The organism is Sideroxydans sp. CL21 (assembly GCF_902459525.1).
Classification (GTDB): Bacteria; Pseudomonadota; Gammaproteobacteria; order Burkholderiales; family Gallionellaceae; genus Sideroxyarcus.
This window is the reverse complement of the sequence record NZ_LR699166.1, coordinates 864,216-1,094,901: the sequence shown is the minus strand read 5'-3', so window position 1 is coordinate 1,094,901 and position 230,686 is coordinate 864,216. Positions and strand designations below refer to the sequence as shown.

Sequence of the window (230,686 nt, the reverse complement as noted above, 5' to 3'; positions counted from 1 at the left end):
AGGGCAAACACGAAGTAACAGGCCCAAGCCAGCATCAGGGGCAGCAACACCGGCAGCAGATACAGCCGGGCTACCGCAAGGTAACTGACAAGCAGCGCCAGCAGGCTGATTGAGAGCAACGCGACCCCCACCTTGATCGCATTCATGCCGCGCAGGAAGGCGATGTTCAACAAGGCCAGCAACAGGAAAGCCAAATACAGCGCAAAGTCGCCTTGCGTACGGTGCATCATGCGCTGGTTCTTCAGGTCGTCGATGGCGGTAGCCAATATCTCCGTGCCCGGATACAAGCTAGCCATCGGCGTTACGCGCATATCATGCAAACCGGTTGCCGCCGTGCCGATGATGACGATTTTGCCTTTCAATTCGTCAAGGGCGCGCCGCGCATGCTCGCGATTGAAATCCTCGTAAAGATCCGCATAGGAAATATGCTTGAATGTTCCCGGCCCCCCGCGCCACGCCAACACCATATCCGGCTGATTCGGTACTGCATAGCCCAGATCCTGCGCCACTCTCGCCGGCAGTGATGGAATGAGCCAACCGTATGCATCGGTATAAATCTGGTAACGCCGCCCCACTCCGTCGGCATCTTCTTCAAAATTGATCGTACCCGCACGCCAATACGCCGGATCCACCGCCAAGGGCGGCAACACGGCAATGCGCGCCTTGTCATCCGCATGTTCCGTGCGCCGCAAACCGAGCATGACCGCCACTTGCGCGGCAGGAGCACCCTGCTTGTCCAGTTCGGCATCGCGCCTCACCATCGGGAAATACACGTTATTCAGTCCTTGCAGGGATCGATTGAACTCGCGATCACTCTCCGGCCTGAATTCATCACGTTCGCTGAACAGGATGTCGAACACAATGGCTCTGGGCTGTTGTTTGGCGATTCCTTGCAACAATTCGCCATGCACCGAGCGCGGCCATGGCCAGCTTCCGGCCGTATCCTGCATGCGCGCGAGGCTGGCATCGTCGATATCGACGATAACGATATCTTTGTCCGGCGCCAGTCCCTGAGCCTGCAGGCTCACGAACCAGTCGGACAAACGATTTTCCAATGGAGATAATGCGTGCAGCCAGGTCAGTTCAAGAAACGCCAACATCAGAAACAAAGCCCCGATGCGTAACGAAGTCTGACGGCTATTCGATGAAGGCGGGTTGTCCATAGTCGCGCATACTAAACGCTTTGCGCAGGTTGCGACAAGACTGATGCACCCTGCACCGATTTCCCTCTATAATCAAAACTATTCTTACGGCTCGCCCACATTTTCATGCTTTTGATGCGAATATCCATGTTGCTTGCAAGTCTGCTGTTGGCAGGTTGCAGCTCAATCAATCTCAGTGCATACACCCAGGAAAAAGATCCTTTCGAATCCTTCAATCGCGGTGTCGATAAATTCAACGACAAGCTAGACCGGGCCGTGATCAAACCGGTTGCGCAGGGTTATAACAAGGTCGTGCCCAGCCCGGTGAAAACCATGGTCAGCAACTTCTTTTCCAATCTGGATGATGTGGTGGTTACCGCCAACGACATTCTGCAATTGAAATTCAGGCAAGCTGCGAGCGATGCGGCACGGGTGGCCTTCAACACCACTTTCGGCATTTTCGGCTTGATCAACATCACCGATCGTCTGGAAAAACACAACGAAGACTTCGGTCAGACGCTCGGCTATTGGGGTGTGCCTAGCGGCCCGTATCTGGTGTTGCCTATCCTGGGACCAAGCACGATACGCGATGGCACAGGACTCTACACGGATAGCTACTTCAGCGTCATCAGCAACACCAAAAATGTTCCGGCGCGCAACAGCGCCTGGGCTCTCGAGGGTTTGGACATGCGGGTAGGCTTGCTGGAACAGGAAAAAGTGCTGGATGATGCAATCATCGACCGTTACAGCTTCATTCGGGATGCATATCTGCAGCACCGGCAAAGCCTGGTGTATGACGGCAACCCGCCGCGCCAGAAATTCGACGATGACAATTAAAAAACGGCGGGTTTAACCCGCCGTTTTTGTTGCGGCTCAATCGCTCTCAATTATTTCGCTGCACGCAAGGCTTCGATGCGCTCATCCAGGGGCGGGTGCGTCATGAACAGCCTGGAAAATCCACCCTGGCTGGAGATCGCCATCGCGGCCATATTCTGCGGCATCGCGGCTTGCTCATGGTTCACCTTCAGGCGCTCCAGTGCCGCGATCATCTTCTGCCGTCCTGCCAGATTCGCTCCGCCGGCATCCGCACGGAACTCGCGCTGACGCGAGAACCACATGACGATGATACTGGCCAGGATACCCAGCACGATCTGCGCGGCGATCTCGGCAACGAATGCACCGATACCGGGGCCGTTGCGCGGGTCGTTCTTGAGCAGCACGCGGTCCACGAGAATACCGATGATCTTGGCAAAGAACACCACGAAGGTATTGACCACGCCCTGGATCAACGCGAGCGTGACCATATCCCCGTTGGCGACATGGCTGATCTCGTGGCCGAGCACGGCTTCCGCTTCGTCGCGGCTCATGCTGTGCAACAGGCCGGTACTCACTGCCACCAGTGCATCATTCCGGTTCCAGCCGGTGGCAAAAGCATTCACGTCCGGTGCATCGTAGATTGCCACTTCCGGCATACCGATGCCGGCGGCTTGCGCGTGACGGCGCACGGTCTCCACCAGCCAGCGCTCAGTCGGGTCTTGCGGGTTCTCAATGACCTGGGCCCCGACCGACATTTTGGCCAACCACTTGGACATCAGCAGGGAAATGATGGAACCGGAAAAACCGATCACCGCAGACATCACCATCAGCGCGCTGAAATTGATTCCGCCGCTTTGATCCAGAACACGATCCACCCCCAGCAGGCGCAAGGTGAAGTTGATAACCAGCAAGACAGCGAGGTTGGTCAAGATGAACAAGAATATTCGTTTCATTGCGTAAACTCTCCAAAAGTACGAAGTATGGCGGCGCGGAATGTATCACCCGGCCACGGCCACCATAATGCGGGCGGATCGGGGATTTTCAAGCCCTACCACCCCGCTCGGGCGTGTATTTGAATGATGTCGGCAAGAAAAGTTGCATCTGCCTGTCTGTCACAAAGCATGTCCGTGCAAGTACAAAACTTTGATTGACACGCTGCCGAGCTCTTCACTAGGATATTATGAAGAGCGCATATTAAAGAGGCAGAAATGACTGATCGCTATACAAAAACCGCTGTCATCCTGCATTGGCTTATCGCACTGCTGATCTTCGCCGCCTTCCCGCTGGGGCTTTACATGCATGGCCTGCCGCTCTCGCCCACCAAATTGCGCTTATACAGTTACCACAAGTGGATAGGAGTCACCGTATTTCTATTTGCGGTAATTCGCGTATTCTGGCGATCAACCCACCGTCCGCCGCTTTTGCCTGACGCCATGCTGCGCTGGGAAAAGATCGCCGCCGAAAGTGTGCATTACCTGCTTTACACATTGATCTTCATCGTTCCAATCACCGGCTGGCTGATGAGTTCAGCCAAAGGGTTCCAGACCGTGTGGTTTGGTGTTCTGCCTCTGCCCGACCTGGTCGGCAAGAACAAGGCACTCGGCGACTTGCTGCAAGAGCTGCACGAGATGTTCAACTACATCATGCTCGGTCTGGTAATTGCCCACGTCGCCGCTGCAATCAAGCATCACTTCATCGAACGCGATGACATACTTACGCGCATGATTCCATTCCTCGACAAAAAATCCTGAGAATGCAACAGTCGCTTTTTTGTAAATTCACCACCTGCAAGGAAAAACTGCCATGAATAAACCGCTGCTTATCCTTCTCGCCACAATATTCGCCATTCCCGCTTATGCCCTGGACAATTACACGATCGACCCGACACATACCTGGCCGATGTTCGAAGTAAATCATCTTGGATACTCCACCCAGCGCGGACGTTTCAACAAATCCAGCGGCACGATTACTCTCGATGTCGCCGCCAGGCAAGGCAGCGTCGACATCGTCATCGATGCAAACTCTCTCGACATGGGCTTCGCCAAGTGGGACGAACACATGAAAGGGGAGGAGTTTTTTAACGTCTCACAATACCCGACCATACGTTTCACTTCCGACAAGCTGATTTTCGACGGCGACAAAGTCGTCGGTGCCGAGGGAAAGTTCACTCTGCTCGCCACTACGCGGCCCCTGACCCTGCGGGTGGAAAACTTTCATTGCGCACCGTTCCCGCTGACCAGGAAAATGCACTGCGGCGCGGACATCTCCGCCACCATCTCGCGCATTCAGTTCGGCATGGCGAAATTCGTGCCTATGGTTGGTGACGAAATCAAGCTCTATTCTCCGATCGAGGCCAACAAGGACTAAAACAACTTTATTCGGGGTTCGCCTCCCGAAAATTGTTATTCGAATACAAGTGCGAAATCGTGCTTTATCCAAACGTCCGAAGTAATTTCATATCCGTCGGCATTTGTAGTGTCGTCTTTGTAGGCAGGATCGCAACCTTCAACTATAAAGGCAAAATCTTCATCCGGATCCGAGTCAATCACATCCACCACGTAGATAATCAAATCCGGCGTGGCGCGTGAAACGTATGTCTGCCCAATAAGGGGCGGTTCGATTTGCATATTTTGATTGCTTGTTGTCATAAGCGCGATCCTTATGCGAATTAAATTCTGACTTCAGTCGTGTTCAGTTGCAGAACAAGTCTTTTTTGCCTGGGTTGTTGCCACAATTGTACGCCAATGCAAGTAAGCGTTTGTAGACTCATATTTTTCCGGCCTGATGAAATATCCCGACATCTTTAATATTGGTTCTGTCAAAAAACGAGTGGGGTAACAGCGTGCGGGTTGATCCTGAGGAACCTTTGTATAAATGGCGTGCTTCAAATCGGCGTTAAGCCGCTCTTCAGGATTTAGCTCCGGGCTATAGCTGGGTAGGTAAAACAATTCGATCTTGTCTTTATGTTCTTCCGCCCATTTCTTGACTGGTTTGCTGTGATGCACTCGTAGGTTATCGAGAATCAAAAACACTTTCTTCTCCGCCTCTTTGATCAGCGCTTCCAAGAACTCGACCAGCTTGTCCGAGTTGAATGCCTCATCAATGATCATCCAGCGTGCCTTGCCCTGGTTGGTGACGGTGGCGATCATCGATAGCTTCTGGCGTGAGCCGCCTACCGCATAGGTCACCGGTGTTTTACCAGCGGGGGCGTAGCTTCGACCTCGCGCTCGGTATTCACCACCACCGTTTCATCACCCGAGTGAATCTCGGCCTCCTCAAGCTTGGCGCGTTTTTCGATTGCCGGATATTCGTTATCCAACCATTCCTGCACGGCTTCAGGGCGTTGCTCATACGCTTTCTTGATTGGCTTTTGCGGTGTGAATCCCCAACGTTTGAGGTGGTTGCCAACACCCCGCGCCGATAGCTTGATGCCGCATTCGCCCTCAATCAGTTGCATGACCGCAGCACGGTTCCACAGCGCAAATTACATCTTCAGTTGTTCCGGTCGCTTGTCGCAGATGATCTGCCGAACTGATCTCTCTTGTTCGTCACTCAAGAAACGGCCATCGCCACCTTGTCTGCCACGAGAAGCGGGCTTTATTGCTGCTGAACCAGCCTGCTCGTATCGGTCTATTATGCCACGCGCTGTCGGGCAGGAAAGCACTCAACTCAACAATGCGCATCATGCCTATGGTAGTCGACTTTCGTTTCATCTAGCCCCCATTATCGATACTGTAAAAGCGCTTATCCCCTCGCAGGGAAGAAAGACCTTGCGCCACACGCGGGCGACGTTACTGATGCCTGCATTACTGCTCGCGCCCAACTCCACTGTGTGCCCTGACATGACGCTGCAATATCCGGACACGCAATGTGGATTGTAATAATAGGTGTCATTCGAGGGCATGGTCGTTGGTGTCGGTATCGGTATCGTAACGGCGTTCAGCTCAAGCTGATCCAATCTGGCAAGCCGATGCAGTATGCCTATATCGAAAGTCTCAACGGTCGGTTCTGGGATGAGTGCCTGAACGAGCATTGGTTAACCAGTTTGGTGGAAACACGGGTTCTAGTTGCTGCATGGAGGCGCGATTTCAATGAGAAGCCTGCACAGTGTGCTGAACTATAAGACGCCAGCTGAATTTGCTGCGCTTCCGCCCGGTAGCGTAGAAACTGAGAATGGATAGCTGATTTCCGAACTTTGCCAAGAGCCCCGGCACTACAACTGAGAGCAGGTCAGAGTAGGATGTCAACGATCAAACATAGGATATTTTGGGCAAGTAGATTCACGCAGCTAGCCTGATGTTCAGGATTCCTGTCAAGTGTTACGCATCAAATTTGAACCCGCGTCATAATCCTGTTACCTATTAGTTTTATATTCAATCACCCAAGGTCATCGCGGAGCCACAATTTAAGGAAATGCCGAATAAGTCCACGCGAGGAGGGTGTAGTGCGTTAAAGCCCAAGGCACACCACGAGGCGAATGAGATGAAACAACAAACATTGGCAGTAAACGGATTCGAGGCATTTGGGAAGACGACGCGCAAGGCGGAGTTTCTTGGGCGCATGGATAAGCTGGTTCCCTGGTCAGAGTTCTGCGCAGTGATCGATCCTTTCTATCCCAAGGCCGGAAACGGACACCCGCCGGTTGGTCTGGAACGCATGCTGCGGATGTACTTCATTGCCAACTGGTTCAACCTGTCCGATGTCGCCTGTGAAGATGCCTTGTATGACGTACCGGCATTTCGTGACTTCTGTCAGTTTGACTTGGGGTGTGAGCGTATCTCTGACGCTACGACCCTGATGAACTTCCGCCACTTACTCGAACAGTACAATCTGGGTGCTGCAATGTTTAGCAAGGTGGGCGAGTTGCTTCTGGCCAATGGGATGAAACTCTCAGGCGACACCATCGTGGATGCCACCATTATTGCAGCACCAAGCTCGACCAAGAACGCCGACAATGCGCGTGATCCCGAAATGCACCAGACCAAGAAGAACAACCAGTGGCACTTCGGCATGAAGGTACGCATTGGTGTGGATAGCAAATCAGGCCTTGCTCACAGCGTCACGGTCACGCCCGCCAACATCCGCGGCAGTCAGGAACTGCCAAACCTGCTGCATGGCAACGAAACCCGTTTGTATGGTGACAGTGCCTACATTGGTCAGAAAGAAGTACTCAATCAGGTTGCGCCAAAAGCAAAAGACTTCACCAACAAACGCGCCAGCCGCAGCACCCTATTGACTGATGCCGACAAGGAAACCAATCGCAGGAAGTCACAGGTGCGAGCCAAGGTCGAACACCCGTTTCGACCGCTCAAAAACATCTACGGATTTGCCAAGGCGCGCTACCGTGGCCTGATGAAGAACGCCAACCGTGCATTTGCGTTGCTGGCACTGATCAATTTGGACAAGTGGGGATCGCCACTGACAGGACAGGAGTGTCCAGCGTAGCAAAGATCAGGGGAATGTTTCCTGAATGACAAAACAAGATGCTCAATCGCAGATGAAAAGCGTCTTTTTGTTCAACAATTCGGATTCATCAACACTGCACCTGCACTGTGCAGGTGCTAGTTCGGCGTTTCCTTAATGTGATAGTTATGTCTAGTAATTTATATACGGCTTCTTTGCTCAACTTTGCTTCATTCAAAAACATTAGAAAGTGACACCATTGATAAATGGACTTTATAACCAATTCGCAATCTTTCGTTGGTCACTCGGAACCACCCATACCTCAGAAACTCATCAAATTGATTATTTTTTTTGCCAAAAAGCAAAAAGATAGGGCGGACAAATAGAAAATGGATACTATGGAATACCCCAAGTTGGCCTTCATGAACTTTACCTCCGGTCTGCTGGGTGGCGGGGGAGTACAAATTGACATCAAGCCGCCGTCCCGCGTTCTTCTGGTTGACGATGAACCAAGAATGCTCAGCAGCCTCGGCGAACTCCTCAAAACAGGCGGTTATCAGCTGGCTACTGCCGTATCCGGTTTTGAAGCGATAGACCACTTGGGCAAGGGCAAATTTGATCTGGTCATCCTCGATATGTCCCTTCCGGACATAAGCGGTCGTGAGGTCATGGACTTCATCATCTCCAGCGATGTGGACACGGATGTGATCGTGGTCAGCGGAAACAACGATATTGATTCTGCAATCGGAGCATTAAAGCGCGGCGCATTCGACTACTTGCGCAAACCCTATGCCCGCGAAGAACTTCTCAAAGCGGTCGGAAACGTCCTGAAGCAACGCGACCTTAAGGCGGACAACCAGCGCTTTGCCTGGCAGCTTGAAAGTTCCGAAAGAGTCTACCGGTATTTCGTTGAAAACTCTCCGGACATCATCTACACGCTGAACAACGAAGGCATGTTTACATTTGTAAACAACCGGGTCGAGCAATTGCTCGGATTGTCGCGCGAGGAACTGATAGGCAAACACTATTCTTCACTGGTTCACGACGAAGACAATGAACTGGCCCGCTATGTTTTCATAGAACGCAGAGTCGACGAACGCGCTTCCCGCAATGTCGAGCTGCGACTCAGGAGTCACAAGGGATATTGCGAAAGCCGGACATTTGAAAACTCTCTTCTGACCATCTCGTTCAGCTCAATGGGAATGTACGCGCTGAACCAGAACGAAAACAACCCCGAGTTTCTTGGAACCTACGGAGTTGCGCGGGATATCACGGAACGCAAGCGGGCCGAGGAGTTGATCGCCTATCATGCCTATCACGACATTCTGACCGACCTGCCCAACCGGGTGCTGTTCAAGGACCGCCTGGGCCTGTCGATCATTCAATCTCAGCGGAACGAGACCAAACTGGCGGTCATGTTCATAGACCTCGACCGCTTCAAGCTGGTCAACGACTCGATGGGCCATGTCAGGGGTGACGAGCTCTTGCAGCAGGTCGCCGTTCGATTGAAAGAATGCTTGCGCCGGAGTGACACGCTGGCCCGTTTGGGCGGAGACGAATTCATATTGTCCATCCCCGACTTGCGGGACAGGCAGGACGTCGCGGAGATCGCAGAAAAATTTCTCGATTGTCTGCAACAACCGTTCTTCCTCGGCAGCACCGAAGTGCGAATTTCAGCCAGCATCGGTATTGCCATGTACCCGGATGACGGTTCATCCATCGAGGAACTGGTGCGGCATGCCGACCTGGCCATGTACCACGTCAAGGCGCAGGGGAAGAACGGCCATTCTTTCTATGACAGCTCAATGGTTGATGCATCGCACCAGAAACTGGTGGTCGAGCAAGATCTGCACAGAGCGCTGGAGCGCGGTGAACTTGAAATGTACTACCAGCCTCAAGTGGATGTATCAACAGGTCGTATTGTGGCCGCAGAAGCCCTGATGCGCTGGAATCACCCGGAGCGGGGCTTGCTGACACCCAGCGAGTTTTTGCCTTTTGCTGAAGAAAACGGCCTCATGATCCCCATCAGCGACTGGATGCTTGAGTCCATATGCAATGACCTGATCGAGTGGAATACGACATTGAACGAACCGGTCAGGGTAGCGCTGAACCTTTCGCCGCAGTATCTCGAACGGGGAAAGTTTGTTGAAAAGCTGACCAGCGCGCTGAAACGTCACGAAATTTCCCCGCAGCAAATAGAAATCGAAGTCACTGAAAACACCTTCATACGCAACCCCGACCATGCAATCGAGCAATTCAACAGACTGTGTCAGCTCGGCGTGAGCATTGCAATCGACGATTTCGGCACCGGCTATTCTTCCCTCGCGTACTTGCAACGGTTCTCGATCCACACGCTCAAGATCGACCAATCATTTGTGAAGGAAATCCATTGGGAGAGCGCCCATTCGCCCATCATCCTCGCCATCATCTCCATCGCGAAGGGGCTCGGCTTGAATGTGGTCGCCGAAGGTGTTGAAACAGAAATCCAGTCGAGATATCTGGAACGCGCCGGCTGCAATATCATGCAGGGATACTTGTATCACCGCCCGATTCCCAAAACCAAACTAATTCAAAAGCTGGCTGAACTGGAATCAGAGCAACTGGAAAAATCCTTCGAACAGGCCGGCGCGAAATAATCTGAAAGCCACGCACTGCAACTCTTTCCGAAATCCCGGTTAGAGGGCGCGCTGAATTATGAGGAAGGTTCAGGAAGGGAGCAATTAATAATGACGCAGATTGGGAGGAGAGATACGGCGGCATTCGTTAACTAATCCTGAATTTCATTTCCCAAAATAAAGGCTATCGATTCTGCATACATACGTATGGGCATGACTAAGTAGCCTCCTGCAGAATAGTCCGTTCGGATCATTCTCAATTCATATGCATGTCATTTTGCGCCCCAATAATCACAACCGAGCTGCCAATTTCATTATTGTGATTTGTCATGCTTGATTTTTTGTTACAGAGAAGCAACCAGCAATTCAAACCAACACAGGAGATCCCATCATGAAAAAATCCATTGCAGCTCTAAGCCTGCTGGGCATCGCGCTAGCGAGCTCGGCTTTCGCCAGCGAGGGCAAAACACCCGAAGGTATCCGCCATCTGGATCATGTTTTTGTGATCATGATGGAAAACACCAGCTTTAACCAGATTCTCAATAACCCGAACGCCCCATTTATCAATCAACTGGCTCATACAGGCAATTTGGCAACAAACTATTTTGGTATTGGCCATCCCAGTTTGACCAACTATCTGGAAGTAGTTGGCGGCTCCAACTTCGGCGTGCAAAGCGACAATGATTCAGATTGGCACAGCACATCTTGCGCCACCAACCTCACAACGGGTGTTGCGAATACCGACAATCCGCCAAGCCCAAGCATCTGCCCGATTTCGGGTTCCGGCACTGACGCTGCAACGCCTGCCATCGACTCAACAAACGAAACTCAAGTATCGTTCCTTAACAATATCGATGGCATCCAGGCTATTCCGGCTGCGGAACACATAACAGGAAAAACCATTGCCGACCAGCTTGTTGAAGCAGGCCGCACTTGGAAAAGCTATCAGGAAAATGTACCGGCCAGTGCTGACTCGGTGAACTACAGCGATGGCGTTTATTCAAACCTGACTGATTTCTCCAAGATCACGCCGGTAATGAATCCGCCGCTGACTTCTGCCGGCATCGTCAGCCTCTATGCGGCCAAGCACAACCCGTTTGTCTACTTCCAAAGCGTTCAGGAAGGCCGCAATCCCGAATTAAGTTTGGCAAACACGGTAGGTTTCGACGGGGCAAACGGATTGTTCGGCGATCTCGCTTCGGGCAAGGTTCCGGCTTTCTCCTTCATCGCACCGAACCAATGCAACGATCAACATGGTCGCGGCAATTCGGGGCCGTTCTGCAACTACGATCCGGTCTCGGATGGTACTCAGGCCGGCCTGAATCCCGCTCTGATTCAACGTGGCGATATGACGATCAAAAAACTCGTGACGGCAATCAAGAACTCTCCAGCCTGGAGCGAAGGCAACAATGCGATTGTTGTGCTTTGGGATGAGAATGACTATAGCCTAACACCGAATATCAATAAGGTAGCTCTGATCGTGGACACAAACTACGGAGCGAACGGCAAGACAAGTGCAATCCGCTACAACCACTTCTCCTTGCTCAAGACAATCGAGGCCGCGTTCGAGTTGCCATGTCTGAATCATGCCTGCGACGCAAACGTGCAAGTAATGTCCGATCTTTTCGGCTCCCAGCACGACAAGAAATAATCGAAGGACACGTCCGAGCAACTGCCCGGAATGTCCTGCCAGTTGAGGCAACACCAAACGGAAGGGCTGCGAATGCAGCCCTTTCACTATATTGTTATTGAGTATTCCTGAATACTCGCGCGGTAAGTGCGGTGCTTACCAAAGTGGTTCGATCAATCGAAGTTGAGCAACTTGCTCAAGCCACCTCTCATCCCGATCGTTCCGGCCAACCTGTTTTCGCTGACAACTCTGTTTCGCCCTTTCCTTTTTGCCTGGAACAACGCCTCATCGGCTGTGGATATCAGCTTGTGTGCAACTGCCCGGTCATCTCCATCCAATTCATCGGGTGCCAAGGCCACACCTATGGAAATGGTTACAGACAAACTATTCTTTGGGGTGATCTGAAATGGTTGTAAGGCAATTGTAGAGCGTATCCGCTCGGCAATTTCACAAGCATGCTGAAGTCCGGTCTGGGGTAACAGCACTACAAACTCCTCGCCTCCAAAGCGAGCCAGCACATCATTGCCGCGCAACTGGGTTTTAATTTGTTTGGATATGTTACGCAATACTTCATCTCCGGCAGGGTGGCCGAATGAATCGTTTATGCGTTTGAATTTATCTATATCCAGGAACATGCAAGCCAAAGGTGTCTTATGTCGCCGAATGCTGGCAACCTCCTCTTGGCAGCGAGACTCAAAGTATCGCCTGTTAAATATTCCGGTTAGGGCGTCGGTGAAACCGACATTTTTCAGGCGCTCATGATTGAGGGAATTTTCCAGACAAATAGAAAAAATATTTGCCAGCCTTTCTATGAAGTCTGTACTGCTGTCATCGGTAAAGCGTTCAGTTTTGCAACTAGCCAGATTCAAACAGCCAATCAGTTCATTCTTCCGCATCAAAGGCAACAGGATCATCGACCGGCTTTCGGAAGGCAAAGTATCGAATATCGCGCGCGGGTGGTCCATATCGAAAGCCCCGAGATATAGCACTGGATCATCAGTGCGTAGCTTTTCAAGTAGTACCAGACCGCGTACTTCCGATGCGCCCGATTTCTCCCTTTCAAGAAATCGCCTGATTTCGAAATCCGGATCGGAAAGTACGAGTGTAGCGGTATCGGTTTCGCTTGCCGATTTATAGTCATTTAGAATTAGATGAATAAGCTCGGGCAAGGAGTGCGTAGAAATTAGCCGCCTTTCCAGTTGGTCAAAGCGGCGCCATTTCTTTTCATTCAATCGCGCTTCATCCATCAAAGACCGAAGTTGACGTCGCAATATCTGATTTTCGGCTTCACTTGCGTTCATAGCGGCTGCACGTGTGATTTGTTCGACTATTGTATAAATCGGCCAGGGTTCCCGTTCAACAATCGCGAGTTCGAATTTGAAGCGGTGCAATTTAAAGGCGCAACCACAAGAAAACGGAATTCGCTTGCATCTGTGCCTTTTTGATCAGCCAATTTAAATTTCACCGCATTCTCGAATCGCCTATGCCCACAAAATAGAGAAGGCAGATGACAGGAATATTACCAGATGAGACGTTTCTTCCAATTTGAAGGGCGAAACACAACTGCAATAAGTTAATGACATACTTCTTTAGCTATAAGAAAACAAGTAAATCAATGCTTGAAACTATTTTCTAATGAGGAAAGCTATGCCAGTCATGCAAATATACGAACGTCCAGTTGCACTCGATCGAAATGTTCATCAAGAAATACGAATCAATGGCGACAGGAATTTTTTCTTTGCGAGCGCATGCCAGTCCGCGATTCTTGCAGCAATCGAGATGAATCACGCAAGCAAGGAATTCCCGGTCGTATTCATTAAAGAAAACGACAGCTATTTGCCTACGGCCATTTTTGGTCTTCAACAAAATCAAAACCTGTTTGTCGATGAGTCGGGGCAATGGACAGCACGCTATACCCCGGCCTTCATTCGCCGGTATCCTTTCGTACCTGCCATGGGGCAAGAAGACACGATGACAATATGCATCGACGAAGCCGCCGAATGCGTAAATCGGGATCATGGCGAGCATTTGTTTTTTGACGGAAGAAATTCTGCATTACTGGAAAGAACAATTCAATTCCTACAGGAATACAAAGCACAAACTGACACAACCATAGCGCTTGTCAAACAATTGGCCGATGCCGGCCTGCTTACTGAGAAAACGGCAAATTTCCAGCTTAATGATGGGCAAACTTTCAGTCTCTCCGGGTTCTTTATGGTCGATACGGAAAAACTATCCAAGCTTCCTCCTGAAACCACCTATAGCATGTTCCAGTCCGGAGCCCTGCACGTTGCGTACCTGCACCTGTCTTCTTTGGATAACTGGGACCGGCTGATTGGTTTACAAGCCGGGCGTTCTAAAAGAAACACTGAAACGGATTTTGTCAAACCTGCTGTCGCGCATGCCTGATTTCGAGTTTTAGCAAACGAGCTGTCCGCATCATACGTGTGGCCAGTGTTGCCGATTGAACTGAAATTTTGCGGCATTTGCAGCCACACGCACGCAGGCTTTGTCCACATTACAGATCACGTTGCGGGAATCTAACCCGCGTTTTCTCGCAAATGCAAGATAGAAATCGGCAAACATGTCATCTCCAGTTGGAAGTAACGAATCTCCAATACTTAAAACTGGACATAAAGGTGTCGCTGTATTGATTCTTTCGTTGATAATTTCTCTGTGCGTCGCAGAAAGCTTTACTCAGAACTATTTCTCCAATATGGACAAGAATTTTTTCGACCACATAGCCAATCGCTTTGAGCCATCTGGTGCGTTTCGCCTTGCCTATACGCGCCAACTGCTTCTGGAGCACATGAAAAAGTTGCCAATTAACGATGCAATCACATTGCGATTCGTTAATGATCTGCTTAATAGTGTTCCCCAAGTTGAAGATCTCGCGCATTGGGGCGCAGTAGACTACTGGGCCAGCCCCGCCGAATTTATCGCCAGCAATGGCGGCGATTGCGAGGACTTTGTCATTGCCAAATATTTCGCTTTAAAAGAAAGCGGGATCCCTGCCGAAAAAATGCGCTTGGCTTACGTTAAATCCTTTCAGGGAGGGAAAATAGAAAACCACATGGTGCTTGCATATTATCCAGTTCCCAGCGACGAGCCATTGCTGCTGGATAACATTCAGCCTCAAATGCTGCCGGCTAGCAAAAGGCCCGACCTCCTGCCCGTATATGAATTCAATGGCGATCTTTCGGACAAATTCAGTGGTCCGGCCATGCGCAAATGGGGCGAGCTGGTAGAGCATATGAACAAGGAGTTTGCATTGTGAGAACGCGATGAATCTGAAAGTCCAGTTTTTGCTTGGAAGCCTGATCGTTGTGCTATCGGTATTTACCATGCTTTTTATGGGCATGGGAATGCGGCTACAGCATTATTTCCAAGGTCAACTCAGCTCTCACGCTCAAGATACCGCTACATCACTGGCAGTTGCCATCAACTCGGCAATGCGCCAACGAGACTCGATACTACTGGAAACCACGGTCCAGGCAGTCTTCGATAGTGGCTATTACAAACGCGTCGCCGTAATGGATGCCGCCGGCAAACAAATAGTGGAAAAAACTCTCCCGCCGACCACCGGAGACGTACCAAAGTGGCTCCCGAAAGTCATCAAGCTCGACACACCACTCCGCTCTGCATTTGTCACCTCCGGCTGGAAGCAGGCAGGAGTCGTCGAGGTTACCAGTCAGCCGGCTTTTGCCTACCGGGAGCTTTGGCAACTGATGAAAGATGCAACAATATGGCTATCAGCCGCGATCCTTTTCACAATGCTCCTCATGGCAGCGCTGGTGCGATCTATACTTCGTCCTCTCGGTCAAATTGAAAAAGCGGCGCTAGCCGTTTCCAACAGGCACTTCCCCGTCATCGCTCCCATACCGCGCGCGCGCGAACTCGGACGAGTTGTGAAAGCTTTCAACACCCTGTCTTCTTCAGTTCGCTTGATGCTGAGCGAGGCAGAAAATCTTGCCGAGCAATTTCGCAAGCAAACATTGACTGATACGCTGACAGGCATAGGCAACCGTCGCAGTCTGGTTGCAAATATCGAAATGTTGCTTGAATCTCCCCAAAGTGAGTATGCGCTTGCTTTGATTCAGGTTGGGGGATTGACTGAATTGAACAGCTCGACCGGTCATGAGCAAGGTGACCAATTCGTGCTTGCCTTGGTCGACGCCATAGCAGAGTCTCCCCACCTGACATTTCTCGCCAGAGTCCAGGGATCCACCTTTGCCTTGCTGCTGGAATCCACATCGGAAAGCGCACTGGCGGAAATATTGGATGCAATCAGCCTGAGTCTCGAAAATGTTTGCAAAAATTTCGACCTCTCAAGCGAGGTACGTTGCTCCGCAGGAGCGGTTCGATTATTTTATAATCATACAAGCAGCGAAGCACTGGCCAAAGCAGACGAGGCTCTGGCTCGAGCCCAAAAGTCTGGTCAAAGTGAGGTCGACTATGCCCAAGGGTCAGGGATGCCATCAGGTCTGTGGAAGAAATTTCTGCAAGAAGCCATGGCGGACAACCGTTTCGTTTTATATGAGCAACCGGTGATCGGCCAAGTGGGAAAAGAGCTTCAAGAAGTACCTGACCCGCTTCATTTTGAGGTTTTTTCCCGGTTGATCGATTCCGACGGAAAATTGATCAAGGCCGCACGATTCATGCCGATGGCTATAAGGCATGGTCTCGCTACGGATATAGACAGACACTGCCTGCTCAACCTCGTACGAATCATGAAATCGTATAATGCGGCCGGAAAACGATATGCTTTCAATATTTCCCATGAGGTACTGCGTGACCATGCTTTCCCTGAATGGCTCAGTAAGCAGCTTGATGATTCCGCTCTGGCCAAAAGCAGTCTGATTCTTGAGGTTGCCGAATCGTTCCTGCACGCATCACCGCAAGAGGCGCAACGTTTCTCGGAAACTATGCTTCAACAAGGACTGTCATTCGGAATAGATCAATTCGGATTGCACAAGGGCACCGTAACTGAACTGGCGAAATTACGTCCTTCTTACTTCAAATTGGCAACTGACCTTACCCGTCATTGTTCCGAAGTGGAAGAATATGGCGAATATATAGCCTGGCTTGTAAAAACATCAGAGATTTTGGGGGTTCCGGTCATCGCAACTTGCGTTGAAAAAAAGGAATGGTTCGAACGCTTGGTCAAGGCTGGAGTTCTGGGCTTTCAGGGACAACTGATCGGGCCGGTTTCATCACTGGAGAATCCCGCGAATATCGAGCAAGACCCCTCCTAACCCTTTACCATTGACTATACGGCGTTCCATCTATGGCATTACCCGGTGCTGCGCTTCTTACATTGTAAACTTTGCCTTGAACATCTCCTCCTGTCGGCGCAATGACCACCCAAGTCTGGTTGCTTCCGGTCAACGGGTCGGGAGGAATTTCTCTCAGATATTTTTTAACCACCAGATCATCCAATGAATCCGGATATTTCCCGTTATCGCCATAGTATTTGTCTATGGCATCACGAAACCCGCTAAGATCCGAATGCAAAGCAGCCTCTTTGGATTTATCAACGCTACGAAAATAACGCGGCATGGTCAAGCTTAATAACATTGCTATGATCGACATAACAACGAGTAATTCAATGAGCGTGAACCCCTTGCTTTTACGGCGATTGGTCATTACCAGTCCCTGTAAGGAATACCGTTAAGTCCAACCCCATTGGAAAGCGTATAAACGTCAAATACGTCAGTGCCCTCATGCGGGGAGTCCGGACTGCTTTCATAATTTCGTTTACCCCATGTCTGTTCAGCAGGCACATTCGAATCCTGGGCAAATGGATCGCGAGGGATTTGCCTTAAAAAATATATTTTTCCTTTTTTTGGGTCATCGATTTTTTCGACACCATAAACCAGGTCCTTCAACAACTTGGGATAGCCCGATTCCCCAACCGCTTTTGCTATGTGCCCTTCTTCAACTGCCTGTCTGTAGGCATCGATTGCTCCGCGAATTTGTCGCAAGCCGGATTGCAATTCCTGCTCTTTATTCCGCTGCACAACGAGCTCCGCCATAGGCAATGCAATACTCGCCAGAGTTGCAACAATGGACACAGTAATCAACAGCTCGATCAGCGTAAAGCCGGGCTGGCGATTGAGTTTCCATAAATGCAATGTGTAATTGCGCGATATCATGGGGATGCGACAGGTTGTGCCGAAAGATCCGGTTTCAATTCCTGCTTGGTCAGCTCCACCGGAGATGCAGGCTGTACGGAACTGACAGGGGGAACGGGAGTCGGCGCTGGTTCATTCGCTGGTAAATCGACCGGTTTCACGGCAGGTGCCGGCACGATATTAATCTCGACTGGTAGAAGGTAAGGTGTTTTCTTGGGGGCGCTACCAATAGCGTTGTCGGTGCCGGATGCAAATTGGTTGGACAGCTCGTCAGGTCGCGTCACATTGCGAACAACATGCGGCGTGATCAGAAGCACAAGATCTGTTTTTTTCTTATTGCTGTTGTCGTTAGAGAACAGTCTGCCGATCAAAGGTATCTCGCCCAAGCCGGGAATCTTGTTCACTGTGGAAGTGATGTCGTTTTGAATCAACCCGGCCAGGACCTGCGTTTCACCATCTTTAAGCCTTAATACGGTATCCGCATTACGCGTGCCCAGCTCGTAGACCTGAGTGCCTGCAGCCGTCGTGATCGTTTGGTTGACACTGCTCACTTCCAGCTTGACCTTCATATCGACTTCGTCATCCAGCCGGATGCTCGGCTCCACGTCCAGCTTGAGCCCTACATCGATATAGTTAACCGATTCCGCGCTACCCACTCCGGCAGTCGCCACCGTCGTCAGGATTGGCAGTTTTTGGCCGATGTGAATATTGGCTTTTTCCCGATCTTTTACACGGATGCGCGGATTGGCAAGCAAGGTAGTATCGGTATCGGTTTTTTGCAGATTAAGCGCAAATGCCGGGTCAGTGATTTTATAGGTCAAGAAATTGGAGTCGCGATTCTGCCATTGATTGAGCGTATAACTCCCTGCAGTTCCCAGGCTGGCACTGAGTTGCTGGGGGAATTGCAGACCCAGATCGTTCAGGCGGGCAGTATCGATTTCCAGAATTTCGACTTCCAGCTCCACTTCCGAATCCGGCAAATCTTGTGCAGCGATGAGCTTTTCCGTCAGGCGAATGACTTCCGGAGTATCTCGCATGACCAGCAAATTCCTTCTCTCATCAATAAAGACATCCTTGGCTTTGAGAATTGTTTTGACCATTTCCAGGGTCTTTTTTACATCGGCATTGGCCAGATAAAAACTCTTGACCACCTGTTGCTGGTAATCCTTCATTTTTGCGGGTGTATCCGGGTAGATGATAATGGTGTTTTCATTTATCACCTCTTGTTGCAATTGATTTGTAACAAGCACAAGCTTGATTGCATTTTCGATCGTCATATCCTTGACGAGGATGGTCGTTTTCAACTCGGGCTTGATGTCCTTATCGAACACAAAATTCAATCCGGAAACACGGGATATCACGCTGAAAACGGACTTGAGGCCGGCATCCTGAAATTCCAGAGAGAGTGTCTTTTTGAGCGCCTTCTTGATAATAGGCGACGCAGACACTTCACGATCCTCAGCATTCTTCTCATCTATCTGTTTCTGTAAAACTTTAGCGTCGTGATTCAAAGGATTTTCCGCGAGAATCGGTCGCAGCTTAGCTGCGGCCTCCTCTCTGTCACCCTTGTTGAATAAAGCCTGTACCTCTGCCAACTGTTGCTTGCGCACCTTGTCTCCCTGCACCTGATCTATCCCGTCATTGGCACGCTGATTGTTCGGATCGATGCCCTGCACTCGCTTATAATCGTTCACTGCGGCGTCAAATGCTTCATTCACCCTTTCAAATTCTGCTTTTCCCAGCAGCTGACTCACAATCCGCTCGCGCTGGGTGAACAGGTATTGCCTATATTCCACATTTTCGGGATCAGCCGCGGAAGCTTGTCCGATCTGAGCCAATCCTTGCTCAATTTGTCCTTCAGACAGTTTTTCCTTGCCCGCCTCAAAGTCACGTACCGGTTGCTGATTGGCGCATCCGCCCACACCCAACACCATCCAGAGCAACAACAACTCAACAGGCCTCAACTTCAATTTGCTTCTCCAATTTGCACAGTTTGTTTTATTTCCAACGGTAAATAGGTCAAGATCATCACCGGGGGATTGATCGCATCCACTCGATAACTGGCTTCAATTGCATCCCCTTCCCGTACCACAAAAATCCGGCTTTGCTTCTCCAGAAAAACGGCGCGATGATCTCCCTCTTCCAGCATTTTGCCGATGTAATTGAAGGGTAATGGCGGCGCGGAAGGACGCGGCGGAATCTTGGGTGGCGGTGGCGGGGCATACCATGATTTGGCTGTGAACATATCCTTTACGCCTTCGGGAAGGGCCGGTCTTTTCAACTTTTTCACAAGAGAATCCGCCTCCTCGAGTGCCGGATGTTCTGGCCTTTGGTACATTTCCCGGTCTTTGGGAATCTCCGGATGAACGACCCTTATGTCCCCATCATCCTGATTATTGACCGATGCCGTAGCCGCAACTGTCAGCAACAAGGCTGCCCCCAATAACCAGCTGCGGTATTTTTTCGGGATATTCATCAAATAACGCTCAGATAGATGGAGAAGCGGATTTTGGCTTCAAGATCGCCTTTGCCGACGGCTTCTCGCCTGAAACTGACTTCTTCCAACGCTGCCGATGGCACCGAATTCAAAACCTTGACGATGAATTTTCTGATCTGGATATACGAACCTTGCACCGGCAGATTGACCTCGTAAATTCCCATCCTCCCCGATTTGCCAAGACTATATTTGTATTCTCCCTGCGACAGGCTGATCGATTCATCGTGAGCGGCACTGTATATAGCCTTGAACAAATTCGGCGCTTTCTGCCGGACTGGGAAGAATTCGTAGAATGCATGTAGCTGCCCGCCCGCCGAATACGTATCCTCCTCCGGATTCAGGCGAGCCATTTCCAAGCGTTTCCGTTCTTCCGCCACGTCTTGCGTCAACTGCTCCAGCTTCGAATGTTCCAGAAGGATCATGGACAAATAGCCGGCTAGCGAAAAAGCCACCAGGGCCATCCCGGCCATTCCCGTCAACCCGAGATTCTTCACCCACCGGGAAGTAATCCATAAAAAACGATTCATGGGCGTCCTCCCCATGAGGCCTGGAGCATGAACCTGACAGGCTGTTGCGGGTCCTGTTCCTGAATCTGGTGATTCACCAACTCCACATCTCGAAACAGGGAAATATTTTGCAGATAGGCAAGGTAAGCAATCATGCTATCCAGCGATTTTGCTTCAGCGTTGATACGAACAAATCCCTTCTGTGCATCGGGCTCGATGGCCAGGACCGCAATGTCATCTTTCTGATACGACTCGATCGCCTCGAATAATTCTTTCCACGGCAAGTTGAGTTCGAGAATGATGGCCTTCGCTTGACTGGTCTCAAGGGCAATTTGTTCGCTGTCTTTCTCTACCGGCATCTTATCCAGCCGCGGGATTCTTGCACTCCTGAGACTGGCGATCAGTGTTTCCTGCTGGGAGATTTTCTGGCTTTCCTCGTGGTAACTCCAAGCCATGAATATCGTACCGGACAATCCCACCAACAGCACAGCAAGCCCGGCCCGGATGTTGCGCCCATCGTTCAAGAAATCAAGTCTAAGCGCTTCCATGACTACATCCCCGCCGTAACCATCGCATAGCTAGTAGTCATTTCCTCTTGCGAAAGCCCAAGGGGAGGATTCAACACGAGCCTGTTTATCGACCAGTGCCCGCGTTTTATCGATGTCATTCCCGCCACCTCCGGAGCCAAAACAAACACCTTGTTGAGTTTCTCCCCGTTGGCCGCCAGCAATGCCTCGCGCTCCAGCATCAACATCGCTTCCTCGAACCAGTCGGAAACTACATGGCGCAGGCGGATGCTGGACCATTGCCCCGCTTGCTGTAATCCAACGCAGATATTGTCTCGCTCCGCCAGCACGAACCAGGACGCGCCGCTACCCAATTCGCTCCGGCAAGCATTGAATGCACTCATCAAATACGGCTGTACAAATTTCAGGCTCAAAGTCGTAGCCTCAAACAGCACCTTGAGATGATTCAGCAGCGCATGTGGTATCGCGCAGGCTATCGATGGAGATCCGAACGATCCTTCGCTCAGGCGAAACTCCCAGCTCGAACTCGCCTCTCCATAAACTTCGTCGAAACGATGTTGGACCAGGGCCATTTTTTCCGGCCCTGACAATATTGCTTCGTTCCATGGCAACACCAGGTAGCGCACGAAGTAATTGGACAGGATGACCGTCGCGTCCGCTTTTTTCCAATCCTTGCCGTTCAAAACGCTTTCCAGCATGGCAACCACCGGCTGCCACCCAGACTCAGGACCCGTATAAGGCAACACCTGCTTCGAATGAATGCGGCTTCGCTTGCCTCCCTGATGATGCAGGACGATCAAACGATCTTTGCAAAGTACGATACGTACTTTGTCACGCCACAAAGGTAACACGGTTGATCTCCTGTAACGTGGTCTCGCCCTGCTTCACCAGAGCGAGCGCCGATTCCCGCAGGTAGCGTGTACCGTTGCGGCGGGCGGCTTCTTTGATTTTCCGGATCGGTTCTCTGGCGACGATCAGTTCCCTGATTTCATCGTTCAGATGCAGCATCTCTGCGATCGCCTTGCGCCCTTTATAGCCGGTTCCCCGACAAAGTCCGCAGCCGCGGCCAGCCATAAATTTGTACTCGTGCACGGCCTCCGGTTCGATACCCGAGCTTTTCAGCAATTCGGCACCGGGCTCGGTCGGCTCTACACAATGAGGACAGGACAGCCGCACCAGGCGTTGTGCCAACACGCCATTCAATGCCGACACCAGACTATAGGGATCCACACCCATATGCATAAAGCGTCCAATCACATCGAATACGTTGTTGGCATGCACGGTCGTGAACACCAAATGTCCCGTCAACGCCGATTGAACGGCAATCTGGGCGGTTTCCGGATCGCGTATCTCGCCCACCATGATCTTGTCAGGATCGTGCCGCAGGATTGATCGCAGCCCCCGGGCGAAAGTCAGTCCTTTCTTTTCGTTCACCGGGATCTGGAGAATTCCGGGCAACTGGTATTCAACCGGGTCCTCAATGGTGATGATCTTGTCCTCGCCATTGTTGATCTCGCTGATCGCCGCGTATAGCGTTGTCGTCTTGCCGCTGCCGGTAGGCCCGGTCACCAGTACCATACCGTACGGCTCGTTTGAAAGGCGTCTGAACCGCGCCATGCTTTCCTCATCGAAACCCAGCCTTTCGAGGCGAAGGCCTTGCATTTCATCGGAAAGACTGCGTCGATCCAGAATTCTCAGCACCGCATCTTCACCGAAGCTGCTGGGCATGATAGACACGCGAAAATCGACCTCATGCCCCTGGGTATTTACCTTGAAGCGCCCGTCCTGGGGAATACGGCGCTCGGTGATATCCAGTTCGGACATCACCTTGATGCGCGAGATGACTTGCTCCGCCATCTCGACTCCCGAAACTTCTCCGGCAGAGATCAACACCCCGTCGACACGGTATTTTATTTTCAGTCCGGTGGAGTGCGACTCGATATGAATGTCGCTCACACCTCCCTTGAGCGCGTCGTAGAGAGTGGAGTGAACCAGCTTGACCACCGGATTGGTATCTTCGCTAATCCCTTTCAAGGTGAGATTTTCGGTATGTTCCGTTTCGTCGGTTGTTTTGCCACTGTTGGACATGATGCTGTCCATTGCGCGCATGTTTTCTTCATAGCGTGCAAGATATGCCGCGAAATCTGTCGGATGGATGAGGTGCCAGGTATAGGAGCGTCCGGAAACGGCTTCGGCCCATTCTTGCAGTTCGGCTTCAAATGGATCGCAGAACACCGCCGTCAGATTATCGCTGGCATCGCGCAATATCATGCATTCCCGGCGCGAGACCTCGGCGAAGGAAATGCTATCGAATGTCGGCGAACAAGTATTCAAAGTCTGCATATCCATTACCGGGTAATGGAACAGACGCCCCATCGCTTCAACCGCCTCATGCGGCGTCAGGGAAAACTCATCTTCCAGTACTTCGGTGGTATGTCTCCCCAGTCGCTTGGCATCGACATGCGCCTTGCGAAAATGCTCCACAGCGAGATCCAGGTTCCGCTTCTCCGATACGGTATTCATTGGATGCTCCCGGCCAGATCGAATATCGGCATGTACATCAAAACCACGATCACCCCGATCACCACCCCGATCACCGCCATCAGGATCGGTTCGAACAACTTGGTGAACCATTCAACCCATCTGGCCATTTCCTCATCGTAGAAAGTGGCTATGCGCTCCATCATCTCGCCCATATTTCCGCTGCGCTCGCCTACGCGCAGCATGCTTAATGCAACCGGTGTGGTAAGTTCATGTGCTTCCATGGCTTGCGAAATCGTCCAGCCTTCGCGGATACTATTGGATGCCAGTATCAATTTTCCCCTGAGTGCCGGCTGCAGCAGGCCGGACACCATGTCGAGCGCGGTGACTGCCGGTATTCCGCCTTTGAGCAGCATGGCGAGAGTCCGGTAAAATCGGGCCAACTGATAGATGTGCATGCGCTCTCCGAGCGCGGGGATACGCCATAGTCTGGTCAGCAGTGCCTCCCGGACGGATTGGCGGCTCAAACAATAAATCGCGCCCAATAAACAGGTGGCGACCACCGCCAGCATTAACATTCCATGGTTATGCAGCATTGCACCCCACTTGAGCAGCACCTGCGACATCCACGGTAGCGAGGTGCGTGCGCCTTCATAGACTGCAGAGAACCTGGGAACCACATATCCCAAAAGAAACAGCATCACCAATCCACCCGCAGCCATCAACACCACAGGGTAAATGGATGCACTGACAATTTTCTTTTTTACGAAATTGAGTTGTGTCTGATAAGAAACAAACCTGCTTAATGCCTCATTCAGCCCCCCGGTTTTTTCACTGGCGCGAATGGAAGCGATATAAAGCGGCGGAAAAATTTCCTGAAACTCTTGCAAAGCAGCAGAAAAAGTCTGCCCTTCATATAACCGCGAGATAACCGAGTCGAGCACTTTTTTTGAATCTGAATTGCGTTCTTTGTTGGCAAGGGCAACCAATGCTTCTATCAAACTCAACCCGGCTTCCAACAATGAGAGCAGTTCCTGACTAAAGAGCACCAGAGGAAAAGCACTGCGCGGTTTCAATTGAATCAGCGCCTTGCCTGCGGCTTTGACGCTGAGCACGGCATATCCCTGACTTTTTGCAACGTTTGTCGCGTCGCTCTCGTTCAGGGCCGAAATGGAAAGTACGGATACTCCCTCACCGCTTCGCAGAGCCTTTATCTCGAACTGCATATGTACGCTCTACCAGTTGGTAACATCGGACGCTTCGCCTGTGCCGCCAGGTTGTCCGTCTTTGCCATAGGACAGCAGATCGTACTCGCCATGTTCTCCAGGCTGCTTGTACACATAAGGCTTACCCCATGGATCGAGCGGCACGCTTTTTTGAAGGTATGGACCGCCCCATTTGGCCTCGCTTGAGGGTTTGGTGAACAATGCCGACAATCCTTCTTCGGTGGTGGGATAGCGACCGACATCCAGTCGGTACTGATCCAGCGCCTTTCCCAATGCATCGATCTGAGCCATCGCGGTCTTGGTTTCGGATTTGCCGATTTGCGCAAAATACTTTGGCCCGACGTAGCCGGCCAGTAAGCCGATGATCACCATCACCACCAGCAATTCCAGCAAAGTGAATCCCGACATGCTTGTTTGCCTAACCTTGATTTTCCCGGTCACGTAATACTCCCAATTACTCCGTTTGTTCATTAAGCAGTGATCAATATCACTGCAAGGCAGAAATTCGTTGGCTCACCAGTAATTTGGTGAAATGACTGGAAGAGACAATCTTGAAAAGACCAACCAAACTCTTATCAGAACTAGACAACACACTGCCGTACAAGCACAGCCAGTTCATTGTGGTTAGCATGTCGATTGTAGGCAGATAAGATTACAGAATCATGAACCCGGCTTTGCTGCCGCCCCCGCAGGAAAGGGCTAAAGGCTTTGCAATAAGGGGATTTACCTAACCTCCCTTTGATACCTTTTGTACAGCCCGATCACCCTGGGTACATAGGCCGCAGTTTCAGGAAAAGGAGGAATGCGATCTCCGTACTTTACGACATTCGCCTCACCCGAGTTGTAGGCAGCGAGCGCAAGTTGCAGATTGTTGCCAAAACGCTGCAACAGGCTGCTCAGGTGCTGAGCTCCGGCCTGGATATTCTGGCCCGGGTCGAAAGGATCGGATGCCCCGTAGTGCCGCGCCGTTTCCGGCATCAGCTGCATTAAACCCATCGCCCCTTTGCCCGATACTGCTCTTGCGTCGTAGCCTGATTCGGTTGCAATGACTGCATGCAGCAATGCCGGATCAAGATGATAGATCGATGCGACACGGTTAATTTCCGGTGTGAATATTTTTTGTTGCGACAGGTTGATACCGTTGCTTCGGTGCACGGCGAATTTTGTCGGTTCCATAGACTGATCCGTTCGCAGACTAAGCACATAGCGCGCATCCGTTGGGACATTGCTGAAATTCGGCGTACCGTTGGCATCCGTATACATGTAGATATCGCTACGCGCTTCATTGCAAGTCGCACACAAACACACCAGCAAGCCAAGCAAAGACAGAGGCACTGTCCGGACTCGTTCCGGAACAAATGAATTAGGGACGCGGCACATCCTGCACTTTATTGCTGGAAGGTGTAACAGTTGAGCCGACGGCAATATCATTGCCGGGCGAGCTACCCGACACGTTGGCGGGTGCAGCATCGGCTGGGGCAGTATCGTGAACTCCGCCGCCTTGTACGTAATCAGATACGGCACTGACAGGTTCACCACCGCTTGGGGTACTGACAGGCGGACTTCCGGATGCACTGGCGGGCGTATTGTTAGCGGTTACGCCGGCAGGAAGTTTGGCAGGCGTAATTTTGGCGGCGTCAGCTTTGTCCTTGTACTCTTGCAGCAGATTCTGAATTTTGACTTTCTCCAGTTGAGTGAACGGCTCGGCCTGCAGCAGCGAAGTAAAAATCCCCTTGGACTGATATTTGTCCATCAACTCCACGCTGATCCGGTAAAGCTCTGCATTCTTCCTTTCACAAGCCTGGATATCTCCCGACAGGCGCATTTGCTCCTGCTCTTTTTCCTTCTGAACCTGTTGCAGACTTTTATTGGCCTCGGAATTTTGTTGCGTCATTTGCTGAAGGCTTTTTTCGGTTTCCTGATATTTTTCCGTCAGCTCGGCAAACTGTTTGCGTTGCCCTCCCGATTTCTTTTCCAGTGCCGCGCTTTTCGACCCCAATTCGCCTATCTGCTTTTTCAGATCGTCGACCTGTGAAGCAAGTTCCGCTTTTTCTCTTTGCGCCGCCGACAATTGCGCCTGCATGTGGCGTATTTCGCGAGCTTCCTTGCTGACTTCAGCCACTGCTTCAGGTGCCATTAAGCCCGTCACCGCGATGGTTGCTGCCAGACAACAAACCCACTGCGAAACCGTGTTCTTCATTTGGATAGCTCCCCGCATTTAAAAACGCGCGCTTATGTCTACTTGCAAAGTGTCGATCGACAACGGAGCACCGTCGATCTGATCGCTGCTCAACCAGCGCACAGTCAACCAGGCGTTGTTATCCACACCGTAGCTTCCGCCAATGATGAAGCCTTTGGCATTGGTACCCCCCAGGTGGAAGTCCTGATCGTTCAACGCATCCAGCACCGCATCTCTTTCCAGATATTTGTACGTGGCACTGGCCTGCCACTCACCGGGACGTGTAATCCTGGGCACACCCACCGCTAACATTGCCATGTGCCCGTTAATTCTGGGTGTTGGGGCAGGCAACCCCGTGCGAAGCGCAATTTCCTGCTGGTTATATCCCAGATTCCTGACAAAATCGGCAGTGAGCATCACATGGATCGGGTCGAAATCCGCCCAATCCATCTTTGCCGTGAAATCGAGTTCCCTGAATTTCGATGCCAGCCCATAAATGGTCGGATCCCCGACAGCATTGACATACATCAGCGTATTTCCTTTCTGCATATTTTGCACTGCAGTCTGATCGTAGAAATGCGAACCCAATATCGTGTTTTGAGTTCCCTGCACATTACGGAAATCGTACAGCGCCACTCCTAACTGGGCGGCAGAAGAATTCGGCGCCATCCAGGCTGCACCCAATTGCGTGGCGTAAAGCCACTTGGTATTGGCAAGATTCGTATCCGAGCCCTGAACATCCTGATAAGGATAAGCACCGACAGTCAGGAAACTGCCCCATTCATCGCTGATTTGCGGCTTGAGTTTCGCCGTCACGCCTTCAAAGTTGATATTGGTGTCCCAGAGCAAGTCCGTGCTCACCCAGGGATTGGCCAATTTCCCACCGCTAAGCTCCAGCCATGAATACGGAATGTTCTGGACATAAGCACGAGTGAGCACCATGGTGTAGTTGTTGTAATCGTTTCCCATGGTCTGGTTGCCGGTGGATACTCCCGTCTGGTTACCCGTGCCAATCCGGAACACGACTATCGTGTCATCGCTTACACGCGCCTTCATGCCCATGCGTCCCAGGACTCGCATATAGTTATGTGTGTTGGTGCTATCGTAAATCAGGTTCAATCCTGCGGGGTTGAACTGGGCTGGCAGCGCATTGCCTGCCGGATATCTGTCGCTCTGATAGCGCAGGCGGAACTCCCCGTCCCAGGAAATACGGCTCAACCAGCCGGGCATTGCGCCGGGATCACCCCAGCGCTCACCCCTGGCTTGCGCCAGCACTTCGTGTTTGATCGACTCGGTCATTTCATCCTTCAACGAATCCGGTATATAGGGCACACGCACGACACCCGGCGCAACAGGCTCAACGGTCGGGAGAACATTCGTCGCAGCAACACCGCTTTGAGCATCCGGGTTCGCCGCTGCGACGCCACTCTGCGCAGCCACGGCCGGCGTGCTCTTGGCCGCAACAGACTTGGCGGCTGACGCATCCGCATCGCGCATCAGCTTGTCCGCGACCTCCTTGGTCAGCACACCCTTCCTGGTCAGTTGGTCAATCAGATTCAGAATGGATTGGTGCAATACTTCGAGTTGATTTTTCTGCTCTGTTTCTTCTGCGAAAGCCGGGACAGAAATAATGCCCCAGATCAAAAATATTGAAATTATGCTTTTAATGTTCATGCCTGGGTTCCTGTTCATTTCTGGCGTGTTTCTCTAGAAGTTATGTAATTGTTCACTTAGCGCGAACTGATGCGCAGCTTGATCGGTTGGGGAATATCAGAAGGCGGCTCTTCGAACTTTGCACCGGACAAAACTTTCTTCATCAACGCATCCAGCTCATTGCTGCCACTTGATCCGAGCAATTCAATACGGTTGACAACACCGCTCTTGCCTATCCAGAGCGCAACCTCGACCTTGTATTCGCTTTTGCGCAGCTTTTCGTTGCGGTTAAGCTCCTCATGGATACCCTGTTGGACTCCGCCGAGATAGAAACCGAAACGGCCACTACCTCCCATCCACCCGCCTCCGCCGCCAAAGGACGTATCGCCATTCCCGTAGCCCGCCCCGCCAATTCCAGGCGGAGGCTGATCCGATTGCAGAGGCTCCGGTGGAGGCTGTTCCTGCTTCATTTCCTCCTTGGGCTCGGGCGGCTTCTCCTCCGGCGGCTTGGGTTCCGGTGGAGGCGGTTCCGGCGGCTTGATCAGCGATATCTGCTGCACCCTGTGCTTTTTCGGCTCGTCGGCATCGGAGAGGAAATTCCTGATCAGCATCACCACGACCAACGCCACGATGATGATCAACCCCCCGCCGGCCAGAATCGGCAAACGCTTGCGGTAATTTTTACTGTGTTTGGCCGGAGCTGAAATCACGGGCGAACGCACAGCTTATTTCGCCGACTTCTGAGTGACCAATCCCAGATGCGTAATATCAAGGCGCCCCAGCAAATCCATCACGTCGATGACCTTTTCATATTGCACCTTTGCATCGCCCTTGATGATCACCGGCAAGTCCGGAGTCTCCGCACTGTAGGCGCGCAACCTTGTCTCCAATTCGGCAAACGTCACCGGATAGGTATCCAGATAAATCCTGCCGTCTTCGGCAATGGTGATCGCCTTGGTCTTGGGTTTGGCCAATGCGGGCGACTTGCTGGCCTGGGGCAGGTTGACCTTGATGCCCTGCACGGAAGCCGTGGTCATGATGATGAAAATGATCAGCAACACATACGCCAGATCGAGCATGGGCGTGATGTTGATATCGTCGAACGGTTCATTGTCTTCCTGGACTTTCATGTGCGGCTCCTAGCGCGAATACGCTTCAGTGATGCGGCTGATGTATTCATCGACGAAGATATGCATATCCGCTGAAGTATTCTTGATCACGCTGCCGAGATAGTTGTAGCCGAACAAAGCCGGAATCGCGACCGCCAGACCCGCCACCGTTGCTACCAGCGCCGCCGCAATACCGGGTGCGATCGCCGCCACGTTCACGTCGCCTGTCGCCGCGATCGCGGCGAAGGTGATCATCACGCCCACCACCGTACCCAACAGCCCCAGGAAAGGCCCGCCGCTAATGGCGATAGTGAGCAACACCATCAGGCTGCTGAGCTTCTGGTTCTCGCGCACCAGCGTTGCGTCAAGGCTGGCCTTGATCGAACCGATGGCTTGCGACGACAGATATTGATCCTTGGCTTCCGCCTTGCCGAAGCGATTTTTGATCTCCTGCATGCCCGTGTGGTAGATCCGATACAGCGTGGAATCCTGATAATGGTCATGCTTGCCATATAGCGCGATCAGCAGTTGCGAACTTCCGATTTCTTCATCTTCTTCGCTATCGTCCTGATCCAGCTTGGCTGTTTCGGTAACCGACAGATTGTTGTAGTCGCGCAGAAAAGCCTTGTTCCCTTTTTGCACTTTGTTGATGACCACCGCCTTGAGTACCATCACCACCCAGCTGATGACCGCCATCACGAACAGGATGCCGATCACCACCCAGCCGTCCGTCGTTACGGAATGCAAAATGGTGCCGAAGTACGAAGTCCCGCCGCCGCCATTCGCCTCATCCTGACCATAGCCCACCAGCAACGCATCGGAACCCTGACCTGCCGCCTCGACCTTGATCCAGTCCGCAGGGCGCACAACGCCGGACAGTTCCAGTTCATCCATCTCGCCGGTAAAACCCCTGCCTATCGTCACCTCGCCTTGCATGTCGGCAAGCGCGACCGGTGCCTGCGCGATTTCCTGCCCGTCCAGATACACGGTCATCAGAGTCTGCCCGGCAGTCACCGCCACGTGATGCCACATTCCGGGTTTGACATCCATGGTTCTCGGTGTTTCCGTCGCACCAACCGATGCAACGAGCTTGCCGCCGGAGATACTCAAGCCGATTGATTTTGCGCCATCCTGCTGCTGGAACAGAACGGCACCGTTCTGCACAACTGCCGTCTTGATCCAGGCCGAAACTGTGTAGCCTTGCGCTGCGACAAGCCTGAGCGTGGGCGATGCCGGGATGGTGATTGTGCTGCCGCCGTCGAATGTTGCGCCGCGTCCGATCAGCGATCCATCGCCCAGCTTCGCGCCCGACTGTGACGCATGATTGCCATTGCCGCTACGGTCCTGCGGCACCGCTTCCGCCCCGTCGAAGTGATACACCACAATCTGGCTGGCATCGTAAGTCGCCTTCGCATCGTCGGCGGGTGTGGCCTTGGGATTGCCGGAGTACATCCAGATCGTGTCGGCTTTGCCGGGAGTGAGCTTAGGCACCTGCACCCAAACCATCGCCATCTCGTTGACCGGATCGAATTTTTCGATGTGGTACTTGAGCAGCGTCTTGTCGTCGTCTGCCACGAAGCGGATGTCCCCGCCGTTTTCCTTCGCATTGCCAAAATCGAAGTCGCCGGTATGCAAACGTACCAGAACCGGCACCTGGGTTAAAGCCTCCTTGGTTCCAATCTGGGCTGTATTCAGAGTGATCTTCTTGCGGGTATCCCAGTCCCCGTTCCACCATGCATGAGACAGGCCCGGCAATAACGCGAGGGCGGTGACACAAAAAATGGAGAAGGTTTTAATACGTTGGGCAGTTATAGATTTCATGTTTCCATTTTCTCAATTTCAAGTTACGGGACAGTGACGTACCGGGAAATATCCCGGCGCGATCATTGGGTTTATTCAGGTTGGTATCCTTACTGGGTCGAGTTTTGATCTCTCGGATTTGCGTCATCTCCCAATCCGATCACCTCGACGGAGAGGAAAGTAGGTCTGAAGTCATTCGTATTCATGCTGTTGACGCTCGCCAGGCTCTGGGTCGCCTGATCAGCGGCCTTGCTCGCGTCCTGCAGATTGCCCAGACCCACACTGACCGGCGCCGGCGCGGCAATCGGTACACCTGCCGCAACGCCGCCGAAGTTGATGTTGTTGGCACCCAGCACTTGCAACGCACCGAGATAAATATTGCCTGCCGATCCGATGCCTGCATCTCCCGCATTGATCACGCCGGCAGGTGCGTAAAGATCGACTGAGCCCGGCACGACGTTCTTGTTCGCCAGCAACACGCGGATGCCGCTGCCGACCACGGACTGCGTTACGTCCACATTGAAAGTACCCGTCTTCGGATCGACCACCAGCAGCGGCGGCGGCGTGGACGATACGCTCTTCGATCCCTTGCCTGCGTCGATATTGCCGTAAGAAGACCACATCAGAATATTGCCGCCCTGCAGCGTAAACACGCGCGACTGGTTGACCGTGAAATCATTGTTGACGAAAGCATTCACATTGCCGCCATCAACAGTGACGATACCCAATTCAGCCGCCGTTTTTGCAAGGCCGTTCGAGGACGGATTAGCCAGTCCCGCGTTGACACCGCCACCTGGAGTCAGCAGATTGATATCTCCGCCGCGCAGCGTCTTGATCTGGCTGTAGTAAAGATTGATATCGCCCTGATACCCGCCGGAAGGGAACAGCGTGGCGATGGCGGCATATCCAGAGTGGTAGTTGCCCGTATTCACCGCGCTGCGTCCCGTACTCCTCAGTTCGCTGAAGAAAACCTGCCTGACGAAAGCGTCCTGAAGCGGCTGCGACAACGTGTCAAAGTAGGCAAACGCTTGCGCTGCAGTCTGATTCTGCGGCATTCCGTAGCTGTCCACGTACGCGATCAGGTCGGCACCGTATGTCGTTCCTGCGCTGGCAGGGTTGATATATTTATCGATGAACGCCTGCGTATCGGTTGCGCCTTGTCCGACTCCGGCCAGCACGGTGATGCCGGCACCCTGAGCAGGCAGGTAAGGATTGGCGAGATTGCCGTTCGACACAATACCGGGCGAAACCCCCAGATCTACGTTACGTCCGGCCTGCAAAACAAGTTGCCCCGGCCCTGTAACGGTTATGCCCATCGTATTGATCGGACTTGTGCTGGTAGAGTTTGGGTTCGGGGTGAACAAGATGTCGCGCCCTGCCGTCATGCCGGTGGTATCGGTACTCTGAACATTCTGCACGGACATCGAGAGATTCACGATGTCGACCCCAGCCTGGATATTGGCTGCTTTGGGCAGGGTTAACAGCGGCGTGATCGGTGAAACGGTATTGTTTCCTATGATGCTGCCACCCGCCGCGATGATGATCGGAGTTGTATCCCCGTTGTGCACTGGCACCTGACCAAGAACAGGATCGATCACAAAACCATGGCCTGCCATGGGGTCGCTACTACCTGTGTCGATGTAGTTGGAAACTGGCGTATTCGGCTGTAGCGTAATCGGGCTGACATCCGACATGGTCAGTAGACCGTTGAAATTAATGTCGGCACCCGCAATGAGTTGCAGATTGCCTGTAGACGAGGGGAAAAGCCTCATGGGTGAACTGCTGGTGCTGATGCTGCCGTTCAAGGCCGTAACGTTCAGCGTGCCGGGATAAACCGTCAACGCACCTGGATTTGCGTATTTGGGATAGGCTGTGGTGCCGATATTGATAGGATTGATGTAAGGAGTAGTGGCAAGGTTGGTACCTACGTTACCTTGATAGAAAGTTGTAGCGTTGCTGAGCAAAATGTTGCCATTCAGGCTCTCGAGCGAAATGCCGCTGTTATCGCCATACGTGAAAAACATGGTTCCTACACCATTCATGGTCGGGTTGAACGCAGTCTGCAGATTCAAATCTCCGCCTGTTCGTACATCGATATTGCCCTGCCCCAATGCCAGAATGGTATAGAGCGTGGTATTCGCATCTTTGCGCGACGAGTCCAAAGCCCCCCCCGCACTGATGGTTCCCTGCCCGTTGCCCACGTAGAAAATACCGCTGTCAATGTTGCCCCCGGCTTTCACGCTGAGGTTGCCGCCTGAAACCAGCTTCGTTGCACCGGTGGCCGTATCCACATAACCCGTGCTCGGCACCACGGCAGAGAGGCTGGTGATGTTGCCTCCCGCACTGATGTTGAGATTGCCACCGCCCAATGCGCCGATGTTCTGCGCAAAGGAACCGAAATCAACCCACCATGCGGGCTGCACGGCCACTGTGCCGTTAGGCGAACCCTGACGCCATAGCCAATCTGTGATGAGCTGACTGACAGCAGAACCAGATGGCAATCCAGTTATCGGATCTGGCGCCCCGACCGCACTGATGTTGCCCTTGACGGCGATGTTGATATCGCCTCCGCCAGTCGTAAATACAGGCCCTTGTGTCGCGGTGACCGCGCGGCTTGCAGGCAAAATCGTCTGCTGTCCCGCAGTGTAAATCATCGAATTACTGTTACCCAAATACAGGTCGCCTCCAGCCGCAATATCTATGCTGCCGGTGCCAGTGCGGATCATTTCGAAATACGTTGTTGAGGGTTTATAAGGAACAACCACCTGACCTCTTTTATTTTTTAGTTCCTGAGTACCGGCTACAAAGCCTCCTTCTGCAAGCGTCACATTTCCCTTCTTGTCATTTTTCACAGAAAGCACGTTAGCTCCCGTCGCATCCGCGCCTGCAACCAGCCGGTACGACCAGGAGGATGAGCCAACGGGTAATAGCGTGAAGTAATTAGCGGGAGCAGTGGCAGTTGCAGGGGTAATGGCAAATCCGTCGGATAACGACGCTGTGTGATAAGTTATGTCAACAAGATTGGTTGTGGCGTTCAACGCAGATGTAGGTGCAGAACCGAAAATGAGATCGCCGGCCGCTTTCAGAGTCAGGATGCCAGATTCCGTGTTGAAGGCCGCGCCAGTGCCATTGCCATTATTGAAGCGCCATTGTGACAAATCCCAGTCAGCCGTAAGTGCGAGGTTTGTGGTGCTGTCGATCTCTATGCCCGGAGTCAGATGCTGGCTGGCGGTCATGCCAAGCCGAGTCTTGATTGCGGCGGCGTTGTTATTGGCAAAGTTTGTTGCATCGTTATAGTAAACCGAGCTTGTTGCCGCCACTACATCTGCCGCCCCAATCGTAGTCGCGGTATAGGTTTTGAAAGCCTCGACGTTGACGTTTGCACCAGCGCTCACATTAAGACTCGCAGCTGGCTTGGCAGTAGCCAAATCATTATTGTTGATCGCAACATCGTTATTTGTTGTACTACCTCCGACTGCAATCTGCGGTGCGCGCAATAGCACGCTGCCACCTGTATTGCCATCGCCATGCACATCGATGCTTTGATTATTGAGATCGATCACCCCCGCCGTGGTTTCAAGCGTCACCTTTCCACCCGCCTGTCCGGTGCCGCTTGCATGAGCATCCAGCAGCGCGCCGCTTTTTAGCGTCACATTGTTCAGCGCTGCCAACAGGATGTCTCCTCCCGTTATGCCGGATGCATCTACCTTGCCTGACACGTCGATTTTTCCGTTGTCGGCCGCGAGGTGGAAGGAATGTGCCGTTACCGTGCTGCCGGCATCCAGGGCGAGATCGCCGGAACGGACGCGTATGTCGATCAACTGGTTGAAGCCTCCGGACATCAACTGGTTGTCCAGCGTCGTGAGAGTAGTACCAAGAGATTTCGCGTCCAGCACAAAAGAGCCTTGTGCGTGCCCAGGCACCGCAGAACCCTTGAGTTTGCCCGCAATGGATACTATCCCTTGCGTTGCATTGACGTTAAAGGTTCCTGCATCGCCGCCATCTTTTGCATTCGAATTCCTCGCGCCAGATACATCCACAACCGCCCCGCTCGCGATATCGACGTTGCTGTTGTCGGAAGTCAGGGTAACGGATCCCGCCGGCGAATAAGCTGTTTGTCCGGCAATAACCTTGGTTGCGCCAGATGCGACAATTTGCGAAGCGGCACCGAGCGTCACACCATTTGTTGCATGCAGCGTCACCGCGCCCGAAGGCATGACAATGTTTCCATTGTCAGCAATGCTCTTGCCGTTGAGGGAGAACGCCGCTCCGACATCGGCCGTCGTTGGCGCAGAAACGGTGCCCGCCGCGATGGTTACGTCGTAATCCGATGCGGTAATGGACAGGTTCGATTTCGCTGTTCCTGTGATCTCTCCGGTTAGCGCCAATTTTTGGGCGTTGCCGGAACTGACTGTCAGGCTGCCGGTGCCCTGCCCGGTGATCTGCTGTGCCGCATTGAGGTTGACAGTGTCGAAACCCTGAATGCCTTTGCTCCCGTCCGCCAGGATAATCTGGTTCGCATTGATGTTCAGTGTTCCCGAGCCGCCCGGTGTTGACGCAGTCGAACTCCCGTTGTTGTTAATGAGGGTCACGGTCGATGCGTCGATGGTGGTATTGCCTGCATTGCCGATGCTATTGAGATTTCCGGCATTCAACACCAGGTTCGATATCGAGTACTTGCCCTGCACCGATCCGCCCAACGCAGCCGCACCATAGAAATTGATGTCGGTATAACTATGCAGGGCGATGTCCTGGAAATTCTGCATCTGGGCCAGCAGTGTCGGCGTCAGCGCGAGCGAAGTCGCGGCGGGATTCGGATTCGTTCCGACATCGATGCCCTGCGCCGCAACGCTCAGCGCTTGTCCTTTGAGAACGGCTTTGTTGCCAATGGTGGTTGCATTGGAAGAATCCAGCAACACTGCATTCTGGGCACCGACTGTCGCACCGTCTTCGATGGAAAGCGTTGCAGTGAGCGGAACCGGGGCCGTATTGGTTCGTGCAACCGTCACCTGTGCTGCGGAAGAAACGCGCAACAAGGCACCGTCGCCATACGCTGAAGTACCGTTGGCGTTCACATTTGCAATGGTAATGTTGCTCGCTTGACCGGAGAACGTTCCCTTGCCTTCAATGTCGCTTCCTGCCTTGACGGTCACTGCGTTGTTCGCGGCCAGGATGATTTCGGGTCCGGCCAGCACACTACCGGCGTTGTCGACGCGAACAGTATCTGCGCCTACAGCAATTGAAGTTCCGGTCAAGGTCTGTGTCCTCACCCCGCCGATCAGCAGGCTTTCCGCCCCGAGGTTGTTCAGCATGCTCGTCGTCAATTCAACGTAGCCTGCGATCCCTGTGCCTGCGGTATTCACAATATCGAATTGCGGCCCGTTAAGATCAACCCATGCCCCCTTGCCTCCGGCAGCAGGCTGGGAATTGAAAGTGCCATCCAATACGAGCGCACCCGTTGCATCGACGATGAGCTGGCCTGCGTCCACGGGTGATCTGGGCGCAAGGCTCCCGCTGGTTGCAGCCTGAGCTGCAAAGAATGCATTGGCATAGCTGTCGTGATATTCAGACTGTGTACGCACCACGGCACCCGGCGACACTTCAAAACCGGAATAGCGCGCATCCTGGATGTTGGTGCCGACGACGGCAAATTTACCCGCCATGATCTGCGACCCATCCAGCAGGGTTGTAGCTCCCAGACCCGGCTGCATGTCGGAGTAACCGGAAACCGCCGTCACCCGGTAAGCGCCGGGCAGCAACGCATAACTTGCCGGCAGCAGCGTGTAATAACCCGCCGCAAGGCCATTGCCACCTGCAAGATAAACGCTGGCGCCCGCTTTCAGTGTGGTATTGGAACCCCCCTGCAGGTATTGCCCGACCGATTGCGGATCATAAGGTGCGAAGCCGGATATGCCAGGAATGATGGCAAACGTGTTGGCTGGCGCTTTGGCCGGATCGAGCACATTCACCGTACCGCCCGTCCCGGCAAAGAATTCGTTGGCATAAAGATCGCCGCCACCCGAAAGATTGACTGTCGCGCCTGGCGCAACCGTGACTTTTGGTCCATTCAAAGTCACTATCTTTTGCTGGTTTAGCTGGAGAGCAGAGATTGGAACAAGATTGCCGTTTCCGGTCAGGTCATACATCCAGGAATTGCCACCCTGGATCAGCCCGAAAGGAATGATGAGACCGTCTGCCGACACTGAAGTCTGGCTTCCGCCACCCAAAGTCACAGTATTGCCGCCATTCAGATTAAGCGTGCCCAAGGGTGCTTTAAGCACACCGTTTTGCACGATGTCAGCTGCACTCAAAGTCAGTTGACCTCCGGCAGACATCACCGGACTCGCACCATGTTGACCGGGCTGAATCGTGATCGTCCCATTCTGATTACCCGGGTCCACCGAAAGCGTGAATTGCGACATGGTGGTGGGATAGACCTGATCGGCTGTCAGGGTCACATTCCCTAGTGTATGCAAGCTGCCTTGCAGGGCAGTATTGGTAGAGTTGATTACACCGTTCAGACGGATGTCGTCGCTGCTGGCGCCGCCGCTACTGACGACATTTAATTGGCTGATGCCGGAGACCACGAAGTTACCCGTCAGATCGACCATCTGGCCCGAAACATTCAGCGTTCCGCTGCCTTTTGCCGGACTAATGCTTGTGGCAAGAATCGGATCAAGCAATGACTGGAGTTGAGGATTCAGATTGAGATTGCCGAGCGTGACTTGCGCCGATGACACCGTACTGTTGCCATTGGAAACAAGCTGTGGTGCATCCAGCGTGATGCTGCGCCGGGTTTGCAGATTAACCTGGTCGGCAAGCATAATGGCGTTGTCGCTCTTCAACGTCACTTGATCAAAACCCGCCTTTTGCAGGGCATTTGCATCCAATAGTACCCGGCCCGCAAGTGGATCAAGAATAGTAGAAGTAGCTATACCACCAGCTACCAGTTTGGTATTAGATCCAAAAACTTGGGTGGCAAAGCTACCATTACCCCCTGACATGACTTGAATCTGCGCAGGATTTGTCGGATAGAGCGGGCTGATGAGCGGATCGAGTTGGGCGATTCCCGGATTATTTTTCAAGGTCAATGAGAACGATCCTGCAGCCGCCTGGCTTCCCGCCTCGACGGCTGCGTTCATGCTGCCATCGAAAAGTGCGCCTTCACTTGACTGGACAGAGATCGAACCCGCATCCCCAGCCACATGACTTGTGCGGTAAACCAAATTACCCGATTGCAGTTGCGGCAGATCGATATTGGCTGATGCTCCCGATACATCCATCAGGGAACCTTTTTGCGCGACCACATAGCCATTGTTTGCGCCGCTGATGTTGATCTTGCCGCCGGCAAGCATTTGCCCTTGGGTCAGATTCTTCTTGGTGGGTTGAGCCTGCAGAAAATAACCTCTTGCCAAAAGTTGGCTACCCGAACCCAGCCAGATCGACTGCGTCGGGATATATAAATTGGCTGGCAAGTTCAGATTCAGATTGATCGACCCGGCGGGCGCGTCCAGCGTGCCCAGCACGTTCAACTGGTTCACTGAATTCAGGGTGATGCTTGCCGTGGGGTCGACCAGGATTTCAGCCTTGTCGCCTATGGTCAAAGCGCTGAAACCCGCAGAACTTGTTTGCCCAAGAGTAATGTTGACCGGTTTACGCTGCCAGTCAGGCTGGAATCCGGGATTTGACAAGGCATAGACATCCGTGCCCGTAGCCTTGAATGCCGCATCACGGTTGAGTATCAGCGACTGCGCTTTGGGCTGGATAAAGCCGTCCACGTTGAGTCCATAGATACCTCCGCTATTGATCGTGTAAGCAGAAAATCCGCCGCTCTGGAAAAATTCAGCAGGCAACAAGAATGCTCCATTAGCTGCAACACCTCCGATCTGAATATCGTCAATTAAGGCCAGTTTGAAGCTCCCGCCGGTGCCGCTATCCAAGCCGTAACTTTTCAAAGCGATACTGTCCAACCCGCTCAACGCGGTACCATCTGTTGCCTTAACCGAATTCCCGGAAAGGCTGATATTCCCGCCGTTGCCGCCGTGAACCGTGCCGGATTGATCGACCCAGCCGCCTGCCGATGCATCCAATGTCAGACCGGAAGCGACGATCAGGTCATTGCCTGAATTGATGGAAATATTCCCGCCATTCGTCACGATCGCTTTGGAAGGATCAAACGGCCCGAAAAATTTTGAATCGTTCACCCACGTACCGCGCGTTGAAATATTGCCGCCGACCGTGACTGCACCAGCAAGGTTGTATTTCGGATTTACGGTTGACACCGTTCCCAAGCTGACCGACCCACCGGAGACATTGATCGAACCCAGCATATCAGCCTGCCCTCCCTGCAGCGTGACCGAGCCGCCCGAAGCAAGTACGAGTGGCGTGCCGGCATCGATTCTGGCGATGCCGTTTGTATAAACGTTCAGATTGTTCAGGTTGGAGGAGAAAAGGCTGGTATCCAGAACAATAGGCGAGGTCGGTGACAACGCATCAAGAGGTGCATAGTTCGTCGTCTGCTGCGAATTCGCCTGTACTGCCACATCGTGGTTCGTGAGGAAATTGTATTGACCGGTAGTCGCATTCAATGCTCCCGATCCGTTGTAGCCTATGGTCAGAGTTCCGCCCTTGGGCAGCATCTGCCAAGTATTCATGTATAGAGGGGTCAACGTGCCCGAGGCAGTCATATCCACATAGGGCTGCCGCTGGTAGATACCGGAAACCGTATTCGCGATGATTTCGCCTTCGACAGCCGCATTTGGCACCAGCAATGTCACCGACCCGGCCGCCTTGCCTTCGACATATCCCGGATCCCATCTACCACGCAGGTCGCCGCCGGCCATCGTGCTGAAGGTCTCGGTGATACCCCATTTGCTGTGTGTCACGCTATAGGTGCCGGAGATGCCGGCATAGATCATGTTAGGAGAGGCGGTGGCGATATCGTAGACTTTGCCGTTGGATATAAGCGATGTCGTATTGATATTCGCGCCGGTGTGATTGACCTGGCCTCCGGAAATATTGATTACTGCTCCCGGGTTCATCACTGCGTCCCCGGTGGATGCGATGACCACATTCCCGCCCGCCGACGTGCGCTCGGCAACCGTGCGCCCGATCTGGGCCTCTTCTCCGGAATAGTTGGCAAGAGTTGTTCCCTTGCGGATATCCACATATACAGTCTGGCCGTACAGCATACCGTTCTTCTGCAACGGAGCATTCGCCAGTTCAGTTCCGCGCAATTGCACGGCAATAATGTCTCGCGCAACGGAAACCGAAGCCGTGCTGCCCGAAACGTCGATCAGGCTGCCATTGTCGAGGAATACCCTGGCACCATCCGCCGTTGCGACCGGCTTGTAATTGGGATTGAGGAAACTGCTGTAGGCAAGCTTCGGATCGATTTCCTGGTAGATTCCGTTTCCGCTGTAACCGAGAGACCCCACCGTAGGATCGATGTAGCCCGCAGCCACCAGGTTCACCTTGCCGCCGGGTGCGAAGATGCTGCCTTCCACGTTCACGTTCTTGCCCATGACTTCCACGATGGAGGGGTTGAATCCCTGTCCGTCTGTCGTGGTCGAAGTGTCGGTCGTTTCAGGGGTTATCTGGGTGAGGCTGCCTTTGGCCAGTGTCACGACTCCAGTCTGGTTCGCCCTGATATCGTAAATGGGATCTTTAACATCGGTGGTTTGGGATTGATTGTACGGTATAGACGTCGCTAAATTGTAACGGGCAAGTAGCTTGATCGAGCCGTTCTCGGTGACCGAAGTCGTGGCCGAAACCCGCCCCTGCTGGTTTACGGCATAGCCAATCAGGGTGATGTTGCCGCGCTGGGCGACAATGTCGGCAGTGTTGGTAACAGTACCGACTTCAGTATGTTGAAGCCCCTTCCCCGCCAGATTTGGATCGGCCACACCTACGTTTGGAGCCGCAACACCCCCTGCCCTAGACCCCGGATTATTGAAATCTACTTCAACTAATACTCCGCGCAAATTCGGATCCTGACTGGCTTCCAGATAGACCTTGTAACCCGCCGCCAGCACTGCCTGACCATCAGCCGTAACGATGCTGCCGTTGTTCTCCACCACCGGCGCAAACAGCATGATGCGCGAACCATTCAGCACCGCACCGGTATCGACCCTGACAAAGCCGCTATTACCAGAGAATGTCGGCGTGATCACACCGGTACCGGGTGTATTGTTGTTCGCCAGATAGCCGTTCTGATACACGCTATCCGTAATGTTGAGTGACGAGGCGATCAGCGCATTCGTGTTCACCTGCGCGCCATTCGCGAAAACGATACCGTTCTGGTTGATCAGATAGAGTTGGCCGTTGGCGGTGAGAGAACCGGCGATGGTGGTTGGGTTCGCATCCCAGATGCGGTTGAGCGCACTCGACGTGCTGCTCGGCTGCACAAAAGTTACAGTATTGCCTTGGGCGATGTTGAATTGTTGCCAGTTGAGGATGGCGACTTGACTTTGCTGATTGATAGTCAGGTTGTTGGCGTTCGGGAGACCGGTTTTCGGATCGATGTTCGACATCGTGACCGATGTACCCGCTCCGGCAAAATTGCTATACACGTTAGTTGGAGCATTGGCAGCAAGGGTACACCCACCGCAAGGCAAACCCATCGGCACCGGCAACGGCGCAGCTACTGCTTCCGGCAGCGACAATGGCGACAGCACGCCCGTGGCGATCAGCGCGCCAACCAGCAAAGTCAGTCTGCCGATTTGGGGTACACGCGTTTGCTTCGTGCCGACTTTTTGCTTGTCATTTTTCATCGCTGTTCCTTCCACTTTATTTCTGTGCGGGTTCGGTTAAATCAAAACTACTTCCCCCACCCTAGCCCTCCCCCGAAGGGAGAGGGAATTAAAGCCTTCCTCCATAGCAAAGAAGGACTAGGCTTCCCTCTCCCATCGGGGGAGGGAATGAGGGAGGGGGCAAGGCCATCGACCTTCATCGAAACGTCAATAACTAAAACGCCAAGCTCGCCCTGAACCCCACACGCGGTTCCCCCGCCGGGGTGTAAGCCGTACTCTTGCGCGGCCAACCCACATCCAGCCTCATGTTCAAATACGTCCAGGCCTGAAACCGCAACCCGACACCGACGCTGGTCAGGTTGGCTGTTTCTGCCTGCGCAGGCAGCGCACTTCTCACCCGCAGATGCGCCGCATCGATGAACGTCAACATGCGCAGATCGTTCACATCGCCCTCGGCCCACTGCGGGCCGCGCAGTTCCAGCGTGCCGTGCGTGCCGTCGTCACCTGCTTGCTCGGCTTCCCTGTAGCCGCGCACACTATCTGCGCCGCCACCCAGAAATTGCTCGGTGTTGATCAACGGGCCGCTGGCCATCTGGCCATCCAGCTTGGCGTACAGCGACGTTCCCCAGAACAGGGTCTGGGTGCGGTCGAAGCCGCCGCGCAAATAAAAATAATCCGACGTGGCGCCATAGCGGTTGCACTCGAACTCCGATACCGTCTGCCCGTTGCAACTCGTCATCTTGTCGCCCACGCCGCGCAAAGTGAAATTGAGCGTGACATTGGCGGTGGTCATCCCTTCCGTTCCCGGCAGGGTGGCGTTGTAGCCCACCGAGAACGGGATGTAGCTGATCGGCGTGTGTCCGGTGTTCGTACTGGAAACCAACAGATCGTTCTTGAAATTCTTGTAATCCACGCCCAACGTGAAGCTATGAAACAAGTCCGGCTTCGACCACAACGGCAACACCCAGCGCGCACCAGCAATGTTGCCTTGCCCCAGCATCGTCAAATCGCCCAGGGCTGCCACGTTACTGTGCGAAGAGACCGCGTACATCGCCAACTGATTTCCGCTTGCCAACGGGATCAGGTAAGTAGCGGACAGCACACGTATCTGATCCCATTGCTGCGGTGACGTCTGGTACTGCAGCGACAGGCTGTGTTCCTGCTGCCACAGGTTGTCGTAACGCAACATCCCGGTCAGCCGCTGCGAAGAGGTACTGGGGGCGGCGTAATTGCTCATATCGAGGCTGCCATGCAACGGCAACTTATCCTCAACCTTCAAATCCACATCCACCGTGCCCGGCGTCTTGCCCGGACGCAGCACCGGGGTCACCCGCAGATCGGCTGCGCGATTCGCGTCCGCCATTTGCTTCTGCACCCCGGGAAAATACGGCACGCTGTTCTGCGCCAACTCCGGCACCTTGGACAGGATGCGGCCCAGATCGTAATAATGGGAACCCACGACGCGCACTTTTTCTACACTGCCTTCCGCCACGGCCAGGCGCACGATTCCGCTGGTGATGGTCTGTTCGGGAATATCCACCAGCACCGTCAGGTAGCCTGCATCCCGATACGCTTTCTCCAGCGCACTGCGTGCAGCCTCCACGTCGGCGATGGTTTTGTCCTCGCCGAGATACGGATACACAGCCTCTTCAATACGGGTTGCAGACAGCATCCTGTTTCCTTCGATGCGATACTCCATCACGTTGAAACTGTTCTTTCTTGCGGGGGCTGCCTCGGGTACCGGCTCTGCCCGGCTGGTGCACATAAGCAAGAGTCCTGCACACAGCCATAAAATGGGGGTCAATCTCATCAATTCGTTACCAAAATGCGCCCTATCAATTCAACGAATTTGACGCTCATCACTGCAGGCCCATAAATGCCCGCCACAACATTTCGCACGCAATAAACAGGCGCCAGCAATCCAGCCTGTCCCCGATAACTGAAAATCCGTTCGCCCTGAGCTTGATAAAACTACTAGCCATTCGACTAGGTTGCCAAAAAACCTCAACCAAGTCGCTGGTTATGCCGAAGGGACGAACGACGCTCAGACATGCTTGCCGAATGGTCGGTGAACCCACGTCCGGACAACGTTCTTTGCAACTAGCGACTCTAGCGGCCCAACATGAATATAAATATACAAATGGGGAGAATTGACTAGTCCGAACGGACTAGTACCGTGCTAACTTCAGGCGTTGAAAGGTCTGGTGGCAAAATAGGGACTGACATTTCTGCAACAAACCACCGGCCAACCGCTCGAGAAATTCAAGGATCGTCTTACCCAACCCAAAAAGAAAAACCCCGGCATTGCGCCGGGGTACTCAGGAGACAGGCCAAATAAACGAACTGCTTATTGCACTTGGATTGCAGGCTGGCAGCTGTTGGACTTGCTGGTGCGCATGACCGGGTTGGTAAAGGTGCCGTCAGCATTCAGAGTCGGGTCGAAGTTCAGGTTGATCGGATCAGCCAAAGCTGCAACGCCTGGTACGGGTGGAACCTTGGTTGTACCGAGGATGGTCTTGTTGCCTGATTGCGCGGCCATGGCGTTGAAGAATGCCAATTGATTGCCAGCCAGAGGAGCGACCGTGCCTACTGTTCCTGCACGCTTGTTCCAGGAGTTGTTCACAACAACATCATAGCCACCCAAAGAAGCGTTTACAACGGAAGGAACCGCTCCGCCGATGCTGATAGGCTGATACAACTCAGTAGTCTTGGTTGCATAGCCATTGATGAGGGCATTCGTCAAAGGCTGGGGCGGACGATCCAGACCCATCAGACCGATGGCACGGCCACCTGCTGCCAAAGTGATGTGAGTTGCGTCAACGGCATGCACAGCGATCGCACCGCTGGTGATATCGATAGTCGCACCCGCTGCGAGACCATTCTGAGCAGCTGTCATGCAAGAACCCAGCGCGCCGGAAGAAGTGTTCTCGATCACTGTGTAGCCACCAGCAACCGTTGCGAGATAAGATGCAGGACCTTGTGGTAATGAAGTGCAAGGGAAACCGAAGAAGAAGTCGTTGATCGAAGCCTGTGTACCCGACCCGGCAGTGCGTTTGCAAACAATAACGGGACCTGCTGCGTAAGTTGCGTCAACGAAGCTCCAGTCAGTGGACAAACCGCCCATCAAGCCGGTTACCTGTGCTTTGGTGAGGTTGGTGATGCCGGTGTTAGGAGTAACAATGATGGACATTGGCTGAGCCAGTGTGGCTTGGGCTGTCAGCGCAGCGATGATGGCCGGCGTAGCCGGTGCAGTACCTGCCGGTACGTTGATACCCACGAACATGGCTGGCTCTACGTCGGAAACACCTGCATCAGGCACTGCCCCAACTGCGCCAGTACAAGACCACAGCGGTGCGCCCGTGACAGAATCAACGCCCACAGCGGCTGCGCCGCAAGTGGTCAGATCGATTCTGTTTACATTTTGAGCCAAAGCCACGGGAACCACACCCATGATAGAACCGCCCTTGGCAGTTTCATACACAACACCGGTCTGCCCAGCCAGAGCAGCACCCGCTGCAGCCGAGAACGTACCGGCATAAGCGCGATAGTTGTTGCCGGAAGGAACTGTTGCAGAGCCGTCTTCAAATACGCTCACTGTGCCGGCTGTGAAAATACCGTTGGCGATCTGGCCGATCGTATTCTGCAAGGCAGAAGAACCGGAGATGAACAACTGATTTGTTGAGGCAGCAGCTTGAGCGGGTGTCGGGGCTGCGGCGAATGCCTGGCCGGCAAAGGCCAAGGCGCATACTGCTGCGATTGCTTTCAATTTCATTTTATTTCTCCAATTTGGGAATGACATTAAATTAAATATTCAGTGGTGCTATTCACTTGCATCACCCCTGCCTCCACTTCAAGGCAGGGGCTGGCTACGCAACCTTAAGCAAAGGTCATGCTGCTTTCGTTATTACGACGACGTGTTGCGATGAAACCAAGCAATCCCAAACCGCTCAACATCAACAGCCATTCGCCGGGTTCCGGAACTGCAGCTACGGCGTATGACAACGCGCCGTTTGTGCCCAGCGTCCATGTTGCAGCCGCGCCTGTCGAATTCAGGAATTGCAGGTTCGTAGAACCGGCATAAGCGCCACGGCTGTTTTGTGTCGGGGTCACGAAGTAGAAGCTTTGGCTTGCGCCGAGTGCTGCGGTATTGGTGAACGGAACAGCTCCAGCGAAGCCGTTGGCAACGGAATTACCCATATAAGCTGCACCCGCATAACCTGCCGGAGTAGTGATGGAAATTGTACCTGCAGGAGCCGCAGTCAACATTGTGTTGACATCAGCGAGGTATGTGCCATTCATAACTGTAGCTGCAGCTGTAAAATTCGGTGCAGTTGTATTTGCAACGGCTGCTGTGCCACTGTTAGTAGTGCTAAGAATACCAGAGGTGCCATAAGCAATCCCAGGCACAGATACAGCAGCAACGGACCATACATAAGCATCTGTAGTTTTGGCCAGGAAGCTGGTCAAAGTGGCATCGCTAAAGCTGAAGTTACCTTGAGTTGAAGCACCGGAAATAGCGGGAACCTTGGCTGTGCCACCAAAGGTAATGCCATTCAGGAAGCTCTGCATGGTGACACCCAGATTGCCGGTGTAGGAAGTGTTGGCAGTTGTATCCCAAACCGACAGAACCAGATCGTTGGCAAAAGTACCGCCATTGACGATAGTGTCAGTTGCTGTAGCGTTTGCCTGACCAGCAACAGCCAGTGCCAAAGCACCTGCCAGTACGGTCATATTCATTTTCATTTTCATCGTAAATCCCTTTCAATAACTCCCTGATGAGGGAGGTCTGTTAAGAAAGCCCGAAACCGCAAGCGGTTTCACAGCCATTCAAGTTACGGACAACGCATCGCCCGCTACTGCATGTGCAACCCGGCCATCTCCACTTGCGTCGAGATCCGTGGCTTTCCGCCCCCGCCTCGCAACGGGTTTAGCCTTAACAACTGACCCACAACATTCCTGTGCAGCCGACCGCAAATCTACCGAGTGGTCATTACAAAGTTTCGGTCTGAAAATGCATTTGGCATGAGCCGTTCAGACTATTTTGGTGCGTGCCTGAACGGCTTTCAGGCGAGTTGCACATTAGCGTGGCAACATGAAAAGAAATGTTCAAAAAAAATATCTTCTCTAGTCCGAACGGACTAGGTTTTACTAGTCCATCCGGACTATTGAACGTGACACTCGGGTGCTGACAGACAGGTATTGGTGCCGGTGAAACGAGAAATCAGATCTCAATGGAAAAAATCGGTAGGCTTGATATCGGAGAAAAAAATACGGGGTCAACGTAAATTCCGCAGTTGCGATTCAACTGCGGGATTTACGTTGCTACGTTTAGATGCGCGTTGATTCCAGCGCGATTCGGGTTATTGGTATTGAACTGCCAGAGGGGGCATGGATGCGGCTCCATCGCTGCTCACGCAGATGGCGTTGCGTGCCCTGGCCGACGCCATGCAAGTCGCCCCGGCTGCAGCGCCAAACTTGGCGCCAATATTCGCGCAGATTGTCGCATCGGTGCTGAACGTGATCTGGCAATAGTTTTGTTTGCGCGGGTCGGCAGTGGATCCTGCCGGCAGCGGTTGCACCGGTGGTACCTGGTAGGCGGGTGGTAACGGGTTGGCGGGTGGCGGACTAGCGGGCGTGGCGGCTGAAGCCAGGGCGTTGCCGTTGGGGTGATAGACGAATTTCCATTCCGAATAGTGTTTTTTTCCGGCGAACGCTTCACATCCTCTGCCGAAATTGTTTTTTTTGATCGGCTCAATTTCGGACAGGCTATACACGCCGACAATACCGCCATCCGCGCCTTTGATCAGCCCCCATTGCCTGGTGCCGGTGATGGGATCGGCAAATATCTTGCGCAGATAACGTGTGGTGTTGAGATAGCGCTTGTCCAGCACTAAATCTTCGAGCTTCTTCGGGAACTGTACCGCTCCGCTGGGCGTATTTTGATTGTAGGCCGTGATCGCCTGGCTGAACTGGTTGCCGATGAACAGCAGTTGCTGTTCCTTGGCACGCTGCTGCGCTGTCTTCCAGAAAGTGCCGATCGTGGCGAGCGTCACGCCCATGATGGCGACCAGAATCAGCAGGCCGATGTAGGTGAAGCCCGCGCTGCGGCAATATAAAGGCGTGTGCTTCAACGACATGCTAGTCCTCGGCTTATCGGTTGATCCGGCCTAATTGATCCGGCCGATTGAAGTCCGGCATAGTCCGGGGCCGGTGATTTCAACTCAAATAGTCCATTAGCAAAATCTGCGTCACTCCGGCGCAGGCCGGAATCCAGATGATTAAAAAATTCCCACCCTTCGACAGGCTCAGGACAGGCTGACCTTCGGTCAAGTGAAGCAACATCATGGTTTTGTCGGCTTCGCGGCATGTCTTTATGACTGGATTCCGGCCTGACCAGAGGTGAGCCTGTCCTGAGTTTATCGAAGGGCCGGAATGACGGTCTAATGAACTATTTGGGTTCAATCGACTGGACACCGGCACCCTCTCCTCAATCCTCTCCCAGCGGGAGAGGACGCAGCCGCTCCTTCTCCCCCGGGAGAAGGTTGGGATGAGGGTGAAAATTCAACGAGCTATCCCTCACCCTAACCCTCTCCCAGTAGGAGAGGGAACTTGTTCAGCGTTTCCTTGATCAACCTAATATCTAAGGTTGCGGCGCTGACGCATCCAGCATCTTGGCGATTTTATCGGTCGGCTGATTTCCAAACAGCAATTTGCCGTTGCTGAAAACGATGCCTGGCGTGCCGGTGATCCAGTTTTTTGTGGCGATCTCGGCGATATCCTTGATCGGCGTCTGACAGTCTGTGTTGCTGCCTTCGGGTTCCTTTTGCAGCAACAACATGTCGTTCCAGGCCTTGGCTCTGTCTTTGGCGCACCAGATCAATTCCGCTTTGCGCATGGCGCCCGGATGCAGTTCGGCGAGCGGCAACAGAAATGTGTAGATGGTGACGTCGTTCACGCCTTCCAGTTGTTTTTCGAGTCCCTGGCAATACGGACACTCGGGATCGGAAAACAGGGCGAGTTTGCGCGTACCGTTGCCTTTGACCCTGACGATGGCTTTATCGAGCGGCAATTTTGAAAAATCGATCACAGTGATCTTGTCCTTTTCCTGCTGGGTCAGGTTCTGTCGATTTTTGAGATCCACCACATTGCCGAAAAATCCGACTTCGCCCTTTTCATCGGTATAGAAAATGCTGTAGCCGTTGGCGACAACCTGATACAGACCGGCATAGGGCGATTTGGAGATGGAGACGATCTTGATGTCCGGCGCATTTTCCGTAATGGCCTTTCTGATCTCTTGTTCGCCGCCACAGGCGCTGTACATTACGGACAACATGATCAATACGCTTGCGATACGGGCCAATTCAGACATTGCTTTCTCCCTGGATTTCATTTTTCGATATTAAAAGGCCCATTTTCAAACCAATGGTGACGGCATGGCCGCGCGTTTTTACTCTGAGTTTTTTCATGATGTTCTGCACATGATTCTTGACCGTCAACGGACTGAGAAAAAGTTCTTCCGCTATAACCTGATTGGATTTTCCCGCCATCAGAAAGTGCAGCACCTCTGTTTCGCGTTTGCTCAACAGCATGGCATTTGGAAAATATGCCTGGGTTTTGAATCCCTGATGAGACACCACACGGGAGAATGTCGATTCCAGAATGGGTGCCAGTACCTCGAGGATATACATGATGCGAGGACAGAGTTCTTCACCGATACGGGCAAAACAGAAATAGCTCTTCAGCTGACCGTCCGTGCCGCGCTGTCCATAGGCGGCGACATTGCGCAATTCGCTGCTTTCGAGCAACGGCAACCATGCCTCATCGCAACCGCCGATGGAAATGCCGGGCCCCAACAAACAGGGCCCGCCGGTCTTGCGCGTTAGCGACATCATCTGTGTGAACAAGCCGTTCACCGGATCGCACACGGCATTAAAGTGTTCCAGCCGGAAGTAGCGAGTGCTTGAGAATCGATAACATCGCATCTTCGAATCCGCGCCGGAAGCAATTCCGCAGATCAGGATTTCGTGCGACAGCAAATACTGCAATTCTCCCTGAACCCAGGAAAAGAATTGCTGCTCGTTCGATACGCGCAAGGAGCTATCGACCACTGAAGCCAGCCGCGACGGCTCTTCTCCTACCAGCATAATGTCATCTCTAGATCGGTTCATTTGTTCTGTGGTTTCTCCTGGTTAATGCGCTTTGGCAAGCGAGCATCAATTGACTGCCCCTGCCTGCACAAGAAGCGGCACGATATCTTTTCTGTCCATGGCCTTTGCCCAATGCAAGAGCGTGTAGCCATTATTCAAACCTTCGACGACCGTTCCGGCCCGGATCAGTCGTTTCGCAACATCGTCGTGCCCTTCGAAAATGGCGTAATACAAGGCCGTGTTGCCATCCGGATTCCTTGTACTGGCATAAGCTTTTTCGGCAAGCAGGGTTTCGACATAATCCAGACGCCCGAGCTGTGCCGCAACCATCAACGGTGTTTCGCCCGTGTTATTGGCAATATCCGTTCTGGCACCCGCATCAAGGAGAATTTTCAGGTTCTCGTCGCGTTGGGCACGTATGGCTCTCAACAGCGGCGTTTCTCCCTCATAGTCATGCACGTTCAGGCGCGCGCCGGCTTCGATCAACATCCTGACGATCCCGGCATCCCCGCGCATCGCCGCGGCACCAAGCGGCGTAAACCCGATACTTCCCAATACATTGACGTCTGCGTGCAACTCGATGAGTCTGCGCACCATATCGCGTTTGCTGTGATAGGCCGCCATCAGGATCGCCGAATTTTGGCCATGGTCGAGCGCGTTCGGATTCGCACCCATGTCCAGCATCATCTTGAATATTCTAAGATCGCCACGGCCTGCCGCCGATATGAGATTCAAGTCGTCGTATGTCGTTGCAAAAGCGGGCACACTTGAAGCCAGAGAAAACAATATCAATACTGAAGGACATGCCAATTGCCTGATCTTCATATTTCACCCGGAAGATGGACCTAAATAATTATTGAACTGGATCGTTAACAGGTTTTTTTACACAGCGTGCGATTCTATTTTTCTTGAATGTCATACAAATTAATTCTTTGTGACAAATACATAACCGCGACTAGTCCTTTTCGCATCAATGGACTCTACGTGTTGCGTTTCGCCGTGCCGGAAACACCGGATGGATTATCTCGCTTGAAGTGGCGATACGTTGCATTGACACGCCGCTGTAATCAATATTTCAAATACGACGCAGTCCGCTCCCTGTTTGCGCTGCAGTCTGTAATCTTCAAACAACTTGGCTTACTCCACAAAAACGTAACATTCTTCGTGGAAGATTGCGCTCCCGGTTCCAAAGTCGCTTTTATCCATATTTCTTTTTTTCCGGTGGCGGCTGAATCGGCAAATGTCGGCTACACGAGATGTTTCACTTGAGATTGCGTAATTATTTTTGTGTCTCAGTAATGTTCAACTCTGGAAATCATGACGACTCAAACTAAAGCACCCCCTTCTTTCCGGCGAACCGCCTCCATTACCATCGACCGGTCAAGTCTGTTGAACCTGGTCGGGGCGTTCATCGATCCTTTGACTGCCATCGTTACGCTCTATTTCCTTGTACTGATACACAATACAGAGTTGACACCGCCCTATTTTATTCTTTCGCTGTTGATGTTCGCGATCAGTTTCCCCGGCGATGCGCAACTGCATTTGCCAATGCTGCGCAAGATCAGCCATGTCTTGTTCGATTGGGTGGTCAAGGTCGGTTTGTTGGCATTCTTCGGTTACGCCAGCCACTATCTGTCATATTTTGATACCGATATCCTCATTGCCTGGTTCTGGTTGGCACCCGCAAGCCAAATCGCGGTTCAGCTTCTGGTACGTCAGGTCGCGCCATCTATCCTGAAGCTTCAGGGGGAAATCAAATATGCCGTCGTGGTCGGCGTCAATGAACAGAGCATGGAACTGGCACAGCGCCTAAAAGAAGATCCGTATTCGAACATCAGGATACTTGGGTTTTTCGATGACCGCGTTGTCAGCCGTCTGGCTCATCCCTACGAACGTTCCGTCCTGGGCAAAATCCGCGAGCTGCCCCAGTTCGTCAATGAAAACAAAATTCCGCTGATCTACCTGTCAATGCCCATGTCTACCCAGCCGCGCATCATGTCCTTGCTGGATGGATTACGCGACACAACTGCCTCGATCTATTTTGTGCCGGATATTTTTGTGACCGACCTGATCCAGGGGCGGCTGAGCACTGTATCCGGACTGCCAGTCGTCGCAGTCTGCGAGACTCCTTTCACCGGATTCGACGGCATCATCAAACGCTTGAGCGATATCATATTGTCGATCCTCATTCTCATGATGATCGCGCCTATCATGGCAATCATCTCGATTGGCATCAAGCTCACTTCGCCTGGCCCTGTCATTTTCAGGCAGCGTCGCTACGGCCTGGATGGGCATGAAATCGTCGTCTACAAATTCCGCTCGATGACGGTCACCGAGGACGGCCCCAACATTCCTCAGGCGCAGAAAAATGACCGTCGTATCACACCGCTTGGCGCATTCCTGCGCAAAACATCGCTGGACGAGCTGCCGCAATTTATCAATGTGTTGCAAGGAAAGATGAGTGTGGTCGGCCCCCGCCCGCACGCAGTCGCGCATAACGAACAATACCGCAAGCTTATCGATGGCTACATGGTGCGGCACAAAGTGAAACCAGGCATCACGGGGTGGGCTCAGGTCAACGGCTATCGCGGCGAAACTGAAGTTCTCGACAAGATGAAAAAACGCATCGACTTCGATCTGGATTACCTCAGAAACTGGTCTCTGCGACTTGATCTTTACATTGTTCTTAAAACCATCCAGGTCGTGATCAAGGACCGGTATGCATACTAATCGCCGCTCTGCTGGAGCAACGCCGACCTACATTTACTCAATTCAGGAAAGATAAATCATGCAGCTGATTCCAGTAATTTTAAGCGGCGGTTCCGGCACTCGCCTGTGGCCTTTGTCACGTGAAGAGTATCCCAAGCAATTGTTGGCGCTATGCGGTGATACCACCATGCTCCAGTCTACGGCCTTGCGCCTGGATGCTTCATTCAATGGGCCGGATATCCAGATAGAACAGCCGTTGATTATCTGCAACGAAGCTTCGCGCTTTATTACTCAGCAACAATTGCAACAGGTCAACGTGCACCCGCAAGGGATCATACTTGAACCCGTAGGCCGCAATACCGCACCGGCATTGACCCTGGCCGCACTATATGCGCTGGGCAATGACGGTGACCCGCTTCTTCTGGTCATGCCCGCCGACCACGTGATAACTCAATTGGCGGCATTCCGTCACGCGGCGAATCTGGCATTGCCATCGGCGCAAGAGGGAAATGTAGTCACTTTTGGCATCGTTCCCGATACGCCGGAAACCGGTTACGGCTACATACGAGCTTCGGACCAGTTGTCCGACGGTCTTTTCTCGATTGCCGAGTTCGTCGAGAAACCACACCTTGAAACAGCTGAGGGCTATCTGGCCAGCGGTCGGTATTTCTGGAACAGCGGTATCTTCATGGTAAGGGCTTCTACCTGGATCGAACTCATCGGAAAGTTCCGTCCCGACATTCTGCTGGCTTGCCAGCACTCTTTTACGATCGCCACTCGCGATCATGCATTCATTCGCATACCCCACGATGCATTTGCAAAATGCCCTTCCGACTCCATCGACTACGCTGTCATGGAAAAGATCGCCTGCCCCGCAGACGGCAATTCAAGGGCAGTAGTAATCCCGATGGATGCGGGATGGTCGGATGTCGGTGCTTGGGGTGCGCTGCTGGATATCGGCAAAAAGGACGACAATGGGAATGTTCTCAGCGAAAACGTAGTCGCAATCAAAAGCAACGGCAGCCTGGTCATGGCGAAAAGTCGCCTGGTCGCATGCATCGGTCTCGACAACATGATTGTCATCGAAACTCCCGATGCAGTTCTTGTCGCCAGTCGCGACCACATTGATCATATGAAAGATATGGTGTCGACGCTGAAAGCTTCCGGTCGTTCCGAGCCTGTCGTCCACCGCAAGGTGCATCGTCCCTGGGGCAACTACGACAGTATTGATAGCGGCCCACGTTTTCAGGTAAAGCGCATCGTGGTGAACCCCGGGGCGAGCCTCTCCATGCAAATGCATTATCACCGCGCCGAACATTGGATCGTGGTCACCGGAACAGCGCAAGTGACACGAGGGGACGAGGTATTGATTCTGGCGGAAAACCAGTCGACTTATATTCCTTTGGGAACTCCCCATCGTTTGAAAAATCCCGGTATTGTTCCTTTGGAAATCATCGAGGTGCAGTCAGGAGCTTACCTCGGTGAGGATGATATCGTACGTTTTCAGGATTATTACGGGCGCGAAGTAAGCACTGTTATCGAATAATATTGTTCCTTTTAACCCAAATGGTTTATTAGACCGTCATTCCGGCGAAGGCCAGAATCCAGTCACGAAAACATGCCGCGAAGCGGACAAAACCATGATGTTGTCCCACTTTCGTGGGGATATTTTAATCATCTGGATTCCGGCCTTCGCCGGAATGACGCAGTTTTTGCGAATGGACTATTTGGGTTAAAGGCTTCGCGCTTTTGGTAGTGCACAGCCGCAACTTGAATACGCACGCTTGATTTGACGGGGTGAGATATCCTTCATCGCCCCCGAGCATCTCCCCAGCGCTGTTGCGTACGGTCATCGCCGATGTAGTATGTTTCGCCGGAACGGTGTTCGACATAATAACTTGGCGAGACGATAGCTTCCTCGAACGTCATGTTGGCACTGATACGCGTGTATTCCAATAGCACGCTACGAACGACACGGGCATTCTTGCAAATGTGCGATCCGCGTGTGATCCAGGCCGGCCCGACGATCTCGGCACCCGCCTCGATGCACACACCGGAGTCGATATACACCGGCCCTATGATCTTGACGTGATCCCAGTCGATGCGTGTGTTGAGTCCCACCCAGACTCCGGGTTTGATTTCTTTGCCGGGCATCTGCATTTGCACGATCTCGCCGTTCAGTACTCGCTGCAATACCACCCAGTAATCGTGCACATGGCCTATATCGATCCAGTTGAAAAAGCGCTTTTGCGCATAAAAAGGCATGCCCTTTTCCGCGAGCATGGGAAATAGCTGGCTGCCAATATCGAACACCATGCCCGGCGGGATGAGGTTGATTACTTCCGGTTCGAAAATATAGATGCCGGTACTGGCAAAGTTGGAGCGCGCTTCTTCCGGCTTGGGCTTTTCCTGAAAGGCGACGATGCGGCCTTCCTTGTCGGTTTCGACTACGCCGTAGTTGCTGACCTCAAGATTCGGCACTTCCAGCGTAATGACGCTGGCCATCGCCTTTTTGGCTTTGTGTTCCAGCACCGCAGCTTCGATATCGAGGTCGATCAGCGCATCACCGCAGAGCACGATCGTGGTGGTATCGAAGAAGCCGCCAAAATCCTGGATTTTGCGCATACCGCCGGCGGAGCCCATCGCCTTCGGGGTGATCTCTCCGTATTCGTACTTTCCTTCAAAGGAATAGCCGATATCCACGCCCCAGCGACTGCCATTGCCGAAGTAGTTTTCGATCTTGTAATGCTTGTATGCGACGTTGACCATGATTTCATCGACGCCGAATTTCGCCAGATGCTCTATCAGATATTCCATGACCGGTTTGCCGAGAATGGGGATCATGGGTTTGGGAAGATTCTGCGTAAGCGGCCTAACTCGTGTGCCCTGTCCTGCGGCAAGGATCATTCCTTTGATTTTTTTCATATCGCTTTTCAGTAGTATCCGGCAGATCGCAATTCTATACCGAATGATATTTCAGATTTAAGCAGGGACGCACGGAGTGAATTGCCAAATCGGAAGCTGGTCCGAACGGCTCATATTGCACATCGATGTTGTACCAAAATTTGCAACATTCCAATCAGATAATACCGCCCCTTTTCCGGCAGGATCGACTGTTGTCATCTTTAATTATTGCGGAAATATCAATCATGTCCTGCGCAGAGTCGAAGGATCGGGTCGAACGAACTTTACCGGCGTTTCCTTGTCAGTAACGGCGCAGGTTTTCTCATTCCAGCGAGTACCGGAATTTTGCATTTTCAATTACCAGCCAACCATCAACGAATATTTTTACTAATCTTTATGGAGAGCACCTCATGAAACAGCATGCTAAGTTCCAGATAGCACTAGTTATGTTCGCCTGTTTAGGCCTTTTCAGCATCAACGCCACTGCCACGGCGTTGGATCGGCAATCTTCATCGATTTTCAATACTCAAGACTCAACTACTTTCAGTCACAACACCGCCGGTGACTTTACCAATTCCAATGTCCGCTTCATTTTCTCCGCGTCAGGCAAAGACGGCAACTTCACCTTTGCTGCCGACCCAAACGGCCCGAGCTTTGAAAGTTTCCTGAACAGTTCCAGACAGCACCCGGAACAAGATGGCAGTGAACCGCATATACCTAATATCGGTGACAGAGACATCAATCAGCACGAGTGGAATCGCGATGACGGATTTCCGGTAAGCCCAATACCGGAACCTGCCGAGTATATTCTGATGGCCTGCGGCCTGGCCCTGCTCGGCTTTGCTGCAAATCGCCGTAGAAATCGTCAGGGATTGGCAACCGATTAACAGGATTTCAAATACGCATACAAGCTATCATTTCCCGATATATCCGCGAGGATTTCTCGATTGCCAGTTCCAGGCATCGCGGCACATCGTCTCCAGATCGCGGACTGCTTGCCATCCCATCAACTCGAACGCTCGCGCCGAATCTGCATAGCAGGCTGCGATATCGCCTGGACGCCGTTCCGTAATGCGAAATGGAACGGCACGATCGCTGGCTTTCTCGAATGCATGTATGACATCCAGCACGCTATAGCCGCGCCCGGTGCCGAGATTGACGGTCAGCGTTGCCTTTTGTTTATCGAGCGCCTCCAAGGCGGCCAAATGTCCTACTGCCAGATCCAGTACATGAATGTAGTCCCGCACGCCGGTACCGTCGTGCGTGGGGTAATCGTTACCGAATACCATTAACTCCTCACGCCTCCCTATTGCGACCTGACTCACAAATGGCATCAGGTTATTTGGGATGCCGCTCGGGTCTTCGCCGATCAATCCGCTCTCATGCGCGCCCACCGGATTGAAATATCGAAGCAACGCGATGCGCCAGGACGAATCGGATTGCGCAAGATCGCGCAAAATATCCTCAACCATCAGTTTGCTACGACCATACGGGTTCGTTGCAACAAGCGGAAAATCTTCATGTATCGGCACTGCATGCGGATCGCCGTAGACCGTGGCGGATGAACTGAAAACCAGGCGCTTCACGCCAAATTCCGCCATCGTTTCAAACAGGGCAATACTGCCACTGACATTGTTGAAATAATATTGCAGCGGTTTGATTACCGATTCACCCACTGCTTTAAGACCCGCAAAATGAATCACTGCCTCAATCCGGTAGGAAGAAAACAGCTGCCGTAGCGCGTTCCTGTCATTCAAATTCGCAATAACATACGAAACCGTCTTGCCCGCGATTCTTTCAACGCGATGCAATGCCTCAATCCGGCTGTTGCTGAGATTATCGACAACAACCACCTCATGTCCTGCCTTGAGCAATTCAACACAAGTATGAGAACCAATATAGCCGGCACCGCCTGTAATTAAAATCATTTATTGAGTCCGAATCTTAAAATCATCACTATCTCAAGCTTCAAGCTCTGCCAGATACCGCTGTCGAAACATCGACTCCGCGTTGCTTCAAACTCAAAGTTGGGTGACGACTGGTGAAGCGGGGGAAACTCATGTTTCTCCATGAATACTGCAATAGTTGCAAACTTGCCCGGATAATAAACATTGAATTAGTGACAAAATAACGTTTCCACAAACGGCGCGGATCCGAGAAAAGACGATAGGACCATTCCAGACCGTTGCGCTGCATCCATACCGGCGCACGCTGCACCGTTCCGGCGTGGTAATCAAACGCCGCACCGACGCCTATCATTACCGCGCGAATGCGATGGCGGTGCGTTGCCATCCATTTCTCCTGTTTTGGACAACCCAGGCCGACGAACACGACACCGGCTCCGGATTCGTTGATGGCAGAAATGATCGCCTCATCCTCTGCCCCGGCCTCGCCTTCGACACGCAACGGCGAATAGACACCACCGATATGCAGCCCGGGAAACGCTCTCCGCAACTTCACGGACATCAGCTGCAGCGTTTCAAAAGTACTACCGTAGAAATACACCGCTTCGCCGCTACGTGATGCTTGGGCACAGTATTTCCACATCAAATCCGGACCGTTTATGCGCTCTTGCTTTGCAAAGCCCATCTTGCGCAACATCCATGCAATCGGCATTCCATCTGGCGTGGCCATATCCGCATGCCTCAACACATTCTTGAACCCTGCATCCTGAGTGGCCGTAATCACGGAATGAACATTGCAGATACAAACATAGCGCGACTCGCGCGCCTTGGCCCATGTTGTGATGCGATTCAGTGTTTCATCCCAGGACAGCGCATGGATGAAAGAACCTATCACCTTCGCACCCTCACGATATGCCCCGTGCATCCCGGACACTTCCCCAACATCATTCTGCCTGCGGCGAACGGCCACAAAACCGACAATAGCCAAGCCGATCAACATCAGCAACCATTCCGCAGCCTCGGGCACCGGTGAAATGTTAAGTGACCCTGCGTAGCTGCCCCCGGACGTTCCGACGACATCTCCCCTGACTTCCAGAATATAGTTGCCGGCACCCAAGGTGATCGGGCTAATCACAGCCATCGTTCCGGTATAGCCCGTCCCGGTTATTTGAATTGCGGTACTCCATGCTTCAAGCAGTCCACTGGGCACGCCCGTAGTAGTGACTGTCCCGCTGTAGAGTCTTGATTGGAGATTGTTAATGCCGAACAGATTCCCGAGGCTGATCGTGGATGCAATTGAGTCAACTGATGATGGAGAAATGCTGAACAGGTAATCATCATAAAATTGGTTTTGCGGCGCGAAAAATGAGTCTCCGAAAGACAGACTGACCGGCGCAGATTGCGCTCCCAAATCCGTCGTCGTTGCCATGGCATTTCCCGACAGTGCAAACAAGGCTGACAATCCGAGAACGATAAATTGTTTTGAAAACAAAATTCCATGATCCATGATTTCTCCAGTTACTTTGCAATCACTGCAAACAAGGGACACCCGAGTGGATGGCACTTTATAAAAGCAATATGAAACAATTTGTACGGAGAATTACGGATAGGCTAGTCCAAACGGACTATTACGGAATTTGGAAAAGCTGTAATAAAGCGGATACTGGCTTTTCAGACATTTATGGATTGGCGGTACGCCGTCGTATTCGGGGTTTTACCGATGTATTTAATTGACGGGACCTCTAGTAATTCAGATTTCGTCATTGCGGCGAAGGCCGGAATCCGGTGTTTTCAATCGACTGGACACCGGCCTACGCCGGTGTGACGAATTATTGGAGGCTCCGTTGATTCATTTTCGGCTTGCTTCGCTGCTCACGCAGAGATTGCTTCGGCATATATCCCCATCAATTGCACGAAATTGCGCTCTGATGTGTATTTCGCCTCGTATTCTTGACGGGCATGCTTCCCCATTTTAATCATTGCCTCCGGGTTCGCCTCGGCCCACTTAATCTTATTCGCCAAATCCACCGCGGAGCCGGGTTCGAACAGCAGGCCCGTCTTGCCTTCCTCGATCAATTCCGCCATCGCCCCCATGCGGCTGGCGATCACCGGCAGACCGCAGGCAAAAGCTTCCACGAGCGTAAGCGGAAAGTTTTCATACCAGATACTTGGCATGAGCAAATAGGCGGCTTGACGCATATGACTGAATATTTGATCCCTGGACATAAAGCCCAGCCCGTGGACATTTGCATGCGAACCCAAGAGCGATTCCTCCGGCCCGCTTCCGATTACTTTCAGTGGATATCTCGGCACATGGCCCATGGCATGCATGAGAACATCAATACCTTTTTCTGCGGACAATCGCCCCACGAACAAACCGCCTAGCCGTGTCTCTTCAACACCGGCAGGTACATCTACAAAATTCGGCTTCACCACTATCCGTTTCGCCGGCAGCCCACCCTCGATAAACTTATTGCGGCAGAATTCATTGAGTGCAATATATCTCGTCACCTTGTTGCGATAAGTACCAAGCGCCCGGTGCAATACCTGCATGCCACCGATCACTGCCGATTGCGCCCTGGAACCGCGATAACACCCTCGCACCACACCGCGCCAGGGCAATTTTCCCAAACAGTCCTCGCACACCTTGCCGTTGCGCAATAACATCGCCTGCGGACAAAACAGCCGGAAATTGTGCAATGTTTGCACCACCGGCACGCCCGCCTTGCCTGCCGACAGATAAAGGGAAGGAGATATGAGCGGAAAAGTGTTGTGGGCATGGATCACATCAGGGCGAAAATCGGCCACCCGCTTTGCTATGTCCGCTTCGGTACGCGAAGACCAGACGGTTTGTCCGGCCAGTGCGAGCCGCGACATCCCCACAATATCGTCGTTATGGCGGGAATACACTGCAACTTCAACGCCTCGGCTGCTCAGTAACTGCAGTTCCGATGCCACGACGCCATCTTCTCCGCCTTTTTGCTGATAGGCATTGTGCGCAATCAGGATACGCATGGCATTGTCACAGAAGATTTATACCCATTCACCAGACAACCCGCCAAGTAGTGCTGCACTCTCATGTGTGCATTCTCCGACCGGCTGCTGCGAGCGCAGCATTCCTGATTCCAAGTGCTGCATTTTCGTAGCTGTACTCGCCGACCAGTTCGCAGCTGCGTTGCGAGAACCTTGCATACAGATCGTCGTCAGTCAGCAGATTGGCAGACGCATTTACCCAGGAAGCCGGTTCGAGTGGAAGCACATAGCCATTTTGTCCATTCCGCACCAGTTCCCCTGCCGCTCCGGCAAAAGGCGTTACCAGTACAGGCAAACCGGAGGCACAGGCCTCGTTCGCCACTACCCCCCAAGGATCCCATTGCGTCGGGAACATGAAAATCCGGGCAGCGCCGTATAATGTTGGCAGCTCATCCTGACGGGCAAAGCCGGTAAAAATAGCCTCTACCTCTGCCGACATCGTCGCAGCCAGGGCCCGCATTCCGGCTTCCATTTCTCCCGAGCCTACAAAGGCCACAACGATTCTGCGTTCCAGGTAACGAGCCACCTGCCGTGCCACTTCGAGCACAAACAATGGATTCTTCACGTCCACGAAGCGGCCGCAGAAAATGAAATCGTATTTTTTTTCGATGTCCGATGCGGCAAAAAATGCAGCGTTGTTGGCGCACAAATGCGACTTGAAAATCCGATCCTCGCCAATATCATATGACCGGTAAAGATCAAAAGCGCCATCGCTTGCCCCAATGAAAGCTTGCGTACCGGAGAACACCCTGCGCCTGATCCAGCGATGGATACCCGAAAGTTTTTCTTCCGACTTCAATGTCCCGTCAGTCATGGCGACATGCTTGAGACCAAACGTGCGCGCATACAAATAGGCGAACAGATGCGTGGGGTTGAATCCGGTGGTGATCACCACCTCCGGGCGATACGAATCCAACTCACTCCATACGTCAGGATTGAAATGGATGAAGCGACCACGGTAGCTGATGAATCGTTCGCGCAGATACACCTGATCAAAACGTGCCTCGCGCAAGTCCCAGCTACGATCGGGCTCGCGTCCACTGCAAAAAAACACCTTCAGCTCAATCTGCGGATCGGCGGCCAAAACCTCATATACCGGCAACCGGTAGGGTGCGGGGATATTGGTGACGATGGCAACGCGGCAAGCGCCGGATGATTTCATAAGCATTGTGCGATTTAGATCTTGTTTTGCATTTGCGTCTGGAGTTGAACCGGAGTTTTAACTGAATCTGACATCCCATCATTTAACTTGGCAGCGATTGCCTCGCGCATGCACTTGCGCCAAGCTTCCACGAAAGGCGCCTTGTCATAGCGGGCCACCGTCTGGCTGGCGGTAATTCGAGCCGATTGCAGCAGTTTTTCGTCGCTTAACACAGTGACGATCGCCGCACGCACTGCATCGGGATTGCGTTCAACAAACCAGGCATTCTCGCCCTGCACCGCATAGTCTTCGACACCGTGCAAACGGGTCACGATGGCAGGTACACCTGCAGCCATGGCCTGCATGACCACCAGCGCAAAAGTTTCGTACAAGGAAGGCAACACAAACAGATCGGATGCCCACAAATACTGCCTAACATCGCTCTGGTAACCGGCAAATGCAACCCGCTGTGACACGTTCAGTTTTCTGGCAATCTCGTTGAACTCGGCAATTTCCCCTGCATTCCCACCCACTACCAGCAACCTTACCGATAGATCGCTTATCCCAGACAAAGCTTCCAGCAGCACTCCAAGCCCCTTGCGGGAAAAATCACCCAGCGCCGCGAAGCACAGCACGCGCGAATAAACCGGTAAACCCAATCGCGCAAGAAGCGGGTTACGGTCAAACCCTTCCGGACGTGCGAATGATTCAACATCAACCGGATTTGGAATTGCGATCACCCGAGCTTTGAGGAAAGAATAAGTCTGGGTCAACTCCCTAACCAGACCTTGAGAAGGCGTTACCACCTGAGCAGCCTTGAGGAAAGAAAGCCGCTCAGTCGTCGCATTGTATTGGTGAGTGATCCAGCGTACCAGTCTGCGCAAACCTCGTGCTTTTTGAAATTGCCACTGATGTTCCAGATAGGACCGATGACAGAAATGGGCATAACAAATATCGGCGCCGATGAATTGACCCTGTGTCGCCTGGATCAGAACAGGCGGAGTACCGCGCTGCGCGATGTGCTTGCGCAATGCGCGCGGTGCCAGCAGGTTGAAAAATACGTAGCGCAAAATTCCCGGCTTGCCGGGCAAGGGTACCCTCACCCAGCGTACACGCCCGGTGTTGTCGTTATCGAACGCATCCGAGAATACGGTGATATCAAATTCATCCGCCAGACCGAGTACTTCTGCCAGCACACAACTGCCAGCCGGGCTGTTCTTTGTTACTTTCAGATCGAATACGGCTATCCAGGGCTTGGCACCGGTGCTTTGTTGAAATTGTACTTTTAAGGCTTCCAAACCAGTGTCCCCTGTTTTGTTCAACAGCGGAGTTTGGCCTAGTCTTGTGACACCTTTGTGAATTCGTCTGCCACCCAGGCTGTCACATCACAGCTTAGTTGACACTATGGATGCTTGCGCCCGAACAGCGCCACATTCTGGGCAGAGCGGTAAAGGTTGGCACCGCTGCCGCAAGTGTTGACCATATGAACTTGCTTGCAGCGCTTGCGGATGAAATCGTAATCGTCGAATACAGAATAGGCGTAGGACAGGCCATCACCTTCGCTAATAGCGTAGCACTTGCCCCCGGTGCGCAGCCAATAGGCCGCCTTCCATAGATGCATGCTGCGCAGAAAACGCTTGGTAATCTGGTTAGGCAGTGAGCCACAGGCAAAGTGATTGTCATCCGAGACAAACAAGCCGGACTTGGCCACGCGCAGCATCTCTCCCAGCATCTGGCGCGGATACTTGACATGATGCAACACCCCAAACTCGCACACCAGATCAAATGCGCCATTGGCAAACGCCAGATTGAGTGCATCACCGTCTCTCAGTTCCTCTTGGCTCAATCCCTTGTCATGGCCAATCTGGCGCAACTCCGGGGAAGGCTCAACACCGACCACTCTCAGCCCGGGGAACATGGTTTTCAGGAAAATCAAACCTCTTCCGGTTCCCGCACCGACATCGAGTACCGAACGGTATCCATACTGTCCAATCAATGCTGCCATCCAGGCCAGGGCAAAATAGTGTTCGTCGCCCTCCTGCACATGCAGCTCTTCGTATACGTTTGCAGTCCGTGCGTAGTAATCCCGCTGCAATTTGATTTCGCTGCTTATATCCATGTCCCGAAAGTCCTAAATGTATTCGAAAGTAATTAAAAACGATATTCGTCATGCGGATAAACGATTTCACCGGGCAATAAACGGCCTGAGGAAATGGACGCCGGCAACCTCTCTGCCTCATAAGATTGTCTCTCAGTGATATTACAAAGGGTTTACTGAGTCAGAATGAATTCATAGTTCACTGTAGTCCCCGCGAGGAACAAAATATCGGTAGTTACTCAAATTTAGCTCAAGAGGACTATTAACCCGTCGCATATCTGTCATCTTATGGAACTATATTCGGGAGAATATTCTTGCAATGGGCATGACCACCTTTGCCCCCCTCTTCTCAATAATCCTCTGAAAACACTATGAACAAAATCGTCAGTAAAATCTCAGCCTCGTTCAACAGCATAGGAATACCTCGTACCATTTATAAATTGACAGAACACTCATTTAGAGTTTTGTATCGAAGAGTGATTCGAAAACAAACCATTGAAGAGAAAGTTTCCAGATTCCAAAACATTGAGGACAGGTTTACTGAAATCTATCGTAATAACTACTGGGGTAATTTTGAAAGCGTCAGCGGAAACGGCTCCACCCTTGAAGCGTCTCAAAACTTGAGGCGGCAGTTGCCGGGGCTTGTTGAAAAGTTCTCGATTCAAACGATATTCGATGCCCCCTGCGGAGATTTTCATTGGATGAGAGAAGCGCTCAAGAATATACAGGTCAACTACATTGGAGGCGACATCGTCCGCGCCCTGGTCGACGCACACAATTCAAATTACAAAAACGCCAAAACGACATTTATTCATATGGACATCACTAAGGATAGCTTTCCAGCATCCGATTTGATGATATGCAGAGATTGTTTGTTTCACCTGGCCTACAAGGACACAAAGCTGGCTCTTCAAAATTTTATTGATTCAGGAATCCCGTACCTGCTGACCACTACCTATGTCAATAATGGCGCATTTAGTAACCAAGATATAGTAACCGGGTCTTTTCGTTTGATAGATTTGTTTTCAGCTCCGTACAACTTCCCCAAAGATGTTTTATACAGAATTGACGACACAATACCACGCGAGACTTCGCGGGAAATGTGCCTTTGGTCGAGGGATCAGATAATTAGTGCAATGGAAAAGTTTCAATAATCAAAATCCAGCATAATGGGTTTTCTTTGCATATATTTCCCGTTCGCCCCGATAACCAGCAACTTGGCTGAGTTGTTATGCAGCCTGGTCGATGTCTAGCTGTTTTACTCAGTGCCACGCGTAGCGCGGTGTGTTGAGAGACTACAAACGCCCGGTCACAAGGACTTTTCCCGCATTGCGCAGCCTGAGCAAGGCGGTTCTTCCCGGGTATTTCCGGCCACCCACATGCAGCGGAATATGGTTATCAACCAGACGCTTGAAATCATCGTTGTTTAACCCGGCAAAGCCTTTGTAGTCCAGCCAGTGTTGATACAATTTTACGAAGCCCTTCTTTTTTTCCGAGGGCAAATGCCAGATCGGTATCCCGGATTCGATTCCATTTACCGTCGAAAATACCGCTGCTGTCCATATCCGTTTGACCAATGCACTTGCGCCATGAACGTTGTTGCCAGACTGCGCCAGAACAACGCTCATGACATGCTCTTCCGTCAGATTGTCGCCAAATATCTGGATACCTTCAGCTTTCATCCACTCCCAAAATACTGCAATACGCATTGCCAATTTCTCCAACGATTTGGCAGAGAGCGCATAGAACTCCCCTCCATATAATGGAACCGGAGGGGCGATCATCTGCCCGGAGAAATAACTCAGTGCAAGCGTCAGCGATGCGCGTGACTGACCATTGGCAACCATGTTGGTCGGGTAACCGGGCTCATAGGCATAGACTGTTTCTTCATTGCTCTCCAGTTTGTCCAGCAAGCCATCCAGTCTGTCGCGAACGATGCAATCCGAATCCAGCAGGATCAGGTGGGAAAAATCATTTTGCTGATACGCCAGATGTTCAATTACATCCAGTGTAAACAGGCAACCCGGAAAACCGTTCTTGAAAGCAGTGTCGTCGACGTAACCGCTTGCGCAGAACATTGTGCGCACCTCTAGCGATTTCAGCTGACTGTTAAAGGGCTCCGGCAATTCCCGGTTGGAGAACAGTGCCATCTTCGCATCCGGATACAGGCGTCGTATGGAGGCATAGCAGACGACCATACACCGGTAGTACATGTCCAGCTTGGATCGTTCGGAAAACGTCCATGCATTGGGCGAACGCCCCTCGGCGTGGTAGAACGCCGTGGCAAACAGCAACGATTTGTCGGATATATTCATATTGATTCTCAAGTCATTTTGATCTATTGCTGCGGCTTGTACCGGATATACAGGGGCTGCGGATCCAATTCGATACGGTCTGGGTGACCCTGACTTGCCGGTGTGGCATTGCCATCCAGAAGATGCTCCATGGATGCGATCGCCCAGCCGGGCGGCGCAGGCAATGAGTAGGTAGCTGCATTGCCCGACCACGCGATCATGAATCTGGCTCCCTCATGTTTGCCTTCACATGCGACGGTAGATGGAAACACTTTCCTGCAACCCAGCATCTTGGAGCCGAGCAACCAGCTCTGTACTTTTTCATAGGCAGGCAGATTCGGCATCGGCTCGCCCAAGTGGTTCATCATGCCGGTGCGCTCGTTATCCCACGCGTAGTGATAGAAATGTTCCAGCCCGGCCGAGGCCCCCAGAATCAGGAAGCGCGCCAGCTTTTCTGCGGCTTCCTTCTGGCTATGCGAAGCGGTGCTGGAGGGTGGATCGTTCGTCCCCGACACTTCCACACCGGTCTCGGTATTCCATAGCGGAAGGTGTTCCAGTCCCTGTCGCTTCATGATGTCGCGCACTTCAATAATCTGTTTGACGAATTGGTCCGAATTCTCGGAATAAAAATGGTATGCAACCGCCTGCACATATTTTTTCCCACCGGAGGATAGAAATAATTCCAGGCGGTCCGACCCGTTCACAAATCCCGGCGTACTGAGCAAAGCACCGGGATCATTTTCATCCAGAACCTTGCGCGTTATCCTTGCCATCTCCACCATGTTGGCCACACTGCCTGTATAGAAACCCGGTGCATTAAGGTCACGCGGTATATCGGAAAAATTCGGTTCGTTCCAAAGTTCATATGCCTTGATATGTCCACGGTAGCGCTGCACCACCCGGCGCACGTATTCTTCCCAGTGCGCCATTCTCACCGGCTCAGCTGCACAACCCAGTCCATAGGAACATTTCTCCTCGGGCCGCGCAGATGCCCACTGCGGGGTGCCTCCTCCCAGGACAAACAGAACTTCCGCGTGATGGGCAGTTGCATACTGCACGTAAGCATCAACACGATCAAAATCCCATTGCCCGGGTCTTGGTTCTATTCCTGCCCACCAGACGCCGGAGTCCCAGAGTCGAATTGCACCGATACTGGAAGCCGGCCAAATCGTCTGCAAATTCTTCTCACCCTGGGTCAATACCAGCCGATGGAAATGCGTGCCGAAATACGGCAAACCGATAAGCGGCTCACGGCCCGACGTCGCTTCCTGATACGGGTCTGCACGTCCGGTCAGGCTGATACCCGCCGACAAAACCAAAACAAATGCGACTGCCGCTAGCAGTCCTGTTTTACTTGTTCTGTCGTGCGTGGCAGACTTCCACAACATCAAACTCTCCCTGCGGAAGTGAATTTGACCGTGATAGAAGTGAGCACGATCTTGACATAAGGCCAAGCCCAATATAGCGGCCATAATGGTCCTGCGTGGCGCTTGCAAAACACGCCCCAGGCATGCGGAGACAATTCCTTGGGTGACAATGCCTTTTTCCAGCGCACCGAAAACGGTAATGACTGATCCAGATACGAGCCACCTACCGGATGGTCGTTGCCACATTTGCCGACAAAGCCCGGCATTACCCAGAGCGGAATACCCGCCTTGGTTGCCCGCAAGCCATAGTCCATATCGCCCATGGAATGCACGTAGGCCGCTTCCAGATTGCCGAGCCTTAGAGCTGCCTGCGCAGAAACAAGCAAACAGTTGCCGTTGGTACTCTCGCATGATTGAGGCTGCGCGGTCGGCTCCACCAGGCAAAACTGCAAAAGCTTGCCTCCAGTCTGGCGGCGCAGCCCGCCATAACTCACTTGCCCCTCGTCATTGCAAGTCGAACCAACCACAAGACCGCCACGCCCGGTGCTTGCAACCTGCGCGTCATGTGTAGCCAGCAATTTTTCCAGACAGTCCGGAAACAAGGTCGTGTCATCATTAACCCACAAATAGAAATCGTATCCCTGCTCCAACGCCCGGCCAAAAGCTACACGCATACCGCCATTCCAGTACAACCCGCCATTGCCATGCAATACCTCCACTTGAGGAAAACGGCTCTGTAGCATCTCGCCCGTGCCGTCGCTGCTGCCGTCATCAGTGACTATGACATGCAGCCGAATACGATCGGACATGCGCTGCGCCGCACTAAACAGTGCATCGAGACAATCCCCAGTTTTGTCCTTGCGGTTGAAGCAAGTCAGGACAGCAGCAATGCTTATTTCAGGCATATATACTCACTTCAAAAGCTGTAGGTAAGACTCCATACATATAAAAAGTATGCTAATTGGTAACCATTTTAATTTTTCCATACAGCAGTTTCTTGATTCCCCTCTGCGACGGAATCTCTACGAGATAATATGAAAGCCATGCTAGAGTCAAAAGGCCTGCGAGCCATGTGATACCCATAAGCGGGTTATGACTGTCCAGATCAAGCTTGAAAACCTGCCTTGCGACTGAAGAAAACCAGAGAGTGTATGGGGACTGCCAGAGATATATCGAATAAGAGATCATGCCCAACCACTGCATTAGCCTATTTTCCAGGAACCACGCGTGCGCTTTCATTGCGCATCCAACGCAGACTGGTATCAGGATCAATACGACAAACAGATCGCTGAAGGATTGCCCGCCTTTCAGGTTCGGATAAAGAAAGATGGCAATAATGATAATCTCAACAGATATATGTCTTAGAACATTGGCAAATTTCTCGCGGTAGCGATAGATCGTAACGCCGATAAAAAATCCGGATACTGCACGAAGCAAGCCAAAAGGTATCTGCGCTCCACCCCAACCGGCATCTATGCTGCCACTCCGCAAAACCAACCAAACGAGACAACCGGCCGCAAGCACTACGATAGGCGCCAGATAACGCTGCCCCGCCTGGACCCAAAGAAAAAATACTAGGTTTACCCAAATTTCCGCAAACACAGACCATGCGGGTCCATCAAATGGAAACAGCGCCTGTTTGCCTTCGGCGTTGAGGGAGGGCTGCATGAAGAAATTTGAAACTACAGACATTTCATCACTCAATCTGGACCAAGTAGCAGGCTCCAATTTGCCCGATAAGAAAAGGGCATATGAATGGGACAAACCAACCAGCATTGTCAGGAAGAACAAAGGGTAAAGACGTGCAAGACGATTACCCAGAAATTGCCCGCAACTCATTCCTGCAACAATACGGCTCTCGTATGTCATGGCAATAACAACACCGCTTAGTACAAAGAAGAGGTCGACAGCGACGTAAGCAAAATCAAGGAAATGAGATGGAGCGAACCAGCCCTGAAAATGCATAACCGCAACACATATAGCCGCACCTCCGCGTAATCCATCTAAAGATTGGATTCTTACTGAGGAACGAGGCAAAGCAGCTAGTGACATCATCGACCCAATTTCAATGGTTTCGCGGTTGGTGACAACTTCAGGCTTCTTACAGTCACTTTCGATTCATTTTTCTCGCTGGTAATCATCCCAAGCAGCAGGCCAAACAAAATCATCTGTGAATACTCAATTCCGTAAGGGATGTAATAAATCAGATGAGCGATCAGCATGGCAAACAGCAGCGGCGCCATAGCATCATCCTTGCGACGCAGTTTGTCCCACAAACTACGCATGCCTTGACCAACTGTCCATAGAAAGGCAATCAGCCCAACCAATCCGCCACGATAGAGCAACTGCACATATTGGTTATGTGGCATATAGCCAATTTTTTCACCACTCGTTTCCGAAGCGTAGCGTTCATAACCACTTCCGAATGGCTTGCCGACCAGATAGGTCACTGCAGAACCCGACCCCATCCACATTTTCAGCAAGGTCTGCCAGCCCGCCACCCGGCCCACAAAAGTACCGCTGGTGGTGCTGGTCGCACGCTCCGCTTGATCTTCGACCGAATTCACTGCACCCTGGAAGCGGCCGCTGGCCACAATCAGGACAAGTACTACAATTACCCCAAACACCATGGAGAAAAGCTTCGACCCTGCCCCGGCGCGCAACTGCTGCAGCGCCAACGCCAGCGCAATGAACCCGGCAATTGCTGCCATCCAGACTGAACGGTGCTGCATTGCAACTACAGAAGTGCCAAACAGAATGACTAGTGGCCAAGCCATTCGCCTGGATTGATCAGTCACCGCCTGAAAAGCCGCAACAAGCATAGCGCATGTCACGATAAAGGCCGCGCTTGCCGGTACGACTCGAAGCAGTGCTACACCTGTCGTATCGAGCATTTCAAGATCCTGCCGGAATTCATTATCGATCGCCCCCATCGTCCAGCGGTAATAGGCGATCACACAAATCCCCACCCCCATGATCATGAAGAACTTGAGAAAGCTGCGCGCAAAGGCTTCGTCGTATTCGAACGTGGAAAGATACGCCGCTCCCAGCCACAGGTAGAAGAATGGACGGCAATCCACCCCCGCTGCAGTTCCGTACTGGGTCAAGCCCCAGACAAACAGTAGCATCCACACAGCCCCAAGTACCCACCAGGCCCGAGGTATCGCATCAATTTTTTTCAGTATCACCAGACGGTAAAAGAAGGCTGGCAACAGCAGGATGGTGAGCAGATCGGGGGGATATATCCAGAGGCCAAGGTTAAGGGAAAGTGGCTTCAATGAAGAAGTTTCCAATAGCAGGGTTGCAGCCATCAACCCCATGGCAATCGTTGCACTGTTCAAAAGCAGGACAGCCAAAGCACACAATCCCAATGCCACAATGAACACAATGACAAAGGGCAAGACGATGGAAAGATATGTAATTATTTCCATGCGATCAATATGCCGGGTCTTGAATTTTGCTAACGATCCTGGCTGGATTTCCCGCAACTACGACGCCTGTCGGCACATCTGTAGTTACTACCGAACCCGCACCAACCACGCTACCCTCACCAATTTTTACCTCCTTCAGAATTATTGCTCTTGCCCCAATAAACACATCGTCTTCGATCTCAATCGGATGTAAAATTGCGTCAGCAAATCCCTTATATCGCCTGTCCTCCATTGCAATCGGATGAAAATCTGTATCGGCAATCACCACGTCGGCACCAATCAGGCAGCGATTTCCTACACACACAGAACGCGCTGCGCAGACCGTGGTGCCTGACATGCCTGCTTTATCGCCGATAGATATGGATGCGCCCAGTAATAGGGCTCTGAGTATGACCGGATGAGATACCCCCAATGCAGTATGATTGGCATCCAAGTGCAACGCTATGCCGGTGCCAAAAATGATATGGCTATTCGCCGATAGTGTAATTATTGGCAGGCCATAACATACGATCGACCCCGTTTTGGATATGCCTTTCTGTCCAAGAATAGCTTTGGAAGCAATTTCCCAATGCAGCTTTTTCGCATACAGAGGATATCGATGCAGATTGAATAGTCTTTTCATGCGCCTTACTCCCGTATCGCGTATTCAGGAAGGAGCGATCCGATTTTTTCCTCCAGTACTCTTTGGTAAAGCGCTTCATATTGAGTGATCACTACCTCAGGTGCAAATTGCTGCACGCGCTTGGTCGCGGCCTTAGAACATTGTTGATAGAGTGCGTCGTCAGAAATCAGTTGCAGCGCAGCTTTGGCGATTTCTTCGGGGCGATTGATATCAACTGTCAATCCACCATCGGCAATCATCCAGGCCACACCACCGCTATCACAGCCTCCGACCACAGGCAGGCCAAGCGCCATTGCTTCGGCTATCCCCATTGGACAAGACTCGATGCGTGATGGGTGAAGCATGATGCTTGCGGCCTTCAACTCTTCGATCAGTTGCACATGCGGCACCGGACCGCGAAACTCTAAACCCTCAGTCAATCCCTCTGCCTCTGCCCAGCGCTGGGCACGCCCCCCGGGCTGGAAATCAGAACCGAACAAATGATAGGTAACGTCTTTTCTCTGTTTGCGTATAAGTGAAAATGCCAACAGCGCGCTGTCGGCGTTCTTCATCTTTCCCCAACCATTGATGACAGATACGAAGCGATGTTCTTTTGAAGCAGACGGTACCGTCTTGGGTGACGATGCATCCAGGAAGCGGCGGTCCAACGGATTGGGAATAACCTCTATCGGCGCTTTGGCAAGATTCAATAACCTGCTCTGCAGATATCCCGATACTGCGCTCAAAGCTTTTGCTCGCTTGAGTACACTGCGTGCCATGAGGTAGCGACCGAAACGATACCCATTCTTGAACAGCTTCAGGACAGCCACAGGATCGTCATGCGCCGTTACCAGATAAGGCAGACCACTATCTATCGCCGCCATGCCGAAATCGTAAGTCCAGTGGGCATGCACAAAATCCGGTTTCACGGCTGTTAACAGTTTGCAAACAGTTCTTCGTTCATACGCATAAAGATCAAGAATACGCCCGATATGCCCATTCTTGGGCCGCACAGAATGTTGACGCACGGGTACACAATAGAACTCGAAGTTCGTGCCCTTCAGGCCAATAGGTTTGTTATGCTGCGTGGCCCATCCGCCGTATGTAATCGCGCATACCTGATGTCCACGATTCAGGAGGGCGCCTATGAGCGTCCCCATCAGCGGTGCGCCACTGGTACCGTGCGGAAAATCCGGCGGTGGCGGCTCATTCAAGTAAGAAGAAATCCCTGTCGAAGATATGGGTCCCAGGATGGCGATCTTCATGACGTCATGCCTAGCAGTGTATTGATCCAGCGCTTGCCCAGAAGATCAGGATGAAATCGGTTGGTATATGTCTTCTGAGCGCATAGCGACATGTACTGCCATTTTTGTTGGTCATCCAGAATCGATATGATCTTCCTTGCCGCATCGCGCGGATCATCCAGATTCAGGTAGCTACCTTCCTGCCCGTCATCAAACACTTCCGGGATACCTCCGACCGGTGCTGCAAATACTGGCACGGCGGCACGTAATGCTTCCAACAGAACAATGCCCTGACTCTCCATGCGCGAGGCATGCACAAACGCCTTGTGTCCCGGTATTAGACTTGCCGCATCAGGCTGATAGCCAAGAAATTTCACTTGACCGGTCAAACCCAAATTGGCGACTTGTTGTTCAAGAGCTGCGCGGTCTGGGCCATCGCCAACCACAGTAAGGTTGTAGCGTTTACCCATCGCATTGCATTCGGCAAGTAGTCGAAGCAGGAACGCCTGATTCTTGCGTGCTTCCAAAGTACCTATGGCGATCATGTCACCTGAAACATCAATACTGCTAACTGAATTATCTTTTAGTGAAAGAATGAAATTGGAGATGACAGTCTGGGGAACCCCTGTCAGACCAGGCAATCTTGCGCCGACGACCTGTTGCATGAAATAGGAAACGAAAACGACCTGATCCAGCTTTGGCAATACTTTGCGCTCGTTTGCCATCAGGCTGCGCCATAGCTTTCCGTTTTCTTTGGCAATTCCCTTCTCTACATATTCCAGCGCTTCGGAGATATTGAAATGAATCACGCTGACCAGCCTGAACTGGAATCCTTCCTTGCGCAGATCGATTGCCACCTTGGCACTCAGTGGATCTTGGGCATAAATAACTATCGAATTATCTTGAGACTTGATCAGCGCATTCCGTAGCAGCGATTTCAAGAATCGGTGGGAGACAAACCTATTGAAGAGAACACCCCATTCGCGGTTGACCCTGTTGAGCAACCTTCCAACCACACCGTGTATCTTGCGAAGCCAGAAATTGATCTGATGTGGTTCGACGATACTAACTCGCAGTTCATGAGCTTTGGCGTATTGCGCAATCGCATTGAAATGCGTTTGTACCCCAGTAGTACCGTGCAGCATCATCACTGTCACGATCATCAGGTGTGGTTGCGGCTTCACTTGGCAGGCTCCCAGCTTTTCAGGTACGCAGCAAACGGTGCGGGCAATTTAGCCGCGATGGTTGCAGCGACCGCCAGGGTTTCGCTTGAAAGAAGATATCGTCCCAGCCACAACAATAAAATACCGATCACAGTGCCGACAAAGCCGATATCAATGCACAAGCGCAGCATCGGACCGGGCACCGTCTTGATCAGCAAAGCATCTGTCGACCAGGCCAGCACCGCAGCCAGCAAACCCAATACAAATGGACCTGTCAGAGCGCGCGTGATTTGTCCCCATGTGCCAGCCACCAACTGCAGGGCCAGATAGGAAACCAATAGTGCACGCAGCAGATAGACCCCCAATACTGTCCACGCCACCATTTCCAACGAAACATGAGATGCCTGCCAAACTGCCACGCCAAGTATCACAACGCACAACGCTTGTGCCGCCGCATCCCGACCGGCTGCACCCAGACCACTCATCAACGGGCCTCCAACAGCCAATATGGCATTGACCGGCATGGCCAACGCCAGCGGCGTAAGCAGTGCTGCAACCTGCATCCAATGTTCGCCATATACTGCGGCGATCACGGTATCGGGTATGACGGCCACTGCCGCAAACACCGGGATCAGCAAAACAGCGATCAGCCCAACTGATGCGAGGTAAGCGCGCCGTGCGGGGTCTATCTGACCATTGGTACGCGAGTACGCAGGAAAAAGCACACCCTGCAAGGTCGAAGTAAAGGCATTCATGGGAGACGAAACAAGATTCATGCCACGGTTGTACAGACCGAGATTAACCGCTCCGAAAACACGACCGATGATGACCGAATCGAGATTGCTGATACCCCAGCTGGTCATATTGCTGACCATGATTTTGGAACCAAACAGAAACATTCCGCTGGCATCTGATTTAAGTGTCGGCAGCCAGGGATGGCGGGTATGCAGATTGACGCCGATCGAGTAGATCATTGCCTGAGAAACTTGCGCTGCGACTAGCGACCATACCCCCGCCCCGCCCCATGCCAGCGGTAGCCCTAATCCCACATAGCTGAAAAGATAGCTGCCGACCCCGATTATTTGTAGTGGCTTGAAATTCATATTCCGCCGCAGCAAGGATGTTGCCGTCTGTCCGGCAGCCTGGATGACAAACAAGCATCCCATAGCACGCAAAACTGCGATGGCATCGGCACTATTGAAAAAGCCGGCGATCAAAGGTGCCGCAAGAACAATCCCTGCTGTCATGAAAATGCCGACCAGCATCTGCAGGGTAAACACATAACGGACGTCTCGATCCGTTATCGTTTCCTTCTGCACCAGAGCAGAAGCCAGTCCGAAATCCGCAACCAGATTGCCCAATCCAAGAATCAGCCATGCTATGGCCACCAGGCCGAACGGTTCAGGTCCAAGCAAACGCGCGAGGACAATACCGAGGATGAATTGCGTGCCAATCCGGACCAGAGTACCCAAATAGTTCCATTTGAGCGCATGCAAGCTGCGATGCAGCAGGCTGGGATTGGTTGCAGTCATCACACACCAACCAATGACTGCGTGGGAAATCGTGATTCAAAATCCTGATAGGCCAGCTCCAGGCCGTCGGCAAGTTCCGTCGCTGCCTGCCAACCCATGGCATGCAGCCGATCCACCTTCATCAGCTTGCGCTTAGGACCATCGGGTTTCGTGCTATCGAAGATGATTTCTCCAGTGAATCCCACCACGTTTTTGATCGTTTCGGCCAATTCTCGAATGGTCAGGTCCTGCCCGACGCCGATATTCATGAGCGGCGGCAAGCCGTCGTTGCGATCCTGCCCCAGCAGCGGGGTGAACTGTGCATCAGGCAGGTTCATCAAATAAATGCAGGCATCGGCCATGTCTTCGCTGTACATGAATTCGCGCCTGGGCGTGCCGGTGCCCCAAACCGTGACACTGGATGCGTTATTGAGCTTGGCTTCGTGGAACTTGCGGATGAGCGCGGGGATGACGTGGGAGTTTTCGGGATGGTAATTGTCGCCTGGCCCATACAGATTGGTAGGCATAACGGCGAGGAAGCGGGTGCCGTATTGCCGGTTGTAGCTCCAGCACATCTCGATACCGGCGATCTTGGCCAATGCATAAGGACGATTCGTTGGTTCCAGCGGGCCGGTCAGCAGGTATTCCTCTTTCATTGGCTGCGGGCAGTCACGCGGATAGATACAGGAGGAGCCAAGAAATAGCAGGCGCTGCACATTGTTGCGCCAGGACTCGTGAATAACGTTGGTCTGAATCGCAAGGTTTTGCTGGATGAATTCTGCCGGATAGGTGTTGTTGGCATGAATGCCCCCGACTTTGGCAGCGGCGAGAAATACATATTCCGGCTTTTCCTGCGCGAAGAATTCACGCACCGCCGCCTGGTCGGCCAGATCCAGCTCATCGTGAGTGCAGGTGATGAGGTTGTTGTAGCCCTTGTCCCACAGGTTACGCATCAGGGCAGAACCCACCAACCCGTGATGTCCTGCAACATAAATTTTGGCGTCCAGGTCCATTGATTTATTCGTGATAATCGAAAGCGGGGTAGCCGTGTTTTTTGACCAGCTCGTCGCGCTCGGAGGATTTCAGATCTTCGCGCACCATCTCGCTGACGAGTTCTCTAAAACTGATCCTGGGAGTCCAGCCAAGTTTTTCCCTGGCTTTGCTGGCGTCGCCCAACAATGTTTCGACTTCGGTGGGGCGGAAGTAGCGCGGATCGACAGCAACGATACATTTGCCTGAAACGTCGTAACCCTTTTCTTCCGCTCCCTCACCGCGCCAGAAGATGACCATATCCAGTTCCCTTGCTGCAGTATTGACGAAATCGCGCACACTGTATTGGACGCCGGTGGCAATCACAAAGTCGTCCGGTTTGTCCTGCTGCAACATCAACCATTGCATCTCGACATAGTCTTTGGCATGCCCCCAGTCGCGCAGGGAATTTAAATTGCCTAGATAGAGACAGTCTTGGAGTCCCAGTTTGATGCGCGACAAGGCACGGGTAATCTTCCGCGTGACGAAGGTCTCGCCACGTACCGGCGATTCGTGATTGAACAGGATGCCGTTGCAGGCATACATTCCGTACGCTTCGCGGTAATTGACGGTAATCCAGTAGGCGTAGAGCTTGGCTACCGCGTAGGGTGAACGCGGATAGAACGGGGTAGTTTCCTTTTGCGGTGTTTCCTGCACCAGACCGTATAGCTCGGAAGTGGATGCCTGATAGAAACGGGTCTTCTTTTCCAGACCAAGAATACGGATGGCCTCCAGCACGCGCAAGGCACCCAATGCATCGGAGTTGGCGGTGTATTCCGGTTCTTCAAATGAAACCGCCACGTGGCTTTGTGCGGCAAGGTTGTATATCTCGTCCGGCTGAACCTGTTGAACGATGCGGGTCAGGCTGCTGGAATCCGTCATGTCGCCATAATGCAAAATGAAGTTGCGGTTGCTGACGTGGGGATCCTGATACAGATGATCAATGCGGTCGGTATTGAACAGGGAAGCACGGCGTTTGATGCCGTGCACGATGTAGCCTTTTTTCAGCAGAAACTCGGCGAGATAAGCGCCATCCTGTCCTGTAATCCCCGTGATGAGGGCGATCCTGTTCATTTGATATCCTTTGCAATAGTTAATTCCGGTAGTTGGTCGCCTATCAGTTGCTTACGCTGCTCTTCCGGCATTGCCTGCAGCATGTCATTGATAAAAATTTCCTGTTCTGTATAGGCCAACACTTGGTTGGTCTCGATGGAAGAAACGCGCGCCAGCATGCCCGAGTCGGCTTGTCCGGTGAGTCCTTGCTTTATTTTTTGCAGCTTGCGCTCAAACGAACTGCTTACGGCTTTATCGCCAACCTTGATCCAGTAGCTGATCGGCTCTATGCGCTGCCCATTCGTCGCAACCAGCCTTCGTACAGACAGGCCTCCGAACAGTGTATGAATAACTTGATCGGTGTAACGCGAAACCTGAAATCCCTGCGCTGCATAGCAGACTTCCGGTCTATGCACATCCAATTGGCGGTCTATTCCATCGCCATACACAACCGAAAGCATGACTTTTTGACCTAGACTGCTGACATACGTACGGGTGAGAATCTGGCTGTATATTTTCTTTAGCGCTTCTTCCTGGTCAGGGCTGGCGCGCAAAGGCATAAGAGACTCATCCAGATGCCAGTCCCCAAACTGTTTCGGAATCATGGTTTCCAAATCGATTTTCGGCACCTGCTGTGCAGCCAGTGTGGCAGGTTTGTATGTCAATGCTATGATTGCAGCAATAGCCATGACCAAACCAATCAACAAATTTTTTACAGGTATATTTTTCATCTCGATTCAGCTTTTGTGTATTTCGGCAATATCCAGCCGAGAAAGACGTCGAGTAAAAATAGAAGAACCAAAGAGGCGAAAAACAACAGCACCCCTGCAAATTTGTGAATGAACCCCTGTCCGACTTCATCGCCAAAGTGATAGGTGATCAACACCAGGATAATCACTCGCAATGTATTGGCGAAAAATGCAATAGGCAGAAGACTGGCAATCATCACGCCATTTCGTACCCAACTGCGGTAGCGCATGATGTAAAGATAAAGAAGACCCATGGCCGAAAGTGAAAACATGGAATTCAGGCCGGAGCAAGCGTCTGCCACCAGCAACTGGTAAGGGCCGATGGAAAGCGTTACCCCGCTGCGGGCAATCGGGTAGCCCGCCCAATAAAGAAGCATCTCGACCAACTCGGAAATTTGTTGCTTGAGTGGTCCTGTAAGTGCGTCCACCAATGCGCCAGGCAACGGGATTACGAACAGCAAATATAGCAGCGGAAACCAAAGCTTCTTGATAGTCGCGGTGCCCCGCGTAATCAACAGGCTTCCGATCAATACCGGCACCAGCGAACCAATTTCGAATAGCCTCACTCCCTGCGTGCGTCCGATCACGTACAGCAGCAGCCCGAATAGCAACATCATCCACCCGATAACCGGATTCAGCTTCTGTTGTGTTTCTCCTATCAGGTAATCGCGTTTTTGCCAAAAAATGAAAGTCACTGCCATCAGGATTATCGGAGCGTGAGCCTGATCCTCGCTTTGCCAGACGGTCTTTGCAAAGGTATATATAGTGGGTAAGTACAGGACGCACAGCCCGAGCAAAATCGGCCATGAAGATTTCCACATTACATCCGGCATTGGTTTGGAGAGCGTTGTCACAGTAAGTCTGATTCCGGTTGGATTTGTTAAAACTCGCTCAACACAGAGCCGACCACTTCTATGCCTGACTGAGCCATGTTTTCCGTCTGTTGGCGCACCAGTTCGAGCTGTGTAAAATTCTTGCGAGCCACAACCATCGCAGCACCGGCTCTGGCGGCAAGCATATGAGCGTCTGCAAATTCCGTTGCGGCCGGCGTATCAATCAGAATCACATCAAACGCTTCATTAAGGCTGTGCAGCAAGTGTGTCAAGGCAGACCGTCCCAGAAGTTCCTGCGGATTCGGGGGCGTTGCGCCGGAAGTCAATACGGAAAGATCGACAAAATTGTTGACTCGTTGCACGGCCTGCAAATCATCCCGGCCTGCAAGCACTGATGAGAATCCCCGACGATTTTCCAGTTTGAACAGATCGTGCTGGCAGGGGTTGCGCATATCGGCATCGATCAACAGGGTGCGCTCGCCCAATTGGGAAAATACCACCGCCAGATTGGCTGCAAGATAGCTGCGCCCTTCACCCCGGCCCGGACTGACGACAGACAGCATTTTTCGATTGGGCTGACCGGTAAACCGTCTGAGCATGAGCTGGCTGCGCAAGGTGCGCAACGACTCGACTTGGTGGCAGAAAGGATTGTAGGCAGCCACGAGCGTCTCGGAGACGGCTCCGTCGCCTTTAAGCAAATAGGGATAGTCGTACTGATGCGCAAGTGCACGCTGGATATCCACTTCAGACAACAGTCCCAATTTTATTCCGGCATCACCGAAGCGTAGATTTTCCGATTTTTGCAAATGCAGTATTTGCTCCGCATCGTTGATGGAAAGCTTTCCGGAATCGATCAGGATCGCTCCAATCGACCGTTCGGATTTCAATTCTGATTTCATCTGCATGTTTAAGTCGTTCATTTTGATCTCGAGAATTCAAATACGCGTTCACTTTTTAATTCGATCGTGGTTCGACATGAGCAACGACCCTGCAAGTGTCTTTGACGGCTTGGTCAGATGGCTGGTCGCTTCATCAGTTGCTTCACCGGGCTCGCCACGAACGGAAATTCAATCTGAGCTTCCTTAAACTACCGTTACGGCCTTGCGAAACCGCGGCCTTATCTTCACCGCACCGGCCATTTTTTTCATCCACCCCCTGATACCGAGTGGTTTCGAATCCTTTTTGAACTGAACCAGTACGGGTACGCCTGTCGCAGACCCCAGCGATTCGCCTGTTCTAACGCGTTGATCCAGCATTTCAGCAACAAATGCCCCGCCCACTCCCAACAATGTCCCCATGAATACTGCGATTAACAGATTCTTGAACATGCTAGGGGAAGAACGCGCGAGGGGCTCCGAAGCCGGCGTAAGTACCGTAATGTTGGTCTGGTTGGATTGGCTTTGTAGATTGCTTTCCGTATATCGCTGCACCACAGTGTCATAGGCTTTCTGTGCCGACTCCACATCTCTTTCCAGCACGGCAATCTGGTCACGCTGCCCGCTGTCTTCCATGACTTGTTGCTTGTGAGACTCTATGGCGGCCTTCAATTCGGACCGCTTTTGCATGTTGACGCTGTTCGCGGTGTTAATGCTGTCAAGAATTTTCTTGGTTTCTTCTGCCATCTTCTGCTTGAGCGATGCGATTTGGCTTTCCATCGCCTGATATTGGGGATTGTTTTGACCGAGGTTGAGACTTGCTTCCTGCAACTTTCCTTCTTGCTTGATCAGTTCCGATTTGAGACTCAGGATGACCGGGTTTTGCATGACATCGGCCAAGGTGTCGCCGGTGCCTGCATGCTTTTTCTTGCTTTCGGTATCCGCTGTTTGGCCCTCGGACACAACCAACTGGCCTGAAAGTTCGGCGATCTTGGTACTTTCCACATTTTGCATTCTGATGTCGGTCGATACCAATCCAGTTTGTTTTTGATATGCCGACAGTCTCGACTGGGCATTTTCCAGTTCCGAACGCAAGGTCGCGACTTTCACCTGGAACCACTGTGCATATTGCCGGGCCGGTTCAACTTTCAACTCGAGGTTGGTGTTGATGTAGGCTTGGGCAAAGGCATTGGCTGCCACTGCGGCAAAAGCCGGATCGTCCGACGAGAAGGAAATGTCGATCACATTGCTGTCGCGGGAAGGTTTGACTTCGAGCTTCTTGGATAGCAGGCTCCCCAACCACGTGACCAGTTGACCCTTTCCTTGTGTTGCCTTGCGCCACTGTTCTCTGACCTGCGGGCTTTCGTCGAGTTTGAGCAGTTTGACCGCGCCTTGCGCAACTCTCTCGCTGGTTATGATATCGGTCTGGGTAGCCATGTAGCTTGGCATGGCCATGCCTGCCATTGCCATGCCAACCAGCGGATCAGGCGTTTTGACATCCAGCAGTACTGAAGTAGACGCGACGTATTTATCCGGCATCAGTAGGGTTACTGCAAAAGCGACAGTTACAGTAGCAAGCAACACATAAAGTGCAATCTTGTAACGTGCCAGAAGAATGATAAGAAACTGGTGAATGTTCATTTGGATACCGGCAATATTTTTGCCTTAAAAAAGGCTTTCGCGTACATAGAGAACATCGTCGTTATTGACCGGCGCAGTCAGATCCAGGGAGATTTCATCCAGCTTGCCACTCCCGCCACGCCGGAATATTTTGATGTTCCTCTGCGTACCGCGCAGCGTCGGGCCACCACCCTGGGCAAGCGCCTGCATCAGGGTCATATTGCGTTCCACGCGGTATGAACCCGGTCGCTGAACTTCACCGTAGATGTAATACATCGGGGCACGATGCACGTAGATGATGTCACCGCCTTCCACCAGCACATCGTCACTGCGCTTGTCGTCCAGAAACAAGCTGGGAATATCGATTTCCTTGCGGAATAGTTTGCCGTTGCGGGTGCCGGTCAAAATAACGTTGTCCGAACCCGTTCCTGTTGCACCTCCTGCCACAGCCAGTATGTCGGAAACATGAATTGTGAATGTTTCCAGCGGATAGCGACCCGGCCTGTTCACCTGTCCCAGCACCGATACCTGATTGCCACGGACCTGCGTCAGCACGATGTTGACTTGGGGTTGCTGGACGAATTTTCCATCCTTGAGCAAGCTGGCTATTTTTTTCTCAGCTGCGGTTATCGTCATTCCGCCCAACTCGACCGAACCCAGCAATGGGTAGGAGATTTCGCCGCTTTCCGAAACCCGCACTTCAGTCGTCAAATCCGGGTTCTGGAAAACTACTATGTGCATCGTATCTCCGGCACCCAGACGATAATCGTTATTACCCTCGGCAGCCTGCCCGCTCACTCCATTCATGACCAGAAGCAGTAACAAAAGCAGACGTATTATTCCTTTGCCAAGCATGAAATCTCCGTAAGATTGGTTTATTTCTGTAACCCGAAACAATGTCGTTTAACTTCTTATTCACCAACTTTGCTTAGGGGAGGCGCTGATCCGGTGCACTTGTCCCGTGTTTGCGAAAGGATCGGCGAGTATTTTTGATTTGGGTCATCCTTCACTCGCAGTTCGCCATGACCAGCATTTGGCTGGTGTTTGCCGAAATTCTTGCCAGATGATTGTCATGTCAGGTTCACCGCGAACGGAAAACCTGATCTTCGCTTTCCCGGATAATTTCGCGCCTTTGTCAGCCGCCATTATTTGAGACTTGCTATGCCTTTTGAAATATCTGGAGTAGACGATTGCGCTGGCGTCTTGCCAGATGATTCAGTTGCAGTTGTCTTTACCTCAGTAGTTGAATTTGAACCCGGCTTAAACTCACCAAAGTATTCTATTTTGGCTCCGGCCTTGAGCGACTTGATCTCATTATCAAGCGCTTCAGATTTTTTGCTGTTCATCAAGTAATCCAGAATAACCGGTGTCGCTACACTTTCTTCGACAGGCTCCGCTTTGGCATTGAGAACTTGCACCACGCTGATCGTTTTGCTTAGTTCGATCACCATTAATTTGCCTGCACCCAATTTTTCGAATCTGGGCAGCATATCCAAAGGCAATTGCTCTGCCGGCTTGACGCCTGTCTGGACAGACGAAGCAATATTCTTGCTCTTTAGCCAGGCTGCTATCGACTCCAGACTTTCGTCTTTACCAGCCATATCGCGTATTGATGCAGCCAGGTCAGGCTTGGCTTCCATTTCAAGTTCTTTTATGGAGTAGATATGCCTGTTAGAGAATAATTCGGGGTGATCGGTATAGAATTTATGCACATCCACTTGAGTCGGCTTGGGTATCCCTGAAATAATCGGATCCATATAGGCGCGAGCAAGGATGGTGTTCTTGGCATTTTCAATTGCCTGCATGACTGCGGGAGTGCGGTCAAGTTTCATTTTGACGGCTTGCTGATCGGCAAGGTTTTGCACAATCAAGTTGTTCAACACTTCCTGCTTTGCCTGATCGGGTGTTTTACCGGGCGTGGCAGGTACATTTGCCAATGCCGCATTTACCTGAGTTACCGTTATTTCATCGGAATTGATTTTTGCAGCCACTTGTGTGGAGTTTCCTTTTTCCCCACATCCGGCAAAAGCAGTTGCAATTAGTAATAATGCAACTAGAGATAATCCTTGGCGGCCATTTGCTGCCAAATTGTATGAAAGATATTCCATAAGTCCTCTGTGTGAAAATTTAAAACATCAAACACCGTCATTCCCTGAATATCCCGAACAACCGGATGTTCACCTTGCTTGAAACCTCCAATCAGGTATGAAGCGACTATTCGAACACCCACTCAAGGGGAAAAAGAATGCGCATTGAATGTGTTAAACCAATGCGACTTAAATGCGATTTGCGAAGTTAAGCTATTATGATTACAGATTGATGAACCCTGAATTGGTCTTGGCAGGAAATTTTGCAATGTGGTTCATTTGGATTTAAGTTGCTCAGAAAGTGATTTGCAACATCAGGTTCGCACTTTTGTCGGCATATTCATACGTTGCATAGTTCGTGGAGCGACTCGAATTTTGCAACGTTGCCGTTAGTTTCACCGATCGCTGTGGAGACCAATCCAGCCCGAACTCCTCCGATCGGTTGATATCGTGCCTGACAGTTTTGTTAGATTCTATCGGCGCCAGATAGTTTGCTTTGCCACGCATTAGCGACAGGTGCATGTTTGTCTTGGCGCCGATTTGCCAGACTGGCGTGATGGAAGCCGAGTCATTGATAAAGTAGCTGCTAGCCGCATCAAGCCAGGTATTGATGGACCTGTTTATCGATATGTTCATCGTGGTTTTGTCGCTGATGCTCCAGAGATAGTTCACCCCCCCTTGCGTCCCGCTAAAGTCACGTTGGTAAAATGTCGGGTATTGGTGGTTGATGTTCATCAGATTGCCGCTCAGGACTGATTTCCCGCTGGGCACCCAGTTGAACCTTAGCTCTGTCTGAGATTCGCTATATGCAGTATCTGCCAACAGGACGTAATCGGGAATCCCATTGATAAATTGTCCACGTATATTTCGCGAAAAAAGCGACATCGAGTTGCCATCTGCAAGTGCATATTTAAGCCCCCATTCCGCTGTCTTTGCAATGGAACTTTGGTTATTGATCACCGACTGGCTACTTGTCGATATGCTATCCGTTGCACCCAACAAAACATGCCAGTTGCTTTCAGCCCACCAGTCTGCGTCCAGATGACGCGTATCTACCGTGGTGAGGTTTCGTGTGTAAGTATGGATATCCGTAAAGCTATTTAATGTCTGTGTACGGTCATCGCTCAACGCTCCACTCAACCTTTCCCCGAGATTCCAGTTCCATGCACCGCTATATTCCGTATTGAAGTAGTTGAGAAATGAGAATGTGCTGAAATTATTTTTCGTCACGTTCGCTTTAAACTGCACATCCTGATTGGAATATTTTTTGTCAAAGTTGATGCCTATCGATTCAAATTGAATTCGATCCGATGTGGTGGATTTCCCGATCACACTTTGCGGATCAAGCCAGGAAGGCAGCCGAAAGACATTGTTGTCGTAAACCATCCCTGCCGACACTACATAGCTGAGCGTATCGAATTGGTCTGCAGATACCGGAATGCTTATCAGCAAAACCACCAAGCCCATTCCACGGCTTGCAATATTTGTCATTGATTTTTTTCTGAACGGACAATAACTCACACCAACCCCTGCTTCATTTATGAAAATGCAACTGGTCAGTGTGCCACGCCTTCATGAATGATTGATTAAACCGAATTGCAAGATGGGTAGTCGCTGTTCTCAGGGGAAATAGGTATTCAGCGTTATCAGGTTCTTTTTCTTGTTGTGATTGCAATGCCGCCTAATATTGTTGCCAGTATCAACTGCCCCCACCAGGGCAAGGCAGGTACATCGTTGTCATTGTTACCACTGACTGCAACCTGAATGTTCGTGGTGCTGCCCGCTGGTGCAGGGTTCGGCAGATCGGAAGAGACGTTGGCGGATATCGATTCCATGGCAACGCCATTGCTCAACATTATCTGAATCAGCAGCGAAATATTTGCTCCATTCGCGATATTGCCCGGCATACAGGTGATGGTGGAGATATTGGCTGAACACCCGGCCGGTCCCGAGACAAAATTTGCCCCGGCTGGAAGCGTTATGGTAACAACGACGTTCGTGGCAGTTTGCGGTCCCGCGTTAGTCACGGTTACCGTATAGGGGATCGCGTTTCCGGATGAAGCGTTGGTTGGGCCCGTGATGTTCACCGACATAGCCGCCGTTGCTGTCGTATTCAAGCTCCAGTTAAGCACAACGCTCCCTGCTGCACCATTGAAGCCATCGACTGCGATTTCATATTCCTGACCTGCGATAGCCTCAAACAACAGGCCGCTGGTTCCCCCTGCCGTACCGTCATTATCATTCGCGGCGATTGGCGTCAATGCACTGACGCTCGCACCGGTGTAAACCGCCAACAATGTGTCAAACCCGCTCCCATGCGTATTCAGGCTTACCTGACCGGAGGATGGTGCAATCCATTTCCACCAGACCGAAGCACCGCCACTATTCCCGGCATGATTGCGCTCCCTGGCTTCTTTGGTGGCGAGCAAACTAGTCCCGCTTGTACTGCCCGAGCCGCCACTCAATAAAAAACGATTGGCGAACATGTCGTCCGCCGGTCTTGCCGACTCCAGTAAATTCAGACGCGGTTTGACCAGACCGTTGCGCGGGTCGGTAACCTGAACCCCGCCGTTGATCAGGCGTGCCTGAGTCTGGCTCAGAGTCTCCGCAGGAAACGCCGATCGCAGCACGGCAACGGCACCCGCCACATGCGGGCTGGCCTGCGATGTCCCGGCCATGGTAATGCCTGCTGCAGTAATTATCGCTCCCGGTGCAAGCATGGTCAGAAAGCTCGCACTATCGGAAAAGCACGTAACCAGATCTGCAGCCGTCGATAAATCGGTGCAGAGATTGGCGCCCCAGGTGAGCCCGCCATAATTGGCATCATAGACGGCACCGACCGAGATGATCCCCGGCGTACATGCCGGACTTCCTATCGCATTCGTATAAGCATCATTGCCGCTGGAGGCGACGACCGTGATACCCGCGCTCATCGCACTGTTCACCGGCGTCACAAAAGGGTTGGTGCGAGCGTTGCTGCATGGGGCCGTATTCTTGGAGCCATCGCCCAGGCTCATATTGATTGCCGCAATGTTATAGGCAGACTGGTTGGCGATAGTCCAGTTGATGGCCGATATGACGTCTGAGAAATAGGCCGTTGTGCCTGAAAATGCATTGAGCATCGCAATCCGGGTAGTCGGCGCCATCCCCAGCACAATTGCTGAAACGTTGGTTCCGTGGCTGGTGTCGGTTGTTCCAGTCCCGAACAGGACAGAGGCAATAACATGGCATGCGGCTGGAATTCCTGGTGCGGTACAAGAACCAAATGCGGCATTGGTATAGTCGATGCCGTCGTCGATCACTGCCACGGTCGTCCCACCGCCGGTTTCACCGACGGCCGCAACTTGCGGTTGGTTGACCATCGGAAGGCTTTTTGTCAACACATGATGCAACTGGCCATTTTCAAATATGGCCTTGATACCGGGATGGGCGATCAGTGCGTTCAGTGCTGCCAACGTTTGAACATGCTTGAATGACATCGGCAGATGGCTATAGTCCTTCAGGTGCGTTATCTCCTGAGAAGAAAATGTACCGTCCACCTGTTGCTTCAGGATTTTGTACTGGGTAGCCTTATAGTCAAGAATTCCCGCATCGTCTAAATGCCGTTGGGTGAGTTGTCGTCGTTTGGCGGCTTCTTGTTCGACTGCGGCAGATTCATACTCGACGATTAAATCAACCCCTTGCCCGGCCTGCAGGCGATTCACTGCATTTGCCGGGGCTGTTGCTGCGCCAAATGCCGAATGGATACAGATCAAGCAACCCGATGCGGTCATCAAGAGTTGGCGCAGTTTATTCACGGGGAATTAATTTTCCAAGAGTTGGTTTATTCGACATTTCCTACCATTCTGCCCAATGAATATAACGTGGCGGTTACATCCGGATAACTTTTACTAGGCCTATCTTCTCTCTGGTGTCACATTGATGAAACAAAATCAAACTAGGATATTTAAAAGCTTTCGATAATCTTTCTGGTCTTTAATCCACTGAGCAGCGTCCAATTTTTATATCAGCGTTTCTCATTCAACCCCCTACACTCTCTTGGAAAATCATTTGCAACCCAAAGCGGGTTTACGCTCACCACTCGTTCTGATGATGGTATTCGTTGGCCTGTTAGTGACTATGCAATTTGGGTGGAGCTATTTCCGTGGTACGGCATTGGAGCGGTTGGTCGTAGACGAACTGACTGTGAAGCCTGCTGCATGGCTTATCGCGCGCATCACTCCTGAAATTGCTGTTCGGCCGATAGGCAGCCGTATTAGTGCCCCCGGCGGCGGCATCAATATTCTCAATGGGTGCGACGGAATGGATGTCGTTTTACTGTTTGTTTCAGCGATGCTGATAGCTCCGATCCCGGGGCATCGGCGTCTATTGGGTATCCTGGCCGGTGGCGGTTTAATTTATGTTTGCAATCAGCTTAGAATTCTTGGCCTGTTTTATTCCTACCGGTCTGATAAATCAATGTTCAGTTTGCTGCATGGCATGATCGCACCAATCGTGTTGATTCTCATTGCTACTGCTTTTTTTGCTTTCTGGCTCGGCATGCACAATCGTGATCAAAAGATCCAGATCAAGTAATCCCATCAACGCGAAACAGGATGATTTTCTTCTCAGCTGCAAACCGGCGGCAATCTTTGTTCGTCTGACCGCAGCCTCGTTGCTGTTACTGATTACTATCTTTTATGCCGAGACTATCGCAACAACTCTGCTGCCGCTCTACCGCATGGTATTCGAACTGATCGCCGGCGACTTCCGCATCCTGTCGCTAGGCATATCTTTGGAAAACGCCGATCGCGTGATCCGTTTGAATGTGACGTTGTCCCACGCAATCGCTGTCGCCGGTCATCTCGTTATGGCGAATTCCCAAGGCGGCGCGAGTGTCACCACCATGACCGGGAATATCTTTCAGCCCGTCATGGTTGGATTAATCGCCATACTTGCATGGCCTTCCCGTTCCTGGCGTGAAGTCACGTTGCGGTTGATTATTCTGACCCTGCTATCCTCGATGGAAACCATTTTTGACATCCCTCTCCTGCTTGCAGGCGAGTTGTGGGGAGTATTACTCGACAACCTATCCCCCGGCAGCTGGTCATTCTTGACGGTTTGGGCAGATTTTCTGCAAGGCGGCGGACGGTTGGCAATTGGAGTTATGGCGGCAATTACCAGCATTTATGGCTCTGGTCATGCCGCAACTTTCCGGAACAGTTCCAAGTAGTACTTGAACATAGCAAATATTCTTAGCAACTGTCACATAACTGACACGACAATTTTGTACAGTCAAAATTCTTACATCAATTTCTTCCCGCCTGAAGTCAAAATTAAACTTTTACAGGCCCAATCATAAGTTTCTCGTCGTGCCAATATGTGATGTTCGACTACATTTCGAGACAACGGTTATTACGAATTCCCACTATGTAATTGCGACGGAGTCTAACTCAGATGAACGCGAAATTTCTGCACTTAACTTCAAGTCCAAGATCAGAACATTCAGCTGTACGACAATTATCAAAATTTCTGCTGCCCGTAGATGAAGACACAACCTGCATGGAGGTACTCAGGTATTTCCTGTCCGATGCAAAGCTCTATGCTTTGCCGGTAGTAGATAAGAACAACATTCCCGTCGGACTCATCGACAGACATGTTTTCGTCGAGTACTTCACCCGTCAGTATGTTCCGGAAATTCACGGCAAGAAGCCAGTGCTAAATTTTCTGAAAGAAGGCTTGGCTGTAACCGCTGCAACTGCGCCTATCATTATCGACGAAGCCACTTGTATTGATGATGTGGCACAAATGATCATTGGCGCAGGAATGCAGCACATGGTTACCGGGTTCATTGTTACCGGAGACGGTGAATATCTGGGCGTCGCCAACGGCCACGACCTGCTCAACGAGATTACTTTGCGCAAGCAGGCTGACCTCTACTTTCTTGCACATTTCGATCATTTGACCGGGTTACCTAACCGTATGCTATTTGGGGATCGTTTGATGCAAGCCTGTCGAGATGCCCTGCGCAACAATACTTTGGTGGGGCTGATGTTTGTCGATGTCGATCGTTTCAAGCAAGTCAATGACTCTCTGGGTCACGGCTTTGGCGACATGCTTCTGTGCTCAATTTCGGAGCGTTTAAAATCCTGCGCCCGTGAATCCGATACCGTTGCCCGTCTGGGTGGAGATGAATTCGCCATTTTGATGGACAATCTGAAAGAGACAGATGACCCAGTGGTTATGGCGCAGAGGATCGTCGACTCCATGCAGGAGCCATTGCAAATCTCAGGACATTCCCTGCTAATTACCGTCAGCATCGGGATTGCCATTTATCCAACTGACGACACCGATGTCACCGCTTTGCTTACCAAGGCCGATACTGCCATGTATGAGGCAAAATCGAGTGGACGCAATGGATATCGCATCTACGCACCCGGTCTTTCCATGTACAACAGCGCACAAATGTCGCTGGATACTGAGCTCAGAAGTGCAGTAAGAAACAATGAATTCGTGCTTCACTACCAGCCTAAAGTCAGTCTAAATAACGGTCAGGTGATCGGAGTCGAAGCACTTATACGATGGCAGCACCCTACACGGGGCCTGCTTTCACCGGTTCATTTCATTCCACTTGCCGAAGAAAACGGTGTAATTGTGGAAATTGGAAACTGGGTCTTGCGTCAGGCTTGCATCCAACATTGCCAATGGAATAAAGCCGGCCTGCCATCCATTCATGTAGCGGTCAACGTCTCCGCCCTTCAGTTTCGGAAAATGGGCTTTATAGAAACAGTTAAGTCAGTTTTTTTAGAAACAGGGATAGACCCGCGCTACATTGAGATTGAATTAACAGAAAGCACTTTGATGCAGAACGCTGCCGGCGTTCTGGAAACACTTAACGAATTAAAAGCAATTGGCGTACGGTTATCCATCGATGACTTTGGAACCGGATACTCAAACTTGAACTATCTTAAACAATTCCCCATTGACTGTCTCAAAATCGATCAATCATTTATTCGGGACATCGATACAACTCCTGTCAACGAATCCATCGTGCGAGCGATAGTCGCTTTGGCAAATAGCATGTCAATGCAGACTATCGCTGAAGGCACAGAGAGCCAGTCCGAATTGGATGTTGTAAAACGTTGCTTATGTGACGTGGCCCAAGGATATCATTACGCCAAACCACTCGCTCCGGATGATTTTTCCAAGTGGCTAAACAGCACTCAAAAATTTGCGCTACCAGACGTATAATATGCCATTTACTGCAACACCATGAAACTACAACTTGACTGCCGGTTGCATATTACTTTTTCGATCGGGCTCTTATTTCAGCAAACCTCTCGCGCCACTCTTTAAGCTTTTCATCTTCAATCTCAAGCTGAATAGCTAAAACTTCTACCGGAACGAGTTTATGCTCATCAAGCTTCCGAACAAGCTTCTTGTCCAGACAAAAACACGCACCGCTTTTGATGCTTTGGCAGCAGAGATACCCGGAAAGGTCGGACAGCTTGAGCAATCAAACAAATAAGTTGTAGGCAGCATGTCTTCATATGATGTGATCGGCTTGCCGTAATAGCACAAACCATCAATAATGGACTGCGACCTTCTACTGCAAATAATCATTGTGTGGTTAGTCTGCGAGACGCCACAAGTACCAAGAAGCTACAGTTCGATAAGGACGCCATTTATCCGTGATGGCAGCCATTTCAGCTTCTGTAGGCCTATCACGCATGCCATAAAGTTTAACCAGCCCTCTTCGTAAGCCGGCATCACCGGTGGAGAATATATCGGGACGTCGAAGTGCAAACATCAAGAACATTTGAACTGTCCAAGGCCCAATACCGGTTATTGCAGTTAACTCACGATAGACACCTTCATCATCCGCATTGCTTAGTGACTCCAGATCAAGCTGCTTTGATGTCACCAGATCAGCAATCTGCAAAATCGTTTTGGCCTTCGTAGTCGATGTGCCACACGACCTTATTTCATCGAAGCTGAGTCCTTTTAGTCTTTTGGCCAGGTTTGTTCTGCCTCCTGCACATTCGACGAGACGATTGAAAATCGTTGTTGAAGCGGTGCCAGAAAGCTGTTGACTGATGACGGTGGAAATAAGCATTTCAACCTTGGGTCTATTGCTTACGTTGATTGTGCACGGCCCAACATCTCGAATCAGCCGGGAAAGCTCCTTGTCTCGCTTGCTTAGAAACAACTCGGCTTCGACGATAACGTCCGGGCTTAATATAGTTTGCTGTTTCGATATCGAGTTACTCATGCCCAGTCAGTTACCAAAGTTAAATGGCATAAATATTATCAGAGCTTGTTGTCAGCACCGACAGAACTATCTTGCAGAGCCTGGATAGTTCGACGAATCTCAGCTCGGCTGACTAGGTGATGAGAGTATTGAAGCGATATGATCGCCAAATGCCCTGACCTTGGCCGAATGCTTACGCGCCGCGGGGCTGACCAAATGGACTGGTATCGGCTTTACCAGCCAGTCTTTCATCAACTCTATAACTTCACCACTTGCCAATAGATCCGAAATCAGCCAGTCTGGAATGTAGCAGATTCCCAAACCATCGCGCAGGCAGGAACGCAGTGCCTCAGAATTATTGGTTAGCAGCGGTCCGTGAACCCGAACACTCACGGTAGAACCATCGGCGGTGCTGAATTCCCACTGATTGCGAGTGCCCAATTCTGTATACAGCAGACAGGAATGCTGCAGCAGGTCTTGAGGTATCTGCGGCGCACTCTGCTCAGGCCCGAGTTGCTCCAAGTATTTACGTCCTGCCACCAGCATCCGCTGCGAAGTCGCAATGCGGCGTGCTACGAGAGAACTGTCCCCCAGCGTACCAATTCGTACTGCCACGTCGATGCCTTGTTCGATCAGATCCACAAAGCCGTCATCCAATCTCAGGTCAACAATGACATCAGGATTGTTACGCATGAACGAGCGTATATGCGGCAGTAACACGCGCAACCCAAAACCGACCGAAGTGGCTACTCGTAACAGCCCCGACAAAGCACGCTCACCGCGACGCAATTCCGATTCAGCTTCACCGATTTCCGCGACCAAGCGGCGGGTTTCTTCGAAATAGCGTAATCCGTCTTCGGTTGTGGTTACGGCACGGGTAGTTCGCACCAGCAAGCGCACACCAAGATATTTCTCAAGCCCCGCCACCTGCTTGCTGATCGCGCTTTGGGTACTGGACTGCTCACGCGCTACTGCGGAAAAGCTACCGGTTTCTACCACTCTGACAAAGGTCTGCATCGCCAGGAGTCTGTCCATGACGTCTCCGATTAATTCCCAAATGGAATTAATAATAGTCCATTTCTCTATCTAGTGCCCATTTCGGAGGAACACCATACTGCAACCCATCAACAACCGACAGGAGTAAAAAATGAATAAATCAACCGTATTAATAACCGGCGCCTTAACTGGCATAGGGCGAGCCACGGCTTTCGCATTTGCCGCTGAAGGCCATAACATCGTTGTCTCCGGACGCAGCCTCGAAGCCGGTCAGCAACTAGCCGCCGAATTGCGCCGTCAAGGTGTGGATACCGAATTTTTGCTGGCCGATGTCACCGATGAAGCACAGGTCGAGACACTGATTGGAAATACGATAAGACGCTTCGGCCGCATTGATGTTGCTGTCAATAACGCGGGTGCAGAAGGCGAGCTCGGCCCGATTACCGGACAGAGCGTCGCAAATTATCGTGCGACTTTTGATACCAATGTTCTGGGCGTATTACTTAGCCTGAAATACGAACTGGCTGCCATGCAAACTCAGGGTAGTGGTTCCATCATCAATCTGTCCAGCATTGCCGGTCAGGTCGGCATGGCCGGCGCATCGGTCTATGTGGCCAGCAAACACGCAGTGGAAGGACTGACCAAAGCAGCCGCTCTGGAAGTTGCTGCTGCTGGTATCCGAGTCAATGCCGTGGCGCCTGGCCCGGTCGAGACCGCCATGCTGGAACGCTTTACCGGCGGCAATGCCGACGCAAAAGCGGGCATGTTGGCCATGATGCCAGCCAAGCGAGGGGCACAGCCGGAAGAAATTGCGCAAACCATTGTGTTCCTGGCTTCCGACAAGGCCCTCTATTTAACCGGTCAGAGCATTGCTGTGGATGGCGGCTATACAGCCCAATAACCTGTCACAAACAAACCATCAACGAAAAAGGAAGATCATGAAAACCGTACTCGTACCAACCTATGAACAAGCTTCACCTGCCAATCAGGCACTGATGCATAATCTCAAGAAAGCGTTGACCTTTGTTCCGAATTTGTATGCAACTTTCACTCATTCAGATACCGCGCTGGGTACCTATCTTACCTTGCAAAGTGCAAAGAGCTCGCTGTCAGCGAAAGCGCGAGAAGCGGTCAACCTCGCAGTCAGCGAAGTCAATCAGTGTGTTTACTGTCTGGCCGCTCATACTGCCGTTGGAAAAATGGTCGGCTTTACTGAAGAGCAGATTCTGGACATTCGCGCTGGCATCGCGCCTTTTGATGCGCGTCTTGATGCACTGGCTCGTCTGGTTCGCAATGTGATGTTAAATCGCGGCCATACGGATACGGCCGTCTTGCAAGGATTTTTTGACGCAGGCTGGAACGAAGGCAACTTGGTGGACGTGATGGTCGTTATTGGCGACAAGACCATCGCCAACTACCTGCATAGCACGACCAGAATTCCTGTGGACTTCCCTCTAGCTTCCGAGTTGTAAATTGTCGCGCCGGGTCTTATCGGCCCGGCCTCGATAATCTTAAATATACGGTACTTCACCGATGACCGCTTTCAAGAAATAAATTAGCAAAGTTCTATGACAGCTTTGAGTTACAAGTGTGAGCTCAGCAAACTGAATCTGCTCTTTGGCCGTGGACAAACATTTCATTTAATGTTCGCAAAGCGAAACTCTATTTCATTGCGAATTTGGTCTGTGGCGGCATGTTGCCGACATTAGTGTTCGGATCTCCATGAGTACTTCACTGCAAGAACAAAAAATCGGGGGAACCGAAGTCCCCCCGTGGTTTTCACAACTTCAATATTTTTGCGACTTTGATTTTTTCACAACTTTATTAACGTTTTCACAACTTTATTCTAACGAAACAAGCGAGCGCTTTACGCGAAGTTCTTCGCCGCGAAATCCCAGTTCACCAGACTGTTGAGGAAAGTCTCAACGTACTTGGGACGCATGTTGCGATAATCGATGTAGTAAGCGTGTTCCCACACATCCACTGTCAGCACAGGCTTGCCTTCGCCGCTTTTCAGCGGGGTACCGGCTGCACCGAGGTTCACGATATCCAGCGAACCGTCGGCCTTCTTTACCAGCCAGGTCCAGCCGGAGCCAAAGTTGCCCACGGCGGAAGTCTGGAATGCTTTCTTGAATTCGTCGAGGCTGCCCCATTTCTTGTTGATTGCTTCAGCCAGCGCGCCAGTCGGTGCACCGCCGCCCTGTGGCTTCATGCAGTGCCAGAAGAAGGTATGGTTGGAAACTTGTGCAGCGTTGTTGTAGATGCCGCCGGAAGCCTTCTTGATGATGTCTTCCAGGCTGGCGTTTTCGAATTCCGTTCCCTTGATAAGGTTATTCAGGTTGGTGACATAAGCCTGATGGTGTTTCGCATAGTGGTAATCAAAAGTCTCGGCAGACATATGCGGCGCGAGCGCTTCTCTTGGATAAGGCAGAGCGGGTAGTTGGTGTTCCATGGCAATCTCCTAGTCAGGGTTGGTAAATGGGGAATGGCGTAACCATTGGGCTGCAATATACCATACCTTTATGGTTGGGTATTATGTAACCGTGCATCCTACATGGCTTTGAGGAATTTTAGAATCGAATGTCACACCCGGATGTCTTACAATCGTTACCTATGAACGACACAAACAAACAGACTGGCGCAGCCAAGACCTCCCGCAACCCGATCAAGATCATCCCTCTGGTAGAGCGCCTGCGTAAACCTCAGTGGATACGCGCAAAACCCGGCATGGGTTCGGGCTTCAACGAAGTAAAACGCCTGCTGCGCGACAACCAGTTGCACACCGTGTGCGAAGAAGCCTCCTGCCCCAACATTGGCGAATGCTTCAGCAAAGGCACGGCCAGCTTCATGATCCTCGGCGATGTTTGCACGCGCCGCTGCCCGTTCTGCGACGTGGCGCACGGCAAGCCGCTGCCCCCCGATGCCGACGAACCGCAGAATCTGGCCCGCTCCATCGGCATCCTCAAACTCAAATATGTTGTCATCACCAGCGTTGACCGCGACGACCTGCGCGACGGCGGTGCACAACATTTTTCCGCCTGCCTCACCGCCATCCGCGTCTCATCGCCCGAAACCAAACTGGAAACGCTGGTGCCGGATTTCCGCGGCCGCCTCGACGTCGCGCTGGACGCCATGGCCACCAGCCTGCCCGATGTACTCAACCACAATCTGGAAACCGTGCCACGCCTCTATTCGCTGGCCCGTCCCGGCGCCGACTATGCGCACTCGCTCAAGCTGCTCAAAGACTTCAAAGCACGCTTCCCGCAAGTGATGACCAAATCCGGCCTGATGCTGGGCCTGGGCGAGACCGACGAAGAAGTTCTCGAAGTCATGCGCGATCTGCGCGAACACGACGTCGAGATGCTCACACTGGGCCAATACCTGCAACCTTCTGACGGCCACCTGCCGGTGCTGCGCTATGTGACGCCGGAAGCCTTCAAGGCATTCGAAGACGCTGCCAAGGAAATGGGTTTCTCCCATGCTGCCTGCGCACCGATGGTTCGTTCCAGCTATTTCGCGGATGTTCAGGCGGAACACGCGGGAGTGTGAATCATCGGCTCTTCTTCAAATAGCAGCCTCCCCATCATCCGCTCTTATTGATCTTTCCATAATTAATTACACAAAATTTGCGAACTATCGTCATTCCGGCGCAGGCCGGAATCCAGTCAGAAAACAAACTCCCGCAACGCGGGACAAAAGCTAAAAGCATGTTGAATAAACCCGCTGGATTCCGGCCTGCGCCGGAATGACGAGATAACAGGTTTCGTGCGTTGTCACCAATTATGGAAACCTCAATATTTCGCGTTGTTCGTCTCATAACACCTGCAGAAAGGGGCTTTCAAGCCTCTTCGGTCGAGTATCGTGTTATCGCTGCGGCCAACATATATGCCAGTAACCCTCACGCATGAATGTGCGGTTGGCGCACAAAAAAAGAAGGCCCGGTTCGGGGGGACCGACCGGGCCTTAGTACATCAGGTGCTCATCAGGGGGAGGAGAAACACCCGCGTGCATCTTCTGCCAGTATGACGGTTCGCTCTGTGCGCTGGCACACTTAAAGCCAAAAAATAGAATGAGCCTTAATTCGGAGTAGCATAAGTCCTTCCTGCACAACGAGGGTGTTCCGTGACAATCAAGAAAGTCGTGAAGAATCTGAAAAAAACTCCCGCGGAAGCCAAGCCAATCGATACCGGCTTCAACATCGTCGGTATCGGTGCCTCCGCTGGCGGGCTGGAAGCGTTCGAGCAGTTTTTTCGCAGCACTCCGCCGGACAGCGGCATGGCTTTCGTACTGGTGTCGCACCTTGATCCCGATCATGCCAGTTTGCTCACCGAAATCCTGCAGCGCGCATCCACGATGCCGGTGGTCGAAGCGCAAGATCAGATGAAGGTGGAGCCGAACTATGTCTATGTGCTGCCGCCCAACCGCGACATGGCCATCTTTCATGGCAACCTGCAACTCAGCACACCGGAAATGCCGCGCGGACAACGCATGGTCATAGACTCATTCCTGCGATCTCTTGCGGAAGATCAGGGTGAAAAAGCCATCGGCATCATCCTGTCCGGCACCGGCACCGACGGCACTCTGGGATTGCGCGCCATTCAGGGCGCGGGCGGCATCACGCTGGTGCAGGAACCGGCCACGGCAAAATATGACGGTATGCCGGTCAGTGCAATCCACGCCGGGTACGCCACTTATACCTTGCCGGTGGAAAAGATGCCGGAGCAATTGCTGAGCAACAAACACAATCTGCTTAACGCCAAGGAAATACAGCCGACTCCGGCTGGCGAAAACAGCATGAACCGGATTCTGATGCTATTGCGCTCCGGCACCGGAAACGACTTCTCGCTATACAAGAAAAGCACCATCGGCCGCCGCATCGAGCGGCGCATGTCCCAGCACAACATCGAGAGCATGGATCTCTATGCACGCTACCTCAAAGAGCATCCGGTTGAAGTGCATCTGCTGTTCAAGGAGCTGCTGATCAATGTCACCAGTTTCTTCCGTGACGCCGAGGCATTCCTTGCATTGAAACAGGATATTCTGCCGCTGTTGCTCAAGGACAAGCCGGAAAGCTATGTGTTCCGGGTGTGGGTAGCAGGATGCGCCACCGGCGAAGAGGCCTATTCCATTGCCATCCTGCTGCGCGAACTCATGGACGAAACGGGGCGGGAATTCAAAACCCAGATCTACAGCACCGATCTTGATGATGATGCCATTGCCGTCGCCCGCGCCGGGATCTATCCGCCGAATATCGTACAGGATGTCACAACGGAGCGGCTGCGCCGCTTCTTCATCAAAGAAGACACGTACTACCGGGTAAAAAAGGATATTCGCGAAATGGTGGTATTCGCCACCCAGAACATCATCAAAGATCCCCCCTTCACCAAGCTCGACCTGCTCAGCTGCCGCAACCTGATGATCTATCTGGAGCCGGAATTGCAGAACCGCGTCATTCCGGCGTTTCACTACGCACTCAAGCCGGGAGGCGTACTGTTTCTCTCACCGTCGGAAAGCATCGGCAGCCATGTAGACTTGTTCACTGCGCTCAACCGAAAATGGAAGCTCTACCAGAGTGCACCCACAATGGCATCCGCCCGCGCAGTCATGTCCAGCGGCTTGTCCTGGACCAAAGACAACCCAACCAAAGGTTCCGATGAAGTGATTACCAAAATAAAGGAAACCGACTTCGCCGAATTGACCCGACGCGCCCTGCTCCAGTCCTATGCGCCGGCTTCGGTGGTGGCCAATCTCAAAGGCGACATCCTTTTTGTGCATGGCGACACCGGAAAATACCTGCGCCCGGCACCCGGCCAAGCCACGCTCAATATCATCGAAATGGCACGCGAAGGACTGCAACTGGAACTGCGCAATGCCATTCAGGCTGCCACCGAAAAAGGTGTGCCAACACTGAACCGGGTAGCATCGTTTGGAAGTAATGGCGATTTGCTCAGCGTGAGCTTCAGCGTGCGGCTTTTGCCTGTTGCGGATACCAGCCAGAATTTGCTGCTGGTGAGTTTTCAGGATATGGCGAGTGCCCAGACAGAGAAACCGTCCGCAACAGCAACCGCTGCCAAGGGCAAATCTGCGCGCGGCAAGGCTGTCACTCTATCGGCAGAACAACAGCGCATAGGGGAGCTGGAACGCGACTTGTCCTACATCAAGGAAAACCTGCACGCCACCATTGAGGAACAACAGGCTTCCAACGAGGAACTCAAATCAACCAACGAGGAAATGCAATCCACCAACGAGGAGCTCCAGTCCACCAATGAAGAACTGGAGACCTCCAAGGAAGAACTGCAATCGGTCAATGAAGAACTGGTGACCGTGAATGCCGAACTGCAGAACAAGATTGAGCAATTGGCCGGCATGCAGAACGACATGAAGAACCTGCTGGACAACATCAATATCGGCACCATATTCCTGAACGATACCCTTAACATCAAGCGCTTCACGCGCGAGGCGGTAAAGGTGTATCGCCTGGTCGCTTCGGACATGGGCCGGCCTCTGGGAGACATCAAATCGAATATCAAGGATGACGACCTGCTTGCCGATGCGCAAGCCGTGCTCGACTCCCTGGTTCCGCGCGAACGCGAAGTCTTCACCACAGGCGGAGAATGGTTCCTCGCGCGCACCCAACCCTACCGCACCCTGGACAATGTCATCGACGGCGTGGTGCTGACTTTCACCGACATCACCAAGCGCATCCAGGCAGAAACCGCCATGAAAGATGCGCGCGAATTGTCGGAAAGCATCGTGGACACGGTGCGCGAACCGCTTGTCGTCCTGGATGCGAAATGCAAGATCATCTCCGCCAGCCGGTCTTTTTACGAAAATTTCAAGGTTGAAGAGGCAGACACCGTGGGGCGTCAATTGTATGAGCTGGGCAACCGCCAATGGGATATCCCGAAACTCAGGGAATTGCTGGAAACCGAACTGCCAAGCAAACAAATCGTCGAAGGCTTCGAAGTCGTGCATGACTTTCCCGTTATCGGCAAACGCAAGATGCTGCTCAACGCGCGGCGCATTACCGGCAAGTCGGAAGGAACGCCCTTGATCCTGCTGGCGATGGAAGAAGTCAAATAAAGAGGCACGAACCGGTTTTAAGGATGCACCATGGACGACAAGACAAAAATACCGGACTCCCTGCGCTCAGAAGCCGAGGCACGCATCGACAAAGAGCAGATGGTGCTGGTGAACCCGCAACCGGGCGAGGAGTTGCTGCATAAACTCCTGCATGAACTGCAGGTGCATCAGGTCGAGCTGCAGATGCAGAACGATGCCTTGCGCCAGGCGGAGATCGCCATGGAGGAGTCCCGCGACCGCTACGCGGATCTCTATGACTTCGCGCCCATCGGCTATCTCACCCTGAGCCGCGAGGGCATGATCAACGAGATCAACCTCACAGCCGCCGATATGCTGGGTGTGGTGCGAAACAAATTGATCAAGCGCCGATTTTCCCAATTTGTCACCGAGACCGACCGTGATCGCTGGTATCTGCATTTTGGCAGCGTACTGAAGCACGACCAAAGACAGCGCTGCGAACTGGTGTTTCAGCGCGAGGATGGTTCGCACTTTAACGCCCAACTGGATTCGTTAAAGGTGCGCAACGCGCTTGGCTCCGAGGAGCTTGAGCAGGCACCCGGCCTGCACACACCAGGCGGGGCATTCTCGGTGCGCATCGCCATTACCGACATCACCGAACGCGTGCAGGCCGAAACCGCGGTTACAGAAGCGCGCGAATTCGCCGAAAGCATCGTGGATACGGTGCGCGAGCCTCTCATCGTGCTGGACGATGCCCTCAAGGTCGTTTCCGTCAGCCGCTCGTTCTACCAGAAATTCCATGTTGCGCCGGAAGATACAGTGGGCCGCCAGATCTATGAATTGGGCCAACACCAGTGGGATATTCCAAAGCTGAGGGAAATGCTGGAAACCATCCTGCCGCACAACCGGGTTCTCGAAGACTTCGAAGTCGTGCATGATTTCCCGGGCATCGGAAAGCGCAGGATGCTGCTCAATGCAAGACGCCTCGTCTGCAAGACGGGCGGAACACAATTGATCCTGCTGGCAATGGAAGATGTCACCGAACGCGGGTAAGTTGCGGTGAGTTAGACAGGATGAAGGGGTATCAAACTGAATTCAGCCCGCCGCCGCTGTAGGTGCGGTAGCGCACATAACCGCCCCGGATAGCATGCTATACAGGCATATACGGTCAAGTCTTTGCAGTATTTCGATCCATATTTCCGTTGCATTATCGGTTTTTACCTATCAGCTGCACGCTCCGGAGACAAGAAAATGGTTGCCAAGATGTCCACACAGCAAACGCCCTGGCAGAACCACCTTCTCGCCTCGCTGCCGAAGGAGACATTCGAACGCATCGCCCCCCATCTGGAAGCGGTCTCAATGCCGCTCGGTGAAGTCCTGTACGAATCCGGCGACCAGCTGCACCATGTCTATTTCCCGACGACCGCCATCGTGTCGCTACACTACGTCATGGAAAATGGCGCTTCTGCCGAAATCTCGGGCGTGGGCAATGAAGGCGTAGTCGGAATCTCCCTTTTCATGGGCGGCAACACCACGCCCAGCCGGGCCGCAGTGTGCACCGGCGGTTATGGCTACCGCCTGAAAGCGAATGTGATGATGGAAGAATTCAATCGCGCGGGGTCGATGATGAAATTGATGCTGCGCTATACCCAGGCCTTGATCACGCAAATGTCCCAAACCGCAGTCTGCAACCGGCACCATTCGATGGAACAGCAAATGTGCCGCTGGCTGTTGCAGACGCTGGACCGCTTGCCATCGCAAGAGCTGATCATGACGCAGGAACTGATCGCCAGCATGCTAGGCGTGCGGCGCGAAGGCATCACGGAAACCGCGGGCGATCTGCAACGCGCCGGTCTGATCAGTTACCGCCGCGGACACATCACCGTCCTGAATCGTGCCGGATTGGAGAAACACTCATGTGAATGCTACGACGTGGTCAGAAAAGAGTTCCATCGATTGCTGAAGGAGGCATAACCCCATGGTTGAAGAACTACACAATCCCGACATCTGCAATCCGTCTTCCGCTTCGGCGGAAGGCTTGACCGAAATTCGCAGGCAGGAAACATTGCTCAAAACCGGCGCCCTGCAGAACGCGATCCTGAACAGTGCGAACTTTTCCAGCATCGCCACCGACGAAAAGGGCGTCATCCAGATATTCAATATCGGGGCCGAACGCATGCTGGGCTACAAGGCAGCCGATGTGCTGAACAAGGTTACCCCGGCCGACATCTCCGATCCGCGGGAAGTGATCGCGCGCGCCAAGGCATTGAGCGCCGAACTCGGAGCGACGATCACACCCGGCTTCGAGGCATTGGTATTCAAGGCTTCGCGCGGCATCGAGGATATTTACGAATTGACCTACATCCGCAAGGACGGCACGCGCCTTCCGGCCATCGTGTCGGTCACCGCCCTGCACGATGCACGGGGTTTCATCATCGGATATCTTTTGATCGGCACCGACAACACCGCGCGCAAGCTGATCGAAGCCGAACGGCAACAGTTGCTCGATATTCAGGAGCAGACGAACCGGCAACTGCAGCAAACCAACCTCACCTTGCAAGTCAGCGAAGAAAGACTCGCCGTGACGCTCAACTCGATAGGCGATGCGGTGATCACCACCGATGCCGAATCGCGAGTGACCTTGCTGAACCCGCTGGCCGAAAAACTCACCGGCTGGACAAAAGCGGAAGCGCTCGGCCGCCCGGTGGACGAAGTATTCCACATCATCAACCAGGAAACCCGTCTGTCTTCGCCTATCCCGGTCAAGGAAACCCTGGCGCACGGCACCATACAGGGCCTGGCCAACCACACCATTGTGATCGCACGCAACGGAAGCGAATGCGCCATTGCCGACAGTTGCGCACCGATACGCGACCGCGACGGCCATGTGATCGGCGCCGTGCTGGTGTTCCGCGACGTCACCGAGGAATATATCGTGCAGCAGACGTTGCGCGACAATGCCGCAATGGTTCAGACGGTACTCAACACCGTGGTGGACGGCATTGTCACTTTCATTGCCAGCAGCGGCAAGATCGAGAGCTCAAATCCGGCCGCCGAAAAGATGTTCGGCTACTCCACCGAGGAGCTTGTCGGACAGGATTTCAACATGCTGATACCCGAGATCGATCGGGATCAGAGCAATCATTTCCAGGCGCTTCAGGTGAGCGATGAGGTACAGGACACCCCTCCGGGGCATGAAGTCCTGGGTAAGCGCAAGGACGGCAGCAGCTTTGCGATCGAGATAGCGCTCAGTGAGATGTGGTTGCGCGGTCAGCGCTACTTTACCTGCATCCTGCGCGATATCACCGAGCGCAACGAGATGGACAAGGTTATGCAGCAAAACAATATCGACCTGAAGAAAGCAAAATCCACTGCGGAAAAAGCCAATCTCGCCAAGTCGGATTTCCTTTCGAGAATGAGCCACGAATTGCGCACGCCGCTCAACGCCATTCTCGGTTTCTCGCAGTTGCTGGAAGCCGGGTCGCCGTCGCTTACCGTTTCCCAATCGGAAAGACTGCACCAGATCACCAAGGCCGGCTGGTATCTGCTGGAACTGATCAACGAGATACTCGATCTTGCCGTGATCGAATCCGGCAAGCTGTCGCTGTCGCGGGAACCCGTGTCGCTGATCGATGTGATGCACGAATGCCAATCCATGATCGAATCGCAGGCGCAAAAGCACCATATCCGGCTGGAATTCCTCCCTTTCGATCACTCATGGTTTGCCAACGCCGACCGAACCCGCGTCAAGCAGGTACTGATCAATCTTCTTTCCAACGCGATCAAATACAACAGCCTGCATGGAACGGTCACGGTGGAATGCAGCGCGACCGGTCCGGAACACATACGCATCAGCATCAGGGACAGCGGCGCGGGACTGTCGTCGAAGAAGATCGGGCAGCTGTTCCAGCCGTTCAATCGGCTCGGGCAGGAGAACGGTACAGAGGAAGGGACAGGCATGGGCCTGGTCGTTGCCAAGCAACTGGTCGAACTGATGGGCGGCACCATCGGCGTGGAAAGCAGCGTAGGCAAGGGCAGCCAATTCTGGATAGAACTGATACGGTGTGTGCCGCCGAGTTATGCAACCCGAAACAGCATTCCCGCTGAAAATGCACCGTCAGCTCGAAACGAGATCAAAGCCGGCACACTGCTCTATGTGGAAGACAATCCGGCCAACCTGATGCTGGTCGAGCACATCATCGGGGGGCTTTCGCATGTGAACATGCTGAGTGCCCGCGATGGACATCACGGCATCGCGCTTGCACGAACCCACCTCCCGGAAGTGATCTTGATGGACATCAACCTGCCGGACATCAGCGGCATAGAGGCACTCAAGATCCTGCGCAAGGATCCGGCAACAAAGCAGATCCCCGTGCTTGCCCTGAGTGCAAATGCGATGCAGCACGATATCGAAAGAGGGCTGGAAGCCGGCTTTTTCCGCTATCTTACCAAGCCGATCAAGGTGAACGAGTTTTTGAACGCGCTGGACGATGCACTGGAATTTTCCAAAACAGAACAGTGATCGCAAATGAGGCAGGAGGCAATAAAATGATAAATGAACAGGAAATCCGCAGCGCCCGCATTCTGATTGTGGATGACCAGCCATCCAATGTGCTGCTGCTGGAAGAAATGCTGAGAGCCGTCGGGTATTCCGGCATCGAATCGACGACAGATCCATTCGTGGTCTGCGAACTGCATCGCGAGAACAACTACGACCTGATCCTGCTCGATCTGCAGATGCCCGGCATGGATGGCTTCCAGGTGATGCAAGGCCTCAAGGAAATCGAATCGGACGGCTACCTTCCCGTGCTCGTGATCACCGCCCAACCGGATCACAAACTGCGTGCGCTCGCCGCGGGCGCCAAGGATTTCGTCGCCAAACCGTTCGACCTGGTTGAAGTGCAGACGCGTATCCATAACATGCTCGAAGTGCGCCTGTTGTACAAAAAACTGGAACAGCAAAACCGGGAGCTGGAACAGACGGTACAGGAGCGCACAGCCGAGCTGCGCAAAAGCGAAGCACGCTATCAACGCCTGACTGAATTATCGTCCGACTGGTACTGGGAGCAGGATGAACACGGCCAGTTCACCAAGATCTTCGGCCCGGTATTTGAAATGCTCGGAATCCGGGTCGACGACGAGCTCGGCCACACCAGAGACGATCACGGCGGAACCTGGAACGAGAGCGAGCGGGAAATGCTGGAAGCCAATCTGGCCACCCGAAAACCGTTCCTGGATTTTGTCTACAGCAGGACCAAACCCGATGGCACAAGGCAATTCCTGATGGTGAGCGGAGAACCGATGTTCAATCCGACGGGACGCTTTATCGGCTACCGCGGCATCGGCAAGGATGTGACCGGAACGATCTCCCCTGCCTGAATCATTCCCGGCCCACCGATGAAGATGCCGCCAATGTGCGAGAGCGCACGGTGGGTTGCATGGCCCTGCGCTAGGATCAATCAGGTATGAAGATGATGCGCTGCCGGCAGTTCTGCAGACTTCGTCCGATTCATCCACGCCTAGCGGAGCTCATTGATGCAAAACGAATTTCGGCAATCGATCAAGAACAAAGGTCAATCACCTGCGGGCAATCACGTCCCGACCGCCGGCACGATCATGATCGCCTCGGACTCCATCGGCGATGCGGCTCAAGTCCAGGATCTGCTCCACTCGGAATTCGATCACATCCATATCTCCACCGGAGCCGACAAGGTGCCGGGAGACTTCGTGCGCTACCGCCCCAGTGTCCTGGTGCTCGCGTTCGACACGCTGGAAAAAGCGGAAAGTTATTTCCTGGAGCTGTACCGCCTGTGCGAGGAGGTACGCCAGCAACCGCTGCGCACCGTGATTCTGTGCAACCGGAGTCAAATAAACCAGGTATATGAACTTTGCAAAAAGGAATATTTCGACGACTACATCCTTTTCTGGCCGGTGTCGGATGACTCGTCCCGGCTGGCCATGACCATCCACCATGCCTTGCACGATCTGGCGGCGCTCAAGACAGAGGGACCGTCCAAGGCCGAGTTTGCCGCCCAGGCGCGCCACTTGGCCGAGCTTGAAAACACGCTGGACCGGCAAATCGTGGAAGGCGGCCTGCATATCAAGGTTGCCAGTCTGGCAGTGGAAAACGCTGCACAGGGAGTCGGCGCAGCACTGGACGGACTTTCCCAGCGGATTATCTCGGGAGCACTTCCCGATGCGGTAGAAGTCAAAAATGCCGAGGGGCTTAAAAATGAAATCAGCCGCTTCAAGCGCGATGAAGTTCAGCCGCACTTCAAGTCTGCTCTCGAAATCACCCAGCCCTTGAAGCAATGGGCGGAAAAATTCAAACAGGAATGCGAACCCTTCCTGCAATCGGCACGCGCCTTGAACGCCATGGCCGAATGTATCCAGCCTACCGTACTGGTCGTGGATGACGACGAGGCGCAGCGCATCATCATCGACAAGCTGCTGACGGCGAATCACTACAATCTTCTTTTTGCCCGGGATGGTTTTGAGGCCCTGAGCATTTTGCGCAACAAGCGGCCGGACTTGATCCTCATGGATATCATGATGCCCAATATGAACGGTATGGAAACAACCCGGCGGCTCAAGGAAGTACCGGAATTTGCCGGGACTCCGGTGATCATGATCACCGGCAGGAGCGAGGAAGAAGTGGTTGTTGACAGCATGAAGTCCGGCGCGGTCGATTTCGTGGTGAAACCTTTCGACCATAACCTGCTTATCGCGAAGATCAAACAAGCGCTGAATGCGGTGATCCCGGCATGACGGCAAGTGGCGCCTCGCCGACAATCTCCTGCATGCCAAACCTGCCACCTGCAACGGTTAGCTTTGCATAGCCAGCCGTCCATTTATCCAGCAATTACAGTTCGAAGTCCGTTCGCCTTACCTATTCGACTATGGACTAATGGCCCTGTCGAAAGGTGAACGGGTTTCTACACAGTCAATGACTTGCTGATTGCGAAGCCGGGGGCGATTCCATCCGCTTTTTTAGCGCTGAATAGGCACTGTATTTTTCTTCCAGGCTGATTTATTCCAGCATCCAATTTCTCCGATGAAACAAGAACCGGCTATGTGCGAGAGCGCACGGAGTGCCGCAGGCTTGACCGCTAAAATTTTACACTGGCAGAAGATGAGATTTGATTCATGGTCCCGTCTTTGCCATTCGGCCAGCGCAATAATCATGATCCCGTCATTGGGCACAGTTCTGCCGACGGGTGGACGGTACTGTGGATAGTCACTATCCAGAGCATGTGGCGCTACATCAACCAAAGGGGCGCTTGCCTTGAAAACCAATCATAAATTCGTTGCTTTACTTGCAGGTACCGGGCTATTCGTTGCCGTAGCGGTGAGCGCTGCGTTCCTGGCCTACCGTCAGATCGGGGAGGCTGCGGAATCACGGCAGCATAGCCATTTCCTCATGAACAGCGCGGGCGATCTGATGTCCTTGTTGAAGGATGCGGAAACTGGTCAGCGCGGATATTTGTTGACGGGCGACGAGTCCTACCTGGAACCCTATTTGGCAGTGCGCGACGGTCTCAAACTGCATCTCGCAGAACTGCGCCGGCAGACTTTGATTCCAGCCGCCCAACAACACCTGGATGCAATGGCACCGCTGATCGATGCAAAACTGGTGGAACTGGCGCAGACCATTGAGTCGCGCCGCAAACACGACATGGCTGCTGTCCTGGCGCGGTTAAGCAATGGTCACGGCAAGCAACTGATGGATGCGATCCGTGCCGAAATGAGCCTGTACATCCAGCTGGAGGATGGCATACAGACGCAGCATGAAGCCGAATTCCAGTCGGACATGCAACGCATGCTGGCAGCCATTGTTTTCACCAGCCTGCTGGTGCTGCTGCTGGCACTGGCCTTCGCCTATTTCATCTATCGGGAAACCCGGCAGCGGCTGCAAAATCTGGTACATGCCGAAACACGGCATCTCCTCGAAGTGCAAGAGGAGATGAACAAGCAGCTGCGGCAGGCAAACGATACCCTGCAGATCAGCGAAGATAAGCTCGCGGTGACGCTTTACTCCATCGGCGATGCGGTATTGGTCACCGATGTAGAAGCTCGGGTGCAAATCCTGAACCCCCTTGCCGAACTCCTCACCGGCTGGACGCAGGCACAAGCCATCGGGCATCCGGTGGATGAGGTATTTCACATCATCAATCAGGAAACCCGCCAACGCTCCGCGATCCCCGTCATGGCAACCCTTGCTCACGGCACGATACAGGGCCTGGCCAACCACACCGTTTTGATCGCACGCGACGGCAGCGAGAGCGCCATTGCCGACAGTTGCGCGCCGATACGCGGCAGCGACGGCAAAGTGGCCGGTGCCGTGCTGGTGTTCCGCGATGTCACCCGGGAATATGCCGCACAGCAGACCCTGCGCGACAACGCCTCGCTGATCCAGACCATACTGAATACCGTACCGGATGGCATCATCACCATTGATGAACACGGCATCGTCCAGACAGCAAACCCGGCTGCCGAGCTTATCTTCGGCTATACCGCTGCCGAGACCTTCGGCAAAAATCTCAATATGCTGATGCCGGAACCCTATCACAGCCAGCACGATGGTTATCTCGCGCATTATCTGGCCACCGGCGAAGCGCGCATCATCGGTATCGGCCGCGAAGTCTCCGGGCGACGCAAGGACGGCAGTGTCTTCCCGATGGACTTGGCCGTGAACGAGATGCGGCTGGACGGTCAACGCTATTTCGTCGGCATCGTGCGCGACATCAGCACCCGCAGGAATGCGGAAGATGAATTGCTCAAGGCGGGTGCACTGCAAAGCGCGATCTTCAACAGCGCCAATTTCTCCAGCATCGCCACCGACGCCAAGGGCGTCATCCAGATCTTCAACGTCGGCGCCGAGCGCATGCTGGGCTACACCGCCGCCGAGGTGATGAACAAGATCACCCCGGCCGATATCTCCGACCCTCAGGAAGTGATCGCGCGTGCCGAGACATTGAGCACCGAACTGGGCACCCCCATCGCGCCGGGCTTCGAAGCCCTGGTGTTCAAGGCGAAGCGCGACATAGAGGATATCTATGAACTGACCTATATTCGCAAGGACGGCACCCGCTTCCCGGCCGTTGTCTCGGTCACCGCATTGCGCGATGCCCAGGACACCATCATCGGCTACCTGCTGATCGGCACCGACAACACCGCGCGCAAGCAGATCGAGGCCGACCAGAAGCAGCTCGCACAGCGATTGCGCGACCATCAGTTCTACACGCGCTCGCTGTTCGAATCCAACATCGACGCGATCATGACCACCGATCCGTCCGGCATCATCACCGACGTGAACAAGCAGATGGAGACGCTGACCGACTGCACCCGCGACGAGTTGATCGGTGCGCCGTTCAAGGATTACTTCACCGACCCGGACCGGGCGGAAGAAGGCATCAAGCAGGTGCTAAGCGAAAAGAAAGTCACCAATTACGAACTGACCGCGCGCGCCAGGGACGGCAAGGAAACGGTGGTGTCCTACAACGCGACCACCTTCTATGACCGCGACCGCAGATTGCAGGGGGTGTTCGCCGCGGCTCGCGACATCACCGAGCGCAAACTGCTGGATCAGGTGTTGCAGGAAAAGAATGTCGAGCTGGAAAGCGCACGGTCTGTGGCGGAAAAGGCCAACCTCGCCAAATCGGATTTCCTCTCCAATATGAGTCACGAAATTCGCACCCCGATGAATGCCATCATCGGCATGTCCTACCTGGCGATGAAGACCGACCTGACGCCGCGCCAGCGCGACTATATCAAGAAGATCAAAGGCTCCGGCCAGCATCTGCTGGGCATCATCAACGACATTCTCGATCTTTCGAAGATCGAGGCGGGCAAGCTGACAGTCGAGCGCACCGAATTCGAACTGGAGTCGGTGCTCGACAATGTGGCCAACCTGATTGCCGAAAAATCTTCGACCAAGGGGCTGGAGCTGGTTTTCGACATAGACAAGAATGTGCCGCAATACCTGATCGGCGACCCGCTGCGACTGGGGCAGATACTGATCAACTACAGCAACAATGCCGTCAAGTTCACCGAACGCGGCGAGATCGACATCATCATCCGGCTCAAAGAACAGACCGACAAGGATGTATTGATCTACTGCGCGGTGCGCGATACGGGCATCGGATTGACACCGGAACATATCGGGCGCCTGTTCCAGAGTTTTTCACAAGCTGACACTTCGACCACACGCAAATTCGGCGGTACCGGCCTCGGGCTGGTCATTTCGAAACAGTTGGCCGAACTGATGGGCGGCGAGGTCGGCGTTGAAAGCGTACCCGGCAAAGGCAGCACTTTCTGGTTCACCGCGCGCCTCGACAAGGGCGTGGGCCAGCAGCGCAAGATGGCGCTGTCCGGCGACCTGCAGGGCAAACGCGTGCTGGTGGTGGACGACAACGAGTATGCACGCCAGGTACTGGGCGAGCTGCTCTCCGGCATGAGCTTCAAGGTCGACCAGGCGGAGTCCGGACAGGCGGCCATTGATGCCGTAGCCCAGGCCGAGACACAGGGCATGCCCTTCGAGATCGTGTTCATCGACTGGCTGATGCCGGTCATGGACGGCGTCGAGACTGCAAAGCGACTGGGGGAACTTCCGCTGGAGCGGATCCCGCACTTGATGATGGTGACCGCTTATGGCCGCGAGGAAGTCATCCGGGGAGCTGAAAATGCAGGCATCGAGGATGTACTGATCAAGCCTGTCAGTGCCTCGGTACTTTTTGACGGCGTGGTACGCATGCTGGGAGATGTCGTCAATATCCCGCGCAGAGCCGGTGACGTACCGACCGATACCGTCGAACAACTCGCCACCATCAAGGGGGCCCGCATCCTGCTGGTCGAGGACAACGACCTCAACCAGGAAGTGGCGACCGAGTTGCTGCACGATGCCGGATTCCTTGTCGACCTGGCCGGAAACGGCCAGATCGCGCTGGAAAAGATCAGATCGACCCATTACGACATCGTGTTGATGGATATGCAGATGCCTGTGATGGACGGCGTGACCGCGACGCAAGAAATACGCAAGGATGTGCGTTTCAAGGATCTTCCGGTGGTAGCCATGACTGCCAACGCCATGCAGGGCGACCGCGATCGCTGCATGGCGGCGGGCATGAACGATCATGTCGCCAAGCCAATCGAGCCGGAAGACTTGTGGAAGGCGCTGCTCAAATGGATCAAGCCCCGGCACTTTCCGGCATCCGCAACCGGCCTGAAACAACCGGTAGCGCAGGAAGTCGACTTGCCATCCGGTATCGAGGGACTGGACATCGCCAACGGCCTGCGCCGCGTACTCGGCAAGAAGGCACTTTATCTCTGGATGCTGCGCAAGTTCGTCACCGGACAGGAATCAACAACAGTGGAAATCTTCGATGCGCTGGAAAGCAAGGATTGGGATACTGCGGAACGTCTCGCCCATACACTGAAGGGTGTTTCCGGCAACATCGGCGCTAGCGGCTTGCAATTGCTGGCAGAAAAACTCGAAGCCGCAATCAGGGAACGCCAACCGCGCAAGGAGATCGATGCCCGTCTCGGCGAACTGAGAAAGCCGCTTACAAAGTTCATTACCCAACTGGAAAAGAGTTTGCCCGAGGAACAGCAGAACCTGCCTGTCAAGGTCGACCCCATGAGACTCAGGGCTGTCTGTGAACAGTTGCTGGCGTTACTTGCCGCGGACGACGCGGCGGCAGGTGATTTGCTGGATGCAAATTCTGAGCTGCTCAATGCCGCGTTCCCCGAGCAGTTTCACAAGATAGACGACAGCATCCGCTCACTCGATTTCGAAACTGCGATCGCGGCACTGAATGCAGCTTCGATCGGCTCGGGAGCAGCCGCCATTGAAGCAACCACTTGAAAGCCCGCCATGAATACACCCGTACATGCCGAAAGACCCACGATACTGGTGGTGGATGACACGCCGGACAGCCTGGCACTGATGAGCAACCTGCTCAAGGATTACTACAACGTGAAGGTGGCCAACTCGGGAGAGAAGGCATTGAAGATCGCTGCATCCGATGTTCCCCCGAACTTGATCCTGCTCGACATCATGATGTCCGGCATGGACGGCTACGAAGTGTGCCAACAACTCAAACTCGACCCCGGAACAATGAACATCCCGGTGATCTTCCTCACCTCCAAAGTTGAAGTGGCGGACGAACAAAAAGGACTGGAGCTGGGTGCGGTCGATTACATCACCAAGCCAATCAGCCCGCCCATCGTCCTGGCCCGTGTGAAGACCCATCTGGCGCTCAAGGCCATGGCCGATCTCCTGCGCAATCAGAACAATTATCTTGAATTCGAGGTAGCCAAGCTTGAATGGCTTCCGCATACCAATACACACGCAAAGTGACGATGGCTCCGGCCGGGAATATTTGCGCGAGCCACATTTGCCCGCACCGGAAATGCGGGACAGCACCGGACAACGCCGTATAACGGAAGAGAGACAGGATATGCTCGACAAGAAAACCCGGTTCCTCGTTGTCGATGACCTGGAGCCGATGCGCAAAGTCACCGCCAATCAACTGCGCTCGATGGGTGCCGACAGCATCGTGATGGCCGCCAACGGTGCCGAGGCGCTGCGCATGCTGCAAAACAAGCGGATAGACATCGTGCTTTCCGACTGGAACATGCCGGTCATGGCCGGTATCGATCTGCTCAAGGCGATGCGCACCGATGAAAAGCTGGCCCGCTTGCCTTTCATCATGATCACCGCCGAAGCCGAGCGCCACCGCATCGAGGAAGCAATCAACGCAGGCGTCAGTGACTTGCTGGTCAAACCTTATACCGCGATCTGTCTCGCGGAACGTGTTGAAAAAGCGCTGTCGGCCCGCCCCCGTTCGAATTCAGCCAAGCTCGCGGAATTGGCGCGGGGCGGGAATTTATCAACGGAGTCGTCCGATACCGCACACCAGGCGGTCGCATTCGAGCCGGGACGCCCGACGATGCTGGTAGTGGACGATACCGCGGACAATCTGCTTCTGGTTTCACACCTGTTCAAGGACGAATATCGTGTGCGTATCGCACATACCGGCGCGAAGGCGCTGGCGATCTGCCAATCCGACAATCCGCCCGACCTGGTGCTGCTCGACATCATGATGCCCGGTATGGATGGCTTTGAAGTGGCCAGGCGCATGCGCGAACATCCCTCATCGGAAACCATTCCGGTGATCTTCGTCACTGCCTTGACCGGCGAGAACGAGCGGCAAAAAGGTCTGGAACTCGGCGCTGTGGACTTCGTCACCAAACCCATCGATCCCGATGCGCTCAAGTTGCGCGTGCACAACTTCATGCGCTACGTCGGATTGCGCAAGCAATTGCAGGCCAACTATGACGGCATGCTGGAATTGGCGCGACTGCGCGAGCAGGTCGAACATATCTCGCGGCATGACATGAAAGGACCGCTGGCCGGTGTGATCGGGCTGGTGCAGTCGCTGGCATACGACAGCAAGCTGAACACCGAACAGGTCAGGCAGCTGCGTATGGCCGAAGATTCCGCACTGGATGTGCTCGACATGATCAACCTGTCCTCCGAACTCTTCAAGATTGAGACCGGGCGTTTCAAACTCGATGCCAAACCGGTCAAGATCGTCGACATCCTGTATCGCATCGTCGAGATTTCCCATACGACTTTCGCCGAAAAACATCTTGATGTCGTCTTCGATATCGATCTCCCACCGGGAGAACATGAACCACTGGTGCTGGGCGATGCCACGTTCTGCAATTCCCTGCTCCAGAATCTGGTCAAGAATGCCTGCGAAGCGGCTCCAAATAATAGCCGGGTAGCCGTCACTCTCATCGATGGTTCACCTCTGTGCATCAATATCCTTAACAAGGGGGCCGTCCCTGCCGCGATTCGCGAACAATTCTTCGGCAAGTTCGTCACCCACGGTAAACAAGGCGGGACCGGCCTCGGCGCATATTCGGCCAAAATGCTCACAGAAGCCCAGAACGGCACGATTTCGCTGAAAGTCATCGACAAGGAGGACCAGACCACGATCTCTGTTTCACTGCCACGTTATGATGTTTTGTGTGCGTAAGCGCACGGTAGACAAGTGAAATATTTCCTATGATCAAAACCGGATATTCAATACTGTTCCGCGTACTCAATCCGGCACCGGCATGCGCAGACAGGCATTGATCAAAAGGGTGAGCTCGAGTAGATGGGGTGACGCACGCACCTTCGTCTATGCGATTCGCAGGATTCATTCGCGCTTTAACAAAGGTCGGCCATGCAAAATAGTTATAGTTCCAGCGATCCATCCCTACTCGGCTCTTCTGCAGGCGCAAAGGATGACCTGACCGATACCGGCAAACGGGCAACCTGGCTCAAAGCTCAGGAGGCATTGCTTAAAACCGGTGCCCTGCAGAACGCGATTCTCACCAGTGCAAACTTTTCCAGCATCGCTACCGACGAAAAGGGGGTGATCCAGATCTTCAACGTCGGTGCCGAGCGCATGCTGGGCTATATGGCGACCGACGTCCTGAACAAGATCACCCCGGCCGATATCTCCGACCCGCAAGAGGTGATCGCGCGTGCAAAAGCGTTGAGTGCAGAACTGGGCACCCCCATCACGCCAGGCTTCGAGGCGCTGGTGTTCAAGGCCTCACGCGGTATCGAGGATATCTATGAACTGACCTATATTCGCAAGGACGGCACCCGCTTCCCGGCCGTTGTGTCGGTCACCGCCTTGCGCGACGACAAGAATACGATCATCGGCTACCTGCTGATCGGTACCGACAACACCGCGCGCAAGCAGGCGGAAGCAGCACTGCTCAAGGCTGGCGCATTGCAAAGCGCTATCTTCAACAGCGCCAACTTCTCCAGCATCGCCACCGACGCCAAGGGCGTCATCCAGATCTTCAACGTCGGCGCCGAGCGCATGCTGGGCTACACCGCCGCCGAGGTGATGAACAAGATCACGCCGGCCGACATTTCCGATCCTCAGGAAGTGATCGTTCGCGCCAAGGCGCTAAGCACAGAACTCGGCACACCCATCACACCCGGCTTCGAAGCCTTGGTGTTCAAGGCCTCGCGCGGTATCGAGGATATTTATGAACTGACCTATATTCGCAAGGACGGCAGCCGTTTCCCGGCCGTCGTCTCGGTCACCGCACTGCGCGATGCCCAGGACGCCATCATCGGCTACCTGCTGATCGGTACCGACAACACCGCGCGCAAGCAGGCAGAAGAGGCGCTGCTCAAGGCGGGTGCGCTGCAAAGCGCGATCTTCAACAGCGCCAATTTCTCCAGCATCGCCACCGACGCCAAGGGCGTCATCCAGATCTTCAACGTCGGCGCCGAGCGCATGCTGGGCTACACCGCCGCCGAGGTGATGAACAAGATCACCCCGGCCGATATCTCCGACCCGCAGGAGGTGATCGCGCGTGCCGAAGCATTGAGCACAGAACTGGGCACGCCCATCACACCCGGCTTCGAGGCGCTGGTGTTCAAGGCCTCGCGCGGTATCGAGGACATCTATGAACTGACCTATATTCGCAAGGACGGCAGCCGTTTCCCGGCCGTCGTCTCGGTCACCGCACTGCGCGATGCCCAGGACGCCATCATCGGCTACCTGCTGATCGGTACCGACAACACCGCGCGCAAGCAGGCAGAAGCAGCACTGCTCAAGGCGGGCGCATTGCAAAGCGCGATCTTCAACAGCGCCAACTTCTCCAGCATCGCCACCGACGCCAAGGGCGTCATCCAGATCTTCAACGTCGGCGCCGAACGCATGCTGGGCTACACCGCCGCCGAGGTGATGAACAAGATCACACCGGCCGATATCTCCGACCCGCAGGAGGTGATCGCGCGCGCAAAAGCTTTGAGCGCAGAACTGGGCACGCCCATCACACCTGGCTTCGAGGCGCTGGTGTTCAAGGCCTCGCGCGGTATCGAGGATATCTATGAACTGACCTATATTCGCAAGGACGGCACCCGCTTCCCGGCCGTTGTCTCGGTCACCGCATTGCGCGATGCCCAGGACACCATCATCGGCTACCTGCTGATCGGCACCGACAACACCGCGCGCAAGCAGATCGAGGCCGACCAGAAGCAGCTCGCACAGCGATTGCGCGACCATCAGTTCTACACGCGCTCGCTGTTCGAATCCAACATCGACGCGATCATGACCACCGATCCGTCCGGCATCATCACCGACGTGAACAAGCAGATGGAGACGCTGACCGACTGCACCCGCGACGAGTTAATCGGTGCGCCGTTCAAGAATTACTTCACCGATCCGGACAAGGCAGAGGCAAGCATCAAACTGGTCCTGAGCAACAAGAAAGTCACCAATTACGAACTGACCGCGCGCGCCAGGGACGGCAAGGAAACGGTGGTGTCCTTCAACGCGGCCACCTTCTATGACCGCGACCGCAGATTGCAGGGCGTGTTCGCCGCGGCACGCGACGTCACCGAACGCAAACTGCTGGATCAGGTGCTGCAGGAAAAGAATGTCGAGCTGGAAAGCGCACGGTCTGTGGCGGAAAAGGCCAACCTCGCCAAGTCTGAATTCCTTTCCAGCATGAGCCATGAACTGCGCAGCCCGTTGAATGCCATCCTTGGCTTTGCCCAGCTGATGGAATCGGATTCTCCCCCTGCAACCTCCTCCCAGAAGGACAGCATCGCCCAGATCCTTCAGGCAGGATGGCACCTGCTGAAGCTGATCAACGAGATTCTGGATCTTGCCAAAGTCGAGTCCAGGCAGGTTCCATTGTCGGAAGAGCCTGTATCGCTGGCCGAAGTCATGCTCGATTGCCAGGGCATGATCGAACCCCAGGCACAACAGCGTGGCGTCAAACTGAGCTTCCCCCTGTTCGACACGGACATTTTTGTCAGTGCCGACAGAACCAGGCTCAAACAGGTTCTCATCAACCTGCTTACCAACGCGATCAAATACAACATCAAGCAGGGAACGGTTGAAGTGAGCTGCAATGAAAGCACACCGGGACACATCCGCGTGAGCATCAAGGATACCGGGGCAGGATTGAATCCAGAACAGCTGTCGCAGCTATTCCAGCCGTTCAACCGCCTAGGGCAGGAAGCCGGCGGTGAAGAAGGGACAGGCATCGGGCTTGTGGTCGCCAAGCGGCTGGTTGAACTGATGGGAGGAATCATCGGCGTGGAAAGCACCGTTGGTGCGGGCAGCACATTCTGGTTCGAACTCAACTCGGTTGCCGAGCCGCAATTTGTCGCGGAAGCCGCCGCCGTCACCGACGCCGCGACACCATTGCGCCCGCCATTTGGATCGCGGGCGGCACGAATACACACGCTGCTCTACGTGGAAGACAATCCGGCCAACATGAAACTGGTCGAGCAGGTCATCGCGCGTTATCCCGACCTCAGCCTGCTGACTGCCATCAACGGGAACAGCGGCATCGAGATCGCGCGCGCATCCCTCCCCGAGGTGATATTGATGGACATCAATCTGCCCGACATCAACGGTTATGAAGCACTGAAGATGCTGCGTGCCGATCCGTCCACAAAACACATCCCTGTCATTGCCATCAGTGCAAATGCCATGCCCCTCGACATCGAAAGGGGTCTGAGGGCGGGGTTCTTCCGCTATATCACCAAGCCGATCAAAGTCGACGAGTTCATCGAAGCGCTGGAGATTGCGCTGGATATGGCTGAAACCGATTCAGCCTGAAATCGGCAAGGTTACGAGATTTCATGACAAGTGCATCCGACATTCTTCACGGCAAGATCCTGATCGTTGACGACCAGGCAGCCAATATCATCCTGCTCGAAAACATGCTGCGCGGCGCCGGCTACGGTTCCATTACCTCCACGATGGATCCGCGCGAGGTTTGCGATTTGCACCGCAAGCACCACTATGACCTGATCCTGCTCGATCTTCGCATGCCGGGCATGGACGGGTTTCAGGTCATTGAAAATCTCAAGGAAACCGAAACTGACGGGTATCTCCCTGTCCTGGTCATTACCGCTCAGCCGGGTCACAAGCTGCGCGCGCTTCAGGCCGGTGCAAAGGATTTCATCGGCAAGCCGTATGAACTGAACGAGGTGCTGGCGCGCGTACACAATATGCTGGAAGTGCGCCTGTTGCACCGCGAGGAAAAAAACCACAGTGCGGCGCTGGCGCAAAAAGTCCGGGAAGTGGAGGCAAGCCGCGAACTGATACTGCACAAAAGCGACGAGATCAGGGATCTTTACAACAAGGTACTGGCGGAGCAGAAGCGCTCACTTGAGTTGAGCCTCCTGCCTGGCGCCATGGTCGGTGTCGAAAAAGGGGAACGCGTCGGCACCCCCTGGATGCAAAGTTTAAGGTTGCGCCACCCCTGGCTACAGATCAACCTGTTCACTGCCTTTCTTGCTGCCGCCGTGGTGGGCCTTTTTCAGGACACCATTAACCATCTGCTGATTCTTACCATATTCCTGCCGGTACTGGCCGACCAGTCCGGCAACACCGGTAGCCAGGCGTTGGCGATCACCCTGCGTGGCATCGCCCTGGGCGATTTGGAAACGGGCAGGAAAAACCGGCTGGTCAGGAAAGAAGCGCTGCTTGGTTTGTTCAATGGTGCACTGGTTGGATTGGTGGCCGCGATTGGCATGTATGTTCTCGCCATCGTACAACACTTGCCCAGCGCGCCCATGCTCGGTGCTGTTGTCTTCCTTGCCATGACCGGCAGTTGCGTCATCAGCGGTGTCTGCGGTGCCATCGTGCCGCTCGTTTTAAAACGTTTCGGAGCCGACCCCGCAACAGCCTCCAGCATTTTCCTCACTACTGCAACGAATGTGGCAAGCATGGGGATGCTGCTGGGTTTGGCGTCGGTTCTGGTGAAACAGAATATCTAGGCTGGATTCCACATACACATAAGGACTTCGACTCCAATGATCAACTCTCTCGACATACTCCACGGAAAGATCCTGATCGTGGACGATCAGGAAGCGAACGTCCGTTTGCTTGAGCGGATCCTGCGCAGCGCCGGCTATGACGCCATCACGACCACGATGGATTCCGGCACAGTCTGCGAACTTCACGCCGCGAACAACTACGACCTGATCCTGCTTGATTTGCAGATGCCCGGCATGGACGGGTTCCAGGTGATGGAAGGCCTGAAGAAGATCGAGACAGGCGATTATCTTCCGGTTCTTGTGGTCACCGCCCAGCCGGATCACAAGCTGCATGCATTGAAAGCCGGGGCGAAGGATTTCGTCAGCAAGCCTTTCGAACTGCCCGAGGTGCTGGCACGCGTGCACAACATGCTTGAAGTGAGGCTGTTGCACAAGGAGTTGCACCAGTACAACGATGTGCTGGAGCAACGCGTACGTCAAAGGACCGCCGACCTTCAGGAAAACTACTTGGAGACCATCTTTGCCATGACACGTGCAGCGGAACACAAAGATGAAGACACCGGTGCGCACGTGAAACGCATCAGCTATTACTGCCGCGACCTTGCAAAACTTCTCGGAATGAATGATGCATTCGTTGACAACATTTTTTTCTCCAGCCCGATGCACGATGTCGGCAAGATAGGTATCCCCGACCATATCCTGCTCAAACCCGGCGGCTTCACACCGGACGAATGGGAGATCATGAAGGGACATGCCGCGATGGGTTCGGAGATCCTCGGCAACAGCAAGTCGCCTTATCTCAGGATGGGTGCCGAGATCGCGCTGAATCACCATGAGAGATGGGACGGCGGAGGTTATCCGAATGGCAAACGCGGAGAGGAGATCCCTATCGCGGCACGCATCATGAATATTTGCGACATCTACGACGCCCTGCGCAGCAAGCGCCCCTACAAACCCGCATTCGATCATCAAAAGACCGTCGACATCATTTCAAACGGGGACGGTCGCACCATGCCGGAACATTTCGATCCGGATATATTTTCCGCGTTCAAACAGAATCATGAAGCGTTCAATGCTGTCTTCGAGCAATATGCCTGATCGCATCAACATAGAACATTGACACTCGCGAGTCCGGGATGACTCATTCCAATTCTATTTCAATATTTGAATTTGCTCTCCCGCAAGCGGGAGAGGGGATGCCACCAATTCACCATTGATTGAGAAATGGAATCAGACAGCGCATCGTAATGTCTTCAATGTTTGTACCTGCATATTCATTCTTCGCCCAACGGCATGCCCGGTGTCCGATAAATATCGGGCATGGCAAATACAACCGGATTCCGTTTGCCGCACAACCTTCAGCCACATGCCATGCGGAACAAATCGATAAAAACCCGGCTATGTCTGGCATCGCACTGTGACGCTGCATTTGCGAGAGTAGCGTGAAAAGTCGCAGCAACCGGGCATTTATCCCGTACTGCTGACACTTGATCGGCGCAGCTCCGATTCGATCCACAAAGGAGAAATATAATGAACATCGCATGGGTATGGATACACATTTTCCTGGCACTTGCATTTGCCGCACTTGTCATCGTTCAGGATGACGCAAGATATGAACGGATAAAACACTAGCAATATTTTCCATTCGTTTTCCTTTCGGGCGAATCGGGCATAGCCAAAGAAGCCCGCAAGGGCCTTGCATGGGGCATGTACGCATGTGTTTCTTGCCGAGGCATTTCTGTTGCAATCCATTTCTGTTGCAATCCGGAATGAGATGAATAACTGCCGCGCAAACCTCAAGTCCGTCTGGTTGTCTATCGTTCTTGCGGGCATCGCCGCGGGCATCGTATCCACACTCATACAGATGCTCCTGTGGCTGATCTTCACCGATGGTTTACCGGCCATTCTGTACCGCGATGCTCGCCTGACTGCGGCAGTCATACTGGGTATTTCGGTTTTGCCTCCTCCTGCGACATTCGATGCCACGGTGATGCTGGTAGCCACGTTGATCCACTTTTCCCTTTCCGTCATTTATGCCGCATTACTGGCATCAATCGCAGCTTTCCTGAAATCCGTTTCTGCGTTTCTGCTTGGTATCGGCTTTGGCGGCATGCTTTATTTGGTCAATCTGTATGGTTTTACAATGATCTTCCCTTGGTTTGACCAAACACGGGGTTGGATCACGCTGATAGCGCACGGGGTATTCGGTCTGACTGCCATTCTGGTTTACCAAGGACTGAACGCCAGGGTATCGGTCAAGAATGCACAACATTGACCAAACGCGCTTTGAGCATGTGTGCCAATGCCTCACCGCCCCGCTGCATGACGGCGTTGTGATTCCACTTGAAGAATGGGCGCGCAAACGGCGCCAACCAGTTCATCCAGACTGGCGTGGTTCTCACTTGCCATTCGAACCGCACGGTGGTCACGTTGCCATCAGTCGTGAATGACCAACGGCCTTGCCCTTCCACATCTCCGCTGGCGGTGCCCACGATGAAAGCCAGAGGGGCAAAATGGATGACACAGATATCAAAAGTGAACCGGTAAGGGAAATATCCGCGCCAAGTGTAACGACGCACACTGCCGATGCCCTGAGCATCACCCGACGCAATCTCCTTGACCTCCACCACATTCAGCCACCATTGCGGCCAGCTCAGCGAATGATAGATGGCATCGCAGACTGTCTCCAGGGGTGCCTCGATATACCAGATGTTCACCAAACGATATTCCCCGAATTTCGAATCCGTTCGCTTGAATACCTTTTCAAGGTTGCCAAAAGGATTCATCAATCATTCCCTATTTCTGGATTGTCTATCCGCCTATACCGCTTGGCTTGTCCGGAACGGACTTGCATGCTCTTTATCCCTTATCCATCCGGTTAATATCTGCGGATGGCACTCATGTTTTGAGGAAAGCCAGCAGGTCGGCATTAAGCTGCTCTTTATGAGTTTCCGCGAGACCATGGGGAGCGCCTGCGTAGATCTTCAGGGTCGCGTTCTTGACCAGCTTGGCTGAGCGCAGCGCCGCGGCGCCGATCGGCACGATCTGGTCGTCGTCGCCGTGAATGATCAGCGTCGGCACGTCGAACTTTTTGAGATCCTCGGTGAAGTCCGTTTCGGAAAATGCTTTGATACAGTCGAAAGTGTTCTTGTGCCCCGCCATCACACCCTGATGCCAAAACGTGTCGATCATGCCCTGCGAGACTTTGGCACCGGGTCTGTTGGCCCCGAAGAACGGACCGCTGGCGATGTCCCTGTACAGCTGCGAACGATCAGCGCTGGTGCCCTTGCGTATTTCGTCGAATTTCCCGATCGGCAAACCGCCGGGGTTGGCATCCGTTTTCAGCATCAGCGGCGGAACGGCGGAGATCAGCGCAGCCTTGGCCAGGCGTTTCGTTCCATGGCGGCCTATATAGCGTGCCACTTCGCCTCCGCCTGCCGAGAACCCGATGAGGACTACCTGTTTCAGGTCCAGTTTTTCAATGAGTTCAGAAAGGTCATCGGCATAAGTGTCCATGTCATTGCCATTCCACGGCTGACTGGACCGCCCATGTCCGCGACGGTCATGGGCGATGCAGCGATAACCATGGGAAGCGAGGAACATCATCTGTGCCTCCCAGCTATCCGAATTAAGCGGCCAGCCGTGGCTGAAAACCACAGGCTGCCCTGCACCCCAGTCTTTGTAATAGATCTGTGTTCCATCCTTGGTCGTGAGTGTGGTCATTTGTTGCCTCCGTATTTTATGTATCAGGCTGTGTGCTTTTTTACCCATGCCACGTAACGGTCCATCCAGCTTTGTAAAAATATCCTGCTGTCCGCACCGATGTTGCCTTCTTCGTCAAACAACCCCGTCTTGGCCTGAATGAACACTTCGGGTTGCCCAAGCGTAGGCATGTCCAGGGTGGCGAGAACGTTGCGCAAATGCTGTTGCGCCATGGCCGTGCCGGTAGTGTCGGGCGAAACACCCAAGATACCCGCAGGTTTTCCCAGCCATGCGCTTTGGCCGAAGGGACGCGAGGCATGATCGATCGCATTCTTGAGCACTCCGGGTATGGAGCGGTTGTATTCGGGTGTGACGAACAGTATGCCGTGAGCACTCTTGATCTCGCTCTTCATTTGCTTGACCGATTCGGCCTGATTATCGTCGTCGTCCTGGTTATAAAGCGGAAGATTGCCGATCTGCAGTTGCTTGAACAAAAAATATGACGGTGCCAAGCTCACTACAGCGTCGGCCAGTTTGCGGTTGAACGAATCCTGGCGTAGGCTGCCGACGACAACGGCGATTTTGTAATCAATCATGACTGCCCCTCCGCAAAGGTTATGGATGAATTAGCCGCGTCAGGTTCACGCTGCGCCGGTAAACACTGCTTTACTTGGGACCTACTTCCACATAGGGGTTCCTGCGCTCCTCTGCATGATGCTTCTTGGTAAGCAGTTCGGACAAGAACAGGGCCAGCAGGGTGTAAGTCAGAAACAGGTAATAGCCCGGTTGCAGGGAAGTGCCATTCGTCGTCAGGAGGACAAGCTCCTCGCCGCTTGAGTTCAAATGGCTCAGCTGGTTGGCAATGATTCCGTCAAATCCGATATAGGCCATGAAGATCGCCACCACCATGACATCGGCCATCGACCACTTGCCGGAATACAGGACAAAGAACCTGATCACCGGATTTCTCCTTGCATGGCGAATATCGAAATAGAATCCCAGCGTCGAAGCGATTTTCAAAAGCGGAAAAATGATACTGAAGGTGATCAGCAGAATGCCGACCAGTTTCATTTTAATTTCCCGATGCTCGATCATGATCCTGAATACGTCCAGTATGCTTTTGCTCTGGAAGTACAACACCTGGTTTTCGAAATGAACCGGGTTGCCCAATAACATGAAACTCATCTGCGATATTTTCGCTTCCATGTCGATCGTGGGTGTGGTGACGCCGGCGGATAGCAAGACAACCAGGATTAAAACGAGGGATGCATAACGCGACGGGGTCAGAGATTCCTTGCTAAACCCTGAAACGACAAAAAGCAGTACAGCCAACAGGATCAACAAAATCTCTTCCTTGACGATCAGATCATGCTTGAGTGCGATTTGATCATTCAGCTTGACCCTGGCAGTTTCGACATCGGCGGAACCTGTCCTGAGAAGAATGCGGGTGAGCTCTGGCGTGTCCTGAAAATCAAAAGTCAGCTTTGAATACTTTTCCAGCTGCTTGCGGAGCACAGCCTTGACTTGGTGTTTTGTCTTCGCTTTCGTCAGCTCATGCATCACCGCATCCGTATATTCCGGTATTCCTTTTTTTATCTCTTTCAGATTGACAAACAGATCGATAAAAGACTGTGAGAGGCGCCCGCCCGCCGTTTCGGAATTGTCCTTCCTGATCTTCTTGTCGACCTGATCGATCAGCGTATTCAACAGAGTTTCGATATGTTTTCGGATCACCCTCTCGTTCGCTCTCGACAGATATAGCTTGTTGATTTCCGCGGCAAGTATGACGGTGACTTGCCGCTTCCATTCGTCGATGCTGAGCAGGCCATATTTGACATGGTTGAGTTCGGCATAATCATTTTTGTTCTGCTGGTTGATCACGGAATTCGAGATGATCTGTTGGCATAGCAGCACTGCCGCGATGACTGTTATTGCGGAGAGAATGATATTGAAGAGTTTCATAGCCCGGCCTGCAGCACCTGCGTGAATGCGACCGGACTTTTCTTCTCCTGCTCATCCGGTTTCGATTCCAGGACAGGATTGGAGTGTTCTGGCGTATCTTCCAGAGTCAGCAAGCGGTCAACTGCAGTTTTCAGGTTGAAACGCATCTGGATTTTGTTGGAGGTGAACAGCCCGGTCCTTCTTGTGCGCTTCAGAATTCCGAGCGTGAATAAACAGCCCTGCCTTTATATTTCCGGTACCGGAGGTAATCATTCAAATACCAACCCAAAGCGAATCCAAATATCAAGGTAAACAAGATCAGCAAAGAACTTGAGATTGAAGCACTCCAGAACAGGAATCTGATTTCGACCGCAACGATATTTTGCGCCACGAAAACCAGTGCCAGGACTGAAAGAACAAGCAACAGAATCAATTTGATATTCATCTTTCAACCCCTTTATGCCGTAACCCGTCACTTCGGATGCCGCAGGTGACCTGACCGGCGCCACCCGCAGCATCGTTCACTTGAACTTAGAATGCGCGTCGGCCACGCCACTTTTCAGATCGTCCCAGACTTTATCCGCGGTCACTTTGACCTGCTCCCAGGCTTCGCCACTGGCCTTTCCCAGTTCCTTCATTTTTTCCGATGCCTCTTGCTGCTGAGCGCGCAGCGCCTTGATCTGTTCGGCACGTTTGACTTGCATGTCAGCCCCGACATTTTCCAGCTTGGCTTCCATCAAATTGATTTGCGCACCCCACTCTTTCAATTGCGCGGCTTTTTTTTGCTTGTATGCTTCCCGGATTTCCATGAAAATCTCCTTCAACCATTGTTGTTTGCACGATCTTATTTTCTCGGCATGACCATCAGATCGTTATTGACTTTTCTGACTCCGGATACGGCACTCGCCATGGCTTTGGCCATATCACTATGCGACTGCGTATCCACCGATCCGCTCAACGTAACCACGCCCTTTACGGTATCAACGCTGATCTGCAACGTCTTGAGACCGGACTCGGCAAAAATTGCTGCCTTGATCTTGGTTGTGATCTCGGTGTCATCGATCGCGACGCCGGCCTTTTCACTTTGCTGGCTCATTTTGTCGCCGACCTTGTCGGCAGTTTCACCAATCTTCTGCCCAACCTGATCCACAGTTCTGTCGATGTTCTTTCCGGCTGTCTCGGCAGGGCCCGGCTTGTCACAAGCCGCGACTCCGCTAATGAGCAGCACCACAATGCCGACCCGCTTTAAGCTCTCCAAAATTTTCATTTCCTTACCTTTCCCAATGCGCATATCGTGAATTCCGGGCTCCGGCTCAATTGCCGAAACCCGGTGCTGTATTTATTTCTTGGGGTAATTGAAGATGATGTTGACCCTGCGGTTTTCCTGCTGGCCTTCCAACGTCGTACCGTAAGCAACCCGGCGAGTGCGGCCGTATGCCTCAGCGGAAAGTCTTGAACGGGAAATGCCTTCTTTCTCGACCAGATAATCCATCACTTTATTGGCACGAAGACTGGATATTTCCATGGATTTTTCCGCGGAGATATGGACTTTCCCGACCATATTGGATGAGTGTCCCTCCACTGCGGCGGTCACATCCGGATTTGCTTTCATGAAATTCGCCACTTCATGCAACTCGCCGTAGTACTGCGGCTGAATATCGGTTTTGTTCGGGTCGAAATCCATTTCCAACGCCATGGTCATCCTCGCGGGTACCACCTTGAGACCGGCGACGTCCGTCGCGCATGCGATGACAGCATCAATACGCCGGTTCATCTGCTGACCTTCCCTGGTGCTGTTGTCCGCAATAGGGCGAGCCTCTCCGTATCCCACTGCCGACAAACGCGCCGGTGCGATATGAAGCGTATCCACCAGATAGCTCACCACGGCCTCAGCCCTGCGCAAGGAGAGTTTCAGGTTGTATTCGCTTGAGCCGACGTTGTCGGTGTGCCCCTCGATCACTGCGGTGGTGTCGGGATACTTGTTCAGGAAGGTTCCCACGACAGCGAGCTTTTCCTTCTCTTCGCGCTGAATCTCGTCCTGCTTGATCTCGAACTGGATGTCGAGAATGCTGCAGTATCTTTGCAGCTTGATGACCGGCACGATAACGAAGATCGGTGCTGCTTCAACGACAGGAGCCGGAGCCGGTGCTTCTTTCTGAACAGGAGCCGGTTTTTTCTCGTCGAAGCGATAGACCAGACCGACCGAGATCATATTAATATCGCCCTTGTTGCCCACGGCATCATCGATGCGGTAGCGTTCTGCTTCGGCGCGCAGCCCGAAAGCCTTGGTGACATCATATTGAAGCCCCAGGCCCGCCTTGTAATTGAGTGCATTCTTGCTGGGATTCGGAATAGTCGGCGATGCAACAGAACCCGTACTGGAAAAACTATCCTGGGCTTGCGCATAGTTCATGCCCAACCTGCCAAACGCGGAAAATTTTTGCGTCAGAGGAAGGATGCCTACCATATCCATACCCACGCCCCGGAGTTTGATATTGCCGTTGAGCGTTCCGGCCGGTACTGTGGTCGCGGTATAACCAAACTGCCCCAAATCAAAATAACTTGCTTCAAGGGCAAAATTCTTGTTCAGCTGATAACCGCCGAAGAGTTTATAGGCTGAGTGGTTGTCGTCGTTAGCGATCGAAGGCGAGGCCAACCCTGCTCCCAGCAACTGGTTGGCGATCCTTGCATCGTCGATCTTCGCTCTGGATTGGCCGATGTTGCCACCGATATACCAGAATGAATCGTCTGCGGCTGCAAATTGACTGGCACATATCGCGACTGCCGCCACTCCCATGGATACTGATGTTCTTGATAATTTCATGTTGTTCTCCAAAATTGGTGATGAATTAAATTTCTGTCTAATACATCAAACCTTACGGGGCTGGGACGTTAACAGTGCTGGGGGGGCCGTTCAGGGCAATCGTGCCGGCATAGATCGCTCCTGCCAGTATCCGGCCGTAGAGCGTCGCAGTACCTGCAGAGTTGGCGTCTCGGCCAGCCAAGATGGTTCCATTGAAGGTCGTGCCCGAGCCGACAGTGGCATCCAAACCGGTTACCCAGAACACGTTTTTGGCTTGAGCACCGCCAGTCAGCGTAACGTCGGCATTCGAAGTCAGCGAGGAACCGACCTGGAAGACCCAGACGGCATTTGCATTACCGCCTCCGTCAAGAACAATATGTGCCCCAACCAGCATCGTGCTGCCGGAACAATAGACGCCCGGAGGAATGCCTGTCGGATAAACGTACAACCCACCCAGATCCGCGCTACCCACGGTTGTTGCACATGCCAGACCTTTGGCATTGTTATACGCGGCCAGCAGGTCGCTCTTGGCCTGTGCAGAAAAAGTATCGTTGATATGTACCGTGCCATTCACGACTGCCGGAGGAAATCCGGTCATTGAAGTGCCGGGGTTCAACGAAACATCCCCATTAATAACCGAGGCGCTGGCAGCAGTAACCGCGGCCGTTGCCATAATCCCGTAGGTGCTTGCTGAACCAAGCGCAATTGCACCGGGTGCGAGCCCCGTACCTGTGGTAAATGACCATGGATTAGGTTTGGTACCTGCAGCCAATGCATTTCCTGCCAGATCCTTAGCGCCGACTTTGATCGTAGCGGTATATGGAGTGCTGGCTGCGAGATTGCTGGTTGGCGTAAAGATCGCAATATTGTTTACCGCGTCGTAGGTGACTGCGCCCAATACGCTTACTGGAGACACCGCGCTGGTTGCCAGCGTAAAGGTGGCCGTACTGAGCGTTGCCTGATCCATCGCCTTGCTGAACGTTGCATCGACGGTGCTATTGAGCGGCACGCCCGAAGCAGCATCTACCGGGCTTGTAAGAGTCACCGTCGGCGGCGTAAGGTCTGCTGCCGAGGCACTAAAGGTCCACACATAGTTACTGGCTGCGGGCAAAGCGGCCTGGTTACCAGCGAGCGCATTGCCTGCCAGGTCTGTGGCCGCGGTGGTGATCGTGGCTGTATACCCCAATCCCGACGTAAGCGCCGTCGGTTTAAAGGTTGCGGTTTTGCCGGCCACTGAGTAGGTGACTGTCGCACCCGGTACGTTCGCTCCGCTGACCGTTTCCTTGACCGTAAAAGTTGCAGCCGCGGTGACCGTAGCAGCTGCCATATCCTTGGAGAACGTTGCCGTGATTGCCGAATTGGCGGCCAGAGTGCCCAAATTGGCAGGGACGGTAACAGTCACTGTTGGCCGTGTCTTGTCTAATTTTGCCGGAAGTCCGGCACCGCCTCCACCCAGGATGGGACTGCTGCTTCCGCCGCATCCCGCCGCTAAAACGGTCAGTAGTATTGCCACAAACCCAATCAGCGGTTTTGTAATACTGTCGATTCTGTTCATTTGTTTCTCCTTTAATTTTCCCGAAAGCGTCGAATCGATAATCCGAACTTTTTGCGGGCACTCAAATCACTGCGTTAATCGATAGTTGCGAAAAATTGTTTGGCTGATTTCCAACTTCAATCCGGTCTGCTCTCATTCATGATCAGATCAGCCGCGGATCGGGCACATCCGTACTCACTGCATTTATCCCCCTTTCCCGCACGCCGCTCTGTGCTCTCGCGCACATAATGGGATTCTTTCGATCACTTTCAGGAAATGCGTTCCGGATGTGCATGCTTCTTTCACGCACAGACCGCCGGATACGATTGGGCAAGCGCAATGCCTACGAAAAAAGGCCGTCTTGCGACGGCCTTTCATTACTGCTTTGCATCTTTACTGCATGCCTTACGGCTGTACGACAGTATTCGAATCCATGAGAACCCCGGTCTTTGCCAACAGCCTGCCCTTTACGGTTGCATTAGTCACGAGTTGGATGTTGGTTGCCGACATGACCACTCCCTCAATATGCGCGCCACCTTGAATAGTCACGCCACCGGCAACCTGCCAGAACACGTTCTGGGGCAGTGCGCCACCGGTCAAGAGTACCTGCACATTGGTAGACTCGCTAAGCGTTCCCGTAGTCTTGAATACCCAGACATCGGTTGCGTTGCCGTTGAGGGTGAGAGTCCCCGGTATCGTAATATTGACACCACAGGTGTAGACGCCAGCGGGAAGACCTGATGCTGCGAAACCACCCCCAGCTGTCAACGCATTATTCACGTCACTCATTGCGCCGACACCCGGGCATTCGCGAGGTGTACCAGTTGCACCTCCTGTCAGCCCGCCACCTGCTGTTGGCTTCGCGGCAGCGGCACTATATGCAGCATTTTTATCGCCTATAGCCGTGGTCAATATCGTGGCAGTGTCAGTCGTCGCCGTTGCACACCCGTTGACTGAACTATAGTCGGCCGCATAGAGCCTGCCAGTCACCCGAGTCGATGTTGAAAAACACTTCGCCGGATCCAGGGCCAACGCAAATCCTGTCATGAAACTTGCTGCAGCCGGACTCACCGCAACATTCCCAGTGATCGTAGCGACGGTGGTACTAGTAGCAATCGGTGTGAACGTAACTGTCGCCTCGTCCAGAATCGCGTAATTAGCGGCAGACAAAAGATTCACGCAGTTCGTACCGCTCGTTCCCCCGCAGACTACTGGTCCCGAAGCAGCTACGGTAACGGTGACGTTATAAACTGCCGTTGTGGCATCCGCCGCATGCACCGTGTAGGCTACCGGACTTGTGAAATTATTCTGCGTACCACCTGCACCGCTCACCTGAGTACCCGTTGCGGCCACTGTTACGCTAGTACCTGTGGTCACGAATGTCGCAATCAAGTTCGTTACGGCTGTCCCGTTTGGCACAGAAACCGCGATGGCGAATGGCGATGTCGTTCCGGTTATGATTCCTACAGACCCGGGGACTGCGGCAAATGAATAGGAAGTAATCGCCTTGGCAGCAACCGGAGCCACAGTGACGGTGACGTTATAGGTCGCCGTGGTGCCGTCCGCCGCTGTGACCGTGTACACCACCGGAGCTGTGAAGTTATTCGCAGTCGTACCAGTCACCTGTGCTAAACCAGCTACCGTTACACCTGTTCCCGTAGTCGCGAATGTCGCAACCAGATTCGTTACGACTGTCCCGTTAGGCACGGTCACCGCGATGGCGAATGGCGATGCCGAACCGGTTATAGTTCCGATAGAAGCGGGATAGGCGGCAAACGAAAAGGAGGAAATGCCATTGGCAGAAGCCACAGCCCAAGAGATGGTGACGGTATAGGTCGCCATCGTGCCGTCTGCCGCTGTGACGACGTACGGCTTAGGCAATGTGAAGTTATTCGCTGTTGTCCCGCTTACCTGATTAATGCCACCCACCGTAGGTGAGCCCATTCCTGTGCTGGTAAATTTCGCAACCAGAGCCGTGAGGGAAGTACCGCTCGGTACGATCACTGCGATCGTCTTAAGCGGTTCGTTTATAGTGACTACGGCCGCAGGATAAGCCGCCAGCGAATAGGCCGTAATGGCCTTGGTCGAACTCGGGGCAACACCTATTCCACCGCCCCCGCCGCATCCGGCGACAAAAGCGACTACCAGTAACGCCATGAACCACCGCAGTGATTTCGTAACGCTTTGAAATTTGTTCATTTTGCTTCTCCTTTTATTGGCCACCGAAAAGCATCGGTGCAATCGATTGATTCTTTAAACTGGCGTTTTGCAATGACTTTAACCAGGGTTAGTTCTGTTCCAATACGGCATTGATACAGCCGGAACCAAATCCCACCGGTTGCACTCTCTCACTTCCATGCATGTTGCTCTGTGCGGTAGCGCTCATGAGCAAATTCCGAGGTAAAGGGAAAAGGCCGTCTTGCGGCGGCCTTTCCACCGCTACCTGCTCTACGGCTGTGTAACCGTAGTCGCATCCAGCACGACCGCAGTCTGCGCGAGCAGCCTGCCGTTGATCGATGAAAGATTATTAAACGTGATCGATGTCTGACCCAGAATGATCCCTGCAAAGTGAGAGTTTGCCCCGATGGTCACGGCACCCGAAACCTGCCAGAAGATATTCTGCGGCAATGCACCTCCGCTCAGAATTACGTTCTTGGCTGAAGCCATGCCGAGCGTTCCCGCCACCTTGAAGATCCATACATCTGTTGAACTGCCATTAAGTGTGAGATCCGTCGGTATGGAAACTGCGCTCCCCCATTCATACACACCGGGTGTAAGTGTCAAGCTGGTCAGCGTTCCGGCACCCACGTTGGTTGTCGCAGCCGATGTGGCTGTCCGTCCTGCGGCATCGGTATATGCAGTGCCCATATCGAGCACGGCAGTGCCCAGGTCGGCAGAGGTCGTCCCTCCCACCAAGTCGGCTGCATATAACTTTCCGGGCGCGACTACTTGCGTGGAGGTGGCATAAGTATCCGTTACGTCATAGGTTTCCGACCATCCGGTCAAATATGTCCTGGCAACCGGACTCACACCCACATTTCCAGTCACGACTGAAGTCGGTATGGTCGAAACGCCAGTCTTTGCCAGAATCGCATAGTTGGCTGCAGTTCCCAGAAGTACAGGAGCCGGTCCTGCGGCTACCGTTGTGCCAGTTGTAAAGCTCCATGTTTTTGCTATAGCCAATGCATTGCCAGCCAGATCCTTGACCCCGGTTGTAACCGTAGCCGTATAAGCGGTGCTGGCCGCAAGGTTGCTGGTAGGTTTGAAAACCGCACTTGTGCCGAAAGACGCGTTTGCACTCACATAGGTCACCGCACCTGGAACAGGCGTGATCCCTTGCATTAACGTGATGTTCGTAACGTTGATTGTCAACGGATCCATTGCTTTGCTGAAGAAAGCAGTGACAGTCGCATTGAGAGCCACCCCGGTTGCCAAATCCGCGGGAACAGTTGAACTCACGGTCGGCGGTGTCGTATCTGCCGCTGCACTGGTAGTAAAGCTCCATGTTTTAGCGGCAGCCATCGCATCACCTGCCACGTCTTTGACTGCGGTGGAAATCTTTGCAGTAAACACGCTGCTGGCCGGTAGCGCTGCCGTCGGTATGAAGATCGCTGTCTTGGTAGTGATATCGTAGACTACTGCGCCTGTTATGACCGCCCCGCCCGATGTGGTGTTCACCAGCGTAAAACTGGTTGCGGTGATCGTTGCCGGAGCCATGTCTTTACTGAATGTGGCCGTGACCTTGCTGTTGGTTGCGACGCCTGTGGCATTTGCAGCAGGGATGGTGTAACTCACTTTTGGCCCCGCAGGCGCTACGGCGACGGCGCCACTGCTGCTCCCGCCGCATCCCGCCACAAAACCCGTCAGCAATAATGCCATGAGCCAAGTCACTGGCTTTGTTACTTTCTCGATTTTGTTCATTTTATTTTCCTCGTTAACTGATTCAAGCAGTATCGGTTCAACCAATCGCCCTTGCTGGCGCTTATTCACTTACGCTCAGTAATATTCTCAAAGGGCAAACTTCGCGGCTTTGTGAATCTCAGCTTGGTCTACAGCAATTCAAAATCAAATCGGCCGAGACAAAGGCACAAGTTGTACAAGTTGTGTTTATCCCCCATTAGTGCACAACGCTCTGTGCACTTGCACACATAGGGAAATTTATCGGTACTACCCGGGCAGGCAGTACCGGATCGTGTTTTGAGGGGAATTTTTCGCCTCATGAGTGCTAGCGCACAGAGTGCATTCTGAGCAAGCGTGAGAATCGCCGTAACCTGAAATCGCGAACCAATCAGCTTCCCCAATGAACTATCAGAGATCAAATCAAGGTGTGCAGAATGCAGGGTGAACGACCAGACAAACACGATGGAAGGGCGATTGAGACTATGTCTGTTGCCACTATTGACAGCATGATTCTCGAAAATGAGACCTTGCGCAGCACCTCGACCGAGGATTCCGCCGCAGTCAAGATCCGTTCGTCCCGTTACTTGCGCATGAATGTGTCGCTCGGCATATTGGCGATCATCTCCTTCGTCGCCGCACTTTATCTTGCACGGGAATTTATTGTGCCTTTGCTGATCGGTATTCTGGCAAGCTACACGTTGACCCCGTTGGTAAACTGGCTCAAGGCTTGTTACGTGCCGCGTCCATTGGGAGCAGCCTTGGTGCTTGCCTTTATTCTCGGGGGACTATTCTGGATCGCATACTCCTTGCATGACGATGCCATGGCGATGATCAAGAATCTTCCCGAGATGACGCGCAAGATGCGCCAGAACCTGAGCGATACGCGCACCGGGCCGACCGCCCTGCAGAACATGCAGGAAGCCGCAAAACAGCTTGAAGGCGCAGCCGCTGATGCCGGTGCGAAGCAAGGGCCGCTTGTCATCCTCACACCATTATCCAAAGAACCGCCATCCTGGCTGAGCGACTACCTGCTTGCACAGTCCACACCGATGATCACCATCATCGGGCAAGCGGTCGTCGTTTTGATACTCACCTATTTTCTGCTCGCTGCCGGAGCACACTTCCGGCGCAAGTTGATTGGCCTGGTCGGGCCCTCGATCACAAAACAAAAGGAGGCCGTGCGCATACTCGACGAGATCAATGTGCAGATACAGCTTTACCTGCTGACGGTGCTTGTTTCGAATGTCCTGATCGGCATCGGAACCTGGCTTGCATTCGGCGCGATGGGCGTGAAGCAGGCAGGTATATGGGGTGTGATCTCGGGCATACTGTCTTTCGTCCCCTATCTGGGCCCGGCCTCGGTCGCGGGTGCCAGTGGAATCGCGGCATTCCTGCAGTTCGGCTCGCTGCTTCATGCGCTTGCAGTCACGGGCGTATCGCTACTGGTGACAGGTATCGTCGGATTGGTATTCATGCCATGGCTACAGAGCAAGTTTGCCCATGTAAACATGGCGGTGATTTTCATCGCATTGCTGTTTTTCGGCTGGCTATGGGGAGTATGGGGCGTGCTGCTTGGCGCACCGCTGGTCGCCATCATCAAAGTGATCTGCGACCGGGTCGATTCGCTTAAACCAATCGGCGCGCTGCTTGGACGCTAGCAGCCATGACTGCAACAGTCCCAGGCAATCAGCGGACACCCATTCGTTCCTTCCTGTTTGCCATCAATGTGCGCTAACGCACTGTGAGCATATTTGAAGAGGTGTTCAATCATTGCGAATGCTCTTTTGTCCGCAAACATCCGGATTGCACATGCTAGCTTTAAAGAGTCAGGTAATCGTTGCAAGCCTACGGAAATCGTTTGTAACGGTTGAGTTCAGCGTTAAATTCATGAATGGAAAATGTGATGAAAAATCTCAATAGCTCCAGAGCGCATCAAACACTACGCGGGATCGGCATGTCACTTGTTGCCGTGATTCTTATATCGGGTTGCGCCAGCGTCCCTCCCCCGATCGAGCAGATGGCAGTTTCAAGGGCTGCACTTAACAATGCCAACAGTGCCGGAGCCAATGAATTTGCACCGGTACAACTCAAGTCGGCGATGGACAAAATGCAAGGTGCCGAGCAGGCAATGACTGCAGAGCATTATCAGCTTGCCAGCCAGCTGGCCGAAGAAGCGGAGGTCGATGCCAAACTGGCCGGACTGATAGCCCGCTCTATCAAAGCACAAAAAGCTGCCGCGGCTATACAGGAAGACAGTCGCGTGTTGCGCAACGAGATCGACCGCAAAACCAAGTAAATCTCAATGGAGTCCATCATGAAAAAAATCCAATACTTTCCCATGGCGCTCATCGCCATCGCGCTTCTGGCGGGCTGCAACACAGTCAGGACCAATTCGGCTCTCACCGATGCACACAGCAACTACAACAATGCAAGTGCCAATCCTGAAGTTACCAATCTTGCACCGCTTGAATTGAAAGAAGCCAACGACTCCCTGTACAACGCAGATACCGCACTGAGCAACGGTGACGACACTGCCTTGGTCAATCATCTGGCCTACCTGGCCAATCAGCGCGTGGCTATCGCAGAGGAGACGGCCAAACGCAAATCGGCTGAATTGGCCGTCGCCAACGCCACGACCGAACGCAATCAGGTTCGTCTGGATGCGAGGACGGCTGAAGCCGACGCGGCAAAAGAACAGGTATCGAGCATGCAGAAGGCCGCTGACCAGCAGAATAAGGAATTGGAGGCTGCCAGCGCCAATTCGGCGAATGACCAGGCTCTGATCGCCAAACAGGCACTGGAGCTCAAGGCATTGAATGCCAAGCAAACAAATCGCGGCCTGGTGGTCACGCTTGGCGATGTGCTGTTCGGTATCAACAAGGCACAGTTGAAATCCGGCGGAACGCGCAATGTGCAAAAACTGGCCGATTTCCTGAAGGAATATCCGCAACACAAGGTGCTGATCGAAGGCTACACAGACAGTACCGGCAGCGACAGTCTTAATCAGGATCTCTCCGAACGTCGCGCAGAGGCAGTACGCAGAGCGCTGGTCGATGACGCGGGCATCAGCAGTAATCGTGTCTCGACGCGCGGGTATGGCAAGGAGTTTCCCGTCGCGAGCAACGATACAGCGACCAACCGTCAACTGAATCGGCGTGTAGAAGTCATCATTTCAGACGATAAGGGCAATTTCGCTCCGCGCTAGTCATCTGTTCCATTAATTCAGACAAGGAAAATTTATATGTCATTGGGAATGATTTTATTGATCATTGTTGTGTTGATGCTGATCGGCGTGATCCCGGCTTGGCCGCACAGCAGGTCATGGGGCTATGGTCCCAGCGGGGGACTGGGACTAGTCCTGGTTGTTTTGCTTATTCTGTTGTTGTTGGGGCGATTGTGATGTGCTCCCAATAATTCGCGGCACGCATGCCGCGAATTGATAGTGCCAATATTTTTAAAATTGCACACGGGTAAATTGACCAACCATCCATCGGGAGATCGAACATGAAACAACTGAAATATTTTGCCGCACTATTTATGACTGTCGCTTTGCTGTTTTCCTTCGGGTGCGCTTCCACGGCAACCAAGGAAAGTACCGGCGAGTATTTCGATGACAGTGTTGTAACCACCAAGGTCAAGGATGCGCTGTTCAGTGAATCCACCCTGAAATCATCCGAGATCAACGTTGAAACTTACAAGGGCATCGTTCAGCTGAGCGGCTTCGTCAGCTCGCAGGCAAACATGGACAAAGCAGTCGAAATCGCAACCGGTGTCAAAGGCGTGCAATCCGTCAAGAACGATATGCAGAAAAAGTGAAATATCTCTTAGCCAATAGTTCAGTTGGCCTTAACGCAGTTAAACATGACATTTCAACCAGGGAGTAAAGCAATGACTACGAAGACAATGCATACAAACATATCGACCTCCAAAGACAAGCTTATGGAAGACTTGCGACTGGTGGTTGCAGATGCAGAAGAGCTTTTGCGCGCGACTGCCAACCAGGCCGGTGAAGGTGCGACAGTCGCACGTGCGCGCATCCAGAAGAGCCTGCAAACCGTGAAGGAGCAATTGGTCGACGCGGAAGACGCCGTGATCCAGCGTACCAGGGAAGCTGCAAAAGTCACTGATCAATATGTCCACGACAATCCCTGGAAAGCGATCGGTATCTCCGCCTGTGTGGGAGCCATCGTTGGGATGTTGATCGCACGGCGCTAAACATGCCGCAAGCTACCGGACTCCTGGAGTCGTTAAAGAGGATGACGAGTACTTTGCTCGCCATCATTCAGACACGGCTTGAATTGCTGGGCAACGAGATCGAGGAAGAGCGGCTGCGTGTCAGGCAAATGCTGTTCTATGGAAGCGCTGCCCTGTTTTTCCTTGGCATGACCATCATGCTGCTGACAGTATTTATCGTCGTGGTGTTCTGGGATAGCTATCGCCTGCAGGTATTGGGCGGACTGACTTTGCTGTTCCTGGTTGCCGGTCTGTCGTTCTGGTACGCCTTGCGCAATCTCGCTAGCGCAAGACCCAGACTGTTTTCCGCGAGCCTGTCCGAATTGTCCGACGATATTGATCGTCTTACTCCGCGCTCATGAACAAGCATCTTGCCCGTATTGCCCAACGCCGCCTCGAACTTCTGGAGCAGATTGAAGTCCAGCGCATGGCAATGGCCGAGACCTCCCTGCATTTGCATAGGCCATTGGCAGTCGTCGATGTCGGCTTGCATGCGGTTCGCATGATCCAAGCCCATCCCGTATTGTTTGCAGGCGGAATGACGGCACTGCTGACATGGCGCCGTCACGGCATAGTCGGCCTTGCAAAAAACGGATGGCGCCTGTTGTATCTCTATCCTTCTGCCATTTTCTTCGGCCTGAAATACCTTGCCTCCGCTCTCGGTTCAAAATCCGAAGATTCCGACAATGAACTTTTGTAAGTCCTAGGGTCGGCATTCTTCCAACGCTCATGCAATCCACAGGAGTATGTAATGTTCAATACCGACTATCACGAGTCCAAACATGAACTGTCCGAAGCAGTGTGCAACATGCACAAGGCCCCAGTTTTCCTCACGGAATAACTGGAAGCCATTGACTGGTACAACCAGCGCGCCGATGTTTGCAAGGACAGGGAACTCAAGGCGATCCTGATACACAACCGGGACAACGAGAAAGAGCATGCGTCCATGTTGCTGGAATGGATCCGGCGCAACGATCCCAAGTTCTCAAGCGAATTGAAGGACTGTTTATTCACCAAGAAAAGCATTGCAAAGCTGTAAATTCTGGACCCGCCACGACAAAAGGCCGTCTGCTACATGGCAAGCTTTGACTGTGCGGCATGAAACTGCTATCAGTCACTGCTTGTTGCGACGGCCTTTATCATTACTTCACAACCGGCACTTCATCGCTTACGGAACTGTGATCGTGTTCTGATTGAGCGTCACGGCACTTTGCGCCAGCAGTCTGCCGTTCACCTTTGCACCCGCCTGCAGATTGATCGATGTCTGCGACAATATCACTCCCTGCATGAGTGCGGTCGTTCCAATATCCACTGCGCCCGCAACCTGCCAGAACACATTCTTGGGTAACGCACCTCCTGCCAGGATGACTTGCGTTGCGGCAGACTGTGTTAACCCTTGCGCAAACTGGAACACCCACACGTCCGTTGCCGTGCCGCTGAGTGTGATACTCGTTGGTATGGTAACGCCGTTGGCACAGGTGTAGACGCCAGGCGCAATGGTCAACCCACTCATAATGCCAACCCCCGGACACGATCCTCCCGCCTTGCCGGCGGCAGCGGTATAAGCAGTCTGCATGTCGCCAACTGCCGTCGTCAGATTGACTGACGTCGTCCCGCCCACATTGTCGGCCGCATATAACCTTCCGGGTGCTGCAACTTGAGCAGATGAAAAAGAGGTATCCGTCGATTCGGATATCAGTGACCATCCGGTCAGAAATGTCCTCGCGGCCGGGCTCAATCCGATATTCCCGGTTACCACAGAATTGGGAACGGTTGAAACGCCTGTTTTTGCCAGAATCACGTAATTGGCCGCCGTTCCAAGAGGCACGCAACTCGCTCCCACACAAGCCGTCCCCACCGGACCAGCACTTGCAGGACCGGCGGCCGCGGCCGACACACTCCCTCCACCACTTCCGTCCATCCAGCATCCAGTTGTCAAAGCAGTCATCAGCAATGTCATTGTCCACGTCAGTGGCTTGAAAATGAATTTAGTTTTGTACATGTTTGTTTCTCCCGAAAGACGAAATCTCGAAATGAGATCTTGTTGGCCAAATGCGATCCTTTGCAGTGACGTTCCTTTACGCCGCGCGTCAAGGTAGGGTCTTTATCCCCTTCTGTCGGAAAACTCTCTGTTCGCTATCGCTCATATGGCCCACAATTGCATGCCGGATCAAATCCTTTCTCATTTATTTCGACGCGCGGCTGTCTCTGATTTTGATCATTACCCTCTCACTGTATGCAAACGCACATACAAAAACTGATCCCTGCTATAGCTTCTGTCTTGCGAAAAATCATCGAGAAGCAATAGCGTGATTGCACTTGCAATACGGCTGGGTGTTCACCGGGCGAATAGTTTGGTACCTCCCGTTGAGATTATGTCTATACCAGAAGAGAATCATGACGCTTCAATCCACCGTACTAACCGGAATTCTGTCTCTGTTGTCATTGGGTGCACTCACCATGTTTCCGGGATTGGCGTTTGGAGATGATTTTGTCGGCCCGCCTGCTCCTCCCCCGATTCCCGATAGAAGAAACAAGCTGGATAACTCCCGCGATTATCTGTCCGATGAATTCGTCGACTTCGTCAGCTATGTCGACCGCTTCTTTGGCAGTGATCGCAATTATCAGGATGCAAATGACAGTGTGATGCAACTCGATATCATGCGGGTATCGGGATACGGCGGAAATCGTTCGTTCGTCTTGTCGGCCAGAGCAAATGTACATCTGCCCATTGCGGAAAGAAAACTTCACCTGTTGCTGGAAACAGACCCGGACAAGAATGCGACTGTCAACCCGAGGCAGACACTGTCGCCACCTCTCGCGCAACCCTCCAGCCTGCAGAGCTATGCTGCTGCCTTGCGCATAGAGGAAGTCGCTGCGGAGAAATGGCATTTCAATTTGGACGGGGGCCTGAAATTCGCCGGACTTAATACGGCGCCCTTTGCACGTACAGGAGCCGTATTGGCAGTCCCGTTGGATCTGTGGCGCGTGAGGTTTTCAGAAACTGCGTACTGGTTCAATACAACAGGCGTAGGCGAAACCACCGAACTCGATCTGGACCGCCCTATCAGCGAACCCGTCTCGTTCCGCTCCACCAGCGTTTCGGTTTGGCTCGACAGGACACAATATTTCGATATGCGTCAGGACCTGACAGTCTTCCACAAACTGGATGAGCGCACTGCCCTTATGTATCAGGCAAGCGCCTTCGCGGTGAGTCGCCCGAATACGGTGGTGACAGAATATGTCGTCTTGATGCTATATCGCTATCGCCTGCACCGGGAGTGGATGTTCTTTGAAGTGAGTCCGCAACTGCATTTCCCAAGAGCGCTCAACTTTCATAACAATGCGATGCTCAGTTTGCGACTCGAAATGCTGTTCGACGGAACCCAATAATGTTCGCGGGCGGCGCCCACCGTGTTCACAATTCGGGAGACTGTTATATCTCCGCTCACCGGCCTAACAAACAAGAAAAAACGGGCATGGTCTGCGACCATGCCCGTTTAGGGTTGCGTGTATTGTTCTGTCGTCAGGCTTTGACGTTGATGATAGCGCCTACCGTCTGACCGCTGGTATTCACTGTAGGTTTGGGCTGAGTTTGGGGCTGAGTTTGGGGCTGAGCTTGAACACCGGCTGCAGCGGCCTTTTTGGAGTCATCACCATCGTTATCGTTTTCCACCTCACCGGCCCGCTCAGCCTGGGTTTGCGGCTGCGGCTGAACTTGTGACACATAACTGCTGCCTGCATTTGCATTGGCCGGATTGACTGCCATGTGTATCTCCTTATTTGTCTGGAATGGACACTATTCCACGTGTCTACATCCTATGATATCGGCAAAAATCAGGACAACTTTAATCATTTTTAAATCCCACAAATTAAACATGGGATATTTATTCGTAATAAAAAGTGCTTCATGCGTGACAACGCAAAAGTCTTCGAAACACAAAGGTGTAAAATTCACCAATAGCTCTATAAATAGACACTGTCGGTCGACTAAAGCTGCAAAACACTGCAAAGACACGACGTGCAGCAGGCAGGAGAAGGGTGCTTCACCGGTATGTTTCGTGCATTTCAAAATCTCAGTTTAAAAATCAAGGTGACCGTGTTCACCCTGGGCCTGTTCCTGCTCTCGATTGCAGTGATTACTTACCAGTTTTCGATCCATCTTGAACAGGAGATGGAGGTATCGTTATCCAACCAGCAGTTTTCCGAAGTCTCATTTGTTGCAGAAAGCATAGACAGCGCAATCAGGTTGCGCGTCGACTCGCTTGCTTTGGTCTCCAGTTCGATTACTCCGTCAATGATGGCAGATCGGAATCGCATCTCTTCCTTCCTGGAAGAGCGCAGAACCATCAATTCACTTTTCAATCTGGGGCTCATCTTGATTTCCAAAGACGGGCATGGCATTGCCGATTTTCCGCAGATTGAAGGAAGGGGGAATGCAGACTTCAGCCAGACCGATTTTTACCGCCAGGTAATGACAACGGGAAAGCCTTCTTTCTCTAAACCAAGTTTCGGGCGCTTCGTAAAAGAACCGCATCTGGTCATCGCGGTGCCCATCTTCGACAACCACCACCACATCAGTGGAGTGTTCGCAGGCGTCACCAGCCTGGGCAACAACAAACTTTTGAGCAACTTCGACACCAAGTCACACCCCTATAGCAGCGCCTACCTGGTCATCTCTCCCCGCGACAACCTGTTCGTCATCGACACCGACAATCTGCGTACCTTGAAGCCTCTCCCTGCCCCGGGCATCAACAAGATGCATGACCGCTACATGAACGGTTACGAAGGTTCCGGTATCACGGTCAATGCCTATGGCGTCGAAGAGCTCACGTCGTCCCGGCACATTCCCAGCACCGGCTGGTTCGTAGTGGCTCGCCTGCCCACCTCCATGGCGTTTGAACACATCGCGCACATCCGCAACGAAGCAATTGCCACCGCCAGCATTGTTTCCCTGTTCACCATCGTGCTGCTCTGGCTGTTCTTGCGCCACGAGCTTTCTCCCCTGTCGCGTTCAGCCGAGCTGGTCGAACAGCTTGCCAACAGCAAAATTTCTCCTTTGCGCCACATTCCGCTTGAGGGAAGCCCGGAGATTCGAAAGATGCAGGCAAGCTTCAACCGATTGCAGGAAAGGCTCCTGAATGACGAAGTCGACCTGCTTGCAGATAAGGCGTTGTATCGCTCGATGTTCACCAACAACTCGGCAGTCAAGCTGCTGATCGATCCCAGGGACGGCATGATCGTGGATGCCAATCCCGCCTCGGCAAACTATTATGGCTGGCCGGTGAAGGAATTGCGCAGGATGCGCATCACCGACATCAACACCTTGAAACCGGAATTGTTGAAACATGAAATGGAGCTCGCCATGCGCGAACAGCGCCAGTTTTTCCGGTTCCAGCATCGCCTGGCCTCGGGTGAGGTGCGCGATGTCGAAGTACACTCCGGACATGTGGAATACCGCGGCAGGGATTTGCTTTATTCCGTCATCAACGATGTCACCGATCGTGAACAGGCGCTGCAGCGTGAACGGATACGCAGCGAAGTGCTGGAAATGCTGGCTCGCGGCGGTGAATTGAGCGAGATACTCAAAGCCATCGTGCATCAGGTAGAGTCCGAACAACCTCAGGTGCTGTGTTCCATCCTGCTACTGGACAAGAATGACAAGCATCTGAACATTGGCGCAGCACCAAGTTTTCCCGATTTTTTCAACAAGGCCATGCAGGGTTTTGAAATAGGTGCCGGACGCGGTTCCTGCGGCCACACTGCCGCCACCGGCGAACGCGCCATCGTCTCCGATATCCAGCATCATCCCAACTGGGCGCCATACAGAAAATTGGCGAGCCAAGCCGGTTTTGCCTCGTGTTGGTCCGAACCCGTATTCTCATCCAAAGGAAAGATACTGGGCACGCTGGCGCTGTATCAGCGCCAGGTTGCTTCGCCGGATGCAGCTCAGACTCTTCTCATCGAGGAGATGGCGAAGATCGTCGGCATCGCGGTCGAACGCAAGCTGGACGAGGAAGATCTGCAACTTGCCTCCACCGTATTCCAGACCAGCTCTGAAGCGATCGTCATTACCGATGCGAACAACAAGATCATCGCTGTCAATCCGGCTTTCACCCGCATCACGCAATATGATGCCGCCGAAGCGGTGGGGCGCGATCCCAAGCTGCTCAGCTCGGGGCAGCAGGGAAAAGAGTTCTATCGCGCAATGTGGTCTACCATCGAGACCTTCGGCAATTGGCAGGGCGAGATCGTCAACCGCCGCAAGAACGGCGAGATATTTTCAGAATGGCTGACCATCAACACTGTGCGCGACGAGAACGGTGCAGTGCGGCAACGCATCGCCATCTTCTCCGACATCACCGACAAGAAGCGCAGCGAGGAAATCATCTGGCGGCAAGCCAACTACGACGTGCTCACCGGACTGCCGAACCGCCGGTTGTTCCATGACCGCCTCATGCAGGAACTGAAGCGCGAAGAACGCGAACAACATTCCCTTGCGCTGATGTTCATCGACCTCGACCATTTCAAGGAAGTGAACGATACGCTGGGACACGAGGCTGGCGACAATCTGCTGGTCCAAGCCTCCAAGCGCATCGCCGGATGCATCCGCGAATCGGACACCCTGGCACGGCTGGGCGGCGACGAGTTCACCATCATTCTGCCAAATCTGTCGGATCCCAAACGCTTGGGCATACTGGCCGACACCATCATCCAGATCATCGCCAGACCGTTCATGATCGGCGACTCGACCGCCTATGTCTCCGCCAGTATCGGCATCACGTTGTACCCGCAGGACGCGGACAACCTGACTTCGCTATTGAAAAATGCGGATCAGGCGATGTACGTTGCAAAGGGCAAGGGGCGCAACCAATACAGCTACTTCACTTCGTCCATGCAGGAAGCCGCACAGACCCGTTTGCAACTCAGCAACGATCTGCGGAAAGCGCTTGATGGCGGGCAGTTCGAAATCTACTATCAACCCATCATCGACCTGGCTACCGGGCAACCCGCCAAGGCCGAAGCACTATTGCGCTGGCATCACCCCAGACTCGGCCTGGTCAGCCCCACCGTATTCATTCCGCTGGCTGAGGAAATCGGCCTGATCAACAGCATCGGCGACTGGGTGTTCCGTCAGGCCGCGCTCAAGGCCAAACAGTGGTGCTCCAACAATAGCCGCCCTTTGTCTGCCATGCAGATCAGCGTAAACAAGTCGCCGCGCCAATTCATCACGGGCGAAAGCAATCTTGGCTTGCTCGATTGGCTGCGTGCACTCGATATCCCGCCAAGCTGCATCGTGGTGGAGATCACCGAAGGGTTGCTGATGGACGACCGTGCCGAGGTGCAGGAAAAGCTGCTGGCCTTCCGCGACGCGGGCATCCAGGTCTCGCTCGACGATTTCGGCACCGGCTATTCGGCGATGTCGTATCTGCAACGCTTCGACATCGATTACCTGAAGATAGACCAGTCCTTCGTGCGCAACATGGTGCAAAACCCCGGCGATCATGCCATCGCCGAGGCGATCATCGTCATGGCTCACAAGCTCGGCATGAAGGTTGTTGCCGAAGGTGTGGAAACTGTGGAGCAAAGGGATTTGCTGGTGGCGGCCGGGTGCGACTTCGGGCAGGGATATCTGTTCGCCAAACCGATGCCGGCAAACGATTTCGACCGTTATCTGGGAAACAGCGTAACTGTTTAGTCGTTCACCCGGCCGCGCAAGGCTTTGGTTTCTCCGCGTCTGACTTTACTCTCCAGACGTTTCTTCCTGGCACTGCGGGAAGGCCTGGTCGCAACGCGCGGTTTCGGTTTCACGGCGACCGACAGCAACAGGGCTTTCAGGCGACGCAATGCTTCAGTGCGATTCTGCTCCTGGTTGCGGTATTCCTGCGCCTTGATGATGACCACGCCGTCCTTGGTGATGCGCTGGTCGTTGAGCTGCAGCAGACGTTCCTTGAATTCCTGCGGCAGAGATGAAGCGCCTACATCGAAACGCAGATGCACCGCACTCGACACCTTGTTCACGTTCTGACCGCCCGCGCCCTGTGCGCGCACCGCGGTCAGTTCGATCTCGCGTTCGGGAATGATGACGTTGTGGGAGATATATAACATGGCCTAATTTTTAGGAAACTTCAATTGGACATCAAGACATCCACATTCCCTCTCCCGCCTGCGGGAGAAGGGAGAAGTATTCCCGAACAGCCCTATTCACCCCAACACCTGTATCAGCACATCGCCCAGCGTCACCACCTGCCCTGCATGAATCTTGGCGGTCTTGCGCAGTTCAACCTGACCGTCAACGGAGACCACACCCTCTGCAACCAGCGCCTTGCCTGCCCCGCCGCTGTCGCACACGCCGGTGAGTTTGAGCAGCTGGTTCAGCTCGACGAACTCGCCGCGCAGTTGGAATTCGATTTCCTGCATCACAATTTCACCGCATGTTCGCGCGTCGTATGGAACACCACTTTCGGCCAGCGTTCCTGCGTCAGCTTGAGGTTGACGTTGTTCGGCGCGAGATATGCCAGGTTGCCCGCCGCATCGATCGCGAGGTTGTGCGACAGCGCCTTCTCGAAATCGGCCAGTATCTTCTTGTCGTCGCAGGTGACCCAGCGTGCGCTGGTGGTGCTGGTTCCCTCGAACATCGCATCCACGCCGTATTCGCCCTGCAAACGGCTGGCAACCACGTCGAACTGCAGCATGCCGACCGCGCCCAGGATCAGGTCGCCGCCGTCCACCGGCTTGAACACCTGCACTGCGCCCTCTTCGCCCAGCTGCTGCAGTCCCTTGTGTAACTGCTTCACCTTGATCGGGTTGCGAATGCGCACCGAGCGGAAGAAGTCCGGCGCGAAATAAGGAATGCCGGTGTACTGCAGCACCTCGCCCTCGGAGAAACTGTCTCCGATCTGCATGTTGCCGTGGTTGGGCAGGCCGATGATGTCGCCCGCGTAGGCCTCTTCCACCTGCTCGCGGCTGGAGGCCATGAAGGTCACCACGTTGGACACGCGTATCTCGCGGTTGATGCGCAGATGCTTGATCTTCATGCCGCGTTCGAAATGACCGGAACACACGCGCAGGAAGGCAATGCGGTCGCGGTGGTTGGCGTCCATGTTGGCCTGGATCTTGAACACGAAGCCGGAGAATGCCTGCTCGTTGGGATTCACGACACGCGCCGTGGCGTCGCGCGCAATGGGAGACGGCGCCCAGTCCAGCAGCGCATTCAGGATTTCGCGCACCCCGAAGTTGTTGATGGCCGAGCCGAAGAACACCGGCGTCTGCTGGCCGTCGAGGAAACGTTGCAGGTCGAACGGGTGCGATGCGCCGTGCACCAGTTCCACCTCCATCTTCAACTGTTCGATTTCCAGTGGGAAGCGTTCGGCCAGGATAGGGTTATCGATACCCTTGATGACCTCAACTTCACCGTCAGCCTTTTCTTCGCCCGGCGTGAACAGCAAAATTTCGTCGCGTAGCAGGTGATACACGCCGCGGAAGGTCTTGCCCATGCCGACGGGCCAGGTCACCGGCGCGCACTGTATCTTCAGCACCGACTCCACCTCGTCCAGCAGCTCCAGCGGATCGCGCACCTCGCGGTCCATCTTGTTCATGAAGGTGATGATGGGCGTGTCGCGCATGCGGCACACATCGAGCAGCTTGATGGTCTGTGCTTCCACGCCCTTGGCCGCGTCGATCACCATCAGCGCCGAGTCCACGGCGGTGAGCACGCGGTAGGTATCTTCGGAGAAATCCTGGTGGCCGGGTGTGTCGAGCAGGTTCACCACATGGTCACGGTATTCGAACTGCATCACCGAACTGGCGACCGAGATGCCGCGCTGCTTTTCGATCTCGAGGAAGTCGGAGGTGGCATGGCGACCGCTCTTGCGCGCCTTCACTGCTCCCGCCAGCTGGATCGCGCCAGAGAACAGCAAGAGTTTTTCCGTGAGCGTGGTCTTGCCCGCATCGGGGTGGGAAATGATGCCGAAAGTACGGCGCCGCGCCACTTCGCGCGAGATCTGGTCGCGCGGAACGGCTGCGGGTTCTTTCAGAGTCTGTTCTGTATCAGCTGACATGGTGCTTGCCTGTGAAAAAGGCCGCAAGTCTAATGGCTTGGAGGGGGAATGTCTAACCGGGTTTTCGGGTAAAGCCAGCCAGGCGCAGGCGATCTGTTGATTTGCTCCACACCACCCCACGGCACCGTGATTGATGCCGATACGCCATCAGGTCGCGGGCGATGCAACTGAACTCAACTCACATGACCATAAGATAGTCGCGAATAGCTTCTTTGCAGCGACGAAAACCAGGAGCAGACTTCAGTTATCCGCCGGGAAAACAGCAGTCAGCGAGCGTGGCAATATGGGCAGGCCATCGCCACCAATCAAATCACGGCCGGCATTTGTACAACTTGAAAGTTCGCTTGCCGTACTCGGACGAATCACCCTTAACAACCGTGTCTGCACCTGCATCAACAGCCTCATTGCGTGCCAATTGATACAAATTTGCTTCTACATCCTTTTCAATTCGATATTTGGCAAAGACGCTAACGATGACTGAACCCTTGGACTGACAGCTGGCAACCTGGTTTGCTTCCGCCAGCGTCACTTGATCTGCTCCTTCGTGAACCCCGATGAGGATGTTGTTTGCACATCCGCTCGACCCGGCAATCAGTGGCACGATGACAACGATGGCTAATATTCCTTTTGAAAACTGCATGGCAAACTCCTGTTAGTCGCTTCAAAAATCATTAAATCCGATATGCGTGCCGGACGGCAACGCCGATAACCAAAATGCACGCCCAGAGAATCGCGGCGCACTTTATAGCAAATTGGGCGGAGGCATTGGAAAAAAATTGAATGACTGAATGGGTTGGGTTATACATGTCTCGGGTGGCTGCTATCATGCAGTCCGCTGACTATGTATGATTGCCGAAGCGGACATAAGCGTGTGCTGTCCAGTTTTCTGCGGACCTCCGTTAAAGTTTGATTCTGAATTATGGGGGGGATCTAATATGTAGCTCTTTACTATTTCGCTAAACCACTCTGAAATTTGCTGCGAGTTGTCGAAGATGGGCAGTAAGCTCTTCTAAACGCTTCGCAGATTCATTTGTCTGGCGAGCTTTACCCGCCAGTTTTTCTGTCCCTTGGGAGATTTCTTCTATCCTAACTGCAATATCCCGGGTGGCAGTTGCCTGTTCGGATAACCCGCCCGCGATCCCATCAACAACTTGAGTCACAGACGTCTGATCAGTGCGGATCGACACCATTGATTCGGCAGCATTACGAGACAAAGTGACACCTAAGTTTACACGTTCTACTCCATTTTCCATCGCCATAACCACTCCGTGGGCCGCGTTCTGAATATTACTGATCATTTGAGTGATCTCTTTGCTTGAACGATTTGTTTTTTCTGCCAGCTTGCGCACTTCGTCTGCAACTACCGCAAACCCTCGGCCCTGTTCTCCAGCCCGCGCAGCTTCAATTGCCGCATTGAGCGCAAGCAGATTCGTTTGATCAGCCACCTCACTGATTACTTTCACGATGCTGGATATTTGATTGCTAATTTGCTCAAGTGAGCGCATCTCACTTGCAGTCGTCTGAACTGATGTCGCAATGTCTTGTATCGATGTTGCGATCTTATCGATCATTGCAGCAGAATCAATTGCCTTACTTGATGTTGTTTTCGTGATTTTATAGGCTTCACTCGCATGCTCCTCGACCTGGTCGATAGACACAGAAAGTTCTTCAACCGCTGCTGCGATGCTTGTAGAACTTTCTGATTGGCCATTCGCCACCTCAGCACTTTCAGCCGCCACATTGCGAAGCTCCCTGGAGTCCACAGCTAGTTTTTCGAGACTGGTACCCAAATCGCCAATCAATTCCTGAAGATTATTGCGCATGATGGTGATTTGCGCGACCAGGTGTCCAATCTCATCACTGCCTTCCAGCGGAATTGCACTGGTCAAATCTCCATCCGCGATTAATTGGGCGATCGCTTGGGTGGAAGCAAATCCGCGCTTCAAACGCAAAAATACCATAACACCTATTACCAGACTGATCAGGCCGCCCACCAGGGCTGCACTCAATATGGTGATTCCTACACTTAGCTGGACTGCTGATGTGTTGTATTTTTCTGCCACTGCATGTTGAATATTGACCACTTGAACATTTGGCAATAACGTCTCATTCTGAACCGCCAACAGGGTTTCATGCGCATTGGTCAAACTCAAATACGCCATGCTGATACTTATCAAGAATACAACGCTCGCTATTCCTCCCATTAGAAGCATGCGCTGCGAAATCGTTATTCTCTCGGCCCATAACTTTATGTTGGTCCAGGTGCCTTTTTGAAATACTCGCCCCTCATGCAAAGTAATTCCGTTATCGGCGCGCATTTGCGCGTAAAGAGCTTCGGCCGAAGTAATCTCAGCTTTAGATGGTGCTACTCTTACTGAACGGTAACCACCATTACTGTGAGGATTGACGTTGGCTCGTACCCAATAATGATCGCCATTTTGACGACGATTCTTTACCAAACCACTCCATGGACGACCTCTTTTCAAAGTTTCCCACAAATCGCGGAATGCCTCCGCGGGCATATCGGGATGACGGATTATATTGTGTGGTTGATTGATAATATCCTTTTGCGCAAATCCAGCGGCCGTGTAGAAATCCTCATTTGCGTAATCGATTTGTCCTTTGGCATTGGTACGAGAAACCAATACGGAACCTGACTTTAACGAATACTCCCGCTGAGTGACTGGTTGATTATTCCTCATGGAAACTCCTTTGTGATGTTCGCTAAGACATAGAGTTCAAAATGAGACTTCCTATTGGAACCCGACTTGCGTGTCGAATTGAAAATTTCCAGATCCGAGGCGAGATCTGGAGGTGGGATATTCCGGGAAGGTATTAGCAAATCCATCAACAATGCTGTTGACAAAATGGCAGGCAAATCTGACGACTTTCTTTCGGCCAGAATTATTGGCGCAGATCGCATTTTTATTACCTCCCTGAAACTATTCCAAATGCACTGATATTTCATATCGCACATTTGTTAACAAGCCATAGTGAACTTAAGCTTGTATATATTTTTATAATTCTGCTATGCCTATCGGCATTTAATCTTGATAACTTAGGAGCAACCGTTAGATTTCGCAACACCCAAACGTACATTTATGCACGAAAGCGTTATATACAGAATATTTGAGCGTGCTGTGTAAAATAATCGTTAATTTCAATGAAAGATTAAAGTTTGATCTTCGAAAGGCAGGTTTAGAATGCGGAACAGAAGTTAGCTGGTAAGTATGAAGGAAGGTCGCTGTGCAACTGCGTTTTCAACCGATCGCGGCTGCCCGTTTTGTGGAGGATAGTTTGGCAAGATCAAGCTCCGGCTAGCATCAGTGATGGACAGCCAGGTGAATTACAAGGACGTACCAATCCGCGGCCAAGACTAAGCATCGCTTAGGCTAGCTCCCCAATGCTGCCGTTATGTTTTTCGATGCAACAGGCAATTATTGAACGACAGACTTCGTATTGTCGGCTGAGCTTGTTAAGCGGCATTTTAAAGCTTTTAAGGAGCATTAAAAATGAATAATACCGAACGCAAAGTATCGATGGGCTTTACCGCAGAACAATTCCCAGCCGGGACTCACATGTGTTACATCTACAATGATGACAAAGAACGGAAAGAGTTAATCGCAAGGTTTCTTGAAAGCGGCCTGAATGGCCATGAGAAAGTCGGCTATTTCGTCGACGTGTTATCTCCCAATGAAATGCGCGCACAATTTCGCGATCTCGGTGTGCATTTGCCACCGGAAATGGATGAGCGCGACTTCTCAATAATTTCAGCGCAGGAAGTATATTGCCCAAATGGTATGTTTGTTCCGGAGGATATGCTACAAACGCTACGTTTGGCGTACAAGAGAAGCTGCGACGAGGGTTTTTCGGGTGCGCGCGTAAGTGGCGAGATGTCATGGGCACTGCGGGGGATGCCAGGTTCCGAGCGGTTAATGGAATACGAAGCGGAGGTCAATACAGTATTGCAAGAATATCCGGTGACCGCCATCTGTCAATATGATGCTCGCCGTTTTGATGGAGCCATGATTTTCGACGTACTTAATGTTCACCCGATGATGATAATTCGCGGGCAAGTGGTACGTAATCCTTATTACATTGAGCCTGAAAGGTTCTTCGCTCACCATCAGCCCTGCTGCTGAACATCATGGATCGGATGACGATCAGAGCCGACATTCTCGGCAAGCTTTTTCTGATTCAGGAGGCTTTGGAGGTTCTGCCTGATAGCGCGGGCATCGCCGCTTTTTTACGCCGCGCCCTGAGTGAAATCCCTGGAGTAGTCGACATGTTCCTCTGCGTGGATGGATTTTTATATCCTCCATCCAAAGAATTCGACAAGGTCTGCGCCGAAGATGAGGCGGCATGGCGCGCTTCAGGTTCCAGCCTCGATCACGCTGTTGACACTGATTGCCGCATTATCATTCCGCTGTGCTCCCCTCACCATCTATTCGGAAAATTGATACTGTCAATCGGCGACAAAGAGGCTTTCTCGCCTTACCAGGCTTTTGTTCAGAACATCGCCAATGTGATCGCGACAACTCTCGAAAAGCGAGAGTACCTCAGCCAACTCGACAAGAGCAGAGCCGAACTCGAAAGCCAAGTTGTTGAACGCACTGCTACGCTCAGGGAAAGCCAAGAGTTACTGCGCATAAGTGAGGAGCGCTTGAAATTTGCCCTTGAAGGCGCGGGCGACGGCGTATGGGATTGGAATCCGCAAACCGATGAGGCGTTGTTATCTGTACGCTGGAAGGGAATTATTGGTTACGCCGAACATGAATTTCCGAACACAGGAGCCGCATGGATGGAACATTTGCATCCCGACGATAAGGCTCGCGTGTTATCTACTGTCCAGAAATATTTCTCAGGCAGCAAACCTTTCTATGCTGTCGAGTTCCGCATGCGTTGCAAGGATGACTCTTGGAAATGGATTCTGTCCAAGGGTAAGTTAGTTAGTCGTGATGCCAATGGCAATCCATTACGGATGATCGGTACGCATTCCGATATTACTGAGCGCAAGAAGGTCGAGGAGGCTTTTAAGAGGGAAAGCGAGAAGAACATTACATTCTTACGGGGCGCCAGCGATGGCATCCATATTCTCGACACAGAGGGCAACATCATCGAGGTCAGCGATTCATTCTGTCACATGCTGGGCTACGAGCGCGACGAGATGATTGGCATGAACGTCACCCAATGGGATGCCAAACTGACCAAAGCCGAACTTGCCGGGGAAATCAAGAAACAAATTTTGCAGCAAAAACGTTCCCAGTTCGAGACTCGTCACCGGCGCAAGGACGGTGTTGTATTCGATGTCGAGGTCAGCGGTCTTTCGCTTGAGCTGGATGGCAGACCGGTATTGTTCAATTCTTCGCGTGACATCACCGAGCGCAAGAAGGCTGAAGATGAACTTCGAATCGCCGCCACTGCTTTTGAGAGTCAGGAAGGGATGATGATCACGGATGCCAGCAGGAGGATACTTAGGGTGAACCGCGCCTTCACCGGTATCACGGGCTACACCGCCGACGAAGTCATCGGCAAGAACCCGCGCCTGCTCAATTCCGGTCGCCATGATGCAGAATTCTATAAAGCCATGTGGGAGAGCATCAACAACGCTGGCTTTTGGGAAGGAGAAATCTGGAATCGACGCAAGAGCGGTGAAATATACCCAGAACATCTGACCATCACTGCAGTTAAGGATTCCGATGGCGCTGTGACGAATTACGTTGCTGCACTTGCCGATATCACGCTGAGCAAGAAGTCCGAGGAGGAAATCGAGCATCTTGCCTACTATGACCCGCTTACAGAGTTGCCCAACCGGCGACTGTTGGCAGACAGGCTTCAGCAGGCGCTGGTTTCCTCTGGACGCTCCGGGCGGCAAGGCGCGCTCTTGTTCATCGACTTGGACAATTTCAAGCTCCTGAACGACACCTTGAGCCATGCCGTAGGAGACTTGTTGCTGCAGCAGGTCGCACAGCGCCTGATTTTCTGTGTGCGCGAAGGCGATACCGTGGCCCGGCTGGGCGGCGACGAGTTCGTGGTGATGCTGGAAGACTTGAGCGAACATGCCCTCGATGCGGCAGCCCAGACAGAGTCCATAGGACTGAAGATACTCCGCAGTCTAAGGGAACCCTACCAGCTTGCCGCGCATGAAACCCGCAGCACATGCAGCATTGGCATCTCCTTGTTTGCCGGACATCAGGAATCAATAGAGGACTTGATGAAGCAAGCCGACATTGCCATGTACCAGGCAAAGAAGGCCGGGCGCGACACCATGCGTTTTTTTGACCAAGAGATGCAGGACACCATCAATGCCCGAGCTGTCCTCGAAGGCGAATTACGCGAGGCGCTCGAGAACGGGCAATTCCAGCTGTATTACCAGATTCAGGTGGACGGCTCGCTTAATCCAATAGGAGCAGAGGCATTGATCCGGTGGCGCCACACGGAACGGGGTCTCGTGCCTCCGGCACAATTCATTCCACTAGCAGAGGAAACGGGGCTGATCCAGCCCATAGGACGATGGGTACTGGAGGCGGCGTGCACCCAGCTCAAGTCATGGCAACAAGCTGTGCTCACAAGCAAGTTAATTCTCTCCGTGAACGTCAGTGCGAAACAGTTCCACCAAATCGCATTTGTGGCCGAAGTGAGAGATGTCGTGCAGCGACATGCCATCAATCCAAACCTGCTCAAGCTGGAACTCACCGAAAGCATGTTACTTGAGAACATTGAGGACACCATTGCCACCATGAACGCCCTGAAGGAAATTGGCGTCCGGCTTTCATTGGACGATTTCGGTACTGGCTATTCTTCCCTCCAATACCTCAAAAGGCTGCCGCTCGACCAGCTCAAGATAGACCAGTCGTTCGTGCGCGATATCGCCACCGACAACAACGACAGGGCGATTGTGCACACCATCATAGCGATGGCACAAAACCTGAATCTGGACATCATTGCTGAAGGGGTTGAGACTGAACAACAACGTCAATTTCTTTTGGGTGGCGGTTGCGCTTACCACCAGGGTTACCTGTTTGGTAAGCCGGTACCGATTGAGCTGTTCGAGGCGTTGCTCAAATATAGTTGAGCGCCCGCAATCGGGAAGGCTATATGACCGGTTAGGGTCGATTGTGTTGAAAAACTCTTTTCCGGGGTACCTTGAAAAAATTCTAGCCTCATACGGCGCTTCAGATATTTTCGACGCGGGTGGGTACCCTAGCCACACTTAAACTCAACCATGAGCCAATAAGCTGCGTCACTATGGACAAGCAAGTGCGATTTACAGATGCTGCTGCAATTCGCAAAATTTTCGAGGGATGCGAAAAAAGAGTTTTTCAACACAACCGGTTAATTTCTGCCGGTCGCCACTGTCTGCTTTCAGGTAATTCAACTTCTATTCGCATGTGCGTGAGGCACTGAAATGCGATTGCAGCAATCTGAGAGATTGTGTCAAATCATGTTCGGGTTAATACAGTTTGGAAAAACGACAGTCTTTCACTCTGCCGATGAACATGATCCTTGTCCGTCCCTATCTCCAAAAACTTCATTTGATAGCGCTCCTCAATTTCCAAACATACCTCTTTCAAAACCTCATCAATCCTGCCGTCGAACACGGCTCGTCGACACTTCGCCGGAAATACCAAGTGGTACATCAGCACCGTTACCTTGTGACTATTATGGATATATTCGCTCATCAGCAGAGCTTACGCCGCAAGCGGCGGGGAATTCAACCCGAAGAGATTAACTCCGCCCACTCGGCATCGGTAAACACGCGCGAACGCGTGTGAAAAGCCTTGCCCTCCGGCCCCTCCAGCGAAAACGTGCCGCCGCGCCCCTCGATCACGTCGATGATCAGTTGGGTGTGCTTCCAGTACTCATATTGCGATTTGCTGATGTAAAAAGGGCAGCCGCCGATCTCGCCCAGAAATTCGTCTCCGGCACCAATGGTGAGCTCACCCGGCAAATAGCAATTGGCGGCACTGTTGTCGCAACAGCCACCTGACTGATGAAACATCAATTCGCCATGTTTACGTTTCAAAAAATCGATGAGCTCCAGTGCGGCTTCTGTAGCAATCACTTTTTCAACCATGATTTTGATCTCCAAAAAAACGGGGCGGTTTCCCGCCCCATATAAAGTTGCCCGCAACCAAAGTCAAGCGTATTGCTTAGAAGAAGCCCAGCTTCTGCTCGCTGTAGCTGACCAGCAGGTTCTTGGTTTGCTGGTAGTGGTCGAGCATCATCTTGTGCGTTTCGCGTCCGATACCGGATTCCTTGTAGCCGCCGAATGCTGCACCGGCTGCGTAGTCATGGTAGCAGTTGGTCCACACACGACCGGCCTTGATGGCACGGCCCATGCGGTAAGCGACGTTGCCGTTGCGGCTCCACACACCTGCACCGAGACCGTACAAGGTGTCGTTGGCGATAGCGAGTGCTTCTGCTTCATCCTTGAAGGTAGTGACGGCCAGTACCGGTCCGAAGATTTCTTCCTGGAAGACGCGCATCTTGTTGTGACCTTTGAATAACGTCGGCTGCACGTAGTATCCGCCTTCCAGATCGCCACCCAGGTGAGCCTGTCCGCCGCCCGCCAGCACTTTGGCACCTTCCTGTTTGCCGACATCAAGGTAGGACAAAATCTTGGTCAGCTGTTCTTTCGATGCTTGGGCGCCCATCATGGTATCGGTGTCGAGCGGATTGCCCTGCTTGATGGCGGCAACGCGCTTGAGTACACGCTCCATGAACTTGTCGTATATGGATTCATGGATCAGCGCACGCGATGGGCAGGTGCACACTTCGCCTTGGTTGAAGGCAAACAGCACGAGACCTTCGATCGCTTTGTCCAGGAAGCCGTCATCCTTGTCCATGACATCGGCAAAGAAAATGTTGGGCGACTTGCCGCCCAATTCCAGTGTTGCAGGAATCAGGTTGTTCGCTGCGGCTTGGGCGATGACGCGCCCAGTTGTGGTGGAACCGGTAAAGGCGATTTTGGCGATGCGCTTGCTGGTGGCAAGCGGCATACCTGCTTCGCGTCCCAAACCGTTGACGATGTTCAGCACACCGGGCGGCAGCAGGTCGGCAATCAGGTCAGCCAGGATCAGGATGCTGATCGGGGTGGACTCGGCCGGTTTCAGCACCACGCAGTTACCGGCACCGATGGCTGGCGCCAGTTTCCAAGCTGCCATCAGGATGGGGAAATTCCAAGGAATGATCTGGCCGACCACGCCCAGCGGTTCATGGAAGTGATAGGCGATAGTTGTCTCGTTGATCTCAGACAAGCTGCCTTCCTGGGCACGCAAACAGCCGGCAAAATAACGGAAATGATCGATGGTCAAAGGAATATCGGCATTCAGCGTCTCGCGGATGGCTTTACCGTTGTCTACTGTTTCAGCGTAAGCCAACAGTTCCAGGTTGGCTTCAATGCGATCGGCAATCTTCAACAGCACATTGGAGCGGTCCGTAATTGAGGTCTTTCCCCACTTGTCGGCTGCGGCATGCGCTGCGTCGAGCGCCAGTTCAATATCCTCGGCACCGGAACGCGCAGCCTTGGTGTAGGGCTTGCCTGTGATCGGGGTGATGACGTCAAAATATTGACCTTTGACCGGGGCAACCCACTTGCCGCCGATAAAGTTGTCGTATTGCTTCTTGAAAGAAATTTTGGCACCGGCGCTACCGGGGGCTGCGTAAATCATGTTTTTTCTCCTCAGTTCAATATATCTATTGGCGATTGCAGGATCGTTTCCGATGTGTTGCTGCGATATCTATGTCTCAAGTAACGTGCCAATGCAAATTGGCATGTTAATTCACTGATTATTAAAAATTTAAATTACAATTCATTAACTTTTTACGTATTGCACATCGCTCCAAACTGTGACAACTGTCACAAAACAGAACAGTTCAACGTTTATCCGTCGCCCAGCAATTGCTCTGTGCTGCCGTCTTTCCATACTTGGTAAAAAAATGGGCAGCACAAATAAGTGGCATCAAACCGCCGTGATTTGCGACTCAAACTGCGCGAAGAAGAAGACCAGGGCGTCGTCGGTATCGACCTGTATTACCGCTTCAATTGCCTCACGATGAATCTCCCCCTCTTGCCAGTCCTGTTAATACTTGACGAAATCAATCGGCGAGCGTAATTTACCAATCGGTTAATTAATAATCAGGTATCCTGAAAATGCCAGTCGACCGTCTCAGCAGCACCTTTGCGGCGCTCGCCGATCCCACCCGTCGTGCGATTCTTGCCCGGCTGGCGCTGGGTGAAACATCCGTCGCCGAACTGGCCGCCCCGTTCTCGATCAGTCCACCCGCCGTCACCAAGCATCTCAAGGTATTGCAGCGTGCCGGGCTCATCACCCAGGGCCGCCAGGCGCAATGGCGTCCGTGCAAGCTGGAAGCCGCACCGTTACAGGAAGCAGCCAGCTTCATCGAGCAGTACCGCCAGTTCTGGGAACAGAGCTTCGACCGTCTGGACAGCTATCTGCAGGAACTGCAAAAACAGGAACAGGGAAAGAAGACCGTTCGCAAGAACAAGAAAAAGGCATGACGCTAACCCAAGGAGAATGGACATGGACGCAACCGTGAATACCGCTGCAATCCAGGAAGAATTCGTCATCTCGCGTAACTTCAATGCCCCCTGCAGGCAAGTATGGTTGGCCTGGACGGAACGCGAGCAACTGATGCAGTGGTTCGGACCGCAGGGTTGCACCCTCTCCCACGCCGCGCTCGACCTGAGGGTCGGCGGCACTTTCCACTATGCGATGCGTATGCCCGACGGGCACGAGATGTGGGGGAAGTGGACGTTTCGCGAGATTGCCGCCCCGTCAAGACTGGTACTGATCAGCTCATTCTCGGACGCAAAAGGCGGCATCACGCGTCATCCCCTGTCAGCCGACTGGCCGCTGGAAATGCTATCCACGACGACATTCGAGGCACAGGGAGACAAGACCAGACTCACCATACGCTGGTCACCCTGGAACGCCACCGAACAAGAACGCGCCACCTTCAACGCGGCACTCAACAGCATGGAACAAGGCTGGGGCGGGACGTTCGCGCAACTCGATGCGTATCTGGAAAAACAAAGAACGAACACAGCGGACAGAGAGATCGTCATCAGTCGCGTCTTCGACGCCCCACGCGAACTGGTGTGGGAGGCGATGACCAAGCCCGAGCATGTCGTGCATTGGTGGGGACCGAATGGCTTTACCAACACGCTGGAGAAAATGGATCTTCGCGTGGGTGGAGTGTGGAAGCACATCATGCACGGACCAGACGGTACGGACTATCCGAACAACAGTGTGTTCACTGCCATCGTTGAACCTGAACGCATCGAGTTATGCAATGGAGGCACATATAAGGGCGATCCGAATGCGAATTTTGATGCGACATGGACGTTTGAGGTGTTGGACGGACAAACAAAAGTGACCATACATCTGGTCTTCCCTACAGCGGAAGCACGCAACATGGTGGTGGAGAAATATGGTGCGATTGAAGGCGGACACCAAACATTGGCACGTCTTGCAGGCTATTTATCAAAAGTCTGATCAGGGAGGGAATCATGAGAAAAATCGTTTCGTTTGTACATGTGTCACTGGATGGTTTTGTAGCCTCGACCGATGAGGGCATGGCTAGTCTCGGCTGGATAAGTCTTAGTGACGATCTATTTGAATATGTGGAGCACAGGATTCAGCAGGCCGACACTGCATTGTACGGACGCAATACTTACCAGATGATGGAATCGTATTGGCCCACTGCGGCAGATAAACCCAATCCCACTCGACACGATATTGAACATTCGCGCTGGTATAAAAATGCCGGAAAAATCGTATTATCGAAAACGCTGCAAGAAAAAAATCACGTCAATACAAAAATCATCAGCAGTAATTTAAGCGACGAACTCAACAAGCTGAAGCAAGGTGCGGGTAGCGAAATCCTGATGTTTGGCAGTCCCACCGCCACCCACGCGCTGATGGCGGAAAACCTCATCGACGAGTATTGGCTGTTCATCAATCCGATTTTGCTGGGGCAAGGTATTCCCTTATTCAAAAACATCAAGGACAGAACCGCACTCACGCTGGTAAAAAGTAAAATTTTTGCGTCGGGCGTGGTATGTCTGCATTACAAATTAAACCGTGATCAATAAATGGGCAGGTGCGAACATGGGCATTGCAGAAAACAAGGAATTATCTATCTCACGCATGTTCTGAGGACACCAGTCTTGCGACGACCACAATCGAACATTGTGATGACCGCTCAAGTTTAAATCGGGAAAACAGGATGACTCCTGTGGCAGAAATATTTTTTGTTCCATTTATGGAACATCCTATCCCGTATTAACCGCTTTATCTTTCCCTGCCTGCAACCTAACATGCAGGCACTTTCCTTCCAGCAAGCAGGAAATAGAGAGCCCAATGGGGCAGCGCCGTTCCGCTGCAATTGAAAAATAGGCCACGATATTTGGTACCCAAAGTACCTTGATTAACCAGCCACAACAATCAGAGGAAACAAACATGTCCGAAAAGAAACCCCATATCGCCCAGAAATCCCCCTTCGCCGTCGCGGTTGAAGCCGGCAAGAGCTACTGGTGCTGCACTTGCGGCAAAAGCGCCGGACAACCTTTTTGCGATGGCAGCCACAAAGGCAGCGAATTCACTCCAAAGGAATACAAGGCCGAGAAATCGGAAACTGTCTATTTCTGCGGCTGCAAGCACAGCGGCAACGGCATGACTTGCGACGGCACCCACCAGAAGCTGTAATCCCGGAAGATGTAATCAATGGGGGAACAGCAAAGCTTGCTGCTCCCTCATTCAATCTTCCCATCCACGTATAACCATTTCCCGTTTTCGAGCACGAAGCGGCTGACTTCATGCAACCGGTGCGCGCGCCCATTTATTTTGTAGCGCGCAACGAATTCGACCCTGGCGTGTTCCGCATCCGGTTGCTCATGGCGTTTGACTTGCAGGCCGATCCATTGGGTGGGCACTTCTTCTGCCAGACCCAATGCAGACGGGCGGGTGGAAGAATGCCAGGTCGCCAGCAGGTAGTCTTCACGCAACAGCGTGTAAGCGGTGTAGCGTGAGCGCATCAGCGCTTCGGCAGTCGGTGCCGGTTCGTTTCTTTCCAGGTAGCGGGCGCAGCAATCCGAAAAATTCCTGTTGCTGCCGCAGGGACAGGGATTAGTCAGTTTTGCCACAGCGGTGGCTCATCCATGAGCGAAATCTGTTCGCGCAATTCCAGGATGCGATTTTGCCAATATATCTGCGTGTTGAACCAGGGAAATGCCTGCTTGAAGGCGGCATCGTCCCAGCGCCGTGCGAGCCATGCGGAGTAATGGATAAGGCGCAGGGTACGCAGGGCTTCGATGAGGTGCAATTCGCGCGCATCGAATTCGTAAAAGTCTTCGTAGCCTGCAAGCACATCGCCCATCTGCCGCACTCGGTCCTCGCGCTCGCCGGAAAGCAGCATCCACAAGTCCTGCACCGCCGGGCCCATGCGGCTGTCGTCGAAGTCCACAAAGTGGGGGCCGTCGTCCGTCCACAGCACATTGCCGGCATGGCAATCGCCATGCAGTCTCAAACTTTTCAGTTCTCCCGCACGATCGAAGCATTGACGCACGCCATCCAGCGCCTGTTGTGACACGCTGCGGTAGGCCGCGTCGATGTCTGCGGGGATGAATCCGTTCGTCAGCAAAAAATCACGCGGTTCGGTGCCGAATGTTTCGATGTTGAGCTCAGGGCGATGCCGGTAATTGCTGATTGCGCCGACAGCATGGATACGCCCGAGGAAACGGCCCAGCCATTCCAGCGTGTCGCGGTCTTCAAGTTCGGGGGCTCGACCACCATGTTTGGGAAAAATCGAGAAACGGAATCCCCCGAAGGGAAGCAATGTCTTGCCGTCGATCACGAGGGCCGGCACGACAGGTATCTCGCGCTCGGCCAGCTCTTGTACAAAAGCGTGCTCTTCCAGGATGGCTGCATCTGTCCAGCGTGCGGGACGGTAGAATTTGGCCACCAGCGGCGCACTGTCTTCGATGCCCACCTGGTACACGCGATTCTCGTAGCTGTTGAGCGCAAGCAGACGCCCGTCGCAGCGCAGTCCAACGCTCTCCAGCGCGTTCAGCACGCAGTCCGGAGTGAGTGAAGAAAAGGAGTGATCGTTATTCGTATCCATGGACGCAAGGATACCGCTGATTTGCAGGATGCGTGCAATCCATCATGCAAGTTCAGAGTGTTTGGAAATTGATGCAACACAGCGTGCGGACGGGTGGCGGCAAAGCCGCCGGGCTGACTGAGCAGTCAGCGAGCTTGCGCGCGCACACTGCCAGTGCCAGTCAGGGAACTTACGGGCCAGCCGCGCAGCAGGTTTGCGAATTACTTTTTGTCCCGCTGCACTTCCGCCAGCCCCAACGCATTCCAGCCTTCATGCCCCAATTTGCTCATGGTTTCGATATTCTTTTCGAATATCTGTTCGGCTTCGGGAAATGCGGCCACCGCTTTGTCAATGCTGTCTTCGCGCAATATGTGCAAAGTCGGGTATGGCGAGCGGTTGGTATAGTTGGTGATGTCGTCCAGTTCGGTGTCGGCGAACTGGTATTGCGGGTGCATGCTGGCCACCTGCAGTTCACCCGCCAGATCGACATCCTCCAGCGCCGCATCGACCACGGCCAGAAAATCGTTGTAGTCGAGAAAGTCGCCCAGCACATGCGGATGGATCAGCAGGGTGGTATCTATTGCTTCGGGGCTGGACTCAGCCAACACTTCGAATTCATGCAGAACATCGGCCAGCAACTCCTCTGGCGTCTGCGCTGCACTCACCACGTAGTGAATTTGATCCTTGACCTGCACGCCCTTGGCGAACGGACACAGGTTAAGACCGATCACCGCACGTTCTACCCACAGTTTGGTGGCGGCGATGGCCTCTTCATTGGTGATTGGAGTGCTCATCAACGACCACGCCCGCCGGAGCGGTGTTGCGCTGCAGCGGGCACCGCAGCACCGCGACCTGCTCCACCTGCCGGTTTGCCGGATGCGCTACTGCGCGGCCCACCGCCAGTGCGAGCTTGTCCAGTTGCCGCACGAGCCTGTCCGCCGCCCGCCCTCGGTGCGGATTGACTGCGACCTTGTCCCTGTCCGCGTCCGCCCTGGCCGCGATTCTGGCCATTCCCGCGGTTTTGTCCATTCAGGATCGGCTCGGCCTTGATGCGCGGATCCGGTTCGAAACCGGGCACTTGCACTACGGTAATCTCGCGCTTGATGAGGCGTTCGATGTCATGCAGCAATTTGTGTTCGTCGATGCATACCAGCGAACTCGCTTCACCGTTGCTGCCCGCACGCCCGGTGCGACCGATGCGGTGCACGTAATCTTCCGGTACATTCGGCAGTTCGTAATTCACCACATGCGGCAGTTCGCTGATATCGATGCCTCGCGCCGCGATGTCGGTCGCCACCAGCACTTGCAGCTTCGCGGTCTTGAACTCGGCCAGCGCGCGGGTACGCGCCGCCTGGCTCTTGTTGCCGTGAATCGCCAGCGCCGGGATGCCTTCCTTGTTCAAATGATCCGCCAGGTTGTTCGCGCCGTGCTTGGTGCGCGTGAACACCAGTACCTGGAACCAGTTGTGCTCTTTGATGAGATGCGTAAGCAGCACGCGTTTCTTTTCGCGATCGACCGGATACACGCGCTGCTCGATCAGTTCGGCAGTCGCATTGCGGCGTGCCACTTCGATCAGCACGGGGTTATTGAGCAGGCCATCGGCCAGCAGCTTGATCTCGTCGGAGAAGGTGGCGGAGAACAGCAGGTTTTGGCGCTGCTTGGGCAGCACGGCTAGAACGCGCTTGATGTCGCGGATGAAGCCCATGTCCAGCATGCGATCGGCTTCGTCCAGCACCAGTATCTCGACATGTGACAAGTCAACTGTCTTTTGCTGCAGATGATCGAGCAAACGCCCCGGTGTTGCCACCAGAATATCCACGCGGCCATGCAATTGTTTGATCTGCGGATTGATGTTCACACCACCGAACATCATCATGGACTTGAGCGGAAGATGCTTGCCGTACAGGCGCACGCTTTCTTCCACTTGTGCCGCAAGCTCGCGTGTCGGAGTAAGTACCAACGCGCGGATATGAGCCTTGCCTGTGACAGGTTTATCCATAAGACGTTGCAGCAGCGGCAGCGTGAAGCCGGCGGTCTTGCCCGTGCCGGTCTGGGCGCCGCCCATCAGGTCGCCACCTTTCAAAATGACGGGGATAGCTTGCGCCTGAATGGGCGTAGGTTCGGTATAACCGCGCTCGGTGACGGCGCGAACGAGTTCTTCGGACAAGCCGAGAGATGCAAATGACATATTATTAACTTTCTTTTTACAAACGGCCTGTCGCCCTTGATGGGCGCCAGTCTGAGGCAGAATGAGGTGGGAACTACGAACCGGAATCGGCGGCGACAACTAGACTGAAACGATATCGCGGCGCGCATTGTAGCACTTTATGCCGCAGTTTAATTGCGGCTGCTCTCGGCTCGCATTATGATGACGCTGTTGCCGACATCGCAGGATTTTATTGCACCAACCTTAAGAACCCATTTTTTCATTCCAGGAGAACGTCATGAAAATATCAATTGCAAAATTGCTCTCCGTTGCAGCGCTGGCTTTGTTCGTCTCAGCCTGTTCCAGCACCACAAAAGTGGAAAGCGACCTCGGTCTCAAAGGAGCGCCCGACTGGGTCAACCAGGGCAGCAGCGTCCTTAGCGACAAGGGCGGGCGCCTGTTCCACGGGGTAGGCTCGGCTTCCCCGATGGGAGATATGTCGCTGCAAAAATCCGTGGCGGATGACCGGGCTCGCGCCGAGGTAGCGCGTGTATTGTCGTCTTACATGGATGTGTTATCCAGCGACTATATGGACTCTGCCAAATCGGGCGGCGCCGACGTGGCGGATGAATCGGTATCGCGCCAGATAAAGAACCTGAGCAAGGTCAACCTGACCGGCGCCAAAATCATCGGTTCCTGGCGCGACCCGAAGAGCAACATCATCTATTCCATCGCCGAGCTGGACATGAAGCAGGTCAAGGACACACTGAATGGGGTACAGGAAATGAACACCGATTTGAAACGCTATATCGAAACCCATGCGGACAATGTTTTTGACCGCGTTGCCAAGGAGAAAAAATAATGAGCCGGTCCATGTTTTCGACAAAATCAGCTGTTGCAGTGTTGTTTCTGGCATTGTTTGCGGGCGGCTGCTCGACAGAAGTGCAACGGGTGGATGCAAACAAGGCGATCGACCTGAGCGGCGCATGGAATGACACGGACTCCCAGTTGGTGGCGGAAGAAATGATGAAAGACGTGCTGAACCGCGTCTGGATCGACGACTTCAACCGTGAGCACAAGCGGCAGCCATCGGTGATCGTGGGCGAAGTTCGCAACCTGAGCAACGAGCACATCAACGTCAACACTTTCGTCTCGGAAGTAGAGCGCAACCTGATCAATTCGGGAAGGGTGCAGTTTGTCGCATCGTCCACCGAACGGCAGGAAATCCGCGATGAGCGCAAAGACCAGGACCTGAATGCCAGCGAGGCCACGCGCAAGGCGATGGGCCAGGAGAAAGGCGCCGACTTCATGTTGAAAGGCACCATCAACACCATCATCGATGCCTCCGGCAAGACTCAGCTGCGATACTACCAGGTGGACCTGAACCTGATCAGCCTGGCAGACAACCGCCTGGTATGGATGGGACAGAAAAAAATCAAGAAACTGGTGGAGCGCAGCACGCTGACCTTCTAGCCCGAAAATGATTCGGTCCCCGGTTCCCGCCCTGCGCTCGCGCGACAGGATGGAAAGCCTGCCGCGTTGCGGCAGGCTTTCCATCTGGCTGGCCGCATGGGCCTGTGTCCTGGCTTTGAACGGATGCGCAACTTACAGCAACTCGTTCACAACCATCGAGCACCAGCTGGAAAAGCAGCAATACGACGCTGCCCTGAAGACGATCGACAAGCAGTCCAAGGACAAAAAGGATCATGTGTTGTATCTGCTCAACAAAGGCATGGTGCTGCGCATGAAACGTGACTTTGTGGCATCCAACGAATCCCTGGAAGCCGCAAAGCATGAGATGGAAAGCCTGTATGCCGCCAGCGTCAGCCAGAATGCATTGTCCTTCGTGATCAACGATGCAACGGTCAGCTACGCGGGTGACGATTACGAGCAGGTGCTGGTGCATCTGTACATGGCGCTCAATTATCTGGAACTGGGTCAGCCTTATGAAGCCCGGGTCGAGGCCCAGCAGATCGATATCAAGCTGCGCGAGATCGAGGAGAAGATACCCGGCAGCAAGTTCACCGAGGATGCCCTGTCGGAATACCTCTCCGGACTGATTTACGACGAGTTGGGTGAGTGGAGCGATGCCATGATCTCCTACCGCAAGGCGTATGAAGCCTACAAGAAATACCAGGTCAATTTTTCCATGCCGATGCCGCCCATGCTCCAATTCGATCTGGTGCGGCTGGCGCAGCGGGAAGGCCTGACTGACGAGCTTGGCCGCTACGAAAAGGAATTCGGCATAATTCCCGCGAAAAGAAATACGGCCGACAGCGACCCCGAGGGCGAACTGGTTTTTGTTCTGAACAGCGGTCTGGCACCCATCAAACGCGAACGAGTCATCCGCACCTTTGCGCCTCCCCCTTCGACCATCGTGAATGCGCGCAGACGGTCCGAGTACATGAACTCGGGGCAACCTACTCCACCGGTAATGGTCGACATCGCGCTGCCCTATTATGAATCGCGTCCCAACAGGGTGTCCGGCGCCCGCATCAGCGTCTCCGGCAGGCAGGCCGACACCCAGATGATGGAAAACATTGATGCCATCGCCCGCGCCAGCCTGAACGCACGCATGCCAGCCATCACGGCTCGTGCCATAGCGCGAGCAGTTGCCAAGGGCGTGATACAGGAATCCGTGGACAGGTCGGGACAAAACAGGGACGACCCAGCGGTACAACTGATCGGCTCATTGCTCGTACGGGTCGCCACGATCGCGACCGAACGCGCCGACACCCGCAGTTGGCTGACATTGCCAGCCGACGTCCAGATGGCCAGGCTTCCCCTGCCGCAGGGCACCTACGATGTGACCGTTGAACTGCTCGGAAACAACGGTCAAGTAATAGAAACCAATGTATTCCCGCAAGTCGCCATCCGCAAGGAACACAAGACTTACCTGAGCCAGCATACAATGCCATAATCATGACGTAATCAGGAGACGAAAATGAAACTCTCTACCTTTGCCGTATTTGCCGTGACCCTCTTTTTTCTTTCCGGATGTGCCAGCCAGCCAACCGTACCCGACTGGGTATCCGGTGAAAGCGCCAAGTACAAGAGTGACCAATACCTGATCGGACGCGGTAGCGCCGACACCCAAGAGGAAGCGAAGGATCGTGCCCGCGCCGATGTAGCCAAGGTATTTCAGGTTGCTGTAGTCGCAAATACTGACGACACACAGCGCTCAAAATCGGATGCCTCCGGCGCAGTGCAGTTCGAGGAACAAGCCTCGCGCCACATCAGCACGAGCACCGACCAAATCATCAGCGGCATCCAGATCGCGGATATGTGGAAAAACCCGGCCAACGGCAACGTCCATGTGCTGGCTGTCCTGCCGCGCCTGCAGACGGCAACCAGCCTGCGCCAGCAAATCGGTGGTCTCGACGATGCAACCCGTAACTACATCGAGCAATCGCGCAGGGAAGATGACCTGTTCGTGAAAATCGCAGCTGCCAACCATGCGCTGGAAACGCAACTGGAACGCGAAGGGTTGCAAAAGAACCTGCAAGTCGTGGATATCACCGGACGCGGAATTGAACCGCAGTGGAACAGCGACAAGCTCAAGGCCGACTTGGGAGATTTACTGAAACGAGTCAGCATTGCCCCGCGTGCGGCTGCCGGTTCGCCCGCAGGATTGGAGGAAATCGTCGCCGGGGCGTTGGCAAGAGCCGGTTTCATGCCTGATACCGGCGATCATCCCGCCTACGTGCTGCAAGCCCGCATGAATCTGAACGATCTGGGATTAATAGACGGTTGGTACTGGCAACGCGGCAATCTGGTAATCACCCTGACCGAAACAGCCAATAACCGGGTACGCGGAACCAAACAATGGAGTATCAAAGGCAACGCCCAGAATGCGGCCGAAGCTGTCCAGCGCGCCATGGATCAGGCCGACGCCATCATGAAACGCGAGCTGGGTGATGCAATCGTCAGTATGGCGACTGCCCGCCAGGAATAGTTCTTATAGCGTCGATCAGACGTTGAACAGGAAATTCATCACGTCGCCGTCCTGCACGACGTAGTCTTTTCCTTCCACGCGCATCTTGCCTTTTTCCTTTGCTCCCGCTTCACCGCCACAGGCGATGAAGTCGGCGTAGGAAATGGTCTGCGCGCGGATGAATCCCTTCTCGAAATCGGTGTGGATCACACCCGCCGCTTGCGGCGCGGTATCACCCTTGTGGATGGTCCATGCGCGCACTTCTTTCACTCCGGCCGTGAAATAAGTTTGCAGGCCAAGCAACTCGTAGCCAGTGCGGATCAGGCGATTCAAGCCCGGCTCGTCCAGACCGAGGTCGGCGAGGAATTCCTTCTTGTCGGCATCGTCGAGATCGGCCAGTTCGGCTTCGATCTTGGCGCACAACGCAACGACGGGAGCGCCCTCCTTTGCCGCGTGTTCGCGCAATTTATCCAGATGCGGATTGTTCTCGAAACCGTCTTCCAGCACGTTACCCACATACATCGCAGGCTTGATGGTCAGCAGGCACAGTGGTTTGATGATCAGTTTGTCATCGTCGCTCAAGCTGAACGTACGCGCCGGCTTGCCTTCATTCAGATGCGGCAGCAGTTTTTCCAGAATGGAAACCAGCTTCTGCGCATCCTTGTCGCCGGACTTGGCCTTTTTGCCATCGCGCTGGAGGGTACGTTCAACTACAGCCAGATCGGCCAGCGCCAGTTCGGTGAGGATGACTTCGATATCGGAGATCGGGTCGACCTTGCCTGCAACGTGCACCACGTTGGGATCGTCGAAGCAGCGCACGACATTGACGATGGCATCGGTCTCGCGGATGTTGGCGAGAAACTGGTTGCCCAGACCTTCACCTTTGGAGGCTCCAGCAACCAGGCCCGCGATATCGACGAACTCGACGATGGCCGGTTGCATGCGTTGCGGATTGACGATCTTCGCCAGCTCGGCCATGCGCGGATCCGGCACTTCGACGATGCCAACGTTAGGCTCGATGGTGCAGAACGGGTAATTTTCCGCAGCGATGCCCGCTTTGGTGAGCGCATTGAACAGCGTGGATTTGCCCACGTTGGGGAGACCGACGATACCGCATTTGAGGCTCATGTTTTTTCTCTCTATTAAGGGGAGTCAGGATACAGGATACGGGATACCGCAAACCCGCCCCTGAATCCTGCATCCCGTATCCCGAATCCTAATTGCTATGCAGCTTCAGCATCGCTGCTTCCATTTTTCCTTCGATGACCGGCCCCGCGACATCCAGTGCGCGTTGCAACGCTTCTTCGATCAAAACCTGCTCTTCCTTGCGCGGTGCGTTCAGCACGTAATTCACCACTTCCGAGCGCTCGCCGGGGTGACCGATACCGATGCGCAGGCGCCAGAAATCCTTGGTACCGAGATGCGCGATGATATCTTTCAGGCCGTTGTGTCCGCCATGCCCGCCCCCCAGCTTGAGCTTCGCGCTACCCGGCGGCAGGTCGAGCTCGTCATGCACCACCAGTATTTGGTCCGGCAATATCTTGTAAAACAGTGCCAGCGCGACCACTGCCCGCCCGCTCACGTTCATGAAAGTCTGCGGCTTGAGCAGATGGACTTCATGTCCGTGCAATGCGGTGCGGGCGACCAGCCCGTGAAACTTGCTGTCATTCCTGAAATTCGCATCGCTATTGCGAGCAAGCTCGTCCACCCACCAGAATCCGGCGTTGTGGCGTGTGGCTTCGTATTCCCTGCCGGGGTTGCCCAACCCGACGATCAGCTTGATTGGTTCGCTCATAATGAAAAAACCCGCCATGCACCGTTAGATCGCATGGCGGGTCGTACAGTTTGCAGATTACTTCTTGGCGTCTGCTGCAGGCTTCGCAGCTGTGGCTGCAGTTGCGGCAGCGGCAGCTGTAGACGCGGCAGATGCGGCTTCGGCAGCTGCGGCATCAGCTGCGGCTTCCACTGCGCCGCGCGGCACTTGTACCGTCGCCACGGCATCGACTGCCTTGTGATGGCCGGCCACTTCAACGCCCTTGGGCAGCTTGATATCGGAGACGTGGATGGAGTGGCCCAGATCCAGGCTGGCCAGATCCACTTCGATTGCTGTCGGCAGATCGGCCGGCAAGCAGGCAATTTCCAGATCGTTCAACACGTGGCTGATGATACCGCCGCCGGTCTTCACGCCGGGCGCGATATCAGAGTTGATGAAGTGCAACGGTATCTTCATGTGGATCTTCTTCTTCGCATCGACGCGCTGGAAGTCGATGTGCAGCACTTGCTGGCGGAACGGGTGCATCTGGAAGTCGCGCAGCAGAACGGACTGCTTCTTGCCGTCCAGATCCAGCGACAGAACGGAAGCGTGGAACGCTTCCTTGCGCAGTGCGAAATACAGTGTGTTGTGATCGAGTTCGATCATGGATGCTTCGCCTGTTCCGTAAACGATCCCCGGGACGCGGTTCGTTTTACGCAGACGGCGGCTCGCACCCGTTCCTTGCGTTTTGCGTGTTGTTGCAGCAATTTCGATAGCCATTTTACTTCTCCACTTCTTGTGAAGCGCTCCGCGACCAGAGGCTTCGGGTTGCGCGATTGCCAACGTGGCAACCGCAAAAACTGATCCTAATCCATGAACAGCGAACTGACCGATTCTTCCGCATTGATGCGGCGCATGGTTTCGGCCATCAATTCCGCCACGCTCAGTTGGCGGATGCGCTTGCAGTTGCGGGCTTCCTCGCGCAACGGGATGGTGTCGGTCACCACCAGTTCGTCAATCGCCGACTTTTCAAGGCGCTCGATCGCGGGGCCGGACAGCACCGGGTGGGTACAGTACGCGATCACGCGCTCGGCACCCTTTTCCTTCAAGGCATTGGCCGCTTCGCACAGGGTGTTGGCGGTATCCACCATGTCATCCATGATGATGCAGGTGCGGCCGGCGACATCGCCGATGATGTTCATGACCTTGGCCACGTTCGGCTTGGGGCGGCGCTTGTCGATGATCGCCAGGTCGGACTCGAGACGTTTGGCCAATGCACGGGCACGCACCACGCCGCCCACGTCCGGCGAGACCACCACCAGGTTCTGGAAATTCTGCTTCCATACGTCGGACAGCAGGATAGGCGCGGCATAGATGTTGTCCACCGGGATATCGAAGAAGCCCTGAATCTGGTCGGAGTGCAAGTCCATGGTCAGCAGGCGGTCGACGCCAACGCCGACCAGCATGTCCGCCACCACTCTGGCGGTGATCGCCACACGAGCAGAGCGCGGACGACGGTCCTGACGGGCATAGCCGAAATACGGCAGGGCGGCCGTGATACGGGCGGCAGAAGCACGCTTAAGCGCATCCACCATCACCATCACTTCCATCAGGCTGTCGTTGGTCGGCACGCAAGTGGACTGCAGCACGAACACATCCTTGCCGCGTACATGCTCAAGGATCTCGACCATCACTTCGCCGTCGGAGAACCGACCTACCGTGGCGCGCCCGAGATGAATGTGCAGATGCTTCGCCACGTCTTGCGCGAGCTTGGGATTGGCATTACCGGTGAATACCATCATGTCGCCGGACATGAGTACCTCGCAAATTTAAAATGGGCGGAAACGCCCATCACGACTTGATTGAAGAATCTGGCTGGGGAGGTAGGGATCGAACCTACGAATGTCGGAATCAAAATCCGATGCCTTACCACTTGGCGACTCCCCAATTAACTGCTCAGAAGCCGTTTAAACCACTGCTTGCGCTACGTTTTAAACAGTTTCTGTCACAACAAAATCTTTCAGCGGATGCTGCTGCAATCCATGCGCGACAAATCCGCGCATATTCGAAGGCAACTGCTGCAATACCGCTTGTGCTTCCGCTTCCGTGTCAAATTCAGCAAACACGCAAGCTCCCGATCCGGTCATCAGTGCGGGAGCGAATTTCGCCAGCCACGCCAGATGTTCGCCAACTACCGGATACAACTTGCATGCCACTGCCTGCAGATCGTTTTTCAGCCCGTTCCGGTTCCCTGCTCGAAAGTCCAACCCCTTCGGAAGGGCGCGCATTGTCATCGAAATCGTATTTCGTGTCAATTCTGGATGAGTGAATATCTGCACCGTTGGCACCTGCACGGGGGGGCACAACACGACATACCACGCATCCGGCAAGGGATAGGACTGCAATTGCTCGCCCACCCCCTCTGCAAATGCGTTCTCGCCGAAAATGAACACCGGTACGTCCGCCCCCAACGACAAGCCCAACTGCATCAGGCGCTGGCGCGACAATCCCAGCTGCCACAGGCGGTTCAAAGCCAGCAAAGTGGTCGCCGCATCCGAACTCCCCCCGCCCAGGCCGCCCCCCATCGGAATATGCTTTTCCAGCTCGATATCCACGCCCAGCCTGCAGCCGGTCTGCTGTTGCAGCAGTCGCGCGGCACGCACGCACAGGTCTAGCTCCGGCGGCACACCTTCGAGCGCATTGATGCGGCGCACTTCGCCATCCGCGCGCAACGTGAAATGCAGGGTGTCGTTCAGGTCGATGAAACGAAACAGGGTTTGCAACAGGTGATATCCGTCGGCGCGGCGTCCGACCACGTGCAAGAACAGGTTGAGCTTGGCCGGTGCCGGACAGGTGAGTTTGTTCACTGCGCTTCCCATTCATCGATCAGCAACAATACCTCCGTGCCGTCCCGGTGCAGTTTCAGGCGCAACGGCAACGCATCCGATGCCAGCGCCGCATAACGGGAATAGCTGATCTCCCATCCTTGCTGGCGTAGCGTCTCCACCTGCCCGTTTGCATCGCGTTCCAGGCTGGACTCGATATTCGGCGCAGGCAAGGCAGTGACCCAGTAACGCAGGCCCGAAAGCGGCAATTGCCATCCCAGCGCTTGCTGCATCAAGGTCTCCATATCCTGGGCGGTGTAATGTTTGCCGGAGGTATCCAGCGTGACCCCGTTCATGTCGCGATGGATGCGCGCCACCGTCTGCCCCAGCGGGGCGAGCAGCAGGATTTCATCTTCTGCGGCATTGTGCACCCAACGCATTCCGGCGCTGTCGTGCGCATTGCCCTGCTTAACGGCGACACGCCCGTTGAATGCAAATGGAGCATCCTGCTGTGCCGGTCGCAGCACGGCAACAGGTGCTGCCGCACAACCCGCAAGCAGGATTACAAGCAACGGAAAAAAACGACGCATATCTAGGGAAGGAAACGCTTCATCACCGCTTTAAGCGCTTCGTTGTCCGGATTGGCTTTGGCGCTGTCGGCCCAAACCTTGCGCGCCCCATCCTTGTCGCCACGCTTCCACAGGACTTCACCCAGATGGGCGGCAATTTCGGGGTCGGGATCGGCCTTATACGCCCTGTTCAAGAACTCAATGCTCTTGTCCAGATTTCCCAGCAGGTACTGTCCCCATCCCATACTGTCGATGATGGCCGCATCGTCCGGCGCAAGCTGGTAGGCCTTCTCCACCAGCTTGATTGCCTCCGGGATACGCTGATTGCGATCCAGCAGGCTGTAGCCCAGCGCATTGTAGGCATGCGCATCATCCGGTGCGACCTTCATCAGCTTGCGGATGAGTTGCTCGAACAACTCCTCCTTGTTCAGCTTATCTGCCGCCATGGCTGTCTGGTATAGCAGGTCCGGATTCTCGGGGAATTTTTCCAGTCCTTGCGTCAGCACCTGATAGCTGTCTTCGTATTTTTTATCCTCGCGCAGCAGTTGCGCATCGATCATGATCAATTGCGCGCGTTGCTGATCGGTCTTCGGCTCGGCATGGTGCAAAGCTTCGCGTGCCTCGACCAGCTTGCCCGCTTTGTCCAACAGAGCGACTTCGCGCAAACGGGCAGCATAGCTATATTCACCGTCCTTCACCTGGCGGTATTGCTCCAAGGCAACGGCATCGTTCTGTCTCACCTCATTCAGCTGAGCGAGATAGTAATGCACCGTACTCTCATCCTTGCCACCCTTGCTCAAGGCTTGCTGCAACTCCTGTTCCGCCCGTGCGTAATCGCCCATCTGCATGGAAATGAGGGCAACGGCAAAAGCCAGGTCCGGGCTGTCCGGGCGGTCTTTCAGCAAGCGCTCGAATTCTTCGCGCGCAGCGGCAAATTGCTTCTGGCCAAGCAAGGCTCGCGCGTAGTACAGACGCAGATCCTTATTATCCGGGTGCGCCGCCAGGAACTTCTTCAGCAGCTCCAGCCCTTTGGGTGGATCTACATTCAGATACAACTCCGCTTCGAACACGGCAGCCACATCCCAATCCGGGCGTAATGTGACTGCCTTGTGAATCTCGGTCAGTGCCAAATCGTTCTTGCCTGCCGCTACCGCTGCCTGTGCTACCGCCCAATGACCTTCCGCCACGTCAGGATAGGGATGAGTCACCTCGATCAGCCAATCGAGTACGGCAGACTTGTCCGGCGCACGCGCGACCAAAGGATAAACGCCGGTAAAAGTGCGTCCGGCATTGGCAGGATCGGCCTGCAGGACCTCCGCCAGAACCGGGCTCGCTTCCTGCAGCTTGCCGCCGCTCAACAACAGCGAGAGCAGCATCTGTCTGGCCAGCGGCGAGGAAGGTTCCAGGTCTTGCCATAATTTGAATGCCTCGACGGCAGTGTCGTACTGGCGTGACTCGTACGCCAATTGCGCGGCGCGCCTCGCCACGCGAGGATCGCGTGTGGTCTTGGCCAGGTCGAGATATGCCTGTGCCGCCAACTCCGGCTGGTCGCGCTGCGCGGCGATATCACCCAGCAGGAATTCATACAGCAGTTGGTCGGTCAGCGGCACCTTCGGCAAATCCGGCTTGGGCGCCTCGACGATCTGCTCCAGGTTCGTTTTGGCTGTCGGCGTGGGCGTGCTATCGACCTGCTGTTGCGGCGCGTGCGCACAGGCAGCCAATAAAGGAATGAAGGCGAACAGGTAATAACGTATCGAAAAATTCATCATATCGGCTTGTTTCGGGGCGGGAGCATATATTAGCTGAACTCCACCCCCATCGGGCAATGCCTTATTCTGGGACAAGCGGTTGATTGTCCTTGTGACCCTTGGTATATCCCTCTTCGGCAAATACAGGGAACAGCAGCGGCAACAGCAGCAGCGTGAACAAAGTGGCAGAAACGATGCCTCCCACTATCACCACGGCAAAGGGGCGCTGCGTTTCAGAACCAATACCGTGCGACAGTGCAGCCGGCATCAGACCGATACCGGCCATCAAAGCCGTCATCAGGATCGGCCGCAGACGCGCAACCGCACCTTCCATCACGCTATCAACCAATGAAAGCCCGTTGCGCATCCCTTCGATGAATTGCTCCACCATGATGACGCCGTTCTGCACCGAAATGCCGGCCACGGCGATAAAACCGACCGCGGCAGAAACGGAAAGATGCAATCCGGCCAACCCCAGGCCAGCCAAACCGCCGATCAGCGTGAACGGAACCATCAGGAGTACCAATAGCGCTTTGCGCATGGACTTGAATGCCCAGAACAGCAGTACGAAGATCATCAATACGGACACCGGGACAATGACTTTAAGCCGTTTGAGCGCACGCTGCTGATTCTCGAACTGTCCGCCCCAGGTCATGGTGTAACCGGGCGGCAACACCACTTGCTGATTGACCTTTTCCATCGCCTCGGCGACAAAGCTGCCCTGGTCGCGTCCGAGCAGGTTGGCCTTCACCGCAACGACGCGGCCACCCGCCTCACGCCCGACCCGCGCAGCTCCCTGGCGCACCTCGATGTCGGCGATGGAGCCAAGCGGTATGGTTCCTCCGGTCGACAGCGTGATCGGCAGGTTGGGTACATCATCAACGGCATCGCGGTCCTCAGAATCCAGCCTCAGAGTCACATCGAAGCGGCGGTCGCCTTCGTAAAACACATTGGCCGCATTTCCGCCAAATGCAGTCTGAATGGTCGCATTCACGTCATTGATATTGAGCCCATAGCGCGACATGCGAATACGGCTCAGTGTGATATTGAGCTCGGTCTGCCCGCCAACTTTGATCGCAGCCACATCCGCTGCTCCGCGTATACCGCTCAGGACGTCAGCAACCTGCGTGGACTTGTCTTCGAGTATCTCAAGGTCGGGGCCGAAGATCTTGATCGCGATCTCGCCTTTCACGCCGGACAACGCCTCCTCCACATTATCCTGGATGACTTGCGAGAAATTGGTCGGCACGCCCGGAATGCTGTGTATCTGCTTCGTCATGTCGGCGATCAGCTCTTCCTTGTCCGCAAAGCGCCAGGTGTCGTGCGGTTTGAGATCGGCCATGATTTCAAGGTTATTCGGCCCTTTCGGATCGGTACCGTCGTCCGGCCGTCCGACTTGAGTGGTCACGTTATTGACCTCGGGATAGGACTTGAGAATGGCGCGCACCTGGCGCTCGACTTCTTTAGTCTTGTCCAGTGCGGTCGCGGGTGGCAGGCTGATCGTCAGCCAGATGTTGCCTTCGTCCAGCTTGGGGAGGAACTCGCTGCCCAACAGGGGCGAACCAGCCAAGGCCACCACCAGCATGCTGATCGCGGCTATCACAATGGTTTTGCGCCGCGTCTCTGCCCACAACAACAGGCGGCGATAGCGCTGTTGCAGGTTATGCATCCAGTTGCTGTGTTTTTCGGCAAGGTCCTTGTTCTTCACTGCGTAGCACAGCAAAGTCGGCACCAAAGTCAGCGTCAGCAGGATCGCGCCCAGCAATGCAAAAGTCAGCGTAAATGCCATCGGCGAGAAAATCTTCCCCTCAACCCGCTGGAAAGTGAAGATCGGCACAAAGGCCAGAATGATGATCAGCTTGGAAAACAGGATGGGGCGGCCCAACTCTATGCCGGTCTGCTTGATGAGGTGTATGCGCCACCCGTAAGTGTGGTGCTGCGCCAGATCATCCGCTTTGGCCAGGGCAAGCCTCACCATCAAAGCTTCCACCAGCACGACCGCACTATCGATGATGATACCGAAGTCGACTGCGCCCAGCGAAATCAGATTGGCGGAAACGCCGCGCGCATCCATCAGAATGAAGGCGAACAGCATGGCCAGCGGAATGATGACGGCCACAGTCAAGGCCGCATACCAGTTGCGCAGGAACAGGATCAGTATGGCAACCACCAGCACCGCCCCGACAATCAGATTTTCGGTAACGGTATGGACAGTATGGCGTACCAGATCGGTGCGGTCGTAATAAGGGACGATCTTCACACCCGGCGGCAGCTTTTGCGAGAGTTGGTCGAGCCGCTGCTTGAGTGCTTCCACCACCTTGCTAGCATTCTGCCCCTTGGTCATCAGCACGATGCCCTGCACGATGTTGTCGTAATTATTGAAGGCAACGATACCCGAACGCGGTCGGTATCCGATGGCGACTTCGCCGACGTCGCTCACCAATACCGTTTTGCCGTCTTTTGCGGTGACCACGACACGCGCGATATCCTCCAGATTTTTGAACAGCCCGATGCTGCGCAACACCAACGCCTCATCGCCGCGCCGGATAACTCCGCCGCCGGTATTGCTGCTGTTCGCGCTAATCGCCTGAGACACCTGGTCGATACTTACGCCGTATTTGCGCAGCAGGAACGGATTGATGCGAACCTGATACTCCTTGACCGTGCCGCCAAAGTCGTTTACATCGGCCACTCCGGGCACCTGGCGAATTGCAGGACGCAATACCCAGTCCTGCAATGCGCGTACTTCGTTGAGCGACATATCGGATGGAGCATCCAGCACATAGCGGTACACCTCGCCGACGGCATTGGTAAGCGGAGCAAGGCCCGGTTGCAGGCCCGGCGGCAAGGTAACGTTCTGCAGATGCTCCATCACCTGCTGCCGCGCAAAATAATCGTCGGTATTGTCGGCAAAAGTAAGCGTGACGACCGACAGGCCAGTGATGGAAACGGAGCGCAATTGCGTCATGCGCGGAACACCACTCATCTCGCGCTCGATAGGCAATGTGATGCTACGCTCGACTTCTTCCGGCGCCTGACCCAGCGATTGGGTGACGATCTGCACCTGTACATCCTGCACATCGGGAAAAGCCTCGATCGGCATATCCTGCACCGCGCGCCAACCGACGATCACCAGCACCAGCGCTGCCGCCAGCACGAACACCCGCTGTTGCAGCGCAAAGGAAAGTAGTTTGTCTAACATGTTGTCACTAACAGGCCGCGATCAGTCATTGCCCGACAACTCTGAATTCAGCAGCAAAGCCCCGGTAGTGACCACACGTTCGCCGGGCTGCAGCCCTTCCTTGACGTAGCTGTATTCGTGACTTTGCAGGCCGAGCTCGATGTGACGGCGTTGCAGCACACCCGGAGATTGCTCGACAAACACGAAACTGTGCAGTCCCTGCGAGAACAGGGCAGTGTTCGGAATACGCGGCATGTTGTGACGACTGTCCGCCACCGGTGTGGCTCTTGCGAACATTTCCGGCTTGAGGCGGTGCGAACTGTTATCGATTTCGGCACGCACCTGGATACGACGGGTAACCGGATCGAGCGCCTCGGCAATGACCGTGATTTTCCCCTTGAAAGCCTCGCCGGGGTAGGCATCCACTTCCACCGACACCGCCTGCCCCACCTTCACTTTATCCAGGTAGAGCTCAGGCAAATCGATCAATGCCCATAATTTTTTCGAATCGGTAATGACAAAAATCGGATTGGCCGCATCGGTGCGGACCTCACTGCCCAGATTCACCTGGCGTTCGCTTACCGTCCCGCCGATGGGTGCGCGCAGGATGAACTTTCCATCCGTCATCGACGCCATGCTTTGCAGGTTGCGCAACCGCGCCTCGGTGCGCTGCGCCTCAGCCTCGGCCTGGTGAAAATCGGCTGCGGCCGATTCCGCATCCTTGAGCGAGATGCCATTCACTTTCAACAACTCGCCGGCCCGATCATTCGCCTGGCGCTTGCGCTCCAGGTCTGCCCTGGCTTTCACTTCATCCGAAGTGGCCTGGGCATAGTCGGGGGCATCCAGCACGAGGAGTTCATCGCCCGCCCTGATCTCGCTTCCCGCATCTACCGTGATCTTCAGCACACGCCCTGCAATCGGGGGAAACACGCGTGCAGTCCGGTTGTCATCATAGGCGAGGCGTGCATTCAGGGAATCGACCATGGGCTCCGGATAACTTTCCACCGGCTTGATCTGCAAAAAAGCAAGTTGCGGCGCATTCTCCGCGAAGCGTATCGTGTCCTTTGGCGTATGCACAGCAGGCTTCTCAACACTGGATTCCGCCCTCGAGGAGGCCTGGAATTTTTGCCAACCGGTGTAGCCAACTGCAGCCAGTATCACCACCGTCAAACCCGCCAATATTTTTTTCAACTGACTGCTCACTCTGTTTTAGCCCCTGCCATCTCTTTTGTTGCGCGATTCCACCAACCGCCACCCAGCGCCTGAAACAGTGCGGCCGTGTCCCCAAGCCGGTTGGTCTGCGCCTGCACCAGATTGATATTTGCCAGCTGCTCGTTCTGCTGCACTACCAGCAAGGTCTGAAAATCCACCGCGCCCGCCTCGTACTGTTTCCGGGTCAGATCGCCCATTTTTCCCGCCGCCTCTGCCGCTGTCGCAGCCGCTTTCAATGCCTGTGCATCGGATTGAATGACATACAGGGCATCGGCCACGTTCTGCAATGCAGACATCACTACGCCGCGGTATTGCGCACCGGCAAGATTCAGTCCTTGTTGCGCTGCACGCGATTTGGCGCGCAGCGTTCCGCCGTCGAAAATGGTCTGCGCAACATTACCGGTCAGATCAAAGAAACCGCCGCCGTTCTTGAACATCCAGTTCGGCGACGAAGCCATCCCTCCAATCGCGCCGGTGATGGCAAACTGCGGCAGTGTATTGGCGATAGCGACTCCGTATTGGGCGCTGGCGTAATGCAGCTGCGCTTCGGCAATGCGCACGTCCGGACGCTGTTCCACCAGTTTTGAAGGCAAACTCAGCGGCAATTTCTGCGGCAAATGCAGCGAATCCAGGGTAAATGTCTCGTCGATATCCTGATCCGGAGTATTGCCCGCCAGGACGCGCAACAGGTTCCGCGTCTGTTCCAGTTGTTGCTGCAATGGAGCCAGCGCTTGCTGGGCCAGCGCGCAAGTCATCTCCTGCTGCGTCACTTCCATGTCAGAGACATAACCGAGCTTGAGCTGGTTGCGCACGATTTCCAGCGCTTGCTGGTTCACGCTGACGATCTTGAGTTGCGCCTCGATCTGGGCACGCAATGAAGCTTCCTGAATCGCGGCCGCCACCACGTTGGAGGCAAGCGTGATATACGTTGCCTCCAGCTGCATTTGTTGCACCTCTTCCTGCGCATGCGCCGATTCCACTTCCCTGCGGTTCATGCCGAACACATCCGGTACATAGCCGACGGTGAGTTGCGCAACGTGGAAGTTGTAGTAAGCCGGGCCGTTGTATTTCGGCCCCGCCGGGTTGGAATAAGTCTGGATGACCGAGCCGTTGCCTTGAATGCCGGGCGAGTTGCCGCCCATGTTGCCCGCCAGCTTGTTGCGCGAAGGCGAGTAGCTCGCCCCGACCGTGGGGTAGAAAAAGCCCTGCTGGGCAGCCGTATACTCCTCCGCCTGTCGCAAGGCGGCCTGAGCTGCTTCGATATCGGGGTTGGTTTTGAAGGCACGTTTGATCAGCGCATCGATCTGTGGCGACTGGAACAGCGTCCACCAGTCCGCAGGTATGTCCTGGGCCGGAACGAATTTCTGCGCTTCGCCAAGCGGTGCTTGTGCCGACGCAGTTTCCTGTGTCACGGCAGGCGAGCCATAACCTGTCGCCGCGGGCGCTACCGGACGTTTGAAATCCGGTCCTGCCGCGCAACCGCATAAAACGCCCAGCAGACAAAGAGACACAGAATTTTTTAACAGTACCTTCAAGCAGATCACCTTGATAAAAAACCGGAATTGCACATGGAAAAATGAAACGAAACCAAGAAGGAAAACGATTTTAACCGACTTTTAATGAATATCTCGAATAATCCCCAGACTCGATTGGATTATTGCTATTTGCAAGTGACATGAAATGCAACCACCGGTTAAAACTCGGCGTGGAAGCGCAGGGCATAAACATCGATCGGCCCGCGATCGGCGTTATATGCGGGGTTCTGGATGAGTTGATAATCCGCGGTCAACCAATATTCCTTGCCCAGGCTCAAACTGTAGAAGCCCTCAAAAATATCTTCCGGGCGGTAATTCAACCTGCCGTCGCCTATGAAGAAGGAGATGCCGCCGGCCTCAAGGAAATGGCGACGGTCAGCCGAAATGGTGTTGCGCATCAATGAGATGCCGACGTTATCTTCGTGGCGCCCCCAACGGTCACCCTTGATCAGAAAACCGCTGGAAAACGAAGCATCGGCTTCGGTAAAGGCATAAGTCTCCGTGCGTCCGTCCGCTTTCATGACGCGCATGAAGAATCCCGTACTGTCGCTGATCTCCTGTTCAACATTGACGCCAACGCCATATTTGATCTTGTTGGTATTGCGTACCGCGTAAAGCGCATCCGGTCCGGTGTACTGTCCCGGATGGGCATTGAGCCAGGCAAGTGCATCGCTGAAACTGGCGAGTACGGCACGATCCCTCCAGCCCAACACCCTCACTTTGCCGGGACGGCCATACAGCGTATGCGCATGTTCGACTTCAACCTGATCTCCGTAATGGGAACCGATTGCCGTATCGACTGAAAGCATGTTGGGCTGCGTGGGCCCTGTCATTCGGCCGAAGCGCAGCACCCAGTCGTCCTGATACCACTCGCCCGCAAAACCCCAGCCGAAGCCGCGCGCATCGGCTGCATAGTCGTAGGCCGCATAAGTCATGTTCCCCCAGTTCATGAACTGGGTGCGCGGATCCTTGGCATAGGTATTCGGATCGAAAACATCCAGCGTCGAAAAATTACCTATCGTCAGGACGAAGCGGTTCTTGTCATGCCAACCGGCCATCTGGTTGAGATCTGATTCGATATGTTCAGTACCGCCACCGTTGTCCCAGGTCTGCCGCAAGAAAAGTTTTTGCCGGTAAAGAGTGAGGCTGGGTCCGGCGGCACGGGTGATTTCGCCGTTGGTGAAACCGCCCATGCCAACCAGATTGTTGGAAAATGGCACCCCCTGAAAGAGTTCCGGAGTGAAATAGACTTCGCCTCCTTCCCAGGGGCGAAACCCCAGAAAAGCGTCCGCAGAGAATGTGTACATCGTCTCCGCGTACGCATTCAAGCTGTTCGGCCCCGAATAAGCCGCCGGGTAGGCAGGGTGTCTCTGCCAGTTGTATGTCATCTGAAATCGTGCGGTCGTATCCTCGACATCGGATGTGTCTGCCTGGCACCGGAACGGGATGGCGCACCCGAACAATACAAGCACGAACCCTAACGAGGAGAAAACTACACCCAGAAAGCCTGGTAATTTAAAACGCACAGCCCTCTCCTTACTTGTTAAGGCGGAAACCTGAAGCAGGGATATTCAAAACATATCGCCGTTGGCCTGAGCACAAGCAGCGTTATTGATAGTAAGGAAAAGGGTAGAACCGTTTGACAGGTCATTGATGCCGCTTCCCGCACTCGGCGAGTTAAAGGCAGCGAACTGCGCGATAGTGTGCCGATTACTCCCCTGTCTTGCCGACAGAAAAACTACTATATTCTCGAATAAATACCCACAAATGGAACCCGGCAAAATAAAAGCGCGGATTCTGCATTCAGATGATATGAATGTAAAGTGACATTTCGATGACTTCAACTGAAGGTTTTGAGCTTGCATGACCCACTGCTTTGGTGCGATTCCGGATATTGGGTTATATTCCGACAATGCGCATGAATAAAATATCGCAACCGCAATGAATCCTCCCATCACCCTTTCGGCACAAAATCTGGTGCGTCGCCGCGACCACAATCTGGTGGTGAACAACGTGTCGCTGGAACTGAGGCGGGGCGAGGTGTTAGGCCTGCTGGGACACAACGGCGCCGGAAAAAGCACGACCTTGCAAATGCTCACGGGCGCATTGCCGCCGCAAAGCGGGCAGATTGAGGTATGCGGCTTTGATCTGTTGAAGCAACCCCAACAGGCAAAGGCCTGCATCGGGTTCTTGCCGGAGCATCCTCCGCTGTATCGCGACATGCGCGTCGATGACTTTCTGCTGTTCGCCGCACGCCTGCACCGCATACCTCCTTCAAAACTTGCCGCTGCACTGGAACTGTCGAAGCAACGCTGCGGCTTGCAGGATTACGGCAAGAAACTCATCGGAGCGCTGTCCAAAGGCTACCAGCAACGTGTGGGCATCGCCCAGGCCATCATCCACAACCCCGCAGTTGTGGTTTTGGACGAGCCCACCGTCGGCCTCGATCCGGCACAGATCCGCGACATTCGCGCGCTCATCCGCGAACTCGGGAACAGTAGCAGCGTGATTCTTTCCACGCACCTGCTGAACGAAGTCGAGAGCCTCTGCGACCGCGTCATCATTCTGCAAAAAGGCCGCCTGATTTATAGCGGAAGCAGTGCGGAAATGCTGACGAACGGCAATATGGAAGAGGCATTCTTGCTGATCACCGAAAACGAGGCTGCTTCTACATGATCCGCATCATCGCAAAAAAGGAATTACTCAGTCTGGTCTCGGCACCTTCCACCTGGTGGATATTGGCGCTGATGCAATTCCTGTTCGCCTGGTTCTACTTCGGACGCATTGACGATTATCTGCAAGTGCAGGCGCAACTGGCCCAGCTCGACAACGGGCCGGGAGCGACCATCGCCATCGCCTCCCCGTTGTGCAGCGTGCTGGCGCTGATGCTGATGATGCTGATCCCGCTATTCACCATGCGCCTGATCGCGGAGGAACGCCGCAACCGGACATGGGTGCTGCTGCTCACCGCCCCCGTTTCTGCCACCCAAATCGTGCTGGGCAAATTCCTCGGCCTGATGATGCTGATCGTGTTCATCGTCGCATGCTGCTCTGCAATGCTATCCACGCTGTTGCTGGGCACGCATGCCGATATCGGGCTTATGCTCGCCAATATTCTGGGTGTGCTGTTGCTCGCCGCCAGCTATGCTGCGCTGGGCCTGTATTTTTCAGCCTTGAACAAGCAACCCGTCATCGCCGCCGCCGGTGCGCTGGGAATATCGTTCGGCCTGTGGATGCTTGATTTAACCGCCAGCGACAGCCGCGGTTTTCTGCGCGCAATCTCGCCGAACTCGCACTTCCAGACGCTTAACGCGGGACTGATCAACAGTGCCGACCTGATCTATTTTGTGCTGTTCATCGCCACCTTGCTGTGGCTGACGATACGCCATTTGAACGACGAGCGGCTCCGCGCATCATGAAACGCTTCCTGCCCCCGCTCAAACGAATCGCTGCGCTATTGCTCGTACTGGTGGCTGCGGGCGCGCTGTTCCAGCTGGCTGCGCGTTATCCCGCGCAGTGGGACGTCACGCAGAATGCGCTCAACAGCCTGGAGCCCGGCAGCGTGGATGCATTGGCCCTGTTGAAAGGACCGGTAAAGATCACGGTGTATGCCACCCAGCAGGACGCGCGATTTGGCGACATACGCAAATTCATCAGTGAATTCGTTGCCTTATACCAACGCTACAAACCCGACATCTCGCTGACCTTCGTCGATCCCGTCAAAGAACCGGAAGCGATGCGCAAAGTCACCATCAAGGGTAACGGTGAAATGGTGGTGGAGTACGCGGGGCGCAATGAGCACCTCACCACACTGAACGAGCAGACGCTTTCCAGCGCCTTGCTGAGCCTGGCTCACGACAAGGACCAAACGCTGATGTATCTGGGCGGCCACGGCGAGCGCAAGCTGGAAGGCATCGCCAACGACGACCTCGGTGACTTCGGGGCCCGACTGAAACAGCTCGGCTACAGCACTGTCAGCCTCAATCTTGCGTTGGCGCAGGATATACCCGCCAACACCAGCATGATGGTGATCACCCATCCGCAAATAAGATTGATGCCGGGTGAAGTCAGCAAGCTGCTGCATTACATCGATAACGGCGGGAATCTGCTGTGGCTGGTGGATGCAGAGCCGTTACGCGGCCTGGAACCGCTGGCCGAAAAGCTGGGAATATCGTTCATTCCCGGCATCGTGATCGATCCCGCCGCACAAGAAATGAACGCTCCCTTGAATTGGACACTGGGCACAGGCTACCCGCCGCAAGCCATAACGCGCAATTTCGACCTCATCACGGTCTTCCCGGACGCGCGTGCAATTTCTTTCGACCAGAAGGATGGATGGCAAATCCACCCTCTGGTTGAAGGAGCGCCGCGCGGCTGGACCAGCGATCACGGGATCAGCAAACACCTCGACAAGAACCGCGACATCCCTGGCCCGTTCAGTCTGGCCGTCACACTGCAGCGCACCGTAAACGACAGGGAACAACGCATCATCGTGGTCGGCACCGGCAGTTTCCTCGCCAACATCTATTCCGGCAACGGAGGCAACCTCGATCTGGGCGTCAACATGGTGAACTGGCTGGCAAAAGAAGAGCGCCTCATCACCGTACAGCCGCACGCGGCGAAAGACGGCAAGATCGCCCTGAGCAAAAACCAGTTGACCACGATCAGCGTAAGCTTCCTCGTCTTGCTGCCGCTGTTGCTCATCGCTATAGGCACGCTGCAATGGTGGCGCAGAAAACACTGAACGATGCCAGAACTACCCGAGGTCGAAACCACCCTGCGCGGCATCGCACCGCACCTCAGCCAACGCCGCGTCGCGGATGTCGTCGTCCGCAATCCCAAACTGCGCTGGCCCATTCCAAAAGACCTGCCGAACTTGCTGCGCGGGCATGTCATACGCGGCTTGCGGCGCCGTGCCAAATATCTGCTCATTGAATTCGAGCATGGCACGCTCATTTTGCATCTGGGCATGAGCGGCAGCCTGCGTATTCAGCAGCCGGGTACGCCGGCCGAAAAGCACGACCATTTCGACCTGGTGCTGGAAGGCGGGCAGTTGATGCGTCTGCGCGATCCCCGCCGCTTCGGCGCAGTACTTTGGCACGCCGGTGATATCGCAGAACATCCATTGCTGGCAGCGCTCGGCCCTGAACCGTTGGGACCGGACTTCAATGGGGAATATCTGCACCTTGCCACCCGTTCACGCAGCGCTGCAATCAAGATGACAATCATGGACAGCCATCTGGTTGTCGGCGTAGGCAACATCTACGCCAATGAATCCCTGTTTCGAGCCGGCATTCGCCCGCAACTGGCCGCCAACAAGCTCTCCCTGCCGCGCTGCCGGCGCCTTGCACAGAATATAAAAGAGGTATTGCTTGAGGCCATCACGCAAGGAGGCAGCACGCTGCGAGATTTCGTGCACAGCAACGGCAGCAGCGGCTATTTCCAGCAGAGTTATTTCGTTTATGGCCGTACCGGGGAGCCCTGTCGCGTATGCGGCTCGATCATCAAGCAAATAAGGCAGGGACAGCGTTCAACATTTTATTGTCCGGCATGCCAGCGCTGACTCACTCCACTCCGTGCTGCGCCAGATAGGTTGCCATCTTCTTGTCCGAGTAAGTGATGTGTCCCAGCAGCCAGTCCTTGATCGACTGCAAGACCAATAATTCGCGCCCCTCGTTGAATTGCACCTTGAAGCGCTGCAGCTGGTTCAACAGTTGGGCATGCTCTGCCTCATGCGCGTCCCGCTCCGGGTAATCGCAATTGGCCATGTACCGGCTTTCCGTATCGAAGTGATGCTTGGTCGCCACCTGCAGTTCATCGAACATCAGCAAAATCGTCTCCGACGAGTCGTCGCGCTTCAACGCGTCATTCAACCGATTCACCATATAAACCAGATTTCTATGCTGTTCGTCGATCTCATCCACGCCCACCAGATGACTATCTTCGATTTTGAACCATACAGGATCGTCCTTGAGCGAGGTCTTGGCCCGGTAGAAAGTATAGGAATTTCTTCCTATATGTTTACTTTCATACATTGCCTGATCGGCCGCAGTCATCAGGTTATCCATCGCGCTGCCGTTCTCCGGATAGACACTGATTCCCACGCTTGCCCCAACGCTGCACTCGCTTCCGTCCGCCAGAGCCATGCTTTGGGCAAATGCCTGAACGATTTTCTCGGCAACGCCCTTCGCTTGTTGCGAGTCATCCAGATTGCCCAGGATGATTGCGAATTCATCTCCGCCGAAACGCGCCACCGTGTCAACCTCCCGCACACAGGCCAGAAACCGTTGCGCCGCCATCTTCAGTACATTGTCCCCGGCTTCATGCCCGTGCATGTCATTGACCGCCTTGAAACCGTCCAGGTCGGCAAACAGCAAGGCCACAGACTTGCCATCACGCTTGGCCTGCGACATGGCTTGCGACAACCGGTCGAACAACAATGCCCGGTTGGGCAGACCAGTCAGCCTGTCGTGATAGGCCATGAAGTTGATCATTTTTTCTGCCTGCTTGCGCTCTGTGATGTCCTGAATGGTGCCGATGGTGAAATCAGGCTCACCTTGTTCATTGCGTACCAACGTCACTTGCACGCTCGCCCACAGCATCCTGCCATCCTTGTGGAGATAGCGTTTCTCGATCTTGTAGTCTGCCATCTCACCCGCCAGCATTTTTTTCAACATCGAGTCACTGGGTCCCAAATCGTCAGGGTGGGTAAGCTGTTGCCAGGTCAGATGTTGCGACAACACTTCTTCCCGGCTGTAACCGAACAATTTGCACCATGCTTCATTGACTTCGATGTATTCCCCGGTCAGCGAATTACGCACCATGGGAAGTGAAGTGAGTTCGAATATGGTGCGAAAACGCTTCTCGCCCTCCATTCTCAATTCATCGGCGATAACCCGCTGATTCAGTACTGCCGTTTCCGCCTCCGCCAAAACCCGTCGGCGCCATTGCCAGAACCATGCTCCGATCAAACAAAAGACGAACAGGACAAGAACGCCTGCCGTCCGCTCCATTCGATCCACCAATCGATAGGCTTCCTCCTCGTCGATCTTTGAAATCAGCATCCACGGCGTCCCGCTGATTGCCGCGGCATAAGCCAGTACGGACTTGCCGCGATAATTTTGCGCATTTTCAAGCAAGCCTTGTTTGCCGCGCAGTGCGATAGCTGAGGCCTGCTGTGTATCCAGTGGCAATCTGAATGTCAGGGGGGGCTCGGAGCGGTAACGGAGTTGATCAAGGAACAGTACCTGGTCACCGTCTCTACGAACAAGCTGAGTCTCGGCGGTCTCGCTTTCGTTCGGCCAATAATGAATCAAGGGGAAGAGATATCGGGCAGGATCCTCCACCAGATAGAGCGCCCCGAAACAAGTTTCACCAGCCAATAGCGGGCTCATGAAACCCAGTCGGATAGCGCGATTCTCATCCTGGTATTGATGCAGGTCTATGAACTTGTGCTGGCAGGAAGCGGCTGCGGCGCGTGCTTCCTTTGCCATTTCCAGAGCATCCGGAACATACTCACCTGTGCTCAACAGAACATGCCCGGACGCATCGTACAGAACGATGGCCTGGTAATGAAGCAGGTTAATGAATTCTTCGAAACGATTGACAAGCTGTGCGCGCCTGGCATCGTTGTGCGCTCCGTCACGCATCCACAACTGCGCCTCGTGCAACAAATATGAATTGCCGGAAAGCATTCCGGCATCGGTTTGATGATCATTCAGCCAATCGTTTATCTGGTTGGCCTTGAGCGCCCCCACCGCCGCGATATTGCGCTGAACTTCCAGCCTGACTCCGTCGCGCAAGTAAACGAACAGCATATTGCCCGCCAGCAAGACAACCAATATGAACCCCGCAACAACCAGTATCGGGCCAAGAGTGAAGCGTGGCGAATTTGAACTGCTGATTTGTGGGTCCATATGTGCTGAATCTTGTTGTTTGCTTTGAACCACATCCTCCGTTGCCAACATTACTCCTGTCCGGCATGGAATTGAAGCTGATACATGCAAAAAAAAGCCCGCGCCTGTGCGCGGGCTTCATATAGCCTGCAATTTCTCTAAGCTTTAGCGGCCATCAACTTCTCATACTTGGCCTGCAACTGCTCCTTGGTTTCCACATGCGCCGAGTCATGCGGAATGCAATCGACCGGACACACCTCCACGCATTGCGGCGTGTCGTAGTGACCCACACACTCGGTGCATTTGTTCGGGTCGATTATATATATGGTATCGCCTTGCGAGATGGCGCCGTTCGGGCATTCCGGTTCGCACACATCGCAGTTGATACATTCGTCGGTGATGATCAGTGACATTATTACTCTCCTTATCGTAGATATTTTTCTTTCAATTTCGCCGCTACCAGCGGCGACACGAACTTGCCCACATCCCCTCCGAAGCGCGCGATCTCGCGCACGATACTGGCAGAAATGAAGGTATATTGCTCGGCCGGGGTCAGGAACAGGGTTTCGACATCGGGATGCAGCGTGCGGTTCATGCCCGCCATCTGGAACTCGTATTCAAAATCCGATACGGCGCGCAATCCGCGCAGTACCACCCGTGCGTTTTGCGCCTTTACATAGCTCATCAGCAGGCTGTCGAAACCCTCGACCTTGACGTTGCCGAAGCCGGAGAACACTTCGCGTGCCATCGCCACGCGCTCCTCCAGCGTAAATAGCGTTGCACTGCGGCTGGCCGCAATCGCCACCACCACTTCGCCGAACAAGCCCGCGGCACGCCGCACCACATCTTCATGCCCGCGCGTGATGGGATCGAAAGTCCCCGGGTAAACCACTTTGATCATGTCTGTTTACGCTCTAATAATTGGTAATGGACCGCACCTGCCTTGGCTCGCTTAAGCTCTCGCCAGGCGGAATCCGGTTCAAAAGGTATCCCGCTCTCCAGGTAGACCACCCCGTCTGGCGCCAGACTATTTTCCAGCAAGGGAAGTATCCGGGGCAGGAAATCGCTCTTAAAGGGGGGGTCAAGAAAGACCACGTCAAACAGCCCGTTTTCTTGCCGGGCGAATTTTAGCCCATCCTCGCAGCGTAAGGCTATATTGCTCAATCCCAATTTTTGGGCATTGGCCTGCAGGGACTGGTAAACGGTGCGATTATTTTCCACCATCAGCACTTGCTCCGCGCCACGCGAAGCGGCTTCAAACCCCAAAGCCCCGCTTCCCGCAAACAAATCCAGACAACGCTTGCCGTACAGCGTTTGTCCCAGCCAGTTGAATAGCGTTTCGCGTACCCGGTCCGGCGTGGGCCGCAATCCGTCGGCATCCGGGAATTCGATCAGGCGGCTGCGATGGGTGCCGCCGATGATGCGAACCTTATTTATTTGCCTTCTCCGCTTCCGGATGTGTCAATTCCGCCCGACCGGAGGACGGTTGCGGAGTGTCTACCGTCGGTGCACCTACAATCACCGTTGCCAGCGCATCCGGATCGATGCGACGCTTGAAAGCATCGTGTATCTGTTTGGTCGTGACCTTTTCCACCTTGGCGGTAAAGTCATCCAGATAGGTCAGCGGCAATTCGTAGAAACCGATCACGCTGAGATAGTCCAGTATCTTTTTATTGCTATCGATGCGCAGGGGAAATCCGCCGATGATGTTCTGTTTGGCTGCCCGCAGTTCTTTTTCGCTCACCCCCTTGTCGATGAACGTGCGCAAGGTCTGACGCACCAGACGCAGTGATTCGTCGGCCTGTTCTTTCTTGGTCTGCAAACCGATCTGGAACGCGCCGGGTTGCTGCATCGGTATAAAGTAGCTGTATACGCTGTATGCCATACCGCGCTTCTCTCGCACCTCGTTCATCAGACGCGAGACAAATCCACCTCCACCCAGAATATAGTTGCCGACATACAGCGGAAAATAATCTTCATCGTTGCGCGCAATCCCCGGCGTGCCTATCAGGATGTGACTCTGGCTGGCCGGATGCGGAATGCGCTGCTCGCTGGGCTGGATGCGTATCGTAACCGGTGCGATACGCGGATCAGCATCGCCATCAGGCAACTTGGCTGTCAGTTGTTGCGCAATGGTTTCGGCCTGTGCGCGGGTAATATCTCCCATCAGTGCAACAACGGCATGTTTTGCGCTGTAGTGCGCACGGTAAAAATCCTCCAGGTCAGCGCGCTGGATCTTTTCTATGTCCGCCGTTTCGGTGCGCCATCCGTAAGGATGCACACCGAACACTGCCTTGGCAAACGCCTTGTCTGCGATGCTTTCCGGTTGCGTCTCGGACTCTTTCAGGGAGGCGATCAAACGTGCCTTTTCGCGCTGCAAAACCGCGTCGGGAAACAAGGGTTGCTGCAGACAGCGCGCCAGAATATCCAGAGCCGCATCGCGTTCCCGTGCGGTGCTCAAGGTGCGCAGAGTCAATCCGGCACGGTCGGCATCCAACTGGTCGCCCATTTGAGCGCCGATATCTGCCAGTTTGCGTGCGATGTCATCTTCGCTCAGGTCTTGAGAGCCGCTGTCGAGCATGCCGAAAGTCATGTTCGCCACACCCACTTTCCCCGCCACATCGAAGCCGCTACCGGCCGGGAAGTTCACTGCCACATCCAGCATCGGCAAACCGTGGTCTTCCACAAAATACACGCGGGCGCCGCTAGCCGACTGCCAATGCTGTATCTGCGGTGTGGCGATCGCGGAGCTTGCTGCGCCCAAAAGAATCGCGATAGAAAGGAGTCTAGTGAACATGGAATGCTCCTCCGGCATGCATGGGTTTGCCTGATAAGGGTTGGGGATCAAGCGTTGCGACAGTCAGTTGGTCGTCGTTGAATATCTCGCGCGCCACATCCTGTACTTGCTGCGCAGTGACCGCCTGCAATTTCTGCAGCATCACCGGTATGTCCTTGTATGAAAGTCCATCGCTTTCCATCTGGCCGATCTGCATCGCCTGATAAAACACCGAATCGCGTTTGTAGACTTCGCCTGCCATCACCTGCGCCTTGACGCGCTGCAACTCGTCGGCACTCACACCGTCGCGCACCAGCAATGCAAGTTGCTCGCGAATGGCATTCTCGACATCGCCCACAGTCTTGCCTTCCCGGGGCGTTCCTTCCAGCACGAACATACCCGGACCGCGTGCCACACTGTCGTAGCCGGTACCCACATCCATTGCCACTTGCTGGTCTCGTACCAGTGCTTTGTTCAAACGCGCGGAACTGTTGCCATCCAGCACGCCGGCCAGCATTTCCAGGGCATACGGCTTCCAGTCCTTTTCGGTATCGCGCAAGGTCGGGGCATGATAGGCCATGATGAGATAGGGAAGTTCTGCCGGTGCCTTGACCACGATGCGCTGGATGCCGAGTTGAGCCGCTTCGCCCACGGCCTTTCGCTGCGGTAATTTCACGGCGGGTATTCCGCCGTAGTATCGCTGCGCCAATGCAAATACCTCGCTTGCCTTGACGTCGCCTGCTATCACCAATGTCGCATTGTTGGGCGCATACCAGGTCTTGTACCAGTTCAATGCGTCGGCTGCAGTCATGTTCTGGATATCGATCATCCAGCCGATCACGGGGTGATGGTAAGGATGTTCGGAAAACGCCGTTGCCATCAGTTTTTCATACATCAGCGAGTGGGGGTCATCGTCGGTGCGCCAGCGGCGCTCTTCCATCACCACTTTAATTTCCTTGTTGAACTCTTTTTCAGCCATCTGCAGATTGTGCATACGGTCCGATTCAAGTTCCATGGCCAAAGCCAGTTTGGATTTATGCAGTTGCTGGAAGTAAGCGGTGTGGTCGTAGCTGGTAAATGCGTTCTCGCGCCCGCCAGCCGCAGCGATGATCTTCGAGAACTGTCCGACCGGAACCTTTTTTGTCCCTTTGAACATCATATGTTCCAGCACATGCGCCACGCCGGTGGTCCCGGTTTTTTCATCCATGCTCCCCGTGTGGTACCACACCTGCTGCACCAGCACGGGGGCACGGTGGTCTTCCTTCACAATGACCTTGAGCCCGTTGCTCAAGGTCTTTTCGTACACATCCGCCTGCGCCACGGACGAAATTTGAAGCAATAGCGCAATAACTATTAAACGGATTCTCATTTCCTTATCCCATGAATGCGCGATTGACATAAAATAAGGGTGCATTATGCGACATTTCTTCCACACCCGAATACCCGCATGTTTAGTTTTCTGAAAAAAACTCCCGCCTCCGCCGAATCGACAAACTGGCTAGCCCGCTTGACGAATGGCTTGGCGCGCACAGGTGGACAGCTCACTGCCCTGCTGGTTCCCGGCGGCAGGATAGACGAAGATCTTTACGAAGAGCTGGAGACCATTCTCATTACCGCCGATGTGGGCATGGATGCAACGCGTTCGCTGCTGGCTGATGTGCGTCGCCATGTGAAGGAGGAGCGGTTGACTGAAGCCGGCCAATTGAAGGAAGCGCTGGCGCACGCCCTGTTCAAGATGTTGCAGCCGCTGGCGCAACCCCTGGATGCCAGCGCGCACAAGCCTTTCGTCATCATGCTGTGCGGCGTCAACGGCGCGGGCAAGACCACCTCCATTGGCAAACTGGCCAAACACTTCCAGGGCCAGGGGAAATCGGTGCTGCTGGCTGCAGGCGACACCTTCCGCGCTGCGGCCCGCGAACAACTCATGGAATGGGGCAAGCGCAACGGCGTCACCGTGATTGCGCAGCAAAGCGGCGATGCTGCCGCAGTGATTTATGACGCAGTGCAGGCTGCACAGGCACGCGGTATCGACATCGTACTGGCAGATACCGCCGGACGCCTGACCACGCAAGCGCACCTGATGGAAGAAATCAAAAAAGTGAAGCGCGTGATCGCCAAGGCCTTGCCCGATGCACCGCATGAGGTACTGCTGGTGCTGGACGCCAACACCGGACAGAACGCGCTATCGCAAGTCAAAGCTTTCGATGATGCGCTGAATGTCACCGGACTGGTGCTGACCAAACTCGATGGCACTGCCAAAGGCGGCGTCATCGCCGCCATCGCCAAGGCGCATCCGATTCCAGTACGCTTCATCGGCGTGGGGGAAGGATTGGACGATTTACGGCCGTTCATGGCTGAAGATTTTGTAGACGCACTACTTGGCCACGGACAATGATCAAACTCAACCAGGTCTACAAACGCTACCCCGGCGGGCATGAAGCGCTGAAAAATCTCAGCTTCGATGTCGCCGAGGGTGAGATGGTATATCTGACCGGACACTCCGGTGCAGGCAAGAGTACGCTGCTCAAACTTATTGCCGCCATTGAACGCCCGAGCAGTGGCGGAGTGCTGGTTAAAGGGCAGAACATCCGATCCATCAAACCCGCCGCCATCCCGCATTTGCGCCGCAACATCGGGCTGATCTTCCAGGATCACAAATTGCTGTTCGACCGCAATGCTTTCGACAACGTGATGCTGCCCCTGCAGATTTGCGGCTTTGATCATCGCGAGAGTGCCAAACGCGTGCGCGCAGCGCTGGACAAGGTCGGACTGCTTGATCGCGAAAAAGCGAATCCTGTCGCGCTCTCCGGCGGCGAGCAGCAGCGTCTTTGCATCGCCCGCGCCATCGTGAACCGTCCCACCATCCTGCTGGCAGACGAGCCCACCGGCAATCTCGACACCGAATACTCGAACGAGATCATGAACATCTTCAAATCGTTCCACCAGGTCGGGGTCACGCTGCTCATCTCCACCCACGACGAGAGCATCCTGCGCCAGTTTCCTGCGCGCGCCTTGCACCTCAAAAAGGGGGAGCTGCAAACATGAGAACGCTCAACGAACACCTGCGCGTGCTTCGATTCACCCTGCGCCACTTGTTACTCACGCCCAATGCGTCGTTGCTGAATATCCTCATCATCGGCATCGCCCTGAGTCTGCCGGTTGGAGGCTATGTGTTGTTGAAAAGCGCACAGACGATTGGTTCCCGGATCGCGGGCACACCGCAGGTAAGCGTGTTCCTTGCTTCCGGCACCAGCGCCAGCGCCAGCGAGATCGATCATATTGGAGACAAACTCAGGCAGCACGCCGGCATCAAACGCATCGAATTTGTATCGCGAGATGCTGCTTTGAAAAAATTGCAACAAAGTACAGGCTTGGCAGACGTGATCGGCGGATTGTCGCAAAACCCGTTGCCGGATGCTTTTGTCATCTACCCGGAAGACGGCAGTGTGGCGGCACTGGAGGCCTTGAGGGATGAACTGAAAACGTGGCAGCACTTCGAGCATGTTCAACTGGACTCGGCCTGGGTGCATAAACTGGAGGCCCTGCTGGATTTCGGACGCATGGCAGTCGCCATTCTTGCGGCGTTATTGAGCTTCGCTCTGATCGCCATCACCTTCAATACCATCCGTTTGCAGATACTCACGCGACGCGAGGAAATCGAAGTAGCCAAGCTCATCGGCGCCACCGATGCCTTCATTCGCCGTCCCTTTCTTTATTTCGGCCTCACCCAGGGATTGCTGGGCGGAATCGCGGCGTGGCTGCTGGTTGCAGCCAGCCTGCAACTGCTCAATCACCAGATCGGCGCGCTGACCCAGCTTTATGTCAGCAACTTCAGCTTGCAACACCTCTCCCCGGTCGACAGCATAACTCTGCTTGGATTCTCCGCTTATCTGGGATGGCTGGGAGCATGGTTTTCTGTTTCGCAACACCTGTGGCAGATTGAGCCCCGCTAGCCCCCTTCCCCGCAAACAAATATAGCAACTCCTGCTGAGCTCAGATTGCATTTGAATACCTGGTGCAAAAGCAGTTATTGCACTCATAACTAGAATTTAGCGAGATTGCGAGGACGGGGGCATGGCATACATGGAATGGACGCGAGATCCGGAATCCGAAATTCCCGTCATTGGATATGCAGCACAAATGAATCATTGATTTCATTAACGGGCTACATGATGCATGCCAAACCCGAAACGTCGACGAGACCAATCACGCAATGAAAGGGTTGCTCAATTACACAGTCACACACTTTAGAATTTGAAGAAACCCTGCAGGAAAAAGCCGGTTATCCCTTCCTCAAAGGGTGGACGTCGCCCCTGAGTTGTGAACCTGCTCAAAGGCTGGCCGGACGCCTTGCTAATATGATTTGCCGCCCGAAATCACGCCTGCCGCATTCGATAAGCCTCACGGATTCCGTTCTTCCCCTAGCGCTTTAACTCAGAGATGTTCACACGCACCGTTCCCGCGGATTTCGGCTGGGCAATCGGCCTGGCTGCATCGGCCAGTGTATTTTTCTCAAGCACAGCCATGAAGGCCGACCGCCCTTCGTACAACATCGACTTCAGGCGGCAAGTCGGGCTTATCACACAGTTGTCCGTTTGGGGATTGAAACATTCCAACAGATCCATGTCAGGCTCTGTTTTCCTGACCACATCGCTTAACAAAATGGCTTCGGCGGGACGCGCAAGCCTTATCCCGCCATTTTTGCCCCTGCTCGTAATGATGAACTCATGAATGCCCAAGTTGTGAACCACTTTGACCAGGTGATTACGTGAAATATTGTAGTACTCGGTTATCTCGGTGATGGTAGCCGTAGCATCTGGTTTTGATGCCAAGTACAAAAGTACACGTAATGAATAATCTGTGTAAATAGTCAGTTTCACGATATCAATTTCCCGGCAGGTTGGTTTGTGCTTGACAAAGAATAACGCCCCCACATAAGATGTATTTGGAATACATTTTAGACGCTTTAGCGCTTAACTTCGCTCTAATTGTTAAGAATACGTTAAGAATGTATACCATTTTCGTTAAATGATGCAATTACTGTTTTGTTTTACTAGAACAACGCAGCTTATCAAAAATCTAAAGGGAGAGAGATTATGAGCAGTTTGTATGAAAAAATCGGCGGTGAAGGTGCGGTCAATGCGGCAGTGGATATTTTCTATCGTAAGGTACTGAAGGATGATCGTATCAAACGTTTTTTTGACGGCGTCGACATGGATAAACAAGCGTCCAAACAAAAGGCGTTCCTGACGATGGCTTTCGGCGGTCCTCACAATTACACCGGCGAAGACATGCGGAAAGGCCATGCGCACTTGGTCAAACAAGGCCTGAACGACTCGCACTTTGACGCAGTCATGGAAAATCTTGGCGCGACACTGATGGAATTGAACGTTCCCGGCGAACTCATTGCCCAAGCCGCGGCAATTGCTGAAAGCACTCGCAACGACGTTCTAGGCAAATAATCAGGATCACATCATGCCCTGTATCACTTATGGAGGGCAGTCATACCAGTGTAAAGAGCATGAGTCCGTGCTTGACTGCTTGACTGCCCATGATGTGTCTATCCCGTCTTCGTGTCGCGCAGGACTTTGCCAAACCTGTTTGATGCAGGCAGTCACAGGTAAAGTGCCTGAGACCGCGCAAGTCGGTTTAAAACCAACGCTGGCAGCTCAAAATTACTTTTTGGCCTGTGCCTGCTTTCCCGAACAAGATATCGAGGCAAAGCTTCCCGGCGCGGGTGTGGGGAAATACTCCGCCGTCGTTGTTGACATTAACCCGCTCAACGCAGATATCGTCTGTCTCGAGTTAAGCCTGGTCACCAAGCTGAAATACAAACCAGGCCAGTTTATCAACCTGCATAAAGACACCGTAACCGCGCGTTCCTATTCCCTGGCCAGCGTGCCGGAAATTGACGAGCACCTGCACTTGCATATCCGGAAACTCCCCGATGGAAATGTCAGCCCCTGGGTTCATCACGCCCTAAAGGTTGGGGATAGCGTAGATATTTCCGATGCGAATGGAAATTGCTTCTATATTGCCGACGATCCCGATCAAAATTTGCTGCTAATCGGCACCGGATCGGGATTGGCGCCACTGTATGGAATCATTCGCGATGCGCTGACACAAGGGCACAGAGGAGCGATCAAGCTTTACCACGGCAGTAAAACCGCAGAATCCCTCTACATGTCCAAGGAACTAAGGGCTTTGGCATTACGTCATCCCAATTTCGCATACACGCCCTGCGTATCTGCTCATGGCGCACCGCAAGGCTATGCTTCAGGCAGAGCGCATGACGTTGCCATCAAAGAAAATCCGGATCTTTCCGGCTGGCGCGTTTTTTTGTGCGGCCATCCCGAAATGGTCTCGTCCGGAAAAAAACTCGCATTTTTTGCCGGCGCTTCCATGCGCGATATTCATTCAGACCCTTTTAGCAATGTGGCCAAAATTTCACAATAGTTCGTTTAAAGTTGCGGCAAGGCTTCCCCTTTCTGGTAACTTTCGATACTCTTGGCTACGGCTGAAATCCGTACAGATTGAATTTGACTAGAAAGGTTGAAATATGAATTCCAAGACACGCACACTTGTTATTGCAATTATCGCTTCAGTCATCCTGTGGTTGCTGGGTGGATTTGTATTTGGCAAATCAATCGGGATGGTATTCGTGATTATAGGTATCACCCTCGTCGGACTGGCTGCGGGCAACATCATGAATTCTCCCGAGCCCGCGCAAAAAGAGACCCTCTGACCAACTCGCTCCCGGAGCGAAAAGCGAAGTACGGTGTACCCTCAAACAAAAGAGCCACATTCCTGAGAATGTGGCTCTTTTGTTTGAGGGAAATGAATCTTCGAGTACTCAAAAAATACGGTGAGGGCAGGATACTGGTTAGCAACAACAGATTGCCTGCGTACACTCAATCCAACCTGGAAATTTCTTTCTTTAAATCCTCCGGCTATTCAGACTCCTGCAGATGTTTGTTCAACTCCGTCAGATCCTGAATCACGTCGCGAGATGCTCGTGCATACTCGTTTTTCAACAGCGCATCTGAACCCGCACGATCGTTTTCCTGCACCTTCTTAACCACAGAGCCCGCCACAAAATGAAAGTTTGCATGGTCGGAGCGCAACTTATGAAAACCTTCATCGTTATGAAAATAATTCAATGCAGGTCCGTGTATCCACTTGCCCAAAACGCATTGATCATCGCGACAAATAACCATGGGATCCAATTGCTCTTTGGATGTTCCATCCAGATAGCTCTGCAATCGGCCCTTCCACTTCATATGCGCGTCGATACATTCGGTAATATTGACCTCGGAACGAATCGTCTCGCGGATTTTTGCCGAGTTACTCTCATCGCTCCCGAATAATCTTGAAAAAAAGCCCATGCCTTATTCCTCCTTATTTTGAGAGACAAATACTAACCACTTCGCCAATAATGTTATAACCAGACATGGACAAGCAAGTCAACCTAAATATAACCTGCCTCTTGAACCGCACCTTGACCCCGTACGACATTAACGCCCGGCCACCATCATATTCTCGATCAGCACCGAGCCGCATTGGCGCGAGCCCTGCACCAGAACATCATTACCGACAGCGACTATATGTTTGTAAATGTCCTTGAGGTTGCCTGCGATGGTGATCTCTTCAACCGGATACTGGATCTCGCCATGTTCGACCCAGAAACCCGCCGCACCGCGAGAATAGTCGCCGGTCACCGGATTGACGCCGTGTCCGAGCAGTTCGGTGACCAGTAGTCCGCGCTGCATCTTGCGCAACAGTCCGTTGAAATCCAGCTCACCCGGCTGCACGATTAGGTTGTGCGTGCCGCCAGCGTTACCGGTGGTCTGCATACCGAGTTTGCGTGCGGAATAACTGCCGAGGAAATAGCCGCGCAGAACGCCTTCCTCCACCACGGCACGGCGGCGAGTACGCACGCCTTCGTCGTCAAAGACACTGCTGGCGAGGCCACGCTTGATGTCCGGCACGTCTTCGATGCGGATGTTTCGGGAAAAGACGGGCTTATCCAGTTGGTCCAGCAGGAATGAGGATTTACGGTACAGGCTGCCACCGCTCACTGCGCCGACGAAATGGCCGAACAGACCACCCGCAACAGGCGCTTCGAACAGAACGGGGCACTGCATGGTGTCCAGCTTGCGCGCGTTCAGGCGGCGCACGGTACGCTCGGCGGCGATACGACCGATCTCTTCCACTTTCAATATCTCGCGCGCATCGCGTGCGGACCCATACCAGTAATCGCGCTGCATGCCGTCTCCTTTCCCGGCGATCACCGAGCAACTGACGCTGTGGCGCGAGCTGGGAAAGCCTCCGATGAAGCCCAGGCTGTTCGCCTGCACAAAGAGCCCTTCGCTGACGTTGACGGTCGCGCCCTCGGAGTTATTGATGCGCTTGTCGGTACGGAACGCAGCCTGTTCGCACTCGCTCGCCAGTTCAATGGCCTGTTCCACGTTCAACGTCCACGGGTGATACAAGTCCAAATCGGGGAATTCGGTGGCGAGTTGGTCGGCATCCGGCAATCCGGCGCAATCATCTTCCGCGGTGTAGCGGGCGATGTTGAGCGCGGCATCGACGGTATCGCGCACGGCCTGTCTGGAAAAGTCAGAGGTACTGGCATTGCCGCGCCGCTGGCCGATGTAGACACTGATACTCATGCCTTTGTCACGGTTGTATTCGATCGTTTCGACTTTGCCCTGCCGCACCGTGACGGTCTGCCCGAAGCCTTCAGAAACTTCTGCCGCACTGGCTGAAGCACCCTGTTCGCGGGCATAAAGGACGATATCGGATACGAGTTGTTTCAGGATGTCGCGATCGTTCGAAGCGTTTAAAACAGAAGAGTTCATAAAATTCAAGCGGCTGGTTCGTCGGGAGGCGCTATCATAGCAACATCTGTTGATTCTTACCGACCCCATGAACACGCGCCAACAACACAACGACGAGCTGGAAGAAGAACTACCGCCCAGCAAAACCAAGATCAAGAAGCAGATGCTCGAATTGCAGGACCTCGGCAAGACGCTGACCGGACTGTCCAAGGAGAAACTGTTCGAACTGGCCCTGCCGGAAAATTTGCTGGAAGCGGTCATCGAATACAAACGCATGACCAAATTCGGTGCGCTCAATCGCCAACTGCAATACATCGGCCGGTTGATGCGGGACGTGGAGCCCGCCCCCATCCTCGCCAAACTGGATGCCTGGAATGGTGTATCGCGGCAACATACCGCCTGGCTGCATCAGGTCGAACACTGGCGCGACCGCCTGCTGGAGCAACCGGATGCCCTCACCGAATTCCTTGCCGCACATCCCGACGCCGATGCACAGCATCTGCGCACATTGATACGCAATGCTCAAAAGGAAAAGGAGGCTTTGAAGCCTCCCAAGAGCTATCGCGAACTCTTTCAGGTACTGCGCGACATCATTCCCGAACCGGCATAAATCCGGCCGGACACCGCACAGGCTGCTTACGCACTCTTGAGCATGTGCGGGTGTTTTTCCTCGACGATCTTGTCCAGACACTGCATCACAGTGATGCTCGCCTCTTCTGCCGAGTTCATGGCAGTAATTATCTGGTCTTGAATCGCCGCATCGTTTTCCCACTTCTGATCCATTAGCGCCACCGCCGTATGCACTGAGTCGTGCACCTTTGCGTGCGGCGCAAGCAGTTGCCTGAACGTGGGCGTATCGCCGAAAACCGCCTTGCCCGCCCCCTCGTACCATTTGCCCAAGCGGCAATCGTGATGATCGACCTCCACGGCCTTCCTGAATTCCGCATTGTCCTTGCTACCTATCAACACATAGGATCGTTGCTTGTAAACAACGTGATCGACTTTTACCAGCGATGCAAAACTGAGGTCCTGTGCATAACGCGCACCGTTCAGGGTTGTGACCGCAGACTCGTAAAAGTGACCAAATTTTTGTTCCAGCTGCCCAATGACACCTTGCGACGAATTGGCGATCTCGCGCATCTCCTCCGAATCCACCAGCATCTTGGAAGCCTCCCCCTGCAGCATCTGCATGATGCGTCCGATGGATTCGGACGCATTTTTGGTGTTCTCGGCCAGTTTACGCACCTCGTCCGCCACCACGGCGAAACCGCGCCCCGCCTCTCCGGCCCTGGCCGCCTCGATAGCGGCGTTCAATGCCAGCAAATTGGTCTGGTCGGCAATGGAGTTGATCAAGCCGACTGCCTTGTTGATTTCGGAACTGCGTGCATTCAACTCGGTGATCGCCTTGTTGGCATGATTTACCCGTTCGACAATGCCGGACAAGCGCTGCACCACATCGCTCACAGAAGTGCGGCTCTCATCCGCATCTTCACGGGTGCGCTTGGACAGTGTCGCGAGTTGCTCCATATTGTCGGTGATCACGCGCAAGTCTTGCTGGCTGGATACCAGGTTCTTCAACAGATTATTGGTATTGAGCTCATGCGCCTGCGACAATAACCTCGATCGCATCGCGCTCTGCTTTTGTTCCGACATTCCCTCCAGCAGGACATTCTGGTTCTCCAGACCTTTCTTGAATCCGCCGCGCAGGCCCCCGTGCACAGACTCGCGGTAAAACTTGCCCTCCAGGTTGGAGCGGAAGCTTGTTTCCTGCTCGCGGAAAAAAGTATTCAACTGATCCAGCATATCGTTCACGCTCCAGCACAACAGACTGAGCTCGTCGCGACTTTCTGCTATTCCAGTCACACGACTGTTGAACCTGCCCTGGGCGACTTCATCGACCACATTCTTCAATTTCGAAACAGGCGTCATCCATTGCCTTACCAGCCATTGCCCCCAGGCCGAAACTGCAAAGCTGATCACCAGAAAAGCGGCCATGAACATATCCACACCATGCAAAGCGAAACTGGTCAGGATGATCGCCAGCGTACCGGCGGAAAACGACCACAGCAGCAAGGAAAATTTAAATTGCAAGGACGAGTTCATCATAGCCGAGTCCTTTCTCATTCAATATATCGACCAGCACCTTGGTCGCAGCAGCGATTGCATTTGCTGCACCGGCCTTTTTTCCGCTTCCAGCATGGCGGCATAAACAGCAGTCGCAGTCTGTACACCGCTCTGTTTCGGTTTTCGGCGCACCGAGAAATATCCCGTTATATTTCCCGCAGGATCGAAAGTTGGCGTAACGTTGGTAAAAACCCAATAAAAACTGCCGTCCTTGGCCATGTTCTTGACGTAGGCAAAACACTCTTCGCGGTTCTGTATCTTGTCCCACAGCAGCTTGAATACGGCTCGCGGCATATCCGGATGGCGGATGATGTTGTGCTGCGTGCCGAGGAGTTCCGATTCGCTGTAGCCGGAAAACTCGATGAAGATACGGTTGCAGTACGTGATGATCCCCTTCGGATCGGTCGTGGAGACGATAAAATCGTCTTCGCGCATGACCCGTTCGACGGTGGTCGGTGTGATATGTCTTTTCATTACTCCCCCAACTCTGTTATTTTTCTGTTATTTTTATACGTGCCTAATACTTATTATCGGCACATGTTCAGACTACCTTAGCCTGACTCTCAATCCAAGAGCTTCGCCTCAAAATTCGGGCCAAAAAATGACCTCAACCCTCCCCTGCATCACCCTGGACACGGGAACCGACCCGAAACACTGCATTATCTGGTTGCATGGACTGGGGGCGGATGGCGAGGATTTTGTTCCCGTCGCCGATGAAATGGAACTGCCGGTCGCGGTGCGATACATCTTCCCACATGCACCTATGCGCCCCGTGACTATTAACGGCGGTTACGTAATGCGCGCCTGGTACGACATCCTGGTCGGAACTGCCTCTGCCGAAATATCCGCCAACATCGGCAGACATGAAGACGCAGCCGGAATTCGCGCCTCGCAGGCTGAGATCGAAAAATTGATTGCACAGGAAAGACAGCGGGGCGTAGCAGCAAAGAATATTTTCCTTGCCGGATTTTCTCAGGGAGGCGCGGTCGTGCTTTTTACCGGGCTGCGGCATAAAGAAAGGCTGGGCGGAATATTGGCGCTCTCCACTTATCTGCCGCTGCCGCAAACACTCCATTCAGAAGCAGACGACGCTGCAAAGCTCACTCCCATTTTCATGGCACACGGCCGGAGCGATACGGTGATTCCCCACGATTTCGGGCGCGCCTCTGCAGATGAACTGCTGCGGCAGGGCTATGAACTGGAGTGGCACAGCTACGACATGCCGCATTCAGTCTGCCCCGAGGAAATACGTGATATTGAACTATGGCTGACGCGAAGATTGTCCGAATGACATCTTATTCGGTAGTGGTGTCCTGTTCCATGCGGCGGTAGCGCGCCAGGTCGTAATCGTCGCCGGTTTCAACCAGAGACAGGGGAAGCAACAGGTAGCCCTTGCCTCCCAGTTCCATATTCAGACTGCGATTGGGCGAAAATGTGTCCGGCTTCATCAGCAACCATGCTTCCCCGCTGGTATCGGCAGGCCGGTTCAGGAATATCGCAATTTGCGCATCATCATTGAGAGTATGGACACGGTCTGATAGCGATACTCCTGTAATCTGTGTGCTCAATACTTCCACGCCGATATGCAGATTGTTATTCTCGTCGCGACTCAGCCTGCGCACGATGCCCGCGCCCCAGTGCGGAACGTTTTCCGGCTTGCTGCCGATCAGCGAACCGATCTTGATACCGTCCACGCGAACAAGGGGAACCACGCTGCGGAAACCCGTTACGCTGATATCCTCCACGTCCCAAATATCTCCCGAGTCTGAACTGAAGTTCAGGCTCAGATCGGTCTTTTCCAGCATCTTGAAAAAGCCGTTTGCCACCTTCAGGTTGACGTTGATCTTGCGGCGCGGATTGCGGCGTGTCGGAGGCGGCTGGGTCAGATTGGCGATCAGGCGATGCAATATCTCCTGCACCAGTTCTGCCTCGTAGTTCGCTCCATTGAACTGGACATAGTCCGGCACGATACCCTTGTCCAGTATTTTGCTCAGCTCGTGAAATTTTTCCATTGCTTTGCCTGCAACCAGAAAGCGCAACGCCGGATGCAATGTGGCATCGGCGGCGATGCGCATGGGCGGGGTGGGCTGCGAAAGATCGAACAGGAATATGCCATTGGCATTGTATTGGTCATATACCGTCAGGCCGTCATTCGCATAAGCGACCAGACGCTCGGTGATGTGTTCCTGCAAGGGGCTCAATACGCCCGCACTCACACCGTACCAGGTCAGCAAAGCGGTAAATTCCTGGGTCACGGAAGTATTGCCGGATACCCCGGCATACAAAGGTACGGCATCGTTCTGGTAGCCGTTCATTTCGGCGTGGCCGTAAAACTCCGACAGGTGTTGCCATAGCACGGACTCAACCAGGGCGTAGCGCGCTACAGCCATCTTCAGGCGACCGGTCAAAGCCGCGATGCCGCGCGCAGTCAAAGTGGCCAATTCGGGTTTGATGCCGGAAGCGCCCCGCTCGCCGTTGCGAAAGCGTGTCAGCACGCTATGGTGGGCCAGTTCACTCTGGATATAGAAATCGTTCAGCACCATCCATAGGCGGTTTTCCTGAAATTTCGAAAGAGGTTGAATCGTGAAGTAGTCGCGCAACAGTTTGCGCACAAACTGTTGCGCCGTTTCGTCGAACATGCGCAGCACGGCATATTCATGGTCCAGGCGCAATTCATCGGCCAATTCGACGATGGTCTCGATCCATCCCGTCAGTTCCTGCACAGCGTTCAGCGCATCGTTCTTCGGGATTTCCTCAAGCACTTGCAATGCAGACTTCATATCCGCCAGAGGATGATCCGATTTCTTGCCGAAAATGCCCAACATCTCGTCTCCCAGCGTCTGCGCACCTTGTATGGGCCATAATATAAGCACAAATCGGCAACCCTGACTATATGCAAAAAGGCCTATAACTTTTATTTCATCATGATTCCCCTACTGGAACATCGCATTTTCTTCCCGCCGGTCACTCAAGCGTTGCGCTCCCCCAACGGCCTGCTCGCGGCGGGCGGCGACCTTTCCGCTACGCGTCTGCTGGAAGCCTATCGTCACGGCATCTTCCCGTGGTTCAGCGAGGGCGAAACCATACTGTGGTGGAGTCCCGACCCGCGCATGGTGCTTTTCCCCGGAGAATTCAAGCTATCGCACTCTTTGCGCAAGACTCTGCGCAAGGGCAGCCATGAAGTCCGCACAGACACTGCCTTCGAGCAGGTCATGCGCGCGTGCGCCGCACCCCGGGAAGGAGCCAATGGCACGTGGATACACGAGGAGATGATCGGCGCCTATTGCGAATTGCACCGGCTGGGCTATGCGCATTCCATAGAGACATGGACGGATGGCCAGCTCGCAGGCGGACTCTATGGACTTGCACTGGGCAGGATGTTCTATGGCGAATCCATGTTCAGCCGCAGGACGGACGCATCCAAGATCGCCCTGGCCCACCTCGCCGCGCAACTCAAAAGATGGGATTTCGGCATGATCGACTGTCAGATGAACACGCCACATCTGGCTTCGCTGGGCGCCCGCGAGATTCCGCGCAAGGAATTTATCGCTCGCCTGCAAGAATTGATAAACTATGCACCTGTAACCGCCTGGCGTTTTGACGACGACCTATTCACATGAGCCTGCTCAAGGACATTCAGCTTTCCGCATTGCATCTCTACCTGACCGCGCCCTACCCGTGCAGTTACCTGGAGGGGCTCGAAGCGCGTTCGCAGGTGGCCACCCCCAGCTTCCTCATCACCACACCGATTTATTCGGAGCTGGTGCGCAACGGCTTCCGTCGCAGCGGCACTTTCACCTATCGTCCGCGCTGCGACACCTGCCATCAATGCGTGCCGGTACGTGTGGCGGTCGACGATTTCAAGCCTACGCGCTCGCAACGCCGCAGCCGAAAACAGCACAGCGGGCTGAATGTCACGCTGCACGCCTTGAAGGACAAAACGGAATATTTCGAGCTGTATCGCCGCTATCAGGAGGCACGCCACCGCAACGGGGGCATGGACGACGACAGCCCCGAGCAATACCGCAACTTCCTGCTGCAAAGCCACGTCGACACCCTGCTGGTGGAGTTTCGGGAAAACGAAGCGTTGCGCATGGTCAGCGTGGTAGATGTACTGCAGGACGGCTTGTCTGCGGTCTATACCTTCTACGATCCGGATATTCCGCATTCGAGCTTCGGCACATTCAATGTGCTGTGGCAAATCGAGCTATGCCGTAAATTGCAGTTACCCTACCTCTATCTCGGTTACTGGATAGCGGACAGCCGCAAGATGGCTTACAAGGCCAATTTCCAGCCGCTGCAGGGTTTGCAGGACGGCGTATGGCAGGGCATTCTGCAAAAGGAACAATCATGAGAAACCGCATCACCGCATTCATTGTTGCGCTATTACTTCTGCCTCCCTTGGCAATTTCCCTCTCCGGGCAGGGATGGGATGCACCCGCTCCTGTCGCTGGTGCAGTCTGGTTGCCTGCACTGTCCGGCATCATGACTATCATCGTCTTCAGCATTCTGCTCGACACGCTCACGTTCCATCGCGCCGGCAACAGCCTGTTGCGTTCGCAACGCGGCTATCTGCTCTGGAATGGCGTGGCAGGGATGTCCATTTGCATCCTGCTCGCCTATCTGAACCTCTTCGCAGGCGCGTGGTTCACCCCGGCAGGTTCGGATACGGCAGCACTGCTGCTCGCCGCACTATGCGGAACGGCACTGTTGCCCGCCATACTGATCACGCGCCTGTGGCTGGCGGGGTTGCCCGGTCTGGTTCGGCTAAGCACGCGCCGATTCGCTTTGCCCGCAATACCTGGCGAGACTGCCGCGATGCTTCTTTTGCTCGCCGCGCTGGCTGGATTGGTCGGGGGAACGATCTGGATAAACCATTTGGGCTGGTTGTTCTGGGCCGCTCCCTTGCTGTTGCTCGTCGCGCTGCAATTGCTGTGGCATGAGAGCACCGTCTTCTCCGGCTTGGCACAAGGCGACTGGAGCCGCGTATTGCTTGGCGCTGTCTCCGGCATCGCGGTCGGCGGCATCGCGCTGGCGGCGTATCGCCTGAGCGGGGGAACGATCTACCTTGTTGCGAACACCGGGGAACTCATCGCCGGTCTCGCACTGTTCGGCTTGCTCTGTTTGCAAGTCAGCGATGTCGTCGCCGAGAACTGGCGCGGCAAAAAGCGCACCAACGCTTTCAAGAAAAAACCGTTCCCCATCCCCATCGTCACCAAGAAAGACCTGTAGATGTTCCAATTGCTCCGCCCCGCCCTGTTCGCGCTTGATCCAGAAACAGCCCACCACGCCACGCTGGATGCGCTGAGAACGGCTCATTGCCTGGGCACGCTGCCATTTGTCGTCAAGCGTCCCGCCGATGATCCGCGCACGGTGATGGGGTTGAACTTCCCGAACCCGATCGGACTGGCAGCGGGGCTGGACAAAAACGGCGGCTATATCGACCCGCTCGCCGCGCTCGGTTTCGGCTTCATCGAGATCGGCACCGTGACGCCTCGCCCGCAACCCGGCAATCCCAAACCGCGCTTGTTCCGGCTGCCGCAGGCGCAGGGCATCATCAACCGCATGGGCTTCAACAACGACGGCGTGGATGCGCTCATCGGGAACGTGAAGCGCGCGAAATTCAAAGGCATACTCGGCATCAACATCGGCAAAAACGCGGATACCCCCATCGAGAAAGCGGCGGACGATTACCTGATCTGCCTGCGCAAGGTATATGCCTACGCCAGCTATGTCGCCATCAATATCTCCTCGCCCAACACCAAGAACCTGCGCCAATTACAAGGCGGCGACGAACTGGATGCATTGCTCGCGCAGTTAAAGGCCGAGCAGGAAAAGCTGGCACAACAGCATGGCAAGTACGTACCGCTGGCCGTGAAGATCGCTCCCGATCTGGATGCAGATCAGATCAAGAATATCGCCGCGCTGCTTATCAAGCACCGCATCGACGGCGTGATCGCCACCAACACCACCTTGTCGCGCGAAGGCGTGGAGAACCTGCCTCACGGCAACGAGACCGGCGGCCTGAGCGGCGCGCCGGTACGCGAAAAATCCACCGCCGTCATCCGCCAACTCGCTGCCGAACTGCGAGGCGCTCTGCCCATCATCGGCGTGGGTGGCATCCTGAAGGGTGCTGATGCGCTGGAAAAAATGCAGGCAGGCGCTGCACTGGTGCAGATGTACAGCGGCATGATCTACCGCGGCTGGGATCTGGTGGCGGAAAGCGCGGCTGCAATCAAGCAGCACAAGTAACTTTTCCTGCAAATTTGGCAATGACCAACATCGTCAATCTCGACTCTGCTCGGCGCAAACACCGCCAATCCAAGGCCGATGGCATCACACTATGTCAATCCGGTTTCCATAAATGGCAAACGATGGCGGGACAGCGCTTTGATGTGAAGCAGGGCAAACTCGTCACCACTGAACGATGCGCTCGCTGCAACATCGAGCGCACCAAACTGACATAGTCCGTGGTCCGTAGGTCGGGTTAGCGCAGCGTAACCCGACGTTGTTTTGAATTCATGTCGGGTTACGCTGCGCTAACCCGACCTACGAATACTACGAATGCTGCATCGATTGTGTCGGGCGTTTCAATCAACCGCCAACCGGTAACCAACTCCAACTTCAGTTAACAAGAAGCGCGGCCGCGCCGGGTCTTTCTCCAGCTTGTGACGCAGAGTGCCCATATAGATGCGCAGATAGTGGGCGCGCTCCACGTAATTCGGGCCCCAGACTTCCCTGAGCAGCAACTGGTGCGTCAGCACCTTGCCCGCGTGCTTGATCAACACCGTCAGCAGACGGTATTCGATCGGGGTGAGGTGAACTTCGGCACCGGCGACCGTGATTTTTCGATGCACCGTGTCCACCTTCAACTCATCCACCGAAAAGACGCCTTCATCCGCACTCCCCGCAGAGAAATGTCGCAACGCCACGCGTATCCTTGCCAGCAACTCGCCGACGCCGAAAGGCTTGACCAGATAGTCATCCGCTCCCGCATCCAGCGCGGAGATCTTGTCGCTTTCCTGCGAACGCGCAGAAAGAATGATGACTGGAACGGAGGACCATGCGCGTATTCCTCTGACGACTTCGACGCCATCCATATCGGGCAGGCCGAGATCGAGAATGATCAGGTCCGGCTTGCGCGTCGCGGCTTCGGCCAATCCCTGCTTGCCGGTTTCCGCCTCGACAACCTGATAGCCTTCAGAAGCCAGCGTCGTGCGCAGGAAGCGGCGTATCTGCGCTTCATCCTCGACAACGATAATGGTGGCGACCTTGCTCATGGACGAGTGACTTCTTCATGTTCGATCGAAGGCGGCTCGGATAACGGCAATGCGAAGTGCAATGCCGCGCCGCCCGATGGCAGGTTATCCGCCCACATCCGTCCGCCGTGCGCCTCCACGATGGCACGGCAGATCGTCAGTCCCAGACCCGCACCGCCCTGACTGCCTTCCCTTGCGACGCGGTGAAATTTTTCGAAGATGCGCTCTTCTTCTCCCGCCGGTATCCCGGGGCCGTGATCGGAGACGGTCACGACCAGTTCGTTCTGGTCGGTTCCGGCAGATATTTCGAAAGCGGTTCCGGGTGGGGTGTATTTCACCGCATTTTCCAGCAGGTTAGCAAACACCCGCTCCATCATCAGGCTGTCGATCTCTACCAACGGCAGATCGCGCGGCAACCTGACGTTGACCGGATGGTTGGCCATGCGAGTGCCCATTCCTGCCAGTGCTCCGCCGACGACTTCTTCCAGCGGTTGCCATTGCCGGTTCAGCACAACCGCCCCCGCCTCCAGCCTTGCCATGTCCAGCAGGTTGTTCGCCAGACCGGCCATGCGGATGGCCTCGTCATAGATGGCTTGGCCGAGTTCACGCCGGGCCTGATCGTCGAGCTTGTCGCTGTCGCGCACCAGGCTGCTGGAGGCACCGACGATCGCCGCCAGTGGCGTGCGCAAATCATGCGAGATCGCCGACAGCAAGGTATTGCGCAATTGCTCGGTTTCCATTTTGAGTTGCGCGACGTGCGCTTCCGCCGCCAGCCTGACCCGCTCCAGCGCCAGCGCGATCTGGCTCACGAAAGTTTCCAGCAGCCGCTGCTGCTCGGGCAGCGCGATCCGCGCCGGGTTCAGCGGCAGCAATGCCAACACGCCTATCATTCCGGAAGAGCCCGGTAGCGGCAGATAAACCACGTCGCCTCCCGGCAAGGTGTCCGTCCCCTGTCCCGCCATCTGCCCGTGGTCATACACCCATTGCGCCACGCTCAGATCGCTGCCGTGGCAGGATTGCGGAGTGCCCTCGTCGCTGGGGTAAACGATGCGTCCCGTTGCATCGGGCAGCAACACGACCGCCTGCGCCTCGAAAACCTCCGCCACATGCCTGACCGCGATGCGCAGGATGTTCTCTTCGCCGCGTGTCGCGGCCAGTTCGCGGCTCAGCGCAAATAGCGATGCGATCCGGCGTTCGCGGTGACCCGCTATCTTGGCCTGGTGACGGGTGCTCGCGGTCATGCTGCTGATCACCAGCGCGACCAGCAGCATGACCGCGAAAGTCACCAGATATTGACTATCCGCAACGGCGAAACTGAAGCGCGGCGGCACAAAGAAGAAATCAAACAGCACCACGCCCAGAAACGAACTCAGCACCGAGGGGCTGCGCCCGTAACGCGCGGCCACCACCACCACGCCCAACAGGTAGACCATGATCAGGTTGGCCAGATCGAAATGATCGAACATGAGCCATGCGATCGCAGTACAAATCGCCGTCGCCACGACCGCCCACAGATGGCCGATACGCCATTTGAATATCGGGTGCTGTTCCTCGGAAGCCAACCCGAGATACAGGCGGCTGCGCGAGAAATAGGGATTCTCCCTTGCCTGCGACAGGAAATTAGACTCCTTGCCCACCACATGGATGTCGAGGTCCCTGGCCTGACGGATGATGGTGTCGACCAGCGACCCGAACAGCCAGCGCCTCCACCCGCTCCGTGTCGGCTTGCCCAGCACAATACGGGTGGCATTGCGGGTACGGGCATAGGCGATCACTTCCTCGGCCAGTTTGTAGCCGCTCAGCGTTGCGGTTTCCGCACCCAGTTCTTCCGCCAGCTTCAGCGTGCGCAATATGGCATCGCGCTGTTCTTTGGAAAGACCTTGCAGCTTCGCCGTTTCGACATACACCACGACCCACTCCGCCTTCAGCATCTGCGCCAGGCGATACGCGGCACGCACCAGATTCTCCGCATTGTTGCCCGGCCCGATGCAGACCAGCAAACGCTCCTTCACCTGCCACACATTCTGGATGGCGTTATCCTGGCGGTAGTCGCGCATCTGCGCATCCACCCGATCTGCCGTGCGCCGCAACGCCAGTTCGCGCAACGCGATCAGGTTGCCCTTGCGGAAGAAATTCTGCGCTGCACGTTCTGCCTGCTGCGGCAGATAGACCTTGCCTTCCTTCAGCCGCTGCAACAACTCGTCCGGAGGCAGGTCGATCAGCTCGATCTCATTCGCACCCTCCAGTACCGCATCGGGCACAGTCTCCCACACCGGGATGCCGGTGATCTGCGAAATGATGTCGTTCAGGCTTTCGATGTGCTGGACATTGACTGCGGTGTAGACGTCGATCCCCGCATCCAGCAATTCCTCCACATCCTGCCAGCGCTTGGGATGGCGCGAATCCGGCGCATTGGTGTGGGCCAATTCGTCCACCAGGATCAGCGCAGGGTGGCGCTTGAGCGCGGCATCCAGATCGAACTCGCGCAATGTCGTATTCTGGCAGTCCACCATGCGTTGCGGCAGGATCTCCAGCCCTTCCAGCAAGCGCTCGGTCTCGATACGTTTGTGGGTTTCCACATAGCCCGCCACCACGTCCAGACCTTCCGCACGGCGCTCGCGCGCTGCCAGCAACATGCCGAAAGTCTTGCCGACACCGGCGGAAGCGCCGAAGAATATCTTCAGTCGGCCGCGGCGGCGCTTTGCTTCCTCGCGCTGCACTTTTTCCAGCAGTGCGTCGGGGTCGGGGCGTTGGTCGGCCATTATTTTCTCGGGCGGATTACAGCCAGCCGGACTTCTTGAAGCGGTAGTACAGATAGCCGCAAGTGCCAATGATTACGGACAGCGCGAGCGGATAGCCGTATTCAAGCGACAGTTCCGGCATGTTGCGGAAATTCATGCCCCAGATGCCGGCAAAGGCGGTGGCGACGGCAAAAATACCGGCCCAGGCAGCCAGGCGTTTGTTGATCTCGTTCTGTTCAATGGATACCGTGGACTGGGACACCAGGATCGCGGTGGTGATCGTGTCACGCATGGCGTCTACCGTGGAATTGATGCGCGCCAGATGGTCATACACATCGCGAAAATAATCCTGGGTGGTGGCACAAACTGGCGGCACGCGCCCGCCATGCAGTTTCCCGGTCGCTTCCATCAGCGGCAATACTGCATGTTTGAGCACCACGACCTTGCGCTTGAGTTCATACAACTGCTCGATATTGGCAAGCGCGGCGTTCTTGTCGAACAGGCGTTCTTCGATGGCTTCCAGTTGCGACTCCAGTTCATTGATCACCGGGAAGTAACGATCCACTACGGCATCCATCAAGGCGTAAAGCACAAAACCCGAGCCCAACCGCAACAGTTCCGGCTCACGCACGCAGCGTTCGCGCACCCCGAGAAAACCCTGCCTGGTGCGATTGCGGATCGAAAGGATGAAGTTGCGCTCGACGAAAATATTAATCTCGCCGACCGTCAATTCGGACTGATCGGACTCCACGACGTGCATCACCATGAACAGCGTATCGCCATACTCCTCGATCTTGGGCCGCTGGTGACCGTGCCGCGCGTCCTCGACCGCCAGATCGTGCAGCCCGAATTCCTTCTGCATCGTTTCAAGTTCGGCATCGGTCGTGTCGCGCAGCGCCACCCAGACGAAACAATCCTTGCGTTCGAGGTAATCGCTGATTTCTTCGACAGCGAGGTCGGCGAGCTTGACGCCGTTCTGGTAGGCAACGCAATTAAGTAGCATGGTGGCTGGTCTGTTATTTATCCAAACAATGTGAGCATAGTCGGTCTAACTTCTGCATTTAACCCAAAGACGACGTTCAAGTTTCCCGACAACGGACAGTCATAAAGTCATTTACGAAGCGTCGTTGGATATTTCGTTCAGACGACTATCTGTAGATGATCTGTCAAATAGCAAACTAAAGAATTCAACCGAACCGATGCCGATAGGCAATAGAATTAATGCGGGCACCTTCAAAATACCTGCTATGGCAGTTCCATAAATCGTGCCGCCAAATAAATTAGTTAACACCAAACTACCAAGACTAAAAGCTAATGAAATAACTATCAGGATAAGTGAAATAAAAATAATTCCCCATAATGGCGCAGTCAATGTACTTGGCATTGATAGTTTTCTCAATCTGATAATTAGCCAGATACGGCGAAATATTAGAAAAGCAAAACCATAGTAAATTACAAAATATAGTACATCTGGAATTACCATCCTTAAAAAGGAAAATTGGATAGTAATCATCGACAACGATAAAACAATATAGTGAGATGCCGGTTCAATCTTATGAACAATTAGAATAGTGAAATCATAAATCACCCCGATTGCCATGATACTGAATGCGCAGAAATAGCCGTACTTCTTCATATTGTCGCTGATGGTCATTTTTTTCATGATCTATGTCAGTTCTTGGCAGCCGATTCGCGCCCCTCGATCAATCTTCCTGCCTAGTCTTTCTGTTTTCCTTTGCCCGCATACTAAGGCGCCAGACAAACCAGAAAACTGCCGCGATCGTGACAAACGTTACAGCTTCAACTATCCAGACTATCGTTTGCACATGTTCCCTTTCCGGCATGGCGATTACAGCTTGTGCCTTGTTCGCCAGCATAGCCAGCGATGCGAGAACCATCCCTGTGATCGGTTTCATTTCGCTCCCCTTTGGCAATGAATTATTGTTGTGCGCAAGCAGTATGGTCACGTATTTGTTTACATCACGTTTTTGACCACGCGCACAGCAGCATCATATCGCAGCACAAATCATCTATCACGCCAAAACGGATGTGCTCGAATGCCCAACCTTATCCCAATAACGGTGCTCTTCGATCCAGTCTTAACGCATCGTATTCAGCGCCAGATTGAGTTCCAGTACATTCACCCGCGGCTCACCCAAGATGCCGAACTGACGGCCTTCAGTGTGTTCCGCCACCAGCTTGCGCAAGGCATCCGGGTTGAGGTTGCGCACGCGCGCCACGCGGGCAAGCTGGTATTCGGCTGCCGCAGGACTGATGTGCGGATCGAGGCCGCTGGCGGACGCGGTCACCAGGTCGACCGGAACCGGCTTCGTATTGCCAGGATCGGCATCGCGCAGGGCTTGCATCCTGGCCTTTACTGCGTCCGGCAACGCCGGGTTGGTCGGACCCAGATTGGAACCGCCGGAAGCGGATGCGTTGTTGGGCATCGGGCCGGTCGCCGAAGGACGGCTCCAGAAATATTTCGGGTCGGAGAACGACTGGCCGATGAGGCTGGAGCCGACCGGCTTGCCGTCTTGCAGGATCAGGCTGCCGTTGGCTTTGGTCGGCATGGTCAGCTGCGAGATGCCGGTCACCAGCAAGGGGTAAGCGAGGCCCGTAAGCAACGAGAGCAGCAGGAAGCTCATTACAGCGGGACGTAGTTCTTTCAGCATGTCATTTCCTTTCTATTCGCTTAGTCGTCATTCCGGCGCAGGCCGGAATGACGGAGTAATTGGTTTCGCATAATGTTTAAACCAGATGCAGCGCGACCAGCAACAGGTCGATCAGCTTGATGCCAACGAAAGGGACGATGAGGCCACCCAGCCCGTAGATCAACAGGTTGTTGCGCAGCAGCACATTCGCCCCGATGGCGCGGTATTTCACGCCCTTCAGCGCCAGCGGCACCAGCGCGATGATGATCAGCGCGTTGAAGATCACGGCGGACAGGATCGCGCTGGACGGCGTCGCCAGCCCCATCACGTTGAGCTTGCCCAGCGCAGGATAGGTGGAAGCGAAGGCTGCCGGAATGATGGCGAAATATTTCGACACATCGTTGGCGATGCTGAAGGTGGTCAGCGAGCCGCGGGTCATCAGCATCTGTTTGCCGGTCTCCACGATCTCGATCAGCTTGGTCGGGTTGGAATCCAGGTCCACCATGTTGCCCGCTTCCTTGGCGGCTTGCGTGCCGGTGTTCATGGCCACTGCCACGTCGGCCTGCGCCAGCGCCGGGGCGTCGTTGGTGCCGTCGCCCGTCATTGCCACCAGCCTGCCCTGCGCCTGATGTTCGCGTATCAGTTTGAGCTTGGCTTCCGGTGTGGCTTCGGCGAGGAAGTCGTCCACGCCCGCTTCGGCGGCAATAGCGGCTGCAGTGAGCCGGTTGTCGCCGGTGATCATGATGGTCTTGATGCCCATGCGGCGCAGTTCGGCGAAGCGTTCCTTGATGCCGCCCTTGACCACATCCTTGAGCTCGATCACGCCCAGCACTTTGATTCCATCCGCCACCACCAGCGGCGTGCTGCCGCGGCGCGAGACGGTGTCCACGGTATTGATGACATCGGCTGGAAAGATGCCGCCAAGATCGATCACGTAATTGCGAATGGCGTCAGTCGCACCTTTGCGTATCTGACGGCTATCCATATTCACTCCGCTCATGCGTGTATGCGCACTGAACGGAACGAAGGTCGCGCCCATCTCGTGGATGTTGCGTTCGCGCAGGCCGAATTTTTCCTTGGCTAAAACAACAATACTGCGGCCTTCCGGCGTTTCGTCGGCCAGCGAGGCCAGCTGTGCCGCATCGGCCAACTCCGCCTCGGTCACACCGCTGGCATGCAGGAAGTTGCTGGCCTGGCGATTGCCCAATGTAATCGTGCCGGTCTTGTCCAGCAGCAATACATCCACATCGCCTGCCGCTTCCACCGCACGTCCACTCGTTGCGATCACGTTCTTCTGCAGCATGCGACCCATGCCGGCCACGCCAATGGCGGAGAGCAGACCGCCGATCGTGGTCGGGATCAGGCACACCAACAGTGCCACCAGTACGGTGATGCTGACCGGTTGCCCTGCCCCTGCCACCTCGACGCTGTAGATGGAAAACGGCAACAGGGTGACGGTGACGAACAGGAAGATCAGCGTCATCGCCACCAGCAATATGGTGAGCGCGATCTCGTTTGGCGTCTTTTGGCGCTTGGCGCTTTCCACCATCGCGATCATGCGATCCAGGAAGGTCTCTCCCGGATTGGTGGTGATGCGCACCACCAGCCAGTCGGACAGCACGCGCGTACCACCGGTCACCGCGCTGAAGTCGCCGCCGGAGGCGCGTATCACCGGTGCGCTTTCGCCGGTGATGGCGCTCTCATCCACCGAGGCCACGCCTTCCACCACCTCGCCGTCGCCCGGAATAAAATCTCCCGCTTCCACCATCACCACATCGTCCTTGCGCAAACTGGAACCGGGCGCCAGAACGTACTGTTCTCCATACTTCGGACGCATAAGCTTCTTGGCCTGGATGTCGCGCTTGGCGCTGCGCATGGCGGCGGCCTGGGCACGGCTGCGGCCTTCCGCCACTGCTTCGGCGAAATTGGCGAACAGCACGGTGAACCACAGCCACAGCGTTATCGCCAGGATGAAGCCGGACGGTGCTTCGCCGTGCCCGCCCAGCGCCTGAAAGAACAGCGCCGTGGTCAGTACGCTGCCCACCCACACCACGAACATCACCGGGTTCTTCATTTGCTGGCGCGGACTCAGCTTCTTGAACGAATCCACTACGGCCTGCTTGACGATGTCGCGCTCGAACAGGGGAAACGGAATTGCTTTAGTTGTCATGTAAATCTCCTGTCAGCATGTAGGTTGGGTTAGCGGTTTCATCGCGTAATCCAACAGACAATTTTAGGGTCTCTGCTTATGTTGGGTTACGGCGCAAAAACTGCGCCTAACCCAACCTACTCATGTTCAAGTGTTCGATCACCGGCCCCAATGCCAATGCAGGCACAAAATTCAGCGCGCCCACCAGCAACACCGTGCCGATCAACAGCCAGACGAACATCTGCGTGTGAGTCGCCATGCTGCCTATGCTGGCGGGGATGCGTTTCTTCGCCGCCAGCGAACCCGCCAGCGCCAGCACCGGGATCATCAGCCAGATGCGGCCGACGAACATCTCAAAGCCCAGCGCGATGTTGTAAAAAGGCGTATTGGCCGACAGCCCGGCGAAAGCGCTGCCGTTATTGCCGACCGCGGACGAGAACGCATACAGGATCTCGCTGAAACCATGAGCGCCGGGATTGGCGACGCCCGCCTTGCCTGAAGCCAGCATGACAGCCAAGGCAGTCCCACCGAGGATGATCATCGGCGGAATCAGGATTACTAGAGATGCCATCTTGATATCGAACGCCTCGATCTTCTTGCCCAAGTATTCCGGAGTGCGGCCTATCATCAGTCCGGCGAGAAACACCGCGATCACGGCATACACCAGCATGCCGTACAGGCCGGAACCGACCCCGCCGAAGATCACTTCGCCCAGTTGAATCTGTGCCAGCGGAACCAGCCCGCCCAGCGGCGTGAAGGAGTCGTGCATTCCATTCACCGCCCCGCAGGAAGCCGCCGTGGTGATGGTGGCGAACAAAGCGGAGTTGACGATGCCGAAGCGCGTCTCCTTGCCTTCCATGTTGCCGCCGGGCTGCGTAGCAGAAGCATCTTGATCCACACCCAACGCAGTGAAGGCGGGATTGCCCTGCTGCTCGGCGTATTCAGTCACGGCAAGGAAGCCGACGAACAGGATGGTCATGGCCACGAGGATCGCCCAACCCTGGCGTGTGTCACCCACCATGCTGCCGAAGGTGTAGCACAGCGCGGCGGGGATCAGGAACATCGCAATCATCGCCAGGAAATTGGAGAGCGGTGTGGGATTCTCGAACGGATGAGCGGAGTTGGCATTGAAGAAACCGCCGCCGTTGGTCCCAAGTTGCTTGATCGCTTCCTGCGAAGCAACCGGCCCCATGGCGATGACTTGCTCTTTCGTTGTCGCCTTTTCCGTGACCGGATTGCCAGCGGTATCTTTCAGCGCGTTACCGTCGGAATCCATTTTCGGATTGTCGTAAGTGACCGTTTCCACCGCAGGCACGGTTTGATAGGAAGAGAAGTTCTGCACCACACCCTGGCTGACCAGCGCCAGCGCCAACACGATGCTGAGCGGCAACAATATATAGACAATGCTGCGCGTCATATCCACCCAGAAGTTGCCTATGGTTTCCGTGGTGTGGCGCGCAAAGCCGCGTATCAGTGCCACCAGCACGGCCATGCCGGCAGCGGCAGAGAAGAAGTTCTGCACCGCCATCGCGGCCATCTGTACCAGATAGCTCATCGTGGATTCGCCGCCATAGCCCTGCCAATTGGTGTTGGTCATAAAACTGATCGCCGTGTTGAACGCAGAATCAGGACTGACCGCGGCCAAGCCTTGCGGATTCAAAGGCAGCATACCCTGCAGGCGCTGCATGGCATACACTGCCAGCACGCCGAGCAGCGCAAACCACAGCATCGCCAGTGCATAGCGCGTCCAGCGCATCTCCTGCGTGCTGTCCACGCCACACAGGCGGTAAAAGAGATTTTCGGCAGGCGCTACCCAGCGCACGAACACCGGCAGTTTTCCTTCATACACTTGCGCCATGTACCAGCCGAGTGGTTTCGTCAGGGCAATCAGTACACCGAGGTACAAGGTAATTTGCAGCAATCCGTTGGTGCTCATCAGAACAACTCCGGTTTAAGCAAGGCAACGACGAGATAAACCACCAGTAGCAAGGCTACGATGGCGCCGACGATATAGAAGAAGGTCATTGCGGCCTCCCCAGTTTCTCGATGCCGTATATCAGCAGCACGCTCAGGCCGAAGAGGGCCAGAATCAACAATAGATAGAACCAGTCCATTTGTTTTCCCCTAAAACGTAAAAAGCACAAGATGCATGGTAGGGAATTGCAGATCAAAATGATGTATAGATGAATCCCGAGGATATAAAAATGTTGTAAAGATTCTGACTGGCCCGATATACAAGCTTGAACCGGTCAGCCAGACTGCTAACCGGTTTGAAACGCGGCCGACAGGCAGCAAGTACCCATATAATTGATATGTCATAACAATCCAGGGGTTTCTCGTGCAAAGCCCAAGTTTGTTTTTGGACATAATCAAGCGTAGAGTGCCGCCCCATTCTTGCGCAGACAGATAAAAAAAGCCGGGGGAGGGAGTACAAGATGGATATGAAGCATGCGAATAAAAAGGCTTCGACAGGATCACTGGCGCTAGCCGCGCTCGGCGTGGTGTACGGCGACATCGGCACCAGTCCATTGTATGCATTCAAGGAAGCTTTCGTTGGACCGCACGGGTTGACCCCTAACGAGCCGAACGTGCTGGCAACCTTATCCGCATTGTTCTGGGCGATGATGCTGATCATCTCGATCAAATACGTGTGGATCATGCTCAAGTTCGACAACGACGGCGAGGGCGGAGTACTCGCTCTGACTGCACTCGCAAACCGTTCGTCAAAGGGTACCGCGCGCTGGAAAATGTGGATCGTCACGGCGGGCATCTTTGCGGCAGCCTTGTTTTACGGCGATGCGCTGATCACTCCGGCAATCTCTGTGCTCTCGGCGGTGGAAGGTATCAGCGTCGCCACACCGGCATTCGAGCAATTCATCATCCCGATCACCGTCGGCGTGCTCACCGGCCTGTTCTTTATCCAGCGGCACGGTACGGGCAGCATGGGCAAGTTATTCGGCCCCATCACATTGCTGTGGTTCGGGGCTCTGGCCGTTCTCGGCGCCCTCAGCATCGCACAAAACCCCGGCGTGCTACATGCCCTGAATCCGATGTATGCCATCCATTTCGCGTTGGAACATCCGGCAGGCATGTTCATGCTGCTGTCCGCCGTGTTCCTGGCGCTCACCGGCGGCGAGGCACTGTATGCAGACATGGGGCATTTTGGCTCCAAACCGATTCAGATGGCGTGGTTCGGACTGGTGTGTCCGGCGTTGCTCATTAACTATTTCGGACAAGGGGCGCTCGTATTGCGTTCGGCTGATGCCATCCAGAATCCTTTCTATCTGTTATCGCCCGAATGGTTCATGCTGCCCCTGGTTGTATTGGCCACTGCCGCCACAGTGATCGCCTCGCAGGCCACCATTTCCGGCGCTTATTCGATGACCCTGCAAGCCATGCGCATGGGCTATCTACCGCGTCTGTACATCCAGCACACCTCCGATTCGCAGCGCGGACAGATCTACATTCCCGCCGTGAACTGGATGATGATGGTCGGCGTGATTGTCCTCGTGTTCCAGTTCGGCTCCTCCAACGCACTTGCTGCCGCCTACGGTATCGCCGTGTCCGGCACCATGATCATCACCACCTTGCTGGCCATTTTCGTCACCATTATGGTGCCGGGACGGGTGCGTGCCCTGCTGTTGCCCGCATTGCTGATATTCGTGTTGCTGGAGCTGATGTTTTTCAGCTCCAATCTGACCAAGCTCTTTCACGGCGGCTGGATGCCGCTGGCGTTCGGCCTCTTCCTGTTCCTGCTGCTCTCGACCTGGAAACGCGGCAGTTCGCTGATCTCCGAGCAACGGCGCAAGATCGATATCCCGATGTCCCTGTTCATCTCCGGCACACAACCAGAAGTACCGCGCGTGCCGGGTACGGCGGTCTACCTGACGGCCGACCCGACCATGGTCCCCAGTGCGCTGTTCCACAACCTGAAGCACTTCAAGGTATTGCATGAGCAGACCCTGTTCCTGCATGTGGTGACCGAGGACGTGCCTTACATCGAGTTGCCCGAGCGCCTGAAAGTCACCCAGCTCGCACCCGGCATGTACGATGTCGCTTTGCATTTCGGTTTCCGCCAGGAAGTGGACATCCCCATGGCATTGCAGGGTTTGGGGGCACACGGGGTGGAACTCGAACCGATGTCCACCACCTTCTTCGTTGCGCGATCCAATGTCGCGGACGGTCCCGGCGGCATGTCCGCCTGGCGTTGCGCGCTGTTCTCATGGATGACGCGCCAATCGGAAGGCGCGACGAGCTTCTTCAATCTCCCACCCAACCAAGTGGTTGAACTCGGCACTAAGGTAATGCTGTAGCGCGACACTGATGAGCAGAAGTTATATCGATATAGCCTGACAACGGTTGAAGCAGCATCTGATTCGGCGGATAATCACTCTCTTCTTAGGAGTGCCGGTCGAATGACAGAATACTTACTCATCCTTGTCAGTACGGTGTTTGTGAATAACATTGTGATGGTGAAGATACTCGGGCTGTGCCCGTTCATGGGCGTGTCCAAAAAGCTGGAGGCGGCAATCGGTATGGGCGCCGCCACGACTTTCGTGTTGACGCTGGGTTCCGGTGCCAGCTACCTGATCGAACATTACCTGCTCGGCCCCAATCTCGCTTACCTCACCACGCTGTCGTTCATCGTGGTTATCGCCGGGATTGTTCAATTTACAGAAATGGCAGTCAAAAAGACCAGCCCGGAGCTGTACCAGATTCTTGGCATTTATCTCCCCCTCATCACCACCAACTGCGCGGTGCTCGGCATCCCCCTGCTCAACGTGCAGGCCAAGCATGATTTCATGCAGTCGCTGCTGTTCGGCTTTGGCGGTGCGATGGGCTTCACGCTGGTGATGATCCTGTTCGCCGGTATCCGCGAGCGCCTGGAAGGCGCCGACGTTCCCGGAATCTTCAAGGGTTCGGCCATTGCCATGGTCACCGCCGGACTGATGAGCTTGTCATTCATGGGGTTCTCGGGCCTGGTGAAATGATTGCTGCACTTTGGGTGATGGTCGGCATCTCGTTGCTGCTTGGAGCGGTGTTGGGTTTTTCCGCGATCAAGTTCAAGGTCGAGGGCAATCCGCTGGTAGAGAAGATTGATGCCGTGCTGCCGCAGACGCAGTGCGGCCAATGCGGTTATCCCGGCTGCAAGCCCTATGCCGAAGCCATCGCCAAAGGCGACGCCAACATCAACAAGTGTCCTCCCGGCGGTGAAGAAGGCATACGCAAACTGGCCGATCTGCTTGGCGTCGAATATGTGCCGTTCGGCGAGGGTGCAGCCCCCAAGGCCAAGGCAGTCGCCTTCATCGACGAGCAGACCTGCATCGGTTGTACCCTTTGCCTGCAAGCCTGCCCGGTCGATGCCATCGTCGGCGCTGCAAAACAGATGCATACCATCATCGCCTCCGAATGCACCGGTTGCGAACTGTGTGTCGCGCCCTGCCCGGTGGATTGCATCAGCATGCAGCCCCTCGGCGAAGACATCACCAACTGGAAATGGGACTACCCGACCATTCCCATCGTACAGGTTGCCGCAAGATGAGACCGTTGTTCAAATTCCACGGCGGCGTCCACCCGGCCACGCATAAAGCCGAATCGACGCGCACTCCGATCGCGCTGGCGCCGATCCCCTCTAAACTGGTGATCCCGCTGCACCAGCATGTGGGCAATCGCGCCGTGCCGGTGGTGCAGGTCGGCGAGCGCGTGCTCAAGGGCCAGATCATCGGCAGGCCGGAAGGGCGCCTTTCCAGCGCGGTGCATGCTTCCACCTCCGGGACGGTCAGCGCCATCGACATGCAACTGGTCGCCCATCATTCCGGACTGCCGGATTTGTGCGTCACCCTGATACCGGACGGCAAGGATGAATGGATAGCGCACAGCGGCGTGGACTACAAGCAGACCGAGCACACCGATCTGCGCCACCGGCTGCGGCAGGCAGGCGTAGTCGGCCTGGGTGGTGCCGTATTCCCCAGCGACATGAAGTCGTACTCGCACAAGCACAAGATCAAGACGCTGGTGCTCAACGGTGCCGAGTGCGAGCCTTACATCACCTGCGACGACTTGCTGATGCGCGAACGCGCCGGCGACATCCTGCGCGGTGCCGAAGTGCTGCGCGAACTGCTGTATGCGGAAGAAGTGCTGGTCGGCATCGAGGACAACAAACCGGAAGCCATCGCCGCGATGCAACAGGCCGTGCTGGACGCCAAGCATACGCACATGGAAGTGATCGCCGTGCCCACGCTGTACCCGGGTGGCGGCGCCAAGCAGCTCATCCGCGTGCTGACCGGCATTGAAGTCGCCGCCGGCGTGCGCTCCACCGAGATGGGCGTGCAATGCTTCAATGTCGCCACGGCCTACTGCGTCTGGCGCGCGATCACATTCGGGGAGCCGCTGCTGTCGCGTATCGTCACCGTCACCGGCAATGTCGAGCATGCGCAGAACTATGAAGTGCTGCTGGGCACACCGGTGGACGAACTGGTCGCACTGGCCGGCAGCAAGCCCGATACCGATCGCCACATCATGGGAGGCCCGATGATGGGCGTGGACCTGCCGTCCGGCTCGGTGGGCGTGACCAAGGCGACCAACTGCATCATCGAGTCGTCGCCCAAGCTGTTTCCGCCGCCGCCGCCCGCCCTGCCCTGCATACGCTGCACGCGCTGCGCCGACGTTTGCCCGGCCGAGCTGCAACCGCAGGATCTCTACTGGTATGCCAAGGCCAAGGATTTCGGCAAGACGCAGGAATACCACCTGTTCGACTGCATCGAATGCGGCGCCTGCGCCTACGTCTGCCCCAGCCAGATACCGCTGGTCCAGTATTACCGTTTCGCAAAGAGCGAGATATGGCAGCGCGAACGCGAGGCCCAGGCGGCCGATCTCGCGCGTGAACGGCACGAGTATCGCCTGCAGCGCATCGAGCGCGAAAAGCAGGAGAAAGCCGAGCGCCTCGCTCAAAAGGAGAAAGCCGCGCTCGCCGCAAAGCCGGTCTCCCCGGCACTGGTACCCGTCGCTCCCGGCACCGACCCGGAAGACACCATGCAGATGCGCATCGATGCCGCCATCGCACGCGCAAAAGAACAGGCCGCGACTGCGCAACCTAAGAACATTGACGCATTGACGCCGCAACAGCAGGCCGAGATCGCCGAGATCGAAGCCCGTCGCGCAAAATTCCAGGAAATGGCAACCAGTGCCGGCGCGGACGACGATACGCCGAAACACAAATAGGAAACTCTCAAACCATGTGGTCATCGCCTTTCATCACCCAGCCCAGCAGCGTCAGCCAGATCATGTTGCGGGTCCTCATCGCGCTGATTCCCGGCATCGCGCTGTATGTCTGGTATTTCGGACCGGCAATCCTGGTATCGATCGCACTGGCCTCCGTCACGGCACTGGCGACCGAAGCCGTCATGCTCAAGCTGCGCCAGCGCCCGCTCAAACCCTTCCTGTCCGACAACAGCGCCTTGCTCACCGCCTGGTTGCTGGCGCTGTCCATCCCTGCGCTCGCACCGTGGTGGCTGGTGGTGGTCGGCACCGGCTTTGCCATCGCCATCTCCAAACACCTGTACGGGGGGCTGGGCAACAATCCGTTCAACCCGGCGATGATCGGTTATGCCGTGCTCATCATCTCCTTCCCGGTACACATGACGCACTGGATCACACCGCACGGAATGGGCGGCATCGAACTGTCGTTCGGAGAACAGCTGGACTACATTTTCAATGGCGTACTACCTGACGGCTTGAAGCTGGATGCGGTGACCATGGCGACACCGCTGGATACGCTGAAGACGCAATTGCACCTCGGCTTATCGGTGAACGACATCCGCGACATGCCTATCTACGGCCATCTGGCAGGCAAAGGCAGCGAGATGGTGGCGATCGGCTTCGCGATCGGCGGCCTCTACTTGCTCTCCATCCGCATCATCTCCTGGCATCTGCCGGTTGCGTTCCTTGCGACCCTGTTCGCCACGGCAGGCCTGTTCCATCTGGTCGATCCGGTGCATTACGTCACGCCTTTGTTCCACTGGTTTTCCGGCGCAGCGATACTGGGCGCATTTTTTATCCTGACCGATCCTGTCACTTCGCCGACGACTGCCAAAGGCAAGCTGATCTTCGCCGCCGGCGCGGGCCTGCTTACTTACCTTATCCGTGCTTTTGGCGGCTTCCCGGACGGCATGGCTTTTGCCACGCTGCTGATGAATATCTGCGTGCCGCTGATCGATGCCTGGACACAACCCAAGGTGTTCGGCAAGAAAGGAGAAGGCAAATGAAACGCATCGCCCGCTCCACCCTGCAAACCGCCATCAATCTGGTGTTCTTTGCCGTCGTCGGCACGGCGATATTGGCTTCGGTTTTTTATATGACACACGATGCAATCGTGAAAAGTGAAGAAGCTGAGAAACTGAAGCTCATCACGCAGATTGTGCCGTCTTCAATATTTGATAACGATATCATCCAGGACACGCTGAGCATCCCCGCCGATCCGCTACTGGGCAACGCAGACAGTACACTTGCCTATCGTGCCCGCATCAAGGGCGAGCCCTCCGCGGTGGTATTGGAAGCTGTCGCGCCGGACGGTTACAGCGGCAAGATCAATCTCATCCTGGCCGTACGCGCCAACGGAGAACTGGCCGGCGTTCGCGTGGTGTCGCACAAGGAAACGCCGGGCTTGGGCGATTACATCGAACTTCCGAAAAACCCCTGGATCAAAGGGTTTGATGGAAAGTCGCGCGAGGTGTACAAAGACGCAGACTGGAAAGTGAAGAAAGACGGCGGCCAGTTCGACTATATGGCGGGCGCCACCATTACGCCGCGTGCCGTCATCAAAGCCGTCAACAAAGCCTTGATATATTTCGGCGATAATCGCGACAAGCTGTTCGCAGTGAGTGCGCCGCCGACAAACAAGGAAAAAACTAAGTGATGCCTCTAGAAATTCGTTTTGCGGGATGAAGCGCAAGGAGCCGCGGAGCGAATGACGAGGCATATCGAGTTGATAGACGAGGAATGAGCGAGCACGCGACGTCGCGATTCGCCCGCAAAACGAATTTATAGGGGTATCAAAATGAACCTTCAGGAATACAAAGACATCTTCCACAACGGTATGTGGAAACAGAATACCGGCGTAGTTCAACTGCTCGGCATGTGCCCCATCTTGGCGGTCAGCAGTTCGGTAGTGAATGGCGTCAGCCTCGGCCTGGCAACTGCGGTCGTCATGGCATTGAGCGGCGCTGCCGTTGCGCCCATCCGCAACTTCGTGCCCAACGAGATCCGCATTCCCGTGTTCATCCTGATCATCGCGGTTTTGGTCACCGTCGTGCAATATCTGATGAACGCCTACATGTACGGACTCTATGTGGTGCTTGGCATCTTCATCCCCCTGATCGTCACCAACTGCATCGTGCTGGCGCGCGTGGAAGCCTTCGCCTCCAAAAATTCGGCCGCCACTTCAGCCTGGGACGGCTTTTCCATGGGACTCGGCTTGACCGCTGTACTCGCCGTCTTGGGAGGGATGCGTGAACTCTTTGGACATGGCACGCTGCTCTCCGGTATCGATCTCGCACTGGGCGAGGCAACGAAAAGTTGGGTGATACACGTTATTCCCAATTACAAAGGTTTCCTGCTTGCCATCCTGCCTCCCGGTGCCTTCATCGGATTGGGGATGCTCATTGCCGGCAAGAATTGGCTCGGACTGCGCGCGGAGCGCAAGGCAAAACAACGCCCATTGACGATGACTCCATTGCAAGGCGCCACACAGGGATGAATGCGGCAAAACGCCGCGAGATTTTTTTACGCCTGCAAGCGGCCAATCCGCATCCCACTACCGAGCTGGAATACTCCACACCGTTCGAGTTGCTGGTCGCAGTGATCCTCTCGGCGCAGGCCACGGACAAGAGCGTCAACCTTGCCACGCGTGAACTGTTCCCGGTCGCCAACACACCGCAGTCGATACTCGACCTGGGAGAAGCCGGATTGCGCGAATACGTGCAGCGCATCGGCCTCTACCAGACCAAAAGCAAACATATCATCCGGATGTGCCGCATCCTGCTGGAACAGCATGACGGTCAGGTGCCGCAGACGCGCGAGGCGCTGGAAGCCCTGCCCGGTGTGGGCCGCAAGACCGCCAACGTGATCTTGAACACGGCCTTCGGCCAGCCCACCATTGCGGTGGATACGCATATCTTCCGCATCAGCAACCGCACCGGCCTGGCGCCCGGCAAGGACGTGGTGGAGGTCGAAAAGAAACTGGTGAAGTTTGTGCCGGATGAGTTCAAGCACGATGCGCACCACTGGCTGATCCTGCACGGGCGTTATGTGTGCCAGGCACGCAAGCCGAAGTGCGGGGAGTGCATCATTGAAAGTCTGTGCGAATACAAAGAAAAGGTATTCTGATGTTTCAGCCTACCCGTGACGAAGCAAGAAAATTCCTGTTTGAATCCTGGCGCAAACGCCGCGTCGGGGAATTGCTCACGCCGCTGGAAGACCTCACGGCTCAACTCATCGATAAGCATCCTGAGTACCACGCCCTGTTCGACGATCCCGAACGCAATCAGGACAAGGATTTCGCACCGGACGGCGACGTGGTCAACCCCTTTCTGCATCTGATGATGCACCTGACCATTGAGGAACAGATTTCCATCGGCCAGCCGCAGGGCATCCGCGAGCAGTTCATGCGCTTGACGCAGAAGTATGAATCGGAACACGAGGCGCAGCATGCGATCATGGATTGCCTGGGCGAAATGATCTGGCAGGCGCAACGCAACAAGACCGCGCCGGATGCGATGATCTATATGAGTTGCCTGGAGAAGCAGTGATATGAGACTCAGCAAAATTACCACGCGCACCGGCGACGACGGCACAACCGGATTGGCAGACGGTACGCGCGTAGCAAAGGATTGTGCCCGCATCACAGTAATCGGCAGCGTGGACGAGCTCAACAGTCATCTTGGCGTACTGCTCGCCGAACCCCTGCCGGGCGATGTACAGCCGGAATTATTGCGGATCCAGAATGACCTGTTCGACCTCGGTGCCGTACTTGCTTCACCAGGCGCACCTTCGTTCGATGCCGCCAAACTTGCCCGTCTGGATGCGGCCATCGCTCACTACAATGCCGGACTGCCGCCGCTCAAGGAATTCATTCTGCCCGGCGGGACGCGTGCTGCTGCGCTGTGTCATGTGGCGCGCAGTGTGACGCGCCGTGCCGAGCGCGATCTACTGCACATGATGCACGGCGAAACTGTGCCACAGGAAGGTTTGCGCTATCTTAACCGGCTCTCGGATCTCCTGTTCGTGCTGAGCAGGACACTTAATCGTTCTGCGGATCAAGATGAAACACTCTGGAAACGCTCTTAAAAGCTGAACTTCCAGAGTTGCCTTTTGCCCACTGTCATGCGACTGATGCAATTTCAATGGAAAAATGGATAAAATGCCTCACGCAGACCCATTTGATACAAGGAGATTGCCATGCCGCACCAACAGCATCACCCTTTTGTATTAAAGACCTCTTCACATATCCAGGAGATACTGGAACCAAGCAACGAACCATGGCAGGTCGATTTGAAAGACCCGGCCTTGTCGGTAATGACGGATTTCCGGGTGCGCGCTATGTTCATGGTTCATCCGGATGAGACCATAGACGATGCCTTGCACAAGATGAAGGTAGCCGGCCTGCGTATCGCCTTCGTGAAGGAAAAGGGTTCGGATAAGCTGCTCGGCGCTATCACTTCTTACGACATCATGGGTGAAAAGCCCATGCGTTTCCTGCAAAGCGTCGGCTTCTCGGACAAGGGCGTTACCCACAAAGACATTCGCGTCAGCGATATCATGGAACACACCAAGGACTGGGTAGTTGCCGAATTGCACGAAATCGAAAAGGCGAACGTGCAAAACGTCCTTGAAGCCTTGCAGAAAAAAGGCAAGACCCATCTCCCTGTCCTCGATATCATGACCGGACAGCAACCCAGGCTGCGCGGATTGTTTTCTTCCGCAAAAATATTGCGGTTGACCGAGATCAGTCGGCAGAAAATGGCACACACCAAGTAATATTCAAGGGAGAAAAAGACCAAGGACGCTCGGGTTCAACCGTGCGCCCTTGTTTTTTTCACAGTTCAGGGAAGTGTCGGGGAATCAGGGAGTGTCGGTGGCTTCGGTTTACGTAATCCGAGCAGCCACATCACATAGCCGGACAGACAGTACCCAAAGAACAGCAGGAACAAATTAAGCGGGGGATCCTGCGCGACAAAAATAAAGAACAGCACAAACAGGAAGATGACGATGAACGGCACACTCTTGCGCATGTTGAGGGATTTGAAACTGTAGTACTTGAGGTTGCTTACCATGGAGAGGCCCGCAAACACGGTCAGCAAAGCGGCATACCAGCGCAAATCGAAGCCGGTGAAATGGTTGTCCAGCATCACCCAGACGAATCCCGCCACCAGCGCGGCAGCGGCCGGGCTGGGCAATCCCTGGAAGTAGCGTTTGTCGACCACGTCGATATTGGTGTTGAAACGTGCAAGACGCAATGCCGCACCCGCGCAGAAAATGAAAGCAGCGAACCATCCCCACTTGCCCAGATCACGGAACGCCCATTCGTACATCAGGATGGAAGGTGCGACGCCGAACGACACCATGTCGGACAAACTATCGTATTCCGCGCCAAATTCGCTCTGGGTATGCGTCAGTCGCGCCACGCGGCCATCCAGCCCGTCCAGCACCATGGCGATGAAGATGGACACGGCGGCGTATTCGAACTTGCCGTTCATCGCCTGCACGATGGCATAGAATCCGGCAAACAGCGCAGCCGTGGTGAACAGGTTGGGCAGCAGATAGATGCTGCGCCGACGTAGGTCCATATGTTTGCGCTGTTCTACTTCGTTCATGGGTTTCAGAGCTTCGCCAGGATGGTTGTGGTGGCGGACACTTTATCACCGATAGCGACTTTGACGGTAGCCGTCAGCGGCAGATAGACATCCACGCGGGAACCGAAACGGATAAATCCGTAACGTTGGCCGCGCGTCAGCACATCGCCCACTTTGATATAGCACAGGATGCGGCGGGCGATCAGCCCGGCCACCTGCACAAAGGTAACGGTCTGTCCGTCGTTCGTCGTCAGCACCACGGCATTGCGCTCATTATCGGTAGAAGCCTTGTCCAGATCGGCATTCACGAATTTACCGGGGAAATATTGCACTTTTTGTACCGTGCCATCCACCGGGCTGCGATTGGAATGCACGTTGAACACATTCATGAATACGCTGACCAGGATCGCTTCACGCTGTCCATAAGGGTCTTGCGTGCGCTCGACCTTGATGACGCGACCGTCGGCAGGCGACAGAACGATACCTTCCTGCTGCGGTATCTCGCGTGCCGGGTCGCGGAAGAACTGCAATACAAACACGAAGATGATCCACAGTGGAATCGACCAGAGCGCACACCAGACGGTTGCAGCAACGGCCAAAGCCAGGGAAATGGCCAGAAACGGCCAACCCTCGCGGGCAATGATGGGATGCGGATAGTTATTCATAGGATTCAGGATACGGGATTCAGGATTCAGAAAATCAGAGGAAAACAGGATTCAGGATAGTTTCCACTGTATCCCGAATCCTGCATCCTGATTCCTAGTTTTTCGATTGGTCGACCAGCTTGTTCTTGCCTATCCACGGCATCATGGAGCGCAATTGGCCACCCACCACCTCGATCGGATGC

The 230,686-nt window shown here is 54.0% G+C and carries 199 protein-coding genes, 1 tRNA gene, 6 pseudogenes and 1 riboswitch (2 of these 207 only partly in view); of the genes and pseudogenes, 84 read left to right on the top strand and 122 right to left on the bottom strand.

Annotated elements, in window-relative coordinates:
• Positions 1-1,100: the 5' portion of an adenylate/guanylate cyclase domain-containing protein gene (locus QOY30_RS05165; RefSeq protein WP_283743564.1), read on the bottom strand. Its footprint begins 691 nt before the window's first position; only the first 1,100 of its 1,791 coding nucleotides appear in the window; its start codon is at positions 1,098-1,100; its stop codon lies off the left edge, out of view.
• 189 nt (positions 1,101-1,289) lie between these two features.
• Between QOY30_RS05165 and QOY30_RS05160 the strand changes: the two genes are divergently transcribed.
• Positions 1,290-1,979 (top strand): MlaA family lipoprotein, encoded by a 690-nt coding sequence (locus QOY30_RS05160; protein WP_283743563.1) that lies wholly within the window; start codon positions 1,290-1,292, stop codon positions 1,977-1,979.
• Positions 1,980-2,029: 50 nt separating this feature from the next.
• Here the strand turns inward: QOY30_RS05160 and htpX are convergent, their stop codons facing one another.
• Complete coding sequence (htpX, locus tag QOY30_RS05155; RefSeq protein WP_283743562.1) at positions 2,030-2,911, bottom strand: protease HtpX; 882 nt, start codon at positions 2,909-2,911, stop codon at positions 2,030-2,032.
• Positions 2,912-3,166: 255 nt separating this feature from the next.
• Here htpX and QOY30_RS05150 point away from each other — a divergent pair, with 255 nt between their 5' ends.
• Both QOY30_RS05150 and QOY30_RS05145 read left to right on the top strand, forming a co-directional pair.
• On the top strand, positions 3,167-3,709 hold the full coding sequence (locus tag QOY30_RS05150; protein WP_283743561.1) for a cytochrome b: 543 nt from the start codon (positions 3,167-3,169) through the stop codon (positions 3,707-3,709).
• 52 nt (positions 3,710-3,761) lie between these two features.
• Positions 3,762-4,325, top strand: a complete 564-nt coding sequence (locus QOY30_RS05145) for a YceI family protein (protein ID WP_283743560.1) — start codon at positions 3,762-3,764, stop codon at positions 4,323-4,325.
• Positions 4,326-4,360: 35 nt separating this feature from the next.
• Here the strand turns inward: QOY30_RS05145 and QOY30_RS05140 are convergent, their stop codons facing one another.
• Together QOY30_RS05140 and QOY30_RS05135 are read right to left on the bottom strand one after the other, a co-directional pair.
• A complete protein-coding gene (locus QOY30_RS05140; RefSeq protein ID WP_283743559.1) occupies positions 4,361-4,606 on the bottom strand; it encodes a hypothetical protein in 246 nt (81 codons plus the stop codon).
• 210 nt (positions 4,607-4,816) lie between these two features.
• Positions 4,817-5,650, bottom strand: a pseudogene (locus tag QOY30_RS05135) (IS630 family transposase); the annotation flags it as partial.
• A gap of 233 nt (positions 5,651-5,883) precedes the next feature.
• Here QOY30_RS05135 and QOY30_RS05130 point away from each other — a divergent pair.
• The 4 genes and pseudogenes from QOY30_RS05130 to QOY30_RS05115 all read left to right on the top strand — a co-directional run.
• Positions 5,884-6,139: pseudogene (locus tag QOY30_RS05130) on the top strand (integrase core domain-containing protein); the annotation flags it as partial.
• A gap of 301 nt (positions 6,140-6,440) precedes the next feature.
• Positions 6,441-7,403, top strand: coding sequence for an IS5 family transposase (locus tag QOY30_RS05125; protein ID WP_283743558.1), 963 nt, complete (start codon positions 6,441-6,443; stop codon positions 7,401-7,403).
• A 347-nt stretch (positions 7,404-7,750) separates the two neighbouring features.
• Positions 7,751-9,997, top strand: a complete 2,247-nt coding sequence (locus QOY30_RS05120) for an EAL domain-containing protein (protein WP_283743557.1) — start codon at positions 7,751-7,753, stop codon at positions 9,995-9,997.
• Positions 9,998-10,367: 370 nt separating this feature from the next.
• Positions 10,368-11,627, top strand: coding sequence for an alkaline phosphatase family protein (locus tag QOY30_RS05115; RefSeq protein WP_283743556.1), 1,260 nt, complete (start codon positions 10,368-10,370; stop codon positions 11,625-11,627).
• Between the two features lie 152 nt (positions 11,628-11,779).
• Here QOY30_RS05115 and QOY30_RS05110 read toward each other — a convergent pair whose 3' ends face one another.
• Positions 11,780-12,907 carry a GGDEF domain-containing protein gene (locus tag QOY30_RS05110; RefSeq protein WP_283743555.1) on the bottom strand — a complete coding sequence of 376 codons (1,128 nt, stop codon included), beginning with the start codon at positions 12,905-12,907 and terminating at the stop codon, positions 11,780-11,782.
• Between the two features lie 355 nt (positions 12,908-13,262).
• On the opposite strand from QOY30_RS05110, the gene QOY30_RS05105 reads away from it, so the two are divergent.
• From QOY30_RS05105 to QOY30_RS05095, 3 genes are all read left to right on the top strand, one after another.
• Complete coding sequence (locus tag QOY30_RS05105; RefSeq protein WP_283743554.1) at positions 13,263-14,015, top strand: SapC family protein; 753 nt, start codon at positions 13,263-13,265, stop codon at positions 14,013-14,015.
• Between the two features lie 175 nt (positions 14,016-14,190).
• Complete coding sequence (locus QOY30_RS05100; RefSeq protein ID WP_283743553.1) at positions 14,191-14,883, top strand: transglutaminase-like cysteine peptidase; 693 nt, start codon at positions 14,191-14,193, stop codon at positions 14,881-14,883.
• A gap of 7 nt (positions 14,884-14,890) precedes the next feature.
• Positions 14,891-16,861, top strand: a complete 1,971-nt coding sequence (locus QOY30_RS05095) for a bifunctional diguanylate cyclase/phosphodiesterase (RefSeq protein WP_283743552.1) — start codon at positions 14,891-14,893, stop codon at positions 16,859-16,861.
• Between the two features lie 4 nt (positions 16,862-16,865).
• Here the strand turns inward: QOY30_RS05095 and QOY30_RS05090 are convergent, their stop codons facing one another.
• From QOY30_RS05090 to QOY30_RS04975, 24 genes are all read right to left on the bottom strand, one after another.
• Positions 16,866-17,252, bottom strand: a complete 387-nt coding sequence (locus QOY30_RS05090) for a type II secretion system protein (protein ID WP_283743551.1) — start codon at positions 17,250-17,252, stop codon at positions 16,866-16,868.
• Positions 17,252-17,761 (bottom strand): type II secretion system protein, encoded by a 510-nt coding sequence (locus QOY30_RS05085; RefSeq protein WP_283743550.1) that lies wholly within the window; start codon positions 17,759-17,761, stop codon positions 17,252-17,254. Before QOY30_RS05085 ends, QOY30_RS05090 begins: the two co-directional genes overlap by 1 nt.
• A complete protein-coding gene (locus QOY30_RS05080; RefSeq protein ID WP_283746030.1) occupies positions 17,758-19,674 on the bottom strand; it encodes a secretin GspD/PilQ domain-containing protein in 1,917 nt (638 codons plus the stop codon). Before QOY30_RS05080 ends, QOY30_RS05085 begins: the two co-directional genes overlap by 4 nt.
• Before the next feature lie 32 nt (positions 19,675-19,706).
• Positions 19,707-20,216, bottom strand: coding sequence for a hypothetical protein (locus tag QOY30_RS05075; protein ID WP_283743549.1), 510 nt, complete (start codon positions 20,214-20,216; stop codon positions 19,707-19,709).
• The gene (locus QOY30_RS05070) at positions 20,216-20,764 is read right to left on the bottom strand and encodes a hypothetical protein (protein WP_283743548.1); all 549 of its coding nucleotides are present in this window, start codon (positions 20,762-20,764) and stop codon (positions 20,216-20,218) included. Before QOY30_RS05070 ends, QOY30_RS05075 begins: the two co-directional genes overlap by 1 nt.
• Positions 20,761-21,291, bottom strand: coding sequence for a hypothetical protein (locus QOY30_RS05065; RefSeq protein WP_283743547.1), 531 nt, complete (start codon positions 21,289-21,291; stop codon positions 20,761-20,763). Before QOY30_RS05065 ends, QOY30_RS05070 begins: the two co-directional genes overlap by 4 nt.
• A gap of 2 nt (positions 21,292-21,293) precedes the next feature.
• Positions 21,294-22,121, bottom strand: a complete 828-nt coding sequence (locus tag QOY30_RS05060; RefSeq protein ID WP_283743546.1) for a hypothetical protein — start codon at positions 22,119-22,121, stop codon at positions 21,294-21,296.
• Positions 22,102-23,793, bottom strand: a complete 1,692-nt coding sequence (locus QOY30_RS05055) for a GspE/PulE family protein (RefSeq protein ID WP_283743545.1) — start codon at positions 23,791-23,793, stop codon at positions 22,102-22,104. The genes QOY30_RS05060 and QOY30_RS05055 overlap by 20 nt, the downstream gene beginning before the upstream one ends.
• Positions 23,790-24,977 (bottom strand): type II secretion system F family protein, encoded by a 1,188-nt coding sequence (locus QOY30_RS05050; protein ID WP_283743544.1) that lies wholly within the window; start codon positions 24,975-24,977, stop codon positions 23,790-23,792. The genes QOY30_RS05055 and QOY30_RS05050 overlap by 4 nt, the downstream gene beginning before the upstream one ends.
• 9 nt (positions 24,978-24,986) lie before the next feature.
• Positions 24,987-25,385 carry a type II secretion system major pseudopilin GspG gene (gene gspG, locus QOY30_RS05045; RefSeq protein ID WP_283743543.1) on the bottom strand — a complete coding sequence of 133 codons (399 nt, stop codon included), beginning with the start codon at positions 25,383-25,385 and terminating at the stop codon, positions 24,987-24,989.
• A 315-nt stretch (positions 25,386-25,700) separates the two neighbouring features.
• On the bottom strand, positions 25,701-26,312 hold the full coding sequence (locus QOY30_RS05040) for a lytic transglycosylase domain-containing protein (protein ID WP_283743542.1): 612 nt from the start codon (positions 26,310-26,312) through the stop codon (positions 25,701-25,703).
• Between the two features lie 28 nt (positions 26,313-26,340).
• The gene (locus tag QOY30_RS05035) at positions 26,341-27,177 is read right to left on the bottom strand and encodes a hypothetical protein (RefSeq protein WP_283743541.1); all 837 of its coding nucleotides are present in this window, start codon (positions 27,175-27,177) and stop codon (positions 26,341-26,343) included.
• Positions 27,178-27,195: 18 nt separating this feature from the next.
• Entirely contained in the window at positions 27,196-28,830 is a 1,635-nt protein-coding gene (locus tag QOY30_RS05030; protein ID WP_283743540.1) for a putative porin, read from the bottom strand.
• 56 nt (positions 28,831-28,886) lie between these two features.
• Entirely contained in the window at positions 28,887-29,519 is a 633-nt protein-coding gene (locus QOY30_RS05025; RefSeq protein ID WP_283743539.1) for an energy transducer TonB family protein, read from the bottom strand.
• A gap of 15 nt (positions 29,520-29,534) precedes the next feature.
• Positions 29,535-29,939, bottom strand: a complete 405-nt coding sequence (locus QOY30_RS05020) for an ExbD/TolR family protein (RefSeq protein ID WP_283743538.1) — start codon at positions 29,937-29,939, stop codon at positions 29,535-29,537.
• Between the two features lie 9 nt (positions 29,940-29,948).
• Positions 29,949-31,739, bottom strand: a complete 1,791-nt coding sequence (locus QOY30_RS05015) for a DUF2341 domain-containing protein (RefSeq protein WP_283743537.1) — start codon at positions 31,737-31,739, stop codon at positions 29,949-29,951.
• An 89-nt stretch (positions 31,740-31,828) separates the two neighbouring features.
• Positions 31,829-42,490 carry a filamentous hemagglutinin family protein gene (locus QOY30_RS05010; RefSeq protein ID WP_283743536.1) on the bottom strand — a complete coding sequence of 3,554 codons (10,662 nt, stop codon included), beginning with the start codon at positions 42,488-42,490 and terminating at the stop codon, positions 31,829-31,831.
• 193 nt (positions 42,491-42,683) lie between these two features.
• On the bottom strand, positions 42,684-44,234 hold the full coding sequence (locus tag QOY30_RS05005) for a ShlB/FhaC/HecB family hemolysin secretion/activation protein (RefSeq protein WP_283743535.1): 1,551 nt from the start codon (positions 44,232-44,234) through the stop codon (positions 42,684-42,686).
• Between the two features lie 582 nt (positions 44,235-44,816).
• The gene (locus tag QOY30_RS05000) at positions 44,817-46,241 is read right to left on the bottom strand and encodes a type 2 periplasmic-binding domain-containing protein (protein WP_283743534.1); all 1,425 of its coding nucleotides are present in this window, start codon (positions 46,239-46,241) and stop codon (positions 44,817-44,819) included.
• 104 nt (positions 46,242-46,345) lie between these two features.
• Entirely contained in the window at positions 46,346-47,218 is an 873-nt protein-coding gene (locus QOY30_RS04995; protein ID WP_283743533.1) for a PEP-CTERM sorting domain-containing protein, read from the bottom strand.
• A gap of 111 nt (positions 47,219-47,329) precedes the next feature.
• Positions 47,330-47,411, bottom strand: a riboswitch (cyclic di-GMP riboswitch).
• A 418-nt stretch (positions 47,412-47,829) separates the two neighbouring features.
• Positions 47,830-48,606, bottom strand: a complete 777-nt coding sequence (locus QOY30_RS04990; protein WP_283743532.1) for a type II secretion system protein — start codon at positions 48,604-48,606, stop codon at positions 47,830-47,832.
• 503 nt (positions 48,607-49,109) lie between these two features.
• Positions 49,110-49,838 carry a DsbC family protein gene (locus QOY30_RS04985; RefSeq protein ID WP_283743531.1) on the bottom strand — a complete coding sequence of 243 codons (729 nt, stop codon included), beginning with the start codon at positions 49,836-49,838 and terminating at the stop codon, positions 49,110-49,112.
• Positions 49,831-50,637 (bottom strand): XrtB/PEP-CTERM-associated transcriptional regulator EpsA, encoded by an 807-nt coding sequence (gene epsA, locus QOY30_RS04980; RefSeq protein WP_283743530.1) that lies wholly within the window; start codon positions 50,635-50,637, stop codon positions 49,831-49,833. The genes QOY30_RS04985 and epsA overlap by 8 nt, the downstream gene beginning before the upstream one ends.
• 45 nt (positions 50,638-50,682) lie before the next feature.
• Entirely contained in the window at positions 50,683-51,441 is a 759-nt protein-coding gene (locus QOY30_RS04975) for an ankyrin repeat domain-containing protein (protein ID WP_283743529.1), read from the bottom strand.
• Positions 51,442-51,600: 159 nt separating this feature from the next.
• On the opposite strand from QOY30_RS04975, the gene QOY30_RS04970 reads away from it, so the two are divergent.
• The 3 genes from QOY30_RS04970 to QOY30_RS04960 all read left to right on the top strand — a co-directional run bounded on the left by QOY30_RS04970 (position 51,601) and on the right by QOY30_RS04960 (position 54,871).
• Positions 51,601-51,885: a hypothetical protein gene (locus tag QOY30_RS04970; RefSeq protein WP_283743528.1), complete on the top strand. Its 285-nt coding sequence runs from the start codon at positions 51,601-51,603 to the stop codon at positions 51,883-51,885.
• Positions 51,886-52,011: 126 nt separating this feature from the next.
• A complete protein-coding gene (locus QOY30_RS04965; protein ID WP_502958707.1) occupies positions 52,012-53,346 on the top strand; it encodes an undecaprenyl-phosphate glucose phosphotransferase in 1,335 nt (444 codons plus the stop codon).
• A gap of 58 nt (positions 53,347-53,404) precedes the next feature.
• The gene (locus QOY30_RS04960; protein ID WP_283743526.1) at positions 53,405-54,871 is read left to right on the top strand and encodes a mannose-1-phosphate guanylyltransferase/mannose-6-phosphate isomerase; all 1,467 of its coding nucleotides are present in this window, start codon (positions 53,405-53,407) and stop codon (positions 54,869-54,871) included.
• A gap of 263 nt (positions 54,872-55,134) precedes the next feature.
• Here the strand turns inward: QOY30_RS04960 and QOY30_RS04955 are convergent, their stop codons facing one another.
• The gene (locus QOY30_RS04955; RefSeq protein WP_283743525.1) at positions 55,135-56,250 is read right to left on the bottom strand and encodes a nucleotidyltransferase family protein; all 1,116 of its coding nucleotides are present in this window, start codon (positions 56,248-56,250) and stop codon (positions 55,135-55,137) included.
• Positions 56,251-56,639: 389 nt separating this feature from the next.
• On the opposite strand from QOY30_RS04955, the gene QOY30_RS04950 reads away from it, so the two are divergent.
• Entirely contained in the window at positions 56,640-57,116 is a 477-nt protein-coding gene (locus QOY30_RS04950; RefSeq protein ID WP_283743524.1) for a PEP-CTERM sorting domain-containing protein, read from the top strand.
• Positions 57,117-57,143: 27 nt separating this feature from the next.
• Here QOY30_RS04950 and galE read toward each other — a convergent pair whose 3' ends face one another.
• From galE to QOY30_RS04920, 6 genes are all read right to left on the bottom strand, one after another.
• On the bottom strand, positions 57,144-58,157 hold the full coding sequence (gene galE, locus QOY30_RS04945) for a UDP-glucose 4-epimerase GalE (protein WP_283743523.1): 1,014 nt from the start codon (positions 58,155-58,157) through the stop codon (positions 57,144-57,146).
• Positions 58,158-58,197: 40 nt separating this feature from the next.
• Positions 58,198-59,697, bottom strand: a complete 1,500-nt coding sequence (locus QOY30_RS04940; RefSeq protein ID WP_283743522.1) for an FxDxF family PEP-CTERM protein — start codon at positions 59,695-59,697, stop codon at positions 58,198-58,200.
• 308 nt (positions 59,698-60,005) lie between these two features.
• Positions 60,006-61,148 (bottom strand): glycosyltransferase, encoded by a 1,143-nt coding sequence (locus QOY30_RS04935; protein ID WP_283743521.1) that lies wholly within the window; start codon positions 61,146-61,148, stop codon positions 60,006-60,008.
• A 61-nt stretch (positions 61,149-61,209) separates the two neighbouring features.
• Complete coding sequence (locus tag QOY30_RS04930; protein WP_283743520.1) at positions 61,210-62,328, bottom strand: glycosyltransferase; 1,119 nt, start codon at positions 62,326-62,328, stop codon at positions 61,210-61,212.
• 14 nt (positions 62,329-62,342) lie between these two features.
• A complete protein-coding gene (locus tag QOY30_RS04925; RefSeq protein WP_283743519.1) occupies positions 62,343-63,605 on the bottom strand; it encodes a glycosyltransferase family 4 protein in 1,263 nt (420 codons plus the stop codon).
• A gap of 104 nt (positions 63,606-63,709) precedes the next feature.
• Complete coding sequence (locus tag QOY30_RS04920) at positions 63,710-64,426, bottom strand: class I SAM-dependent methyltransferase (RefSeq protein WP_283743518.1); 717 nt, start codon at positions 64,424-64,426, stop codon at positions 63,710-63,712.
• Between the two features lie 350 nt (positions 64,427-64,776).
• Here QOY30_RS04920 and QOY30_RS04915 point away from each other — a divergent pair, with 350 nt between their 5' ends.
• Entirely contained in the window at positions 64,777-65,559 is a 783-nt protein-coding gene (locus QOY30_RS04915) for a class I SAM-dependent methyltransferase (protein ID WP_283743517.1), read from the top strand.
• A 141-nt stretch (positions 65,560-65,700) separates the two neighbouring features.
• On the opposite strand, the gene QOY30_RS04910 is transcribed toward QOY30_RS04915, so the two are convergent.
• The 19 genes from QOY30_RS04910 to QOY30_RS04820 all read right to left on the bottom strand — a co-directional run bounded on the left by QOY30_RS04910 (position 65,701) and on the right by QOY30_RS04820 (position 87,966).
• Positions 65,701-66,720 (bottom strand): hypothetical protein, encoded by a 1,020-nt coding sequence (locus QOY30_RS04910; protein ID WP_283743516.1) that lies wholly within the window; start codon positions 66,718-66,720, stop codon positions 65,701-65,703.
• A gap of 23 nt (positions 66,721-66,743) precedes the next feature.
• The gene (locus QOY30_RS04905; protein ID WP_283743515.1) at positions 66,744-68,087 is read right to left on the bottom strand and encodes a hypothetical protein; all 1,344 of its coding nucleotides are present in this window, start codon (positions 68,085-68,087) and stop codon (positions 66,744-66,746) included.
• Complete coding sequence (locus QOY30_RS04900; RefSeq protein ID WP_283743514.1) at positions 68,087-68,971, bottom strand: glycosyltransferase family 2 protein; 885 nt, start codon at positions 68,969-68,971, stop codon at positions 68,087-68,089. The genes QOY30_RS04905 and QOY30_RS04900 overlap by 1 nt, the downstream gene beginning before the upstream one ends.
• A gap of 52 nt (positions 68,972-69,023) precedes the next feature.
• Positions 69,024-70,121, bottom strand: coding sequence for an acyltransferase family protein (locus QOY30_RS04895; protein ID WP_283743513.1), 1,098 nt, complete (start codon positions 70,119-70,121; stop codon positions 69,024-69,026).
• Positions 70,118-71,554: an O-antigen ligase family protein gene (locus tag QOY30_RS04890; protein WP_283743512.1), complete on the bottom strand. Its 1,437-nt coding sequence runs from the start codon at positions 71,552-71,554 to the stop codon at positions 70,118-70,120. The genes QOY30_RS04895 and QOY30_RS04890 overlap by 4 nt, the downstream gene beginning before the upstream one ends.
• Entirely contained in the window at positions 71,502-72,119 is a 618-nt protein-coding gene (locus QOY30_RS04885) for an acyltransferase (protein WP_283743511.1), read from the bottom strand. Before QOY30_RS04885 ends, QOY30_RS04890 begins: the two co-directional genes overlap by 53 nt.
• 5 nt (positions 72,120-72,124) lie before the next feature.
• On the bottom strand, positions 72,125-73,363 hold the full coding sequence (locus QOY30_RS04880; RefSeq protein WP_283743510.1) for a glycosyltransferase family 4 protein: 1,239 nt from the start codon (positions 73,361-73,363) through the stop codon (positions 72,125-72,127).
• Entirely contained in the window at positions 73,360-74,490 is a 1,131-nt protein-coding gene (locus QOY30_RS04875) for a glycosyltransferase family 4 protein (protein WP_283743509.1), read from the bottom strand. The genes QOY30_RS04880 and QOY30_RS04875 overlap by 4 nt, the downstream gene beginning before the upstream one ends.
• 32 nt (positions 74,491-74,522) lie before the next feature.
• Entirely contained in the window at positions 74,523-76,037 is a 1,515-nt protein-coding gene (locus QOY30_RS04870; RefSeq protein WP_283743508.1) for a lipopolysaccharide biosynthesis protein, read from the bottom strand.
• Positions 76,037-77,029 carry a GDP-L-fucose synthase family protein gene (locus QOY30_RS04865; RefSeq protein ID WP_283743507.1) on the bottom strand — a complete coding sequence of 331 codons (993 nt, stop codon included), beginning with the start codon at positions 77,027-77,029 and terminating at the stop codon, positions 76,037-76,039. Before QOY30_RS04865 ends, QOY30_RS04870 begins: the two co-directional genes overlap by 1 nt.
• Before the next feature lie 4 nt (positions 77,030-77,033).
• Complete coding sequence (gmd, locus tag QOY30_RS04860) at positions 77,034-78,119, bottom strand: GDP-mannose 4,6-dehydratase (RefSeq protein ID WP_283743506.1); 1,086 nt, start codon at positions 78,117-78,119, stop codon at positions 77,034-77,036.
• Positions 78,116-78,829 carry an exosortase-associated protein EpsI, B-type gene (epsI, locus tag QOY30_RS04855; RefSeq protein WP_283743505.1) on the bottom strand — a complete coding sequence of 238 codons (714 nt, stop codon included), beginning with the start codon at positions 78,827-78,829 and terminating at the stop codon, positions 78,116-78,118. The genes gmd and epsI overlap by 4 nt, the downstream gene beginning before the upstream one ends.
• Entirely contained in the window at positions 78,826-79,701 is an 876-nt protein-coding gene (xrtB, locus tag QOY30_RS04850) for an exosortase B (RefSeq protein ID WP_283743504.1), read from the bottom strand. Before xrtB ends, epsI begins: the two co-directional genes overlap by 4 nt.
• Positions 79,702-79,727: 26 nt before the next feature.
• Entirely contained in the window at positions 79,728-80,600 is an 873-nt protein-coding gene (epsG, locus tag QOY30_RS04845; protein ID WP_283743503.1) for a chain length determinant protein tyrosine kinase EpsG, read from the bottom strand.
• 162 nt (positions 80,601-80,762) lie between these two features.
• A complete protein-coding gene (gene epsF / locus QOY30_RS04840; protein ID WP_283743502.1) occupies positions 80,763-82,196 on the bottom strand; it encodes a chain length determinant protein EpsF in 1,434 nt (477 codons plus the stop codon).
• Between the two features lie 24 nt (positions 82,197-82,220).
• Positions 82,221-83,030, bottom strand: coding sequence for a polysaccharide export protein EpsE (epsE, locus tag QOY30_RS04835; RefSeq protein WP_283743501.1), 810 nt, complete (start codon positions 83,028-83,030; stop codon positions 82,221-82,223).
• A gap of 290 nt (positions 83,031-83,320) precedes the next feature.
• Complete coding sequence (locus QOY30_RS04830) at positions 83,321-84,283, bottom strand: EpsD family peptidyl-prolyl cis-trans isomerase (RefSeq protein WP_283743500.1); 963 nt, start codon at positions 84,281-84,283, stop codon at positions 83,321-83,323.
• Between the two features lie 273 nt (positions 84,284-84,556).
• Positions 84,557-85,753: an XrtB/PEP-CTERM-associated polysaccharide biosynthesis outer membrane protein EpsL gene (epsL, locus tag QOY30_RS04825; RefSeq protein ID WP_283743499.1), complete on the bottom strand. Its 1,197-nt coding sequence runs from the start codon at positions 85,751-85,753 to the stop codon at positions 84,557-84,559.
• Positions 85,754-85,908: 155 nt separating this feature from the next.
• Positions 85,909-87,966: a S8 family serine peptidase gene (locus QOY30_RS04820; RefSeq protein WP_283743498.1), complete on the bottom strand. Its 2,058-nt coding sequence runs from the start codon at positions 87,964-87,966 to the stop codon at positions 85,909-85,911.
• Between the two features lie 346 nt (positions 87,967-88,312).
• Between QOY30_RS04820 and QOY30_RS04815 the strand changes: the two genes are divergently transcribed.
• From QOY30_RS04815 to QOY30_RS04805, 3 genes are all read left to right on the top strand, one after another.
• A complete protein-coding gene (locus QOY30_RS04815; RefSeq protein ID WP_283743497.1) occupies positions 88,313-88,837 on the top strand; it encodes an archaeosortase/exosortase family protein in 525 nt (174 codons plus the stop codon).
• Positions 88,812-89,474 (top strand): hypothetical protein, encoded by a 663-nt coding sequence (locus QOY30_RS04810; RefSeq protein WP_283743496.1) that lies wholly within the window; start codon positions 88,812-88,814, stop codon positions 89,472-89,474. The genes QOY30_RS04815 and QOY30_RS04810 overlap by 26 nt, the downstream gene beginning before the upstream one ends.
• A 224-nt stretch (positions 89,475-89,698) precedes the next feature.
• A complete protein-coding gene (locus QOY30_RS04805) occupies positions 89,699-91,492 on the top strand; it encodes an EAL domain-containing protein (RefSeq protein WP_283743495.1) in 1,794 nt (597 codons plus the stop codon).
• A 379-nt stretch (positions 91,493-91,871) separates the two neighbouring features.
• Here QOY30_RS04805 and QOY30_RS04800 read toward each other — a convergent pair whose 3' ends face one another.
• Together QOY30_RS04800 and QOY30_RS04795 are read right to left on the bottom strand one after the other, a co-directional pair.
• Positions 91,872-92,513 carry a DNA-3-methyladenine glycosylase family protein gene (locus tag QOY30_RS04800; RefSeq protein WP_283743494.1) on the bottom strand — a complete coding sequence of 214 codons (642 nt, stop codon included), beginning with the start codon at positions 92,511-92,513 and terminating at the stop codon, positions 91,872-91,874.
• Between the two features lie 99 nt (positions 92,514-92,612).
• A complete protein-coding gene (locus QOY30_RS04795; RefSeq protein ID WP_283743493.1) occupies positions 92,613-93,527 on the bottom strand; it encodes a LysR family transcriptional regulator in 915 nt (304 codons plus the stop codon).
• A gap of 112 nt (positions 93,528-93,639) precedes the next feature.
• On the opposite strand from QOY30_RS04795, the gene QOY30_RS04790 reads away from it, so the two are divergent.
• Positions 93,640-94,389, top strand: a complete 750-nt coding sequence (locus QOY30_RS04790; RefSeq protein ID WP_283743492.1) for an SDR family NAD(P)-dependent oxidoreductase — start codon at positions 93,640-93,642, stop codon at positions 94,387-94,389.
• Positions 94,390-94,426: 37 nt separating this feature from the next.
• Complete coding sequence (locus QOY30_RS04785; protein WP_283743491.1) at positions 94,427-94,960, top strand: carboxymuconolactone decarboxylase family protein; 534 nt, start codon at positions 94,427-94,429, stop codon at positions 94,958-94,960.
• Positions 94,961-95,355: 395 nt separating this feature from the next.
• Here the strand turns inward: QOY30_RS04785 and QOY30_RS04780 are convergent, their stop codons facing one another.
• Positions 95,356-95,940: a superoxide dismutase gene (locus QOY30_RS04780; RefSeq protein WP_283743490.1), complete on the bottom strand. Its 585-nt coding sequence runs from the start codon at positions 95,938-95,940 to the stop codon at positions 95,356-95,358.
• 161 nt (positions 95,941-96,101) lie between these two features.
• On the opposite strand from QOY30_RS04780, the gene lipA reads away from it, so the two are divergent.
• The 14 genes from lipA (at position 96,102) to QOY30_RS04705 (ending at position 121,627) form a co-directional block, all read left to right on the top strand.
• Entirely contained in the window at positions 96,102-97,037 is a 936-nt protein-coding gene (gene lipA, locus QOY30_RS04775) for a lipoyl synthase (protein ID WP_283743489.1), read from the top strand.
• Between the two features lie 573 nt (positions 97,038-97,610).
• Positions 97,611-100,571, top strand: coding sequence for a chemotaxis protein CheB (locus QOY30_RS04770; protein ID WP_283743488.1), 2,961 nt, complete (start codon positions 97,611-97,613; stop codon positions 100,569-100,571).
• 30 nt (positions 100,572-100,601) lie between these two features.
• A complete protein-coding gene (locus tag QOY30_RS04765; protein WP_283743487.1) occupies positions 100,602-101,582 on the top strand; it encodes a PAS domain-containing protein in 981 nt (326 codons plus the stop codon).
• A 198-nt stretch (positions 101,583-101,780) separates the two neighbouring features.
• Entirely contained in the window at positions 101,781-102,503 is a 723-nt protein-coding gene (locus QOY30_RS04760; protein ID WP_283743486.1) for a Crp/Fnr family transcriptional regulator, read from the top strand.
• 4 nt (positions 102,504-102,507) lie between these two features.
• Entirely contained in the window at positions 102,508-105,051 is a 2,544-nt protein-coding gene (locus tag QOY30_RS04755; protein WP_283743485.1) for a hybrid sensor histidine kinase/response regulator, read from the top strand.
• 26 nt (positions 105,052-105,077) lie between these two features.
• Positions 105,078-105,908, top strand: coding sequence for a response regulator (locus QOY30_RS04750; RefSeq protein ID WP_283743484.1), 831 nt, complete (start codon positions 105,078-105,080; stop codon positions 105,906-105,908).
• Between the two features lie 156 nt (positions 105,909-106,064).
• Positions 106,065-107,297, top strand: a complete 1,233-nt coding sequence (locus tag QOY30_RS04745; protein WP_283743483.1) for a response regulator — start codon at positions 106,065-106,067, stop codon at positions 107,295-107,297.
• A 517-nt stretch (positions 107,298-107,814) separates the two neighbouring features.
• Positions 107,815-112,392, top strand: coding sequence for a PAS domain S-box protein (locus QOY30_RS04740; RefSeq protein ID WP_283743482.1), 4,578 nt, complete (start codon positions 107,815-107,817; stop codon positions 112,390-112,392).
• 9 nt (positions 112,393-112,401) lie between these two features.
• Positions 112,402-112,887 (top strand): response regulator, encoded by a 486-nt coding sequence (locus tag QOY30_RS04735; protein WP_283743481.1) that lies wholly within the window; start codon positions 112,402-112,404, stop codon positions 112,885-112,887.
• A complete protein-coding gene (locus QOY30_RS04730) occupies positions 112,850-114,574 on the top strand; it encodes an ATP-binding response regulator (RefSeq protein ID WP_283743480.1) in 1,725 nt (574 codons plus the stop codon). Before QOY30_RS04735 ends, QOY30_RS04730 begins: the two co-directional genes overlap by 38 nt.
• Positions 114,575-114,766: 192 nt before the next feature.
• Positions 114,767-118,186, top strand: a complete 3,420-nt coding sequence (locus tag QOY30_RS04725) for a PAS domain-containing sensor histidine kinase (RefSeq protein WP_283743479.1) — start codon at positions 114,767-114,769, stop codon at positions 118,184-118,186.
• A gap of 23 nt (positions 118,187-118,209) precedes the next feature.
• A complete protein-coding gene (locus QOY30_RS18025; RefSeq protein WP_349496678.1) occupies positions 118,210-119,352 on the top strand; it encodes a magnesium transporter in 1,143 nt (380 codons plus the stop codon).
• Positions 119,353-119,388: 36 nt separating this feature from the next.
• Complete coding sequence (locus QOY30_RS04710; protein WP_283743478.1) at positions 119,389-120,450, top strand: HD domain-containing phosphohydrolase; 1,062 nt, start codon at positions 119,389-119,391, stop codon at positions 120,448-120,450.
• A 676-nt stretch (positions 120,451-121,126) separates the two neighbouring features.
• A complete protein-coding gene (locus QOY30_RS04705; protein WP_283743477.1) occupies positions 121,127-121,627 on the top strand; it encodes a sodium:proline symporter in 501 nt (166 codons plus the stop codon).
• On the opposite strand, the gene QOY30_RS04700 is transcribed toward QOY30_RS04705, so the two are convergent.
• The 12 genes from QOY30_RS04700 to QOY30_RS04645 form a co-directional block, all read right to left on the bottom strand.
• The gene (locus QOY30_RS04700; protein WP_283743476.1) at positions 121,608-122,138 is read right to left on the bottom strand and encodes an SRPBCC family protein; all 531 of its coding nucleotides are present in this window, start codon (positions 122,136-122,138) and stop codon (positions 121,608-121,610) included. The two genes, QOY30_RS04705 and QOY30_RS04700, sit on opposite strands and share 20 nt — an antisense overlap.
• Before the next feature lie 112 nt (positions 122,139-122,250).
• A complete protein-coding gene (locus QOY30_RS04695) occupies positions 122,251-123,075 on the bottom strand; it encodes an alpha/beta fold hydrolase (RefSeq protein ID WP_283743475.1) in 825 nt (274 codons plus the stop codon).
• 23 nt (positions 123,076-123,098) lie between these two features.
• On the bottom strand, positions 123,099-123,650 hold the full coding sequence (locus QOY30_RS04690; RefSeq protein ID WP_283743474.1) for an NADPH-dependent FMN reductase: 552 nt from the start codon (positions 123,648-123,650) through the stop codon (positions 123,099-123,101).
• A gap of 70 nt (positions 123,651-123,720) precedes the next feature.
• A complete protein-coding gene (locus QOY30_RS04685; RefSeq protein ID WP_283743473.1) occupies positions 123,721-125,016 on the bottom strand; it encodes a paraquat-inducible protein A in 1,296 nt (431 codons plus the stop codon).
• On the bottom strand, positions 125,013-125,162 hold the full coding sequence (locus QOY30_RS04680) for a hypothetical protein (RefSeq protein WP_283743472.1): 150 nt from the start codon (positions 125,160-125,162) through the stop codon (positions 125,013-125,015). The genes QOY30_RS04685 and QOY30_RS04680 overlap by 4 nt, the downstream gene beginning before the upstream one ends.
• Before the next feature lie 44 nt (positions 125,163-125,206).
• Complete coding sequence (locus tag QOY30_RS04675) at positions 125,207-125,440, bottom strand: lipopolysaccharide assembly protein LapA domain-containing protein (RefSeq protein ID WP_502958682.1); 234 nt, start codon at positions 125,438-125,440, stop codon at positions 125,207-125,209.
• 76 nt (positions 125,441-125,516) lie between these two features.
• Positions 125,517-125,804, bottom strand: a complete 288-nt coding sequence (locus QOY30_RS04670) for a sll1863 family stress response protein (protein WP_283743470.1) — start codon at positions 125,802-125,804, stop codon at positions 125,517-125,519.
• A gap of 35 nt (positions 125,805-125,839) precedes the next feature.
• Complete coding sequence (locus QOY30_RS04665; RefSeq protein ID WP_283743469.1) at positions 125,840-126,262, bottom strand: BON domain-containing protein; 423 nt, start codon at positions 126,260-126,262, stop codon at positions 125,840-125,842.
• Positions 126,263-126,334: 72 nt separating this feature from the next.
• Entirely contained in the window at positions 126,335-127,819 is a 1,485-nt protein-coding gene (locus QOY30_RS04660; RefSeq protein ID WP_283743468.1) for an OmpA family protein, read from the bottom strand.
• Positions 127,820-127,871: 52 nt separating this feature from the next.
• Positions 127,872-129,353 (bottom strand): Ig-like domain-containing protein, encoded by a 1,482-nt coding sequence (locus tag QOY30_RS04655; protein ID WP_283743467.1) that lies wholly within the window; start codon positions 129,351-129,353, stop codon positions 127,872-127,874.
• A 384-nt stretch (positions 129,354-129,737) separates the two neighbouring features.
• The gene (locus QOY30_RS04650; protein ID WP_283743466.1) at positions 129,738-131,531 is read right to left on the bottom strand and encodes an ice-binding family protein; all 1,794 of its coding nucleotides are present in this window, start codon (positions 131,529-131,531) and stop codon (positions 129,738-129,740) included.
• Positions 131,532-131,780: 249 nt separating this feature from the next.
• The gene (locus QOY30_RS04645) at positions 131,781-133,253 is read right to left on the bottom strand and encodes an ice-binding family protein (protein ID WP_283743465.1); all 1,473 of its coding nucleotides are present in this window, start codon (positions 133,251-133,253) and stop codon (positions 131,781-131,783) included.
• A gap of 461 nt (positions 133,254-133,714) precedes the next feature.
• Here QOY30_RS04645 and QOY30_RS04640 point away from each other — a divergent pair, with 461 nt between their 5' ends.
• The 9 genes from QOY30_RS04640 to QOY30_RS18105 all read left to right on the top strand — a co-directional run bounded on the left by QOY30_RS04640 (position 133,715) and on the right by QOY30_RS18105 (position 138,504).
• Positions 133,715-134,890, top strand: a complete 1,176-nt coding sequence (locus QOY30_RS04640; protein ID WP_283743464.1) for an AI-2E family transporter — start codon at positions 133,715-133,717, stop codon at positions 134,888-134,890.
• Between the two features lie 245 nt (positions 134,891-135,135).
• The gene (locus tag QOY30_RS04635) at positions 135,136-135,528 is read left to right on the top strand and encodes a DUF4398 domain-containing protein (RefSeq protein ID WP_283743463.1); all 393 of its coding nucleotides are present in this window, start codon (positions 135,136-135,138) and stop codon (positions 135,526-135,528) included.
• 18 nt (positions 135,529-135,546) lie between these two features.
• Positions 135,547-136,437, top strand: a complete 891-nt coding sequence (locus tag QOY30_RS04630; protein WP_283743462.1) for an OmpA family protein — start codon at positions 135,547-135,549, stop codon at positions 136,435-136,437.
• Between the two features lie 36 nt (positions 136,438-136,473).
• Positions 136,474-136,632, top strand: coding sequence for a DUF3309 family protein (locus tag QOY30_RS04625; RefSeq protein WP_283743461.1), 159 nt, complete (start codon positions 136,474-136,476; stop codon positions 136,630-136,632).
• 104 nt (positions 136,633-136,736) lie between these two features.
• The gene (locus QOY30_RS04620) at positions 136,737-137,048 is read left to right on the top strand and encodes a BON domain-containing protein (RefSeq protein ID WP_283743460.1); all 312 of its coding nucleotides are present in this window, start codon (positions 136,737-136,739) and stop codon (positions 137,046-137,048) included.
• Between the two features lie 72 nt (positions 137,049-137,120).
• On the top strand, positions 137,121-137,447 hold the full coding sequence (locus QOY30_RS04615; protein ID WP_283743459.1) for an ElaB/YgaM/YqjD family protein: 327 nt from the start codon (positions 137,121-137,123) through the stop codon (positions 137,445-137,447).
• A gap of 2 nt (positions 137,448-137,449) precedes the next feature.
• Positions 137,450-137,827: a phage holin family protein gene (locus QOY30_RS04610; protein WP_283743458.1), complete on the top strand. Its 378-nt coding sequence runs from the start codon at positions 137,450-137,452 to the stop codon at positions 137,825-137,827.
• On the top strand, positions 137,824-138,165 hold the full coding sequence (locus tag QOY30_RS04605; protein ID WP_283743457.1) for a YqjK family protein: 342 nt from the start codon (positions 137,824-137,826) through the stop codon (positions 138,163-138,165). Before QOY30_RS04610 ends, QOY30_RS04605 begins: the two co-directional genes overlap by 4 nt.
• A 141-nt stretch (positions 138,166-138,306) precedes the next feature.
• Complete coding sequence (locus QOY30_RS18105) at positions 138,307-138,504, top strand: ferritin family protein (RefSeq protein WP_502958706.1); 198 nt, start codon at positions 138,307-138,309, stop codon at positions 138,502-138,504.
• Between the two features lie 129 nt (positions 138,505-138,633).
• Here QOY30_RS18105 and QOY30_RS04600 read toward each other — a convergent pair whose 3' ends face one another.
• Positions 138,634-139,467 (bottom strand): ice-binding family protein, encoded by an 834-nt coding sequence (locus tag QOY30_RS04600; protein WP_283743456.1) that lies wholly within the window; start codon positions 139,465-139,467, stop codon positions 138,634-138,636.
• Between the two features lie 395 nt (positions 139,468-139,862).
• Between QOY30_RS04600 and QOY30_RS04595 the strand changes: the two genes are divergently transcribed.
• A complete protein-coding gene (locus QOY30_RS04595) occupies positions 139,863-140,858 on the top strand; it encodes a hypothetical protein (protein ID WP_283743455.1) in 996 nt (331 codons plus the stop codon).
• A 133-nt stretch (positions 140,859-140,991) separates the two neighbouring features.
• Here QOY30_RS04595 and QOY30_RS04590 read toward each other — a convergent pair whose 3' ends face one another.
• Positions 140,992-141,234 carry a hypothetical protein gene (locus QOY30_RS04590; protein WP_283743454.1) on the bottom strand — a complete coding sequence of 81 codons (243 nt, stop codon included), beginning with the start codon at positions 141,232-141,234 and terminating at the stop codon, positions 140,992-140,994.
• A gap of 285 nt (positions 141,235-141,519) precedes the next feature.
• Between QOY30_RS04590 and QOY30_RS04585 the strand changes: the two genes are divergently transcribed.
• Positions 141,520-145,164, top strand: a complete 3,645-nt coding sequence (locus QOY30_RS04585; RefSeq protein ID WP_283743453.1) for an EAL domain-containing protein — start codon at positions 141,520-141,522, stop codon at positions 145,162-145,164.
• Here QOY30_RS04585 and arfB read toward each other — a convergent pair.
• The 5 genes from arfB to QOY30_RS04560 form a co-directional block, all read right to left on the bottom strand.
• Complete coding sequence (gene arfB, locus QOY30_RS04580) at positions 145,161-145,574, bottom strand: alternative ribosome rescue aminoacyl-tRNA hydrolase ArfB (protein ID WP_283743452.1); 414 nt, start codon at positions 145,572-145,574, stop codon at positions 145,161-145,163. The two genes, QOY30_RS04585 and arfB, sit on opposite strands and share 4 nt — an antisense overlap.
• A gap of 96 nt (positions 145,575-145,670) precedes the next feature.
• Positions 145,671-145,886, bottom strand: a complete 216-nt coding sequence (locus tag QOY30_RS04575; protein WP_283743451.1) for an RNA-binding S4 domain-containing protein — start codon at positions 145,884-145,886, stop codon at positions 145,671-145,673.
• Positions 145,886-147,526: a peptide chain release factor 3 gene (locus QOY30_RS04570; RefSeq protein ID WP_283743450.1), complete on the bottom strand. Its 1,641-nt coding sequence runs from the start codon at positions 147,524-147,526 to the stop codon at positions 145,886-145,888. Before QOY30_RS04570 ends, QOY30_RS04575 begins: the two co-directional genes overlap by 1 nt.
• 310 nt (positions 147,527-147,836) lie before the next feature.
• Positions 147,837-148,166 carry a DUF4156 domain-containing protein gene (locus QOY30_RS04565; protein WP_283743449.1) on the bottom strand — a complete coding sequence of 110 codons (330 nt, stop codon included), beginning with the start codon at positions 148,164-148,166 and terminating at the stop codon, positions 147,837-147,839.
• A 316-nt stretch (positions 148,167-148,482) separates the two neighbouring features.
• Positions 148,483-150,228: a methyl-accepting chemotaxis protein gene (locus tag QOY30_RS04560; RefSeq protein ID WP_283743448.1), complete on the bottom strand. Its 1,746-nt coding sequence runs from the start codon at positions 150,226-150,228 to the stop codon at positions 148,483-148,485.
• A gap of 810 nt (positions 150,229-151,038) precedes the next feature.
• Here QOY30_RS04560 and QOY30_RS04555 point away from each other — a divergent pair.
• Positions 151,039-151,668: an MEDS domain-containing protein gene (locus tag QOY30_RS04555; protein WP_283743447.1), complete on the top strand. Its 630-nt coding sequence runs from the start codon at positions 151,039-151,041 to the stop codon at positions 151,666-151,668.
• Between the two features lie 14 nt (positions 151,669-151,682).
• A complete protein-coding gene (locus QOY30_RS04550) occupies positions 151,683-154,601 on the top strand; it encodes a sensor domain-containing protein (RefSeq protein WP_283743446.1) in 2,919 nt (972 codons plus the stop codon).
• Between the two features lie 418 nt (positions 154,602-155,019).
• On the opposite strand, the pseudogene QOY30_RS04545 reads toward QOY30_RS04550, so the two are convergent.
• From QOY30_RS04545 to adh, 3 genes and pseudogenes are all read right to left on the bottom strand, one after another.
• Positions 155,020-155,208: pseudogene (locus QOY30_RS04545) on the bottom strand (transposase); the annotation flags it as partial.
• A gap of 32 nt (positions 155,209-155,240) precedes the next feature.
• The gene (locus QOY30_RS04540; protein ID WP_283743445.1) at positions 155,241-155,603 is read right to left on the bottom strand and encodes a DUF779 domain-containing protein; all 363 of its coding nucleotides are present in this window, start codon (positions 155,601-155,603) and stop codon (positions 155,241-155,243) included.
• Positions 155,604-155,679: 76 nt separating this feature from the next.
• The gene (gene adh, locus QOY30_RS04535; protein WP_283743444.1) at positions 155,680-157,200 is read right to left on the bottom strand and encodes an aldehyde dehydrogenase; all 1,521 of its coding nucleotides are present in this window, start codon (positions 157,198-157,200) and stop codon (positions 155,680-155,682) included.
• A 285-nt stretch (positions 157,201-157,485) separates the two neighbouring features.
• Between adh and QOY30_RS04530 the strand changes: the two genes are divergently transcribed.
• The 5 genes from QOY30_RS04530 (at position 157,486) to QOY30_RS04510 (ending at position 160,260) form a co-directional block, all read left to right on the top strand.
• The gene (locus QOY30_RS04530) at positions 157,486-157,644 is read left to right on the top strand and encodes a hypothetical protein (protein WP_283743443.1); all 159 of its coding nucleotides are present in this window, start codon (positions 157,486-157,488) and stop codon (positions 157,642-157,644) included.
• A 38-nt stretch (positions 157,645-157,682) separates the two neighbouring features.
• On the top strand, positions 157,683-158,051 hold the full coding sequence (locus tag QOY30_RS04525) for an ArsR/SmtB family transcription factor (RefSeq protein ID WP_283743442.1): 369 nt from the start codon (positions 157,683-157,685) through the stop codon (positions 158,049-158,051).
• 22 nt (positions 158,052-158,073) lie between these two features.
• Positions 158,074-159,048, top strand: a complete 975-nt coding sequence (locus tag QOY30_RS04520; RefSeq protein WP_283743441.1) for an SRPBCC domain-containing protein — start codon at positions 158,074-158,076, stop codon at positions 159,046-159,048.
• Positions 159,049-159,062: 14 nt separating this feature from the next.
• Entirely contained in the window at positions 159,063-159,647 is a 585-nt protein-coding gene (locus tag QOY30_RS04515; RefSeq protein ID WP_283743440.1) for a dihydrofolate reductase family protein, read from the top strand.
• A gap of 367 nt (positions 159,648-160,014) precedes the next feature.
• Positions 160,015-160,260, top strand: a complete 246-nt coding sequence (locus tag QOY30_RS04510; protein ID WP_283743439.1) for a CDGSH iron-sulfur domain-containing protein — start codon at positions 160,015-160,017, stop codon at positions 160,258-160,260.
• A 47-nt stretch (positions 160,261-160,307) separates the two neighbouring features.
• Here the strand turns inward: QOY30_RS04510 and QOY30_RS04505 are convergent, their stop codons facing one another.
• From QOY30_RS04505 to QOY30_RS04490, 4 genes are all read right to left on the bottom strand, one after another.
• Entirely contained in the window at positions 160,308-160,697 is a 390-nt protein-coding gene (locus tag QOY30_RS04505) for a YchJ family protein (protein ID WP_283743438.1), read from the bottom strand.
• Positions 160,685-161,674 carry a serine/threonine protein kinase gene (locus tag QOY30_RS04500; protein WP_283743437.1) on the bottom strand — a complete coding sequence of 330 codons (990 nt, stop codon included), beginning with the start codon at positions 161,672-161,674 and terminating at the stop codon, positions 160,685-160,687. Before QOY30_RS04500 ends, QOY30_RS04505 begins: the two co-directional genes overlap by 13 nt.
• A gap of 200 nt (positions 161,675-161,874) precedes the next feature.
• On the bottom strand, positions 161,875-162,447 hold the full coding sequence (locus tag QOY30_RS04495; RefSeq protein WP_283743436.1) for a DUF1415 domain-containing protein: 573 nt from the start codon (positions 162,445-162,447) through the stop codon (positions 161,875-161,877).
• Positions 162,447-163,841, bottom strand: coding sequence for a DEAD/DEAH box helicase (locus tag QOY30_RS04490; RefSeq protein ID WP_283743435.1), 1,395 nt, complete (start codon positions 163,839-163,841; stop codon positions 162,447-162,449). Before QOY30_RS04490 ends, QOY30_RS04495 begins: the two co-directional genes overlap by 1 nt.
• A gap of 256 nt (positions 163,842-164,097) precedes the next feature.
• On the opposite strand from QOY30_RS04490, the gene QOY30_RS04485 reads away from it, so the two are divergent.
• The 4 genes from QOY30_RS04485 to QOY30_RS04470 are packed head-to-tail and all read left to right on the top strand — an operon-like array spanning position 164,098 to position 167,754.
• Positions 164,098-164,661 (top strand): hypothetical protein, encoded by a 564-nt coding sequence (locus tag QOY30_RS04485; protein ID WP_283743434.1) that lies wholly within the window; start codon positions 164,098-164,100, stop codon positions 164,659-164,661.
• On the top strand, positions 164,661-165,272 hold the full coding sequence (locus QOY30_RS04480; protein WP_283743433.1) for a penicillin-binding protein activator LpoB: 612 nt from the start codon (positions 164,661-164,663) through the stop codon (positions 165,270-165,272). Before QOY30_RS04485 ends, QOY30_RS04480 begins: the two co-directional genes overlap by 1 nt.
• A 7-nt stretch (positions 165,273-165,279) precedes the next feature.
• Positions 165,280-166,719 (top strand): COG3014 family protein, encoded by a 1,440-nt coding sequence (locus tag QOY30_RS04475; protein WP_283743432.1) that lies wholly within the window; start codon positions 165,280-165,282, stop codon positions 166,717-166,719.
• A 24-nt stretch (positions 166,720-166,743) separates the two neighbouring features.
• Positions 166,744-167,754 (top strand): LPP20 family lipoprotein, encoded by a 1,011-nt coding sequence (locus QOY30_RS04470; protein WP_283743431.1) that lies wholly within the window; start codon positions 166,744-166,746, stop codon positions 167,752-167,754.
• Positions 167,755-167,769: 15 nt separating this feature from the next.
• Here QOY30_RS04470 and ychF read toward each other — a convergent pair whose 3' ends face one another.
• The 12 genes from ychF to QOY30_RS04410 all read right to left on the bottom strand — a co-directional run bounded on the left by ychF (position 167,770) and on the right by QOY30_RS04410 (position 182,082).
• Complete coding sequence (ychF, locus tag QOY30_RS04465) at positions 167,770-168,861, bottom strand: redox-regulated ATPase YchF (RefSeq protein WP_283743430.1); 1,092 nt, start codon at positions 168,859-168,861, stop codon at positions 167,770-167,772.
• An 88-nt stretch (positions 168,862-168,949) separates the two neighbouring features.
• Entirely contained in the window at positions 168,950-169,528 is a 579-nt protein-coding gene (gene pth / locus QOY30_RS04460; protein ID WP_283743429.1) for an aminoacyl-tRNA hydrolase, read from the bottom strand.
• A gap of 57 nt (positions 169,529-169,585) precedes the next feature.
• On the bottom strand, positions 169,586-170,266 hold the full coding sequence (locus tag QOY30_RS04455) for a 50S ribosomal protein L25/general stress protein Ctc (RefSeq protein ID WP_283743428.1): 681 nt from the start codon (positions 170,264-170,266) through the stop codon (positions 169,586-169,588).
• Between the two features lie 86 nt (positions 170,267-170,352).
• Complete coding sequence (locus QOY30_RS04450) at positions 170,353-171,300, bottom strand: ribose-phosphate pyrophosphokinase (RefSeq protein ID WP_283743427.1); 948 nt, start codon at positions 171,298-171,300, stop codon at positions 170,353-170,355.
• A gap of 58 nt (positions 171,301-171,358) precedes the next feature.
• A tRNA-Gln gene (locus tag QOY30_RS04445) sits at positions 171,359-171,433 on the bottom strand.
• A 44-nt stretch (positions 171,434-171,477) separates the two neighbouring features.
• The gene (gene ispE, locus QOY30_RS04440; protein ID WP_283743426.1) at positions 171,478-172,365 is read right to left on the bottom strand and encodes a 4-(cytidine 5'-diphospho)-2-C-methyl-D-erythritol kinase; all 888 of its coding nucleotides are present in this window, start codon (positions 172,363-172,365) and stop codon (positions 171,478-171,480) included.
• Entirely contained in the window at positions 172,350-172,901 is a 552-nt protein-coding gene (gene lolB, locus QOY30_RS04435) for a lipoprotein insertase outer membrane protein LolB (RefSeq protein ID WP_283743425.1), read from the bottom strand. The genes ispE and lolB overlap by 16 nt, the downstream gene beginning before the upstream one ends.
• Before the next feature lie 2 nt (positions 172,902-172,903).
• On the bottom strand, positions 172,904-174,649 hold the full coding sequence (locus QOY30_RS04430; protein ID WP_283743424.1) for a tetratricopeptide repeat protein: 1,746 nt from the start codon (positions 174,647-174,649) through the stop codon (positions 172,904-172,906).
• Positions 174,650-174,710: 61 nt separating this feature from the next.
• Entirely contained in the window at positions 174,711-177,830 is a 3,120-nt protein-coding gene (locus QOY30_RS04425; RefSeq protein ID WP_283743423.1) for an efflux RND transporter permease subunit, read from the bottom strand.
• A 21-nt stretch (positions 177,831-177,851) separates the two neighbouring features.
• A complete protein-coding gene (locus QOY30_RS04420) occupies positions 177,852-179,000 on the bottom strand; it encodes an efflux RND transporter periplasmic adaptor subunit (RefSeq protein WP_283743422.1) in 1,149 nt (382 codons plus the stop codon).
• Positions 179,001-179,008: 8 nt separating this feature from the next.
• Complete coding sequence (locus QOY30_RS04415; RefSeq protein ID WP_283743421.1) at positions 179,009-180,556, bottom strand: efflux transporter outer membrane subunit; 1,548 nt, start codon at positions 180,554-180,556, stop codon at positions 179,009-179,011.
• Between the two features lie 158 nt (positions 180,557-180,714).
• Positions 180,715-182,082, bottom strand: coding sequence for a carbohydrate porin (locus QOY30_RS04410; protein WP_283743420.1), 1,368 nt, complete (start codon positions 182,080-182,082; stop codon positions 180,715-180,717).
• A 415-nt stretch (positions 182,083-182,497) separates the two neighbouring features.
• Between QOY30_RS04410 and QOY30_RS04405 the strand changes: the two genes are divergently transcribed.
• Genes QOY30_RS04405 through mutM form a run of 4 tightly spaced genes read left to right on the top strand, consistent with a single transcriptional unit; the run spans position 182,498 to position 186,119 of the window.
• The gene (locus QOY30_RS04405) at positions 182,498-183,232 is read left to right on the top strand and encodes an ABC transporter ATP-binding protein (RefSeq protein WP_283743419.1); all 735 of its coding nucleotides are present in this window, start codon (positions 182,498-182,500) and stop codon (positions 183,230-183,232) included.
• Positions 183,229-183,975, top strand: a complete 747-nt coding sequence (locus tag QOY30_RS04400; RefSeq protein WP_283743418.1) for an ABC transporter permease subunit — start codon at positions 183,229-183,231, stop codon at positions 183,973-183,975. Before QOY30_RS04405 ends, QOY30_RS04400 begins: the two co-directional genes overlap by 4 nt.
• Positions 183,972-185,300 carry a GldG family protein gene (locus QOY30_RS04395; RefSeq protein WP_283743417.1) on the top strand — a complete coding sequence of 443 codons (1,329 nt, stop codon included), beginning with the start codon at positions 183,972-183,974 and terminating at the stop codon, positions 185,298-185,300. Before QOY30_RS04400 ends, QOY30_RS04395 begins: the two co-directional genes overlap by 4 nt.
• A gap of 3 nt (positions 185,301-185,303) precedes the next feature.
• The gene (gene mutM, locus QOY30_RS04390; RefSeq protein ID WP_283743416.1) at positions 185,304-186,119 is read left to right on the top strand and encodes a bifunctional DNA-formamidopyrimidine glycosylase/DNA-(apurinic or apyrimidinic site) lyase; all 816 of its coding nucleotides are present in this window, start codon (positions 185,304-185,306) and stop codon (positions 186,117-186,119) included.
• A gap of 1 nt (position 186,120) precedes the next feature.
• Here the strand turns inward: mutM and QOY30_RS04385 are convergent, their stop codons facing one another.
• The 6 genes from QOY30_RS04385 to QOY30_RS04360 all read right to left on the bottom strand — a co-directional run bounded on the left by QOY30_RS04385 (position 186,121) and on the right by QOY30_RS04360 (position 192,596).
• Positions 186,121-188,472, bottom strand: coding sequence for a bacteriohemerythrin (locus QOY30_RS04385; RefSeq protein WP_283743415.1), 2,352 nt, complete (start codon positions 188,470-188,472; stop codon positions 186,121-186,123).
• Positions 188,473-188,609: 137 nt separating this feature from the next.
• Positions 188,610-188,864, bottom strand: coding sequence for a YfhL family 4Fe-4S dicluster ferredoxin (locus tag QOY30_RS04380; RefSeq protein ID WP_283743414.1), 255 nt, complete (start codon positions 188,862-188,864; stop codon positions 188,610-188,612).
• Positions 188,865-188,875: 11 nt separating this feature from the next.
• Positions 188,876-189,352, bottom strand: coding sequence for a pantetheine-phosphate adenylyltransferase (coaD, locus tag QOY30_RS04375; protein ID WP_283743413.1), 477 nt, complete (start codon positions 189,350-189,352; stop codon positions 188,876-188,878).
• On the bottom strand, positions 189,349-189,843 hold the full coding sequence (gene rsmD, locus QOY30_RS04370) for a 16S rRNA (guanine(966)-N(2))-methyltransferase RsmD (protein WP_502958705.1): 495 nt from the start codon (positions 189,841-189,843) through the stop codon (positions 189,349-189,351). Before rsmD ends, coaD begins: the two co-directional genes overlap by 4 nt.
• A gap of 37 nt (positions 189,844-189,880) precedes the next feature.
• Entirely contained in the window at positions 189,881-191,248 is a 1,368-nt protein-coding gene (locus tag QOY30_RS04365; protein WP_283743412.1) for a M16 family metallopeptidase, read from the bottom strand.
• On the bottom strand, positions 191,238-192,596 hold the full coding sequence (locus QOY30_RS04360; RefSeq protein WP_283743411.1) for a M16 family metallopeptidase: 1,359 nt from the start codon (positions 192,594-192,596) through the stop codon (positions 191,238-191,240). The genes QOY30_RS04365 and QOY30_RS04360 overlap by 11 nt, the downstream gene beginning before the upstream one ends.
• A 78-nt stretch (positions 192,597-192,674) precedes the next feature.
• On the opposite strand from QOY30_RS04360, the gene ftsY reads away from it, so the two are divergent.
• From ftsY to ftsX, 3 genes are read left to right on the top strand one after another with little or no spacing between them, the layout of a single operon-like run.
• A complete protein-coding gene (gene ftsY / locus QOY30_RS04355) occupies positions 192,675-193,622 on the top strand; it encodes a signal recognition particle-docking protein FtsY (protein ID WP_283743410.1) in 948 nt (315 codons plus the stop codon).
• Complete coding sequence (ftsE, locus tag QOY30_RS04350) at positions 193,619-194,272, top strand: cell division ATP-binding protein FtsE (protein WP_283743409.1); 654 nt, start codon at positions 193,619-193,621, stop codon at positions 194,270-194,272. The genes ftsY and ftsE overlap by 4 nt, the downstream gene beginning before the upstream one ends.
• Entirely contained in the window at positions 194,269-195,180 is a 912-nt protein-coding gene (ftsX, locus tag QOY30_RS04345; protein WP_283743408.1) for a permease-like cell division protein FtsX, read from the top strand. Before ftsE ends, ftsX begins: the two co-directional genes overlap by 4 nt.
• A 468-nt stretch (positions 195,181-195,648) precedes the next feature.
• Here ftsX and QOY30_RS04340 read toward each other — a convergent pair whose 3' ends face one another.
• A complete protein-coding gene (locus QOY30_RS04340) occupies positions 195,649-196,107 on the bottom strand; it encodes an Rrf2 family transcriptional regulator (RefSeq protein WP_283743407.1) in 459 nt (152 codons plus the stop codon).
• Between the two features lie 216 nt (positions 196,108-196,323).
• Between QOY30_RS04340 and QOY30_RS04335 the strand changes: the two genes are divergently transcribed.
• The 3 genes from QOY30_RS04335 (at position 196,324) to QOY30_RS04325 (ending at position 197,972) form a co-directional block, all read left to right on the top strand.
• Positions 196,324-196,689: a group I truncated hemoglobin gene (locus tag QOY30_RS04335; RefSeq protein ID WP_283743406.1), complete on the top strand. Its 366-nt coding sequence runs from the start codon at positions 196,324-196,326 to the stop codon at positions 196,687-196,689.
• A 13-nt stretch (positions 196,690-196,702) separates the two neighbouring features.
• The gene (locus QOY30_RS04330; RefSeq protein WP_283743405.1) at positions 196,703-197,683 is read left to right on the top strand and encodes a 2Fe-2S iron-sulfur cluster-binding protein; all 981 of its coding nucleotides are present in this window, start codon (positions 196,703-196,705) and stop codon (positions 197,681-197,683) included.
• 103 nt (positions 197,684-197,786) lie between these two features.
• Positions 197,787-197,972, top strand: a complete 186-nt coding sequence (locus QOY30_RS04325) for a hypothetical protein (RefSeq protein ID WP_283743404.1) — start codon at positions 197,787-197,789, stop codon at positions 197,970-197,972.
• A 205-nt stretch (positions 197,973-198,177) separates the two neighbouring features.
• On the opposite strand, the gene QOY30_RS04320 is transcribed toward QOY30_RS04325, so the two are convergent.
• Together QOY30_RS04320 and pmbA are read right to left on the bottom strand one after the other, a co-directional pair.
• Positions 198,178-198,612 carry a CZB domain-containing protein gene (locus QOY30_RS04320; RefSeq protein ID WP_283743403.1) on the bottom strand — a complete coding sequence of 145 codons (435 nt, stop codon included), beginning with the start codon at positions 198,610-198,612 and terminating at the stop codon, positions 198,178-198,180.
• A gap of 129 nt (positions 198,613-198,741) precedes the next feature.
• The gene (gene pmbA, locus QOY30_RS04315; RefSeq protein WP_283743402.1) at positions 198,742-200,088 is read right to left on the bottom strand and encodes a metalloprotease PmbA; all 1,347 of its coding nucleotides are present in this window, start codon (positions 200,086-200,088) and stop codon (positions 198,742-198,744) included.
• Positions 200,089-200,155: 67 nt separating this feature from the next.
• On the opposite strand from pmbA, the gene yjgA reads away from it, so the two are divergent.
• Positions 200,156-200,677: a ribosome biogenesis factor YjgA gene (gene yjgA, locus QOY30_RS04310; RefSeq protein WP_283743401.1), complete on the top strand. Its 522-nt coding sequence runs from the start codon at positions 200,156-200,158 to the stop codon at positions 200,675-200,677.
• A 26-nt stretch (positions 200,678-200,703) separates the two neighbouring features.
• Here the strand turns inward: yjgA and QOY30_RS18100 are convergent.
• The 4 genes and pseudogenes from QOY30_RS18100 to QOY30_RS04300 form a co-directional block, all read right to left on the bottom strand.
• Positions 200,704-201,051, bottom strand: a pseudogene (locus QOY30_RS18100) (CZB domain-containing protein); the annotation flags it as partial.
• A 174-nt stretch (positions 201,052-201,225) separates the two neighbouring features.
• Positions 201,226-201,870 (bottom strand): annotated as a pseudogene (locus QOY30_RS18095) (methyl-accepting chemotaxis protein); the annotation flags it as partial.
• Positions 201,865-202,062 (bottom strand): annotated as a pseudogene (locus tag QOY30_RS18090) (HAMP domain-containing protein); the annotation flags it as partial. The pseudogenes QOY30_RS18095 and QOY30_RS18090, both read right to left, overlap by 6 nt.
• Before the next feature lie 129 nt (positions 202,063-202,191).
• Complete coding sequence (locus QOY30_RS04300) at positions 202,192-202,665, bottom strand: PAS domain-containing protein (RefSeq protein WP_283743399.1); 474 nt, start codon at positions 202,663-202,665, stop codon at positions 202,192-202,194.
• Positions 202,666-202,792: 127 nt separating this feature from the next.
• Here QOY30_RS04300 and QOY30_RS04295 point away from each other — a divergent pair, with 127 nt between their 5' ends.
• Positions 202,793-203,482 (top strand): alpha/beta hydrolase, encoded by a 690-nt coding sequence (locus QOY30_RS04295; protein WP_283743398.1) that lies wholly within the window; start codon positions 202,793-202,795, stop codon positions 203,480-203,482.
• Between the two features lie 4 nt (positions 203,483-203,486).
• On the opposite strand, the gene QOY30_RS04290 is transcribed toward QOY30_RS04295, so the two are convergent.
• The gene (locus tag QOY30_RS04290) at positions 203,487-205,016 is read right to left on the bottom strand and encodes a cyclic-di-GMP receptor FimW-related protein (protein WP_283743397.1); all 1,530 of its coding nucleotides are present in this window, start codon (positions 205,014-205,016) and stop codon (positions 203,487-203,489) included.
• Positions 205,017-205,115: 99 nt separating this feature from the next.
• On the opposite strand from QOY30_RS04290, the gene aat reads away from it, so the two are divergent.
• The 5 genes from aat to QOY30_RS04265 are packed head-to-tail and all read left to right on the top strand — an operon-like array spanning position 205,116 to position 208,658.
• A complete protein-coding gene (gene aat / locus QOY30_RS04285) occupies positions 205,116-205,811 on the top strand; it encodes a leucyl/phenylalanyl-tRNA--protein transferase (protein ID WP_283743396.1) in 696 nt (231 codons plus the stop codon).
• Positions 205,808-206,545 carry an arginyltransferase gene (locus tag QOY30_RS04280; protein WP_283743395.1) on the top strand — a complete coding sequence of 246 codons (738 nt, stop codon included), beginning with the start codon at positions 205,808-205,810 and terminating at the stop codon, positions 206,543-206,545. Before aat ends, QOY30_RS04280 begins: the two co-directional genes overlap by 4 nt.
• Positions 206,542-207,423 carry a hypothetical protein gene (locus tag QOY30_RS04275; protein ID WP_283743394.1) on the top strand — a complete coding sequence of 294 codons (882 nt, stop codon included), beginning with the start codon at positions 206,542-206,544 and terminating at the stop codon, positions 207,421-207,423. Before QOY30_RS04280 ends, QOY30_RS04275 begins: the two co-directional genes overlap by 4 nt.
• A complete protein-coding gene (locus QOY30_RS04270; RefSeq protein WP_283743393.1) occupies positions 207,424-208,443 on the top strand; it encodes a quinone-dependent dihydroorotate dehydrogenase in 1,020 nt (339 codons plus the stop codon).
• Between the two features lie 20 nt (positions 208,444-208,463).
• A complete protein-coding gene (locus QOY30_RS04265) occupies positions 208,464-208,658 on the top strand; it encodes a hypothetical protein (protein ID WP_283743392.1) in 195 nt (64 codons plus the stop codon).
• 123 nt (positions 208,659-208,781) lie between these two features.
• On the opposite strand, the gene kdpE is transcribed toward QOY30_RS04265, so the two are convergent.
• From kdpE to kdpF, 9 genes are all read right to left on the bottom strand, one after another.
• Complete coding sequence (gene kdpE / locus QOY30_RS04260) at positions 208,782-209,471, bottom strand: two-component system response regulator KdpE (RefSeq protein ID WP_283743391.1); 690 nt, start codon at positions 209,469-209,471, stop codon at positions 208,782-208,784.
• Positions 209,468-212,212: a DUF4118 domain-containing protein gene (locus tag QOY30_RS04255; protein ID WP_283743390.1), complete on the bottom strand. Its 2,745-nt coding sequence runs from the start codon at positions 212,210-212,212 to the stop codon at positions 209,468-209,470. Before QOY30_RS04255 ends, kdpE begins: the two co-directional genes overlap by 4 nt.
• A gap of 16 nt (positions 212,213-212,228) precedes the next feature.
• Positions 212,229-213,194 (bottom strand): magnesium/cobalt transporter CorA, encoded by a 966-nt coding sequence (corA, locus tag QOY30_RS04250; RefSeq protein ID WP_283743389.1) that lies wholly within the window; start codon positions 213,192-213,194, stop codon positions 212,229-212,231.
• A gap of 111 nt (positions 213,195-213,305) precedes the next feature.
• Positions 213,306-213,854, bottom strand: a complete 549-nt coding sequence (locus QOY30_RS04245; protein WP_283743388.1) for a hypothetical protein — start codon at positions 213,852-213,854, stop codon at positions 213,306-213,308.
• A gap of 40 nt (positions 213,855-213,894) precedes the next feature.
• Positions 213,895-214,107, bottom strand: a complete 213-nt coding sequence (locus tag QOY30_RS04240) for a hypothetical protein (RefSeq protein WP_283743387.1) — start codon at positions 214,105-214,107, stop codon at positions 213,895-213,897.
• A 183-nt stretch (positions 214,108-214,290) separates the two neighbouring features.
• Positions 214,291-214,863, bottom strand: a complete 573-nt coding sequence (kdpC, locus tag QOY30_RS04235) for a potassium-transporting ATPase subunit KdpC (protein ID WP_283743386.1) — start codon at positions 214,861-214,863, stop codon at positions 214,291-214,293.
• Positions 214,864-214,939: 76 nt separating this feature from the next.
• Positions 214,940-217,012, bottom strand: coding sequence for a potassium-transporting ATPase subunit KdpB (gene kdpB, locus QOY30_RS04230; protein WP_283743385.1), 2,073 nt, complete (start codon positions 217,010-217,012; stop codon positions 214,940-214,942).
• 106 nt (positions 217,013-217,118) lie between these two features.
• Positions 217,119-218,927, bottom strand: a complete 1,809-nt coding sequence (gene kdpA, locus QOY30_RS04225) for a potassium-transporting ATPase subunit KdpA (RefSeq protein WP_283743384.1) — start codon at positions 218,925-218,927, stop codon at positions 217,119-217,121.
• Positions 218,927-219,016: a K(+)-transporting ATPase subunit F gene (kdpF, locus tag QOY30_RS04220; RefSeq protein ID WP_283743383.1), complete on the bottom strand. Its 90-nt coding sequence runs from the start codon at positions 219,014-219,016 to the stop codon at positions 218,927-218,929. Before kdpF ends, kdpA begins: the two co-directional genes overlap by 1 nt.
• Before the next feature lie 416 nt (positions 219,017-219,432).
• Between kdpF and QOY30_RS04215 the strand changes: the two genes are divergently transcribed.
• The 11 genes from QOY30_RS04215 (at position 219,433) to QOY30_RS04165 (ending at position 229,024) form a co-directional block, all read left to right on the top strand.
• The gene (locus QOY30_RS04215; protein WP_283746027.1) at positions 219,433-221,304 is read left to right on the top strand and encodes a potassium transporter Kup; all 1,872 of its coding nucleotides are present in this window, start codon (positions 219,433-219,435) and stop codon (positions 221,302-221,304) included.
• Positions 221,305-221,406: 102 nt separating this feature from the next.
• The gene (gene rsxA / locus QOY30_RS04210; protein WP_283743382.1) at positions 221,407-221,982 is read left to right on the top strand and encodes an electron transport complex subunit RsxA; all 576 of its coding nucleotides are present in this window, start codon (positions 221,407-221,409) and stop codon (positions 221,980-221,982) included.
• Positions 221,979-222,533: an electron transport complex subunit RsxB gene (gene rsxB / locus QOY30_RS04205; RefSeq protein ID WP_283743381.1), complete on the top strand. Its 555-nt coding sequence runs from the start codon at positions 221,979-221,981 to the stop codon at positions 222,531-222,533. Before rsxA ends, rsxB begins: the two co-directional genes overlap by 4 nt.
• Positions 222,530-224,212, top strand: a complete 1,683-nt coding sequence (gene rsxC / locus QOY30_RS04200; RefSeq protein WP_283743380.1) for an electron transport complex subunit RsxC — start codon at positions 222,530-222,532, stop codon at positions 224,210-224,212. The genes rsxB and rsxC overlap by 4 nt, the downstream gene beginning before the upstream one ends.
• 14 nt (positions 224,213-224,226) lie before the next feature.
• Positions 224,227-225,255: an electron transport complex subunit RsxD gene (gene rsxD / locus QOY30_RS04195; RefSeq protein WP_283743379.1), complete on the top strand. Its 1,029-nt coding sequence runs from the start codon at positions 224,227-224,229 to the stop codon at positions 225,253-225,255.
• Positions 225,252-225,905, top strand: a complete 654-nt coding sequence (gene rsxG / locus QOY30_RS04190) for an electron transport complex subunit RsxG (RefSeq protein WP_283743378.1) — start codon at positions 225,252-225,254, stop codon at positions 225,903-225,905. Before rsxD ends, rsxG begins: the two co-directional genes overlap by 4 nt.
• A 141-nt stretch (positions 225,906-226,046) precedes the next feature.
• Positions 226,047-226,745: an electron transport complex subunit E gene (locus QOY30_RS04185; protein ID WP_283743377.1), complete on the top strand. Its 699-nt coding sequence runs from the start codon at positions 226,047-226,049 to the stop codon at positions 226,743-226,745.
• Positions 226,742-227,374 carry an endonuclease III gene (nth, locus tag QOY30_RS04180; protein WP_283743376.1) on the top strand — a complete coding sequence of 211 codons (633 nt, stop codon included), beginning with the start codon at positions 226,742-226,744 and terminating at the stop codon, positions 227,372-227,374. Before QOY30_RS04185 ends, nth begins: the two co-directional genes overlap by 4 nt.
• On the top strand, positions 227,374-227,796 hold the full coding sequence (locus QOY30_RS04175; RefSeq protein ID WP_283743375.1) for a DUF1841 family protein: 423 nt from the start codon (positions 227,374-227,376) through the stop codon (positions 227,794-227,796). Before nth ends, QOY30_RS04175 begins: the two co-directional genes overlap by 1 nt.
• Position 227,797: 1 nt before the next feature.
• Complete coding sequence (locus QOY30_RS04170; RefSeq protein ID WP_283743374.1) at positions 227,798-228,334, top strand: cob(I)yrinic acid a,c-diamide adenosyltransferase; 537 nt, start codon at positions 227,798-227,800, stop codon at positions 228,332-228,334.
• A gap of 111 nt (positions 228,335-228,445) precedes the next feature.
• A complete protein-coding gene (locus QOY30_RS04165) occupies positions 228,446-229,024 on the top strand; it encodes a CBS domain-containing protein (protein WP_283743373.1) in 579 nt (192 codons plus the stop codon).
• A 65-nt stretch (positions 229,025-229,089) separates the two neighbouring features.
• Here QOY30_RS04165 and pssA read toward each other — a convergent pair whose 3' ends face one another.
• The 3 genes from pssA to ilvC all read right to left on the bottom strand — a co-directional run.
• On the bottom strand, positions 229,090-229,860 hold the full coding sequence (gene pssA, locus QOY30_RS04160) for a CDP-diacylglycerol--serine O-phosphatidyltransferase (RefSeq protein ID WP_283743372.1): 771 nt from the start codon (positions 229,858-229,860) through the stop codon (positions 229,090-229,092).
• A gap of 5 nt (positions 229,861-229,865) precedes the next feature.
• Positions 229,866-230,504 carry a phosphatidylserine decarboxylase gene (locus tag QOY30_RS04155; RefSeq protein WP_283743371.1) on the bottom strand — a complete coding sequence of 213 codons (639 nt, stop codon included), beginning with the start codon at positions 230,502-230,504 and terminating at the stop codon, positions 229,866-229,868.
• A gap of 94 nt (positions 230,505-230,598) precedes the next feature.
• Positions 230,599-230,686, bottom strand: partial view of a ketol-acid reductoisomerase gene (gene ilvC / locus QOY30_RS04150; protein WP_283743370.1) — the final stretch only. Its footprint extends 929 nt past the window's final position; 88 of the gene's 1,017 nt are visible here — the last part of the coding sequence; its start codon lies off the right edge, out of view — the gene reads right to left on this strand; the stop codon is at positions 230,599-230,601.

Bases quoted from the DNA above. Each gene is read 5' to 3' on its own strand.
- QOY30_RS05160 (WP_283743563.1), top strand. From the start codon at position 1,290: ATGTTGCTTGCAAGTCTGCTGTTGGCAGGTTGCAGCTCAATCAATCTC.
- htpX (WP_283743562.1), bottom strand. From the start codon at position 2,911: ATGAAACGAATATTCTTGTTCATCTTGACCAACCTCGCTGTCTTGCTG.
- QOY30_RS05150 (WP_283743561.1), top strand. From the start codon at position 3,167: ATGACTGATCGCTATACAAAAACCGCTGTCATCCTGCATTGGCTTATC.
- QOY30_RS05145 (WP_283743560.1), top strand. From the start codon at position 3,762: ATGAATAAACCGCTGCTTATCCTTCTCGCCACAATATTCGCCATTCCC.
- QOY30_RS05140 (WP_283743559.1), bottom strand. From the start codon at position 4,606: ATGACAACAAGCAATCAAAATATGCAAATCGAACCGCCCCTTATTGGG.
- QOY30_RS05125 (WP_283743558.1), top strand. From the start codon at position 6,441: ATGAAACAACAAACATTGGCAGTAAACGGATTCGAGGCATTTGGGAAG.
- QOY30_RS05120 (WP_283743557.1), top strand. From the start codon at position 7,751: ATGGATACTATGGAATACCCCAAGTTGGCCTTCATGAACTTTACCTCC.
- QOY30_RS05115 (WP_283743556.1), top strand. From the start codon at position 10,368: ATGAAAAAATCCATTGCAGCTCTAAGCCTGCTGGGCATCGCGCTAGCG.
- QOY30_RS05110 (WP_283743555.1), bottom strand. From the start codon at position 12,907: ATGAACGCAAGTGAAGCCGAAAATCAGATATTGCGACGTCAACTTCGG.
- QOY30_RS05105 (WP_283743554.1), top strand. From the start codon at position 13,263: ATGCAAATATACGAACGTCCAGTTGCACTCGATCGAAATGTTCATCAA.
- QOY30_RS05100 (WP_283743553.1), top strand. From the start codon at position 14,191: ATGTCATCTCCAGTTGGAAGTAACGAATCTCCAATACTTAAAACTGGA.
- QOY30_RS05095 (WP_283743552.1), top strand. From the start codon at position 14,891: ATGAATCTGAAAGTCCAGTTTTTGCTTGGAAGCCTGATCGTTGTGCTA.
- QOY30_RS05090 (WP_283743551.1), bottom strand. From the start codon at position 17,252: ATGACCAATCGCCGTAAAAGCAAGGGGTTCACGCTCATTGAATTACTC.
- QOY30_RS05085 (WP_283743550.1), bottom strand. From the start codon at position 17,761: ATGATATCGCGCAATTACACATTGCATTTATGGAAACTCAATCGCCAG.
- QOY30_RS05080 (WP_283746030.1), bottom strand. From the start codon at position 19,674: ATGGTGTTGGGTGTGGGCGGATGCGCCAATCAGCAACCGGTACGTGAC.
- QOY30_RS05075 (WP_283743549.1), bottom strand. From the start codon at position 20,216: ATGAATATCCCGAAAAAATACCGCAGCTGGTTATTGGGGGCAGCCTTG.
- QOY30_RS05070 (WP_283743548.1), bottom strand. From the start codon at position 20,764: ATGAATCGTTTTTTATGGATTACTTCCCGGTGGGTGAAGAATCTCGGG.
- QOY30_RS05065 (WP_283743547.1), bottom strand. From the start codon at position 21,291: ATGGAAGCGCTTAGACTTGATTTCTTGAACGATGGGCGCAACATCCGG.
- QOY30_RS05055 (WP_283743545.1), bottom strand. From the start codon at position 23,793: ATGAATACCGTATCGGAGAAGCGGAACCTGGATCTCGCTGTGGAGCAT.
- QOY30_RS05050 (WP_283743544.1), bottom strand. From the start codon at position 24,977: ATGCAGTTCGAGATAAAGGCTCTGCGAAGCGGTGAGGGAGTATCCGTA.
- gspG (WP_283743543.1), bottom strand. From the start codon at position 25,385: ATGTCGGGATTCACTTTGCTGGAATTGCTGGTGGTGATGGTGATCATC.
- QOY30_RS05035 (WP_283743541.1), bottom strand. From the start codon at position 27,177: ATGAAGAACACGGTTTCGCAGTGGGTTTGTTGTCTGGCAGCAACCATC.
- QOY30_RS05030 (WP_283743540.1), bottom strand. From the start codon at position 28,830: ATGAACATTAAAAGCATAATTTCAATATTTTTGATCTGGGGCATTATT.
- QOY30_RS05020 (WP_283743538.1), bottom strand. From the start codon at position 29,939: ATGAAAGTCCAGGAAGACAATGAACCGTTCGACGATATCAACATCACG.
- QOY30_RS05015 (WP_283743537.1), bottom strand. From the start codon at position 31,739: ATGAAATCTATAACTGCCCAACGTATTAAAACCTTCTCCATTTTTTGT.
- QOY30_RS05010 (WP_283743536.1), bottom strand. From the start codon at position 42,490: ATGAAAAATGACAAGCAAAAAGTCGGCACGAAGCAAACGCGTGTACCC.
- QOY30_RS05005 (WP_283743535.1), bottom strand. From the start codon at position 44,234: ATGTGCACCAGCCGGGCAGAGCCGGTACCCGAGGCAGCCCCCGCAAGA.
- QOY30_RS05000 (WP_283743534.1), bottom strand. From the start codon at position 46,241: ATGAAATTGAAAGCAATCGCAGCAGTATGCGCCTTGGCCTTTGCCGGC.
- QOY30_RS04995 (WP_283743533.1), bottom strand. From the start codon at position 47,218: ATGAAAATGAAAATGAATATGACCGTACTGGCAGGTGCTTTGGCACTG.
- QOY30_RS04990 (WP_283743532.1), bottom strand. From the start codon at position 48,606: ATGTCGTTGAAGCACACGCCTTTATATTGCCGCAGCGCGGGCTTCACC.
- QOY30_RS04985 (WP_283743531.1), bottom strand. From the start codon at position 49,838: ATGTCTGAATTGGCCCGTATCGCAAGCGTATTGATCATGTTGTCCGTA.
- epsA (WP_283743530.1), bottom strand. From the start codon at position 50,637: ATGAACCGATCTAGAGATGACATTATGCTGGTAGGAGAAGAGCCGTCG.
- QOY30_RS04975 (WP_283743529.1), bottom strand. From the start codon at position 51,441: ATGAAGATCAGGCAATTGGCATGTCCTTCAGTATTGATATTGTTTTCT.
- QOY30_RS04960 (WP_283743526.1), top strand. From the start codon at position 53,405: ATGCAGCTGATTCCAGTAATTTTAAGCGGCGGTTCCGGCACTCGCCTG.
- QOY30_RS04955 (WP_283743525.1), bottom strand. From the start codon at position 56,250: ATGAAAAAAATCAAAGGAATGATCCTTGCCGCAGGACAGGGCACACGA.
- QOY30_RS04950 (WP_283743524.1), top strand. From the start codon at position 56,640: ATGAAACAGCATGCTAAGTTCCAGATAGCACTAGTTATGTTCGCCTGT.
- galE (WP_283743523.1), bottom strand. From the start codon at position 58,157: ATGATTTTAATTACAGGCGGTGCCGGCTATATTGGTTCTCATACTTGT.
- QOY30_RS04935 (WP_283743521.1), bottom strand. From the start codon at position 61,148: ATGCGTATCCTGATTGCGCACAATGCCTATCAGCAAAAAGGCGGAGAA.
- QOY30_RS04930 (WP_283743520.1), bottom strand. From the start codon at position 62,328: ATGAAATCATCCGGCGCTTGCCGCGTTGCCATCGTCACCAATATCCCC.
- QOY30_RS04920 (WP_283743518.1), bottom strand. From the start codon at position 64,426: ATGGATATAAGCAGCGAAATCAAATTGCAGCGGGATTACTACGCACGG.
- QOY30_RS04915 (WP_283743517.1), top strand. From the start codon at position 64,777: ATGAACAAAATCGTCAGTAAAATCTCAGCCTCGTTCAACAGCATAGGA.
- QOY30_RS04910 (WP_283743516.1), bottom strand. From the start codon at position 66,720: ATGAATATATCCGACAAATCGTTGCTGTTTGCCACGGCGTTCTACCAC.
- QOY30_RS04905 (WP_283743515.1), bottom strand. From the start codon at position 68,087: ATGTTGTGGAAGTCTGCCACGCACGACAGAACAAGTAAAACAGGACTG.
- QOY30_RS04900 (WP_283743514.1), bottom strand. From the start codon at position 68,971: ATGCCTGAAATAAGCATTGCTGCTGTCCTGACTTGCTTCAACCGCAAG.
- QOY30_RS04895 (WP_283743513.1), bottom strand. From the start codon at position 70,121: ATGATGTCACTAGCTGCTTTGCCTCGTTCCTCAGTAAGAATCCAATCT.
- QOY30_RS04885 (WP_283743511.1), bottom strand. From the start codon at position 72,119: ATGAAAAGACTATTCAATCTGCATCGATATCCTCTGTATGCGAAAAAG.
- QOY30_RS04880 (WP_283743510.1), bottom strand. From the start codon at position 73,363: ATGAAGATCGCCATCCTGGGACCCATATCTTCGACAGGGATTTCTTCT.
- QOY30_RS04875 (WP_283743509.1), bottom strand. From the start codon at position 74,490: ATGATGCTGCACGGTACTACTGGGGTACAAACGCATTTCAATGCGATT.
- QOY30_RS04870 (WP_283743508.1), bottom strand. From the start codon at position 76,037: ATGACTGCAACCAATCCCAGCCTGCTGCATCGCAGCTTGCATGCGCTC.
- QOY30_RS04865 (WP_283743507.1), bottom strand. From the start codon at position 77,029: ATGGACCTGGACGCCAAAATTTATGTTGCAGGACATCACGGGTTGGTG.
- gmd (WP_283743506.1), bottom strand. From the start codon at position 78,119: ATGAACAGGATCGCCCTCATCACGGGGATTACAGGACAGGATGGCGCT.
- epsI (WP_283743505.1), bottom strand. From the start codon at position 78,829: ATGAAAAATATACCTGTAAAAAATTTGTTGATTGGTTTGGTCATGGCT.
- epsG (WP_283743503.1), bottom strand. From the start codon at position 80,600: ATGAACGACTTAAACATGCAGATGAAATCAGAATTGAAATCCGAACGG.
- epsF (WP_283743502.1), bottom strand. From the start codon at position 82,196: ATGAACATTCACCAGTTTCTTATCATTCTTCTGGCACGTTACAAGATT.
- epsE (WP_283743501.1), bottom strand. From the start codon at position 83,030: ATGCTTGGCAAAGGAATAATACGTCTGCTTTTGTTACTGCTTCTGGTC.
- QOY30_RS04830 (WP_283743500.1), bottom strand. From the start codon at position 84,283: ATGGAATATCTTTCATACAATTTGGCAGCAAATGGCCGCCAAGGATTA.
- epsL (WP_283743499.1), bottom strand. From the start codon at position 85,753: ATGACAAATATTGCAAGCCGTGGAATGGGCTTGGTGGTTTTGCTGATA.
- QOY30_RS04805 (WP_283743495.1), top strand. From the start codon at position 89,699: ATGAACGCGAAATTTCTGCACTTAACTTCAAGTCCAAGATCAGAACAT.
- QOY30_RS04800 (WP_283743494.1), bottom strand. From the start codon at position 92,513: ATGAGTAACTCGATATCGAAACAGCAAACTATATTAAGCCCGGACGTT.
- QOY30_RS04795 (WP_283743493.1), bottom strand. From the start codon at position 93,527: ATGGACAGACTCCTGGCGATGCAGACCTTTGTCAGAGTGGTAGAAACC.
- QOY30_RS04790 (WP_283743492.1), top strand. From the start codon at position 93,640: ATGAATAAATCAACCGTATTAATAACCGGCGCCTTAACTGGCATAGGG.
- QOY30_RS04785 (WP_283743491.1), top strand. From the start codon at position 94,427: ATGAAAACCGTACTCGTACCAACCTATGAACAAGCTTCACCTGCCAAT.
- QOY30_RS04780 (WP_283743490.1), bottom strand. From the start codon at position 95,940: ATGGAACACCAACTACCCGCTCTGCCTTATCCAAGAGAAGCGCTCGCG.
- lipA (WP_283743489.1), top strand. From the start codon at position 96,102: ATGAACGACACAAACAAACAGACTGGCGCAGCCAAGACCTCCCGCAAC.
- QOY30_RS04765 (WP_283743487.1), top strand. From the start codon at position 100,602: ATGGACGACAAGACAAAAATACCGGACTCCCTGCGCTCAGAAGCCGAG.
- QOY30_RS04760 (WP_283743486.1), top strand. From the start codon at position 101,781: ATGGTTGCCAAGATGTCCACACAGCAAACGCCCTGGCAGAACCACCTT.
- QOY30_RS04755 (WP_283743485.1), top strand. From the start codon at position 102,508: ATGGTTGAAGAACTACACAATCCCGACATCTGCAATCCGTCTTCCGCT.
- QOY30_RS04750 (WP_283743484.1), top strand. From the start codon at position 105,078: ATGATAAATGAACAGGAAATCCGCAGCGCCCGCATTCTGATTGTGGAT.
- QOY30_RS04745 (WP_283743483.1), top strand. From the start codon at position 106,065: ATGCAAAACGAATTTCGGCAATCGATCAAGAACAAAGGTCAATCACCT.
- QOY30_RS04735 (WP_283743481.1), top strand. From the start codon at position 112,402: ATGAATACACCCGTACATGCCGAAAGACCCACGATACTGGTGGTGGAT.
- QOY30_RS04725 (WP_283743479.1), top strand. From the start codon at position 114,767: ATGCAAAATAGTTATAGTTCCAGCGATCCATCCCTACTCGGCTCTTCT.
- QOY30_RS18025 (WP_349496678.1), top strand. From the start codon at position 118,210: ATGACAAGTGCATCCGACATTCTTCACGGCAAGATCCTGATCGTTGAC.
- QOY30_RS04710 (WP_283743478.1), top strand. From the start codon at position 119,389: ATGATCAACTCTCTCGACATACTCCACGGAAAGATCCTGATCGTGGAC.
- QOY30_RS04705 (WP_283743477.1), top strand. From the start codon at position 121,127: ATGAATAACTGCCGCGCAAACCTCAAGTCCGTCTGGTTGTCTATCGTT.
- QOY30_RS04700 (WP_283743476.1), bottom strand. From the start codon at position 122,138: ATGAATCCTTTTGGCAACCTTGAAAAGGTATTCAAGCGAACGGATTCG.
- QOY30_RS04695 (WP_283743475.1), bottom strand. From the start codon at position 123,075: ATGACCACACTCACGACCAAGGATGGAACACAGATCTATTACAAAGAC.
- QOY30_RS04690 (WP_283743474.1), bottom strand. From the start codon at position 123,650: ATGATTGATTACAAAATCGCCGTTGTCGTCGGCAGCCTACGCCAGGAT.
- QOY30_RS04685 (WP_283743473.1), bottom strand. From the start codon at position 125,016: ATGAAACTCTTCAATATCATTCTCTCCGCAATAACAGTCATCGCGGCA.
- QOY30_RS04680 (WP_283743472.1), bottom strand. From the start codon at position 125,162: ATGCGTTTCAACCTGAAAACTGCAGTTGACCGCTTGCTGACTCTGGAA.
- QOY30_RS04675 (WP_502958682.1), bottom strand. From the start codon at position 125,440: ATGAATATCAAATTGATTCTGTTGCTTGTTCTTTCAGTCCTGGCACTG.
- QOY30_RS04670 (WP_283743470.1), bottom strand. From the start codon at position 125,804: ATGGAAATCCGGGAAGCATACAAGCAAAAAAAAGCCGCGCAATTGAAA.
- QOY30_RS04665 (WP_283743469.1), bottom strand. From the start codon at position 126,262: ATGAAAATTTTGGAGAGCTTAAAGCGGGTCGGCATTGTGGTGCTGCTC.
- QOY30_RS04660 (WP_283743468.1), bottom strand. From the start codon at position 127,819: ATGAAATTATCAAGAACATCAGTATCCATGGGAGTGGCGGCAGTCGCG.
- QOY30_RS04655 (WP_283743467.1), bottom strand. From the start codon at position 129,353: ATGAACAGAATCGACAGTATTACAAAACCGCTGATTGGGTTTGTGGCA.
- QOY30_RS04650 (WP_283743466.1), bottom strand. From the start codon at position 131,531: ATGAACAAATTTCAAAGCGTTACGAAATCACTGCGGTGGTTCATGGCG.
- QOY30_RS04645 (WP_283743465.1), bottom strand. From the start codon at position 133,253: ATGAACAAAATCGAGAAAGTAACAAAGCCAGTGACTTGGCTCATGGCA.
- QOY30_RS04640 (WP_283743464.1), top strand. From the start codon at position 133,715: ATGTCTGTTGCCACTATTGACAGCATGATTCTCGAAAATGAGACCTTG.
- QOY30_RS04635 (WP_283743463.1), top strand. From the start codon at position 135,136: ATGAAAAATCTCAATAGCTCCAGAGCGCATCAAACACTACGCGGGATC.
- QOY30_RS04630 (WP_283743462.1), top strand. From the start codon at position 135,547: ATGAAAAAAATCCAATACTTTCCCATGGCGCTCATCGCCATCGCGCTT.
- QOY30_RS04625 (WP_283743461.1), top strand. From the start codon at position 136,474: ATGTCATTGGGAATGATTTTATTGATCATTGTTGTGTTGATGCTGATC.
- QOY30_RS04620 (WP_283743460.1), top strand. From the start codon at position 136,737: ATGAAACAACTGAAATATTTTGCCGCACTATTTATGACTGTCGCTTTG.
- QOY30_RS04615 (WP_283743459.1), top strand. From the start codon at position 137,121: ATGACTACGAAGACAATGCATACAAACATATCGACCTCCAAAGACAAG.
- QOY30_RS04610 (WP_283743458.1), top strand. From the start codon at position 137,450: ATGCCGCAAGCTACCGGACTCCTGGAGTCGTTAAAGAGGATGACGAGT.
- QOY30_RS04605 (WP_283743457.1), top strand. From the start codon at position 137,824: ATGAACAAGCATCTTGCCCGTATTGCCCAACGCCGCCTCGAACTTCTG.
- QOY30_RS04600 (WP_283743456.1), bottom strand. From the start codon at position 139,467: ATGTACAAAACTAAATTCATTTTCAAGCCACTGACGTGGACAATGACA.
- QOY30_RS04595 (WP_283743455.1), top strand. From the start codon at position 139,863: ATGACGCTTCAATCCACCGTACTAACCGGAATTCTGTCTCTGTTGTCA.
- QOY30_RS04590 (WP_283743454.1), bottom strand. From the start codon at position 141,234: ATGGCAGTCAATCCGGCCAATGCAAATGCAGGCAGCAGTTATGTGTCA.
- QOY30_RS04585 (WP_283743453.1), top strand. From the start codon at position 141,520: ATGTTTCGTGCATTTCAAAATCTCAGTTTAAAAATCAAGGTGACCGTG.
- arfB (WP_283743452.1), bottom strand. From the start codon at position 145,574: ATGTTATATATCTCCCACAACGTCATCATTCCCGAACGCGAGATCGAA.
- QOY30_RS04575 (WP_283743451.1), bottom strand. From the start codon at position 145,886: ATGCAGGAAATCGAATTCCAACTGCGCGGCGAGTTCGTCGAGCTGAAC.
- QOY30_RS04570 (WP_283743450.1), bottom strand. From the start codon at position 147,526: ATGTCAGCTGATACAGAACAGACTCTGAAAGAACCCGCAGCCGTTCCG.
- QOY30_RS04565 (WP_283743449.1), bottom strand. From the start codon at position 148,166: ATGCAGTTTTCAAAAGGAATATTAGCCATCGTTGTCATCGTGCCACTG.
- QOY30_RS04560 (WP_283743448.1), bottom strand. From the start codon at position 150,228: ATGAGGAATAATCAACCAGTCACTCAGCGGGAGTATTCGTTAAAGTCA.
- QOY30_RS04555 (WP_283743447.1), top strand. From the start codon at position 151,039: ATGAATAATACCGAACGCAAAGTATCGATGGGCTTTACCGCAGAACAA.
- QOY30_RS04550 (WP_283743446.1), top strand. From the start codon at position 151,683: ATGACGATCAGAGCCGACATTCTCGGCAAGCTTTTTCTGATTCAGGAG.
- QOY30_RS04540 (WP_283743445.1), bottom strand. From the start codon at position 155,603: ATGGTTGAAAAAGTGATTGCTACAGAAGCCGCACTGGAGCTCATCGAT.
- adh (WP_283743444.1), bottom strand. From the start codon at position 157,200: ATGATTTACGCAGCCCCCGGTAGCGCCGGTGCCAAAATTTCTTTCAAG.
- QOY30_RS04525 (WP_283743442.1), top strand. From the start codon at position 157,683: ATGCCAGTCGACCGTCTCAGCAGCACCTTTGCGGCGCTCGCCGATCCC.
- QOY30_RS04520 (WP_283743441.1), top strand. From the start codon at position 158,074: ATGGACGCAACCGTGAATACCGCTGCAATCCAGGAAGAATTCGTCATC.
- QOY30_RS04515 (WP_283743440.1), top strand. From the start codon at position 159,063: ATGAGAAAAATCGTTTCGTTTGTACATGTGTCACTGGATGGTTTTGTA.
- QOY30_RS04510 (WP_283743439.1), top strand. From the start codon at position 160,015: ATGTCCGAAAAGAAACCCCATATCGCCCAGAAATCCCCCTTCGCCGTC.
- QOY30_RS04500 (WP_283743437.1), bottom strand. From the start codon at position 161,674: ATGGATACGAATAACGATCACTCCTTTTCTTCACTCACTCCGGACTGC.
- QOY30_RS04495 (WP_283743436.1), bottom strand. From the start codon at position 162,447: ATGAGCACTCCAATCACCAATGAAGAGGCCATCGCCGCCACCAAACTG.
- QOY30_RS04490 (WP_283743435.1), bottom strand. From the start codon at position 163,841: ATGTCATTTGCATCTCTCGGCTTGTCCGAAGAACTCGTTCGCGCCGTC.
- QOY30_RS04485 (WP_283743434.1), top strand. From the start codon at position 164,098: ATGAAAATATCAATTGCAAAATTGCTCTCCGTTGCAGCGCTGGCTTTG.
- QOY30_RS04480 (WP_283743433.1), top strand. From the start codon at position 164,661: ATGAGCCGGTCCATGTTTTCGACAAAATCAGCTGTTGCAGTGTTGTTT.
- QOY30_RS04475 (WP_283743432.1), top strand. From the start codon at position 165,280: ATGATTCGGTCCCCGGTTCCCGCCCTGCGCTCGCGCGACAGGATGGAA.
- QOY30_RS04470 (WP_283743431.1), top strand. From the start codon at position 166,744: ATGAAACTCTCTACCTTTGCCGTATTTGCCGTGACCCTCTTTTTTCTT.
- ychF (WP_283743430.1), bottom strand. From the start codon at position 168,861: ATGAGCCTCAAATGCGGTATCGTCGGTCTCCCCAACGTGGGCAAATCC.
- pth (WP_283743429.1), bottom strand. From the start codon at position 169,528: ATGAGCGAACCAATCAAGCTGATCGTCGGGTTGGGCAACCCCGGCAGG.
- QOY30_RS04455 (WP_283743428.1), bottom strand. From the start codon at position 170,266: ATGGCTATCGAAATTGCTGCAACAACACGCAAAACGCAAGGAACGGGT.
- QOY30_RS04450 (WP_283743427.1), bottom strand. From the start codon at position 171,300: ATGTCCGGCGACATGATGGTATTCACCGGTAATGCCAATCCCAAGCTC.
- ispE (WP_283743426.1), bottom strand. From the start codon at position 172,365: ATGGGAAGCGCAGTGAACAAACTCACCTGTCCGGCACCGGCCAAGCTC.
- lolB (WP_283743425.1), bottom strand. From the start codon at position 172,901: ATGCGTCGTTTTTTTCCGTTGCTTGTAATCCTGCTTGCGGGTTGTGCG.
- QOY30_RS04430 (WP_283743424.1), bottom strand. From the start codon at position 174,649: ATGATGAATTTTTCGATACGTTATTACCTGTTCGCCTTCATTCCTTTA.
- QOY30_RS04425 (WP_283743423.1), bottom strand. From the start codon at position 177,830: ATGTTAGACAAACTACTTTCCTTTGCGCTGCAACAGCGGGTGTTCGTG.
- QOY30_RS04405 (WP_283743419.1), top strand. From the start codon at position 182,498: ATGAATCCTCCCATCACCCTTTCGGCACAAAATCTGGTGCGTCGCCGC.
- QOY30_RS04400 (WP_283743418.1), top strand. From the start codon at position 183,229: ATGATCCGCATCATCGCAAAAAAGGAATTACTCAGTCTGGTCTCGGCA.
- QOY30_RS04395 (WP_283743417.1), top strand. From the start codon at position 183,972: ATGAAACGCTTCCTGCCCCCGCTCAAACGAATCGCTGCGCTATTGCTC.
- mutM (WP_283743416.1), top strand. From the start codon at position 185,304: ATGCCAGAACTACCCGAGGTCGAAACCACCCTGCGCGGCATCGCACCG.
- QOY30_RS04385 (WP_283743415.1), bottom strand. From the start codon at position 188,472: ATGGACCCACAAATCAGCAGTTCAAATTCGCCACGCTTCACTCTTGGC.
- QOY30_RS04380 (WP_283743414.1), bottom strand. From the start codon at position 188,864: ATGTCACTGATCATCACCGACGAATGTATCAACTGCGATGTGTGCGAA.
- coaD (WP_283743413.1), bottom strand. From the start codon at position 189,352: ATGATCAAAGTGGTTTACCCGGGGACTTTCGATCCCATCACGCGCGGG.
- QOY30_RS04365 (WP_283743412.1), bottom strand. From the start codon at position 191,248: ATGTTCACTAGACTCCTTTCTATCGCGATTCTTTTGGGCGCAGCAAGC.
- QOY30_RS04360 (WP_283743411.1), bottom strand. From the start codon at position 192,596: ATGAGAATCCGTTTAATAGTTATTGCGCTATTGCTTCAAATTTCGTCC.
- ftsY (WP_283743410.1), top strand. From the start codon at position 192,675: ATGTTTAGTTTTCTGAAAAAAACTCCCGCCTCCGCCGAATCGACAAAC.
- ftsE (WP_283743409.1), top strand. From the start codon at position 193,619: ATGATCAAACTCAACCAGGTCTACAAACGCTACCCCGGCGGGCATGAA.
- ftsX (WP_283743408.1), top strand. From the start codon at position 194,269: ATGAGAACGCTCAACGAACACCTGCGCGTGCTTCGATTCACCCTGCGC.
- QOY30_RS04335 (WP_283743406.1), top strand. From the start codon at position 196,324: ATGAGCAGTTTGTATGAAAAAATCGGCGGTGAAGGTGCGGTCAATGCG.
- QOY30_RS04330 (WP_283743405.1), top strand. From the start codon at position 196,703: ATGCCCTGTATCACTTATGGAGGGCAGTCATACCAGTGTAAAGAGCAT.
- QOY30_RS04325 (WP_283743404.1), top strand. From the start codon at position 197,787: ATGAATTCCAAGACACGCACACTTGTTATTGCAATTATCGCTTCAGTC.
- QOY30_RS04320 (WP_283743403.1), bottom strand. From the start codon at position 198,612: ATGGGCTTTTTTTCAAGATTATTCGGGAGCGATGAGAGTAACTCGGCA.
- pmbA (WP_283743402.1), bottom strand. From the start codon at position 200,088: ATGAACTCTTCTGTTTTAAACGCTTCGAACGATCGCGACATCCTGAAA.
- yjgA (WP_283743401.1), top strand. From the start codon at position 200,156: ATGAACACGCGCCAACAACACAACGACGAGCTGGAAGAAGAACTACCG.
- QOY30_RS04300 (WP_283743399.1), bottom strand. From the start codon at position 202,665: ATGAAAAGACATATCACACCGACCACCGTCGAACGGGTCATGCGCGAA.
- QOY30_RS04295 (WP_283743398.1), top strand. From the start codon at position 202,793: ATGACCTCAACCCTCCCCTGCATCACCCTGGACACGGGAACCGACCCG.
- QOY30_RS04290 (WP_283743397.1), bottom strand. From the start codon at position 205,016: ATGTTGGGCATTTTCGGCAAGAAATCGGATCATCCTCTGGCGGATATG.
- aat (WP_283743396.1), top strand. From the start codon at position 205,116: ATGATTCCCCTACTGGAACATCGCATTTTCTTCCCGCCGGTCACTCAA.
- QOY30_RS04280 (WP_283743395.1), top strand. From the start codon at position 205,808: ATGAGCCTGCTCAAGGACATTCAGCTTTCCGCATTGCATCTCTACCTG.
- QOY30_RS04275 (WP_283743394.1), top strand. From the start codon at position 206,542: ATGAGAAACCGCATCACCGCATTCATTGTTGCGCTATTACTTCTGCCT.
- QOY30_RS04270 (WP_283743393.1), top strand. From the start codon at position 207,424: ATGTTCCAATTGCTCCGCCCCGCCCTGTTCGCGCTTGATCCAGAAACA.
- QOY30_RS04265 (WP_283743392.1), top strand. From the start codon at position 208,464: ATGACCAACATCGTCAATCTCGACTCTGCTCGGCGCAAACACCGCCAA.
- kdpE (WP_283743391.1), bottom strand. From the start codon at position 209,471: ATGAGCAAGGTCGCCACCATTATCGTTGTCGAGGATGAAGCGCAGATA.
- QOY30_RS04255 (WP_283743390.1), bottom strand. From the start codon at position 212,212: ATGGCCGACCAACGCCCCGACCCCGACGCACTGCTGGAAAAAGTGCAG.
- corA (WP_283743389.1), bottom strand. From the start codon at position 213,194: ATGCTACTTAATTGCGTTGCCTACCAGAACGGCGTCAAGCTCGCCGAC.
- QOY30_RS04245 (WP_283743388.1), bottom strand. From the start codon at position 213,854: ATGAAAAAAATGACCATCAGCGACAATATGAAGAAGTACGGCTATTTC.
- QOY30_RS04240 (WP_283743387.1), bottom strand. From the start codon at position 214,107: ATGAAACCGATCACAGGGATGGTTCTCGCATCGCTGGCTATGCTGGCG.
- kdpC (WP_283743386.1), bottom strand. From the start codon at position 214,863: ATGCTGAAAGAACTACGTCCCGCTGTAATGAGCTTCCTGCTGCTCTCG.
- kdpB (WP_283743385.1), bottom strand. From the start codon at position 217,012: ATGACAACTAAAGCAATTCCGTTTCCCCTGTTCGAGCGCGACATCGTC.
- kdpA (WP_283743384.1), bottom strand. From the start codon at position 218,927: ATGAGCACCAACGGATTGCTGCAAATTACCTTGTACCTCGGTGTACTG.
- kdpF (WP_283743383.1), bottom strand. From the start codon at position 219,016: ATGACCTTCTTCTATATCGTCGGCGCCATCGTAGCCTTGCTACTGGTG.
- QOY30_RS04215 (WP_283746027.1), top strand. From the start codon at position 219,433: ATGAAGCATGCGAATAAAAAGGCTTCGACAGGATCACTGGCGCTAGCC.
- rsxA (WP_283743382.1), top strand. From the start codon at position 221,407: ATGACAGAATACTTACTCATCCTTGTCAGTACGGTGTTTGTGAATAAC.
- rsxB (WP_283743381.1), top strand. From the start codon at position 221,979: ATGATTGCTGCACTTTGGGTGATGGTCGGCATCTCGTTGCTGCTTGGA.
- rsxC (WP_283743380.1), top strand. From the start codon at position 222,530: ATGAGACCGTTGTTCAAATTCCACGGCGGCGTCCACCCGGCCACGCAT.
- rsxD (WP_283743379.1), top strand. From the start codon at position 224,227: ATGTGGTCATCGCCTTTCATCACCCAGCCCAGCAGCGTCAGCCAGATC.
- rsxG (WP_283743378.1), top strand. From the start codon at position 225,252: ATGAAACGCATCGCCCGCTCCACCCTGCAAACCGCCATCAATCTGGTG.
- QOY30_RS04185 (WP_283743377.1), top strand. From the start codon at position 226,047: ATGAACCTTCAGGAATACAAAGACATCTTCCACAACGGTATGTGGAAA.
- nth (WP_283743376.1), top strand. From the start codon at position 226,742: ATGAATGCGGCAAAACGCCGCGAGATTTTTTTACGCCTGCAAGCGGCC.
- QOY30_RS04175 (WP_283743375.1), top strand. From the start codon at position 227,374: ATGTTTCAGCCTACCCGTGACGAAGCAAGAAAATTCCTGTTTGAATCC.
- QOY30_RS04170 (WP_283743374.1), top strand. From the start codon at position 227,798: ATGAGACTCAGCAAAATTACCACGCGCACCGGCGACGACGGCACAACC.
- QOY30_RS04165 (WP_283743373.1), top strand. From the start codon at position 228,446: ATGCCGCACCAACAGCATCACCCTTTTGTATTAAAGACCTCTTCACAT.
- pssA (WP_283743372.1), bottom strand. From the start codon at position 229,860: ATGAACGAAGTAGAACAGCGCAAACATATGGACCTACGTCGGCGCAGC.
- QOY30_RS04155 (WP_283743371.1), bottom strand. From the start codon at position 230,504: ATGAATAACTATCCGCATCCCATCATTGCCCGCGAGGGTTGGCCGTTT.